At 73.1% G+C, this 230,686-nt stretch carries 165 protein-coding genes and 2 pseudogenes (2 of these 167 only partly in view); 81 read left to right on the forward strand and 86 right to left on the reverse strand.

Features of this window, described 5'->3' with window-relative positions; translation table 11 throughout:
* Window positions 1-1,308, forward strand: the 3' portion of a protein-coding gene (locus ACF08D_RS00795; protein ID WP_392220223.1) for a class I SAM-dependent RNA methyltransferase. Its footprint begins 18 nt before the window's first position; 1,308 of the gene's 1,326 nt are visible here — the last part of the coding sequence; its start codon lies beyond the left edge, outside the window; its stop codon occupies window positions 1,306-1,308.
* Window positions 1,309-2,752: 1,444 nt separating this feature from the next.
* On the opposite strand, the gene ACF08D_RS00800 is transcribed toward ACF08D_RS00795, so the two are convergent.
* The 4 genes from ACF08D_RS00800 to ACF08D_RS00815 form a co-directional block, all read right to left on the reverse strand.
* Window positions 2,753-3,214 (reverse strand): hypothetical protein, encoded by a 462-nt coding sequence (locus ACF08D_RS00800; RefSeq protein ID WP_392220225.1) that lies wholly within the window; start codon window positions 3,212-3,214, stop codon window positions 2,753-2,755.
* 79 nt (window positions 3,215-3,293) lie between these two features.
* Entirely contained in the window at window positions 3,294-3,686 is a 393-nt protein-coding gene (locus ACF08D_RS00805; protein WP_392220227.1) for an AHH domain-containing protein, read from the reverse strand.
* Window positions 3,687-3,817: 131 nt separating this feature from the next.
* A complete protein-coding gene (locus ACF08D_RS00810) occupies window positions 3,818-4,288 on the reverse strand; it encodes an NUDIX domain-containing protein (RefSeq protein WP_392220228.1) in 471 nt (156 codons plus the stop codon).
* A gap of 2 nt (window positions 4,289-4,290) precedes the next feature.
* On the reverse strand, window positions 4,291-4,884 hold the full coding sequence (locus tag ACF08D_RS00815) for an XRE family transcriptional regulator (protein ID WP_392220230.1): 594 nt from the start codon (window positions 4,882-4,884) through the stop codon (window positions 4,291-4,293).
* A gap of 536 nt (window positions 4,885-5,420) precedes the next feature.
* Between ACF08D_RS00815 and ACF08D_RS00820 the strand changes: the two genes are divergently transcribed.
* From ACF08D_RS00820 to ACF08D_RS00835, 4 genes and pseudogenes are all read left to right on the forward strand, one after another.
* Window positions 5,421-6,851 carry a replication initiator gene (locus ACF08D_RS00820; protein ID WP_392220231.1) on the forward strand — a complete coding sequence of 477 codons (1,431 nt, stop codon included), beginning with the start codon at window positions 5,421-5,423 and terminating at the stop codon, window positions 6,849-6,851.
* Window positions 6,851-7,075, forward strand: coding sequence for a helix-turn-helix domain-containing protein (locus ACF08D_RS00825; protein WP_301972576.1), 225 nt, complete (start codon window positions 6,851-6,853; stop codon window positions 7,073-7,075). The genes ACF08D_RS00820 and ACF08D_RS00825 overlap by 1 nt, the downstream gene beginning before the upstream one ends.
* Window positions 7,075-8,382 (forward strand): annotated as a pseudogene (locus tag ACF08D_RS00830) (tyrosine-type recombinase/integrase). The gene ACF08D_RS00825 and the pseudogene ACF08D_RS00830 overlap by 1 nt, the downstream one beginning before the upstream one ends.
* A gap of 119 nt (window positions 8,383-8,501) precedes the next feature.
* Window positions 8,502-9,188: a hypothetical protein gene (locus tag ACF08D_RS00835; protein WP_392220233.1), complete on the forward strand. Its 687-nt coding sequence runs from the start codon at window positions 8,502-8,504 to the stop codon at window positions 9,186-9,188.
* A gap of 60 nt (window positions 9,189-9,248) precedes the next feature.
* On the opposite strand, the gene ACF08D_RS00840 is transcribed toward ACF08D_RS00835, so the two are convergent.
* A complete protein-coding gene (locus ACF08D_RS00840) occupies window positions 9,249-16,007 on the reverse strand; it encodes a polymorphic toxin-type HINT domain-containing protein (protein ID WP_392220235.1) in 6,759 nt (2,252 codons plus the stop codon).
* A gap of 349 nt (window positions 16,008-16,356) precedes the next feature.
* On the opposite strand from ACF08D_RS00840, the gene ACF08D_RS00845 reads away from it, so the two are divergent.
* From ACF08D_RS00845 to ACF08D_RS00855, 3 genes are all read left to right on the forward strand, one after another.
* Window positions 16,357-20,838, forward strand: a complete 4,482-nt coding sequence (locus ACF08D_RS00845; protein WP_392220237.1) for an FG-GAP-like repeat-containing protein — start codon at window positions 16,357-16,359, stop codon at window positions 20,836-20,838.
* A gap of 715 nt (window positions 20,839-21,553) precedes the next feature.
* On the forward strand, window positions 21,554-21,721 hold the full coding sequence (locus tag ACF08D_RS00850) for a hypothetical protein (RefSeq protein ID WP_392220239.1): 168 nt from the start codon (window positions 21,554-21,556) through the stop codon (window positions 21,719-21,721).
* A 332-nt stretch (window positions 21,722-22,053) separates the two neighbouring features.
* Complete coding sequence (locus tag ACF08D_RS00855; RefSeq protein WP_392220240.1) at window positions 22,054-23,892, forward strand: APC family permease; 1,839 nt, start codon at window positions 22,054-22,056, stop codon at window positions 23,890-23,892.
* An 85-nt stretch (window positions 23,893-23,977) separates the two neighbouring features.
* On the opposite strand, the pseudogene ACF08D_RS00860 reads toward ACF08D_RS00855, so the two are convergent.
* The 5 genes and pseudogenes from ACF08D_RS00860 to kdpB (ACF08D_RS00880) all read right to left on the reverse strand — a co-directional run bounded on the left by ACF08D_RS00860 (window position 23,978) and on the right by kdpB (ACF08D_RS00880) (window position 31,008).
* A pseudogene (locus tag ACF08D_RS00860) lies at window positions 23,978-25,932 on the reverse strand (amino acid transporter).
* Between the two features lie 259 nt (window positions 25,933-26,191).
* A complete protein-coding gene (locus ACF08D_RS00865; protein ID WP_392220242.1) occupies window positions 26,192-26,722 on the reverse strand; it encodes a hypothetical protein in 531 nt (176 codons plus the stop codon).
* Window positions 26,723-26,775: 53 nt separating this feature from the next.
* Window positions 26,776-27,564: a GNAT family N-acetyltransferase gene (locus ACF08D_RS00870; RefSeq protein WP_392220243.1), complete on the reverse strand. Its 789-nt coding sequence runs from the start codon at window positions 27,562-27,564 to the stop codon at window positions 26,776-26,778.
* A gap of 157 nt (window positions 27,565-27,721) precedes the next feature.
* Window positions 27,722-28,531 (reverse strand): SDR family NAD(P)-dependent oxidoreductase, encoded by an 810-nt coding sequence (locus tag ACF08D_RS00875; RefSeq protein WP_392220245.1) that lies wholly within the window; start codon window positions 28,529-28,531, stop codon window positions 27,722-27,724.
* 260 nt (window positions 28,532-28,791) lie between these two features.
* Window positions 28,792-31,008 (reverse strand): potassium-transporting ATPase subunit KdpB, encoded by a 2,217-nt coding sequence (gene kdpB / locus ACF08D_RS00880; protein ID WP_392220247.1) that lies wholly within the window; start codon window positions 31,006-31,008, stop codon window positions 28,792-28,794.
* Window positions 31,009-31,886: 878 nt separating this feature from the next.
* Here kdpB (ACF08D_RS00880) and kdpF (ACF08D_RS00885) point away from each other — a divergent pair.
* The 9 genes from kdpF (ACF08D_RS00885) (at window position 31,887) to ACF08D_RS00925 (ending at window position 42,795) form a co-directional block, all read left to right on the forward strand.
* A complete protein-coding gene (gene kdpF / locus ACF08D_RS00885; protein ID WP_355734644.1) occupies window positions 31,887-31,976 on the forward strand; it encodes a K(+)-transporting ATPase subunit F in 90 nt (29 codons plus the stop codon).
* 125 nt (window positions 31,977-32,101) lie between these two features.
* Window positions 32,102-34,573, forward strand: coding sequence for an ATP-binding protein (locus ACF08D_RS00890; RefSeq protein ID WP_392220249.1), 2,472 nt, complete (start codon window positions 32,102-32,104; stop codon window positions 34,571-34,573).
* Window positions 34,574-34,688: 115 nt separating this feature from the next.
* Window positions 34,689-34,838, forward strand: coding sequence for a hypothetical protein (locus ACF08D_RS00895; RefSeq protein WP_392220251.1), 150 nt, complete (start codon window positions 34,689-34,691; stop codon window positions 34,836-34,838).
* Complete coding sequence (gene kdpF / locus ACF08D_RS00900) at window positions 34,835-34,924, forward strand: K(+)-transporting ATPase subunit F (RefSeq protein ID WP_033204243.1); 90 nt, start codon at window positions 34,835-34,837, stop codon at window positions 34,922-34,924. Before ACF08D_RS00895 ends, kdpF (ACF08D_RS00900) begins: the two co-directional genes overlap by 4 nt.
* 8 nt (window positions 34,925-34,932) lie before the next feature.
* On the forward strand, window positions 34,933-36,597 hold the full coding sequence (gene kdpA / locus ACF08D_RS00905) for a potassium-transporting ATPase subunit KdpA (protein ID WP_392220253.1): 1,665 nt from the start codon (window positions 34,933-34,935) through the stop codon (window positions 36,595-36,597).
* Window positions 36,594-38,738, forward strand: coding sequence for a potassium-transporting ATPase subunit KdpB (kdpB, locus tag ACF08D_RS00910; RefSeq protein ID WP_392220255.1), 2,145 nt, complete (start codon window positions 36,594-36,596; stop codon window positions 38,736-38,738). Before kdpA ends, kdpB (ACF08D_RS00910) begins: the two co-directional genes overlap by 4 nt.
* 6 nt (window positions 38,739-38,744) lie before the next feature.
* Window positions 38,745-39,416, forward strand: coding sequence for a potassium-transporting ATPase subunit C (locus ACF08D_RS00915; RefSeq protein ID WP_392220257.1), 672 nt, complete (start codon window positions 38,745-38,747; stop codon window positions 39,414-39,416).
* A 100-nt stretch (window positions 39,417-39,516) separates the two neighbouring features.
* Window positions 39,517-40,203, forward strand: a complete 687-nt coding sequence (locus tag ACF08D_RS00920) for a response regulator (protein WP_392220258.1) — start codon at window positions 39,517-39,519, stop codon at window positions 40,201-40,203.
* Window positions 40,204-40,251: 48 nt separating this feature from the next.
* Window positions 40,252-42,795 carry a DUF4118 domain-containing protein gene (locus ACF08D_RS00925; RefSeq protein ID WP_392220260.1) on the forward strand — a complete coding sequence of 848 codons (2,544 nt, stop codon included), beginning with the start codon at window positions 40,252-40,254 and terminating at the stop codon, window positions 42,793-42,795.
* A 168-nt stretch (window positions 42,796-42,963) separates the two neighbouring features.
* On the opposite strand, the gene ACF08D_RS00930 is transcribed toward ACF08D_RS00925, so the two are convergent.
* Window positions 42,964-43,575 carry a TetR/AcrR family transcriptional regulator gene (locus ACF08D_RS00930; RefSeq protein WP_392220262.1) on the reverse strand — a complete coding sequence of 204 codons (612 nt, stop codon included), beginning with the start codon at window positions 43,573-43,575 and terminating at the stop codon, window positions 42,964-42,966.
* 51 nt (window positions 43,576-43,626) lie between these two features.
* On the opposite strand from ACF08D_RS00930, the gene ACF08D_RS00935 reads away from it, so the two are divergent.
* Window positions 43,627-44,178: a GNAT family N-acetyltransferase gene (locus tag ACF08D_RS00935; protein ID WP_392220263.1), complete on the forward strand. Its 552-nt coding sequence runs from the start codon at window positions 43,627-43,629 to the stop codon at window positions 44,176-44,178.
* A gap of 35 nt (window positions 44,179-44,213) precedes the next feature.
* On the opposite strand, the gene ACF08D_RS00940 is transcribed toward ACF08D_RS00935, so the two are convergent.
* The 4 genes from ACF08D_RS00940 to ACF08D_RS00955 form a co-directional block, all read right to left on the reverse strand.
* On the reverse strand, window positions 44,214-44,660 hold the full coding sequence (locus ACF08D_RS00940) for an STAS domain-containing protein (protein ID WP_392221175.1): 447 nt from the start codon (window positions 44,658-44,660) through the stop codon (window positions 44,214-44,216).
* Between the two features lie 17 nt (window positions 44,661-44,677).
* Window positions 44,678-46,138, reverse strand: coding sequence for a PP2C family protein-serine/threonine phosphatase (locus tag ACF08D_RS00945; RefSeq protein ID WP_392220265.1), 1,461 nt, complete (start codon window positions 46,136-46,138; stop codon window positions 44,678-44,680).
* A 259-nt stretch (window positions 46,139-46,397) separates the two neighbouring features.
* Window positions 46,398-47,057, reverse strand: coding sequence for a response regulator (locus ACF08D_RS00950; protein WP_392220266.1), 660 nt, complete (start codon window positions 47,055-47,057; stop codon window positions 46,398-46,400).
* The gene (locus ACF08D_RS00955; RefSeq protein WP_392220268.1) at window positions 47,054-48,238 is read right to left on the reverse strand and encodes a sensor histidine kinase; all 1,185 of its coding nucleotides are present in this window, start codon (window positions 48,236-48,238) and stop codon (window positions 47,054-47,056) included. Before ACF08D_RS00955 ends, ACF08D_RS00950 begins: the two co-directional genes overlap by 4 nt.
* A 248-nt stretch (window positions 48,239-48,486) precedes the next feature.
* Between ACF08D_RS00955 and ACF08D_RS00960 the strand changes: the two genes are divergently transcribed.
* On the forward strand, window positions 48,487-49,659 hold the full coding sequence (locus ACF08D_RS00960) for a DUF418 domain-containing protein (protein ID WP_392220269.1): 1,173 nt from the start codon (window positions 48,487-48,489) through the stop codon (window positions 49,657-49,659).
* Between the two features lie 192 nt (window positions 49,660-49,851).
* Here ACF08D_RS00960 and ACF08D_RS00965 read toward each other — a convergent pair whose 3' ends face one another.
* Window positions 49,852-50,904, reverse strand: coding sequence for a ParA family protein (locus ACF08D_RS00965; protein WP_392220271.1), 1,053 nt, complete (start codon window positions 50,902-50,904; stop codon window positions 49,852-49,854).
* Between the two features lie 304 nt (window positions 50,905-51,208).
* Here ACF08D_RS00965 and ACF08D_RS00970 point away from each other — a divergent pair, with 304 nt between their 5' ends.
* The 3 genes from ACF08D_RS00970 (at window position 51,209) to ACF08D_RS00980 (ending at window position 52,893) form a co-directional block, all read left to right on the forward strand.
* Window positions 51,209-51,760: a DsbA family protein gene (locus ACF08D_RS00970; RefSeq protein ID WP_392220272.1), complete on the forward strand. Its 552-nt coding sequence runs from the start codon at window positions 51,209-51,211 to the stop codon at window positions 51,758-51,760.
* 275 nt (window positions 51,761-52,035) lie between these two features.
* The gene (locus tag ACF08D_RS00975) at window positions 52,036-52,251 is read left to right on the forward strand and encodes a hypothetical protein (protein ID WP_392220274.1); all 216 of its coding nucleotides are present in this window, start codon (window positions 52,036-52,038) and stop codon (window positions 52,249-52,251) included.
* Window positions 52,252-52,323: 72 nt separating this feature from the next.
* Entirely contained in the window at window positions 52,324-52,893 is a 570-nt protein-coding gene (locus tag ACF08D_RS00980; protein ID WP_392220276.1) for a GNAT family N-acetyltransferase, read from the forward strand.
* On the opposite strand, the gene ACF08D_RS00985 is transcribed toward ACF08D_RS00980, so the two are convergent.
* The 4 genes from ACF08D_RS00985 to ACF08D_RS01000 are packed head-to-tail and all read right to left on the reverse strand — an operon-like array spanning window position 52,866 to window position 56,842.
* Complete coding sequence (locus ACF08D_RS00985; RefSeq protein ID WP_392220277.1) at window positions 52,866-53,627, reverse strand: nucleoside 2-deoxyribosyltransferase domain-containing protein; 762 nt, start codon at window positions 53,625-53,627, stop codon at window positions 52,866-52,868. The two genes, ACF08D_RS00980 and ACF08D_RS00985, sit on opposite strands and share 28 nt — an antisense overlap.
* Window positions 53,617-54,435, reverse strand: coding sequence for an alpha/beta fold hydrolase (locus ACF08D_RS00990; protein WP_392220278.1), 819 nt, complete (start codon window positions 54,433-54,435; stop codon window positions 53,617-53,619). The genes ACF08D_RS00985 and ACF08D_RS00990 overlap by 11 nt, the downstream gene beginning before the upstream one ends.
* A complete protein-coding gene (locus ACF08D_RS00995; protein ID WP_392220280.1) occupies window positions 54,432-55,379 on the reverse strand; it encodes a macrolide 2'-phosphotransferase in 948 nt (315 codons plus the stop codon). Before ACF08D_RS00995 ends, ACF08D_RS00990 begins: the two co-directional genes overlap by 4 nt.
* The gene (locus tag ACF08D_RS01000; RefSeq protein WP_392220281.1) at window positions 55,376-56,842 is read right to left on the reverse strand and encodes an AMP-binding protein; all 1,467 of its coding nucleotides are present in this window, start codon (window positions 56,840-56,842) and stop codon (window positions 55,376-55,378) included. Before ACF08D_RS01000 ends, ACF08D_RS00995 begins: the two co-directional genes overlap by 4 nt.
* Window positions 56,843-56,978: 136 nt before the next feature.
* Between ACF08D_RS01000 and ACF08D_RS01005 the strand changes: the two genes are divergently transcribed.
* Window positions 56,979-58,604, forward strand: coding sequence for a CocE/NonD family hydrolase (locus ACF08D_RS01005; RefSeq protein WP_392220282.1), 1,626 nt, complete (start codon window positions 56,979-56,981; stop codon window positions 58,602-58,604).
* Here the strand turns inward: ACF08D_RS01005 and ACF08D_RS01010 are convergent.
* The 9 genes from ACF08D_RS01010 to ACF08D_RS01050 form a co-directional block, all read right to left on the reverse strand.
* Window positions 58,569-59,645 (reverse strand): glycosyltransferase, encoded by a 1,077-nt coding sequence (locus tag ACF08D_RS01010; RefSeq protein WP_392220283.1) that lies wholly within the window; start codon window positions 59,643-59,645, stop codon window positions 58,569-58,571. The genes ACF08D_RS01005 and ACF08D_RS01010 overlap by 36 nt on opposite strands.
* Before the next feature lie 71 nt (window positions 59,646-59,716).
* On the reverse strand, window positions 59,717-60,949 hold the full coding sequence (locus ACF08D_RS01015; protein ID WP_392220284.1) for an ATP-grasp domain-containing protein: 1,233 nt from the start codon (window positions 60,947-60,949) through the stop codon (window positions 59,717-59,719).
* Window positions 60,942-61,655 (reverse strand): PIG-L deacetylase family protein, encoded by a 714-nt coding sequence (locus ACF08D_RS01020; protein WP_392220285.1) that lies wholly within the window; start codon window positions 61,653-61,655, stop codon window positions 60,942-60,944. The genes ACF08D_RS01015 and ACF08D_RS01020 overlap by 8 nt, the downstream gene beginning before the upstream one ends.
* The gene (locus ACF08D_RS01025) at window positions 61,652-63,700 is read right to left on the reverse strand and encodes an NAD-dependent epimerase/dehydratase family protein (protein ID WP_392220286.1); all 2,049 of its coding nucleotides are present in this window, start codon (window positions 63,698-63,700) and stop codon (window positions 61,652-61,654) included. The genes ACF08D_RS01020 and ACF08D_RS01025 overlap by 4 nt, the downstream gene beginning before the upstream one ends.
* A 137-nt stretch (window positions 63,701-63,837) precedes the next feature.
* Window positions 63,838-64,581 carry a hypothetical protein gene (locus ACF08D_RS01030; RefSeq protein ID WP_392220287.1) on the reverse strand — a complete coding sequence of 248 codons (744 nt, stop codon included), beginning with the start codon at window positions 64,579-64,581 and terminating at the stop codon, window positions 63,838-63,840.
* A gap of 8 nt (window positions 64,582-64,589) precedes the next feature.
* Window positions 64,590-65,624, reverse strand: coding sequence for an arginine beta-hydroxylase, Fe(II)/alpha-ketoglutarate-dependent (gene vioC / locus ACF08D_RS01035; protein WP_392220288.1), 1,035 nt, complete (start codon window positions 65,622-65,624; stop codon window positions 64,590-64,592).
* A gap of 106 nt (window positions 65,625-65,730) precedes the next feature.
* Complete coding sequence (locus tag ACF08D_RS01040) at window positions 65,731-67,815, reverse strand: amino acid adenylation domain-containing protein (RefSeq protein ID WP_392220289.1); 2,085 nt, start codon at window positions 67,813-67,815, stop codon at window positions 65,731-65,733.
* On the reverse strand, window positions 67,812-68,972 hold the full coding sequence (vioD, locus tag ACF08D_RS01045; protein ID WP_392220290.1) for a capreomycidine synthase: 1,161 nt from the start codon (window positions 68,970-68,972) through the stop codon (window positions 67,812-67,814). Before vioD ends, ACF08D_RS01040 begins: the two co-directional genes overlap by 4 nt.
* The gene (locus ACF08D_RS01050; protein WP_392220291.1) at window positions 68,969-70,408 is read right to left on the reverse strand and encodes a KamA family radical SAM protein; all 1,440 of its coding nucleotides are present in this window, start codon (window positions 70,406-70,408) and stop codon (window positions 68,969-68,971) included. Before ACF08D_RS01050 ends, vioD begins: the two co-directional genes overlap by 4 nt.
* Window positions 70,409-70,822: 414 nt before the next feature.
* Here ACF08D_RS01050 and ACF08D_RS01055 point away from each other — a divergent pair, with 414 nt between their 5' ends.
* The 6 genes from ACF08D_RS01055 to ACF08D_RS01080 all read left to right on the forward strand — a co-directional run bounded on the left by ACF08D_RS01055 (window position 70,823) and on the right by ACF08D_RS01080 (window position 80,364).
* Window positions 70,823-71,608, forward strand: a complete 786-nt coding sequence (locus ACF08D_RS01055; RefSeq protein ID WP_392220292.1) for a helix-turn-helix domain-containing protein — start codon at window positions 70,823-70,825, stop codon at window positions 71,606-71,608.
* A gap of 69 nt (window positions 71,609-71,677) precedes the next feature.
* Window positions 71,678-73,411 carry a carbamoyltransferase gene (locus ACF08D_RS01060; RefSeq protein ID WP_392220294.1) on the forward strand — a complete coding sequence of 578 codons (1,734 nt, stop codon included), beginning with the start codon at window positions 71,678-71,680 and terminating at the stop codon, window positions 73,409-73,411.
* On the forward strand, window positions 73,408-75,225 hold the full coding sequence (locus tag ACF08D_RS01065) for a condensation domain-containing protein (protein WP_392220296.1): 1,818 nt from the start codon (window positions 73,408-73,410) through the stop codon (window positions 75,223-75,225). Before ACF08D_RS01060 ends, ACF08D_RS01065 begins: the two co-directional genes overlap by 4 nt.
* Before the next feature lie 35 nt (window positions 75,226-75,260).
* Window positions 75,261-76,802 carry an AMP-binding protein gene (locus ACF08D_RS01070; RefSeq protein ID WP_392220297.1) on the forward strand — a complete coding sequence of 514 codons (1,542 nt, stop codon included), beginning with the start codon at window positions 75,261-75,263 and terminating at the stop codon, window positions 76,800-76,802.
* The gene (locus tag ACF08D_RS01075; protein ID WP_392220299.1) at window positions 76,799-78,493 is read left to right on the forward strand and encodes an ABC transporter transmembrane domain-containing protein; all 1,695 of its coding nucleotides are present in this window, start codon (window positions 76,799-76,801) and stop codon (window positions 78,491-78,493) included. Before ACF08D_RS01070 ends, ACF08D_RS01075 begins: the two co-directional genes overlap by 4 nt.
* Window positions 78,490-80,364 (forward strand): ABC transporter ATP-binding protein, encoded by a 1,875-nt coding sequence (locus tag ACF08D_RS01080; RefSeq protein WP_392220301.1) that lies wholly within the window; start codon window positions 78,490-78,492, stop codon window positions 80,362-80,364. Before ACF08D_RS01075 ends, ACF08D_RS01080 begins: the two co-directional genes overlap by 4 nt.
* Window positions 80,365-80,373: 9 nt before the next feature.
* Here the strand turns inward: ACF08D_RS01080 and ACF08D_RS01085 are convergent, their stop codons facing one another.
* From ACF08D_RS01085 to ACF08D_RS01095, 3 genes are all read right to left on the reverse strand, one after another.
* Window positions 80,374-81,018, reverse strand: coding sequence for a class F sortase (locus ACF08D_RS01085; protein WP_392220302.1), 645 nt, complete (start codon window positions 81,016-81,018; stop codon window positions 80,374-80,376).
* Window positions 81,015-81,857, reverse strand: a complete 843-nt coding sequence (locus ACF08D_RS01090; protein ID WP_392220304.1) for a hypothetical protein — start codon at window positions 81,855-81,857, stop codon at window positions 81,015-81,017. Before ACF08D_RS01090 ends, ACF08D_RS01085 begins: the two co-directional genes overlap by 4 nt.
* Window positions 81,858-82,070: 213 nt before the next feature.
* Window positions 82,071-83,018: a methionyl-tRNA formyltransferase gene (locus tag ACF08D_RS01095; protein ID WP_392220305.1), complete on the reverse strand. Its 948-nt coding sequence runs from the start codon at window positions 83,016-83,018 to the stop codon at window positions 82,071-82,073.
* A gap of 249 nt (window positions 83,019-83,267) precedes the next feature.
* Here ACF08D_RS01095 and ACF08D_RS01100 point away from each other — a divergent pair, with 249 nt between their 5' ends.
* The 4 genes from ACF08D_RS01100 to ACF08D_RS01115 all read left to right on the forward strand — a co-directional run bounded on the left by ACF08D_RS01100 (window position 83,268) and on the right by ACF08D_RS01115 (window position 100,600).
* A complete protein-coding gene (locus tag ACF08D_RS01100) occupies window positions 83,268-84,620 on the forward strand; it encodes a lysine N(6)-hydroxylase/L-ornithine N(5)-oxygenase family protein (RefSeq protein ID WP_392220307.1) in 1,353 nt (450 codons plus the stop codon).
* A 108-nt stretch (window positions 84,621-84,728) separates the two neighbouring features.
* On the forward strand, window positions 84,729-85,775 hold the full coding sequence (locus tag ACF08D_RS01105; RefSeq protein WP_392220308.1) for an iron-siderophore ABC transporter substrate-binding protein: 1,047 nt from the start codon (window positions 84,729-84,731) through the stop codon (window positions 85,773-85,775).
* Window positions 85,776-86,063: 288 nt separating this feature from the next.
* Window positions 86,064-100,394, forward strand: coding sequence for an amino acid adenylation domain-containing protein (locus ACF08D_RS01110; RefSeq protein ID WP_392220309.1), 14,331 nt, complete (start codon window positions 86,064-86,066; stop codon window positions 100,392-100,394).
* Window positions 100,391-100,600, forward strand: coding sequence for an MbtH family protein (locus tag ACF08D_RS01115; protein ID WP_392220311.1), 210 nt, complete (start codon window positions 100,391-100,393; stop codon window positions 100,598-100,600). Before ACF08D_RS01110 ends, ACF08D_RS01115 begins: the two co-directional genes overlap by 4 nt.
* A gap of 124 nt (window positions 100,601-100,724) precedes the next feature.
* Here the strand turns inward: ACF08D_RS01115 and ACF08D_RS01120 are convergent, their stop codons facing one another.
* From ACF08D_RS01120 to ACF08D_RS01130, 3 genes are all read right to left on the reverse strand, one after another.
* On the reverse strand, window positions 100,725-101,537 hold the full coding sequence (locus ACF08D_RS01120) for an inositol monophosphatase family protein (RefSeq protein WP_392220312.1): 813 nt from the start codon (window positions 101,535-101,537) through the stop codon (window positions 100,725-100,727).
* A 195-nt stretch (window positions 101,538-101,732) separates the two neighbouring features.
* Window positions 101,733-103,556 carry an ABC transporter ATP-binding protein gene (locus tag ACF08D_RS01125; RefSeq protein ID WP_392220314.1) on the reverse strand — a complete coding sequence of 608 codons (1,824 nt, stop codon included), beginning with the start codon at window positions 103,554-103,556 and terminating at the stop codon, window positions 101,733-101,735.
* Window positions 103,553-105,247, reverse strand: coding sequence for an ABC transporter ATP-binding protein (locus tag ACF08D_RS01130; RefSeq protein ID WP_392220316.1), 1,695 nt, complete (start codon window positions 105,245-105,247; stop codon window positions 103,553-103,555). Before ACF08D_RS01130 ends, ACF08D_RS01125 begins: the two co-directional genes overlap by 4 nt.
* Before the next feature lie 230 nt (window positions 105,248-105,477).
* Here ACF08D_RS01130 and ACF08D_RS01135 point away from each other — a divergent pair, with 230 nt between their 5' ends.
* From ACF08D_RS01135 to ACF08D_RS01155, 5 genes are all read left to right on the forward strand, one after another.
* Complete coding sequence (locus tag ACF08D_RS01135) at window positions 105,478-106,548, forward strand: FecCD family ABC transporter permease (protein WP_392220318.1); 1,071 nt, start codon at window positions 105,478-105,480, stop codon at window positions 106,546-106,548.
* A complete protein-coding gene (locus ACF08D_RS01140; protein WP_392220320.1) occupies window positions 106,545-107,648 on the forward strand; it encodes a FecCD family ABC transporter permease in 1,104 nt (367 codons plus the stop codon). The genes ACF08D_RS01135 and ACF08D_RS01140 overlap by 4 nt, the downstream gene beginning before the upstream one ends.
* On the forward strand, window positions 107,645-108,505 hold the full coding sequence (locus tag ACF08D_RS01145; protein WP_392220322.1) for an ABC transporter ATP-binding protein: 861 nt from the start codon (window positions 107,645-107,647) through the stop codon (window positions 108,503-108,505). The genes ACF08D_RS01140 and ACF08D_RS01145 overlap by 4 nt, the downstream gene beginning before the upstream one ends.
* A gap of 7 nt (window positions 108,506-108,512) precedes the next feature.
* Window positions 108,513-110,093 carry an amidohydrolase gene (locus ACF08D_RS01150; RefSeq protein ID WP_392220323.1) on the forward strand — a complete coding sequence of 527 codons (1,581 nt, stop codon included), beginning with the start codon at window positions 108,513-108,515 and terminating at the stop codon, window positions 110,091-110,093.
* A 115-nt stretch (window positions 110,094-110,208) separates the two neighbouring features.
* Window positions 110,209-110,730 carry a GNAT family N-acetyltransferase gene (locus ACF08D_RS01155; RefSeq protein WP_392220325.1) on the forward strand — a complete coding sequence of 174 codons (522 nt, stop codon included), beginning with the start codon at window positions 110,209-110,211 and terminating at the stop codon, window positions 110,728-110,730.
* 76 nt (window positions 110,731-110,806) lie between these two features.
* Here ACF08D_RS01155 and ACF08D_RS01160 read toward each other — a convergent pair whose 3' ends face one another.
* The 7 genes from ACF08D_RS01160 to ACF08D_RS01190 form a co-directional block, all read right to left on the reverse strand.
* The gene (locus tag ACF08D_RS01160; RefSeq protein WP_392221176.1) at window positions 110,807-111,940 is read right to left on the reverse strand and encodes an acetylornithine transaminase; all 1,134 of its coding nucleotides are present in this window, start codon (window positions 111,938-111,940) and stop codon (window positions 110,807-110,809) included.
* Between the two features lie 62 nt (window positions 111,941-112,002).
* Window positions 112,003-112,956: an acetylglutamate kinase gene (gene argB / locus ACF08D_RS01165; RefSeq protein ID WP_392220326.1), complete on the reverse strand. Its 954-nt coding sequence runs from the start codon at window positions 112,954-112,956 to the stop codon at window positions 112,003-112,005.
* Between the two features lie 17 nt (window positions 112,957-112,973).
* Window positions 112,974-114,125 carry a bifunctional glutamate N-acetyltransferase/amino-acid acetyltransferase ArgJ gene (gene argJ / locus ACF08D_RS01170; RefSeq protein ID WP_392220328.1) on the reverse strand — a complete coding sequence of 384 codons (1,152 nt, stop codon included), beginning with the start codon at window positions 114,123-114,125 and terminating at the stop codon, window positions 112,974-112,976.
* A complete protein-coding gene (gene argC / locus ACF08D_RS01175) occupies window positions 114,122-115,162 on the reverse strand; it encodes an N-acetyl-gamma-glutamyl-phosphate reductase (RefSeq protein WP_392220330.1) in 1,041 nt (346 codons plus the stop codon). Before argC ends, argJ begins: the two co-directional genes overlap by 4 nt.
* A 28-nt stretch (window positions 115,163-115,190) precedes the next feature.
* The gene (locus tag ACF08D_RS01180; RefSeq protein WP_392220331.1) at window positions 115,191-115,847 is read right to left on the reverse strand and encodes an isochorismatase family protein; all 657 of its coding nucleotides are present in this window, start codon (window positions 115,845-115,847) and stop codon (window positions 115,191-115,193) included.
* A gap of 226 nt (window positions 115,848-116,073) precedes the next feature.
* Window positions 116,074-116,790, reverse strand: coding sequence for a siderophore-interacting protein (locus ACF08D_RS01185; RefSeq protein WP_392220333.1), 717 nt, complete (start codon window positions 116,788-116,790; stop codon window positions 116,074-116,076).
* A 27-nt stretch (window positions 116,791-116,817) separates the two neighbouring features.
* Window positions 116,818-117,534, reverse strand: a complete 717-nt coding sequence (locus ACF08D_RS01190; protein WP_392220334.1) for a DUF2470 domain-containing protein — start codon at window positions 117,532-117,534, stop codon at window positions 116,818-116,820.
* 297 nt (window positions 117,535-117,831) lie between these two features.
* Here ACF08D_RS01190 and ACF08D_RS01195 point away from each other — a divergent pair, with 297 nt between their 5' ends.
* The 3 genes from ACF08D_RS01195 to ACF08D_RS01205 all read left to right on the forward strand — a co-directional run bounded on the left by ACF08D_RS01195 (window position 117,832) and on the right by ACF08D_RS01205 (window position 120,379).
* Window positions 117,832-118,188, forward strand: coding sequence for a hypothetical protein (locus tag ACF08D_RS01195; protein ID WP_392220336.1), 357 nt, complete (start codon window positions 117,832-117,834; stop codon window positions 118,186-118,188).
* Window positions 118,189-118,835: 647 nt separating this feature from the next.
* Entirely contained in the window at window positions 118,836-119,591 is a 756-nt protein-coding gene (locus tag ACF08D_RS01200) for a GNAT family N-acetyltransferase (protein WP_392220337.1), read from the forward strand.
* A complete protein-coding gene (locus tag ACF08D_RS01205; protein ID WP_392220338.1) occupies window positions 119,588-120,379 on the forward strand; it encodes a lysophospholipid acyltransferase family protein in 792 nt (263 codons plus the stop codon). The genes ACF08D_RS01200 and ACF08D_RS01205 overlap by 4 nt, the downstream gene beginning before the upstream one ends.
* Here the strand turns inward: ACF08D_RS01205 and ACF08D_RS01210 are convergent.
* The 3 genes from ACF08D_RS01210 to ACF08D_RS01220 all read right to left on the reverse strand — a co-directional run bounded on the left by ACF08D_RS01210 (window position 120,362) and on the right by ACF08D_RS01220 (window position 124,172).
* Window positions 120,362-121,663 (reverse strand): heparan-alpha-glucosaminide N-acetyltransferase domain-containing protein, encoded by a 1,302-nt coding sequence (locus tag ACF08D_RS01210; RefSeq protein WP_392220340.1) that lies wholly within the window; start codon window positions 121,661-121,663, stop codon window positions 120,362-120,364. The genes ACF08D_RS01205 and ACF08D_RS01210 overlap by 18 nt on opposite strands.
* 110 nt (window positions 121,664-121,773) lie before the next feature.
* Window positions 121,774-122,874, reverse strand: a complete 1,101-nt coding sequence (locus tag ACF08D_RS01215; RefSeq protein ID WP_392220341.1) for a mandelate racemase/muconate lactonizing enzyme family protein — start codon at window positions 122,872-122,874, stop codon at window positions 121,774-121,776.
* A gap of 47 nt (window positions 122,875-122,921) precedes the next feature.
* Window positions 122,922-124,172: a hypothetical protein gene (locus ACF08D_RS01220; protein WP_392220343.1), complete on the reverse strand. Its 1,251-nt coding sequence runs from the start codon at window positions 124,170-124,172 to the stop codon at window positions 122,922-122,924.
* Window positions 124,173-124,347: 175 nt separating this feature from the next.
* On the opposite strand from ACF08D_RS01220, the gene ACF08D_RS01225 reads away from it, so the two are divergent.
* The 4 genes from ACF08D_RS01225 (at window position 124,348) to ACF08D_RS01240 (ending at window position 129,147) form a co-directional block, all read left to right on the forward strand.
* Window positions 124,348-125,472, forward strand: coding sequence for a DegT/DnrJ/EryC1/StrS family aminotransferase (locus ACF08D_RS01225; RefSeq protein ID WP_392220344.1), 1,125 nt, complete (start codon window positions 124,348-124,350; stop codon window positions 125,470-125,472).
* Window positions 125,469-126,227, forward strand: coding sequence for a hypothetical protein (locus ACF08D_RS01230; RefSeq protein WP_392220346.1), 759 nt, complete (start codon window positions 125,469-125,471; stop codon window positions 126,225-126,227). The genes ACF08D_RS01225 and ACF08D_RS01230 overlap by 4 nt, the downstream gene beginning before the upstream one ends.
* Complete coding sequence (locus tag ACF08D_RS01235) at window positions 126,227-126,985, forward strand: amidohydrolase family protein (protein WP_392220347.1); 759 nt, start codon at window positions 126,227-126,229, stop codon at window positions 126,983-126,985. The genes ACF08D_RS01230 and ACF08D_RS01235 overlap by 1 nt, the downstream gene beginning before the upstream one ends.
* A gap of 77 nt (window positions 126,986-127,062) precedes the next feature.
* Entirely contained in the window at window positions 127,063-129,147 is a 2,085-nt protein-coding gene (locus ACF08D_RS01240; RefSeq protein ID WP_392220349.1) for a hypothetical protein, read from the forward strand.
* Between the two features lie 28 nt (window positions 129,148-129,175).
* Here the strand turns inward: ACF08D_RS01240 and ACF08D_RS01245 are convergent, their stop codons facing one another.
* Window positions 129,176-130,282: a dihydrodipicolinate synthase family protein gene (locus tag ACF08D_RS01245; protein ID WP_392220351.1), complete on the reverse strand. Its 1,107-nt coding sequence runs from the start codon at window positions 130,280-130,282 to the stop codon at window positions 129,176-129,178.
* A gap of 106 nt (window positions 130,283-130,388) precedes the next feature.
* Here ACF08D_RS01245 and ACF08D_RS01250 point away from each other — a divergent pair, with 106 nt between their 5' ends.
* Window positions 130,389-131,357, forward strand: a complete 969-nt coding sequence (locus ACF08D_RS01250; protein ID WP_392220352.1) for an LLM class flavin-dependent oxidoreductase — start codon at window positions 130,389-130,391, stop codon at window positions 131,355-131,357.
* A 105-nt stretch (window positions 131,358-131,462) separates the two neighbouring features.
* Here ACF08D_RS01250 and ACF08D_RS01255 read toward each other — a convergent pair whose 3' ends face one another.
* The 8 genes from ACF08D_RS01255 to ACF08D_RS01290 form a co-directional block, all read right to left on the reverse strand.
* Window positions 131,463-132,824, reverse strand: a complete 1,362-nt coding sequence (locus ACF08D_RS01255) for an MFS transporter (RefSeq protein ID WP_392220354.1) — start codon at window positions 132,822-132,824, stop codon at window positions 131,463-131,465.
* Window positions 132,821-133,447 (reverse strand): ArsR/SmtB family transcription factor, encoded by a 627-nt coding sequence (locus tag ACF08D_RS01260; protein ID WP_392220355.1) that lies wholly within the window; start codon window positions 133,445-133,447, stop codon window positions 132,821-132,823. Before ACF08D_RS01260 ends, ACF08D_RS01255 begins: the two co-directional genes overlap by 4 nt.
* 72 nt (window positions 133,448-133,519) lie before the next feature.
* On the reverse strand, window positions 133,520-134,656 hold the full coding sequence (locus ACF08D_RS01265; RefSeq protein ID WP_392220357.1) for a DegT/DnrJ/EryC1/StrS family aminotransferase: 1,137 nt from the start codon (window positions 134,654-134,656) through the stop codon (window positions 133,520-133,522).
* Complete coding sequence (locus ACF08D_RS01270; RefSeq protein ID WP_392220359.1) at window positions 134,653-135,432, reverse strand: amidohydrolase family protein; 780 nt, start codon at window positions 135,430-135,432, stop codon at window positions 134,653-134,655. Before ACF08D_RS01270 ends, ACF08D_RS01265 begins: the two co-directional genes overlap by 4 nt.
* Window positions 135,429-136,136 (reverse strand): amidohydrolase family protein, encoded by a 708-nt coding sequence (locus ACF08D_RS01275; RefSeq protein WP_392220361.1) that lies wholly within the window; start codon window positions 136,134-136,136, stop codon window positions 135,429-135,431. The genes ACF08D_RS01270 and ACF08D_RS01275 overlap by 4 nt, the downstream gene beginning before the upstream one ends.
* Entirely contained in the window at window positions 136,133-136,936 is an 804-nt protein-coding gene (locus tag ACF08D_RS01280) for a carbohydrate ABC transporter permease (protein WP_392220363.1), read from the reverse strand. Before ACF08D_RS01280 ends, ACF08D_RS01275 begins: the two co-directional genes overlap by 4 nt.
* Window positions 136,936-137,799: a carbohydrate ABC transporter permease gene (locus ACF08D_RS01285; protein ID WP_392220365.1), complete on the reverse strand. Its 864-nt coding sequence runs from the start codon at window positions 137,797-137,799 to the stop codon at window positions 136,936-136,938. Before ACF08D_RS01285 ends, ACF08D_RS01280 begins: the two co-directional genes overlap by 1 nt.
* 374 nt (window positions 137,800-138,173) lie before the next feature.
* The gene (locus ACF08D_RS01290) at window positions 138,174-139,439 is read right to left on the reverse strand and encodes an ABC transporter substrate-binding protein (protein WP_392220367.1); all 1,266 of its coding nucleotides are present in this window, start codon (window positions 139,437-139,439) and stop codon (window positions 138,174-138,176) included.
* A 332-nt stretch (window positions 139,440-139,771) separates the two neighbouring features.
* Here ACF08D_RS01290 and ACF08D_RS01295 point away from each other — a divergent pair, with 332 nt between their 5' ends.
* The 5 genes from ACF08D_RS01295 (at window position 139,772) to ACF08D_RS01315 (ending at window position 143,151) form a co-directional block, all read left to right on the forward strand.
* On the forward strand, window positions 139,772-140,170 hold the full coding sequence (locus ACF08D_RS01295) for a cell division protein SepF (protein WP_392220369.1): 399 nt from the start codon (window positions 139,772-139,774) through the stop codon (window positions 140,168-140,170).
* Window positions 140,171-140,243: 73 nt separating this feature from the next.
* Window positions 140,244-141,410: an AAA family ATPase gene (locus ACF08D_RS01300; RefSeq protein ID WP_392220370.1), complete on the forward strand. Its 1,167-nt coding sequence runs from the start codon at window positions 140,244-140,246 to the stop codon at window positions 141,408-141,410.
* Window positions 141,407-141,787: a nucleotide pyrophosphohydrolase gene (locus tag ACF08D_RS01305; protein WP_392220371.1), complete on the forward strand. Its 381-nt coding sequence runs from the start codon at window positions 141,407-141,409 to the stop codon at window positions 141,785-141,787. Before ACF08D_RS01300 ends, ACF08D_RS01305 begins: the two co-directional genes overlap by 4 nt.
* A 125-nt stretch (window positions 141,788-141,912) precedes the next feature.
* Window positions 141,913-142,383 (forward strand): DUF6099 family protein, encoded by a 471-nt coding sequence (locus ACF08D_RS01310; RefSeq protein ID WP_392220373.1) that lies wholly within the window; start codon window positions 141,913-141,915, stop codon window positions 142,381-142,383.
* A gap of 141 nt (window positions 142,384-142,524) precedes the next feature.
* The gene (locus tag ACF08D_RS01315) at window positions 142,525-143,151 is read left to right on the forward strand and encodes a class I SAM-dependent methyltransferase (RefSeq protein ID WP_392220374.1); all 627 of its coding nucleotides are present in this window, start codon (window positions 142,525-142,527) and stop codon (window positions 143,149-143,151) included.
* A 9-nt stretch (window positions 143,152-143,160) separates the two neighbouring features.
* Here the strand turns inward: ACF08D_RS01315 and ACF08D_RS01320 are convergent, their stop codons facing one another.
* The 11 genes from ACF08D_RS01320 to ACF08D_RS01370 all read right to left on the reverse strand — a co-directional run bounded on the left by ACF08D_RS01320 (window position 143,161) and on the right by ACF08D_RS01370 (window position 154,301).
* A complete protein-coding gene (locus tag ACF08D_RS01320; protein ID WP_392220376.1) occupies window positions 143,161-143,361 on the reverse strand; it encodes a hypothetical protein in 201 nt (66 codons plus the stop codon).
* A complete protein-coding gene (locus ACF08D_RS01325) occupies window positions 143,339-145,180 on the reverse strand; it encodes a carbamoyltransferase (RefSeq protein ID WP_392220377.1) in 1,842 nt (613 codons plus the stop codon). Before ACF08D_RS01325 ends, ACF08D_RS01320 begins: the two co-directional genes overlap by 23 nt.
* A 79-nt stretch (window positions 145,181-145,259) precedes the next feature.
* Window positions 145,260-145,466: a hypothetical protein gene (locus ACF08D_RS01330; RefSeq protein WP_392220379.1), complete on the reverse strand. Its 207-nt coding sequence runs from the start codon at window positions 145,464-145,466 to the stop codon at window positions 145,260-145,262.
* Window positions 145,463-146,380 (reverse strand): SGNH/GDSL hydrolase family protein, encoded by a 918-nt coding sequence (locus ACF08D_RS01335; protein WP_392220380.1) that lies wholly within the window; start codon window positions 146,378-146,380, stop codon window positions 145,463-145,465. Before ACF08D_RS01335 ends, ACF08D_RS01330 begins: the two co-directional genes overlap by 4 nt.
* A 47-nt stretch (window positions 146,381-146,427) precedes the next feature.
* Window positions 146,428-147,363 carry an NAD(P)/FAD-dependent oxidoreductase gene (locus ACF08D_RS01340; RefSeq protein WP_392220382.1) on the reverse strand — a complete coding sequence of 312 codons (936 nt, stop codon included), beginning with the start codon at window positions 147,361-147,363 and terminating at the stop codon, window positions 146,428-146,430.
* 3 nt (window positions 147,364-147,366) lie between these two features.
* Window positions 147,367-148,662 (reverse strand): MFS transporter, encoded by a 1,296-nt coding sequence (locus ACF08D_RS01345; RefSeq protein WP_392220383.1) that lies wholly within the window; start codon window positions 148,660-148,662, stop codon window positions 147,367-147,369.
* Window positions 148,655-149,614 (reverse strand): phytanoyl-CoA dioxygenase family protein, encoded by a 960-nt coding sequence (locus ACF08D_RS01350; protein WP_392220384.1) that lies wholly within the window; start codon window positions 149,612-149,614, stop codon window positions 148,655-148,657. Before ACF08D_RS01350 ends, ACF08D_RS01345 begins: the two co-directional genes overlap by 8 nt.
* Window positions 149,615-149,702: 88 nt before the next feature.
* Window positions 149,703-151,571, reverse strand: coding sequence for a carbamoyltransferase C-terminal domain-containing protein (locus ACF08D_RS01355; RefSeq protein WP_392220385.1), 1,869 nt, complete (start codon window positions 151,569-151,571; stop codon window positions 149,703-149,705).
* A gap of 144 nt (window positions 151,572-151,715) precedes the next feature.
* Window positions 151,716-153,302 (reverse strand): radical SAM protein, encoded by a 1,587-nt coding sequence (locus tag ACF08D_RS01360; RefSeq protein WP_392220386.1) that lies wholly within the window; start codon window positions 153,300-153,302, stop codon window positions 151,716-151,718.
* Between the two features lie 226 nt (window positions 153,303-153,528).
* Complete coding sequence (locus ACF08D_RS01365) at window positions 153,529-153,696, reverse strand: hypothetical protein (protein ID WP_392220387.1); 168 nt, start codon at window positions 153,694-153,696, stop codon at window positions 153,529-153,531.
* A 341-nt stretch (window positions 153,697-154,037) separates the two neighbouring features.
* Window positions 154,038-154,301: a hypothetical protein gene (locus ACF08D_RS01370; protein WP_392221221.1), complete on the reverse strand. Its 264-nt coding sequence runs from the start codon at window positions 154,299-154,301 to the stop codon at window positions 154,038-154,040.
* A gap of 226 nt (window positions 154,302-154,527) precedes the next feature.
* Here ACF08D_RS01370 and ACF08D_RS01375 point away from each other — a divergent pair, with 226 nt between their 5' ends.
* From ACF08D_RS01375 to ACF08D_RS01390, 4 genes are all read left to right on the forward strand, one after another.
* Entirely contained in the window at window positions 154,528-155,451 is a 924-nt protein-coding gene (locus ACF08D_RS01375; protein ID WP_392220388.1) for an LLM class F420-dependent oxidoreductase, read from the forward strand.
* 56 nt (window positions 155,452-155,507) lie between these two features.
* Complete coding sequence (locus ACF08D_RS01380; RefSeq protein WP_392220389.1) at window positions 155,508-157,022, forward strand: 3' terminal RNA ribose 2'-O-methyltransferase Hen1; 1,515 nt, start codon at window positions 155,508-155,510, stop codon at window positions 157,020-157,022.
* Window positions 157,019-159,589 (forward strand): polynucleotide kinase-phosphatase, encoded by a 2,571-nt coding sequence (locus ACF08D_RS01385; RefSeq protein ID WP_392220390.1) that lies wholly within the window; start codon window positions 157,019-157,021, stop codon window positions 159,587-159,589. The genes ACF08D_RS01380 and ACF08D_RS01385 overlap by 4 nt, the downstream gene beginning before the upstream one ends.
* Before the next feature lie 187 nt (window positions 159,590-159,776).
* On the forward strand, window positions 159,777-161,015 hold the full coding sequence (locus ACF08D_RS01390; RefSeq protein WP_392220391.1) for an arginine deiminase: 1,239 nt from the start codon (window positions 159,777-159,779) through the stop codon (window positions 161,013-161,015).
* Here ACF08D_RS01390 and ACF08D_RS01395 read toward each other — a convergent pair.
* Entirely contained in the window at window positions 161,012-161,497 is a 486-nt protein-coding gene (locus tag ACF08D_RS01395; RefSeq protein WP_392220392.1) for an SRPBCC family protein, read from the reverse strand. The two genes, ACF08D_RS01390 and ACF08D_RS01395, sit on opposite strands and share 4 nt — an antisense overlap.
* Before the next feature lie 216 nt (window positions 161,498-161,713).
* Here ACF08D_RS01395 and argF point away from each other — a divergent pair, with 216 nt between their 5' ends.
* Together argF and ACF08D_RS01405 are read left to right on the forward strand one after the other, a co-directional pair.
* Entirely contained in the window at window positions 161,714-162,721 is a 1,008-nt protein-coding gene (gene argF, locus ACF08D_RS01400; RefSeq protein WP_392220393.1) for an ornithine carbamoyltransferase, read from the forward strand.
* A gap of 251 nt (window positions 162,722-162,972) precedes the next feature.
* On the forward strand, window positions 162,973-164,403 hold the full coding sequence (locus ACF08D_RS01405) for an amino acid permease (RefSeq protein ID WP_392220394.1): 1,431 nt from the start codon (window positions 162,973-162,975) through the stop codon (window positions 164,401-164,403).
* On the opposite strand, the gene ACF08D_RS01410 is transcribed toward ACF08D_RS01405, so the two are convergent.
* On the reverse strand, window positions 164,375-164,806 hold the full coding sequence (locus ACF08D_RS01410; protein ID WP_392221177.1) for an ATP-binding protein: 432 nt from the start codon (window positions 164,804-164,806) through the stop codon (window positions 164,375-164,377). The two genes, ACF08D_RS01405 and ACF08D_RS01410, sit on opposite strands and share 29 nt — an antisense overlap.
* A 450-nt stretch (window positions 164,807-165,256) precedes the next feature.
* On the opposite strand from ACF08D_RS01410, the gene ACF08D_RS01415 reads away from it, so the two are divergent.
* Window positions 165,257-166,084, forward strand: a complete 828-nt coding sequence (locus ACF08D_RS01415; protein WP_392220395.1) for an enoyl-CoA hydratase family protein — start codon at window positions 165,257-165,259, stop codon at window positions 166,082-166,084.
* Between the two features lie 6 nt (window positions 166,085-166,090).
* Window positions 166,091-168,361, forward strand: coding sequence for a bifunctional salicylyl-CoA 5-hydroxylase/oxidoreductase (locus ACF08D_RS01420; protein ID WP_392220396.1), 2,271 nt, complete (start codon window positions 166,091-166,093; stop codon window positions 168,359-168,361).
* Here ACF08D_RS01420 and ACF08D_RS01425 read toward each other — a convergent pair.
* On the reverse strand, window positions 168,358-169,170 hold the full coding sequence (locus ACF08D_RS01425) for a PaaX family transcriptional regulator C-terminal domain-containing protein (protein WP_392220397.1): 813 nt from the start codon (window positions 169,168-169,170) through the stop codon (window positions 168,358-168,360). The two genes, ACF08D_RS01420 and ACF08D_RS01425, sit on opposite strands and share 4 nt — an antisense overlap.
* A gap of 4 nt (window positions 169,171-169,174) precedes the next feature.
* Window positions 169,175-170,800: an AMP-binding protein gene (locus ACF08D_RS01430; RefSeq protein WP_392220398.1), complete on the reverse strand. Its 1,626-nt coding sequence runs from the start codon at window positions 170,798-170,800 to the stop codon at window positions 169,175-169,177.
* A 96-nt stretch (window positions 170,801-170,896) separates the two neighbouring features.
* Here ACF08D_RS01430 and ACF08D_RS01435 point away from each other — a divergent pair, with 96 nt between their 5' ends.
* The 9 genes from ACF08D_RS01435 to ACF08D_RS01475 all read left to right on the forward strand — a co-directional run bounded on the left by ACF08D_RS01435 (window position 170,897) and on the right by ACF08D_RS01475 (window position 180,673).
* On the forward strand, window positions 170,897-172,042 hold the full coding sequence (locus ACF08D_RS01435; RefSeq protein ID WP_392220399.1) for an acyl-CoA dehydrogenase family protein: 1,146 nt from the start codon (window positions 170,897-170,899) through the stop codon (window positions 172,040-172,042).
* The gene (locus tag ACF08D_RS01440; RefSeq protein WP_392220400.1) at window positions 172,039-172,437 is read left to right on the forward strand and encodes a RidA family protein; all 399 of its coding nucleotides are present in this window, start codon (window positions 172,039-172,041) and stop codon (window positions 172,435-172,437) included. The genes ACF08D_RS01435 and ACF08D_RS01440 overlap by 4 nt, the downstream gene beginning before the upstream one ends.
* A gap of 303 nt (window positions 172,438-172,740) precedes the next feature.
* Window positions 172,741-175,089, forward strand: coding sequence for a collagenase (locus tag ACF08D_RS01445; protein WP_392220401.1), 2,349 nt, complete (start codon window positions 172,741-172,743; stop codon window positions 175,087-175,089).
* Window positions 175,090-175,164: 75 nt separating this feature from the next.
* Complete coding sequence (locus ACF08D_RS01450) at window positions 175,165-176,421, forward strand: NAD(P)/FAD-dependent oxidoreductase (protein ID WP_392220402.1); 1,257 nt, start codon at window positions 175,165-175,167, stop codon at window positions 176,419-176,421.
* Window positions 176,418-176,705, forward strand: a complete 288-nt coding sequence (locus ACF08D_RS01455) for a (2Fe-2S)-binding protein (RefSeq protein ID WP_392220404.1) — start codon at window positions 176,418-176,420, stop codon at window positions 176,703-176,705. Before ACF08D_RS01450 ends, ACF08D_RS01455 begins: the two co-directional genes overlap by 4 nt.
* A complete protein-coding gene (locus ACF08D_RS01460) occupies window positions 176,695-178,020 on the forward strand; it encodes an NAD(P)/FAD-dependent oxidoreductase (RefSeq protein ID WP_392220405.1) in 1,326 nt (441 codons plus the stop codon). The genes ACF08D_RS01455 and ACF08D_RS01460 overlap by 11 nt, the downstream gene beginning before the upstream one ends.
* Window positions 178,017-178,913, forward strand: coding sequence for a dihydrodipicolinate synthase family protein (locus ACF08D_RS01465; RefSeq protein WP_392220407.1), 897 nt, complete (start codon window positions 178,017-178,019; stop codon window positions 178,911-178,913). The genes ACF08D_RS01460 and ACF08D_RS01465 overlap by 4 nt, the downstream gene beginning before the upstream one ends.
* Window positions 178,914-178,915: 2 nt before the next feature.
* Window positions 178,916-179,917, forward strand: coding sequence for a proline racemase family protein (locus ACF08D_RS01470; protein WP_392220409.1), 1,002 nt, complete (start codon window positions 178,916-178,918; stop codon window positions 179,915-179,917).
* 36 nt (window positions 179,918-179,953) lie between these two features.
* The gene (locus ACF08D_RS01475) at window positions 179,954-180,673 is read left to right on the forward strand and encodes a GntR family transcriptional regulator (RefSeq protein ID WP_392220410.1); all 720 of its coding nucleotides are present in this window, start codon (window positions 179,954-179,956) and stop codon (window positions 180,671-180,673) included.
* On the opposite strand, the gene ACF08D_RS01480 is transcribed toward ACF08D_RS01475, so the two are convergent.
* From ACF08D_RS01480 to ACF08D_RS01510, 7 genes are all read right to left on the reverse strand, one after another.
* The gene (locus tag ACF08D_RS01480; RefSeq protein ID WP_392220412.1) at window positions 180,651-181,307 is read right to left on the reverse strand and encodes a family 16 glycoside hydrolase; all 657 of its coding nucleotides are present in this window, start codon (window positions 181,305-181,307) and stop codon (window positions 180,651-180,653) included. The two genes, ACF08D_RS01475 and ACF08D_RS01480, sit on opposite strands and share 23 nt — an antisense overlap.
* Window positions 181,304-182,470: a non-hydrolyzing UDP-N-acetylglucosamine 2-epimerase gene (gene wecB, locus ACF08D_RS01485; RefSeq protein WP_392220413.1), complete on the reverse strand. Its 1,167-nt coding sequence runs from the start codon at window positions 182,468-182,470 to the stop codon at window positions 181,304-181,306. The genes ACF08D_RS01480 and wecB overlap by 4 nt, the downstream gene beginning before the upstream one ends.
* 86 nt (window positions 182,471-182,556) lie before the next feature.
* A complete protein-coding gene (locus tag ACF08D_RS01490) occupies window positions 182,557-183,981 on the reverse strand; it encodes a glycosyltransferase (RefSeq protein WP_392220414.1) in 1,425 nt (474 codons plus the stop codon).
* Window positions 183,978-185,006, reverse strand: coding sequence for a glycoside hydrolase family 113 (locus tag ACF08D_RS01495; RefSeq protein WP_392220415.1), 1,029 nt, complete (start codon window positions 185,004-185,006; stop codon window positions 183,978-183,980). The genes ACF08D_RS01490 and ACF08D_RS01495 overlap by 4 nt, the downstream gene beginning before the upstream one ends.
* A 5-nt stretch (window positions 185,007-185,011) precedes the next feature.
* On the reverse strand, window positions 185,012-186,844 hold the full coding sequence (locus tag ACF08D_RS01500; protein ID WP_392220416.1) for a DUF2334 domain-containing protein: 1,833 nt from the start codon (window positions 186,842-186,844) through the stop codon (window positions 185,012-185,014).
* 651 nt (window positions 186,845-187,495) lie between these two features.
* Window positions 187,496-187,828, reverse strand: coding sequence for an alpha-amylase (locus ACF08D_RS01505; protein ID WP_392220417.1), 333 nt, complete (start codon window positions 187,826-187,828; stop codon window positions 187,496-187,498).
* Window positions 187,829-188,200: 372 nt separating this feature from the next.
* Window positions 188,201-188,959, reverse strand: a complete 759-nt coding sequence (locus ACF08D_RS01510) for a DeoR/GlpR family DNA-binding transcription regulator (RefSeq protein ID WP_392220419.1) — start codon at window positions 188,957-188,959, stop codon at window positions 188,201-188,203.
* Window positions 188,960-189,247: 288 nt separating this feature from the next.
* Between ACF08D_RS01510 and ACF08D_RS01515 the strand changes: the two genes are divergently transcribed.
* The 9 genes from ACF08D_RS01515 (at window position 189,248) to ACF08D_RS01555 (ending at window position 201,486) form a co-directional block, all read left to right on the forward strand.
* On the forward strand, window positions 189,248-190,480 hold the full coding sequence (locus tag ACF08D_RS01515; protein ID WP_392220420.1) for an MFS transporter: 1,233 nt from the start codon (window positions 189,248-189,250) through the stop codon (window positions 190,478-190,480).
* A gap of 5 nt (window positions 190,481-190,485) precedes the next feature.
* Window positions 190,486-191,097 (forward strand): HAD family hydrolase, encoded by a 612-nt coding sequence (locus tag ACF08D_RS01520; protein ID WP_392220421.1) that lies wholly within the window; start codon window positions 190,486-190,488, stop codon window positions 191,095-191,097.
* 13 nt (window positions 191,098-191,110) lie between these two features.
* Window positions 191,111-193,819, forward strand: coding sequence for a class III lanthionine synthetase LanKC (gene lanKC, locus ACF08D_RS01525; RefSeq protein WP_392221178.1), 2,709 nt, complete (start codon window positions 191,111-191,113; stop codon window positions 193,817-193,819).
* Between the two features lie 1,053 nt (window positions 193,820-194,872).
* A complete protein-coding gene (locus tag ACF08D_RS01530; RefSeq protein WP_392220422.1) occupies window positions 194,873-196,141 on the forward strand; it encodes an aspartate aminotransferase family protein in 1,269 nt (422 codons plus the stop codon).
* A complete protein-coding gene (locus ACF08D_RS01535; RefSeq protein WP_392220423.1) occupies window positions 196,138-197,097 on the forward strand; it encodes an inositol monophosphatase family protein in 960 nt (319 codons plus the stop codon). Before ACF08D_RS01530 ends, ACF08D_RS01535 begins: the two co-directional genes overlap by 4 nt.
* A complete protein-coding gene (locus tag ACF08D_RS01540; protein WP_392220425.1) occupies window positions 197,094-198,128 on the forward strand; it encodes a zinc-binding dehydrogenase in 1,035 nt (344 codons plus the stop codon). Before ACF08D_RS01535 ends, ACF08D_RS01540 begins: the two co-directional genes overlap by 4 nt.
* A complete protein-coding gene (locus tag ACF08D_RS01545; RefSeq protein WP_392220426.1) occupies window positions 198,125-200,020 on the forward strand; it encodes a beta-galactosidase in 1,896 nt (631 codons plus the stop codon). The genes ACF08D_RS01540 and ACF08D_RS01545 overlap by 4 nt, the downstream gene beginning before the upstream one ends.
* Before the next feature lie 142 nt (window positions 200,021-200,162).
* The gene (locus tag ACF08D_RS01550; RefSeq protein WP_392220427.1) at window positions 200,163-200,735 is read left to right on the forward strand and encodes a hypothetical protein; all 573 of its coding nucleotides are present in this window, start codon (window positions 200,163-200,165) and stop codon (window positions 200,733-200,735) included.
* Between the two features lie 76 nt (window positions 200,736-200,811).
* Window positions 200,812-201,486 carry a hypothetical protein gene (locus tag ACF08D_RS01555; RefSeq protein ID WP_392220428.1) on the forward strand — a complete coding sequence of 225 codons (675 nt, stop codon included), beginning with the start codon at window positions 200,812-200,814 and terminating at the stop codon, window positions 201,484-201,486.
* A gap of 143 nt (window positions 201,487-201,629) precedes the next feature.
* On the opposite strand, the gene ACF08D_RS01560 is transcribed toward ACF08D_RS01555, so the two are convergent.
* The 8 genes from ACF08D_RS01560 to ACF08D_RS01595 all read right to left on the reverse strand — a co-directional run bounded on the left by ACF08D_RS01560 (window position 201,630) and on the right by ACF08D_RS01595 (window position 215,923).
* Window positions 201,630-202,859 carry a DUF3320 domain-containing protein gene (locus ACF08D_RS01560; RefSeq protein WP_392220429.1) on the reverse strand — a complete coding sequence of 410 codons (1,230 nt, stop codon included), beginning with the start codon at window positions 202,857-202,859 and terminating at the stop codon, window positions 201,630-201,632.
* Between the two features lie 71 nt (window positions 202,860-202,930).
* Entirely contained in the window at window positions 202,931-203,626 is a 696-nt protein-coding gene (locus ACF08D_RS01565) for a DEAD/DEAH box helicase (RefSeq protein ID WP_392220430.1), read from the reverse strand.
* Window positions 203,627-203,651: 25 nt separating this feature from the next.
* Window positions 203,652-204,056, reverse strand: a complete 405-nt coding sequence (locus ACF08D_RS01570) for a hypothetical protein (protein WP_392220431.1) — start codon at window positions 204,054-204,056, stop codon at window positions 203,652-203,654.
* Window positions 204,057-204,082: 26 nt separating this feature from the next.
* Window positions 204,083-205,888 carry an AAA domain-containing protein gene (locus ACF08D_RS01575; RefSeq protein ID WP_392220432.1) on the reverse strand — a complete coding sequence of 602 codons (1,806 nt, stop codon included), beginning with the start codon at window positions 205,886-205,888 and terminating at the stop codon, window positions 204,083-204,085.
* A gap of 150 nt (window positions 205,889-206,038) precedes the next feature.
* On the reverse strand, window positions 206,039-209,077 hold the full coding sequence (locus ACF08D_RS01580) for a pPIWI_RE module domain-containing protein (RefSeq protein WP_392220433.1): 3,039 nt from the start codon (window positions 209,075-209,077) through the stop codon (window positions 206,039-206,041).
* Window positions 209,078-209,159: 82 nt separating this feature from the next.
* Window positions 209,160-212,924, reverse strand: coding sequence for a hypothetical protein (locus ACF08D_RS01585; protein ID WP_392220434.1), 3,765 nt, complete (start codon window positions 212,922-212,924; stop codon window positions 209,160-209,162).
* On the reverse strand, window positions 212,917-214,185 hold the full coding sequence (locus ACF08D_RS01590; RefSeq protein ID WP_392220436.1) for a hypothetical protein: 1,269 nt from the start codon (window positions 214,183-214,185) through the stop codon (window positions 212,917-212,919). Before ACF08D_RS01590 ends, ACF08D_RS01585 begins: the two co-directional genes overlap by 8 nt.
* On the reverse strand, window positions 214,178-215,923 hold the full coding sequence (locus tag ACF08D_RS01595; RefSeq protein WP_392220438.1) for a PD-(D/E)XK nuclease family protein: 1,746 nt from the start codon (window positions 215,921-215,923) through the stop codon (window positions 214,178-214,180). Before ACF08D_RS01595 ends, ACF08D_RS01590 begins: the two co-directional genes overlap by 8 nt.
* Before the next feature lie 209 nt (window positions 215,924-216,132).
* Here ACF08D_RS01595 and ACF08D_RS01600 point away from each other — a divergent pair, with 209 nt between their 5' ends.
* The gene (locus ACF08D_RS01600) at window positions 216,133-217,587 is read left to right on the forward strand and encodes a protein kinase (protein ID WP_392220440.1); all 1,455 of its coding nucleotides are present in this window, start codon (window positions 216,133-216,135) and stop codon (window positions 217,585-217,587) included.
* Between the two features lie 28 nt (window positions 217,588-217,615).
* On the opposite strand, the gene ACF08D_RS01605 is transcribed toward ACF08D_RS01600, so the two are convergent.
* Window positions 217,616-219,667, reverse strand: a complete 2,052-nt coding sequence (locus ACF08D_RS01605) for an N-6 DNA methylase (protein ID WP_392220442.1) — start codon at window positions 219,665-219,667, stop codon at window positions 217,616-217,618.
* A 223-nt stretch (window positions 219,668-219,890) separates the two neighbouring features.
* The gene (locus ACF08D_RS01610) at window positions 219,891-220,859 is read right to left on the reverse strand and encodes a serine/threonine-protein kinase (protein WP_392220444.1); all 969 of its coding nucleotides are present in this window, start codon (window positions 220,857-220,859) and stop codon (window positions 219,891-219,893) included.
* 223 nt (window positions 220,860-221,082) lie between these two features.
* Between ACF08D_RS01610 and ACF08D_RS01615 the strand changes: the two genes are divergently transcribed.
* The 3 genes from ACF08D_RS01615 to ACF08D_RS01625 form a co-directional block, all read left to right on the forward strand.
* Window positions 221,083-226,353: a DEAD/DEAH box helicase gene (locus ACF08D_RS01615; RefSeq protein WP_392220446.1), complete on the forward strand. Its 5,271-nt coding sequence runs from the start codon at window positions 221,083-221,085 to the stop codon at window positions 226,351-226,353.
* 138 nt (window positions 226,354-226,491) lie between these two features.
* Window positions 226,492-229,485: a helicase-related protein gene (locus tag ACF08D_RS01620; RefSeq protein ID WP_392220448.1), complete on the forward strand. Its 2,994-nt coding sequence runs from the start codon at window positions 226,492-226,494 to the stop codon at window positions 229,483-229,485.
* On the forward strand, window positions 229,482-230,686 hold the 5' end (the start) of the coding sequence (locus ACF08D_RS01625; protein WP_392220450.1) for an Eco57I restriction-modification methylase domain-containing protein. It continues 2,959 nt past the right edge of the window; only the first 1,205 of its 4,164 coding nucleotides appear in the window; the start codon lies at window positions 229,482-229,484; the stop codon falls past the right edge of the window. The genes ACF08D_RS01620 and ACF08D_RS01625 overlap by 4 nt, the downstream gene beginning before the upstream one ends.

The raw sequence follows: 230,686 nt of genomic DNA on the forward strand, positions 1-230,686 counted from the left end.
TCCTCGCTCGTCGGGGTGGAGTACGAGGTCGAGGTCGGCCCCGTCGCGCATGGCGGCCACTGCATCGCCCGCACCGACGAGGGCCGCGTCCTGTTCGTCCGGCACGCGCTGCCCGGCGAGAAGGTCACCGCGCGGGTCACGGAGGGCCACGAGGACTCCCGGTTCCTGCGCGCCGACGCGGTACGCGTCCTGGAGGCGTCCAAGGACCGGGTGGAGGCGCCCTGCCCGTACGCCGGGCCCGGCAAGTGCGGCGGCTGCGACTGGCAGCACGCCAAGCCCGGCGCCCAGCGCCGCCTCAAGGGCGAGGTCGTCGCCGAGCAGCTGAAGCGGCTCGCCGGCCTGACGCCCGAGGAGGCCGGCTGGGACGGGACGGTCATGCCCGCCGAGGGCGACAAGGTCCCGGCCGGCGAGGTCCCCGCCTGGCGCACGCGCGTGCAGTACGCGGTGGACGCCTCCGGCCGCGCGGGGCTGCGCAAGCACCGCTCGCACGAGGTCCAGCCGGTCGACCGGTGCCTGATCGCGGCGGAGGGCGTCAGCGAGCTGGGCATCGAGCAGCGGGACTGGACCGGGATGGCCGCGGTCGATGCCATCGCCGCGACCGGTTCGCAGGACCGCCAGGTCGTCCTCTCCCCCCGCCCGGGCGCCCGCCTCCCGCTGGTCGAGCTGGACAAGCCGGTCTCCGTCCTGCGGGTCGCCGAGGACAAGGGCGTGCACCGCGTCCACGGCCGCCCCTTCGTGCGCGAACGCGCCGACGACCGCACCTACCGGGTGGGCAACGGCGGCTTCTGGCAGGTCCACCCGAAGGCCGCCGACACCCTGGTGCGCGCGGTGATGCAGGGCCTGCTGCCCCGGAAGGGCGACACCGCGCTGGACCTCTACTGCGGCGTGGGCCTCTTCGCGGGCGCCCTCGCCGACCGGGTGGGCGAGAAGGGCGCGGTGCTCGGCATCGAGTCGGGCAAGCGCGCGGTGGAGGACGCCCGGCACAACCTCCAGCACTTCGAGCGCGTCCGCATCGAGCAGGGCAAGGTGGAGCAGGCCCTCCCGCGCACGGGCATCACGGAGGTGGACCTCGTCGTCCTGGACCCGCCCCGCGCGGGCGCCGGCAAGGCCACGGTCCAGCACCTCTCCCGCCTCGGCGCCCGCCGCATCGCCTACGTCGCCTGCGACCCGGCCGCCCTGGCCCGGGACCTCGCCTACTTCGCGGACGCCGGCTACCGGGTACGCACGCTGCGGGCGTTCGACCTGTTCCCGATGACGCACCACGTGGAGTGCGTGGCGATTCTGGAGCCTGCTGAAAAGGGGCTCTGACCTGCTGTTTCTGGATTGGTGAGGATCGCCGGTGGTTCCTCGACCTGTTCTCCAAGGTGCACGACGTGGAACATGTCCTGGTACTGGGCAGTGGCCTTGACCTGTGGCTTCGTGGGCGTCTCGTGAGATGATCGAGGCATTCTCCACGGTCCGTAGCAGCATATGGGCAACCTTCCTAACGCTGATCTGACGCTGGTTCCGACGGAGCGTCGGGTGGGTGACTCTGGTCCAACTGTGCGTGGGAATGAGGGGCTGGGCGCCGGCTGGCGCTGGTCCGGCTTGCCGCCTTCGTGAAGCCAGGGTGATGCCTGCCGCGCAGGGGGCCAGCGGGCCGAGCGCCGAGGTCGCGGTGAGGTTGCCACCTACGTCACCGAGGAGCATCCGCCCTCTGTCCCGCGTCGGGGCAGCGAACTTCTCCCTCGTCCGGCCAGCCTCCCACCCGCTACAGGGTGGGGGCGCGACCCACGGCAGCCCGTCGCCGTGAGCTGACAGGGAGGATGCCGGCAGTCCTGGCCAGCGGCCAGGAGGCCATCGACTGTGTGGCCGCAGGCGTGACGCCATCCACTCGTCCTGCGGGGGCACGCTGCCGCTGTAGGGCCGAGCTGCCGGGCCCCGTTAACTCGGAGTGTGCCTTCTGTGGAGTGTGTCGGCGGTGCGGTCGCCAATGCGAGGGGTGGCAAAAGGCGCCCGCACAGTTTCGCGTCGTAGACCGCGGTCGATGACATGTCCTCGTTGCCCGCCCGGCGAAGGACACCCGTGAGGGACCTGGCGTATCCGGCGACGTACAGGAGCGCGGCCTCGGGGTGGGCTGTGCCTCTACGGCGAGCGGTTGCTCGTTCCTCGTCCAGCACGACCCAGGGGGCGACCAAGTCGCGCAGGTTGACCCCTTCGCGGACAGTTCAAGGATCACGGCCGGAATGCCGGAGCGCAGTCGTGCGGCGGCCGCAAGACCGTGTGGGCCAGCTCCCATCACGATCACGGGAGCGCTGTTGCCTTGCTGCAGTGTTGGGGCATCGCCTCTCACTATGGTGGACTGCGGCTGACCTCACGCTCGACGGGGAGACACAAAGCCTGGCGAGCGGCGAGTCGGCTGGTCACCGGAGGCGGTTGTCGATACACCGGCGGTTCGAACTCGTTGAACACCGGGTAGCGGCGCGCCACCTTGTGCACGGGGCCGCCCAGGGCCCGGCTAGTCCGGCCGAGCACAGCTGACTGGCCATGAGCCGGACAGGCCAGGCGACATGAGCCTGCGCGGCTCCCGATTTCTGCTGCGAGCTCTAGGTCAGCGCTACACCTGGCCAATCTCGAGGGACTCGTATGCACGTAGTAACGACGCGCTACTGGCCACGGCTGCGGCTCAGCGGAGGCTGCAAGGCGAAGCGGGCAGGAGCCCCACCGAGATCAAACCGGTGGGGCTCCTACTTTCGAGCATTCAACGATCCAGCTAAACCATCTCTTGCCAGATCGCAATATCGCGAGGACTCTTCGCAGCAAGAAGATTGGAAATTTCAGCTCGATCCACGGAATCCAGCCAGCTGTCGAACGAGGCCCCGTCACCGGGGAACCACCACTCTGAATGACTGTCTACGGAATCAAGTTCGTCATCCAAGGGATACCTGAATTCGAATTGCACCTGAACGTAAGATTCGTGCTCGCCGGCCGCGTCAACGAATTCAATCTGTCGGACAATCCCGAGAGCGAAAGTGGGCTCTGGGAACCAGTTGGCCTGCCCGTACTGGAAAAGATATCCATCCGCGTCGGGGAGTTCCGGCACTTCGAACTCTATTTCTGCAAATCGCCTCACTAGCGGAGTCAGCCCCGAGACTGACCGGTCGACCCCACCCATCTCCTCGGCGAGCTGGCGTGCGATGGCCTCCGCCGATTCTACCTGCTGCTTCCCAGACATGATCAACTCACAAGTCCTCGGTACGCGCCTTGAACAGTGCCCGCCCACCTACCCTCCTCGGCAGGCGGGCGCTTTCGACCTACGGCCAGTGACCACCTTGCAACTGTCGTCTGACGTGGTCCATGACGTCAAGCGCTTCACGCCTATTTCTGGCTCCACTCATCAAATTGTTCACGCAGGCGTAGTATTCATTCGTATGAATCTTCGAGTGCACTGACAACCCGTGCGGGTTAGGAGACGAGCTGCTTCGCGGAAGCCCGACACCGTTCTCGGCGTCGTTTACACCGATTCCAAATCTGTCCAGCTGTGCCCTTGCGGGAGCTGCCTTCGGTGAATTTCCTGCCACGATGTGGTGCGGCGAGTGAGGCGTTGCTGGTTCCGAGACGCCAGCAGCGTTGCGGGCATTCCGAAGCTTGGTGGCACAACCCGGGTCAGCGTTGTGCACCAAAATCGGAGTCGCCCCCGCCAGCACATAGTATGTGTGCTACGCGGCCCCTCTCTATCTGCGTATTGGCAGATCAGCGACGGTTTCGGGTTCCGCTGGTGTCCGTGGCTGTGCGGGGGAATCCGTGGGTGTTGCCGTCGCTACTGCCGTCAGGCGGTTCAGCCCAGGTACGGCTTCTCGCGGTGTTCCAGGAAGTGCTGGAGCCTGAGTCGTTGGGTGTGGTGCATCGGCAACTGCGCGATCTCTTCGGGCGGTACGACCCGGAGTTCGGTGGACTCGTCGGAGATCTCCAGTTGGCCGCCGGTGATGCGGGCGGTGAAGCAGACGTGGAACTGGCGGCGGACCTCGCCGTCGGTGTAGGCGATGACGTGTTTCGGGTCGGTGTAGGTGCCGACCAGACCGGTGATCTCAACGTCGAGGCCGGTCTCTTCCTTGACCTCGCGGACGGCCGTGCCGGGCAGAGAGTCGGTGAGTTCCATACCGCCGCCGGGCAGCGCCCACAAGTCGTTGTCTCGGCGGCGCTGGAGGAGGATGCGCCCGTGGTCGTCGGTGACGACGGCGGAGGCGGCGACGACCATGCTGTTCGGCTTGGGCGCGTTCGGGTCGTCGTAGTACTCGGTGCGGGCCACAGTCAGCCTTCCTCTCGTGCGGGCGTTGCCGTCGTCCACGCAGCGTCGAAGCTCTCGGCGTAGGTGTCGAACATGCAGCCTGTCTCGTGTCGGCGAAGATGCCATACGGGGGCGGCGTAGGCGTTGACGCCCCAGACGTGTGCGTTGACGAGTTGCTGGTCGTCGGCGCGGTAGAGGGAGTTATAGAGCGTGGTGGCGTGGGTGCGGACTTCGATGCCGGGGGTGCCGGCGAGTGGCCTGTAGTGCATGAGGGCGAGGCGGCAGCGGGATTCGATGCCGTGGCCGAACCGTTCCTCCTGGCCCCCGCGGGCTTGGACGGTGTCGCTGTCGGCGTCTCCGATCGCGATGCGGACGGTGCAGCCTTGGGCGGCGCGTTCGGTGAGGAGTTCGTTCAGCCGGGGGTACGCCTCGTGGAGGAGGACGGCCGCGTAGACGAGGATGTCGATCCGTTCCCGGGCCTGGGCCATCAGGTCGGTGAACGCCGAGACGGGGATATCGGCCCGCTGCTCGTAGAGCCCGAACCGCTGCTGACCGGACGCTACGGCCGGACTTGCCTGGACACCGTCGCCCCGCTCCTGCTCCTCGGCTGGGGCCATGTCGGCCCCGCCTTCCTCGCCCAGTTCCACGCCCCCACCCACCCCGTCCCGCAGCTGGAGGCCGTACCCACCACTGTCCCCAAGCCGGTGCCCGACGAGGCACCCGCCCCCGAATCGGCACCCCCGACTCTCATCCCGGACGTCGTTACCGCCCCGGCCGAGGAATCGCAGCCCGCCCCGGCTCCGGCCGCGGCTCTGCCCGTCACCGTCGCGAAGACGGCTCGACCCGCCTCTGGCCCGGCCCTGCCGACTGCCCTGCTGGACGCGGCCCGGCGCATCGCGGATACCCACCGCACCGAGCACGAAGCGCCGATCACAGCAGCCCAGTTGGGGACTCGCATGGGCGTCACCCTGCCGGTGGCCACCGCCGCCCTCGCTCAGCTCTGAGCCCGGCCCTCACCAGCGGCACCCCCTCGCTCAGCCCCACGCCCGTCCATGGGCCTGGTTCGTCATGCCCCAAGCAGCACCAAAACACCTCCGCACCTGGCTGGTTGCTGCTCGGGGCCGCCCACCCGAACTGAAGGGAGACGCCCCGAATGGTCACCCTGGACCTGCGCCACGTGGCAAGCCCCGCCGTACGGGACCTGCTTCAGCTAGTCAACCAACCCGACTTCGACCGGACACGGCTGCAGATCGAACGCCTCGGCGGCTGCACCGAACCCGTCCGCCTGAACGGCCACACCACCACCCTCAACACGACGACCGGGGAGGTGCTGCGCTCCTACAGCTCCGCCGAGGAGCCCACGGGCAGTCTGCTCACCCCGTGCGGCAATCGCCGCTCCTCGCGCTGCCCGGCCTGCTCCCGCCTCTACGCCGCCGACACCTACCACCTCATCCGCGCCGGCCTCTCCGGCGGCAAGACTGTCCCCGACACCGTCCGCACCCACCCCCGCGTCTTCGCCACCCTCACCGCACCCTCCTTCGGCCCCGTCCACAACCGCCCCGACGCACGGCCCTGCCGCTGCGGCACCCGCCACGACTCAACGGATCCGCTGCTCGGTACGCCGCTCAATCCGGCGACGTACGACTACACGGGCGCAGTCCTCTTCAACGCCCACGCCTCCGCCCTGTGGGCCCGCTTCACCACCTACCTGCGCCGCGAGCTCGCCGCCCGGCTCGGCCTCACCCAGAAGGCCGCCCGCGCCGTACTGCGGGTGTCCTTCGCCAATGTCGCCGAGTACCAGAAGCGCGGCCTGGTCCACTTCCACGCCGTGATCCGACTCGACGGCCCCGACGGCAGCACCCAGTCCCCGCCCCCGTACGCCACCGTCGCCGTGCTCACGGACGCCATCCACGCCGCCACGCCACGCGCCCGCATCTCCGTCGACTCCGACGCGGTCGGGGAACGCGAACTTGGCTGGGGCCAGCAGCTCGACGTGCGCGAGATCGCCGCCTTCGGCACCGACACCGAATTCAGCGATCAGGCCGTGGCCGCCTACGTGGCGAAGTACGCCACCAAGTCCGCCGACGCCTCCGGCACCCTCGACCGCGCCCTGTTCTGCCGCCCCTGCCAGGGACGCGGCGCCACCCTCCTGCCCCACGGGACCCCGCTTCCGTGCAGCGCGTGCGACGGCACCGGGCAGGCCCGGCCGTTGCCCCGCCTCGTCGTCGCCCGGCACGTCCGGCAGATGATCCGCACCTGCTGGGAGCTGGGCCGCCTGCCGGAGTTCGCCGATCTCAAGCTCTGGAAGTGGGCGCACATGCTCGGCTTCCGGGGTCACTTCTCCACCAAGTCCCGTTCCTACTCCGTCACGCTCGGCGCGCTGCGCGACGCCCGCCGGGCCTGGCGTACCGAACGGGCCCGCGCCCACGCCGGCCTTCCCGAACCCGACCCGACGACCACTCTCGTCATCGGCCACTGGGACTACCTCGGCTCGGGCTACAGCCCCGGCGCGAACCTCCTCGCCGCCGCTGTATGGCACCGCAGGGAACTGGACCGGCAGTTCACGGCCGAAGGGGGCTGCTGATGGCCTCGCCCCCGCCCGCCGTCCTCCACGCGGATGCGGGCCGGGCTCCGGAGTTGCTGACGGTTCCCCAGGTCATGGCCCGCCTCCAGCTCGGCCGCTCCGCCGTCTACGACCTTCTCCGCACCGGCCAGCTCGCCTCGATCACCCTCGGCCGCTCCCGTCGCATCCCCACCCACGCCCTCACCGACTTCATCCACGCTCGCCTCGAACAGGAAGCCGCCTGATGACCACGCCCCGCGACACCCCCGTCTCCCGCCGTACCCGAGCCAACGGAGACGGCACGATCTACCAGCGAAAGGACGGCCGTTGGGAGGCCGCCGGATACGTCCTCGCGCCGGGCAATACCCGTCGCCGCGTCCGCGTCTACGACACCACCCGCAAGGAAGCCCTGGCCAAGCTCACCGAGAAGATCGCGGCCAGCAACCGCGGCCACCCCGTACCGTCCGCGCAGGGCAGCGTGGCCGCGTACCTGACGTACTGGCTGGAGAACGTCGCCATCCACCACCTGCGAGAGAACACGTACACCCGCTACACCGCAGTCGCCGGGCTCTACCTCATCCCCGGCCTCGGACGGAAGAAGGTCGCAAAGCTCACCGGCAAAGACGTCCGCACCTGGCTCAACCAGCTCCGCACCACCTGCCAGTGCTGCACTCGCCGCCTCGACGCCGGCCGAGATAAGCCCCGCTGCTGCGCCGCCGGAAACTGCTGTTCCAAGCGGCTCTCGCCCCTGACCCTGGCCTACGTCCACTCCGTCCTCAAGTCCGCCCTGGAGCACGCGGTACGAGAGGAGGAGATCCCGCGCAAGTCGCCCGCAACGTCCGCATCGGCACACCCCGGCCCCGACGCTTCGAACCCCTCACCGCCGGAGAAGCCCGGCAGTTGCTCGCCACCGCCCAGGGCCACCGGCTGCACGCGCTGTTCGAACTCGCCCTCCACACCGGACTCCGCAAGGGCGAGCTCCTTGGCCTGCGCTGGGAGGACCTCGACCTCGACGCGGGCGCCGCCGCCATTCGCCGCACCCTGCAGCGAACCGCCGCAGGCGGGCTCACCACGCTGCCCACCAAGACGCGGGCCTCCGAGCGCCGCATCGCCCTCCCCACCCGCTGCGTCCAGTCGTTGAAGCTCCACCACGAACAGCAGAAGCGCGAGCGTGAGGCCGCGGGGACCACATGGCAGCACGACGGGCACGTGTTCACCACAGCGCAGGGTCGACCGATCGACCCGTCCAACCTCACCCGCGCCTTCATCACGTTCCTCCACAAGGCCGGCCTCCGCCGCATTCGCTTCCACGACCTCCGCCACTCGACCGCCACCCTGCTCTTGGAACAGGGCGTCGAACTCGTCGTGATCAAGGAACTCCTCGGCCACGCCCACATCGGCGTCACCGCCACCGTCCACGCCCGCGTCCGACTCCGCCTCCAGCGCGACGCCATCAACACCCTTCAGCACCGCACTCGGCAGCCCGGAGACCGCCGAGACGGCAAGCGGCGACGGCGACGAACCGCCGCCCTGCGCTGCCCTCGTCCGCTGACGTTGCCGTCAACTACTGCCGTCATGGCCCACGGGAGCCCCACCTACGGGGCTCCGTTCTGCTTTAGCGATACAGGTCAACTCACCTCGACACCCGGCATGTAGCGCATAATGTCTCACATGAACTCTCTCGCTCCCACGGACAACCCGGGCCTGCTGCGATTTCTGCGGAGGTGGTACGGCGTCCCGCAATCACCCAATGTGAGACTGGGAGAATCACCTGAAGCGCCCAGGGAGCTTGTCGAGTGGCATGAAATCTCTGCCCAGTGGGGCGGGGAGATCACCTCGCACAACTACGCCATCCCCCTTTCGGAACTTGCGGTGGAAGACGGAAAGATTCCGTTCTGGGTTGAGAACCAAGGAACTTGGGTCTGGGCATTCGACCCGGCCAGTGAAGATCGCTCTGTGTACGAGCGAGAGCCATCTGACGAACCGAACCCATGGCGACGGACTGACGAGCAGCTCTCAGATTTCTTGATTCATGCCACGATCCTAGAGGCAATCCTGGGGGCCCCTGCGACGAAAGTAGCGCAAGGAGTCCCGGCAGATTGGCTCTGGTCTCGGGAGGGAAGTCATGAGCTCCCCTTCCCTGCGTGGAACTGGCCAGCCAACGATTCGCGCATCCTCTTCGGCGAGAGCTGGCTGGCGCTCGTCCACCCGAGCGATGATCCCGACGAAGGTCATGACGTCACCCTGGCGGCGAGGGCGCCAGGCGATCTCTCCTGGGCGGAGAATATGCCAGGAGTCAAGTGGCGCTCATACTCCGGCGCTCAGGACCACACAACCGATGAACCACTGCCCTGGTAGACAGGGAAACACGAATCGGCGGCCGATCCACCTGGATGGGCCGCCGATTCCTTTCCTAACTCAGTCAGGAAGTCCCGTGAATTTTTCAGTCCTACGCGGTGAGATCACCCACAGCTGAGCACCTTCGGGCAGCATGTCAGGCAATGTACTTCTGCATGTTCCGCAGGCCCCCGTCGGGTAGTCGATGTAGAGCACGGCCTTTCTGACACCCGGGTTCATACGCAAGAAAGCTGCTGCGTGCGTCTCCACGTGCTCCCCGTTGGCCTTCGTACGACCTGGGAGGTTCTTGAGGAGTCCCGACTGACCGCCTGGACCACTGATCATCGGCAGCTGATCGCCCCCGACATCAAGAATTCCCACAGTGCGCCGCGGGTAGTCCTTCTGCAAATCCTTCAGGTACGGGCCGCAGTTGCTGTTGTGAACAAGGACCGGAGTCTGCCCCGCCAGCACATAGTACGTGTGTAGGTCATCGACCGTTAGGTTGTACGTACGGGCGTGCTTGGTGAAGGAGCGGTTTGCCTGCACACTGACGATGACGCCGGTGTCAGTCAGGAGGGTCATGCCGGCGGTGAGGTGCTGGGCCTCGATCCAGCGACCCTCCGACGGGGACCAGAAGGGATGCTCAAACGTTGCGGTGAGACGTTCGGCGCCCTCGGCGGTTTGCAGCGTAAGCTCGTTGAAGCGTTTGTCGTCGTCAGTGACGATCAGTTGCGTGACTTTGCGCGCTTCCGTTTCACCCGTCAGGGGGTTGGTGGCGCGTACGGCATCCCCGGGACTGACGTCCTCTATGTTCTTCGTGCTTCCGTCAGCCATGAGGACGTCAGTGCCGGCGAGGAAGCACTGGTTGCAGGGGGGGCCTCTGACGGCCTTGGCGTACCGCGCGCCCGCAACAAGAGGCGCTCTTGTATCCCACCCCAGAAGTTCACCCCTTTCGTGCATCGGGGCGTGGTACGCCTGGAGATACGACCAGCACCGTTCGTCGTTGTAAACATTCTGACAAGCGGAAAGTGCTGCGCTGAGTTGCGCCATCTCCCGTTGCTGTGCATCTCGGTAGTCGAGGGCCTTTAGCTTGTACTCGTAGCGCTCGATGTAAACCCGGCGGAACTCCGGGCTTTCGTCTACGAAGGTCCACGTTTTGCCGTTTGTGTTTGTGAACGCGGAGTCAGCTTGACTTATGTCCCTCTCGTCCCGCACACCGTCATTTGCAGGGCTTGACGACTTGCCGCTGCCCTTGCCGGGCTTATTGCCTGGCTTGCCCTGATGGCAAGGGGTCTTGGCTTCCCAACAGTCGCTAAGAATGAGTCCGGTTGGGTCGGAATATGTGACGGGATTGTTGTTGGCATAGGTGTAGCCATGCAGTTGCTGCGAGTCGGTCAGGTCCATGATCGGGTCGACGCTGATGAAGCGGCCGATCGTGGGGTCGTACTCGCGGGCTCCGATGTGGGTGAGGCTGGTGTCGGCGTCGTTGGTGCCGCCGACGAAGCCCTTCTTGCCGGTCCAGTTGGTCGGCTGCGTGCCCCGGGGGGCGCCGAACATGGTGGTCTTGCGGCGGGTTACGGCCTGGCTTGCGTCGTTGGTGATCTGGGTGGTGCTGGTGTTCTGGTGGTTGGTGAGGATGTAGGTGAGCTTGTTGTTGGTGCGCATGGCGACGGTCTTGCCGCCGGCGCCGTAGTAGCGGGTGCCGGTGACCAGGCCGACCTTGTCCATTTCCAGCTCATTGCCGTTGGGCAGGTAGAGCGTGGTGGTCCCGGTCGAGTCGCGGCCGATGAGGCGCTGGCCGTCCGTGTCGTACAGGTAGCTGGACGTCTTGGTGCCGTCGGTGACCTTGGAGAGGTGGCCTTCGTCGTCCCAGGACAGGGTCTGGTCGAGCGGGGCACCAGGGCTGGTGGACTTGCGGGTCTCGGTATTGCCGCTCGCGTCGTAGGTGTAGGTGGCGCTGTGGGGGGTGGTGCCGGTCTGGGTCACCGAGGGCAGCTGATGCTTGCCGGCGGTCGGGGCGGCGTAGGTGCGGACTGTGTCGGCGGTGGGGCCGCTCGCGGTCTTGTGCTGGGTTTCGGTCTTGCGGTTGCCGACGGCGTCGTAGGTGTAGCTGGTCCAGTAGGCGTCGGTGCCTCCCACCACGGTGGCGGACGGGGTGGTGGCGCACTGCTCCCCGGTGTTGGTCCACGCCTCGGTGATACGGCGCAAGGCGTCCATGGCGAAGCACTGGGTGTCGGTAGTGCGGGTAGTGTCCTGGCCGTAGGCGGTGGCTATCGAGGTGATGTTGCCGACCGGGTCGTACGAGTAGCGGGAGTCTTCGATGCGCTGGGGTGCGACCTCGCGGTCTGCATAGGAGCGGGTCAGCGCGCCAGTGTGGTCGTCGTACTCGTTGGTGGTCCACAAGTGCTGGCCGAACTCGCCGTACTCCAGGCGCTGCGGCCGACCGTAGTGGTCGTAGCTCGCGTCGGAGATGAGGGGGTCTTGGCCGGCGTAGGCGGAGACCAGCAAACCACCAGTGTTGTAGTTCGTGACGACGGATTCGGCCGGCAGGCCACCGGTGGCCGGGTGTTCAGTTTCCTCAAGGTGGCCCGTGTTGTCGTTGTAGAAGTTGAACCACTCGTACGTTCCGGCCAGTTGTCCTTCAGCCGCAGGGATGGTGACCTTGCTTCCGACCGGCTGGTACAAGTCGTTGTACTCGGTAACCTCGCTGACGTACGCGTTGCCGCCGCTGTAGCGCGTGGCGGCGGTGGGCTGGCCCTTGGCGAGGGTGTCGTACGTCCAGGAAGCGAGGGTGGTAGTGCCCTTCTTCAGCGCGGTGCGGCGGCCGAGGTCGTCGTAGTCGGTGTGCAGGGTGATTAGCCGGGCGTCCTTGACGTCGGTGGCGCGGTCGCCCTTGTCGTAGACGGTGGTCGTCGGGCCCTTGTCAGGGTCGGTGATGGAGGTCTGACGGCCACGGGTGTCGTAGCCGTAGGTCCACTTGGCACCGGAGGCGTCGGTGACCAGTTCGAGGCGGCCGTGCTTGTTGTAGCCGTAGAGGGTGGCCTGCGACGCGGTGCGGTCAGCTGTCGTGTACTGCTTGAGCTCGACGGTCCTGCCCAGTGCGTCGACGACCGTGGTGGTGGCGGTGCCGCCCTTAGGCGGGAGGACCGTGGTCGTGTCGCCGGTGTAGCTGGTGGTGGTGCGCTTGGTCTCGTCACCGAACCGCTTGGCGATGACGGCGGTCGGGCGTCCCGAGCCGTCGAATACGGTTTCGGTGGAGGAGGGGTAGTGGGTCTCCTGACCTGTCACGAGTACCGGCTCGGCGGCTCCCGTGGCGAAGTAGGTCCCCGACGACAGCCAGGCTTCCCCACGGGTGTTGTAGAACGACTCAGTTATCAGTCGACCTGCGCGGTCGGGCGAGGTCTCCTGGGTCTGGCGGGCGCGTAGCAGCCCGTCGAAGAAGGCGTAGCTGGTCTGGTACTGACTGTTGTGATCGAGCGATTTGCTCGTGACGACGACCGGTCCGTCATTGCGAACGAAGTAGTCGAAGACGTGGTTCGGAGCGTTGGGGTACGTGGCCTGAGGCCGCGTCGGGATCCACACCTTTGCGACCCGCCCAAGGGAGTCGTACGCGGTCGAGGTCACCTTGCCGTTGGGGTCGGTGACCTTCGTGGGCTGCCCGCGGAACGGGTCCAGCACCGTGGTGACCTTGTGACCGAGGGGGTTGGTGACCAGGGTGGAAGTCGGTACTTCCCCGGTCGCCGGTGTGTAGGCAGTGGTCGTCGTCTTGCCGTACGCGTCAGTGGCAGCCAGCGCGCGCCCGTACTGGTCGAAGCAGAGCTGGTCCTTGGCCGCTCCGCAGGTGGCAGGAGTGGACGTGGTGACGTCGTACCCGCTGCCCGCGCCGTTGATACGGTCGGTCTTGGTCACCAGGCCCCTGGTGGGCGCCGCCCCGAAAACACCGCCGTCGTAGTAGTTCCGTACGTCGTCAATAACGTCCGCAGGTCGGCTCACGGTGGCCCCGCACGCGGCAGCCACGGTGTCGGTACGGGAGACGGCGTTCAGGATGGGGCTGGTGGAGCTGCGGGCATAGCTGGTGGTGATGCACTGTTCGTCGCCCGACTTGGAGATGTCACCGAGGTCGGATTGGGTGGCGACCATGCCGTAGGCGTCGAAGGTGCGGGTGGTCTTGGTAGTACGAGTGCCGCCGGTGATCGTGGTGCGGGCTTCTTCCGCTTGTGTGCCTGTCTGGTACGCCTCGAGAGCCGGCAGATCAGCTGCGGCGCGGGACCTGGTGGCGGTCACAGCGGAGCGCCAGGGAGTGTAGGAGGTGGCGGATACGAGCACACCGCCGTCACCGTTGTAGGTGGCCTTCTCCCTGACCGTGCCGGCGAACTGCTCGCGGTCCGTGACCGATACTCCGGCGGAGTCCTTCACCGCGGCGCCGTCCATGCCGCGGAAGTAGCGTGTCTCGGTCAGCGTCTTGCGGTCGAGACCGGCGCCCTTGCGTGTTTGGACGGTGTGGTAGCCGCGGGCGACGGAGTATGTCCGGTCCACGGGCTTGGTGAACTCGTCGGTGCTCTTGGCCCACTCGGCACCACCGGTGTACGTGTACTCGGTGACCATATCGGGGGATTCGGCGAGGTTGTCCCCTTCGGTGACCCGCTGGACAGCGTAGGAGTTGAACCAGTCCTGCTTAGCCGTCTCGCCCTCGTAGGCCCACTTGACCGGATAGCAGCGGGTGGTGTTCGTGGCGTCGGTCGGTGGCAGGGATGCAGCCGTGCAATCCGGGTCGTAGTAGTCGACGCCTACGGTGCCACCCGATTCGGTGGTGATCTGGGCCATCCGCAAGCGGATGAACGGTGCAAGGCCATCGCCGAGTTTGTCCACGCGGTTCGGCTTCTGCACGCCTGTGAAGGTCACCGCAGGCAGCGCGGCAGTGCCGCCCGCCCTGCCGGTGCGGGTGATGGACTCCAGCCACATGGGGGTGGAGATGCCGTCACCGGAGGGCGGGAAGTTCTGCTTCAGGGCCCAGAAATCGACGTCCTTGTAGGCACCGCCGGTGAGCACCTGGGTGGTGATGGAGGTGAGTCGCTTACGGGACCAGAAGCTGGGGGAGTACTTGTCCTTGCACTCCGTCGACCCGTCCTTGCAGTAGAGATCGAAGGGGACGTCAGGCCAGTTCTTCGCGTTGGCCTCGTCGAAGGTGGTGCAGGAGGACAGGCAGCGCTCACTGACGCCGAAGAGCACCTTGCCCATGGGCTTGTCGGTGTACACGGCGTTGGAGCGCAGCCCGTAGTCGATGTGGTCGAGCCACCCGCCGCGGGTATAGGACGTGACGGTGGCGCTTCCGGTGGTCTCGGAGACATTGCGGCCGTAGTTGTTGGCCTCCGTCTTCCAGTAGTACGCCATGGCGTTACCGCGCGGATCGACCACGTAGTCGAGCTGCCAGCGCCAGGCTTGCTGGCACCAGGCGGCCGCGAAGGAAGCGTTGTAACACGGCTCGCCGGACTGGTTACCGAAGACGGGTGCCGTCCACGTGGAGTTGGTCACCGGGTCGTCGGCTGCGGTGCCGTTGTCGCGCCAGCCTGGCAGCTTGTTCAGACCGAAGTAGTACTGGGTGCCATCGGACGTGGTGACCTTCCAGTGCTCACCGACACCATCGACGCCGGCCGTCCCCTTGTCAGGGTTTGACGCGCCGGTCAGCTTCTCGACCTTCTCACCCGAGTCCGAAGCCGGGTGCCAGCCCTTGGCACTGTCGTATACGAGCTCGGTGCTCTTGCCGCCGAGTGACAGCGTCGCGTTGTCGTTGTACCAGCACAGGTCACCCATCCTGGTGGTATTGGTGCCGCCCACCTTGTCGTCGTTGCACGCCTTGTAGCGGCGTTCGATATGGCCCGGCTGCCATCCCCAGCCGTCACCGATCCAGTCCGCCTGGTTGTTGGTGACCGCCGTACGACCGTCAATGGCCTGTGAGCTGTAGTTGAGCGATATGGAGGGCTGGAGACCACCAGGGACGGCGGGAACGCCCACCGGATAGGACCAGTTGAACCCGCCCGTGGCGTCATCGGCGGTCCACGAGCCCGAGCCCGTGAGGGACGTTGCCTTGTAGTCACCGGTGGGGCCCGACGCTTCCGCCGTCGCCGCCAGGACCGTCGACCCCGACCCCGTGGAAGCGGCTCTTGCGCCCGAAGCAGCGGTGCCAGCAAGCGGCGCGGTCGCATACACCGTGCTGGACTTCGTGTCGTTCTTCGTCGGCAACGGCTTGCCCGTACGGCATGCGGGCTTGTCCGGAGTGGTCAGCGCGCAGGCTGGAAGCTGGACCAGGCGCAGGCGGGCTGCCCAGTCGCCACCATAGGCGCCCTTGAAGGAGGCGTAGTTGACGCGGACGTCGACCTTGCTCGCGGTGGCGGTGGCGTCCGTGGGGGCGAGCGACAACACCAGCCCTTCCACGCCGACTTTGCGCGCTGCGGCCTGGGAGGCGACGGTGACCTTCACCTTGCCGACGGCTTGAGCGCCGATGCGAGCCTTGGACTGAGCAGCGCCAAGGAAGACAGGCAGGCCGCCAGCCCGTCGGGGAGTGTGCCCTGCCCCGGTGGCCGACTGCAGGAGAACCGTCTCGGAGCCGGCGGTCGGCCAGACAACCTTGGGCGAGGTCCACTTAGCGGCTGCGGTGCCTCGGGCCTTAGTGCCTCCAACGGACACCTTCGTGACTGGCACCGTGGGCGGCTGTCTCAGTTGCGGAAGCTCCGGCCCCCTCCCGGCTGCTGCGGCAACAGCTGTTGCCTGCGCGGGCAGCAAGCTCGCGACGACGGCGGCCGCGAGGACCCCAACCCATTTACGCGCGCCGAAACGGCTCACGCCCCCACCCCTCATGAACACTGACAAAATTGAGCCGACCATAACAGCACAGAGGCCATCTGCAAATAGGTGATGTGGCCAATGAGCAAGCAACTGGCTGTTTCTTAGTGATGTCTGATTCCGACCTCATCCTCCCCTCTTGTGAGGGTTCGGAGAAGGGTCGAACTGTGGGTTCAACCAGCAGAGTTACGATTCGCTTGGCCGTATCGACACTGTCCATCTTTACTACATGTGCATGGTTTCATCACGAGTGGTGTTCTGCTCTGGATTGCTCAGTCAGGATGCTTTTCAAGAGAGGCAGATATAGTTTGGCGCGAAATCCGGACACATCGAATAAGGGGAGACCTGCGTGTCCATACGCAACAAGGGAGGGGGCTTCCGGAGGCGGCAGGCCGGCCTGCTGGCGTTCGCGCTGGCAGGCAGTCTGTTCGCTCCGGGGGTGTCGCCCGAAGCGGCCTACGCCAGTCCACCGAATCAGATGCCGGCGCAGACGGCCGACGATCCGGTGGCTGCTGGCTCGCTCAGCGAGGAGGACAAGGCGTTGCAGGACGCTGCAGCCTCTGGGAAACCCGTGGAGTTGGTGTCCGCGCGGACGGAGGCAAGTGACACCTGGGCACAACCAGATGGTGCTTTCTCGGTCAAGCGTCACGGGACAGCGGTACGCGTCTGGCGCCAAGGTGCCTGGGTTCCCACGGATCCAACGCTCGTCTTCACGGCTGATGGTTCCGTCGTGCCCAGAGCGTCCTCGGTCTCGGTGCGGTTCTCCGGTGGCGGCAGCGGGCCGATGCTGACCGGAGTCAAGGACGGACGCTCCCTGTCACTAGCCTGGCCCAAGCCGCTGCCCAAGCCGACACTGAACGGCAACGTGGCCACGTACCCAGAGGTGCTGGCCGGGGTCGACCTGCAACTGAAGGCGGAGACCGAGGGCTTCTCTCAACTACTGGTCGTCAAGACCGCCGACGCCGCCAAGAACCCCGAACTGGCCAAACTCCAGTTCGCGATGAACACTGTTGGCCTGACGGTCACCAAGGACGCGGACACGGGTGCCCTCGAGGCACAGGATCCGGCCGGGCAGACGGTATTCACGAGCCCCACGCCTTTGATGTGGGACTCCAGCCAGCCGACGAGCCCTAAGATGCGAACCTTGGCCGCCGAGGCGCCGGCGGATGCCTTCGAGCCTGGCGCAGGCGCGGAAGAAGCGCAGATGGGAACCACCGTCACCGGTGACTCGCTGACCATCACGCCAGACCAGGAGTTGCTGACCGGGGCCGGGACCACCTACCCCGTCTACATCGACCCGAGCTGGGCCTGGGGTGAGTGGCAGCACTGGGCCCGTGTCTACAAGGCGTACCCCAACACGTCCTTCTATGACGTCAAGGAAGTCGTACGCGTCGGATACGAAGCCGAGACCGGCGGCAGCGACCGCGTTTCCCGCTCGTTCTTCCAACTCGACACCAGCGACGTAGCAGGGGCTCAGATCAAGGAAGCCACCTTCCGGATCCGCAACACCTGGTCCTGGTCGTGCCAGCCACGCCCCATCGAGCTGTACGAAACCGGTGACATCTCTCGCAAGACGACCTGGCGGAACCAACCGGCCAAGATCGGCGGCGACAACGTCAAGCCGCTTGCGACCGTAAATGACGCCAAGGGCTGGAGCAAGGACTGCGCTGCGGGCAACCTCGAGTTCAATGCCACTCCCGTCGTGCGCAAGGCGGCTGCCAACAAGGACGCTGGTGTCACCCTCGGCCTTTATGCGGCCAACGAAGAGGACACCTTCGGCTGGAAGAAGTTCGACCCGAAGACCGCCACGCTCGAAATCAAGTACAACCACCCGCCCAAGACGCCGACCGGTCTGGGCACTAACCCTCGTACCAGTTGCACCGCCGGGGGAAACATCGGCAACAGCGCGGTGAGTCTGTACGCGAAGACCGACGACCCGGACGGTGGCAACCTCACGGCACAGTTCCAGCTGTTCAGGACGGGCTCATCGACCCCGACAGTCCCCGTTGTCGACACCAGCCTGCCTGCACTGAAGGGGCGCGTCACCACCCTAGTTCTGCCCGCGGAGAAGACCCCTTCCGGCGACTACACGTGGAAGGTGCGCGCAAAGGACCCTGACGGTGCGCTGTCCGCGTGGAGCACAACGTGCAAGTTCAGCCTCGACCGCAGTCGTCCCAGTCAACCGCCGCTCATCACATCCGAGGGTGGCAAGTTCCCCAACGGCGAAGATGGCTGGCCGGCGCAGACCGGTACTGCACGCAGCGCGGGCAAGTTCCTCTTCGCCAACAACGGAGTCAAGGACGTCGTCGCCTACTACTGGTGGACCGACACTAACCCCGAAGTGCGGATGACCCCCGCAGGCGTCGCCTCCGCGCTCATCACACCTCCCTCCTATGGCCCCCACCTGGTGCACGCGTACAGCGTTGACAAAGCCGGCAACCGGTCCGACCAAGCCACCTACCTGTACTACGCCAATCGGGCCGAGGCACGGGACAAGCCGGGCGACCTCACCGGTGACGGGTTCCTGGACATCTGGAGCACCGACATCAACGGGACTCTCCTTACCTACGTGGGCCAGGGGAACCGGGACTTCTCCTCCGCGACCAACGCGGGCGCGAGCTTCCCCGACCAGCAGGTCACGTACAGCGGTGACTGGCACCAGGACGGCCGTAACGACCTCATCGCCCTCGAATACAACCCGAACGACCTCAAGAAGGACCTGGTTCTCTACAGCAACAACGGCGAAGGAAGCATCAACCCGGACAGCAAGCTGGAGCTGAAGGTCAGCTGCCCGGTAGCCAGGCCCTCCGGCCGCTGCAAGGCAACCGAAACATGGAACGGAGACGACCACTGGCACAACGCCGAGCAGATCACGACAGGCGGTGACATCAACGCCGACGGCATGGCTGATCTCCTGGTCAAGCAGGGCAAGCACCTGTGGGCCTACTACGGCAGCCGCAACGCCAGACTCGACGTGACACGCCCGCACGCCATCCTCGTCGGCGCAACCGACTGGGACCGGTTCACCGTCATCGTCGCGGGCGACCTCAACGGAGACAAACTGCCCGACCTGCTGCTTCGCGAGGACGCCTCCGGAGACATCTACCGCTCCTACGGTAAACCCGACGTCGACAGCACGCTGAACCTCGCCACCTGGGGCACACCGGCCAACCGCGTCAAGCTAACCAGTGGCACACACCCCAAGAGCCTCTACCGGACCCTCGGCGTGACCGGAGACCTCGACGGCGACGGTAATGGTGACGGGGTTTCGGACGGCGACGGCATCCCCGACCTGTGGGGACGCAAGTCCAACAATACGCTCGTGGGCTGGCCAGGGCGTAAAACCGGAAGCGACTACACCGGCATCGGCGCCTACTTCACCATCGACGGCGTCAACGGCGGCCGCCACATTCCAGCCGGCACGACACTCACAGGTGGCCAGTCCCTTGCCTCCACAACCGTCAAGCTCACCATGCAAGCCGACGGCAATCTCGTCATCACGTCGAACACGAGTGGAATCCTGTGGACGAGTGGCACCGCCGGAAACAACGGTGCCACTGCGCGGGTGCTCAATAACGGCAACCTCGCCGTCTACTCCGCGGACGAAAGCACCCAGCTCTGGAGCACCAACGTCAACCCAACCCCGGTAGCAGGACAGGAGAACGTCGACCCGGGACTGCCCGGCACCGGCTACGCACTCCTCCAGGACCGAGGCAACCTCGTCATCCACAACGGCAAAGGCCAAGCCGTCTGGTCCAGTGGCACCCACACCCGACACGACTACAACGGTGACGGCCGCAGCGACATGGGCCTGTGGTACGACTTCGACGCCGGTACGGACGCCACCTATACGACGCTGTCCAACTCCGACGGCACCTTCAACCTCCCGATGAAGTCCTACGCAGCAGCAGCCGGAGTGTGGGAAGCCCAGTACATGAAGTTCGTCACCGGCGACTTCAACGGCGACGGCCGAGGCGACATGGCGACCCTCCGCCCATACAGCGACACCAGCATGAAACTGTGGACATCACTCGGCAAGACAGACGGAGGCTTCAGCACCCCCTTCTCCTCCTGGAATGTCCCCGCCGGTGTCATGCACACCAGCTACATGACGCCCCAGGCCGGAGACTTCAACGGTGACGGACGAGACGATATCGCCGTCTGGTACGCCCACCCCGACGGAACCACCAAACTGCTCACCTACACCGCGAACGTTCAGGGCGGATTCAACAAACCCTTCGAGTCCTGGACCGCACCGGAGGGCACCTGGGTCAGGGACCGCTGCAAATTTGTCACGGGTGACTTCAACGGAGACGGACGCGACGACCTCGGCGTCTTCTACGGACAAGGTGACGACACCGTCCGCAACCACACCTTCCTGGCTACTGTCTCGGGAGGCTTCGCCAAGCCCACCTCATGGTGGTACAGCAGCGCCCTGGACTGGGATCTCGCCATCCCGCACGCCGGCGACTTCAACCGTGACGGCCGCGATGACGCCATTCTCTGGTACGACAACGCCACCACCAGTGACAAGGTGTCGACGATCATTGCCGAGTCCCAGGAGGACAACAAGTTCAGCTCCGCCTACGTCTCGCTCGTCGCTGACCCCAGCTGGCAGGTAAAAAAGAGTCAGATGGTGATCGGCGACTATAACAGCGACGGGTACGACGACATCGGAACCATGTACCACCAGCCGGATGGTGCCGTAAAGATGTGGACATGGACCGCGAAACCGGACGGAAAGTTCAACGGCGCAAAGCCGAGTTCCTGGATCTACACATCGGACCAGTGGAAATACGAATGGACTCGATTCTTCAAGCCGTACAACTAGCTCGCTGTAGTTCGAGCTTTACGCAAGCGTGATCACGTCGCCCTGTCCGCAGCCTCGTCGCTGGACAGGGCGACGTCGCGTACTCCGGAGGGTCGGAATGGACCCATACTCAACCTCTCGCCGTGACCATCGGGCCTGGGTGTACCCCGCTCCCCGACCCTGTCACACCTGACGGGGCTGGGGAGGGGAGCCTCATGGGTGAGATGCGCAATCTGGGGTGTGCGCTCGCGGCTTGTGTCGCCGCAGCCGTCGGTATCGGGGTGTACGGGCCGTGGTGGAAGGACGAGCCGAGCCGCTCATGGGGGAACTGCCCGAACGGCTGGATACGCAGACGATGGCCGTCGTCGTCGGTGACCCGTCCGCGCGCACGACGGTCACTGTGTTCCAAGATTCTCGCTGTGTCATGACGCGGGAGTCCGAGACCTCAAGCAGTGGTGCTCATCTGCTGGAGCTCGCCCCGGCAACGCAAGATCAGCGTCGAGTACCGATTCGCGACTTTCATCGACGGCAAGCAGGGTGCTTCGGGATCCAAGAGGGCGGTGGCCGCACTGGGAGCGGCGCTGGACGCGGGGAAGTTCACCGCACTCCACGGACTGCTGTACACCAACCAGCCGCCGACGGAGGCCGTTGAGGGTTCACCGACGAAAAGCTGCTGAGCATCGCGAGCAAGATTCCCGGCCTGCGCGGCACCACCTTCGATCAGACCGTCAGAAACTTGAGCGACAACGACTTCGTCACCGATGCCGACGAGGCCCACGCCAGGGCTGGATCCCCTGCCACGCCCACCATCCTGGTGAACGGCCAACCTCTTCCGGTCGCCATGGCTGACGCCATCTACGACAAGGACGACTTCGCCGGCATCATGCGCAGCTACGTGGGCTGAGCCGCTGCGGTTGCCCGGGTGAGGAGCTGCTGACGCTCGTTTGACGCTCCTCGCCCGCAATCGCACGTCACCCTTTGAGGAAGAGGTCCTCTGACCTGCACGTTTTGCCATACCGGCTTGCCCTAACATCGTTCTGATGACGCATCATGCGGAGTGCGTGGCGATCCTGGAGCCGGTGAAGTAGGGCGCTGAACTGCGGCTCGCCGTCGAGGCCGGCGTCAAAGAGCTGTCAGGGGAAGGCCGGGCGGCGCCAAGAACGCGCCAGGACGGGCGGACAAGCTCGGGGAACGGGCGGAGGCTGAGCGGAGCCCTACCCGAAGGAGTCCGTCCGCATGACCACCGTGACCGCCGAGAAGGGCGCCGTTCCCGGCGCCGAGGAACCGCCCGATACCGGTGCGCGGCACAAGCTGACCGCCGTCACCGGGCTCGCGGCCCTGTCGCTGGACGCGATGGCGTCGGTGGCGTACGGGCCCGAGGCCATCGTGCTGGTCCTGGCGGCGGCCGGCGGGTACGGGCTGGGATTCACGCTGCCGGTGACGCTGGCCATCGCGGGGCTGCTCGCGGTGCTGGTCGCCTCGTACCGGCAGGTCATCGCCGCCTTCCCGGACGGCGGCGGTTCCTACGCCGTCGCCAAGGCACACCTGGGACGGCGTACGAGCCTGGTCGCGGCCGGTTCGCTGGTCCTCGACTACGTCCTGAACGTGGCCGTGGCCGTCACCGCCGGTGTGGCCGCGCTGACGTCCGCCTTCCCGGGCCTGTACGGCGACCGGCTGGTGCTCTGCCTCGGCGTCCTGGTGCTCATCACGGCCGTGAACCTGCGCGGGATCGTCGACTCGGCCCGCGCCTTCATCGTCCCGACCGCCGTCTTCGTCGGCGCGATCCTCGTCGTGATCTTCGTCGGTCTGTTCCGCGACGCGCCCGCCTCCACGGTGGCCTCCGACGGACACGTCTCCGTCCTCGCCGACAACGCCACCACCGTGGGCGCTCTGCTCCTCCTCAAGGCGTTCGCCTCCGGCTGCTCCGCACTGACCGGGGTGGAGGCGATAGCCAACGCGGTGCCGTCCTTCCGGGCGCCGGGCGCTCGCCGGGCGATGCGCGCGGAGGTGGCGCTGGGCGTACTGCTGGGCGTGATGCTGATCGGGCTGTCCGTGCTGATCTCCCGTTTCGGCCTCCAGCCGGTGGAGGGCGTCACCGTCCTCGCCCAGCTCACCGACGCCTCTCTCGGTCACAACGGGGCTTTCTACGTCGTGCAGTTCGCCACCATGCTGCTGCTGGCCCTCTCCGCGAACACCTCCTTCGGCGGGCTGCCCGTGCTGCTGAAGCTGCTGGCCCGCGACAACTACGCGCCGCACGTCTTCGGCCTGAAGGCCGACCGGCAGGTGCACCGGCACGGCGTCATGTGGCTGGCGGTGGTGTCGGCCGGGCTGCTGGTCTTCTCCGGCGGCGACACCAACACCCTCGTACCGCTCTTCGCCATCGGTGTCTTCGTCGGCTTCACGATCGCCCAGACCGGCATGGTCCTGCACTGGCGGGCCACCCGGCAGTGGGGCAGGGCCCTCCTCAACGGCTTCGGCGCCCTCCTGACCGGTGTCTCCGCGATCGTCGTCACCGCCACCAAGTTCCACGACGGGGCCTGGCTGATCGTGATCGCCCTGCCCGTACTCGTCCTCGCCTTCGAGACCGTGCACCGCGCGTACGGGCGGATCGGCGAGCGCCTGGGCGTGGGCCGGATCCCGGAACCGCCGCACCGTGAGCGCTCGCTGGTCCTGGTCCCCGTCTCCTCGCTCACCCGGCTCACCAGCGAGGCCCTGACCACCGCCGTCTCGCTCGGCGACGAGGTCCGCGCGGTGACCGTCTGCCATCCGGACCCCGAGGACCTGGCTGCCACCGAGGCCCTGGAGCGCGACTGGGCGCTGTGGAACCCGGGCGTCCCGCTCGTCCGGCTCCCTTGCGAACGCCGCTCGCTCGGCCGGCCGGTCAGTGGCTACGTACGCGATCTGCGCGCCGCCGAGCCGGCCACCCGCGTCACCGTCCTGATCCCGGAGGCCGAGCCCGAGAGCCTGTGGCAGCGGCTGCTGCAGAACCAGCGCGGCGCCGTCGTCGCCCACGCCGTACGCAGGGACACCGACGCCGTGATCTGCCGGCTGAGGTTCCGGCTCGGGGGTCGTTAGCCGGCTGGATCGTGTGCGCCATGCCTCCGGCGCGGACATCCCGCCGTACCGGCCGCGTCACCGGAGCCGATGGGCGGGCGCCCGGTCAGCCGACGTGGACGCGGGGGCGGCGGTCGCGGTCGGACTCCGCCTCGCGCAGGATCTCGCGGGTGACCGGGGCGATCTCGCCCTGGCCGAAGAGGAAGAAGCGGAGGAAGTTGGCGAAGGGGTTCCCCTCGGTCCACTCGAAGTAGACGTGCGGGCGGACGCCGGTCAGGTCCCGGGCATGCAGCAGCAGGGCCGCGAGGGCGTTGGGGACGGAGGAGGACTCCACGGTGAGCACCCGGTAGCGGTCGTGCATGACCTCGCCGCGCACGGTGAGGCCGGCCTCGAACTCGGAGGGGTCGGTGACGGTGACCTCGATGAAGACGAAGTCCTCGGTGCCGGGCAGGTCGTTGTCGGCGCGGATCTGGTCCTTCTTCGCCCGGTACTCCTCCGCGTCGCGGTTGTCCGGCTCGTTGGCGATGAACCGGGGGGTTCGGCTGGCGATGTCGCGTATGAAGCGCTCGGCCATGTCGTCGAGTTCGACGTGGGTGACGCGCAGCTCGAAGGCGCGGCCGAGGCGCGAGAGGAGGGAGATGAGGATGATGCCGGCGATGAAGCAGGCGCCGATCTTCACGCCGTCCGGGCGCTCGATGACGTTGACGACCGTCGTGTAGAGGAAGACGACGGAGATGATCCCGAACCCGATGGTCCAGCCGCGCTGTCCTGCCTTGCGGGCCGCGATCGTCACGGCGATGGCGGCCGAGCAGATCAGAACCAGGACACGGTGGCGTACGCACCGCCCTGGGCGTCGACGTCGGCGTCGAAGATCCACGTCACCAGGAAGGCGACCAGGGTGAAGACGATGACCATCGGGCGCACGGCGCGGGCCCAGTGCGGCGCCATGCCGTACTTCGGCAGGTAGCGGGGCATCAGGTTGAGCAGGCCGGCCATGGCGGAGGCGCCGGCGAACCACAGGATGAGGATCGTGGAGACGTCGTAGACGGTGCCGAACGCGTTGCCCAGGTACTCGTGGGCGAGGTAGGCGAGGGCGCGGCCGTTGGCCTTGCCGCCGGACTCGAACTCCTCGTGGGGGATCAGGACCGTGGTGATGAAGCTGGTGGAGATCAGGAAGCCGCTCATGATCAGCGCGGCGGTGGTGAGCAGCTTCTTCGTGTCCCGGATGCGGCCGGTGGGCCTCGCCGCGGTGTCGCCGGGGTCGCCCTTGACGTGCGGCATGACGGCGACGCCGGTCTCGAATCCGGACAGGCCGAGGGCGAGCTTCGGGAAGACGATCAGCGCGACGCCGATCATCACGAAGACGTTGCCGTGTTCCTGGGTGAGGGCCGCCGTCCAGTCGGTGACGACATGGCCCTCGGTGATCACCTGCCACAGACCCGTGACCACGACGACCACATTCAGCGTCAGGTAGATGCCCACCAGGGCGACGGCGACGCCGATGGCCTCCAGGAAGCCCTTGAGGAAGACCGCGCCGAGCAGCGCGATGAGGATCATCGTGATCAGCACCTGCTTGTCGTGCAGGGCCGATTCCAGGTGTGGGTTCTCCACGAGGTGGGTGGAGGCGTCCGCCGCGGAGAGGGTGATCGTGATGAGGAAGTCGGTCGCGGCGAAGCCGAGCAGGGTGAGGACGAAGAGCTTGCCCTTCCAGAACGACAGCAGCCGCGACAGCATCGCGATCGAGCCCTCGCCGTGCGGGGACTCCTCCGCCACCCGCCGGTAGACCGGCAGCGCGCCGGCCAGCGTGACGACCACGAGCACGATCGTCGCGACGGGGGAGAGCAGGCCGGCGGCCAGGGCGGCGATGCCGGGCTGGTAGCCGAGTGTGGAGAAGTAGTCGACACCGGTCAGGCACATGACCCGGTACCAGGGCTGCCCCTGGTGCCCGGAGTCCGGGGCCGCCGCCTTCGGACGGGAGGGCTTGCCCCTGCCCATGTCGGACAGCCCCTCCAGCATCCACGCGCGCAGCCTGCCGCCGCGCGTCTCGTCCGTGGTGGCCATGGGGGGTGCTCCTGCGGTCTGCTCGGTGATCTGTTTCCGGCCGCTGGTCGCGCGGCCGAGCCAGCGTAAGCAGCAGCTGCGGAGGCACGTCCGGCAGGCGCGTCAGGGAACCGTCAAGATCCGCCGGGAGGGCGTCACCTTCGTCACGTCGGCCGCAGCCGTTCGTCGCCGTCGCCGTCGCCGTCGCCGTCGCCGCCCTGGCCCACCGGTGGGCGGGGCGGGCCTCGCCGGGCTCGTGCTCGACGGCGGCGCGCGGCCGTCACAGACCGGAGAGCTTCAGGACGGAGCGGGCCGTCTCGGTGTGGACGTGCAGGGCGAGCCGCGCGAGGTCGGCCGCGCCGTGGTCCAGGGTGCCGCGTTCGCGTGCGGCGCGGGCGTCGGCTTCGAGGCGCAGCCACAGGGCGGGGTTGGAGAGCAGGACGCGCAGATCGATCTCGGCCCGCCCTCCGTCCTCGTCCCGCAGGCAGAGGCGCCCGGCGGTGTCCGCCGGCCAGACGGCCGCCGCGAGCCGGTCGGTGCGCACGGTCCTGGTGACCCACAGCCCCTGGACCGTCAGCAGGCCCGGGGCCGCGCTCACCCGGGCGGGCAGCAGAATCCCCAGCAGGAACGCCGACAGAGCGATGCAGCCCACCGTCCCGAGCGGGGTCAGGCCGTGGACACCGGCGCCGACGGTCAGCGCGGCGCCGAGCAGGAGGCCCGAGCAGACGAGGGCGGCCCGAGCCTCACCGGGCCATCCGGTGTCGTACAGCACGTCGGTGGAGGGGCGGCGGGAGGGGAGCGGGAGCTGCATGCCGCTGACGCTAGGGCCGCAGTGGCGCGCGTCCGGCGGAGGCTACGCGCTGTTTACGCGGCGGCCCGCGGAATTGACGTACTGCTGACGGCGGCGGGGCCGGTGGTGTGGTGGACGTACTCGCGGTGAAGCCGGAAGCCGGCCGTCCACGCGAGCACGCGGCTCGCCCGGTTCTCGCGGGAGCAGCTCCAGGTGGCGGTCCGGCCGCGGGCGGCGATGTCGGCGGTCAGGCCCGAGACGCAGGCGAGGGCGAGGTGCTGTCGCCGCTCGCCGGGGTCGGTGGCGCAGGCCACGTCCTCGTACCGGCTGCCCGTGAACCGCGCGCAGGCCACGGCCAGGACGCGGCCCTTGCGGAAGGCGGCCCAGCCGTGTCCGGACCGGGCGAGTCCCTCGGCGCCGCCCCAAGTGGCGAAGGTCCAGCCAAGGGCGGGGCCGGCGGCGGCGAGCGCCGGACCGTCATCCGCGCGCAGGCGGCGGACGGATGTGCCACGGGGGACCCGTGCGGCGGCCGGATCGCCCTGGTGGAGGTAGAGCATGCGGTCCCACGGCTGGAGCAGGTCGAAGGCGGCCGTGAGGACGGGAAGGAAGCGGGTGGACGCCTCGACGCAGTGACCGGCCAGCGGGGCGAGGTCGGCCGGGGCGAGGGCGGTCGGGTCGCCGGCCAGGAGGGCGTGGCGTCCGCTGGTGACGGCGACGGCACGGGGCTGGACGGGCCGGTCGGTCCACCAGGTGCTGTGCCCGGTGGCGAGGACGTGCTCGGCCGGCGTCGCCGTGCCGGGCGCGCCGACGGGGAAGGAGCGCGCGCAGGCCGGCGGCTGGTGGGCGGGGTGCGGGATCAGCACGGGGGACCTCCGGGAGTACGGGGAACGGGGCGGTCCGCCGTCACGGTGCGGGCCGCCCCGGTGGGTCAGCTCTGGCCGGCCTTGCGGCCGTGGTTCGCCTTCTTCTTGCGACGGGCCTTCTTCTTGCGGGCGCGCTTCGACATGTCCCGGCCCCCCTTCAGGCGCTCTGGCCGACGAGGAGGTCGGCGAGCTTCGTGAGCCGCTTGACGGTGCGGGGCTCGGTCGCGACCGGTGCCGGGGCCACGCGCTGGTCGCGGTCGTAATAGGCGCCGTTGACGATCTCGGTGGCCGGGTCGCAGAGGCGGACGACATGGGCGGCGCCCTCGGCCGGGGCGACGCCCTCGTGGGCGTACAGGGGCAGGAGGCCGGTGGCGCAGATGCCGGGGTGGACGGAGACGGCGGTGACGCGAGGGTCGGCGGCGAAGACGGTGAGGGCCAGCTGGGACTGGGCGTAGGCGGCGAGGCGGGAGTAGCGGCGTGCGCGGTGGGGGTCGTTCCACTGGATGGAACCGGTGCGGTGGAGCGTGGAGGAGACGTTGACGACCCGGCCGCCGGGGTCGCTGGTGAGGGCGGGTTCGAGGAGGTGGGTGAGGAGGTAGTGGGCGAGGAAGTTGACCTGGAAGGCGATCTCGTTGCCGTCGGCGGTGACGGTGTGGCGCTCCGGCGCGGCCATGCCGGCGTTGTTGACGAGCACGTCGAGGCGCGGGTGCTCGGCCAGGACGCGGTGTGCGAGGCGTTCGACCTCCTCCAGGCGGGTGAAGTCCGCGCCGAACGGGCACAGTCGGGCCTCGTCGATGCCGGCCAGGGCGATCAGCCGGTCGGTGGCGGCGTGCGCCTCCTCGGCGGTGCGGCCGTGGACGAGGACGGTGGCGCCGCGCTCGGCGAGGATCCGGGCGGTCTGGTGCCCGATGCCGGAGGTGGCGCCGGTCACCAGGACGGTGCGGGAGGAAAGGTCGGAAACGGACATGACTGGTCAGTCCCTTACGGGTGTCGAAGGTGTGCGGGTACGAAAAGGGGCGCCGGACGCGAGAGGTCGCGGCGCCCCGTGGCAGGGCCGGAAGGATCAGCGGCGTACTGCGTTCTCCGGACAGCGGGGCGCACGACGGGGCGCCCGATGGGGCGGCCGGTCGAGCAGGAGCCACGCGCTGTCCATGCTCCCCATCGAAGCCCTCGGGAGCCCCGGTCGCAAGCGCACGAGGGTTTCCCTGACGCCGCCCTGATGGGCATTCACCCCAGGCCGGGGACGGCGGAGACGAGCAGATCGATGACCTTGATGCCGACGAACGGCAGGGCCAGACCGCCGAGCCCGTACACCAGCAGGTTGCGGCGCAGCAGGTCGTGCGCGGACGCGGGGGTGTAGCGGACGCCGCGCAGGGCGAGCGGGATCAGCGCGACGATGATCAGGGCGTTGAAGATGATGGCGGAGGTGATCGCGGAGGTGGGGCTGCTCAGGCCCATGATGTTCAGGGCTTCGAGGCCCGGGTACGCACCCGCGAACATGGCGGGGATGATCGCGAAGTACTTGGCGACGTCGTTCGTGATGGAGAAGGTGGTCAAGGCGCCCCGGGTGATGAGGAGTTGTTTGCCGATCTCGACGATCTCGATGAGTTTGGTCGGGTTGGAGTCGAGGTCGACCATGTTGCCGGCCTCCTTCGCGGCCGACGTGCCCGTGTTCATCGCCACGCCGACGTCCGCCTGGGCGAGCGCGGGGGCGTCGTTGGTGCCGTCGCCGGTCATCGCGACCAGCTTTCCGCCTTCCTGCTCCCGCCGGATCAGGGCGAGTTTGTCCTCGGGGGTCGCCTCGGCGAGGAAGTCGTCCACCCCGGCCTCGCGGGCGATGGCCCGGGCGGTGAGCGGGTTGTCACCCGTGACCATGACGGTCCTGATCCCCATGCGGCGCAGTTCCGCGAACCGTTCCCGGATGCCCTCCTTGACGACGTCCTTCAGGTGGACGATCCCGAGCACCCGGGGGCCCTCTCCGTCGTGCAGGGCCACGAGGAGGGGCGTGCCGCCGGCGTCCGCGATGGCGTCGGACCAGGCGCGGGCCTCGGGCGGAACCGTTCCGCCGTACCTCTCCACCCAGGCGATGACCTGGGCGGCGGCTCCCTTGCGGATGTGGCAGGCGCCGTCGTCCCAGCGCAGGTCGACGCCGCTCATGCGGGTCTGCGCGCTGAACTCGACGAAACGGGGACCGGCCAGCTCACCCTCGGCGGGTGCCTCCAGGCCGTACTGCCGCCGGGCGAGCTCGGCCACGGACCGCCCCTCGGGGGTCTCGTCGGCGAGTGAGGAGAGCTGGGCCGCGTCGGCCAGGAGGGCGGCCTCCACCCCCGGGAGCGCGATGAAGGCGACCGCCTCGCGGTTGCCGAGGGTGATGGTGCCGGTCTTGTCGAGCAGCAGGGTGTTGACGTCGCCGGCGGCCTCGACGGCCCGGCCCGACATGGCGAGCACGTTGCGCTGCACGAGCCGGTCCATGCCCGCGATGCCGATCGCGGAGAGCAGCGCGCCGATCGTCGTGGGGATGAGCGTGACGAGAAGGGCGACGAGGACGGTGGTGGACGGGGCGGTGTCCGCGTACCCTGCCATCGGCTTGAGGGCGACGACCACCAGGACGAAGACGACCGTCAGAGCGGAGAGGAGGATGTTGAGGGCGATCTCGTTCGGGGTCTTCCGCCGTTCCGCGCCCTCGATGAGCGCGATCATCCGGTCCATGAAGGAGTGGCCGGGCCGCGAGGTGACCCGTACGACGATCCGGTCCGAGAGAACCGTCGTCCCGCCGGTGACCCCCGAGCGGTCGCCCCCGGCCTCGCGGATCACGGGCGCGGACTCGCCTGTGACGGCGGATTCGTCGACCGAGGCGATCCCGTCGACGACGTCGCCGTCCGCCGGGACGAGTTCGCCGGCCTCGACGAGCACGAAGTCGAACTGCTTGAGGTCGGTCGCGGCCACCGCCTCCGTCGCCGCGCGGTCGACGTCGGTGCCGTACCGCCAGTGTTTCAGCCGCAGCGCGACCGTGTCCGTACGGGCCCTGCGCAGGGACTCGGCCTGCGCGCGGCCCCGGCCCTCGGCGACGGCCTCCGCCAGGTTCGCGAAGACCACGGTCAGCCAGAGCCAGACGCTGACGGTCCAGGTGAAAGCGGACGGGGCGAACAGGGCCGAGAGCGTGGTCAGGGCCGAGCCGACGGCCACCACGAAAAGCACCGGTTTCCGGACGAGCGTGCGCGGGTGCAGTTTGCGCACGGCCTCGGGGAGGGACTTCACGACCCGGACCGGGTCGAGGAGACCCCGGTGGCCCGCACGCCGTCGTCCGGGGCGGAGGCGGGGAACGGGCTTCCGGGGCGGCGCCGGCGGGAGACCGGGGAAGGACGGTCCGCCGGGAGACGGCGGGCCGCCGGCGGAACGCGGGTCGGCGGGAGGGTGCGCCGGTCGGGGTGCGGCGGAATGCATCGCGGAAGACCTTCGGGGAGAGCCCGGCCGTCCGTGCGGCGGAGGCCGGAGGAGACGGCAACGGCTCCTCCTGGAAGGAGTCCTGGAGGAGGGGACGGTCCGGCCCACGCCGTGCGGAGTGCCGGGCCGTGGTGGCTTTCGGCACCCGCGGCGCGGCTGTGGACGGACCGCGCGGTCGCGACGCGGGGGCACGGAGCGCCGGATGGGAGAGCGTCCGTGCCCCCGCGGCCCGGAACGGTCAGGCCACTGACGTCCCGGGCCGGTGAGCGACCGAGGGTGAATCTAGACGCTCGGCGCGCCGGCGATGCCACTGTGGCGCAGGCTTTGACGACCCTCTGACGAACCGTCGGCCGCGGTCGTCAAAGTCCTGTCAAAGCGCCCTGGTTCGGCGTCAGAGCGGCATCAGGGAGGCCGGTTCGGGCCAGGTCGCGGTACAGGATGGTGCCCTCACGGGGGAGGCGGACGGCCGTTCGGACGTGTGAGGTGTGAGGGGGCGTGCCGCGCGGCGGTACGCGTGGTCCGTGACTGACGGCCCGGACCGACGCCTCGACACGACCGAACGGGGCCGTCCGCCGGGAGGGACGTTCCGGCCCGCGGCACCAGGGGGTGGCCGCGGGCCGGACGAGCCCGTGCGTGCGACCACCCCCTCCCGGCTCCGCGGCCCCCGGCCCCGGTCCGGTGGCCTGTGCGTCCGGCCGCGTGAACCTGCCGTACGGGAGGCGTCAAGGCCCCGTCAGCTTCCGCGGCGATGCCGACAGGACGACGTCAAGGTGGGTGATCCCCCGCCGCGCGCGGGCTTCGATGGCAGGGGGCGACCGTGCTCCGGCGCCCCTCCGTACCGCCTGCATCCGCCTCCACCTCCGGGGAGTTGATCGTTCGTGAGCATCGAGAACGTGGTCGGTCTCGTCGTCGCCCTGAGCATCGTCGGTTACCTGGTGGCCGCGCTGATCCGCCCGGAGAAGTTCTGACCGGCACCGGGCGCCCGGAGCACGTACCGCCCGCCGGGTGGCCGCGGACCGGCCCGGACGCCGGACGTCGCGGAAGGCTGAAGGTCCTCGTCGGCGCCGCGGCCGGAGCCGGCAAGACGTACCGGATGCTCGACGAGGGCCACCGCAGGGCGGCCCGTGGGACGGACGTGGTCGTGGGCGTCGCCGACTGCCGGGGCCGCCCGCACACCGAGGCACTCCTCGACGGCCTGGAACGTCTGGGCGACGCGGCCGTCGGCTCGTCGGGACACCGGTCGCCGTCTCGCGGCGCAGGGCCGCAGCGCCCTCCCGGGGGCGATCCCGGCGGGTTCGACCTGGAGGCCGCGCTGCGCCGCCGCCCCGGACTGCTCCTCGTCGACGACCTGGCCCGTACCAACCCTCCCGGGAGCCGCAACGCCCACCGCTGGCAGGACGTCGAGGACCTCCTCGCCGCCGGCGTCGACGTCCTGACGGCCCTCGACGTCCAGCACCTGGAATCCCTCAGCGACGTCGTCGAGGCGATCACCGACGTGCCGCCGGGAGACACGGTCCCGGACGGCTTCGTCCGCCGCGCCGACCAGATCGTCCTCGTCGACGTGGATCCCGAGGAGCTGCGCCGCAGGATGGCGCACGGGAACATCCACCCTCCTGAGAGGGTGGACGCGGCGCTGGCCAGCCGGTTCCGTCCCGGCAACCTCACCGCCCTGCGGGAACTCGCGCTGCTCTGGGTCGCCGACCAGGTCGACGACGCCCTGCGGAAGTACCGCGCCGACCACGGCATCGACGGGGTCTGGGAGGCCCGGGAGCGCGTGGTCGTCGGCCTGACCGGCGGCCCGGAGGGTGACACCCTCGTACGCCGAGCCGGCCGTATCGCCGCCCGGTCGGCGCACGGTGAGCTGTCGGCCGTGCACGTCGCACGAGGCGACGGGCTCGCGGCAGGTGCCTCAGCGGTGGCGCTCGCACGCCAGCGGCGCCTGGTCGAGAGCCTCGGCGGCAGCTATCACACGGTCGTCGGCGAGGACGTGCCGAGTGCCCTGCTGGACTTCGCCCGGGCCGGGAACGCCACGCAGCTGATCCTCGGCACGAGCAGACGCAGCCGCCTGGAACGCTTCCTCACCGGGCGTGGCATCGGTGAGACCACCGTCGCGCTGTCCGGCGGCATCGATGTGCACATGGTCACCCACGAGCGGGCGGGCCGGGGACGCCTGCTGCCCTCGCGCCGTCGTACCCTCCCTCTTCCCCGGCGCGCCGCCGGCCCCCTCGCCGGAATCGTCCTCCCGTTCCTCCTCACCCTGCTGCTCGACCGGACGCGCGGCAGTCTCGACCTGTCCGGCGAGGCCCTGCTCTTCCTGGTGACCGTGGTCGGTGTGGCCTGCATCGGCGGCATCGGACCGGCACTCGTCGCCGCCGTCTCGGCCTCCCTGCTGCTCCACTACTGGTTCGTGCCACCCCTCGGGGAGTTCTCCTTCGAAGCCTCCGGCAGCGTTCTCTCCCTCGGTGTGTTCGTCGTGGTCGCGGGCGCCTTGGCGGCTGTCGTCGACCGCTCACTGCGGCTGTCCCGCCGGGCTTCGAGCGCCACCGCCGAGGCGGAGACCCTCTCCGCGCTCGCGGGCTCCGTCGTCAGGGGCGCGCACACCGTCCCCGAACTGCTCGCCCGCACCCGGGAGACCTTCGCCGCGCACGCCGCCGAACTGACCGACCGCCCTGTGGACGACCCCGCCGCGAGCCAGGTGGCACTGGGGAATGGGAGCTTCCTCGTCCTGCGCGGCCGTACGCTGCCCGCCGCGGATCGCCGCGTCCTCACCGCGTACGCGGCCCACCTCAGGGCCGCCGTCGAACGGGCCCGGCTCGCCGAGACCGCCGCCGAGGCGGAGACCGCGAAGGCCGCCGACCGGATGCGTACCGCCCTTCTCGCCGCCGTCAGCCACGACCTGCGGACCCCGCTGGCCGCGGGCTGGGCGGCCGTGGCCTCCCTGCGGAGCCCCGATGTGGACTTCACGGCGGAGGAACGGGACGAGCTCCTGGCCACGGCGGACGAGTCCATGGCCCGGCTCAGCAGGCTCGTCGAGAACCTCCTCGACATGAGCCGCCTCCAGGCCGGCGCCCTCACTCTGGATCTCCGCCCCACGGCCTGGGAAGAGGTCGTCCCGGCGGCCCTCGACGGCCTCCCCGGCGACACGTCACGACGGGTGGCCCTCCACGGCCTGGAGGAAGCTCCGCCGGTCCTGGCCGACGCTCCGCTCCTCGAACGCGTCGTCGCCAACCTGGTCGCCAACGCCCTGCGCCATTCCCCGCCGGGCCACCCCGTCCTTGTCGGAGCCAGCGCGCTCGCGGGCCGCGTCGAGCTGCGCGTGGTCGACCGGGGCCCCGGTCTGCCGCCGGCGGACCGGGAAAGCGTGTTCGAGCCCTTCCAGCGGCTCGGCGACACCGACAACACCACCGGCGTGGGCCTCGGCCTGGCGCTCGCCCGGGGCCTCACCGAGGCGATGGGCGGCACGCTCGCCCCGGAGGACACTCGCGGAGGTGGCCTGACCATGGTCGTCACACTCCCCTGCGCGGACTCCCGGACGCGGGCCGTGACCGTCCCCACGGACTCCTGATGTCGCCCGCGGCATGCGGGGCCACCGGCCGGAATCCTCGCCGGCGACGTGTCGCGTAGGGGACGCGTCAAAGGAGGCGTAAGGAGCGTCAGGGCGGCGTCAAGGGGAACAGTGGGTGGCCGAAAAGGCGATTTCCTCATCTCGTCAGAGAATCCGCTCTTCCTTCTTCCGGGAGTTCACGATGGCCGACGTGGCCTTCGTCGTCACCACGATCGCGGTCTTCGCGCTGGTGGCGTTCATCGCCAAGGGGGTGGCGAAGCTGTGAGTGCCGAGAACATCGTCGGTCTGCTCGTCGCCGCCGCCCTGCTGGGATACCTCGTCCTCGCGCTGGTCAAGCCGGAGAGGTTCTGAGTACGGATATGAGTCCTGTCCTGGCTGGCATCCTCCAGCTCCTGGCCTTGGTCGTCGCGCTCGGTCTGTCGTACCGGCCGCTGGGCGACTACATGGCGAAGGTGTACTCCTCCGAGAAGCGCCTGCGGCCGGAGAAGTGGATCTACAAGGCGATTGGCGCGAACCCGTCGGTGGAGATGCGCTGGCCGGCGTATCTGCGCGGGGTCCTCGCCTTCTCCGCGGTGAGTGTGCTGTTCCTCTACGGCCTCCAGCGGCTCCAGGGCGCCCTGCCCGGCTCGCTCGGCTTCGTGTCGATCGACCCGGACCAGGCGTTCAACACGGCCGCGTCGTTCGTCGCGAACACCAACTGGCAGTCGTACTACGGCGAACAGGCCATGGGCCACGTGGTGCAGACCGGTGGCCTCGCCGTGCAGAACTTCGTGTCCGCCGCGGTGGGCATGGCGGTCGCGGTCGCCCTCGTACGCGGCTTCGCCCGGTCCCGTACGGGCGAGCTGGGCAACTTCTGGGCCGACCTGGTCCGCGGTGTCGTCCGCATCCTGCTGCCGATCGCGGTGATCGGCGCGCTCGTCCTGGTCGCCTGCGGTGCGATCCAGAACTTCTCCGGCATCCACGAGGTCGGGCAGTTCACGGGCGGCTCGCAGCAGTGGAACGGCGGCGCGGTCGCCTCGCAGGAGGTCATCAAGGAGCTGGGCACCAACGGCGGCGGCTACTTCAACGCCAACTCGGCCCACCCCTTCGAGAACCCCAATGGACTCTCGAACCTCTTCGAGATCTACCTGATCCTCGTCATCCCCTTCGCACTGACGCGGACCTTCGGCCGGATGGTCGGCTCGCTGAAGCAGGGGTACGCGATCCTCGGCACGATGGCCGTGATCTGGCTCGGCTTCACGGCGCTGATGATGTGGACCGAATTCGCGGGCAGGGGACCGGCGTTCGAGATCGCCGGCGGGGCGATGGAGGGCAAGGAGACCCGCTTCGGGATCTCCGCCTCCGCGCTCTTCTCCGTCGCCACCACGCTGACGTCGACCGGCGCGGTGAACTCCTTCCACTCCTCCAACACCGGCTTCGGCGGCGGCATCAACCTGCTGGGCATGCAGCTCGGCGAGATCGCGCCCGGCGGTGTCGGCTCCGGCCTGTACGGCATGCTGATCATGGCGATCATCGCGGTGTTCCTCGCCGGCCTGATGGTCGGCCGCACGCCCGAGTACCTCGGCAAGAAGCTCGGCACCCGCGAGATCAAGTTCGCCGCCTGCTACATCCTGGTCACCCCGGCGCTGGTGCTCGGTTTCACCGCCGCCTCGTTCGTCCTGGACACCCCGGTGAACTCGATGACCAACACGGGCGCGCACGGCTTCTCCGAGATCCTCTACGCCTACACCTCCGGCGCCAACAACAACGGCTCCGCCTTCGCGGGCCTGAACGCCGACACCCAGTGGTTCAACTCGACCATCGGCATCGCCATGCTGCTCGGCCGGTTCCTGCCCATGGTGTTCGTCCTCGCGCTGGCCGGCTCGCTGGCGGAGCAGAAGCCCGTACCCGAGACCGCGGGCACCCTGCGGACCGAGAAGCCGCTGTTCACCGGGCTGCTCGTCGGCACGATCATGATCGTCACCGGTCTCACCTACTTCCCGGCGCTCGCCCTTGGCCCGCTCGCCGAAGGGCTCGCGGCATGACCACCGACGTACAGAAGCACGAGGACCCGATGTCCACCTCCGCCCCTTCGACGAAGGCACCGCACGGCGGCCTGTCCGGCGGGCACCCGCCGGCCGGCCGGGTCGGCGGCGGCCTCTTCGACCCGAAGCAGCTGATCGCGTCCTTCCCGGACGCGCTGCGCAAGCTCGACCCGCGGGTGATGGTCAAGTCGCCGGTCATGTTCGTGGTCCTAGTCGGGTCGGTCGTCACCACCGTGCTGGCGCTGACGGACCCGGGCGACTGGTTCGGCTGGGCGATCACCGCCTGGCTGTGGCTGACCACGATCTTCGCCAACCTGGCGGAGGCCGTCGCCGAGGGCCGCGGCAAGGCCCAGGCCGACACCCTGCGCAAGGCCAAGACCGACACCGTCGCCCGCCGCCTCACCCGGGGCGGCCAGGGCGAGGAGGAGGTCCCCGGCACCGAGCTGCGCGTCGGCGACCTGGTGGTCTGCGAGGCCGGTGACGTCATCCCCGGCGACGGCGACGTCGTCGAGGGCGTCGCGAGCGTGGACGAGTCCGCCATCACCGGTGAGTCCGCGCCCGTGATCCGCGAGTCCGGCGGCGACCGGTGCGCGGTCACGGGCGGTACGAAGGTGCTGTCCGACCGGATCGTCGTCAAGATCACCACCAAGCCGGGCGAGACGTTCATCGACCGGATGATCAACCTGGTCGAGGGCGCCGCCCGGCAGAAGACCCCCAACGAGATCGCACTCAACATCCTGCTGGCGTCCCTCACCATCGTCTTCCTCCTCGCGGTCGTCACGCTCAAGCCCTTCGCGATCTACGCCGGGGCCGACGAGCAGACGTCCCTCATCGTCCTCACCGCGCTCCTCGTCTGCCTGATCCCGACCACGATCGGGGCCCTCCTCTCCGCGATCGGCATCGCGGGCATGGACCGGCTGGTGCAGCGCAACGTCCTCGCGATGTCCGGCCGCGCCGTCGAGGCCGCCGGTGACGTGTCGACGCTCCTGCTCGACAAGACCGGCACGATCACCCTCGGCAACCGCCAGGCGGCCGAGTTCGTCCCGGTGCGCGGGACCACGGAGGCCGAGGTCGCCGACGCCGCCCAGCTCTCCTCGCTGGCCGACGAGACCCCCGAGGGCCGCTCGATCGTCGTCCTCGCCAAGGAGAAGTACGGACTGCGCGAGCGCCACCAGGGCGAGCTGTCCGGCGCCGAGTGGATCGAGTTCACCGCCCAGACCCGGATGTCCGGCGTCGACGTCGACGGTCGCAAGGTCCGCAAGGGTGCGACCGGTTCGGTCGTGACCTGGGTCCAGGAACGTGGTGGCGAGGTCGCGAAGGATGCCCATGAGCTCACCGACGCCATCTCCCAGGCCGGTGGCACGCCGCTGCTGGTGGCTGTGGACGACGACAAGGGCGCGCGCGTCCTGGGCGTGATCCACCTCAAGGACGTCGTCAAGGAGGGCATGCGGGAGCGGTTCGAGGAACTGCGCCGGATGGGCATCAAGACGATCATGATCACGGGTGACAACCCGCTGACCGCGAAGGCCATCGCCGAGGAGGCGGGCGTCGACGACTTCCTCGCCGAGGCCACGCCCGAGGACAAGATGGCCCTCATCAAGCGCGAGCAGGCCGGCGGCAAGCTGGTGGCGATGACCGGTGACGGCACCAACGACGCCCCCGCGCTCGCCCAGGCGGACGTCGGCGTGGCGATGAACACGGGCACGTCGGCCGCGAAGGAGGCCGGCAACATGGTCGACCTCGACTCCAACCCGACCAAACTCATCGAGATCGTCGAGATCGGCAAACAACTCCTCATCACCCGAGGAGCCTTGACCACCTTCTCCATCGCCAACGACGTGGCGAAGTACTTCGCGATCATCCCCGCGATGTTCGCTGTCGCCCACCCGAGCCTGGACAAGCTCAACATCATGAGCCTGGCCTCGCCGGAGTCCGCGATCCTCTCGGCCGTCATCTTCAACGCGCTGGTCATCGTCGCCCTGGTCCCGCTCGCCCTCAAGGGCGTGCGCTACCGGCCGAGCAGCGCCGACTCGATGCTCCGCCGCAACCTCGGCCTCTATGGACTCGGCGGCCTGATCGCCCCGTTCATCGGCATCAAGCTCATCGACCTGCTCCTCTCCCTCATCCCCGGAATCGGCTGACCCACGATGAACAACTCAGCAGCGAACACCGGCCGTGTCCTCTGGGCGGGCCTGCGCGCCCTCCTCGTCCTCAGCCTCGTCTGCGGCGTCCTCTACCCGCTCGCCGTCACCGGGATCGCCCAGGTCGCCATGCCCGGCAAGGCCAACGGCTCCGAGATCAAGGACGCGAGAGGCAGGGTCGTCGGGTCCGAACTCATCGGCCAGCGCTACGACCTCCCGCTCAAGGACGGCGAGGAGACACCCGCCCCCGACCTGCGCTGGTTCCAGCCCCGCCCCTCCAACGGGCTGGGCACCAACAGCGTCAACACCCAGTACGCGATCATCCTCTCCGGCGCCACCAACCGCTCCGGCGACAACGCGGACCTGATCCAGTGGGTCACGGACGCCAAGGCGGCGGTGGTCAAGGACAACTCCACCGCCGACCACAAGGTGAAGCCCTCCGACGTGCCGGCCGACGCCGTCACCTCCTCCGGCTCGGGCCTGGACCCGCACATCTCCCCGGCGTACGCGAAGCTCCAGGCCCACCGGGTGGCCGAGCGCAACAAGCTGGACGTCGCCACGGTCGAGAAGCTGGTCGCCGACCACACCGACGACCGCATCCTCGGCTTCATCGGGGAACCCCGCATCAACGTCCTCAAGCTCAACATCGCGCTCAAGGACCTGGTGGCCAAGGGCTGATGGGCCTGACCGAAGGACAGCGGAGCCGGCGCGGCCACGGACGATCCATGGCCCGCCGGCTCCGGCCGCACACCGCACCGCGACAGGAGGGGCAGCACCGATGACCCGGGTGCTGGTCGTCGAGGACGACGCGCAGCTCGCACGCGCACTGGTGATCAACCTGCAGGCACGGAAGTACGCCGTGGACGCCGCGCCCGACGGTGCCACGGCACTGCGGCTGGTGGCCTCGGAGCGGCCGGACATGATCCTTCTCGACCTCGGACTGCCCGACATGGACGGGGTCGACGTCATCAAGGCGCTCCGTGGATGGAGCAGGGCACCGGTGCTCGTGCTCTCCGCGCGCAGCGGTTCCGAGGACAAGGTCCGCGCGCTCGACTCCGGCGCCGACGACTACATGACGAAACCGTTCAGCATGGACGAGCTGCTGGCTCGCGTACGGGCGGCGACCCGGCGCAGCGAAGAGGCACCCACCCGGCCGCTCACGACGCACCTGGTCACGGCCGCGGCGTTCACCGTCGACCTCATGGCCAAGAAGGTCCGGCGGGAGGGGCGGGACATACGGCTCACGCCGACCGAGTGGCACCTCCTGGAGATCCTCGTCTGCAACCCGGGAGTCCTCGTCAGCCAGAGGCGCCTCCTCACCGAGGTGTGGGGGCCCGGCTCAGGGAGGAAGACCAACTACCTCCGGGTGTACATGGCGCAGCTCCGTCGCAAGCTGGAACCGGACCCGGCGCACCCCCGCCACCTCGTGACCGAGCCCGGCATGGGCTACCGCTTCGAACCCTGACCCTCCTCCGGACACCACCCCCCAACGAGAACGGCGGCGCACATCACCATGGGACGTGGAAAGTTCCGCATCTACCTCGGCGCGGCACCAGGCGTCGGCAAGACGTACGCCATGCTCTCGGAGGCCCACCGCCGGGTCGAGCGCGGCACCGACTGCGTCGTCGCCTTCGTCGAGCACCATCACAGGCCGCGTACGGAGGTGATGCTGCACGGTCTGGAGACGGTGCCGCGCAAGGAGATCACGTACCGGGACACCGTCTTCACGGAGATGGACGTGGACGCGGTCCTCGCCCGCCGGCCGGCCGTGGCGCTCGTCGACGAGCTCGCCCACACCAACGTGCCGGGCTCGCGCAACGCCAAGCGCTGGCAGGACGTCGAGGAGCTGCTCGTGGCCGGCATCGACGTGATCTCCACGGTCAACATCCAGCACCTGGAATCCCTCGGCGACGTCGTCGAGGCGATCACCGGTGTCCGGCAGCGCGAGACCGTCCCCGACGAGGTCGTCCGCCGGGCCGACCAGATCGAGCTGGTCGACATGTCGCCGCAGGCGCTGCGCCGCAGGATGGCCCACGGCAACGTCTACAAGCCGGACAAGGTCGACGCCGCCCTCTCCAACTACTTCCGCCCCGGCAACCTCACCGCCCTGCGGGAACTCGCCCTCCTCTGGACCGCGGACCGGGTCGACGAGTACCTGAAGGAATACCGGACCGAGCACCGCGTCTCGAAGATCTGGGGCTCACGCGAGCGGATCGTCGTCGGCCTCACCGGCGGACCCGAAGGCCGCACCCTCATCCGGCGAGCCGTGCGCCTCGCCGAGAAGGGCGCCGGCGGGGAGGTGCTCGCCGTGTACATCTCCCGCAGCGACGGCCTCACCGCCGCCTCGCCGAAGGAGCTGGCGCTCCAGCGCACCCTCGTCGAGGACCTCGGCGGAACCTTCCACCACGTCGTCGGCGACGACATCCCCGCCGGACTGCTCGACTTCGCTCGCGGCGTCAACGCCACCCAGATCGTCCTCGGCGTCAGCCGCCGCCGGACCTGGCAGTACGCGTTCGGGCCCGGTGTCAGCGCCACGGTCGCCCGCGAGTCCGGCCCCGACCTCGACGTCCACATCGTCACCCACGACGAGGCCGCGAAGGGCCGGGGCCTGCCGGCCACCGGCCGGACGCGGCTCGGCAGGTCGCGCACCCTGTGGGGCTGGGCCGTCGGTCTCGCCGGTCCCGTCCTGCTCACCCTGCTGCTCAGCAACGCCCTCCCCGGCGTGGGCCTGGCCAACGACGTCCTGCTGTTCCTCGCCCTCACCGTCGCGGCGGCCCTGCTCGGTGGTCTCAAGCCCGCCCTCGCCTCCGCGGCTGTCGGATCGCTGCTGCTCAACTGGTACTTCACCCCGCCGGTCCACGAGCTCACGATCGCCGACCCGCGCAACATCGTCGCTCTGGTGATCTTCGTCGGCGTCGCCATCGCGGTCGCCTCCGTGGTGGACGTCGCCGCCCGCCGCACCCACCAGGCGGCACGGCTGCGAGCGGAGGCGGAGACGCTCTCCTTCCTCGCCGGCAGCGTGCTGCGCGGGGAGACCGGTCTGGACGCCCTGCTCGAACGGCTCCGGGAGACCTTCTCCATGGAGTCGGTGGCACTCCTGGAGCGGGGTGACGACACCGAACCCTGGACCTGCGTCGCCGCCGTCGGCCCCCGTGTGATCGGCCGCCCCGAGGACGCGGATGTCGACATGCCGGTCGGCGACCACCTGGCCCTCGCCCTGAACGGCCGCGTCCTGCCCGCCGAGGACAGACGCGTCCTCGGTGCCTTCGCCGCCCAGGCCGCCGTCGTCCTCGACCGGCAGCGCCTCGTGGACCAGGCGGAGGAGGGCCGCAGGCTCGCCGAGGGCAACCGGATCCGCACCTCGCTTCTCGCCGCCGTCAGCCACGACCTGCGCACTCCGCTCGCCGGCATCAAGGCGTCCGTCTCCTCCCTGCGCGCCGACGATGTGGAGTGGTCGGACGAGGACCGGACGGAGCTGCTCGCGAACATCGAGGACGGCGCCGACCGCCTCGACCACCTCGTCGGCAACCTCCTCGACATGTCCCGCCTGGAGACCGGCACCGTCACGGCCGTGATCCGGGAGACCGACCTCGACGAGGTCGTCCCGATGGCGCTCCTCGGCGTCCCCGACGACAGCGTCCACCTGGACATCCCCGAGACGCTGCCCATGGTCGCCGTCGACCGCGGCCTGCTGGAACGGGCCGTCGCCAACATCGTCGAGAACGCCGTCAAGTACAGCCCGCCCGGCGAGCCCGTCCTCGTCGCGGCGAGCGCCCTGGCCCGCCGCGTCGAACTGCGCGTCGTCGACCGCGGCCCCGGCGTCCCCGACGAGGCCAAGGACCGGATCTTCGGCGCCTTCCAGCGCTACGGCGACGCCCCGCGCGGCGAGGGCGTCGGCCTCGGCCTCGCCGTCGCCCGCGGCTTCCTGGAGTCGATGGGCGGCACGGTGACGGCGGAGGACACCCCCGGAGGCGGACTGACCATGGTCCTCGCGCTGCGCACGGCCGACAACCCCCCTCCGCAGCCCCCGGAGCACGCCCAGGACGACCGGGCCTGAAGCCCGTACCCGGTCCCGCCCTGGTGAGCCGGACCTCGGGCGCGGTGACCTCGCGCCCCGGCCTGGTCCGGCCCGGCGGCACCACCGGATCCAACGACGGTCAAGATCCCCCCGGGGTCATGACCCTTGACACCAGGCGCGCGCGGGCATCAGCGCCTGCCACTCGTGTCAGGGTGATGCCGGGCCCTTCTCCCCGGCGGGGTCGACGCCGGCCAGGTAGTCGTCCAGAAGACGCACCTGCCGTGCCGGGGGAAACGCCTCCGGGGCGAACAGAGCCTGGACCACGAGGCCGAGCGCGAAGGACTGGGCCCCGGCCGCCAGCTCCGCGGGGTCACCGGGGCGCATCTCGCCCAGCTCCTGGGCCGCGACCACCCGCTCCTGCAGCCGGGCGCGGCTCTCGGCGTACTTGCGGGCGTAGTCGGCGCTCAGGCGGGGGTCGGAGAGCGCGGCGTCCCAGGAGGACACCCAGATCCGGTTGCTGTCGGTGGCCTCGGGAGTCAGCGGCAGGATGTCCAGCAGGGCATCCCTGACGGCGGCCAGACCCGGGCCCGATGCGCGGCGGGGGCGGGAGAGCGTGCGCTCTTCGAGCAGGCCGAGGGCGTGGTCCACCAGCGCGCTCTTGGTGGGGAAGTAGTGCGTGAGCAGGCCGGTCGTCGCCCCGAGTTCGGCCGCGACCGCGCGCAGAGTCAGCCCGGTGAAGCCGCGCGCCGCCATGACCCGCCAGACCGCCTGGGAGACATCGCGTCTGCGTGCCTCATGATCACCCCTGGTCCGCGCCATGCCGCCACGATACATTCCCAGAACAACTGTTATGTGAATGGGGAGGCACTCATGTTCTCGCTGCCGTTGCACGACGATGCCCGTCTCGCCCCGCTGGAGGTCCGGCACGCCGAGGAGTTCGCGGAGCACCTGGACCGGGCGCGTGACCACATCCGCCCGTGGGTCGGGCCGGGGTTCGTCACCGAGGACGTGGGCGGCGCCCGGGCCACGCTCGAGCGGTACGCGCAGCGCCAGGCCGCCGACGGTGCCCGGCTGTACGGCATCTGGCGGGACGGAGCGCTGGCCGGCGGCGTCATGTTCACCGACTTCGACGCGGCGTTCGGCTCGTGCGAGATCGGCTGCTGGCTGGAGCCGTCCGCCGAGGGCCGCGGCCTCGTCACCCGGGCCTGCGTCGCGCTGCTGGACTGGGCGTTCACGACCCGGGGACTGCACCGGGCCGAGTGGCACTGCCGGGCCGACAACGACCGCAGTTCCGCGGTCGCCAAGCGGCTCGGCATGACACTCGAGGGTGTGCGACGCGAGGCGTGGCCCTACCGGGGCACGCGCCACGACAAGCAGCTCTGGGCGGTCCTCGCTCCCGAATGGCAGGCCAGGGGCCGATGACCGGTGACCGGTGACCGGTGGCGGCTGCGCCCGGCTCAGCTCGGGTCGGCAGCGGGGTTGTGCGCGCGGTCGCAGGCCCGCGGCTCCGCCCCGGTCGGTTCACCGGCCTCACCGCCGGTGGCGGCGTGGGTGGCCGAGCTGTGCGTCATGGTGGCGACCGCTTCGGCGCTGGTGGCGTGGACCGGCAGGATGGTGTCGACACCGGTGAGGACGAGCATCCGCATCAGGCGGTCGGGAACGGCGGCGAGCCCGAGTCCACCGCCCGCCGCCTGGGCGGCGTGCCAGAGGCCGATGAGCGCGCTCAGGCCGGCGGAGTCGCAGAAGCCGGCGTGTGACAGGTCCAGCACCAGGTGCGGGCACCCTTGCTGGATGATCTCCATGGCTTCGCGGCGCAGGGTGTCCGCGGTGTGCAGGTCCACGTCCCCGGCGACCGAGGCGATCGCGAGGCCGGGACGGGGGTACTGGACGGTCAGCTGCAGCATGTCGGTCACGTCGGTCGTCACTCCTGGCCGAAGTGTTCGGGCGCGGCGGCGGTGTGGGCGGTGGCGGCGACACTGCCCTCGGGTGTGGTGTGCGGGTGGGGGACGGACAGGGCCAGCAGGGCCACGTCGTCGCCGGCTCCGTCGGGCAGCGAGGCCAGCAGGGTGATGCTGTCCTCGACCAGGGAGGTCGCGGTGACGGGCCCGGTGCGCTGGTGGAGGAAGCCGGCCAGACCGTCCTCACCGAGCATGGCGCCCTCGGCGGTGCGGGCCTCGGTCAGCCCGTCGGTGTACAGGAAGAGGCTCTCCCCGGCCGTCAGGGAGAACGTGGTCCGGGCGAAGGGCGCCTGCGGGAAGGCGCCGACGAGCATCCCGCCCTCGGGGCGTACGGCCCGCACCCAGGAGGTGCCGCTGTCGTCGGGGCGGAGGTGGTAGGCCGGCGGGTGGCCGCCGGTGGCGACGGTGACGGTGAAGCCGCCGCCCTCCCGGGGCTCGAGGAGGCCGAAGAGAACGGTGCAGAAGCGGCGGCCGGCGGTGACGTCGGTGAGGAGCATGGTGTTGAGCGCGCTCAGCACGGCGGTGGGGTCGGCGTTGATCTGGGCCGCGGCGCGCAGGGTGTGGCGGGCCAGGGCGGTGACGGTCGCCGCCTCGGGGCCCTTGCCGCACACGTCACCGAGGACGAACGCCCACCGGTCGCTGTCGAGGGGAAAGACGTCGTAGAAGTCGCCACCCACGTCGTGGGCGGAGGCGGTGCGGTAGTGGCAGGCCAGTTCCAGGCCCGGCACCGCGGGAAGGGCCGGGGGCAGCAGTGTGCGCTGGAGGGTGGAGGCGAACGCGGCGATGGCGGCCCTGTCCTGCTCCGCCTTCTGCCGCGCGGCCCGCTCCGCCTCCGCGTGCCGCTGCTCCGCCTCCCGGCGGTCCTGCTCGTCGCGCAGGGCGCGCAGCGCCGACAGCCGCAGCTCCATCTCGTCCAGCACGATCGCGGCGAGATCGGCGAGAGTGGCGGTGTCCTCCTCGGTGATCGAGCGCGGCCGGGTGTCGAGAACGTTCACCGTGCCCAGCCGGTGCCCCTCCGGCGTGATGATCGGCGCGGCGGCGTAGAAGCGCACCCCCATCTCTCCGGTGACCAGCGGATTGTCCAGCGCGACCGGATCCAGGAGGGTGTCGGGTATGACCATCGTGTCGTCGCGCAGGATCGCCGAGCCGCACAGGCCCGGATCACGGCCGATCTCCGCGACGCCCTCCAGGCCGTGGGCGGCCTTGAACCAGATGCGGTCGGTGTCCACGATCGTCACCGTTGCTACCGGCACGTCGAAGAGCCGGGCGGCCAGCGCCGCCACCCGGTCGAACGCCCCGCCGGGCGGAGTGTCGAGGATGTCGTAGCGGCGCACCGCCGCGATACGGGCCGCCTCCGCGTCCGGGTCGGGGACCAGCTCGGGGCGGCGCCCGGGAGCCGGGTCGGTGGCCGATGCCTGCTGCATGATCGGCTTTCCTCTCCGTCGATGGGCTGCCGCCGTGGACGACACGAACCGACGCAGCCTAAATCGACCACACGCCCGGACGCCAATGCCGTCGTCAGCCCCTCCGGACGCGACCTCCCGAGCCGATGTGCCGGGTCGGTGCACGGCCGAGTCGCCTCAGTGCGAGAGGCGCGCACAAGCCGGAGGCGCTGTCCGGCTCGTACGGGACGTCGATGCCGGGGCCGGAATACCTGCGGCCCAGGTCCCGCCCGTGCTCCGGTCAATCCGGCCGGTGGAGGCCGTGGCGGTGGGACAGGACGATGGCCTGGGCACGGTCGCGCAGCCCGAGTTTCATCAGGATGCGGGTGATGTGGGTCTTCACGGTGCCTTCGCTGATGAAGAGCTGGGCGGCGATCTCGGCGTTGGAGTGTCCCTGGGCCAGAAGACGGAGCACTTCGCGTTCCCGGACGGTGAGCCGGTCGTGGCCGGGGGGCGGGGCCGGGTCGGTGGGGGCGCCGGTGGTGTACCGGTGCATGAGGCGGCGGGTCATCCGGGGGGAGAGGACCGCGTCGCCCTGTGCGGCGGAGCGGATCGCCTGCTGGAGGAGTTCGGCGGGGGCGTCCTTGAGGATGAAGCCGTCGGCTCCGGCCGCGATGGCCTGGTGGAGATGGCTGTCGAGACCGAAGGTCGTGACGATGACGATGCGCGGGGAGTCGGGGCGTTCACGCAGGGCGCGGGTGACGGAGATGCCGTCACCGCCGGGCATCTGGATGTCGAGGAGGATGACGTCGGGCGCGAGGTGAGCGGTCTGGGCGAGGGTTTCGGGGCCGGAGGCGGCTTCACCGACGACGGTGAGGCCGTCGGCGGCGTTGACGATGAGGGAGAGGCCACCGCGCACCAGGGGCTCGTCGTCGGCGATCAGGACGCGGATGGGGCTCACGGGGTCTTCCTGGGCAGCTCGGTGGTGAGGGTGAAGCCGCCGTCGGGGCGGGGCCGGGCGGAGCGGTGGCCGCCCAGGGCGGTGACCCGCTCCCCGAGGCCGATCAGCCCGGTGCCCGTGCCGTGGGTGGGGGCCGGGGCGGGCCGGGACGGTGGGCCGTTGTCGACGGTGGTGGTCACCAGGTGCGTCGTCGCGCGGACGGTGACGTGGACCTGGCTGCCGGGGGCGTGCCGGGCGGCGTTGGTGAGCCCTTCCTGGACGGTGCGGTAGGCGGTCGCGGCGAGCGCCGGGGGAAGGTCCGTCGCCGCCGGCGCGAGATCCAGGGTGACCTCGAGTCCGCTGTCACACGCGCCCTGGACCAGGCCGGGCAGGAGATCCAGTCCGGGCCCCGGCGCCAGAGGTGCCGCGGGGGCGCCTCCCGGGCCGTCCTCGCGGAGCACGTGCAGCATCGCGCGCAGGTCCTCCATGGCCCGGCGGCCCGCCTGTTCGATGGACCCGAGCGCGGCCTGCGCGGCTTCGGGCCGCTCCCGGGCGATCAGCCGGGTGCCGGTGGCCTGGAGCACCATCAGGGTCACCGCGTGGGCCACAGTGTCGTGCAGATCCCGGGCGACGGCCTGGCGTTCGGCGGTGACGGCCGCCTGGACCCGTGCCTCCCGTTCGCGTTCGGCGCGGATGCGGGCCTCTTCCTCGCGGGCGAACCGCTCCCGGGCCCGGCCCGAACGCCCCAGGAGCCAGACCGCCCACAGGGCGACACTGACGAACAGCCCGTCCCCCAGCGGGTCCTGGTTGACGGCGACGGGGCCGGCCCACTCCCCGGCCAGGCACAGAGCCAGCAGGGCGAGCGCGCCGCGCCGGCCGGGTGTGTGGCGGGCAGCGGTGAACGCGGCCACCAGTACACCGAGCAGAGGCATGGCCAGGTGGGTGGACGGGGTGAGCCAGGTGGTCTGCGCCACCGCGCCGGCCACGGCGGCGATCACCGACATGGCCGGGAAGCGGCGGCCGGCCACCAGCGGCGTGGCCATGCCGGCCGAGGTCAGCACATGGGCCCACAGCGGCCCGGCCAGGTCCGCGGAGGCCATGATCTCGCGGACCGCGACCAGCACGAACAACAGCGCCGCGGGCACCCCCCAGACGGGGCCGGCCCATGCGGCGGGAGTCGGCGGCAGCCGGAGACGGATCATGCAATCAGTCTAGGAACGCCTCGGCCCACGACGGCCGGGCCCGGGTACGACCAAGGTCGCATTCAGCGATCGGAGATGTGGCGGACGCCCCGGCGGGCTCCCGTTCCTACGGTTGAGGCATCCCCCTGATCCCCCTGACCAGGGGCACGACCGCCATGTCCACCACGCGAAGGAATCCGCCAGTGCACCGGACCCGATCCGCCCCCGCCCCCCTCACGACGGCTACGGGGGCAGGACGACTCGCCGACGTGGACGCGCTGCGCGGGTTCGCCCTCGTGGGCATCCTCGTCGTCAACGCCACCTATTTCGCCTCCGCCTTCCACAGCACCGGTATCGAGGACCCCGCCTTCACCTCCACCGCCGACACCGCCGTCCGCTCGGGCATCTCCCTGCTGTTCGAGACCAAGTTCTACCTTCTGTTCTCCTTCCTGTTCGGCTACTCCTTCACCCTTCAGCGCCAGTCCGCGATACGCCGAGGCACCCCGTTCACCGCCTCGTTCCTGCGTCGTCTGACCACCGTGTTCGCCCTCGGTGCCGCCCACGCCGTCCTGCTGTTCACCGGTGACATCCTCACCACCTACGCGATGCTGGGACTGGTTCTGCTGGCCCTGGGCAACCTCAAGCCCCGCACGGCCGTCATCACCGCCACCGTGCTGCTGACCACCGTCGCGGCCGTGTACGCCGGACTCGGCCTGCTCCAGGCCGCGTCCGGCGAGTACCACGCCCCCGATCACGCCGCCCTGACCGCCCAGGCCCAGAACCTCGCCGCCCAACTCACCGGCGGCCCCGGCCAGGTCGTCGCCGCCCACCTGCGGGACCTGCCCGGCACCGCCGCCGTGCTGCTCCTCTTCCAGGCCCCCGCGGCCCTGGCCATGTTCCTGCTCGGCCTCGCCGCCGGCACCCGCACCGTCCTCGCCGACCCCGTCCGCCATGTGAGGGCGCTGCGGCGGATCCAGTGGATCGGCTTCCCCGTCGGGCTGGCCGGCGGCCTCGTCTACACCGGCGCCGGCCCGCACACCGCCGGAACCCCCTACGAGGTGTACGCCCTGGCCGTCGGCCTGCTCACCGCCCCCGCCCTGGCGGCCGCCTACGCCGCGACCGTACTGCGCGCCCTCCACACCAGGAACGGCGACCGGCTCACCCGTGCGCTCGCCCCGGCCGGCCGCATGGCACTGAGCAACTACCTCCTCCAGTCCACCGTCCTGGCGCTGGTCTTCACGGGGTACGGCTTCGGCGCCGTCGGGCACCTGCCTCCCGCCGCCGTCCTCGCACTCACCCTCCTCCTCTACGCGGCGCAGCTGTGGCTGTCGTCGGTATGGATGCGCACCCACGCCCACGGGCCCGTCGAATGGCTGCTGCGGGCAGCCACCCACCTCACCGTCCCCGCCTGGAAACGCCCCGGGAACCGCCCCCGGGGCTGAGCCGGCCCAAACGCTCGTTTCGACGGAACCGGGCCCGGACGGCGGGGCCAACCAACCCATGGACAGCCGCGATCTCCCTCGTGGATTCCCCCGCTGTGCGGTTGCCTCGGGCCGCAGAAGTCTCGCCGGTGACCGTGTCACCAGGGCGGATTCAGGAGCAAGGCTCCGCAGGAGAAGGAGCGGGGTGCCTGATCACGCTGTCAGACGCTGGTGACGGAGAGCTGCCGCACGGCGGAGGACCTCTTGCGCCAGCGCGGAGAACTCCTGGTGGCAGGTTTGTACGTACTTCTGGGTGCTGCCCAGTGCGCCGTCGGACGTGCGGAGGTCGAACATGGGCTTGCGGGCGTCGTGGGCAAGCGGCATCAGACTGCGGTAGTTGCGCAAGGTGGTGATCTCGTAGGAGTGGTCGCCCTCTGGCCAGTCCTCCTTGCCGAGAACCGCTGTCCCGTAGACCCAGGGGATGCGAGTGAGCCACCGCTGGTAGGCGCGGACGGGACGGTCGAGCCTCATCTCCGGCTGCATGATCACGTACCCCAGGGGAGCCATGGCCGCACTGGGGGCGGGGATCTCCAGGGAGATCTTGGGCCGCACCAGTTCCTGCCATGTCTTGCGCCATTCCCGGAGGGTGGGGCCGAGGTTGAGGAGACCCTTGAGCGAGAAGAGATCCGCTGCCATGGGAGTGAGTACTGCGTCCGCGGCCAGCAATGCGGCCCGGTTGATGGCGCCGAGGTTCGGGCCGACATCGATCAGGATGAGGTCCGCACCGACCGCGCGGGCGGCCGAGTCGATGATGCGATGGAACGCGGTGGTGGTGCGGATGGCCGCAGGGTCGCCGCCGTATCCCGACAACCAGGCACTGGACAGCCGGTCCTCGAAGCTGCTGAGCTCCAGGTTGCCGGGAAGCAGCCAGAGCCCCTCGGTCACGGTGACCGGAGAGATGGGATCGATGTCTCCGGTGCCTTCGAGGATGGGGCGCACGGCATCGGCGAGGGTGCGCTGGTCTTCCGCTCGTGTGAAGAGCCTGCGCTGTACCGGGTGGCCGTTCTGCGCGAAGAGCTCGGAGTCATTGCCCCACAGCACCTCCAGCTCCTGCTCGTCCAGGATCGCCGCGGTGAGGTTGGACTGCGGGTCGAGGTCCACTGCGAGCACACGGGCGCCTTCGCGCTGGAGCATGTGCGCCAAGTGGTAAGCGAGGGTGGTCTTCCCCACGCCTCCCTTGTTGTTGAATAAGGCGATCGAGATCACTTCGTGCTCCTCTCCAGAGCGGCCGCATGCCGATTCCCACCTCGCTCGGATGCCGTGTGAACGCGGTGGCGGCGCACCCGGCGCAGTTCACTCGGCCAGGAGCGATCTTGTGGCTGCAGCCGGGATGATATCGAGCCGGTTGAGATGCCCGCCTGCCGATTGCGGGGGTTGGTACGGCTCAACCCTGTGGCTTCGGCTTGGGCTGCGTCTGATGGGATGCGTCCACCGCCTCGTGGGGTGATTCGGAGGGGCGCGTACTCTGCCCTCGGTCCTGCCCGTCGGGTGGGGTTGGGGGGGGAGCCTCATGGGTGAGATGCGCAATTTGGGGTGTGCCGTCGCGGCATGTGTGACCGCGGCCGTGGCCATCGGGGTGTTCGGGCCGTGGTGGAAGGACGAGCCGAAGCCGCTCGCGGGGAAGTTGCCCGAGCGGTTGGACGACCGGACCATGGGCGTTGTCGTGGGAGATCCCGCCGCGCGGACGACCGTCACCGTGTTCGAGGATCCGCGCTGTGCGATGCCCCGGGAGTTCGAGACCTCGGGCAGTGGCGCTCATCTGGTGGAGCTGGCCCGGCAGCGGAAGATCAGTATCGAGTACCGGTTCGCGACCTTCATCGACGAGAAGCAGGGCGGCAGCGGGTCCAAGAAGGCGGTGGCCGCGCTCGGGGCGGCGCTGGAGGCGGGGAAGTTCACCGAGCTGCACCGGCTGTCGTACAGCAATCAGCCGGCGTCGGAGGAGGTGGACGGGTTCACCGACGCCAGGCTGCGGAGCATCGCGGGGAAGGTGCCCGGGCTGCGGAGCGCCGCGTTCGACCGGGCCGTCACGAACGCGGCGGGCGAGGACCTCGTGATCGCGTGAACCGCGGCCGGGGGCCGGGGACATCGGCCGGATGCCCGGTGCGGATCACGGGAACCCGCGAGGCAGGTGTGCGGCGCGCCCGCACCTGACACCCGCTTCAGGTAGTCGTCCCGCGCCGCCGCCGGGTTCCCGTCGGGCGGGTGGGTGCGGGTGCACTGGGGGCATACGGCGCACGGGGACGCCGGGGCATGCCTCGGCGTCCTTCGGCGGTGGGGCGTGACGGCGGGTGCTGGGGGGAATCTTCCGGTCACCTTCCCATCGAAAGGCAGCGCCCCATGAACGAGATCACCGGTCTGGAGCCCCTGGCCACCTTCTGCGGAAAGTGCGACTGCGGCTGCCCGCAGCTGTTCGTCGACCCGGCCGCTCCCGCCGAGCGGCGGGTCCTGCTCACCGACGACTTCGGGCAGCGCGTCCAGATGAGCGTCGACCAGTTCGCCTCCCTGGTGGAGGAGGCCAAGGCCGGCAACCTGGACGGCATCGCCACCGCCTGAGTGCCGTGACGGTGTCGCGGCGGGCGGCCGGATTGCGACCGGGGGGTGCGGGGCGCGTCGTAGCGTCGGGGTATGAGCACCCTTGACGACACGGCCTACCGGTACCGCACCGCCGGCCCCGGGGACAGCGCGGCCATCGAGGCGCTGGACGGGTCCTTCACCACCGGCACCATCTTTCGCGTGACCGCCACCGACGACGGGTTCGCCCTGCGCGAGGTGGCGGTCGACCCGCCGCTGACCAAGGTGTTCCCCGACGAGCCGGACGAGGACGACGACGACCACGAGGAGGACGGCGCGGACTCCCGTACCGTCGTCGCCCACGGGGGAGCCGGGGACCTGGCCGGCTTCGTCGCCGTGTCGTACTCCGCGTGGAACCGCCGGCTGACGATCGAGGACATCGAGGTCGCCCCGGAGCACCGGGGGCGCGGGGTGGGCCGGGCGCTGATGGAGCGCGCCGTGGACTTCGGGCGGGAGCGCGGGGCCGGGCACATCTGGCTGGAGGTCACCAACGTCAACGCCCCCGCGATCCACGCGTACCGGAAGATGGGCTTCACCCTCTGCGGGCTGGACACCACCCTGTACGACGGGACACCCTCGGCGGGCGAGCAGGCGCTCTACATGAGCATGCCCTGCCCGTCCTGAGCCGCCAGCAGGCGCCGTACGACGGGCCCGGGGCCGCCGCCCGGGCCCGCCGTGTGCGTGACCGTCAGCAGCCAGGCCGGGTCGCCGTCCGGCGCGGCCGGCCGCTCGTACCACTCCACGCGCGCGTCCAGCAGCCGCCCGCCCGCCGCGCGGAGGGCGGCGTACCAGGACCGGAACGGCCCGGAGCGCCACACCGGGAGCGGGACGGCCCGCTCGTGGCCGGTGCGGCGGGAGCCGGCGCCCACCGCGCGCACCGCCGCGCCCGCCGCCTCCGGCAGGGTGCGGGCCACGGGCACGCCGTACGCCTCCGCGAAGTGCAGCAGGTACTCCATGCGCTCGGCCTCCGGCGGGGCGCCGAGCACCGCGCGGCCCGAGTCGTACCAGGCGCCCCACTTGATGTTGGAGACCAGCCCCGGCAGGCGGCCCATCTCCCGGGGGATCCAGAACAGGACGACGTCCGCGCGGCGCATCGCCTCCTCCTCCCAGGCGATCTGGTCGCCGTACGCCGGGTACGACCCGCCGGCGGCGGGCTCCGGGAGGAACACGGCCAGCCGCCCGGGCCCCTCCCAGGCGGCGCGCAGCGCGGCCACGGCGTCCGGCCGCCAGGACGGCTCGGCCGGGTCGGTGGGCGTGGGCCCGCACAGGTAGACGGACGCCTCCCAGGAACCGGGCGGCTCCTGGCCGACGTGCACGACCTCGGTGACGGTGGCGGCGGTGAGGGTCTCAGACGGCACGGGGCGCTCCCGGGGTGGTCGCGGGCAGGGTGGCGAGGAAGTCCAGCAGCAGGGAGTTGAAGGCACCGGGGCGTTCCAGGAAGCCGAGGTGGCCGGTGTCCGGCAGGTGTACGTAGCGGGCGCCGGGGACCGCCGCGGCCACCTCCCGCCCCAGCGGGGCCGGGGCCAGTACGTCGTCGGCGAAGCCCACCACCAGCACGGGCGCCGTGATCCGCGCGTACGCCGCCAGCCGGTCGGGCAGGGGAGTGCGGGGCGCGCGGCGCACGGTCCCGGCGCCGCCGGGGGCGGCCAGCTCGAACAGGTCCAGCCAGTCCAGGACGGCGCTCTCGTCGGCCAGGGTCCGGGGCGAGAGGTTCTGCGTGAGTGCCACGAAGGCCGTGTACTCCGCCGGGAGCCCCCCGCCCGCCCCGGCGTGCGCGGACTCGGCGTACGCGGCCTCGGCCCGTGCCATCGCCTCGCCGACCGGGTCGGGCCGCCCGCGGGTGGCGGCCAGCACCGCGCCGCTCACCAGGTGCGGATCGGTGAGGAGCAGCTCCTGCACCGCCAGGGCGCCCAGGGAGTGGCCGACCAGCGGGCAGGGCGGCAGGCCGAGCCCGGTCAGCAACTCCCGTATATGAACAGCCAGTTCCGGGGCGGAGTCCGCGTCGTGGTCGAAGGTGAGCGCCCGGTACCCGGCCGCCGTCAGCGCGGGCACCTGGTGGTGCTCCCAGATCCGGCCGGCCCCTCCCGCGCCCGCGACCAGGACCACCGGCGCCCGCCCGTCCGGCCCTCCGGCGCCGTGCAGCGTGTGCGCTGTCCCGCCGCTCACCGGGCCATCCTCCGCAGCGCGGTCTCCACCCACGCCGGGCGCCCGGTGTCCAGGCCCCGCAGCGCCACATGGACCCACAGGAAGGACGCCCGCGCCAGGACGTGCTCCCGCATCCCGGGGCGGACCTCGCCGCCGGCCGCCCGGTAGGCGTCCAGCAGCCGGTCCAGCAGCTCCGTACCGCCCGCGTACAGCATGTCGACGAAGTCGGCCGCCGGATCGCCGGCGCCCGCGTTCGCCCAGTCCAGCAGGCCCGACAGCACCGGGGCGCCGGACGGGCCGGGCGCGACCAGGGTGTGGCCGGGGTGCACGTCCCCGTGGATCAGCACCAGGCGGTCGGGCCACAGCCGGTCGTCGTCCAGCCAGCGCAGCCAGTGGCCCGACGCGGCGGCGGGCAGGTCCAGTTCGGCGCGGGCACGGGCCAGCTTGGCCGCGACCCGGGCGCGGACCTCCCCGGGCGTGGCCGGGTGGGCGCCCGGCAGCCAGGAGCCGTCCAGGGGCGTGGCGTGCACCGCGGCCAGGCAGCGGGCGAGCGGCTCCAGATAGCCGGCGGGGTGGGCGAGCGGGTCCGTCGACCAGCCGTAGACGAGGGTGTCCGGGTCCTCGCCGCCGGCCGGCTCGCCGGGCAGCCGGGGGTAGGCCACCAGGTCCGGCGTGTACAGCCGCCAGTCCGGCACCGCCACCGCGACCCGGTCGCGCACCGCGCGCAACACCGCGTCCTCGACCGCGAGTTGGGCGGACGCCTCGGGACGGCGCGGCTCCCGCAGGATCCAGTGACGGCCCGCCGTGTCACGGACGTGGGTGACGCGGAAGTCCCAGCCGCTGTCGTCGGCCCGCGCGGAGCCCGGCACGAACACCACACCGAGCCGGCCGGCGGCGCGGGCCGCCGCGTCCGTGAGCCGGGCGGCCGGCGGGGCCGGGGCGCCCGGGGGGACGGGGGCGCTCATCGGGCGGCCCCCGCGGGGTTCAGGTGGCGGTCCCGGGTCGCGTTCCGGTCCACCTTGCCGGTGTGGGTACGCTCCAGCGCGCCGACCGGCACGAGCAGGCCGGGTACGAGATGGGGCGGCGCCGTCCGGGTCAGCCGGACGCGCACGGCGGCGGCCACCTCGTCCGGCGCGCGGCCCGGCAGGGGCACGAAGAACGCGGCCAGCGAGGAGTGCCCGGCGCGCTCCACCCGCGCGGCGGCCACCGCCGACACCCCCTCGCACGCCCCGATCAGGGCCTCCACGTCCAGCAGGTCCACCCGGTGGCCGCGGATCTTCACCTGGTGGTCCGCACGGCCCCGGAACACCAGGCAGCCGCCCGGTTGTTCGGTCACCAGGTCGCCCGTCCGGTACCAGCGCGCCCCGTCCCGCTCGGTGAAACGGGCGGCCGTCCCGCCGGGGTCCTCGTGGTAGCCGAGGGCCAGACCGGGCCCCGCCACCGACAACTCGCCCGCCGCGTCGACCTCCTGGCGCACATGGGGCAGCGGGAACCCGATCGGCAGGTCGCCCCCGGTGTCCGGGAGCGCGGGGGCGCCCGGCCCGGCGAGCTCCACCGCGTGCGTGACCAGCGCGGTCTCCGTGGAGCCGTACGTGTTCAGCAGCCGGACGCCCGCCGTGCCGGGGAGCCGGTGCCAGCGCTCCAGCATGTCGGCGCGCACCGCCTCGCCGCCGATCACCACCGTCCGCAGGGACGGCGGCAACCGGTCGCCCTGGTGCAGCAGGTCACCGGTCAGGACGTCCCAGAACCCGGTGGGGAGCACCGCCACCGTGAGCTGCTGGTCCTCCGCCACGCGCGCGAAGCCCTCCCGCGCCCCGTCGTCGACGACCAGCGTGGCGCCCCCGGTGAGGGCCGGGAGGATCTCCTCCAGGCTGGTGTCCCCGCCCGCGCCGTGGAAGTGGAGCACGAACGCGCCCTCCCCGGTGCCGTACAGCTCACGCAGCGGCGGCACCACGGCGGCCAGGGCCCGGTGCGGGACCACCACCCCCTTCGGCTCGCCGGTCGACCCGGAGGTGAACAGCACATAGGCCGGGTCCTCCGGGCGGGCCCGGGGGAGGGAGGGCCGCGCGGGCGGCGCGGCGGTGGGGGACCAGCGCGGCCGGACCACCCGGTCCACCGGCGGCTGCCAGCCGGACTCGCCGGTGGCCACCGCCTCCCGGCAGCCGGTCCGCCGCAGGACGTCCTCCAGCCGGGCGGCGGGATGGTGCGCCTCCAGCGGGACGTAGGCCCGCCCCGCCGCCAGGACGCCGAGGATCGCCGCGACGTCCCGCGCCGAGTGGTGCACCACCACGCCCACCGGCGGCTGCGGTCCGGCCGTGCGCGGCTCCAGGGCGGCGGCCACCGCCAGCACCCAGGCGGCGAAGGTGCCGTAGGTCAGCACCAGGCCGTTGTCGACCACCGCCGGGCGGCCGGGATCGTCCCGCGCCATGGCGAAGAAGGGCTCCAGAAGAGCTTCCGGAAGAGCTTCCGGAAGAGGCCCCGGAAGAGGTTCCGGAAGAAATGAGTCCGCGGCGGACCCGGAGTGCTCCATTGTCAATTCCCGTATTGTGTCGGACCATTGGGGCGTGCGTATTGTTGTGGAACACGACGTGGAAATACCCGTGCGGGACGGCGCCTTATTGAGCGCCGATCTCTACCGCCCGGACACCGCCGGTCCCGTGCCGGTGCTCGTCCGGCGCACGCCCTACGGCAAGTCCGGGAGCCCCGGCGGGGCCTCCGTCGACGGACTGCGCCTGGTCCGCGCCGGATACGCCCTGCTGGTGCAGGACGTCCGCGGGCGGTTCGCCTCCGGCGGCACCTTCGAGCCGTACTGGCGGGAGGCGGCGGACGGCGCCGACACCGTCGCCTGGGCCGTCGCGCGGCCGTGGTGCGACGGCTCGGCGGCCCTGTTCGGCCGGTCGTACGAGGGCATGGCCGCCCTGCTCGCGGCGGGTGAGCGGCCACCCGGCCTGAAGGCGGTGGCCGCACAGGTGGCGGGCTCCCGCTTCGACGAGGGCTGGACCCGCCGGGGCGGCGCCCTCCAGCTCGGCTTCCTGCTGTACTGGGTGCTGTACGACCTGCTGCTCGACGGGGCCGGGCTCGACGGGCCGGACCGCGCCGAGGTGGCCCGCGCGGTCGACCGGATCGACGCGCTGTACGCGGACCCGGACACCGCCGCGAAACTCCTGGACCGGCTCGCCCCCTATTACCGGGAATGGCGCGAGCACCCCTCCGGCCATTCCTACTGGAAACGCGCCGCACCCCGCGAATCCGCCTCCTCCGCGGGCATTCCCGTGCTCCAGCTCACCGGCTGGTACGACCTTTTCCTCGACGGCGCCCTGGAGAATCACCGGGAAATCCGCGCACACGGCGGGGACGCCCGCCTGGTGGTCGGCCCGTGGTCCCACTGCGTCACCGGCGGGATCTTCCCCCAGCGCCGGTACGGGCTCGCCGCCGACGAGCAGCGGCTCGACGTCACCGGCCTCCACCTGGACCACTTCGACCGCCATCTGCGCGGCCGCCCGCAGGCCGGAGCCCCGGCCCCGGAGCGGGCGCGGCTGTTCCTCACCGGCGCCGACGAGTGGCGCGCCTTCCCCGACTGGCCGGTCCCCGGCACCGAGGCGTACGTGCTCCACCTCGACGGCCGGCGGCTCACCCCCGGCCCCGCGCCCGAGGCGCCCGGCAGCGACACGATCCGCCACGACCCGGCCGGGCCGGTGCCCACCACGGGCGGTGCCACCGCCCAGCCCGGCCAGTACACCGGCGGCGACTGCGGGCCGCTGGACCAGCGCGAGGTGGAGCGGCGGGACGACGTGCTGTGCTTCACCGGCCCCCCGCTCACCGAACCCCTCACCGTGGTGGGCGACACCGTCCTCACGGTGTACGTCACCCCGGACGCGGCGGGCGCCGACGTCACCGGAAAGCTGGTGGACGTCGCGCCCGACGGCCGCGCCGAGCTGCTGTGCGACGGGGTGCGCCGGCTGGAACCGGCACCGGCAGCACCCCCCGGGGACACCGGTCCGGTCGAGGTCACCGTGCAACTCGGCGCCCTGGGACATGTGTTCCGCCCCGGTCACCGCGTCCGCCTGGAGGTGGCCGCCTCCAACTTCCCGCGCTTCGACGTCCACCCCCGGGTGGTCGCGCACCACACCGTCCACCACGGCGGCGACCACCCCTCACACCTGCTGCTGCCGCGCCTCGCCGGCGGCTGACGCACCGGAGGCCGGCCCGGCGGCGTCCTGGTGGAAGACCGACAGGTCGGCCAGCCGCTCGATCCGCCGCCCGGCCTCCCAGTGCGCCCGCCGCAGCCGCCGCAGCTGGGCGGGCGTCAGCCGGGTGCTGTGCTGCGGGATGGACCGCACCATGCGGGCCCGCTTCGCCGACGCGGGGTAGCGGTCCCGTACCCGGTAGGGGTCGTTGAGCAGGTGGTGCGCGGTGCCCGCGTGGAAGGCGGCCTTCAGCAGCGCGTAGTACGCGGCGGCGGCCGGGCCCTTGTCGCGGGCGCAGTGCACCAGGGTCCTGGCCGCTTCGTACAGCCGCCACACCACCGGCACCGCCGGGGTGGTGAACACCCCGGTCTCCTGGGCGATGCCCTCGCCGACGCCGTACCGGAAGTAGCTGCGCATGTTGGCGAAGCCGTGCTGGGCGTCGTGGAAGATCCGCGCCTCGGGCAGGTACACCACCGGGATCCCGGCCAGCTGGAGCCGGAAGTCGAACTCCCGGTCCTCGCACCAGTGGATCAGCTCGTCGAAGTGGTAGCCGCCGATGTGGTCGACGATCGCCCGGTTGTAGATCAGCGGCGGCGACAGCGCGCTGACGTAGTCCCCCTCGTCGAACTCCCGCACCCGGGCGGTGAGCCGGCTCAGCAGGCCCTCCGACTCCCCGTACACCACCTGCCCCTTCACCACCGGGCTGGTGAGGACCGCGCGGACCATCGCCCGCACCACGCCCGGCGCGAAGGTGCAGTCGGAGTCCATCAGCAGCAGGTACTGCCGGTCGGTCGCGGCGGCGCCCGCGTTGTACGCGGCCCCGAGATTGCCCACGTCGGCGATCTCGGTGACCGTCAGCGGGCGCGGGTGGTCGGCGATCAGCTTCAGCACCGCGTCGCTCGGGCCGTTCAGCGCGAGGACGATCTCCACGTCCTCGTCGATCGACGCGATGCAGTCAGCGATCCGGAGGTCGTCGCGGAGGGCGACGACCACGGCGGTGCGGGCGATCCCCTTGTCGACAGCGGCCTCGTCCACCGGGTCCATCGGATTCTCCCTCGTGATGTCGGTACGTCGGGGGGTGTACGCGTCCGGCGGCGCCGCCTGCCCGGGCGCGCTCACCGCTCCGGCGCCTTGAACCGCAGCGGCAGGGCGCGCAGGGTGCGGGCGGCGACCGCCTCGGCTTCCGCCGGGTCGTCGGCGTGGGCGATCACCCCCGCCAGGACGTCGGCCCCGCCGCGATAGGGCGGCACCACGGTCCCGGGCGCCAGGTCCATGCCCCAGAAGACGTCGTGCACCCCCGCCCGGCGGGCCACGTCCCGGGGGTTGCCGACCCACTCGACCACCCCGCCGTCCGCCGGCAGGAACCGCTGCACCGCCGCCCGGTCACGGTCCGGACGCAGCTCGGACAGCTCCAGCGGACGGCCCGTGGCCAGGCGTACGACATTGGGCAGCGGGTCCACGCCGGTGGCCAGCCGCATCACCTCGGTGGCGATCCGCGCCCCGGTGATCCGGCAGGTGATCTCCAGCAGCACCACCCGGCCGTCCCGGGTGACCAGGATGTCCGTGTTGATCACCGCCGGGTCCAGGCGCAGGGCCAGCGCCCCGCGCCGCACCACGTCCGTGACCTCCTCGATCCGCTCCGCGGACAGCCGGCTGGGCAGGGTGTCGCCGCCCTCGAAGAAGTACGGGGCGAACTCCTCCTTGCGCCCGTACTCCCGGTCGGCGAAACCGAACCGGTGCAGCTCCCCGCCGGTCATGAAGGCCGCCAGCGTGTGCTCGGTGCCCTCCAGGAACTCCTCGACGACGATCCGCCCCGCCGGGCTCAGCCGCAGCGCCTCGGCCGCCCGCTCCCGTACCTCACCCGGCGAGGTCACCTTCATCACGCCCACCGAGCCGGTCTGGTCGCAGGGCTTCAGCACGGCCGGCAGCCCCACCTCGCCCACCGCCCGCACCGCCTCCGCCGTGCTCCGTGCGACCGCGAAGCGCGGCACGTCCAGCCCCGCCCCCCGCAGGATCGCCAGCCGCCGGTCCTTCAGCGTGCAGTCGAGCGCCGTCTCCACCGGCAGCCCCGGGCAGCCGAACCGGTCCGCCAGCAGGCTGATCACCGGCGGGTTGTCGGCGCCCAGCGAGAACACCCCGTCCAGCCGGTCGACGCCCGCCGCCGACAGCTCCGCGAGCACCGCGCCGGCGTCGGCCGGGTCGCACGCCAGCAGGGTGTCGGCCGCCTCCCGCGCCCGCTCGGTGGGCGTGTCCGTGACCACCACCAACTCCCGCCTCGGCGAGCGCAGTTCACCCAGCGAGTGGTCCATCCCCGAGCCGACCCCGCAGACCAGCAGCCGCTCAGTCACGACCGCCCCCGGATCCGGCCGGCCCGCCGGGCCCGGCGGGCCCGCGCAGGCTCAGCACCTGGAACACCTCCGCGTGCCCCGACCCGGACGCCAGCGCGCCCCGGTAGCGGGCCAGCCCCCGGATGCCCTCGTCCCAGGCCGCGTGGCGCAGCTGCGAGACGTACGCCCGCATCGCCTCGACCTTGGTCTCGATCTGGCCCCCGATGTCCTCCGCGTACTGGAACCGCGCCATCGGCGCCCACACCTCGTACCCCAGGACCAGCCGGGGCGCCGGCATCGGCGGCCCGCCCGCCTCCTGGAAGAACTCCGACTGGGCCATCCACAGCGCCTCGGTGGTCAGCTGGTGCACCATCCGGTGCTCGACGTCGTCGTCGTTGTCGTGCGGCAGGTACACCACCTGGGGCCGCACCTCCCGCAGCACCCGCACCAGATTCAGGTGGACGCGGCGGGAGAGCGCGAAGTCCCGGGACGGCTCGTCGAAGCGGACCACCCGGTGCACGCCCAGCGTCTTGGCCGCGTTCTCCGTCTCGGCGGCGAACTCGGCGTCCGACACCGCGTCGTCCAGGGCGCTGCGCTCCCGCCCGATGACCACGACCACCGTCACCCGGGCGCCGTCCCGCACATGCTTGGCCAGGGAGCCGCCGCAGCCGATCACATCGTCGTCCGGGTGCGGCGAGACCACCAGGACGTCGGTGACCCCGGTCATGACCGCGCCCCCGGCACCTCACGGGCCCAGACCGCCCACTGCCCGGTCAGCGCCGCGCCCTCGGCGAACGGGGTGCGCGCGGTGAAGCCCAGCAGGCGCCGCGCCTTGTCGTGGCGGGCCCGCGCGGTCGAGCGGTACAGCTCCAGCTCCCAGCCGGGCACCGGGCCGCCGTCCCCGGGCACCTCCGCGCCGTCCGGGGCGGCCAGGCCGCGCAGCGAGCGGATCGCGTCGAAGAAGTCCCCCCAGCCGAGCGGCTCGTCGTGCCCGACCAGGAAGCGCTGCCCGGCCGCCGCCTCCGCCACGGCCGCCGACAGGACCGCGTCCACCAGGTCGTCGACGTACACGGCGTTGCACACCCCGGCGTCCCCGCCCGACGGCAGCGCGGCGAAGTCCGCCTCGGGACGCCGCAGTTGGGCGGTCGTCCACTGGCCGCCCCACGGCCCGTACACCACGCCCGGCTGGAGCACCACCGTCTCCAGGTCCCGGCCGTGGGCGTCGAGGACCAGCCGCTCGGCGGCCAGCTTCTGCTGCTCGTACTCGCGGTCGGCGGGGTCGGCCGGGCGGGCCGGCGACTCCTCGGTCAGGTCCCCGGCGACCGCCGGGTCGTACACGTCGACGGTGCTCAGGTGCACCAGGCGCCGCACCCCGGCCGCCCGCGCGGCGGCCAGCACCTGGGCGGTGCCCTCGACGGAGGCCGCCCAGCGGTCCGCCTCCTCGCCGGAGCTGCCGAACGCGCAGTGCACCACCGTGTCGCAGCCCTCGAACGCCGCCCGCAGCGCCTCCGGGTCCAGCAGGTCGGCCCGGCGGAACGCCAGCCGCTCCTGCGGCAGCACCGACAGCCGCGCGGCCCGGCCGAAGCCCCGTACCACCGGCCGCACCCGGGCGGACGTGGACAGCGCCAGCCGCTCGACCACCCGGCCGCCGATGAATCCGCTCGCCCCGGTCACCGCCACCGTGCGGCCCGCGAGCGCGGAACCGGCGCCCGCCTCCCCGCCGTCCGCGACCGCTCCCCGGGTGGTCCACGGCCGGGCGGCCTCCCGGCGGGCGGCGCCGTAGCACTCCTGGATCAGCTCCACGACCCGCAGCCCGTCCTCAGGGACCGAGTGCGGCACGGCGTCCCCGCGCACCGCCGCCGCGAAGTTGGCGAGCTGCTCGGTGAACAGCAGCTCCCACTCGCCCTGGGCGGGCGCGACCGCCTCCACGTCGCCCCGGTGCAGCTCCTCCCCGTCCGCCGTCACCAGGGTGCACTCGCCGGCCGGGAAGTCGGTGCCGATGGTGACCGTCGCCCGGGTGCCGGTCACCGTGCAGGAGATGCCCAGGTCGCGCAGGCGGCTGAAGGCACAGTGCACGTCGACCGCGCCGAACCGCAACCGGGCCTCGGTGTCCGCCTCCACCCCGCCCAGCGCGTCGTCCTCGTACCGCACGACCTCGGCGTCCGGCCCCAGCCACCACAGCAGGGTGTCGAAGACGTGCGAGCCGGTGTCGGTGAGCACCCCGCCGCCCGCGAGCCTCCGGTCGAACATCGACCAGGACACCGGCTCCCAGGCGTACGGGTGCCCCTCCGACCAGTCCACGCGCACCACCTCGCCCAGGTCGCCGCCCTCGATGAGGCGCTTGACCCAGGCGTACGCGGGGAAGAGCCGGCGCGGATGGGCCATCGCCAGCACGGGGGAGGAGGGCTCGGCGGCCAGGGCGACCAGCCGCCGGGCGTCCTCGGCCGAGGTGGTCATGGGCTTCTCCAGCAGGACGTGCTTGCCGGCGGCGAGCAGCGCCTCCACGGTCGCGGTGTGCGCGGTGTGCGGCACGACGACCACGGCCGCGTCGAAGGCGCCGGCGGCGTCCGCCGGATCGGTGGCGATCACCACGTCGTCGGCGCCGGTGCCGCCGAGCTCGCGGTACAGATCCAGCGCGGCCCGCGCCTGCCGCGGGTCCCGGTCGATCAGCGCGGTGAGCTGGACGTCGCCCTTGAGCGGCGGCAGGGCGGGCAGGTGGCAGCCACGGGCGGCGGCGCCGCATCCGACGATGGCGAGGCGTACGGGAGACATGGGTACTCCAGGGTCCGGGGAAGGGCCGGCACGGGCCGGGGGGCTCGGGCGGGGCTGGGGCTGGGTCGGGGCTGGGGCTGGGGGCTTGCCGGGGGTCGGCGGATCGGAGGGTCGCGGGGGCGGACGGTTCAGAGGGGTCAGGGCGCGGCGGGCGGGTGGTGCACCCAGACGTTGGGCTCGGTGTACGTCCCGTGGCCGTCGTCGGTGACCCGCAGCGGCACCAGGCCGCCGGGCAGCGGGTGGTCGCCCGGTCCGGGGAGCGCGTGGCCGAGGTACTCCTCCCAGCGGGCCACCGGCTGACGGATCACCAGGGACCGGGCGGCGATGCCCAGTTGGCGGGCGCCCAGCTCCAGGTGGGTCCGCAGCCACGGGTCGAAGCAGTGGCCGTCGGGGCCGCGCCACGCGGCGTACTCCTCGATCGGGATCAGCGGGTACCGGGGCTTGCGCGTCGGGCGCACCGGGACGATCACCCCGCGCGGACACCGCCCGGCGGCACGGGCGCGGGCCTCGCGCAGCAGCCGCTCGGCGTGGCCGGCCGCGCGGTGCGCCGGGTCGACGGACACCGACAGCATGCAGAGGGCGTCCGGACGGTCCGGCGGCTCCCGGTCGGCGGCCTCGACCAGCACCTCGTCACTGCCGGAGGGCAGCGTCGAGGCGGCGCCGTCCCACCGCACGGGCAGCCCGTTGGCCGCCGCGACCAGCTTTCCGGCGCCGTCCACCAGACACAGCTGGTCGGCGGGGTGGCGCTCGTACATCTCGTGCCAGCGCCAGTTGCCGGGCGACTCCCAACTCATGAACGCGGGCATGTTGGCGCCGATCAGCGCGTCCACCTCGGGCCGCAGCCACGGGTCGCGGGACAGGTCGGTGAGGGTGAGTGCCACCGGTGCGCTCAGCCCAGCAGCCGGGTCTCGGCGGTGGCCCGCATCGGCCGGGAGCGCCGCAGGTCGGAGGTGACGCACACCCGCTTCAGCCAGCGGTCGGTGCCGTCGTAGCGCGGGGTGAACGGCAGCCGACCGTGCACCGCCCGGTGGTTGTCGATGAACAGCACGTCGCCCTGGTTCGCCACGACCTCGTGCATCCCGGCGTCCACCACCTTGAACAGCGCGTCGTACGCCCTACGGGCCTCGGCGTCGTCCTCCGGTACGGAGGTGAAGTACGGGTCCAGCCGCATGTAGGGGTCCTGGCGCGAGCCGTACAGCAGGGGCATCAGCGGCCGTTCGTCGATCATCCGCTGGATGGTGGCGAAGCGGGCGGCCTCCTCGGCGGAGGCGATGGTGTTGTTCTTCGGCAGGTGCGACTCGTCCGGCGCGATGTGGAAGCGCGGTTCGAAGAGGATGTCGATGTCCGCCTCGGACAGCGAGCCGAGGTCCAGCTCGCCGACCGTGGTCGGCACCCGGTCGGGGTTGCGCAGCGCGCCGAGGATCAGGTAGTCGCTGCGGTACGGGTGGAACGCGTCCTCGGTGTGCCAGGTCAGCAACTCCTTGCTGCCCATGCCGAGCTGGTCGTTCTCGTGCCGGCGGATCGGGAAGATGTCGTGCACCAGGTGGCCGTCCTGCTGCGTGGCCCAGCCGAACGGCTCGCCGAGCAGCGCCGAGTACAGCATCAGCAGCAGTTCCTCGGGGAACTCGGGGCCGGGCCGGCGGCGGCCGCGCCAGTGCTCGGGGGTGGGCCCGATGCGCTCCTGGTCGAAGAGGTGGCCGCCGATCACCGTGTGGCCGTGGCGGTCGGCCAGCCGGAAGTCGCGGACGAAGCGCTGCACGCCCAGCGGCAGCCGTACCGCGAGGCGCGGCAGGTCGCGCAGCAGGCCGGGGTCGTCGACGGACGGGTATTCGGCCGCGAGGGAGAGGGTGAGCTCCGCCGTCTCGGCGGCCTCGTCGGGGGAGAGCGTGTAGCTGCGTGTGGACTGGTCGGTGAGGTTCGACATGGCCAACTCTCGCTGAGTGGTCGGGGATGGTTGCTGCCCCCGGCCGGCCGGAGCCGGGCCGGTGGGCCCTCGGGTGGTACGGGACGGCCGCCGGCCGCCCGCCCTGTCAGGGGCGGGTGGTCTCCGGAACGGCCGCCGCCGGGCGGCGGGTGTCGCCGCCGGTGGTGAGCGCCCCCGCCAGCAGCCGGGGGGTCGGGCGGCGGAGCAGGGCGCTCGCGCGGAGCCCGGCGGCGTCCGGGAAGGACTCCCGCAGCCGGGCGAGCAGGCGCATGGCGAGCAGGGACTGCCCGCCGTGCTGGAAGAAGTCGTCGTCGGGTCCGAGCCCCGGGGCGTCCAGCACCTCGCGGTAGAGGCGTACGACGGTGGCCAGCGGCTCGTCCGCGAGAGCGGGGTCGGCGGTGGCGGCGGTCGCGGGGTCGGCGCTCGCGGGGGTGGCTGGGGAGTTGGGGCTGTCCGGGGAGCCGGGGGTGGCCGGGGAGCCGGGGGTGGCCGGGGAGCCGGGGATGGCCGGGGAGTTGAGGCCGCCCGGGGAGCCGGGGGCGCCCGTCGCCGCGTGGGCCGCCCAGTCACCCAGCCGGCGCTTGTCGATCTTGCCGTGCGGGTTCTTCGGCAGCGCCGCCACCCGGTGCAGCACCCGGGGCACGGCCCAGTCGGGCAGGGCCTCCTCCAGCGGTGCCAGCAGGGCGTCCCGCTCCGCCCCCGTGACGCGGACCGCCTTGCCGGGCGGCGGGGCGTGCCGGGGGTCGGCCGGCACGGTGAACGCCCACAGCACGGTGCCGGTGCGGGGGTCCGGGAACACCACGGCCCGGTCCACGGCCGGGTTCTCGCACAGGGCGCGCTCCACCCGGGCCGGCTCCAGCCGGTGGCCCCGGATCTTCACCTGGTCGTCGAGCCGCCCCAGGAAGACCAGGTTCCCCTCGGCGTCGATCCGCCCCAGGTCGCCCGTCCGGTACACCCGCTCGCCAGGGGCGGGGGCGTACGGGTCCGGCACGAACCGCCGGGCGGTGGCGGCCCCGTCGCCGAGGAAGCCCCGCGCGAGCAGCGGCCCGCCGATGTGGATCTCCCCGGCCTCGCCCGGCGGCACCGGCCGCCCGTCGCGCCGGACACTGATCCGGACGTCCCGCAGCGGGGTGCCGAGCGGGACCTCCTCGACACCGGCCGGGAGGAGCCCGGTGTAGAAGGTGGAGGTGACCGTGCACTCGGTCAGGCCGTAGACATGGGCGAGCCGGGCGGGCTGGCGGGCCTGCCACTCCCGGTAGGGCCCCGGGTCCATCCGCTCGCCGCCGACCACCACCAGCCGCAGGGCGGGCGGGGTGGTCAGCCCGCTCGTGCCGAGCCAGCGGGCGTATTCGAGCCAGTACTGGGTGGACAGCTCCACCACCGTGGTGCCGGTGCGGGCGATCGCGGTGTGCAGCTCCTCCGCGTCCAGGGCCCGGGTGTCGGCCCGGCACACGACGGCCGCGCCGGCCACGAGCGCCGGGAACACCTCCTCGATCAGCACGTCGAAGCCGAGGGAGGCCACCTGGAACCAGCGGTCCCCGGGAGCCAGTTCCAGCCGCTCGGCGACGGCGCCGGCGAACCGGGCCAGCGCGTCCCGCTCGACGACCGTGCCCTTGGGCTGCCCGGTGGACCCGGAGGTGAACAGCACATACGCCACGTCGTTCCCGGCGGCCCGGACGGAAGGCCGCGCGAGGTCGCCGCCCGGTGCCGCGTCGTCCCGTGCCCCTCCGTCCCGTGCCGCGTCGTCCGGTACCGCGTCGTCCCCTTCCGGGTCCGGCGGGACGTACGCCGTCGAGGGCGCGTGCGCGCCGTCGCCGAGCCACACCACCGCGTCCGTGCGGCGCACCAGCGCGGACCGGGCGGCGGCGGGCAACCGGTCGTCCAGGACCGTGAACCCGGCCCCCGCCTTCAGCGCGGCGAGCATGCCCAGGACCGTGCGCCCGGGGTCGGGGAACGCCAGGCCGACCAGCCGGCCGGGGCCCGCGCCCCGCCGGGCCAGCGAGCGGGCCCAGGCGTCGGTCAGCCGGTCCACCGCCCGATAGGACCACACCTGACGCGACGTCACTACAGCGGCGACGTCACCCTGTTCGCGTACCCGCCGGTCCCACAGGTCCAAGACGTCCGGGACGTCCGGGACGTCCGGGACCTCCGGGTCGGTGCCGGGCGCGCCCGCCCCGTACACGGCGCTCACCGGGCCGCCCCGCGGGTGCGCAGGAACTCCGAGAGGCCCGCCAGCCCGGCCCGGAAGTCCTCCTCCGGGCCGCCGAAGCCGAGCCGGGCGCCGTGCGGGGCGCCGAAGGCCGTACCCGGCACGAGGAGCGTGCGGTGGCGGGAGAGCAGGTCCAGGCAGAGGCGCTCCACGGCGGCGGGGCCGGTGCCGGCCCGCTCCAGCTCGCGGAAGACGGGCAGCGCGCACACCCCTCCCTCCGGGGGTGTCCAGCGCACCCACTCCTCGTGCTCGGCCATCCAGTCCACGAGGTGGGCGAGGTTGCGCCGGGCCTCGGCCGCGCGGGTGCCGATCAGTACGTCGGCGTGGCGCATCGCGTGCTCGGCGATCAGCTCCACGAGCGGGGAGAGGAAGAGCGTGGTGCGGTCGCGCAGCGGGAAGGAGGCCGTGATCAGCTCCGGCGGGGCGATCGCCCAGCCGACCCGGAGGCCGGGCAGGCCGAAGGTCTTGGAGAAGGTGCCGTACGAGACGGTGGAGGGGTCCGTGGCGGCGGGGTCCGGCAGCACGTCCCAGCGGTGGGTGATCTCGGCGGTGGCGGCGTCCCAGACCAGGGTCGCCCGGGCGGCGGTGGTCCGCTCGGTCAGCGCCTTCAGGCCGCGCGGCGAGAGCGTGGCGCCGGTGGGGTTGTGCGGGAAGTTGACGACGACGGCCCGGGTCCCCGGGGTCACCAGGCGCTCCAGGACGTCCTCGTCGATCTCGCCGTCGCGCACGGCCGCGGCCGGCAGCTCGGCGACCTCGCAGCCCGTCTCCCTCGGGTAGTGGCCCAGCGAGTGGTAGATGCCCTGCTGCACGACGACCCGGTCGCCGGGCCGCAGCAGCGCGTGGAGGGTGAGGGCGATGGCCTCGCTGGAGCCGTGGGTGACCAGGACGCGGTCGGCGTCACCGCCCGCGTACCGGTCGGCTATCGCCTGCCGGACGCCCGCGCCGCCCTGGGAGACGCTGTCGTCCATGACGATCGCGTCCAGGTCACCGGCGGTCAGACCGCACAGGTCGCGTATCTCGGCGAAGGTGTACGGGTGGACGCCGCTGGAGCTGATGTCGTGCAGGCCGGGGGCCAGGTGCCGCCGGTACCACTCCTCCAGCACCGGCGGTTCCTCACGCGGCGGACGCGTCCTGCTCATGCCTGTGCACCTGTCCCTTCCTCCCCCGACGGGTGTCCCGCGGTGTCGTGCCGCAGGGTCTCCCGCCACCACTGCTGCCCGGCGAGGGGGAGTGTGTCGATGGGGTCGTAGTAGTGGTACGAGCCGCCGCGGGCCTCCGGGTCGGCCGCTTCCAGCGGGGTGAGATAGCTCTTGCTCCAGTGCGAGATGCCGAGTTCGCGGTCGTACGAGTCGGCCTGGTCAACCCACCGCTTCCCGGCCATCGGCACGTCGCAGACGATGCGCGGGGTGGCGAAGCCGGGCAGGTAGCCCATGATCTGACGCTGTATCAGTTGCGCCCGGTGCAGCGGCACCCGCCAGTGCTCGGCGTTGGGGATCATGTCGCACATGTAGAAGTAGTACGGAGTGATGCCGGCCCGGTCGGTCAGCGCGAAGCACAGGTCGAGCAGGTCGTGCGCGCTGTCGTTGACCCCGCGCATCAGCACGCCCTGGTTGCGCACCTCGTGCAGGCCCGCGCCCAGCAGCGCCCAGGCCGCCTCCGCCACCGAGGGGGTGATCTGCTGGGCCGCGTTGGCGTGGGTGTGCAGGGCGATGCGCACCCCGCGCGACCGGGCCGTGCGGGCGACGCGGGCGACGCCTTCCAGCACCGGGCCGGAGTGCCAGTGCTGGGGCAGTCCGATCAGGCCCTTGCTGGCCAGCCGGATGTCGCGCACCGAGTCGATCTCCAGCAGACCGCCGATGAAGCGCTCCAGCCGGGGCCAGGGCATGTTGGCCAGGTCGCCGCCGGAGACCACCACGTCCCGGATGCCCGGGGAGGCCCGCAGATGCTCCAGGATGCGGTCGGCCCGGTCGGCGGGCCGCAACTGCAGTTTGTTCTTGGTCACCTGGGGCGTGGAGTTGCCCACCAGGTCCATCCGGGTGCAGTGCCCGCAGTACTGCGGGCAGGTCGACAGCAGCTCGGCCAGCACCTTGGTGGGGTAGCGGTGGGTCAGCCCTTCCACCACCCACATGTCCTGCTCGTGCAGGGAGTCCCGGCTCGCCATCGGGTGCGAGGGCCACTGCGGTTGGCGGTCGGAGAACACCGGCAGCATGTACCGGCGCACCGGGTCGTCGTAGAACGCCTTGGTCAGTTCACCCGGCCGGGCGCCCGTCGCGTCCGGCGCCATGGTGTTGATCATCTGGGGCGGCAGCAGCACCGACATCGTGGCGCGGTGCAGCCGGTCGCGCTCCCAGTCCTCGTAGAAGCCCTCGTCCAGCAGGCCGCCCATGACCGCGCGCAGGCCCTTCGCGTCCTTCACGCAGTGGGCGCGCTGCCACTGGGGGTCCGCCCACTCGGCCGGGGACACGTCGCGCCACCCGGGCAGGCGCCGCCAGTCCGGCTCCACGAGAGAACGGCCGCGGTACTCGTAGACGCCCTCCAGTGCCGGTGATTCCGTCTGGTTGCGTGCTGTGTCCACCACCCGCCACCCAATCCCATCGGTTTCGGCCGTATCGCCTGACGCCGATCTTGCAGAGCGTGAGGGGTTGTACACGAGAGGAAGTTGTACGGGGTGCGAACGGTGAGTGCCCCTGTACAACTCCGGGCCCCCGGGCGGGAAACGGAAGCGCCGGTCCGGGGTAGAGGGACGGTGGAGGGCGGCGTCCCGGGGCCGGGTGACCGGCGTCGGCGCTGGCCTGAATCATCAGGCGGTGAGTTGATGTGCATGTCGCTGGCATGTACCAATGACGGCAGATCCGGTGCGCCGGCCTCCCCGCGGAGGCCGGCGGCTTCGGTCTGAACGTGCCGCCGGACCCGTACACCGCCGACCACGGTTGTACGGTCCCGAGCAACCCTTGCGCTTCGTCGACACAACCGAGTACCAGGGGGGAAAGTGCCCAGGCCAGAGCGTTTACTGGATCCCACAGCCGGACCACTGGAGGCGTTTGCCCACGACTTGCGCACGCTGCGGAGGAGGGCCGGGAACCCCTCGTACCGCGCCATGGCGAAACGGGCGCACTACTCGGTCGCCACGCTCGCCGAGGCGGCGCGCGGGCTGCACAAGCCCTCGCTCAAGGTGACCCTGGCCTATGTCACCGCGTGCGGCGGGGACCCGGAGATGTGGACCCGCCGCTGGCACAGCGTCAGCAGGGAACTGGAGGGCCGCACCCGCCCGTCGCCGGACCGCCCGGCACCCGGCCGCGCCGCACAGGACCGGCCGAGACAGGCCCCGCCGGGCGGCACCGAACGGGAGCCGCCCCGGCCCGCCTCCGCGACCCCCGCCCCCGCGGCCTCCCCCGCCGGGGCCGCGCGCGGCCGGGCGGCCGGCCGGGTCACCCCCGTACCCGGCGCCGCCGCAGAACCGACGGCCCCCGTGGCCCCCGCCCGTACCGTGCCTGCCCGCACGGGCCCGGCCCGTACCGTGCCCGCCCGTACCGTCCCCGTGCGCACCGCCCCTCCCCGGGCGGCCCCGGCTCCCGCGCCCGGCCCGCCCGCCCCGGCGACCGGCGCGCTGACCGGTGACGAGCGCGCCGAACTGCGCCGGCTGCGCGACGAGGTCGAGGAGTTGCGGCGCACCAACGAAGTGCTCAAAGCGGCCTCCGCGATCTTCGCCGCCGATCTCCGCACAACCGCGAAGGTCGTGTACAACCCCGCGGGAAGCCACGATCGGTCGGCGTGACCGGCGCACCCCGCGCCCGAGGGGCCGGGGGCGCGCCGGACGATCCGGACCGACCTTTGGGGACTGACCATGCGTGTGCTCGGAGTCAACGGCTGGCCCGGGGCCAGCCACGATGGCGCGGCCTGCCTCCTCGTGGACGGCGACGTCGTCGCCCTGGCCGAGGAGGAACGCTTCACCCGGAACAAGCACGCCTACGGAGAGGCGCCCCTCAGCGCCGCCGCGCACTGCCTCGCGGAGGGCGGTCTCACCCTGGACGACATCGACGTCGTCGCCCACGGCTGGGACCTCCCCAAGCTCTTCCGCGACCGCGGCCTGGACTGGTTCCCCGACGACGCGGCCGCGCTGGAACACCTGCTGCCCAAGGCGCTGTTCCCGCGCACCCGCGACCCGCGGCTCACCTTCGTCAACCACCACATCGCCCACGCCGCCAGCGCCTACCACCTCTCGGGGCGCGACCGCGGCGCGATCCTCGTCCTGGACGGCCAGGGCGAGGACGTGAGCACCACGCTCGCCGTCGGCATCGACGGCGAGATCAAGACACTGCGCACCTTCACCCCCGGCTGGTCCCTGGGCTACTTCTACGCCGCCGTCTGCGAGTACGCCGGTCTCGGCGCCGACGCGGCGGGCAAGATGATGGGCCTGGCCTCCTACGGCACCCCCGGCGACCTCACCTTCGGCGGCGCCCTCGGCTTCACCGACGACGGCTTCACCGTCGGAGCCGTACCGCCCGACCTGCGCTCCACCGGCAGCACCGACGAGGAGACGGCCACCATCCGGCACTGGCTGGCGCACCTGGAGAAGGCCCTGCCGGAGGCCCCCAACCGCAGTGTGCGCCGCTTCGACCCGCGTACCGGCCGCTACACCAGGGTCACCGACCGGGACCCGTTCTCCTACCGCGACGTCGCCGCCACGGCCCAGGCCGCCCTGGAGCGCGCGGTCATGGCGCTCGTCCGCTCCCTGCTCCGGGAGAGCGGCGAGAGCAGCCTGCTGATCGCGGGCGGCGTCGGCTTCAACGCCACCCTCAACGGCAAGCTGATGCGCATGCCCGAGGTGCGGGACCTCTTCGTCCAGCCCCTCGCCGGGGACCAGGGCGTCTCGCTGGGCGCGGCCGTGTGGTGCGCGGCCCAAGAGGGCGACCGGATACGGCCCATGGCGGGCTCCGTCGCCTGGGGCCCCCGGTGGAGCCCCGACGAGATCCGCGGCGTCCTGGAGGCGACCGGCACCGCCTACACCGAGCCGGCCGACATCGCCGCCGCGACGGCGGGCGTCCTGGCCGCCGGTGGCGTCGCGGGCTGGTTCCAGGGCCGCGCCGAGGGCGGCCCCCGCGCGCTCGGCCACCGCAGCATGGTCGCCGTCCCGGACCCGGAGGGCACCCGCGACCGGGTCAACGTCCGCATCAAGGACCGCGAGGCGTGGCGGCCGTTCGCCCCGAGCATGCGGGAGGAGGCGGCCGAGTCCCTGATCGGCACCGCCACCCCGCTGCCGTACATGATCGTCACCACCCCGGTCACCGACGCGGGCGCCGCCGCGATGCCCGCCGTGGTGCACAGCGACCGGACCACCCGGCCCCAGACCGTCTCCGCCGCCGTCGACCCGCTCTACCACCGGCTCATCGGCGAGGTCGCCGAGCACACCGGGACGCCGGTCGTCCTCAACACCTCCTTCAACGGCCGCGACGAACCGGTCGTCTGCACCCCGCGCGACGCCCTCGCCACCTTCCACCGGCTGCCGATGGACGCCCTCGCCCTCGGCCCGTTCCTGGTACGCCGGGCCGGCACCGCCCCCGGGGAGGCCGGCGCGTGACCGCCCCGCCCCGCACCCTGTCCGGTACGAACGCCGGTACGGACGCCGCCCCTGGTGCCCCGGCCCCCGAGGAGATCCGCGCCCGGCTGGACGCCTGGCTCGCCGAGACCGTCCTCACCCCGGACGCCGACCCCTCGGCCCCCCTGCTCGAACTCGGCGTGGACTCCCTCGACCTCATCCGCACCGCCCGCCGCCTGGAAGCCGCCTTTGGCGTCCGGGTGCAGCTGCGGGAACTGGCCGCCCCCGGGCTCACCACCGCCCTCCTCGCCGACCTGGTCGCCGAGCGCGCCGCCCGGCGCCGTACCGCCGACACCACGGCACCGCCCGGCGCCGCGCACGGCCCGGTCGCGCTCGCCCCGCCGCAGGAACAGGGGTGGGAGGAGCAGACCGGCGACCGGAGCCACTGGAACCAGGCCATGCTGTTCCTCACCCGGCCGGACGTCGACGGCGACCTGTTCGCCGAGGCCGTCCGCCGCCTCGTCGCCGGCCACGCCTCGCTGCGCCTGGCCGTCGAGGCCCGGCCCGCCCGGCGGCCCCGCCAGACGGTGGCCCCCCTCGCGCTCGACGGCCCGCCCGGCGAGGCCCTCGGCCCGGTGCTGGACACCGTGGACATCTCCGAACTCGACGACACCGCCCTGCCCGCCGCGATCGCCCTGCGCTGCGCGGTGGAACAGCGCTCCCTCGACCCGGAGGCCGGACGGGTCGCCCGGTTCGTCCGCTTCGACGCGGGCCCCGCCCGCCCCGGACGGCTGCTGGTCGTCCTCCACCAGCTCGCCTGCGACATGGTCTCCTGGTCCATCCTCCTGGAGGACCTCCAGCAGCTGTACACGGCCCTCGAAGCCGGGCGCCACGACGTCCGGTGCGGCGAGGGCACCACGTACGCCGAGTGGGCCCGGGCACTCGCCGACCACGCCCGCACGCCCGAGGCCGAGGCGGAGGCCGCCTGGTGGACCGACGTCGCGCGCACCCCGGCGACCCTCCCGCTCGACCGGCCGGTGGACGACCCGCGCGCCGCCAACACCGCCGGTACGGCCGCGACACACACCGAGGACTTCGGCCCCGGCCTCACCGCCCGGCTGGGCGCGGCGGCCCGCGCCCACCGCGCCCACCCCTCCGACCTGGTCCTCCACGCCCTGGGCGAGGCGCTGGCCGGCCTGCTCGGCGAGACGGCGGTCCGGGTGGACGTGCTGCGGCACGGCCGCGAGGAGACCGTCGGCGACTCCCATCTCGCCCGCACCACCGGCTGGTTCACCACCACCGTGCCCGTCCGCCTCGACCTCGCGCCGGGCCCCGCCGCCGAACGGCTCGCCCGGACCGTCGGCCACCTCGCGGCGCTGCCCGGCGGGGGAGTGGGGTACGGCGCGCTCGCCCGCCACGGCCGGCCGCAGCTCGCCGCCGCGCTGCGCGCCGCCCCGCCCAGCGACGTGTCCTTCGACTTCGAGGGCGACGACGGCGACGCCCTGCCGCTGGGCACCCTGCTGCCGGACACGGCCCCCGAGCCCGTCGGCGACATCACCGCCCCGCACTGGACCCGCCCCCACCTCGTCGAGGTCATCGCCACCACCGACGACGAGGTGCTGCGCGTCGAGTGGTGGTACTCCACCGCCCTGCACGACGAGGCGACGGTACGCGGCCTCGCCGCACGCCACCGGGCCGCCCTCACCGCCCTCCTCGACACGCCCCCCGGCACCGACACGCCCCCCGGTACCGGGACCGGCCCGGAGACCAGCACGGCCCCCGGCACCGGGACCGCCCCGGCACCCGGCGCGGCGCCCGGAACGACACGCGGCGCGGCCGGCACCCCTGGCGGCTGAACACCCCACGGACGGACAAGAGAAGACACCCTGCCATGACCTCCCTGCCCAGCCCGCTCGACCCCTTCTTCGCCGTCGCCGCCTCCGACCCCGAACGGCCGGCCGTCGTCGACAACGGAATGACCGTCACCTACGGACAACTCGCCGCCTGGGCCCAGGGAGTGGCCGGTCTCGTCGCCACCCGCGCACCGGGACCGCACCCGCCCGTCGCCCTCGTCGCCCACCACAGCGTCCGGGACATCGCCGCGATCCTCGGCACCCTCGCTGCGGGGCGCGGCTACGTCGTGGTGCCCGGCGAGGCCGGCGCGCGGGCGGAGGCGTCCCTGCGCGCGCTGGGCTGCCGGGAGCTGATCGCCACCGCCGAGACCGGCGACCTGCCCGCCGTCGACCGCGTCCTGCGCCCGCACTGGGGCCGCCCCCGCCTGCCCGTCCGGTACGGCGGCCGGCCGGTCCGCGCCGGCGACCCCGCCTACGTCCTGTTCACCTCCGGCTCGACCGGCGCCCCCAAGGCCGTCGCCGTGCCGCACCGCGCGCTGGGCGCCGTCCTGCCCCACCTGGGCGAGCTGTACGGGGTGGGCCCGGACACCGTGTCCCTCAACTTCACCCGTGCCGACGGCGACACCAGCCTGGAGGAGATCCTGCCGCCCCTGCTGGCGGGCGGGCTCGTCGTCCTGGACGGGGACGCCGAGGCGGACCTCGACCGGGTCCTCACCGACCACGGCGTCACCCTGGTCAACCTGCCCGTCGACTACTGGCACCTCTACACCGGCCACCTGTTGGAGACCGGCCGCGCGCTCCCCGCGAGCCTCCGGACGGTCGTCATCGGCGGCGAGGCCGTCCGCCCCGACATGCTGGAGCGCTGGCACCGGCTCGGCGCCGGCGGCGTACGGCTGCTCAACACGTACGGCTCGACCGAGACCGCCCTGGTCACCCACAGCGCCCTGCTCGCGGGCCCCGGAGCCGGCGCGGGAGCGGGCCCCGGAGCCGGCCCCGGACCCGGCCCGGCCGGGGTCTTCCCCGAGGGCGTCCCCATCGGCCGGCCCCTGCCGTCCGTACGGCAGGCCGTGGTGCCCCGCCCGGAGCATCCCGGCGGGCCCGGCGAACTCCTGGTGGCGGGACCGCAACTGGCCACCGGCTACCTCGACGACCCCGAACGCACCGCCGCCCGCTTCATTGAGGCGGACCTCGGCGGCGGCCGCGACCGCTGGTACCGCACCGGGGACCTCGTCCACGAGACCGCCGACGGCAGCCTCGTCTTCCACGGCCGCGCCGACCACCAGGTGAAGATCCGGGGCCACCGCGTGGACCTGCTGGACGTCGAGGAGGCCCTCGGCCGCCTCCCCGGGGTCACCGCCGTCGCCGCCGCCCCGCACACCAAGGGCGAACACACCGCCCTGGTCGCCTTCGTGGTCGCCCGGCCCGGCGCCCCCGCCCCCGAACCGGGGGCCCTGCGTGGGCAGTTGCTCACCACCCACCCCCGCCCCCTGGTGCCCGACCGGATCGTGGTCGTCCCCGGGCTGGCCCACACCCGCACCGGCAAGGTCGACCGCGCCGCCACCCGGGACCGGTACCTGTGACCAACCGACTCTTCGACGCGTCCGTCGCCCCCGCCGCCGTGCCCGAGGCGGACGCCCGGGGCCCCTGGGCCTACCTGTGGTGGCTGGTGCGCGTCCGGCCGTGGCCGCTGGTCCTCAGCGCCGCCCTCGGCACCGTCTGGATGGTGCCCCTCGCCCTGATCCCGCTCGTCATCGGACGGGCCATCGACGAGGCGGGCGAGGGCTCCGGGCAGGGCGGCCTCTACCTGTGGGCGCTGGTCGCGCTCGGCCTCGGCGTCCTCCAGGCGGTCGCCGGGGCGGGCCTGATCCAGGCCGCCGTCGGCGCCGAGGCGCACGCGCTGTCCCTCACCCACCGCGTCCTGCTGCGCCAGGTGGTCCGGCTCGGCGCCGGGCTGCGCGGCCGGGCCCGCTCCGGTGACGTGGCCGCCTCCGCCGCCGCCGACACCGAGAGCATCGGCAACGCCTTCGAGGTCGTCGGCCGCACCGTGGGCGCGGTCATCGCGGCCGTTCTGGTGGCGGTGGCCCTCACCGTCACCTCGCCCGTGCTGGGGCTCGCGGTGCTCGTCGGCGTCCCCGCCGCCGTCCTCGGCATCGGCCCCCTGCTGCGGCCCCTCCAGGAGCGCGACGAGGCGCAGCGCGCCCACATGGGCACCGCCACCTCGCAGGCCGGGGACATCGTGGCCGGACTGCGCGTCCTGCGCGGCATCGGCGGCGAGGCCGGCTTCGCCGAGCGCTTCCGCCGCACCAGCCAGGAGGTGCGGCGCGCCGGGGAGTCGGCCGGCCGGATGGAGGCGTGGCTCCAGGCCGCCGGGGTCTTCCTGCCCGGCCTGGTGACCGTCGGCATCGTCTGGCTCGGCGCCCGCCTCGCGCTCCAGGGCACCATCACGGCCGGTGAACTCGTCGCGTTCTACGGGGCGTCCGCCTTCCTCACCCTGCCGGTGAGCACCGCGACCGAGGCCGCCGAGACGCTCAGCCTCGCCAAGGTGGCCGCCGGCCGGGTCTGCGCCCTGCTGCGGCTCACGCCCGCCACCGCCCGGCCCGCGCACCCCGAGCCGCTGCCCGCCGGGCCGCTCACCCTCGCCGACCCGCACACCGGGGTGGCCGCCGAGGCGGGCCGGCTCACCGTGGTCGTCGCCCCCGCCGACCGCACCGGGGAGCTGGCGGACCGCCTCACCCTCCCGGCCGCACCGGGCGGCCCCGGCACCGCCGTCCGGCTCGGCGGCGTCCCGCTGGACCGGGTCGACCCGGACGCCCTCCGGGCCCGGGTGCTGCGCTGCGGCCCCGCCGACGCCCTGTTCAGCGGCACCCTCCGGGACGAGCTGGCGGCCGGCACTCCCCGTACCCCCGGAGAGCTGGAGCGCGCGCTGTACGCCGCCGACGCCGCCGACGTGGTGGAGGCCCTGCCCGACGGGCTGGACACCCGCGTCGACGAGGGCGGCCGGACCCTGTCGGGCGGCCAGCGCCAGCGCCTCGTCCTCGCCCGGGCCCTGCTCGCCGCCCCCGACGTCCTGGTGCTGGAGGACCCGACCTCCTCCGTCGACGCCCACACCGAGGCCCGGGTGGTGGAGCGGGTCGCCGCGCTGCGCGCCGGGCGGACCACCGTCGTGTTCAGCGACAGCCCGCTGTGGCGCGGCATCGCCGACCGGCAGGTCCGCCTCGGCGGCGACGACGCCCCCGGCAGCCCCGACCGCACCGCAGGAGTGCCCTCGTGACGACGACCCCCACTCACGCCGCCGCCACCGAGGGGGCCGCCCCGCCCCCGCCGCCCGGCGGTGACGGCTCCGGTCCCGCGCCCGCCGCGGCGTCCGGCCGGCCGGGGCGGCTGCCGCTCGCCGGGCGGGCCGACGTCCGCGCCTGGACCGGTGCGTTCCTGCGTGCCGAGGCCGGCCGGCTGCTCCTCACCTTCGCCCTGTTCGCCGCCGCCCTGGTGGCCGGGCTCACCGGGCCGCGGCTCCTGGGCCACCTGGTCGAGTCGGTGAAGTCGGGCACCACCACCGGCCGGGTCGACCTGCTGGCCCTGGCGTTCGTCGCCATCCTGACCTGCCACGCCCTCCTGGCGCGCGCCGCCCGCACCCAGGCGACCCTGCTGGGCGAGCGGGTCCTGGCCCGCACCCGCGAGACCTTCGTCCGGCGGGTCCTCGGGCTGCCGCTGTCGGAGGTGGAGAGCGTCGGCACCGGCGACCTCCTCAGCCGGGCCACCACCGACGCCGACCGGCTCAACGAGAGCATCCGGCAGGCCGTCCCCCGGATCGCGCTGGCCGCCGTCACCCTGGTCTTCACCGTGGCGGCGATCCTGCTGGTCTCCCCGCTGCTGGCGCTCGGGCTGCTCGCCGGGGTGCCGTTCGCCGTCCTGTCGACCTGGTGGTACCGGCCCCGCGCCACGCGCGCGTACGAGCGGCTGCTCGCCGAGGAGGCCGACGTCCTGGCCGTCACGCACGAGACCGCCCGCGGCGCCGGCACCGTCGAGGCCCTCGGGCTCGGCCCCCGCCAGACCGCCCGCCACGGCGCGGCCGTCGACCGGGTCGTCCGCACCCGGCAGCGCACCACCTGGCTCCAGACCGTCTGGTTCCCCAGCCTGGACCTCGCCACCATGGTGCCGATGGCGCTGACCCTGCTGATCGGCGGGCTCGCCTACCAGCGCGGCGCCGTCGGGCTCGCCGAGCTGACCGCCGTGGTGCTGTACGTCCAAGCGCTGGGCGAGCCGCTGAACGACCTGCTGACCTGGACCGACGAACTCCAGATCGGCAACGCCGCGCTGCGCCGCATCCTGGGCGTGGACCGGCTGCCGCGCGAGGAGCCCCGGCCGCCCGCGGCCACCGAGGGCCACGCCATTCGGCTGGACGGCGTGGGCTTCGGCTACGGCCCCGGGCGCGAGGTGCTCACCGGCATCGACCTGACCGTCGCCCCCGGCGAGCGGCTCGTGGTGGTCGGCGCCTCCGGGGCGGGCAAGTCCACCCTGGGCAAACTGCTGGCCGGGGTGCACCACGCGACCCGGGGGACCGTGAGCGTCGGCGGCGCCGACATCCGCACCCTGCCGGTCGAGCAACTCCGGGGCGAGATCGTGCTGGTGACGCAGGAACAGCACGTCTTCACCGGCACCGTACGGGACAACCTCACCCTCGCCCGCGCGGACGCCCCGCCGGACGAACGGCTGTGGGAGGCGCTGGAGACGACCCTGCTCGCCGACTGGGCCCGGACGCTCCCCGACGGCCTCGACAGCGAGATCGGCCCGGGCGCCGCCGCCGTGTCCCCGTCCGCCGCGCAGCAACTGGCGCTGGCCCGGCTGCTGTTGTCCGACCCGTACGCCCTGGTCCTGGACGAGGCCACCGCGCTGCTGGACTCCACCGCCTCCCGCCGGGTCGAGCGCTCCCTCGCCGCGCTGATCGAGGGCCGCACGGTGATCTCGATCGTGCACCGGCTGGACTCGGTACGGGACGCCGACCGCATCGCGGTCATGGACCGCGGCCGGATCGTCGAACTCGGCAGCCACGACGACCTGCTGGCCGCGGACGGCGCCTACGCCTCCCTGTGGCGGTCCTGGCGGACGGCGCGCCTCCCGGACCGTACGCCCCCGGGGCGGTGACGGGACGGCTCAGGCGACCTTGGTCATGGTGGCGTACACGACGACGTTGTCCGTGTAGTAGTGCCGGTCCGCGTCGAACTCGCCGCCGCAGGTGACCAGGCGCAGCCCCGCGTGGTCCAGGTTCTTGTACACCTCCAGGGTGGGGAACTCCTTCTTCGGGTACTCCTCGACCCGGTCCACGGTGAAGGTCGCCGTCCTGCCGTCCTTGCGCGAGACCTCCACGGTGTCGCCGGCCTTCAGGGTCCTGAGCTTCTTGAAGACCGCGTCGGCGCCGTCCCAGGTGACATGCCCGGCGATCACCGCCGGCCCCTGGGAGCCGGGCGAGGGCCCCGGCTGGTACCAGCCCGCCAGGCCGGGGTCCTTGGGGGTGGTCATCGCCCCGTCCTCGCCCTTCACCAGGGTCTCCAGCCCGCTCGACACGCCGAGGGAGGGGATGACGATCCGCTCGGGCGCCGACCGGTCCAGGGCCTGGACCGCCTGTCCGCCGCCCGGGCCCGGGGCGCTCGCGGCCCCGTTCTGCCCGGTGGGCGTCCCGGTGGCGGCGGTGTCCTGCCCCGCGCAGCCGGCCAGCAGGACGGCCGCCGAGGCGAGGGCGGCCAGCGCGGCGGAGGCCCGCCGGCCGCGGTGCGCGGCGCCGCCGCCGGGCCGGGTCACGCGGCACCCCCGGTCCGCACGACGGCCGCGGCGCCCCGGGCCGCCGTCCGGCGCCGGACGACGACGTACGCGCCGGCGCTCATCGCGGCCGCCGCCGCGGCCGAGCCGGCCCACACCGCCGGGGACGGCCCGCCGCCGGGTGCCCCGCCGCCGGTCTCGACACCGCCGATGGGTACGGACCCGATGGCCGCGCCCTTGACCTCGCCGCAGTTGGCCGGGGCGGTCGCCTCCTGCGGGAGCTTCGGGTCCAGCTCGCTCTTGCCGGCGCCCTCGAAGTCGTACTCGCCGTTGCCGTTGGGGTCGATGCCGTGCTGCACGATGTGCAGGTCCTTGATCTTGTCGGCCACGTCCTGCCCGACCTCGATGGTCCGCTTGTAGGAGATCTTCCCCTCCTTGTCGGCCACCGGCATCCGGTCCACGGCCAGGCCGCTCTTCGCGGCGTCGGTGTCGCCCGAGGTGGTCAGGGCGATGTTGATGTCCCCGTAGTGGACGGTGGCCTCGGTGTTGTTGAGGATGCCGTCCTTGTTGGTGTCCGCCTCGGCACCCGGGCACACGAAGTCGTGCCCCTCGGTGGACCCGTGCAGGTGCTGCGCCGACGGCTGGCCCGGGACCATGCCCTCGGCCTTGATCCAGACGGTCATCTCGGTGCCCTCGAAGCTCACCATGGCCGTCCCCTTGGAGCCGGTGTCGTTGAGCTGTTCCAGGTCGATCTGGAAGGCCGTGCCGCCCTCCCCCTCCCCGTCCGCCGCCACCGCCGGCGACGAGCCGGCCACGGCCAGCAGGACGGCGGCGGGAAGGGCGGCGACCGCCGCGAGACGACCAATACGCTGGGATTCCACGTTCGTTCCATTTCCGCGGCCCCCTGGAGGGAAGGGCCGCACATCGTACCGGCGCGCCCGGCTCAACGCGCGGCGAGCGGTGCGCAGTTACCCATGAAACGAGAAATCCGGCCCCGGCGTTCAACACCCCGGGGGCCGGACAGCGCGCCGCCGCGCCCCGGGACCGTCCGGGGCGCGGCGGAGTCGTGGGCGGGCCGTGGCGGGCCCGGCCGGTCAGGGGCGGCTGGTGAGGTAGCCGCCCATGGAGGTGAAGTACTCGGTCGCGGGCAGTTCGCGGCCGTCCTCGGTGCGGACGCGCGTGACGGCCAGGCCGTGGTTGCGGCCGGTGCGGGCGTCGGCGCCGGCGACGATCACCACGCCCTCGCCCTCGCGGTAGAAGATGCGGCCGGGCGTACCGCCGTAGCGGCCCTCGGAGACGACCGCGGACACGATTTCCAGGCGCTTGCCCCGGTGGTGGGTGAAGGCGCTCGGGTAGGGCGCGGACTGGGCGCGGACCAGGCGCTCCAGGACCTCGGCCGGCCAGTCCCAGTTGATCCGGATGTCCTCCTCGGACCGCTTGTGGAAGAAGGTGGCCTGCGAGCGGTCCTGGGGGGTGAACTCCGTCTCGCCCGCGGCGATCCGGGCGAGGGCGCCGACGGTGACGGGCGCGATCAGTTCGACCGTCTTGTGGAACAGGTCGGTGGCCGTGTCGGTGGGCTCCACCCGTACCGCGCGCTGGTCCACGATGTCGCCGGCGTCGAGCACCTCGTCCATCATGTGGGCGGTGACGCCGACCTCCTCCTCGCCGTTGATGAGCGCCCAGATGATGGGGGAGAAGCCCGCGTACTTGGGCAGCAGCGAGTCGTGGATGTTCAGGGTGCCGTGCCGGGGCAGGCCGTAGATGCGCGGCGGGATCCAGGTGCGCCAGTTGTTGGCCACGATGATGTCCGGGTCGGCGTCCTTGAGGAGCTGGAACAGCTCCTCGTCGTCGGGCCGGTTGCGGATGATGACGGGGACGCCGTGCTCCTCGGCGAGGTCGGCGACCGAGTCGCTCCAGATCTTCTCGTAGGCGTGCTCGCTCTTGGGGTGCGTCACGACCGCGACCACGTCGTGCTCGGAGTCCAGGAGCGCTCGCAGCGTGCGGTGGCCCCAGGTCTGGTATCCGAACATGACGACCCGCATGGGGTTTCCTCCTCGTAGCGACAGCGCTGATCAGCGTTTAGTAAAGCAAGCCTTACCTAATGGCGCAACGCGCGCCAAATTCCCGTCCGTTAGGGGCCTGAGCTGGGGGATTGTCTCTTTTGTCGGGTCGACAGGCCACACTGAGTCAGGTTAGCTTTACCTAAGTTCGGCTGGCCGGCCACGGCGGGCTCGGCGTCCGGTTCTTTTCCCCACGCCTCACAGGCGGCTGTCCCGCACGATGGGAGTGACATGTCACAGGTTCTTCCTGGCGACGCACCTCTGGTCCACGACCTCATAGGCATCGGCTTCGGCCCGTCCAATGTGGCCATGGCGATCGCGCTGAGCGAGCACAACGCCCGCGTCGGCCGGCAGGAGGCGGTCACGGCGCACTTCTTCGAGCGCCAGCCGAGCTTCGGCTGGCACAAGGGCATGCTGATCGACGACGCGACCATGCAGGTGTCCTTCCTCAAGGACCTGGTCACCCTGCGCAACCCGTCCAGCGAGTACACCTTCCTCCGCTACCTGCAGAGCAAGGGACGGCTGATCGACTTCGTCAACCACAAGAACCTCTTCCCTCTCCGCGTGGAGTTCCACGACTACTTCGAGTGGGCCGCGGCCAAGGTCGACGACATGGTCTCGTACGGCCACGAGGTCGTCTCCGTCGAACCCGTCGTCCGCGACGGCGTGGTGGAGTACCTCGACGTCACCGCCCGCTCCGGCGCGGAGACCGTCGTCCACCGCGCCCGCAACCTCGTCGTCGGCACCGGCCTCCGCCCCCTGATGCCCGAGGGCGTCGAGCGCTCCGACCGGGTCTGGCACAACTCGGACCTGCTGTCCAAGGTGGACTCCCTGGAGGGCACCGACCCCACCCGCTTCATCGTGGTCGGCGCCGGCCAGAGCGCCGCCGAGAACGTGGCGTACCTCCACCGCCGCTTCCCCCGAGCCGAGGTCTGCGCCGTCTTCTCCCGCTACGGCTACAGCCCCGCCGACGACAGCAGCTTCGCCAACCGCATCTTCGACCCCGCCGCGGTCGACGCCTACTACACCGCGCCCGACGACATCAAGCGCCGGCTGATGGACTACCACGGCAACACCAACTACTCCGTGGTGGACATCGACCTGATCGACGACCTCTACCGGCAGGCGTACCAGGAGAAGGTCCTCGGCACCGAGCGCCTGCGCTTCCTCAACGTCTCACGCCTCACCGGAGTCGAGGAGACCCCCGACGCGGTGCGCGCCACGGTCAAGTCCCTCGTCACGGGCGAGGAGGACAAGCTGGAGGCCGACGTGGTGGTCCTCGCCACCGGCTACAGCCCCGTCGACTCCCTCGGGCTGCTCGGCGACGTCGCCGCCCGCTGCCACCGCGACGAGCAGGGCCGCGTCCGGGTCGAGCGCGACTACCGCGTCACCACCGACCCCGGCGTACGCTGCGGCATCTACCTCCAGGGCGGCACCGAGCACACCCACGGCATCACCTCCTCCCTGCTGTCCAACACGGCGATCCGGGTCGGCGAGATCCTGGAGTCCATCGTGGACCGCGGCCAGGAGCGGACGGCCGGCCTGAACCGGCCCGTCGCCGACGGCATCGGCTCGCCCCGCTAGCCTCTGCCCCCGTACGGCCCCACCCCCCACTCGCCGCGCCCCGCCCGACCGCCGACATCGCACGGCGGGGCCGGCACGCACCGAGCAAACCCCGTGAAAGGAACACCCGTGTCCACTGGTACGCGTCCCGCGTTCGCGCGGTTCGTCAGACACCTCCCGCGCGTGGCCGTCGCCACCGTCGCCGCGCTGGCTCTCTCCGCCTGTGGGGGCGGGTCCGACGACAAGGCCGACACCAAGCCCGCCGCCGGCGAGAAGTCCTCCTCCGCGGCCTTCCCCGTCACCGTCGAGCACAAGTACGGCAGCACCACCATCGACGCCGAGCCCAAGCGCGTCGTCACCCTGGGCCTGTCCGACCAGGACGCGGTCCTCGCCCTCGGCGTCAAGCCGGTCGGCGCGGTGGACTGGTTCAAGGAGAAGCCGTACGGCAAGTGGCCGTGGGCCAAGGACAAGTGGGGCTCCGACGCGCCGCAGATCGTCGGCGAGCGCGACGAGTACAACATCGAGAAGATCGCGGCGCTCAAGCCCGACCTGGTGATCGCGCAGTACTCGGGCATGAAGAAGGAGCAGTACGACACGCTCTCCAAGTTCACCAAGGTCGTCGCCCAGCCCAAGGGCCTGCCCGACTACGGCGCCTCCTGGCAGGTGATGACCCGTCAGATCGGCAAGTCCCTCGGCAAGGGCCCCGACGCCGAGAAGCTGATCTCCGGCATCGACGCCCGCTTCAAGGCCGTCCGCGACAAGCACCCCGACTTCGCCCAGAAGACGCTGGCCGTCGCCGACAGCTTCGAGGCCGGCAAGTACTCCGCCTTCACCAAGACCGACCCCAAGTCGATCTTCTTCAAGGAGCTGGGCTTCAAGCTCAAGCCCCAGATCGACACCCTCGCCAAGCCCGGCTGGAACGTCGCCGAACTCAGCGCCGAGAAGCTCAACGTCCTCGACGTCGACCGGCTGGTCTGGGTGACCTCCAGCACCGAGGCCAACGACCGCATCAAGGCCGAGCCGCTCTACAAGAACCTCAAGGTCCACAAGGAGAAGCGCGACCTGTTCGTGCCGTACCAGGACCCGGACGTCGGCGCCGCGTTCTCCTTCAACACGGTCCTCTCCATCCCGTACGCCATCGACCAGATCGAGCCGATGCTGGCGGCCGTCAAGTAACGGCCCCGCCACACCGCACCGGGGAGGGCGGACGCGCGGCGGCGCGCCGGACCGGCACACCGCCCGCGGCGGCCCTCCCCGGCACGGCACCCGGGCAAGGAACGTCCGTGCCACCGGCGCCCGCCCCTCCCCGCACGGCCCGGCCGGACACGCGACGGCCGGGCCCGCGCCCATGCCCGCGTACCCGCGCCTCCGCCCGCGTACGGGCGCGGGGCGCCGCCCGCGGCCCCGGCCGGACCGGACACCACCCACCACCGACGCACCACCAGGGAAAGGCCACTTCGTACGATGTTTGACGTCGAGTCGGACCGGACGCCCGCCTCCGGGACCCCGCTGACCGGCGGCCAGGCCGGTATCTGGCTGGCCCAGCAGATCGAGCCCGACAGCACCGCCTACAACATCGTCTTCACCCTGGACCTGCGCGGCACCGCCGACCTCGACCGCCTCGCCGCGGCCGTCCGGCAGGCCGTCGAGGAGGCCGACTGCCTGCACGTCGGCATCACCGACGGGCCCGCCGGACCGCTCCAGTCGCCCCGGCCCGCCTCCGTCGACGTGCCCGTCGTCGACCTGCGCGCCGCCGGCGACCCCGACGAGGCCGCCGCCCGCTGGATCGCCGCCGACCGCGACCGGCCCGCCGACCTCGCCCGCGGACCGCTGTCCGCCCAGGCGCTGCTGCGCCTCGCGGACGACCGCGTCCGCTGGTACCAGCGCTACCACCACCTGGTCACCGACGGCATGGGCGTCGCCCTGGTGACCCGCCGCGCCGGACAGCTCTACACCCTGGGCGACCGGGCCCCCGCCCGCCCCGACTGGACCCTCGACCGGCTCGTCGCCGACGACCGCGCCTACCGCGCGTCCGACCGGTACGCCGCCGACCGCGCCTGGTGGCGGGAGCGGATGGCCGGCCGGCCCGAACCCGTACGCCTGGTCGACCGCGCCCCCGCGCTGACCTCCCGGCGGCTGCGGCGCACCACCGAGCTCCCCGCCCGGGACGTGGCCCGGCTGCGCGCCGCCGCGTCCGGCGCCGGAGTGCGGCCCTCCCGCGTGCTGATCGCCGCCGTCGCCGCCCACCTCCACCGCGCCACCGGCGAACAGGACCTCGTCCTCGGCCTGCCGGTCGCCGCCCGGCACGGCTCCGCGGCGGCGGACGTCCCCGGCATGGTCTCCAACATCGTCCCGCTGCGCCTGACGGTCCGCCCCGGCACCACCGGGACGGCTCTGGTCGCCCAGGTCCGCGAGGCGGTCGCCGACGCCGTCGCGCACGGCCGCTACCGCGCCGAGGATCTGGCCAAGGACCTCGGCCTGGTCGACGGCGTACCCGAACTCACCGGCCCCACCGTCAACATCCTGCCCCGGCCCGAGGACCTGCGCTTCGGCGACCTCCAGGCCGACCTCCGCCCCGAATGGCTCGGCCCCGTCAGCGACCTCGCCGTCAGCTTCGCCGAGACCCGCGGCGGCGACGGCGTCGCCCTCCACCTCGACGCGGACGCCGCCGTCTGCGACGAGGACACCCTGCGCGACCACGAGCGGCGCTTCCTCGCCGTACTGGCCGCCCTCACCGAGACCCCCGAGCGGCCCGTCGGCCACATCGAGCTGACCTCCGCCGCCGAACGGTCCGTCCTGCTCGAGGAGTTCGGCACCTCCCCGCGCGAGGTGCCCGACGTGACCTGGCCCGCCGCCTTCGAGGAGCGCGTCCGCACCGCCCCGGACGCCGTCGCCCTCGTGTACGAGGACCGCGAGCTGACCTACGCCGAACTGAACGCCGCCGCCAACCGGCACGCCCGGCTGCTGGCCCGGCACGGCGTGGGCGCCGAGGACGTGGTGGGCGTCGCCCTGCCCCGCTCGCCCGAACTGGTCGTCGCGCTGCTCGCGGTGATGAAGGCCGGCGCCGCCTACCTGCCGCTGGACGCCGACCACCCGCAGGACCGCATCGCCTACATGCTCGCCGACGCCGGCGCCCGTACCGTCGTCACCGTGGCTGACCTCGCGGGCGCGCTGCCCCCGGCCGACGGCGTCACCCACGTCCTGCTCGACGACCCGGCCACCGTGGACGCCGTCGCCGCCCTGGACGCCACCGACCCCGGCGTACCGGTCGCCCTCGACCAGGCCGCGTACGTCATCTACACCTCCGGCTCCACCGGCCGCCCCAAGGGCGTCGTCGTCCCCCACGACGGCGTCGGCAGCCTCATCGCCACCGCCACCGACCGCATCGGCATCACCGCCGGGAGCCGGGTCGTCCAGTTCGCCTCCGTCGGCTTCGACGTGACGGTCTGGGACCTGATCATGTCGCTGTGCGTCGGCGGCCGGATCATCGTCGTCCCCACCGAGCGCCGCGTCGCCGGACGCGCCCTCACCGACTACATCGCCCGCCACCGCGCCACCCACATGATCCTGCCGCCGTCGCTCGTCTCGGCGCTCCCGCAGGACTGCGAACTGCCCGACGGCTCCGTCCTCGTCGTCGGCACCGAGGCCGTACCGGGCGAACTGATCGCCCGCTGGGCCGGCCGCGTCCAGGTCGTCGTCGCCTACGGCCTCACCGAGGCCAGCGTCAACTCCACCCTCTGGACCGCCGAACCGGGCCGCCCCGGCCCCGCCCCCATCGGCCGCCCCGACCCCAACACCCGCGCCTACGTCCTCGACGCGGCGCTGCGCCCCGTCCCCGTCGGCACCGAGGGAGAGCTGTACGTCGCCGGGCGCGGCCTCGCCCGCGGCTACCTGGGCCGCCACGCACTCACCGCCGAGCGCTTCGTCGCCGACCCCTACGGCGAGCCCGGCACCCGGATGTACCGCACCGGCGACCGGGTCCGCTGGGGCGCCGACGGCAACCTGGAGTTCCTCGGCCGCGCCGACGGCCAGGTCAAGATCCGCGGCCACCGCATCGAACCGGGCGAGATCGAGAGCGCCTTCATGGCCTGCCCCGGCATCGCCCAGGCCGCCGTCCTCGTCCGCGACGACCACCGGGGCGTCAAGCGCCTCGTCGCCTACCTGACCGGCGAGAGCGACGCCACCGACGCCGACGTCACGGCCGCCCGCGCCCGGATCGCCGACGCCCTGCCGGACTACATGGTGCCCTCGGCCGTCGTCGTCCTCGACGGCCCGCTGCCGCTCACCCCCAACGGCAAGCTCGACCGGCGCGCCCTGCCCGAGCCCCGCTGGACCGCGATGAGCGGCGCCGACGCCCCCACCACCGGCACCGAGCGGGCCCTCGCCGCGCTCGTCGCCGACGTCCTCGGCCTGCCGTCGGTGGGCGTCCACGACAGCTTCTTCGAGCTGGGCGGCGACAGCATCGTCGCCATCCAGCTGGTCAACCGCGCCCGGGAGGCCGGGCTCGCGCTCACCCCCCGCGACGTCTTCCGGCTCCGCACGGTCGCCGCCCTCGCCCGGTCGGCGGACACCACCGCCGCCCCCGCACCCGCCGGCGGCCCCACCGCCGCCGCGCCGGTGGAGCTGGACGAGGACGCGCTGCCCGTCTCCCCGCTCCAGGAAGGCTTCTTCTTCCACGCCGCGTTCGACACCGACGCCGCCGACCTGTACGTCGTGCAGGAACTGCTCGACCTCGACGGCCCCGTCGACCCCGGCCGGCTCCGCCGCGCCCTCCAGCTGCTCCTGGACCGCCACCCGCTGCTGCGGGCCTCCTTCCGCCAGCTCCCCGGCGGCGAGGTCGTCCAGCGCGTCACCGACGGCGTCACCCTCCCCTGGGCGGAGGCCGACACCGCCACCACCGGCCTGGACGAGCTGCTGGCCGCCGACCGCGCCCGGGGCTTCGACCTGGCCGTCCCGCCGCTGCTGCGCGCCACCCTCGTCCGGGACGGCCGCCGCCACCGGCTCCTGCTCACCCTGCACCACATCGTCGCCGACGGCTGGTCGGTCTCCGTCCTGCTGCGCGAACTCACCGCCGCCTACCGGGCGGACACCCTGCCCGAGCCCGTCTCCCCGCACCCGTACCTCGCCTGGCTGGCCGGCCGCGACCGCGACGCCGCCCGCGACGCCTGGCGCACGGCACTCGCCGGTCTCGACGGCCCCACCCGGCTGCCGCAGCTCACCCCCGGGACGGACGACCCGGCCGCCGCCCCCGCCCTGCCGGGCCACGTCGACGTGCGGCTGCCCGAGGACTTCACCGCCGAACTGACCGCCCGCGCCCGGGCGCACGGCCTCACCCTCAGCACGGTCGTCCACGGCCTGTGGGGCGTGCTCCTCGGCGCCCTCACCGGCAGCCAGGACGTCGTCTTCGGCACCACCGTCTCCGGGCGGACCACCGAGGTCGCCGGGCTCGACGCGGCGGTCGGCCTCTTCATCAACACCGTGCCCGCCCGGGTCACCCTGCGCGCCGACGAGCCGCTCGCCGACCTCCTGCGCCGCGTCCAGGACGAGCACGCCCTCCTCCTGGACCACCAGCACCTCGGCCTCGCCGACATCCAGCGCCTCACCGGCACCACCGGCGGTGAACTCTTCGACACCCTGGTGGTGTTCGAGAACTACCCCACGGGCGACCGGTCCGCCGCCGCCGACCCCGGAGAGCTGCGCATCACCGGCGCCGAGGTCACCGACGCCGTCCACTACCCCCTCGCCCTGATCGTCGAGCCCGGCGCCGACGGCCTGCTGCTGCGCTTCAAGCACCACGCCGCCCGCATCGACCAGGTCGCCGTCGCCCTGCTGGCCAACCGGTTCACCGCGCTGCTGCGCACCCTGGTCGCCGAACCCGGCCGCACCCTCGCCCGCACCGGCCTGCTCACCGACCGCGAGCACGCCCACCTCGCCGCGCTCAACGACACCGCCCGGCCCGTCCCCGAGGCCACCCTCGCCTCGCTGATCGCCGACCGGGCCGCCCGCACCCCCGAGGCGCCGGCCGTCGTCTTCGAGGACACCACCCTCAGCTACGCCGAACTGGACCGGCGCGCCGAGGCCCTCGCCCGGCGGCTGCGCGCCCTCGGCGCCGGCCCCGAGCGGTACGTCGCCGTCGCCGTGCCCCGCTCGGCCGAGCTGATGGTCGCGCTGCTCGCCGTCCTCAAGGCGGGCGCCGCCTACCTGCCGCTCGACCTCGACTACCCCGCCGACCGGGTCGCGTTCATGCTCACCGACTCCGGCGCGCGTACCGTCGTCACCACCGCCGCGTCCGCCGGGCGGCTCCCCGCCGTACCGGGCCTGGAGCACGTCCTGGTGGAAGGTGACCACTCCGACGGCCAGGGTGCCACCGCCGAGCCGGGCGCCGCCCCGGTCGCGGGCCCCGACCACCCCGCGTACCTCATCTACACCTCCGGCTCCACCGGCCGCCCCAAGGGCGTCGCCGTCACCCACCGGGCCATCGTCAACCGGCTCGCCTGGATGCAGGGGGAGTACGGGCTGCGCCCCGACGACCGGGTCCTCCAGAAGACCCCGTCCAGCTTCGACGTGTCCGTCTGGGAGTTCTTCTGGCCCCTGACCGAGGGCGCCACCGTCGTCCTCGCCCGCCCCGACGGCCACCGCGACCCCGCCTACCTCGCCGGCCTCATCCGCGAACGCGCCATCACCACCCTGCACTTCGTCCCGTCCATGCTGGCCGCCTTCACCCAGGTCATGGAGGGCACGCCCGGCGCGCCCGACTGGGCCGCGAGCCTGCGGCGGGTGTTCTGCTCCGGCGAGGCGCTCACCGGCGCCGAGGCCCGCCGCTGGTGGGAGCTGACCTCCCGGTCCGCCCGCGGCCCGGTGCCCCTGCACAACCTGTACGGCCCCACCGAGGCGGCCGTCGACGTCACGTACCACCCCTACGACGGCGGCACCGGGCTCGCCGTCCCCATCGGCCGGCCCGTCTGGAACACCCGGCTCCACGTCCTCGACCCGTTCCTGCGCCCTGTGCCCGACGGCGTCCCCGGCGAGCTGTACCTCGCGGGCGTCCAGCTCGCCCGCGGCTACCACGGCCGCCCCGGCCTCACCGCCGAACGCTTCACCGCCGACCCGTTCGGCGCGCCCGGCAGCCGCATGTACCGCACCGGCGACCTGGTGCGCCGCCGCGCCGACGGTGCCGTCGAGTACCTCGGCCGCACCGACCGGCAGGTCAAGATCCGCGGCAACCGCATCGAACTGGGCGAGATCGAGGCCGCCCTGGCCGCCCTCCCGGGCGTCGCCCGCGCCGCCGTCGTCGTCCGCGACGGCGCCCTCGTCGGCTACGCCGTCCCCGCGCCGGGCACCGCCGCCCCCGACGCCGCCGCCCTGCGGGACGCCCTCGCCGAGGCGCTGCCCGCGACCATGGTGCCCGCCGCCGTGGTGACCCTCGCCGACCTGCCGCTCACCCCCAGCGGCAAGCTCGACCAGAACGCCCTGCCGTCACCCGAAGTGGCGCCCAGGGCGGGCGGACGCGAGCCCCGCGACGAGCGGGAGCGCGCCTTCTGCCGCATCTTCACCGAAGTCCTCGGCGTCGAGGGCATTGGGGCCGACGACGACTTCTTCGTCCTCGGCGGCGACAGCCTCACCTCGATCACCGTCAGCACCAGGGCCCGGGAGCTCGGATTGACCACCAGCCCGCGCGACGTGTTCGCCCACCGGACACCCGCCGCGCTCGCCGCCACCGCCGAGGAGGCCGCACCCGCGGCCCCCGCGGCCCCCACCGCCCAGGAGCCCGCCGGGGCACCGGCCGCCGAGGCCGTCACCGTCTCCGCCGCCGACGCGGGACAGGCCGCCGCCGCCCTCCAGGCGATGCTGGCGCAGCAGAGCAGCTCCGGAGCGGCCGTCGACCCCGCCCTCAAGGCCCTGCTCGACCAGCTCACCTCCGCCGCGGCCACCGCCCCGCCGCAGGCCCCCGCCGCCGCTCCCGCCCCGCTCGGCGGCCTCGAACTGACCGACGAGGAGCGGGCCCGCGTCGAGGAGACCGCCGGGCTCCCCGTCGCCGACATCTGGCCGCTCTCCCCGCTCCAGGAGGGCATGTACTTCCACGCCACCTACGACGCCGGCGACGGCCTCGACGTCTACCTCTCGCAGGAGACCCTCGACTTCGACCGCCGCGTCGACGCCGACCGGCTGCGTGCCGCCTGCCGCGCGCTGCTGGAGCGCAACGCCGGCCTGAGGGCCGGCTTCACCAGCGACGGCGTGCCGCGCCCCGTCCAGTTCGTCGTGGACGGCGCGGAGATCCCGCTCACCGTGGCCGACCTGTCGGACCTGCCCGCCGAGAAGCAGCGCGCCCGCACCGAGGAACTCCTCGCCGCCGACCGGCGCCGCCGCTTCGACCTGGCGTCCGCCCCGCTGTGCCGGCTGCTCCTCGTCCGCCTCGGCGACGGCCGCGACCGGCTGGTCGTCACCCACCACCTCATCCTGTGGGACGGCTGGTCCGCCTGGCTGTTCCTGGAGGAGCTGTTCACCCTGTACGAGCAGGGCGGCGACCCCACCGGACTGCCCGCCCCCGGCTCGTACCGCGACTACCTGGCCTGGCTCGACCAGCAGGACACCACCGCCGCCCTCGACGCCTGGCGCGGCGCGCTGTCCGGCTTCGACGAGCCGACCCTCGTCGCCCCCACCGGGCGCGACGCCGGCCCGGTGATCCCCGTCGACCACGACGCGCTGCTGACCCCCGAGACCAGCGAACGGCTCCGCACCCTCGCCCGCCGCCACGGCCTCACCCTCAACACCGTCCTCAACGCCGCCTGGGGCCTGGTGCTGTCCGCCATGACCGGCCGCGCCGACGTCGCCTTCGGCACCGCGGTCGCCGGCCGCCCCACCGAGGTGCCCGGCGTCGCCGGCATCATCGGCATGTTCCTCAACACCGTCCCCGCCCGCGTCGCGTACGGCCCCGGCGAGCCGCTGCTCGACCTGCTGCGCCGGATGCAGTCCGAGCGCGCCGCCGTCATGCCGTACGAGTACGTCGGCCTCGGCACCCTCCAGCAGGAGACCGGCCACCGCCGCCTGTTCGACACCCTCTTCGTGCTCCGCTCCGCCGACGGCGAGGAACGGGCCGCCCGGCTGCGGCAGCGGCACGGCATCACCGGCGTGTCCAACGTGGACGGCACCCACTTCCCGCTCACGCTGATCGTCACCCCCGGCGCGCGGCTGCGGGTCACCCTCGCCGCCCGGCCGGACCTCTTCGGCACCGAGGACGCGCGCACCGTCCTCACCCGGTTCACCACCGTGCTCGACCGGCTCGCCAAGGCCCTCGACGGCGACGGCGCCACCGCCCGCCGGACCACCGGCGTCGACCTGCTGCTGCCCGCCGAGCGCGCCGCACTGCACTCCGGCTGGGCCGCCAGCCGGGAGCCGGTGCCCGACGAGACCGTCGCCGACATGCTCGCCGCCCAGGTCGCCCGCACACCGCACGCGGTCGCCCTCGTCTTCGGCGACCAGGTCCTCACGTACGCCGAACTCGACGCGCGCGTCAACCGGCTCGCCCGGCTGCTGCTCGCCCGGGGCGCCGGCCCCGAGAAGGTTGTCGCGCTCGCCCTGCCGCGCTCCCTCGACATGGTGGCCGCGCTGTTCGCCGTGCTGCGCACCGGCGCCGCCTACCTGCCGCTCGACCTCGACCACCCCGCCGACCGGCTGCGCCTGATGGTCGAGGACACCGGCCCGCTGTGCCTGGTGACCACCACCGCCGTCGCCCCCGGCCTGCGCGGCGACACCGGCCCCGCCGCGCCCGAACTCGCCCTGGACGACCCGGCCGTGGCCGCCGAACTGGCCACCCTCGACGGCGGCGCCGTCACCGACGCCGAACGGCCCGCCTTCGCCCACGGCACCCCCGGCCGCCTGGAGCACCCCGCCTACGTCATCTACACCTCCGGCTCCACCGGCCGCCCCAAGGGCGTCGTCACCCCCTACCGGGGCCTGACGAACATGCAGCTCAACCACCAGAAGGAGATCTTCGACCCGGCCATCACCTCGGCCGGCGGCCGGCGCCTGCGCATCGCGCACACCGTCTCCTTCGCCTTCGACATGTCCTGGGAGGAGCTGCTCTGGCTCGTCGAGGGCCACGAGGTGCACATCTGCGACGAGGAGCTGCGCCGCGACGCCGAGGCGCTCGTCGCCTACTGCGACGCCCACCGCGTCGACGTGGTCAACGTGACCCCCACGTACGCCCAGCTCCTCATCGAGGAAGGGCTCCTCGACCACGACGAGGCCGCCGGCAAGCACCGGCCCGCGCTCGTCCTGCTCGGCGGCGAGGCCGTCCCCGACACCGTCTGGACCCGGCTGCGCCGCACCGAGGGCACCTACGGCTACAACCTGTACGGGCCCACCGAATACACCATCAACACCCTCGGCGGCTCCACCACCGACAGCGCCACCTCCACCGTCGGCGTGCCGATCCGCAACACCCGCGCGTACGTCCTGGACACCCTGCTGCGGCCCGTCCCGCCGGGCAGCCCCGGCGAGCTGTACATCGCCGGCACCGGCCTGGCCCGCGGCTACCACGACCGTCCCGGCCTGACCGCCGAGCGGTTCGTCGCCGACCCGTTCGGCGAGCCCGGCGAGCGGATGTACCGCACCGGCGACCTCGTCCGGCAGCGCCCCGACGGGCTGCTCGACTTCCTCGGCCGCACCGACGACCAGGTCAAGATCCGCGGCTACCGCGTCGAACTGGGCGAGATATCCGGCGTCCTGTCCGCCCACCCGGACGTCGCCCACGCCGCCGTCGTCGTCCACGAGGCCGCCGGCACCAAGCGGCTCGTCGGCTACGTCGTCCCCGAGCAGTCCTCCGGGGACGGCGCCGGGGAAGCCGCCGGTGAGGCGTTCACCCAGCGGCTGCGCGACCACCTCAAGGCCGGGCTGCCCGAGTACATGGTCCCCTCCGCGCTCGTCACCGTCGGCGCCCTGCCGCTGACCGTCAACGGCAAGCTCGACGTCCGGGCGCTGCCCGCGCCCGACCTCGCCGGCACCGGCACCAGCCGCGCCCCGCGCGACGAGCGCGAGGAGACGCTCTGCGCGCTCTTCGCCGAGGTGCTCGGCCTGCCCGCCGGCAGCGTCGGCATCGACAGTGACTTCTTCGACCTGGGCGGCCACTCCCTGCTGGCCACCCGCCTGGTCAGCCGGGCCCGCACCGCGCTCGGCACCGAACTGGCGATCCGCGACCTCTTCGAGGCGCCCACCGTCGCCGAACTCGTCGCCCGCGCCACCCGCTCCGGCGGCGCCGCCCGCCCCGCGCTCACCGCCGGGGACCGGCCCGACGAGCTGCCGCTGTCCCACGCCCAGCAGCGGCTGTGGGTCATCCAGCAGATCGAGTGCACCTCCGCCGCGTACAACTTCCCGCTCGTCATGCGGCTGCGCGGCACCCTCGACCGCGAGGCGTGGGCCACCGCCCTCGCCGACGTCACCGCCCGCCACGAGGCGCTGCGCACCCTGTTCGTCACCGCGCCCGACGGCCGGACCTTCCAGCGGGTGCTGCCCGCCGGCGACGCCCGCCCGGAGGTCACGCACCTGCGCGCCGGCGAGGACGAGCTGCCCGGCCTCATCGACGCGGCCGTCAACCGGCCCTTCGACCTCGCCGCCGAACTGCCCCTGCGGGCCACCGTCGTGGAGCTGGCACCGGACGAGCACGTCGTCGTCCTGCTGCTGCACCACATCACCACCGACGAGTGGTCCGACCGGCCCTTCCTGCGGGACCTCGCCACCGCCTACGAGGCCCGCCTCGCCGGCACGGCCCCCGCCTGGGAGCCGCTGCCCGTCCAGTACGCCGACTACGCCCTGTGGCAGCAGCGGCTCCTCGGCGACCCCGCCGACCCCGGCAGCCTCGCCGCCCGGCAGCTCGACCACTGGGCCGCCACGCTGGCCGGCGCCCCCGAGGAGCTGGAGCTGCCCACCGACCGGCCGCGCCCCGCGCGCCCGGCGTTCACCGGCGCCGAACTGGACATCCCGTTCGGCACCGAGGTCCACGAGGGCTTCAAGCGCCTCGCCCGCGAGACCGGCGCCAGCATGTTCATGGTCGTCCACGCCGCCGTGGCCGCCCTGCTGCACCGGCTCGGCGCCGGGACGGACATCCCCCTCGGCTCGCCCATCGCCGGGCGCGGCGACGAGGCCCTGGACGACCTGGTCGGCTTCTTCGTCAACACCCTGGTGCTCCGCACCGACGTCGGCGGCGACCCCGGCTTCACCGAGCTGCTCGCCCGGGTCCGCGAGACCGACCTCGCCGCCTTCTCCCACGCCGACGTGCCGTTCGAGTCCGTCGTCGAGCGGATCAACCCGACCCGCTCGCTCTCCCGCAACCCGCTGTTCCAGGTGATGGTCGGCTACCACGCCCGCACCGGTGACGCCCTCGAACTCCCCGGCCTCCAGGCCGACTACGTGCCCTTCCGAGTCCGCTCCGCCAAGTTCGACCTGGTGTTCAGCTTCACCGAGCACACCCCCGCCGACGGCGGCACCGGCTCCCTCACCTGCCGGCTGGAGTACGCCACCGAGCTGTTCGACCGGGAGACCGCCGAGCGCCTCGGCGACCGGCTGCGCCGCCTCGCCGCGGCCCTCGTCGCCGCCCCCGAACAGCCCCTGTCGCAGGCGGAGATCCTCGCCCCTGACGAGCGGCACCTGGTCCTGGAGGGCTTCAACGGTACCCCTCGCGAGGTCGACGAGCTGACCTTCCCGGAGCTGTTCGCCCGGCGCCTGGCCGAGCGCCCCGACGCCGTCGCCGTCGTCGACCGCCACCGGTCCGTCACCTACGCCCAGCTCGACGCCCGCGCCAACCGCCTCGCCCGGCTCCTCGCCGCCCATGGGGCCGGCCCCGAGAGCGTCGTCGGCGTGGCCGTGCCCCGCTCCGCCGACATGGTCGCCACCGTGCTCGCCGCGCTGAAGCTGGGCGCCGCCTTCCTGCCGCTCGACCTGGTCCACCCCGGCGACCGGCTCAGCTACATGATCGAGGACTCCGGCGCCGCCCTCGTGGTCGGCACCGAACCGGTCGCGGGCAAGATCCCCGGCGTACCGGGCGTACCGGTGCTGCTCCTCGACGCCCCCGGCACCGCCGCCGAACTGGACGCCCTGTCCGACGCGCCCGTCGACGGCGGGCCCGCCGGCCTGGACGGGGCCGCGTACGTCATCTACACCTCCGGCTCCACCGGCCGCCCCAAGGGCGTCGTCGTGCCCCACGAGGGCATCTCCAGCCTGGTGGCGACCGCCGTCGACCGGATGGGGCTGCGCCACGACAGCCACGTCCTGCAGTTCGCCTCCATCGGCTTCGACGTCTTCGCCTTCGAACTGGCCATGGCGCTCTGCCACGGCGGCCGGCTCGTCCTCATCACCGACGAGGCACGGGTCGCCGGACCGGCGCTCACCGACTTCCTCGCCGACCGGGGGATCACCCACATGATCCTGCCGCCGTCCCTGGTGTCCGCGCTGCCGCCCGGCTGCGAACTGCCCGAGGGCTCCACCGTCCTCGTCGGCACCGAGACCGTCCCGCCGGACCTCTTCGAGCGGTTCGGCGCCACCGCCGACCTCATCTGCGCGTACGGGCTGACCGAGGCGACCGTCAACTCCACGCTGTGGAACGCCCGCGAGCACGGCGGCACCCCGTCCGGCCGCGTCCCCATCGGCCGCCCCGACCCCAACACCCGCGCGTACGTCCTCGACGAGCACCTGCGGCCCGTCCCGCCCGGTGTCGTCGGCGAGCTGTACGTCGCCGGGCGCGGCCTCGCCCGCGGCTACCTCGGCAAGCCGGGCCTCACCTCGGAACGGTTCGTCGCCGACCCGTTCGGCGCCCCCGGCAGCCGGATGTACCGGACCGGCGACCGGGCCCGCTGGCGCGCCGACGGCAACCTCGACTTCCTCGGCCGGGTCGACACCCAGGTCAAGGTGCGCGGTTTCCGCATCGAGCTGGGCGAGATCGAGGCCGCCCTCGCCGGCCACCCGGAGGTCGCCCAGGCCGCCGTCCTGCCCGACCGCGACGGCGACATCGTCCGCCTGATCGGCTACGCCGTACCGGAGTCGGGCGACCTCGACCCGGCGGCCCTGCGCGCCCATGTGGCGGGCCTGCTGCCCGAGTACATGGTCCCGGCGCTGATCGTCCCGCTGGACGGCCCGCTGCCGCTCACCCCCAACGGCAAGCTGGACCGCAAGGCGCTGCCCGCGCCCGACTGGTCCGCGATGACCGGCGACGCCCGCCCGGCGACCGCGACGCAGGCCCGGCTCGCCGCCCTGTTCGGCGAGATCCTCAAGCTGGACTCGGTCGGCGTGCACGACAACTTCTTCGCGCTCGGCGGCCACTCCATGGCCTCCATGCGGCTCCTCGGCCGCATCCGCGCCGAGTTCGGGGTCGAGCTGAGCATCCGGGACGTCTTCGACGCGCTCACCGTCGCCGGGATCGCCGGCAAGCTGGACGGCGCCGCCGCGGCCCGCCCGGCGCTGCGCCCGGCGAGCGGCGCGACCGGGGAGCCGCTGCCCCTGGCGCCCGGCCAGCGCCGGCAGTGGCAGGCGTACCGGGACGCCCCCGGCTTCGACCACGCCCTGGTGCTGCGCTCCGCCGGCGGGCTCGACCCCGACACCGTGGCCGCCGCCCTCGCCGACGTGGTGGCCCGCCACGAGCCGCTGCGCACCGCGTTCGCCGAACTGCCGGACGGCACCGTGGTCCAGCGGCCGGCCGGCGCCCCCGCCCTGGCCGTCGAGGAGTGCGCCGACCTGGACGCCCGCCTCGCCGAACTCGCCGCCGGGGCACCGGACCTCACCGCCGAGGCCCCGCTGCGGGCGCACCTGCTGACCGGCCCGGAAGGCGCCCAGGCGCTGCTGCTGACCATGCACTACCTCGCCGTCGACGAGTGGTCCGTGGTGCCGCTGTTCCGGGACCTCACCACCGCGCACGCGGCCCGCGCCGAGGGCCGGGCACCGGACTTCGCGCCGCTGCCGGTCGGCTACGCCGACTACACCCGCTGGGCCGGGGAGGTCCTCGGCGACCTCGCCGACCCGGACAGCCGCGGCGGGCGGCAGCTCGCGTACTGGCGGGACGCCCTCGACGGCGTACCGGAGCGGCTGGCCCTCCCGGCGGACGGGCCCCGGCCCGGCGCCGCCGCGCCCGAGGGCTCCCGCCGGGCCGCCGGAGTCGTGGGCTTCGTCCTCGACGAGGAGCTGCACGCGGGCGTGGACCGGCTCGCCCGCGCCACCGGCACCAGCATGTTCATGGTGCTCCACTCTGCGCTGGCGGCCCTGCTCACCGCGCACGGCGCCGGCACCGACCTGCCCATCGGCACCATGGTCGCCGGCCGCTCCGACGACCAGCTCGCCGACCTGGTCGGCTGCTTCCTCAACACCGTGGTCCTGCGCACCGACACGGCGGGCGACCCCACGTTCGCGGAGCTGCTCACCCGGGTGCGGGAGACCACCCTGAGCGCCCTGGACCGGCAGGACGTCCCCTTCGACGAGGTCGTCCGCGCCACGGGGCTGCCCCCGAGCGGCCCGCAGGTCATGGTGGTGCACCACGAGCAGGCGGACCTCGACCAGCTCCAGGGCGGCGTGGGCTCCCTGGACGCGGTGCCGACCGGCGCGGCCCGTGCGGAGCTGACCCTCAGCTTCTACGAGCCGCGCGGCGACGGACCGGTGCACTGCGGGCTCATCCACGCGACCGACCTGCTGGGCACCGCGAAGGCGCGGCGCCTGGCCGACGAACTGCAAGCGCTGCTGCGTACCGTGGCCGCGCGCCCCGAACAGCCGCTCTCGGAGCTGTTCACCGTCCCGTCCCAGAGGAGTGACAACGCATGAGCACCAACCCGTTCGAGGACCCGCAGGGCACGTACCTGGTCCTGGTCAACGACGAGAACCAGCACTCGCTGTGGCCCTCGTTCGCCGAGGTACCGGCGGGGTGGCGCACGGTCCTGGGCCCGGACACCCGCGAGGCGTGCCTCACGTACGTGGAAACGCACTGGACGGACCTCCGCCCCGCGAGCCTGACGGCCCAGACCGCCTGAGGCGCCCCGACTGGCCGCCGCCGCCCCGAGGACGCCCTCGGGGCGGCGGCGTATGACGGGGCGGTCGTCCGGCAGGGCGGTGGGGGAGGGCGGGTGTGGCGCGCCCGGTCCACATCGAGTACGCCTATCCGGTGGTCCGACGCCTGCCGTGCACGATCATCGACATCAGCAGCTGGTGGGTTTCGCCGTCCGCGGCCACGACAAGTCCGCGGCCTGCCGGTCCGATCGGGCCGCCGTCGATCCCGGTGACGACGCAGCCGGCGGCCTGGCACAACGCGATGCCGGCGGCGAAATGCACACTCCCGGACAGGTCACCGCCGTCCGTGACGTACGCGGCGCGCTTGCCGGCGGCGACCCAGGCCAGCGCCAGGGTGGTGGACACGACCCGGGGCCGGAAGTGCTCCACGAACCGGTGCTGGGCCAGCAAGTCCACCGCGCGGAAGCCGGGCGCGTTGGGGAACGGCGGATCCAGGTTGACGTCCACGAGCCGGGTGGCGGCTGTGGGCGCCAGCGGGACGTCGGCACCGTCGTGTCGTACCCAGGCGGTCTCACCGTCGGTGCAGAAGATCTCGTCGCTGAACGGGTCGGCCACCGCGGCCGCACTGCCGCGCAGCGCCACGTTGACGGCCACGAGCATGCTGCCGACGGCGTAGTTCAGCGTGCCGCACAGGGGATCCACCAGCCACTGGCGCGCGGCCTCCGCGGCACCCTGCCGGCCGGCCTCTTCACCCAGCACCGCGTCGTCGGGCCGGGCAGCACGGATGACGCCGAGGATCGCCTCCTCGGCCTCGACATCGGCGGCGGTGGCGAAGTCCCCGGCGCCCTTGTCCATACGGGCGAGTCGCCGGCCGTACAGGGTGCGTACGACCTCCGCGCCGGCACGTACCGCGGCCGTCGCGACCCCGGCATCGTCAAGGTCCGCATACGAGTTGATCACGTCGCGGAGGATAGCGGCGGTGGGGCACCCACCCGCGGGAGGGTGCCGCTGGTCGCCGCCAGCCGCTGCACGGCCCCACCCCGGCCGTCGGCCGACTCCGGGACGGTGGGTCGGCCCGCTGCGCGGACCTCTGAGCCCCCGCGCCGACGGCCGGGCAGCGCGTGCCCGGCCGTCGGCATTACGTGCGCGGGGGCGTCAGGGCGCCGCGGTCGCCGGGGTGCGGCGGCTGTCCGACCAGGCCGCCCACAGCTCGGCGTACCGGCCGCCCGCGGCGACCAGTTCGTCGTGCGTGCCGGTCTCGACGACGCGGCCCTGGTCGAGGACGACCACCCGGTCCGCGGTCGCGGCCTGCGGCAGCCGGTGCGCGACCATCAGGCCGGTGCGGCCCTCCAGGGCGCGGAGCGCGGCGGCCTCCAGGACGCGGGCGCCCGCGCTGCCCGCGTCGGCGGTGGCCTCGTCGAGGATCGCGACGGGCGGGTCGGCGAGCACCAGCCGGGCCAGCGCCAGGTGCTGCGCCTGAGTGACCGTCAGCCGGTGGCCGCCCTCGCCGACGACCGTGGCGAGGCCCTCCGGAAGGGCCTCGGCCCACTCCAGCGCCCCCACGCGGTCCAGCGCGGCGCGCAGGTCGTCGTCCGTCGCCTCCGGGCGGGCCAGCCGCAGGTCCTCGGCGAGCGGGCCCGCGAAGACGTGCACCTCCTGGCTGATCAGCGTCACCGCGCGCCGTACGCCCGCGGGGCCCAGGTCGCGAACGTCGACCCCGCCCAGGGCGATGGTCCCGCTCAGCGGCTCGTGGACGCCCGCGATCACCTTGGCGAGCGTCGTCTTGCCGGCGCCGCTCGCGCCGACCAGCGCCACCCGTTCCCCGGCGCGCACCTTGAGGTCGATGTCCCGCAGCACGGGCCGGCCCTCGTCGTACGCGTGGCTCAGGGCGGTGACCCGGACCGAGCCGTCGACCGGGACGGACGGGCGCTGCGGAGCGGGCTCGGCGGGCAGGCCGGACACCCCAACGAGGCGGGCGAAGCTCGCACCCGCGGACTGGGCGTCGTCGATCAGGAAGAGCGTGGCGTTGATGGGGTTGAAGAGGCTGTGGAAGTAGAGCGCGGCGGCGGTGGCCGTACCGATGCTCACCGAGCCGTTGTTGACCAGCACGAAGCCCATGCCGAGCATCGCGGCCAGGCCGATGAACTCGGCGAGGTTCAGCCGGGAGAAGAACCCGGTGACGATGTGCAGGCCGCGCAGCGCCACGTCGCGGGCGGCGGCGGAGCGGCGGTCCAGCAGCTCGGCGTGGGTGGTGTTCAGCCGGAAGGCGCGTACGGTCCGCACGCCGCCGATGCTGTCCAGCAGCTGGTGCTGGAGGGCGCCGGTGGCGACGCGGTGCTCGGCGTACACGGGTGCGGCGCGGCGCAGGTACCAGCGTACGGACAGGACCTGGACCGGCACGGCGAGCAGTGCGGCCAGCAGGAACCGCCAGTCGAGGATGGCGAGTCCGGCGAAGGTCAGCACGATGGTGAGCGCGGAGCGGGTGAACTCGGGCAGCGCCTGCCGCACCGACTTCGCGATCATGGACACGTCGCTGGTGACCCGGGAGACCAGGTCGCCCGATCCGGCCGCCTCCACGCGCGCCAGCGGCAGCCCGAGCGCCCGCTCGATGAACCGCTCCCGCACGGAGGCGAGGACGGTCTCGCCCAGCCGGGCCACCAGGGTGCTGCCGATGGCGGCGGCGACGCCCCGGGCGAGGGCCACCACGACGAGGAGCACCAGGGGGAGGGTCAGCGCGGGCGTGCCGCGCCGCTCGACGACCAGGTCCACGATGTGCCCCAGCAGGGGCGCCGTGAGCAGGCCGATCGCGGTGCCGGTGACCAGGACCGCGACGGCGGTCCAGGCGAGCGCGCGGTGTCCGCGCAGCATGGTGCGGAGCGCCGCGACGCATTCGGCGCCGGTGGCGGTGGGCAGCAGCGCCCGGTCCTCGGTGCGGGTTCCGCTCATGGTCGTCTCCGTCGTCGCTGTCGTGGCCGTCATGCGAGCACCGCCGACCGGTACGTCTCGTGGGTGGCGACGAGTTCGGCGTGGCGGCCGTCCGCCGACACCGTGCCCTCGTCGAGGACGACCACGCGGTCGGTCACGGCGAGCAGGGCGGGGCTGGTGGTGATGAGCACGGTGGTGAGGCCGTCGCGCGCCTCGCGCAGCCGTGCGGCGATGCGCGCCTCCGTGACGGTGTCCACGGCGGTGGTCGGGTCGTGCAGGACCAGGACGGGCCGGTCGGCGGCGAGCGCCCGGGCGAGTGCCACGCGCTGGCGCTGCCCGCCGGACAGGGACCGGCCGCGCTCGGCGAGCAGGGTGTCCGCCCCGTCGGGCAGGAGCCGGGCCACCTCGTCGGCGGCGGCGACGGCGAGGGCGCCGTCCACGGCGGTGCCGTCCCCGGCGCCGGCGCGGACGTTGTCGAGGAGGCTGGCCTCGAAGAGGTCGGCGTCGTGGTGGGCCACCAGCACCGAGCGGCGCAGCCCGTCGGGGTCGATCCCGGTGAGCGGTGTGCCGTCCAGCTCGACCCGGCCGCCGTCGGGGTCCGCCTCGCGGGCGAGGCAGCGCAGCAGGTCGTTGGCGGCGGCCGGGTCGCGGGTGACGACACCGGTGAGGCTGCCGGGGCGGATGTCGAGGTCCAGGGAGCGTAGTGCGCCGAGGGTGACCGCGTGCAGGGTGAGGCGCCCGGCGGTGGTGCCGGCCTTCGTCTCGTCGCCGCCCTCGACGGCGGCGGGTGCGGCGAGTACCTCGGCGATGCGCCGCGCGGAGGCGCGTCCCTGGGCGAACTCGGCGTTCACGTACGCGAGGAGCTGGAAGGGGCCGAGGAGGAACTGCGCGAGGCCCACGGCGGCGACCAGTTCGCCGACGCTGATGGAGCCGCGCATCGCCAGGTACGCGCCGACGACGCCGATCACCGCGATGAACACACCGGTCAGGGCGAGGACGGCGCCCTCGTGGCCGGCCCGGCTGCGCGCCGCGCGCAGGGCGGCGGTGAGCGAGTCCTGGCTGGTGGTGCGGTAGCGGGCGACGGCGGCCGACTCGGCGCCCATCCCCTTCAGGACGCGCAGCCCGGAGACCAGGTCGGCGGCGACGCCGGAGGCGTGCGCGGCGCGTTCCTGCTCGGTCTCGCTGCGGCGTTCCAGGGGGCGGCTGATGCGGTGGCCCAGCCAGAGCAGCGGGGGGATGCCGAGCAGGACGAGCAGGCCCAGCGGGACGGAGATGCGGAGCAGGGCCACCGCGCTGATCACCAGGGCGGCGGTCGCGGCCGCGGCGTACGCGATGACGGTGGCGACCGACCCCACGCGCCGGGCGTCGTTGGTGGCGATGCTGGTCAGCGCGCCGGGCAGGCGGCCGGCGTCGGCGCCGCCCCGGGGGTCGAGCACGCGGGCCCCGAGGGTGCGGCGCAGCGCGTGCGCGGCGTGCTCGCCCGCGCCCTCCGCGATCCGGGCGCTGGTCCGGTAGCAGGTGGACAGCACCAGGAAGAGCACCGCCAGCACGACGAGCCAGCGCAGCAGTTGGTCCGAGGAGCCGGTCGCCACGGCGGTGTCGATCGCGGCGCCGATGACCACCGGCACGAGGGCCTCGCAGCCCTGGTGGGTCATGCCGAGGAGGGACGCCGAGACGACCCGCCGGCGCTGTCCGCGGATCGCTTCTCGGAGGACGTGCCCCCCGGTCGGTCCTCCTGTTGGCATGTGCCCCTCCACCGACGTCAGTAAGTTAGGTAAGGCTACTCTAAACGGGTGACCCGGAGGTGTCGCCGCCGCGGTACCGCAGGTCGGCTCATACTGCCCCCTCCGGGCGCCCGCGTGCGCGCGTTGACCCGAAGCGCGCCCTTCGGTTAGGCTCACCTAAGTTGTGCGTGTGCTCGTGCGGTCCCGCCGCTCGCGTCCACCGAACCGCCGCGCCGCAGGGGGAGTTGTCGTTGCCGGTCGAGACCCAGGCAGTGTCCCAGGACCGGACCACCACAGCCCCGGACGCGCCGAAGGCGGGCCGGGGCGCGACCACCCTCCGGGGAATCGGCCTGATCGCGGCGCTCGCGGCGCTCGTGCTCGTCGGCCTCCTCAGCGTCTGGGTGGGCACCAGAGGCATCCCGTTCACCGCGACCTGGAGCGTCCTGTGGGACCCGGACGGGTCCGAGACCTCCATCATCATCCACGACTACCGCATCCCCCGGACCCTCCTCGGGCTGCTGGTGGGGATGGCCCTCGGCCTGTCCGGCGCGCTGATGCAGGCCCTCACCCGCAACCCGCTCGCCGACCCCGGACTGCTCGGCATCAGCCTGGGCGCCTCCGCCGGCGTGGTCATGGCCATCGCCTTCTTCGGCGTCGGATCGGTCCTGGGCTATGTCTGGTTCGCCTTCCTCGGCGCCGCCCTCGCCTCCGTCGTGGTCCACCTGCTGGGCTCCTCGGGGCGCAAACTGGCCACCCCCGACCGGCTGGTGGTCGCCGGCGCCGCCGTGACCGCCGTGCTGTACGCCTTCAACTCGGCGGTCCTCCTGCTCAACCCGAGGGCGTTCGACCAGTTCCGCTTCTGGACCGTCGGCAGCCTCTCCGGCCGGTACATGGACGTAGTCTGGGTCGTCCTGCCCTTCATCGCGGTGGGCCTCCTCATCGCCCTCGGCCTCTCCCCCTCGCTCAACGCCCTCGCGCTGGGCGACCAGATGGGCCGGGCCCTCGGCCTCAACGTCGGCCGTACGCGCGCCCTGGGCGCCGTCGCCGTGATGCTGCTGTGCGGCGCCGCCACCGCCGCCGCCGGACCGATCGGCTTCGTCGGCCTCGCCGTACCGCACGTCGCCCGGTTCGTCGTCGGACCCGACCAGCGGTGGGTGCTCGCGTACTCGATGCTGCTGGCGCCGATCCTGCTCATCGGGGCGGACGTCCTCGGCCGGGTGCTGGGCGCCCCCGGCGAGGTGCAGGTCGGCATCATCACCGCGTTCCTGGGCGCACCGCTGTTCATCGCGCTGTGCCGCCGTCGAAAGCTGGTCATGCTGTGAGTGTCGTACGGGAGAAGAGCGCCCCCGCGAGCGCTCGGGAAAGCACCGCGCCGCCGCGCGTGGTCAGCGGACTGGTGCTGCGCCCCCGGCGCGGCGGGCTGTCGCTGCGGGTGCAGGGGCGCGCCGTGGCGGTGACGGCCGCGCTGGCCGCCGCGCTGCTCGCCGTCATGACCGTCTCCCTCACCACCGGGGACTTCGAGCTCTCCGTGGGCGAGGTCGTCCAGGCCGTCTTCGGCAACGCCTCGGGCGGCGCCGACTTCATCGTCAACACCCTGCGGATGCCCCGGCTGGTCACCGCGCTGTGCGTGGGCGCCGCGCTCGCCGTCAGCGGCGCCATCCTCCAGAGCCTCACCGGCAACTCGCTGGGCAGCCCCGACATCATCGGCTTCACCAACGGCTCGGCCGTCGGGGCGCTGATCGTCATCATCGTGATGCACGGCAGCATGACCCAGATCGCCGTCGGCGCGCTGATCGGCGGCCTCGCCACCGCCGCCGCCGTCCACCTGCTCATGCTGGGCCGGGGACTCCAGGGCTTCCGCCTGATCGTCATCGGCATCGGCGTCAGCTCCCTGCTGCTCGCCGTCAACTCCTACCTCATCACCCGCGCCACCTTCCAGGAGGCGCTGGAGGCGCAGGCGTGGCTCATCGGCAGCCTCGGCAACCGGGGCTGGCAGCACGCCAACGCCGTCCTGATCGCCGTCGCCGTCCTGCTGCCGCCCGCCCTCCTCCTCTCCCGCCGGCTCTCCATGGTGGAGATGGGCGACGTCACCGCCATGGCCCTCGGCGTCAACGTCGCCCGCACGCGCGCGGTGCTGCTCCTCATCAGCGTCGCCCTCGCCGCCTTCGCCACCGCCGTCACCGGGCCCATCTGGTTCATCGCGCTCGCCGCCCCCCAGCTGGCCCGGCGGCTGACCCGGTCGGCCGGGCCCCCGCTGCTGACCTCCGCCGTCATGGGCGCGCTGCTGCTCGCCGCGAGCGACCTCGCCGCACAGCGCCTCTTCGCCCCCGCGCTCCTGCCCGTGGGCACCGCGACCGGCACCATCGGCGGGCTGTACCTCATCTGGCTGTTGATCACCGAGTCGCGAAAGAGCCGCGCATGACCGCAACGAACACCGGCGCGCCCCGCCTGCGCGCCGAGGGACTCACGCTCTCCTACGACCAGCGGACCGTCGCCACCGGACTGGGTGTCGAGATCCCCGACCGCTCCTTCACCGTGATCATCGGGCCCAACGCGTGCGGCAAGTCCACGCTCCTCAAGGCGCTGGCCCGGATGCTCAAGCCCCGCGCCGGCCAGGTGATCCTGGACGGCGCCGCCATCGCCTCGTACCGCTCGCGCGAGGTGGCCCGGCGGCTCGGGCTGCTCCCGCAGTCCTCCACCGCCCCCGGCGGCATCACCGTCGGCGACCTGGTCGCCCGCGGCCGCTACCCCCACCAGGGCCTGCTCAAGCAGTGGTCCGCCGAGGACGAGGCGGCCGTGGTCGAGGCGATGCGCCGGACCGGGGTGCTCGAACTGGCCGAGCGGCCCGTGGACGACCTCTCCGGCGGCCAGCGCCAGCGCGTCTGGCTCTCCATGGTGCTGGCCCAGCAGACGTCCATCCTGCTGCTGGACGAACCCACCACGTTCCTCGACATCGCCCACCAGGTCGAGGTGCTCGACCTCTGCGCCGACCTGCACGCCCGCCGCGGCCACACCGTGGTGGCGGTCCTCCACGACCTCAACCAGGCGTGCCGCTACGCCACGCACCTCGTGGTGATGCGGCCCGGCGGCACGATCGCCGCCGAGGGCGACCCCGCGACCGTGATGACGGCCGAGCTGGTCGAGGACGTCTTCGGCCTGCCCTGCCGGATCATCGACGACCCCGAGACCGGCACCCCGCTGATGGTCCCCGCCGCGCCCCGGCGCCCCGTCCCCGAGGACGGTGCCGGCACTCCTTCCGTGATGGCCAAGACTCCCTAGGAGCCCGATGCTCTGCACGAGGCTGACCAACGCCAACGTCCTCACCATGGACCCGGACCACCCGGTGGCCCGCGACCTCGGCATCTGGCGCGGCAGGATCGTGGGCCTGGACGAGGCCGTCACCTCGCTCCCCGCCCGCGAGGTGGTCGACCTCCAGGGCGCCACCGTGCTCCCCGGCTTCATCGACAGCCATGTCCACCTGGCGTGGACCGGCCTCAAGGCGGGCTTCCCCAGCCTCGCCGGCGCCACCGGGGTGGAGGACGCCCTCGCCGTCGTGGCGGACGCCGTGGCGGGCGCGGGCGCCCCCGGCGGCTGGGTGGAGATCGGCGGATACGACCAGCGTGCCCTCGGCCGCCATCTGACCGCCGCCGAACTGGACCGGGTCGGCCGCGGCCACCGGATCTTCCTGATGCACACCTCCGGCCACGCGTGCGTGGTCAGCTCCGCCGTGCTCGACCTGCTCCCGGCCGGCGTCCCGCACGAGGACGGCCTCCTCGTGGAGAGCGCCATGGGCGCCGTACGGCGGCTGCGCATGCCGTACTCCCAGCGCGAACTGGCCGACGCCGTCGAGCTGGCCGCGCGCGGCTGCCTCGCCGAGGGCATCACGGCGTGCGCGGAGGCGGGCATCGGCGGGGGACTGCTGGGCCACAGCCCGGTGGAGCTGGGCGCCTACCAACTGCTGCGCGACGAGGGCCGGCTGCCGCTGCGGGTCCAGCTCATGCCGGGCGCCGACACCCTGAAGTCCGCAGGCGCCCATGAGGACGACGGCATCCCCCGGGCGCTCGACCTGGGCCTGCGCACCGGGTTCGGCGACGACTGGCTGTCGGTCGGCGCACTCAAGATCTACACCGACGGCGGGATGATGGCCCGCACGGCCGCGCTCTCCTCCCCGTACGAAGGCATGAGCGGCAGCGGGCAGTTGCAGGACGACCCGGACGTCCTGGCCGGGCTGATCGTGGACGGCCACCTGGCCGGCTGGCAGCTCGCGGTGCACGCCATCGGCGACCGCGCCGCCGACCTCGCGCTCGACGCGCTGGAGCGGGCGCAGGAGCTGCGGCCCCGCCCCGGGGCGCGCCACCGGATCGAGCACGCCGGGCTGGTCCGCCCCGACCAGCTGCCGCGCTTCGCCCGGCTCGGGCTGAGCGCGGTCGTCCAGCCCGGCTTCCTGCGGTACTTCGGCGACGACTACGCCACCGTGATGGGCGAGCGGCGGGCCCCGTGGATGTACCGGGGGAGGGGCTTCCTCGACCACGGCGTCACGCTCGTCGGCAGCTCCGACCGGCCGGTCGCGGACGGATCCCCGCTGCGGGCCATCCAGTTCATGGTGGAGCGCGCCTCGCTCTCCGGCCGGCCGATCGGCCCGGAGGAGGCCATCACCGTCGACGAGGCCCTGCGCGCCTACACGGTGGCCGGGGCGTACGCCTGCCGGTGGGACGACAGCGCCGGCAGCATCACCGCCGGCAAGCGCGCCGACCTGGTGGTCCTCGGCGACGATCCGCGGCGCGTGGAGACGTCGGCGATCGGGGACATCGAGGTCGTCACCACCTATGTCGACGGCCGGGACAGCCGGGAGGCGTGGAAGCGGTGACACGCGCCTGTTTGGCCAAAAGCTTTAGGTAAGGCTAGCCTTAGTTCCACGCTTTCACCGGGGTACGCGGCGACCGGGCCACCCTCTCCCGCGGTGGAACCGAGGAAGGAACGCCTTGATCACGGCCCCGCCGCGCCCCGTCCCCCCGCCGTGCGCGCCGCACCCGCTCCCCCCGCTGTTCCTGCGGCTCGCCGGCCCGGGGGACGCCGGCGCCCTCGCCGCGCTCTCCGAGCCGTTCGTCCGCTCCGGGGCGCTGCGCGAGCGGCCGTTCGGCGTGTACGCCCGCCGCGCCGCCGACTTCCTGGTGGCCGAGGCGGCCGACGGCTCGCTGGACGCCTGCGTCGCCCTGCGCGTCCACCCCGGGGCGGCGAGCGGCACGGGCGCCTCCGGGGTCCTGTACAACTTCTGTGTGGCCCGGCACCGGCAGGGCACCGGGCTGGGCGCCCGGCTGCTGGAGGCCGCGCTGGCCCGGGCCCGGGCCCAGTCGCTGACGGCGCTGTTCACGGCGACGACCGGCAGCGGGCGGCTGTTCCTGCGGTACGGCTTCGCCCCGTCCCGGCCGGGCCTCGCGCCCGCGGAGTGGGCCCGGTCCCTGGACCCCCGGCGGGGCGCCCGCGTCCTCGCCCGCGAGCTGTAGCCGCTCCGCACCGAGGAGGGGCGGGCCCCGGACGCCCTGGTCCGGGACCCGCCCCTCTCCCGTGGCGTACGCGCCGTCAGCAGGCGTCCAGGATGCCCGGAAGCGCCGCCACCAGCTCCTTCGCCTGCACCTCGGTGACCGTCAGCGCCGGGGCCAGCCGGAGCACCGAGGGCCCCGCCGCGTTCACCAGGAACCCCGCCTCCCGGGCGGCGTCCACCGCCCGCGCGGCCACCGGCCCGGTGAGGACGACGCCCAGCAGCAGCCCGGCGCCCCGGACTTCGCGCACCAGCGGATGGCCCAGGGCCTCGATCCCGTACCGCAGCAGGCGTCCCACGCGTACCGTGTGCGCGAGCAGCTCCTCGGCCTCGATCGTCTCCAGCACCGCGAGCCCCGCCGCGCACGCCACCGGGTTGCCCCCGAAGGTCGAGCCGTGGTCGCCCGGGCCCAGCAGGGCGGCGGCCGGGCCGAAGGCCACCGCGGCCCCGATCGGCAGCCCGCCGCCCAGCCCCTTCGCCAGGGTCACCACGTCCGGGTCCACCCCGTCCGCCGCCTGGTGGGCGAACCAGTGGCCGGTGCGGCCGATCCCGGTCTGCACCTCGTCCAGGACGAGCAGGCACCCGGCGTCCCGGGTGATCTCGCGGGCCGCCCGCAGATACCCCTCGGGCGCGGGAACGACCCCCGCCTCGCCCTGTACGGGCTCCACCACGAAGGCGGCCGTGTCCTCGGTGACCGCCGCCCGCAGCGCCGCCACGTCCCCGTACGGAACGTGCGTCACCCCGCCGGGCAGCGGCAGGAACGGGTCGCGCTTCGGGGGCTGCCCGGTCAGCGCCAGCGCCCCCATCGTCCGCCCGTGGAAGCCGCCCTCGGTCGCCACGATCCCCGGCCGGCCGGTCCGGCGGGCGATCTTGAAGGCGGCCTCGGCCGCCTCCGCGCCGGAGTTGGCGAAGAAGACCCGGCCCGGCCGGCCCAGCAGCCCGAGCAGCCGCTCCGCCAGGGCGACGGCCGGCTCCGAGACGAACAGGTTCGACACATGACCGAGCCGCCCGGCCTGGGCGCTCACCGCCGCCACCACCGCCGGGTGCGCGTGGCCGAGGGTGTTGACCGCGATCCCGCCGGTGAAGTCCGTGTGGACGCGGCCCGCCTCGTCCCAGACCCTGCTGCCCTCGCCCCGGACCAGGGCCAGCGGGGGAGTGCCGTACGTGTCCATCATGACCGCGCGCCAGCGGTCGGTGAGCGTCCCGCCCGGGCCCCCGGGCGTGGTGCCGCCGCCGGTCACGCGCCGGCCTCCTCGTGCGCGGAGGAGGCCACCCCGGCGGCGGGCCGGGCGTCCGGGAGGATCGTGGTGCCCGGGCTCTTCGCGGTGAGGACGCCGCCCAGCACCGCGTGCGGGACGCGGCCGTCCAGCACGTGCGCCCGGCCGACCCCGGCGCGTACGGCACGCAGGCAGCCCTCCATCTTGGGCAGCATCCCGCTCGCCAGGTCCGGCAGCAGCTCGCCCAGCTCCGAGGCCGTCATGCTCTCGATCAGCCGGGTGCTGTGCGGCCAGTCCGCGTACAGCCCCTCGACGTCGGTGAGCATCACCAGCCGTTCGGCGCCGAGGGCGACGGCCAGCGCCGAGGCGGCCAGGTCGGCGTTGACGTTGTAGACCTGCCCGTCCGTACCGCGCGCTATCGGCGACACCACCGGGATGCGCCCCTGGTCCAGCAGGGCCCGGACGGTGTCGGCGTCCACCGACACGATGTCGCCCACCAGGCCGATGTCGACCGGCCGGCCGTCCACGTACGCCGGGCGGCGCACGGCCGTCATGGTGTGCGCGTCCTCGCCGGACAGGCCGACGGCGAACGGCCCGTGGGCGTTGATCGCACCGACCAGCTCCCGCTGCACCCGCCCCGTCAGCACCATCCGGACCACGTCCATGGTCTCCGGGGTGGTCACCCGCAGACCCGCCTCGAAGCGGACCTCCAGGTCGAGCCGGTCGAGCATCGCGCTGATCTGCGGCCCGCCGCCGTGCACCACGACCGGGAGCAGCCCGGCGTGCCACAGCTCCACCACGTCCTGCGCGAACGACCGCTGCAGCGCCTCGTCCACCATGGCGTGGCCGCCGAACTTGACGACGACGATCCGGCCCTGGAGCTCCTCCAGCCAGGGCAGGTCGCCGGCGGGCGACGCGTCCCCGCCGGTGAGCGACTCGCCGTCCGTACCGGGCCGTGCGAGGTCGGCTCGCATCCGGGTCACCACTCCGCTCATGAGCTGTAGGCGCTGTTCTCGTGGACGTACTCGGCCGTGAGGTCGTTGGTCCAGACGACCGCCGACTCCCCGCCCGAGCGCAGATCGACCGTGACGGTGATCTCGCGGCCGGACAGGTCGACCTTGTCGCGGGACTCCCCGGCGGCGCCGTTGCGGCACACCCAGACGCCGTTGATGGCCACGTCCAGCCGGTCGGGGTCGAAGAGGGCGTCCGTGGTGCCGATCGCCGACAGCACCCGGCCCCAGTTGGGATCCTCGCCGTGCAGCGCGCACTTGAGAAGATTGTTCCGGGCCACCGACCGGCCCACGGTCACCGCGTCCCGCTCCGAGGCCGCGCCGACGACCGCGACCTCGATCTCCTTGGAGGCGCCCTCGGCGTCCGCGACGAGCTGCCGCGCGAGGTCCAGGCACACGGCGTGCACCGCCTCGGTGAACTCCGCCGCCTCCGGGACCGTGCCCGAGGCGCCCGAGGCGAGCAGCAGCACGGTGTCGTTGGTGGACATGCAGCCGTCCGAGTCCACCCGGTCGAAGGTGGTGCGCACGGCCTCGCGGAGAGCGGAGTCCAGCAGCGGGGCGTCCGCGTCGGCGTCGGTGGTGAGGACCACCAGCATGGTGGCGAGACCGGGCGCCAGCATCCCGGCGCCCTTGGCCATGCCGCCGACCGTCCAGCCGGACCGGGTCGCCACGGCGGTCTTGTGCACCGAGTCCGTCGTCTTGATCGCCACGGCCGCGTCCTCGCCGCCGCGGGGCGACAGGGCGGCCGCGGCGGCGTCGATGCCGGCGGTGACCCGGTCGATGGGCAGCAGGACGCCGATGAGGCCGGTCGAGCACACCGCGACCTCGTCCGGGGCGGCCCCGACGGCCGCCGCGGCGCGCTCCGCCATCAGGCGGGTGTCACCGGCCCCGGTGGGGCCCGTACAGGCGTTGGCGCCACCGGAGTTGAGGACGACGGCGGCCAGCCGGCCGTCGTCGAGCACCCGGCGCGACCAGCGGACGGGCGCGGCCTGGACGCGGTTGGAGGTGAAGACGCCGGCGGCGGCCCGGGACGGGCCCCGGTTCACCACCAGGGCCAGGTCGGGTGCGCCGGATTCCTTGATGCCGGCGGCCACACCGCAGGCGAGGAACCCCTGGGCGGCGGTCACGGTCACGGAGCCACTCCATTCGTGGGCAGGCCCAGCCGTTCCGGCAGGCCGAGGGCGACATTCATGCTCTGCACCGCGCCACCCGCGGTGCCCTTGGTGAGGTTGTCGATCGCGCTCACGCTGACGAGGCGGCGGGCCGCCGGGTCCACGGCGATCTGCACCTGCGCGGTGTTGGAGCCGAGGACCGCCGCGGTGGACGGCCACTGGCCGGGCGGCAGCAGCCGGACGAAGGGCTCGCCGTCGTACGCGGCCTCGAACGCCTCCCGCACCGCGTCCTCCCGCCCGTCGTACGCGACGTGCGGGCGCAGCCGGGCGGAGCAGGTGGCGAGGATGCCGCGCGGCATGGGCGCGAGGGTCGGGGTGAAGGACACGGTGACCCGCTCCCGCGCCACCCGGGAGAGGTTCTGCGTCAGTTCGGGGGTGTGCCGGTGGCCGCCGCCGACTCCGTACGGGCTCATGGAGCCCATCACCTCGGAGCCCAGCAGATGGGGCCCGGCCGCCCGCCCGGCGCCGGACGTCCCGCTGGCCGCGACGACCACGGCCTCGGGCTCCACCAGGCGGGCCGCGAAGGCGGGGAAGAGCGCCAGGGTGACCGCGGTGGGGTAGCAGCCGGGCACCGCGATCCGGCGCGCGCCCTTCAACTCCGCGCGTGCGCCCGGCAGTTCCGGCAGCCCGTACGGCCAGGTGCCGCTGTGCGGCGAGCCGTAGAACCGCTCCCAGTCGGCCGGGTCGCGGAGGCGGAAGTCGGCGCCGCAGTCCACCACGAGGGTGTCCGGGTCCAGTTCGGCGGCGAGGGCCCCCGACTGGCCGTGCGGGAGGGCGAGGAAGACCACGTCGTGACCGCGCAGGGTGCCCGGGGAGGTCTCCTCCAGCACCCGGTCGGCCGGCCCGGCCAGGTGGGGCTGGACCTCCCCGAGCGTGCGGCCGGCGCTGCTGTGCGCGGTCACCGCACCGATCTCCACGCCGGGGTGCGACGTCAGCAGGCGCAGGATCTCCCCGCCGGCGTAGCCGCTCGCTCCGGCTACCGCGACCCGTACGGTCATGTCTTTCCGTTCTCCTGGGGTGTGGGGATCAGGCGTCGCGGACGACCCGGCCGAGCAGCAGGGTGCGCAGCAGGGTGTCGGTCGTGCAGACCACACCGCTGCGCGCGGCCCAGCGCAGGGCCATGGCGTGCTCCTCGGCGGAGAAGTCGGCGACGGCGTCGGCGACGACGAAGGGCTGGATGTCGTTCATGAAGGCGTCCGCGGCGGTCAGCAGGACGCCGAGGTGGGCGTACACCCCGCAGACGATCAGCTGGTCGCGGCCCTGGGAGCGCAGCAGCCGGCCGAGGTGGCTGCGGAGGAAGGCGTTGGGACGGGAGTTGGGCAGCAGGTGCTCGCCGGGGCGGGGGGCGAGGTCGTCGACGATGGCCGCGTCGCGCGGCTCGTCGCCGATGCCGGGCCCCCAGACGTCGGCGACCAGGCCGCGCCGGGCGGGCGGCTGGGCCGCGGGCTCGGCGCTGAAGACCACCGGGATGCCGAGCCTTCCGGCCAGTTCGCGCAAGGTCGCGATGTTCTCGACCAGTTCCACGACGGGCGACCGGCCGGCCGGGAAGGCGCGCACGAAGTGGTTCTGCATGTCGTGCACGAGCAGGGCGGCGCGCCCCGGGTCGACGGTCCACGAGGCGCACGAGGGGGGCAGGGCGGCGGGGGCGGGCATCGGGTACGGCTCGATGACCGGCAAGCTCATGGCTGACCCCTCCCTGATGACCGGGCCCGGATCACGCGCCCGTTGAGACTTAACTTAGCCTAACCTAACTTACGGGGCCCGGGTGCCCGGCGCAGGGTGCGCGCCGCCCGGGTGCCCGCCGCCGGGCCGCTGGTCCGCGCACGCTGGGCCCCCGGTGTACCCGGTGCACGCCGGGCCTCCTGTCCGCGCCGCGGCCCGATGCCCGCCGCCGGGCCTCCTGTACGGCTCAGGCCGCGCGCCAGTACCCCAGGGCGTGCAACCGCTCCTTGGGCAGGCCCAGTTGGCGGCGGGCGAAGGAGGCGAGGGAGCGGGTGGTCGCCGTGTCGCAGGCGATCCACAGGTAGGCGCCGTCGTCCAGCAGCTCGGGAAGCGCCTGCCGAACCGTTTCCGCAAGCAGCGCCCCGCCGTCCTGGCGCGGCACCGGTACCACCGTCCGGTGCGGGCCGCCGCGCGGGAAGTGGGCCTTGTCCGCGGGGTGGGACGTCTCGAACCACACGGTCGCCGGGGTGTCCGGCAGCGCGTCCAGCAGCGAGTCGACGGCGGGGCGCGAGGCCGGATCGCCCACCACCAGGAGCCGCGCGGGCGGCGGGTCGGGCAGCGTGAAGTCCGAGCCCTGGACCGTCGCCTCGATGGTGTCACCGGGCCGGGCGGCGCGCGCCCAGTCGCTGGCGCACCCCTCGTGCAGGACGAAGTCCATGGTGAACGTCCCGGCGGAGGCGTCCGGTTCGACGAGCGTGTAGCCGCGCTGGTGCGGCCGGCCGGCGTTGTCGAACCAGAGCCGCACCCACATGGTGGGGTGGACGCCGGTCGCGCGGAGCAGGCCCCCGTCGCTGAACGTCAGCCGGTGCAACCGGTCCGACAGCCGCTCGTTGGACCGCACGGTGAGCGTGAAGTCCTTGCCGCGCATGAGCTTGAGAACGGCACCCTGCCAGCCGTGTCCCATGGATCCCCCTGAAGTCGTCGGAGCGGGTCAGTGGTGGCTGTGGTGCCGGTGGCCGCACTCGCGGTGGGTCGTCAGCAGCTGCCGGACCCGCTCCCCGGCCTCGGCGGCGTCGCGCGCGGGCGCCGGGAAGAGCAGGCGCAGGTCGCAGTGGCCGGTGGCGTACTCGCAGCGCAGGGTGAGGGCGTGCCGGTCCAGGGCGTACGGGACGGCGCGCACCATGCCCTCGGGCAGGCGCGGCCCGGCGAGCGCGAGCAGCTCGTCCACCAGCTCGCCGTGCGCGTCGGCGAGATGGGTCAGCATGGCGGCCTCCTCCCCGGCGAGCGGGTCGGGCTCGGCGAGGGTGACCTCGTCCGGGGCGACCTCCACGGTGCCGCCCGCGGTGGACAGCGTCACACGGGCGGGCGTGAACACCAGCCCGCCGCCCCTGCCGGGCGCGAGCCACCCGGACAGGGCCACCCGCGCCCGCACCCGCGACCGCACCGGGGTCGGCGCGATGTCGGTGAACTCCAGCAGCGCCGCCACACTCCCGTGCGGCGCCCCGGCGACCTCCAGCGCCAGCGGGCTGTCCTCGGCCGCCCGCAGCCCGATCCGCCCGCCGGTGCCCATCTCGTGCATGTCGAGCAGGTCGTATTCCCGCGCCCCGGTGGTCAGGGACAGCGAGGCCGCCCGCTCCACCACGGTCCGCACCCGCTCCGCGGCGGACGGCTCGGGCAGGACGTGAGCGATGGTGTCGTCGGTGCTCAACGGGACTCCCAGCGGTACGGGTCGGATCGGCGGACCGCGCATGGTGGCGGCGCGAGATCCCTCCGGCGACAACGACACCCCTGCGGGTTGAGGTAAGGCTAACCTTACCTTCGAGGAAATGGATACCGGGGCAGCGGCACCCGAGCGTGACTCACATCACGTGGGCCGGGATGCCCCCCTGAGCCGCAGAACGCGCGCCGCGGGTGGCACCTCGTGCGCGCCGCCACCGCACGGCTGGTGCCGCCCGTGGATCCGGTGGTACGGACCGTCCGGAGGCGTGACATCGTGGATCACGTCATGGAACAGCGCACCGCCGCGGGCGTGGAGGAGTTGGCCGACGCCGTCGCCGAGACTGCCTGCTTGCTTGCCGACGTACAAGGAGGCAGGTGGACCGACGCGGCCGTCGAGGACGTCATCACCGCCCTGGAGACGCTGACCGAGGCCCTGGCCGAGGCGCCGCACATGGACGCCCACGCGACCCTCCACTTGTTCGCCGTCCGGGGCACGCTCAGCCGCCTGCGGGACCACCTCGACGGCCCGGAACAACTGCCGCCCGCACCGGCCGCTGTGCGTCCCGCGCCCTCGGGCACGTCCGGGCGCCGAGGGCTCGGCCCGGGCTGGCGAGGCATGACCGTCGCGAACCCCCGCAGGTAGGCCGACTGCGGAGTGCCGCCCGGGTGTGGTCCCGTAAACCATCCGCCATCCCGGCGTCACCCGGCCGAGACTGACGGATCGACGCCGTCGGACAGGACCGGACGACTGCTCGCCGCGTGAGACCGCGCGCGAGCGGACGCCGCCCGCCGCGCCCCGCTGGACGTCCCCCTGTCGGCCCGCGCCGCCCGTCTCTACCTCGACGGCAACGCCCGCGCCGCGCTGCTGTCCGTGGTCCACACTCCGGCCAGGGAGGACATCGCCCTCCCCGAGGTCGGTCCACTCCAGGTCACCGGGTACGCGGACGATCCGGACGGTGCCGCCGGCCTCGCCGTGCTCGCACCGCCCCGCCCCCGGGCCGCCGCTGCCGCCGTCGGGGTGATCCACGTTCCGGCCGACCACCCGGCCGAGGTCCGCTCTTCTTCCGCGGGTCTCCGGGCATTCACCGGCCGCCTCGATACTCCAACCACCAGCGCCTTCACGAGCCCCCTGCCCTGCCGGACCCCCCCCGCATGTGGCACGAGCAGTACCCGACCCCAACTCCCGCGCGCGGACCGCACCCGAGCGCACCCCGTGAGCCCGCCCCGCGTACCCCCACGCGCGGGCCGCACCGCGACGGCCCTCCCCACCCGAACGGAGAACGGCACCCCATGCTCTCGACACCCCAGGCGACGGCCACCACCGCCACCCCCACCTATGTGACCTCCGTCGCGGACACCCAGGAGCAGATCCGGGCCGCGCAGCGCCTGCGGTACCGGGTGTTCGCCGAGGAGATGGGCGCCCGTCTCGACACGCCCCTCGCCGGGCACGACGTCGACTCCTTCGACGACCTGGCCGACCACCTGATCGTCACCGACACCACCACCGGCGACATCGTCGGCACCTACCGCCTCCTGCCGCCCGGGCGCACCGGGGTGTCGTACTCGGACACCGAGTTCGACCTGCGCGGACTCGCCTCCGCGCGGTCCTCGATGATCGAGGCCGGCCGGTCCTGCGTGCACCCCGACCACCGCACCGGCGCCGTCATCAACCTGATGTGGGCCGGCCTGGCGCGGTACGTCCTGCTGTCCGGCAACCGCTACCTCGCCGGCTGCGCCTCCGTACCCCTGGGCGACGGCGGCCGCGCCGCGTCCCACACCTGGCTCCTCGGCACCACCAGGCACGCGGCGCCCCCCGGGTACCGGGTCCACCCCCGCACACCGTGGACGCCCCACGTCCTCGGCGACGGCACGCCCGACCCCGCCCTGCTGCCCCCGCTGCTCCGCGGCTACCTGCGCCTCGGCGCGTGGATGTGCGGCGCCCCCGCGCACGACCCGCTGTTCGACGTCGCCGACTTCTTCGTCCTGCTCGACATGGACCGGCTCAACGACCGCTACCGCCGGTACTTCCTCGGGGAGACCCGGTGAGCCCCTGGGCGGTGGCCCCCGGCTGCACCCCGGCCTGTGTCACCGCCACGGCGCCCCGCGTCCCCGCCACCGAGGCGGCCCGCCGCTGCGCGGCCCTGGCCCGTACCGTCGCCCGGAGCGCGGCGCTGGGGGAGCGGCTCACCGAACCCGCCGTGCTGCGCGGCGAGGCGCGGGCCGTGCTCCGCGCACTCGACGTCCGCACCGACCCGCCGGGGCGGGGCGGGCCGCTCGCGCTGCCCGGCCCCACCGGCACCCTGGTCGTCGCCAACCACATCTCCTGGCTGGACGTGGTCGTCCTCCTCGCGGCCGAGCCCATGGTCCTGCTCGCCAAGCGCGAGGTCGCGGCCTGGCCGGTCGTCGGCGCACTGGCGCGCCGGATCGGCACCCGCTTCATCGACCGGGACGGGATACGTCATCTGCCGCTGGTCGTACGGGAGTTGGCGGCCGTGCTGCGTTCGGGCCGGTCCGTGGTGGTGTTCCCCCAGGCCACCACCTGGTGCACCGTCCCGGGCGGCACCTTCCGCCGGGCCACCTTCCAGGCGGCGGTCGACGCGGGCGCACCGGTCCGCCCCGTCACCCTCGACTACCTCCAGCGCGGCGCCCCCAGCACGGTCGCGGCCTTCCTCGGCGACGAGGGCTTCGGCACCTCCCTGCACCGGGTCGCCCGGGCCGAGGGCCTGTACGCCAGGATCACCGCGCACCCGCCGCTGACCGGCACGGACCGCCGCACCCTGGCCGCCGAGGCCCAGCGGTCGGTGCGCCGGGCGGAGTCACCCGTCCACGCGTGAGACGCCCCGACCCGGCACACCGGCCTGACGCACCGTCATGTCCCGTTGCCCCGGCCGTTCGGAGCGGCGGCCCGGCATCAGCGCGTGCAGCGCCCACTCCAGCGGCCCGCGCCTCAGCGGCGTACCGCGGAAGACGTACGCCCACAGTGCGCACGCCACCAGCGACACCCCGCAGAAGGCGCCCAGCGCCGGCCAGCCGTGCTGGGGCTGGAGCTCCGCGCGGGCGACGACGTGCACGGCGTACACCGACAGGCCCATCGTGCCGACGACGGCCAGCGGGCGCAGCAGCCGCCCGGCGGTGACGCTCCGGCAGACCACCACGGCCAGCCCCAGCAGCAGCAGGCCCGCCCCCGTGTTGGCGACCGTCTCCAGCGGCGTCTGGCTGTACGGCCCGTCGACCAGCAGCCACGCCCACGAGGTGCTGGGGATCGCCCCCGCCTGCCGGTTGAGCACGGCCTGTACGGGGTCGGGGGCGCCGAGCGCGTACGGGTGGCTGCCCGCGATCGCCCTCAGCAGCGTCGCCCGTCCGCCGCCCGGCCCCAGGGCCAGGGCCGACAGGCCGTGCCCGGCGAGCAGCAGCAGGGCGCCGGTGCCGAGCAGCCACCGCCCGGCGCCCCGCCGCCGCAGGTCCAGCAGCCGGCCCAGGGCCATGCCGACGACGACGTACGGGAAGTAGGTGAGCCACGGGTAGGCGCCCGACAGCAGCAGGGTGTCCAGCGCGCCGGTGAACCCGGGCCAACTGGTGACGGCCTCGAAGCCGGGGTAGCGGCCCCGGCCGGCCACCCGGTAGCCGAACACCGGCCCCAGCACGTACGACAGGAGCGGCCCGAGGACCACCGACGCCGCGGCGACCGCGGTCAGCGCGCGTGTCCCGAGGCGGGCCAGCGGCTCGGCCGCCAGGAAGTACAGCGCGAAGAACGTGAGGATCACCGCGATCCCCGACCGCAGTTCGGTCAGCGCCAGCCCGAGCAGCGCGAGCACCGCGCACCGGACGAGCGTGCCGCGCAGCGCACCGGCCGGGGCGGGACGCGGCCGGGTGCCGCCCCGCGAGAGCGTCAGCGACAGCCCCGCGATCAGCGTGAAGATCGCCGGCGCCCGCCCGTCGAACGCCACCAGCAGATGGCCCGCCCCCTCCGGCTTCGCGGGCGGGCCGATGTGCGCGGCGAACATCGCGAACACGGCGACGGCCCGCGCCACGTCCACGCTGATCAGCCGTCCGCCCGGCCGGGGCGGGCCGGAGGGTGCCTCGGGCCGTGCCGCCTTCGCCGTGGATATGTCCGTCACGTACCGATCCGCCCCCGTGGTCTTCGTCCCCTTGTCCCTCCCTTTGTATACGCATGGGCCGGGCCGCCCCCCGGCGGGGCCACCCACGGACTCCGCGACCGGACCCGGCGTCAGTCCGCCGCCGCGCCGCCCTCCAGCGCGTGCCCCAGTCCCGGCGCGACCGGCAGCTCCACCTGGCCCGTGCCCGGTGTGGCCGCGAACGGCGCGGGCGCCAGCGGCTCCTCCTCCACCAGCAGCGGCCCCACCAGGTCCGGCGGGACAGTGGCGTGCGGCAGCGCGGCCGACAGGTGCGCGGCGGCCAGCGTCGCCACCCCCAGCTCCGGCATCGTGCCGATCTTCACCGCGAGCCCCGCCGTCTCCGCCAGCGCGGCGATCTGGCGTGCCCGGTACAGCCCGCCCACCTTCAGGATCTTGATGTTCAGCACATCGGCGGCGCCCCGGCGCACCACCTCCAGCGCGTCGTGCGCCGACTGCACCGACTCGTCCGCCATCACCCGCACCGCGCCCCGCGCCCGCAGCACCGCCAGGCCCTCCAGGTCCCAGCGCGGCAGCGGCTGCTCGACCAGGTCCAGCCCGGCGTCCGCGAGACGGTCCACCGTGCGGGCCGCCTCCCCGGGCGCGTACCCCTCGTTGGCGTCCAGCGACAGCTCCACCAGGTCCGGCACCGCCTTGCGCACGGCGGCCACCAGCTCCACGTCGAGCGCCGGATCCTCCCCGCCCTTCAGCTTGATGTGCCCGAACCCGGCCGCCGCGTACCGGGCCGCCTCGTCCACCATCTCGTCGGGGGTGCCCAGCCCCACCACCCAGGTGGTCGGCACCGCCGCCGCCACCGGCCCGCCGCCGAGCATCAGGTGCGCCGGCCACCCGGCGGCGCGCGCCGCCAGGTCGTGCAGCGCCAGGTCCAGGGCCGCCTTCGCCAGGTGCTGGCCCCGGATGGCGGCGTCCATCGCGGCGTGGGCGCCGGCCAGGTCGCGCGGGTCGCGCCCGACGAGCGCGGGTGCGACGTGCTCGGTCAGGGCGGCGCACAGCCCGGCCAGGGTCTCCCCGGTGTACGCGGTCATCGGCGACGCCTCGCCGAAGCCGGACGCCCCGTCGGTGGTCCTCACCTCCACCACCACGCTGACCAGTTCGGGACTGGTGCCGCTGCTGATGACGAACGGACGGCGGTAGCGGGCACGGACGACACGGGTGTGGAACGAGGCGATTCTCACGCAGAAAGCTCCTTGGTTTCGGCCCGGGCCGCAATCCGCGGAACCGGTCAGAGAAGGACCCGGTAGACGATGGGGGGACGTCCGGTCTGCCCCTCCTGGCGGCTGCCGGTCGGTACGGCGACACCCGCCCGCTCCAGGCGCTTGAGGATGCGGCGGGCCGTGCGCTGCTGTACGGACAGGTGCTCGGCGACACGGTGCGCGGTGACGCCCGCGCCCCCGTCGGCGGCGGCCAGCTCCCGCAGCCGGTCGAGGGTCCCGGGGTGCAGGCCGGCCCGGCGGGCCAGCAGCGCGGGGCTCTCCGGGGCCGCCGGGGACTCGGCCCCGGCACCGCCCGCGGGGACGGAGTCGGGGGCGATCACGATGTCCACGTCGTCCGCCATCGACACCGCCCCGGCCGCCGGGCCGGTCGCGCGGGCCCGGTTGACGGCCCGCCGGGCCAGCGCCTCCGCCTCGGCGGCCGTACGCCCCAGGCCGAAGCCCAGGTGCGCCGAGCCGTGCCGGGCGGCGAGACCCTCCAGGAACGGGATGCGGGTGAAGCCCTCCGTCGCCGTCTCCAGCGCCCCGCGCGTCGTCACCACCAGCCGGCGCCCGTCGGGCAGCCCGGCCAGACTGCCGCCGAGCACCCGTATGTCCTCGGCGAGCCGCTCGTCCGCCGCCGCGCCCGGCAGGTCGACGATCCCCAGCACCACCTGCGCGTCACCGCTGTGCCGCCCGGCCGTGTCGAGGACCAGCGCCTGAAGGGTCGCCAGTATCGAGTGGCGCGAGGGCGCGAGGCGCACCGCGTGGGTGTGCTGCTCCAGGACGTGGAAGGCCGAACCGAGGCAGGTGACGGCCACCCGGGTCTTGTGCGCGTCCCGGGCGTCCAGGTGGAAGTCGACGACGTCCTCGGAGGTCAGCCCCGGCCGGTACGGCAGCACCCGCACCCGGTCCGTGGGGAGCTTGGCCTCCGCCATGGTCTCCAGCACCTCGTCGCGGCGCAGCGTGTCGATCGACACGCGCGAGACGTCGTGCCCGAGCCGCAGCAGCTCGACCAGGGCCCGCAGCAGCGTGGCGCCGTTGTAGGGGACGTACATCGCGGGCCGGTCCAGCACCCCGGCCGCCTCCGCCCCGGTGTACGGCACGACGCCGGTGAACAGCAGGGCGTCCGCCCGGGACCCGGCGCCGGTCACCACCCGCGCCGCCTGGTCCTCGTGACGGTACGGCAGCGGCAGCAGCCGCGCCGATCCGGCGCGGTCGCCGACCGCGACCACCTTCTGGACGAGGTCCTCGGGACCTATCACGCCGACCGTGAGCGGCATGGCCCGGTCTCCGTTCTGCGGGGCGGAACTTGCTGGAAGGACGTGCGGGGACGTGCGGGGACGAGCGGGACGTGCGGGGGGAACTTGCCCGGTGACGCCTGATTGACGGCCGTCGACAGGGGTTCTACTTTCGGCCCAGGCCATAATCGCGTGCTGCCGAGAGGATAATCCCCCGATGCCGCAACGGGAAATGCCGCTGCCCACAGTTCTGGATCCCCGGGGAAGGACGTTCGGCGAGGAGGAGCGCGCCGCGGTGCTGCGGGTCCTCGACTCGGGCGTGCTGTGCGGGGCGTTCGGGACGGAGGCCCGGGCGCTGGAGGACGAGATGGCCCGGCTGTACGGGCGCGCCGAGGCCGTCTCGTGCAGCTCCGGCACCGCCGCCCTGCACCTGGCCGTCGCCGCCGCCGGGGTCGGCCCCGGCGACGAGGTCGTCACCACGCCGATCTCCGACTTCGGCACGGTCGCCCCGGTCCTCGCCCAGGGCGGGCGGGTCGTCTTCGCCGACGTGCGCGAGGAGGACGGCAACCTCGACCCCGACGCCGTCGAGGCGGCCGTCACCCCGCGCACCAGAGCGGTGATCGCCGTCCACCTGTTCGGCGCCGCCGCCGACACCGTACGGCTGCGGGAGATCTGCGACCGGCACGGGCTGACGCTCATCGAGGACTGCGCCCAGGCGTGGCTCGGCGAGGACGGCGGCGGCCGGCTCCTCGGCACCGCCGGCGACATCGCCTGCTTCAGCCTCCAGCAGTACAAGCACATCACCGCGGGCGACGGCGGCCTCGCCCTCACCGACGACCCGGACCTCGCCACCCGGATGCGGCTGTTCATGGACAAGGGCTGGGACCGCGCCGAGGGCCGCATCCACCGCACCATGGGCCTCAACTACCGCATGACGGAGCTGGTCGCCGCCGTCGCCCGCGCCCAGCTCACCCGGGTCGCGGACGTCGTCGCCCGCCGCCGCGCCGGTGCGGAGCGGCTCGCGGAGGCGGTGGCCGGCCTGCCCGGAGTGAGCGTCGCCGGACGGTACCCCGGCCACGCCTGGTGGGTCGTGCCGCTCCTGGTGGACGACAACACCCGGTGGGCCGAGGCGCTGGACGGCCTGGGCGTGCCCGCCCTGCCCGGCTACCTGGAGCGCCCGCTGTACGCCAATCCGGCACTGTCCGGGTACCCGCCGGGCCTGTGTCCTCGCGCCGAGCGCCTCATCGACCGTACGTTGCTGGTTCTGCCGTGGAACGAGGGATACCGCGAGGACGACGTGGACCGGATCGCGCAGGCCCTGGGGAAGGTCGCCACATCATGAGCGAGTCACCGCACCGCACGTACGAGTGGCTCCGGCCGGCGCCCGAGGAGCACGTCGGCTGGGACGTCGACGTCCTGTACGGGCCCTGGCCCCGCCACCACCGCGACACCGGCCTGGCCGAGGTCCGTGCCCACCTGCGGCGCTCGCCCGTCGCCGGGGCGCTGGCCCTGTCCACCCGGGGGCCGCTCTTCGACGACGCGGCCGGGAACGCCGAGACCCTCCGCGACCTGGAGGACTGCCCCGAACTGCTGCCCGTGGGCACCGTCGACGTACGCGACGCCCTGACCGCCGAGGACCGGCTGGACGAACTGGCCGCCGCCGGGGTCCGCTTCCTGCGGCTGTTCACCCTCGACCAGGCCGCCGAACCGGGCTTCCCCGGGTACCGGCACGTGGTGGAGCTGGCGATCGACCGCGGCATGGTCCTCCTCCACGACGGCGACCCGCGCCGCTTCGGCCCGCCGCTCACCGACCGGGGCGCCGACGTGATCTTCCTCGACCTGCACGCCTACCTGTTGGCCGACTTCCTGCTGATGGCCCGCCGCGAACCCGGCTTCAAGGCCACCACCCGGATGCTGTCCGGACCCGACTCCATCGAACGGGTCATCGACGCCGTCGGCCCGCGCCACCTGGTCTTCGGCTCCCGCACCCCCTTCATGGACATCTCGCCGCAGACGCTGAAGCTGCGCTACGCCGACATCTCGCCCGACGACCGCGCCGCCATCGCCACCAAGAACGTCGAGGAGCTGCTCGCCTGATGCCGATCATCGATGTGCACGCGCACGTGGGCCGCTGGCAGTTCCACCTGACCACCGGGGACGCGGACACCAACCTCGCCCAGATGGACCGCTACGGCATCGACCTCCAGATCGTCTCCGCCTCCGAGGCCGTCGTCCACGACGCGGTCGCCGGGAACGCCGGGCTCCGCGAGGCCCTCGCCACCCGCCCCCGGCTGTACGGTTACGCCGTCGTCAACCCCAACCGCATCGAGGACAGCGCCGCCGACCTCGCCCGCTGCCTGGACACCGGCCGCTTCGTCGGCGCGAAGATCCACACCCACTACCCGGGCCGGATGCCCGGCACCCGCGAGATGGCGGCGGCCTTCGACGTGGTCGCCGAGGCCGGCGTACCCCTGCTGCTGCACACCTGGGGACGGGAGGTCACCCTCCTGCCCGAACTGGTCGAGGCACGGCCCGGGCTGCGCGTCATCATGGGCCACGCCGGCGGCGACGCCTGGCGCGAGGCGGCCCACGCCGCCGCCGCCTGCGACCGGCTCTACCTGGAGCACTGCCGTACGGCCACCGACGCGGGACGCGTCGCGTACGCCCGCGAGGCCGGAGTCCCGGTCGAGCGGATGCTGTTCGGCACCGACGCCACCCTGATCGACCCCTGTGTGTCCCTCGGCGTCGTCCGGGACGCGCACTTCACGGAGGAAGAGCTGGAACGAGTGCTGTGGCGCAACGCGGCGGAGCTGTTCGGCCTGAAGGTCGGCACGGCGCTGCCACCGGTCGCCTGAGGCGATCCGAACCACCGGACAGGACCACCGGACACCACCCACCGGAGACAGGACCCACCGGAAGAGGAGAGGGACGCATGGAACGCAGGCGACTGCTCAACGCCGGAGCCGGGGCCACCCTGGCGGCAGTGGCGGGAGCGACCATCACCCCCGGCGCGGCACACGCCGCCACGGCACCGCCGGCGCCCGGCGCGGCGCCCTCGGACACCGCGCCCGCCCCGGCCGCCGGCCGCTGCACCGGCAGCCCGATCGTCACCCACGGCGTGGCGTCCCTGACGGCGGCCATCGTCGGCACGACGGTCCTCGGCGACCACGCCTACGTCGTCGCCCGGGGCCAGAATCCCACCCTCGTCGGCGAGATCGACCTGACGACGAGAAGACTCGTCAGAACCTTCCGGCTGGACCGGGGCGACGGCGGCTGGGCCGCCACCGTCTCCGGCGGCCAGGTCTACATCGGCACCTACCCGTTCGCCGACATCCACCGCATCGACCCGGCCACCGGGAGCGTCACCCGCATCGGCACCATCGGCCCCGCCGGCGGCTTCGTCTGGTGCCTCACCACCGCCCCCGACGGCACGGTCTACGCGGGGACCAGCCCGCGCGGCGAGGTCTGGGAGTACAAGCCGGCCACCGGGGCCCTGCGCAACCTGGGCGCCGCCATGGCGGGCGAGCAGTACGTCCGCGCCATCGCCGCCGACGACCGGTACGTCTACGCCGGCACCCTCCCGCGCGGCTTCATCGTCGCGTACGACCGGACCACCGGCGTCCGGCGCACCCTCACCCCCGAGCCGTACGGCGGCGCCTCCGCGCTCCTCGCCCGGGGCGGCCGCGTCTACGGCTCCTTCGGCAAGACCATCCTCGACCTCGCCCCCGACGGCGGCGACGTGCACGCCATCCCCATCCCCGCACCCGAGCGCATCGCCGACGCCATGACGGTCACCGCCGACGGCACCCTCTACTGCGTCGGCCGCCCCTCCGGCACCGTCTACCGCCGCGACGGCGACACCCTCGTCAAGGTCGCCGCCCCGGCCACCGGCGACGAGCACCGCGCCCTCGTCCCGCTGCCGGACGGGAAGATGCTCGGCGCGGTCGGCAGCGGCCGGCTCTGGTGGCTGGACCTCGCCACCGGGAAACCGGAACTGGTCGAGCTGATCGACATCGGCCTGTCCGGGCCCGACCCCGTGCAGTCCATCGCGTACGAGCCGGGCGGCATCGTCCACGTCGGCGGCCACTACTCGCTGACCACCCACCGCCCCTCCGCCGGCACCTCGCAGCGCATCCGGATCCCCGGCGAGCCCAAGACGCTCCGGTCCATCGGCGGCAAGGTGTACGCGGCGATGTACCCGAGCACCGAGTTCCTGGAGATCGACCCCCGCCGGGGCAAGGTCCGCTCCATGGGCTTCATCGACCACGACCAGCAGCGCCCCACCGACATGGCGTACGTCCCCGAACAGGACCTGCTGCTGGTCGCCAGCGCCCCGCCGGCCGGCGGGCTCAAGGGCGCGCTGACCCTGGTGGAGCGCTCCCGCGGCAGGCTCACCGTCCACAAGGACGTCATCACCGACCAGAGCGTGATGTCGGTCGCCCTCGACGACCGGATCGGCCGCCGCACCGCGTACCTCGCCGGGGACACCTGGGGCGGCGGCAGCGTCACCCCCACCCGCCCCAACGCCACCGTCGTCGCCTACGACGTGCGCCGCCGCACCGTGCTGTGGGAGGTCACCCCGGTCGAGGGCAACGCCAGCATCCAGCACATCGAGGTGCACGACGGCATCCTCTACGGCGTCTACAAGCGGCAGGCGGGCTCCTGGTTCGCCATGGACATCGAGACCCGTACCGTCCTGCGTACCGGCAAGCTCCCCAGCTACGGCGAGATCAGTGTGCACTTCGGCCAGGTGTACGCCTCGGTGTTCGGTGGCTCCGTCTACCGGCTCGGCCCGCTCGACGACGGGACCGGCGAGGCGCAGCTGGTCCTCGGCGGCCTGGGCGACGGCTGGTACAACCCGCCGCAGCTGGCCTGGGAGCGGGCCACCTGGCACGCCTGGGGCGTGTCCACGCGCGCCCTCGCCCGGCTGCGGCTCGACCCGCTGTGCCCCTCCGGCACCCCCTCGCGGATCACCGCCCAGTACGAGGCCGTCCTGAAGGGGCTGCTCGCCAACTGACGCGTCGCCGCGCTTGCCTGACGACTCCTCACCAGAGGGCGGGCGCGGCTCCGTCGGTCTCGCCGTTCCTGTCGGTCGTTTCGTTCCTGCCCTGTGCGTCGTGTGCGTCATGTGCGGGAGCGTCCGGTGCGGGGCCCTCCGCCGGGAGCAGCCCCCGCCGGGCGGCGCCGGCGCCGTCGGAGCCGTCCTTCGCCAGCGCCTCCAGGCAGGCCACCACGGCGGCCCGTTCGGAGGCGGGCAGAGCGGGTCCGTACGGGTCGTGCGCGGCCTCCTCCGGAATCAGGCCCTCCCACACCGCCGCCCACAGCATCCGCTGCACGTAACCCTCGATGGGCGCCCGGAACGTGGCCTCCGCGAACCGGTCCAGCCGCCCCGACGCCCGGACGAACCGCCCGTGGTCACCCGTCCGCCACGCCTCCAGCACCGCCACCGTCAGCGGCACCCGCGCGGCGGCGATCCCCACCAGCGCCGTGTCCGCCCCCCACATCAGCGACGGCCCGAACATCCGGTCCTCGCCCGTGATGACCAGCCGCCCCCCGCGCTCCACCGCCCGGATGGCGTCCTGACAGGCCATCGCCCGGTCCAGCGTCGCCAGCTTCATCCCCACCGCCGACGGCGACGCCAGCAGCCGCTCCACCAGCTCCGGCGGATACGGGTAACCCCCCGCCTCCCCGTGCAGGAAGAAGCCCACCACCGGCAGGCCGCTCTCCGCCGCCACCCGTTCGTGCAGCTCCACGGCCGCGTCGTCGTCCCCCGCCAGCCGCGCCAGCGGGTAGACCATCACCGCGTCCGCGCCGCCCTCGGCGGCGGCCACCGCCATCGCCACGGTCGCGTCCACCGCCCCGTCCCGGTCCACGGCCCCGGCCGAGCGCGGCACCCCCGCACCCGCCACCACCGGGCCGGCGACCGCCTCCCGCCACACCGTCAGCACCCGGCGCCGGTCCGCCTCCGACAGATACAGCCCCCGCCCCGTGTGCGCCCACACCGCCACCCCGCCGATCCGCTCGGCGGCGATCCGCTCCGCGTACCGGCCCAGCGCGCCGAGGTCGACCGTCCCGGCCGCGTCCATCGGGGTCGCCACGGCGGGGAGGACGGTGCCGCGCAACCGCCGTACGAGGTCTTCCGTGGCCTGCATGGGCGTGCTCCCGTCTGTCGCGGTCGTCGCCGACACGCTAGCCTTTACGGTCCGGACCGTAAAGGAACGGCCACCGAGGGCAACCGGGGAAAGGGACGGCGCCACGATGCGACTGGGCCTGTACGTCAACCTCTACGCGGACCGCTCCGACCGGCCCCGGCTCGCCGACGCCGTCGAGCAGGTGCGCCTCGCCGAACAGGCCGGTTTCGCCTGGGCCGTCCTCGGCGAACGGCACCTGCACCGCCCCGGTTACCACGAGGCCATCACCTCCCTGGCCTATCTGGCCGCCCACACCGACCGGATCGGCCTCGCCACCGCCGGGCTCATCGCCCCCGTGCACCACCCGGTGGCACTCGCCGAGACCCTCGCCCATGTCGACGTCCTCTCCGGGGGCCGTCTCACCGCCGGATTCGTCCTGGGCTACCGCCCCGAGGAGTTCGCGCTCTACGGCACCCGGCCCCAGGAGCGCGTCTCGCGGTTCGAGGAGTGCCTGGAGCTGGTCACCCGGCTGTGGACCGAGGAGACGGTCACCCACCACGGCCGCCGCTACACCGTCGAGGACGCGTTCTTGTCGCCCCGCCCCGTCCAGCGCCCCCGGCCCCTCATCTGGAACGGCGGCCGGGTCCCGGCCGCCCTGGAGCGCACCGCCTGGGCGTGCGACGGCTGGACGACGTCGTTCAACGAGACCGACGAGGAACTGCCCAAGAAGATCGCCGACTACCGCTCCTACCCGCGCGGCCCGCGCTCCCTGGGCGCCGAGGTCATCGTCTGCCGCGAGGGGTACGCCGCCCCCACCACCGCCGGCGCCCGCGCCGCCCTGGAGGGCCCGCTGCGGGAGCTGTACGACGCGTACGGCGACTGGAAGCGCACCTCCGCCGACGCCGCCCGCTACGCCCAGCCGTGGGACGACATCGTGTCCCGGTCGGTCATCGGGTCGACGGCCGAGTGCGCCGAACGGATCGGCCACTACCAGGAGATGGGCGCCGACGGCATCGTGCTGCGCATCCAGCCGCCCGGGATGCCGCAGGCGGACGCGCTGCGGGCGATCGAGGCGTTCGGCGCGCTGACCGGCTGAGGCGCCGGCGGCAGGTGGGCGGCGCGTGGTGTTGGTGTCGCCTGTGCCGCGCGTGTCGTCTGTGCCGCGTGTGTTGCGTGTGTTGCGTGTGTCGCGCGTGTCGGCTCAGGCGGTTTCCCCGGCTGCGGGGGCCGGGTTCTTCTCGGCGGGGGCCGGCTTCCCGCATGCGGGGGCCGGTTGCCTCGGTCCGGGGGAGTCCGGCCGGCCGGACCACAGCGCCGCGCCCGCCAGCAGGGCCGCCGCTCCGGCCAGCCACGGCAGCGGGCCCGGCGGCAGCGCCCCGGCCACCAGACCGGCCAGCGCCCCGGCCAGCTGGAGGGCCAGCGACTGGAGCGACAGGGCCGTGGCGCGCACCGCGCTGTCCGTCGCGCGGTGGAGCAGGTCGTTCTCGTTGGGCCCGGCGGCGCCCAGGCCCGCGTAGACCAGTGCGTACCCGCACCCGGCGAGCGCGGCGGGCGCGGCCCCGCTCCAGGCGGCCGTCACCCCGAGCAGCAGCAGGCCGGCCCCGCTCACCGCCAGCCCCGCCAGCGCGGCGCGCCCGCTGCCGCCGGCCAGCCGGGCGACGAGCGGCGCGCCGTGGCTGCCGGCCGCCGTGGCCAGGAACCCCACGCAGGCGAGGGCGGCGAACAGCACGGCGCCCGACTCCGGTGCCCCGGTGAAGCGGGCCGCCCGTCCGGGGGCGAGCAGTTCGATGGTGGCGAGCGCGGTCCCGGCGGCGGTCGCCGTCAGCAGCACCCGGCGCACCACCGGCTCCCGGGCGCCCAGCCGCAGCCCGTCGGCGACCGTCGCGGGCACACTCCGCAGCACGGCGCGCGGACCGACGGGCGGGCGGGGCGGTTCCGGCAGGGCGGCCAGGACGGAGACGACGTACCCGGCGCAGACCAGGGCGCCGACGAGGCCGGGCACCGACAGCGGCAGGACGAGCCCGCCGGTGGCGCGGGCCAGGCGGGCGCCGGCGTCGGACCCGAGCCCGAGGAGCAGGGGCAGTGCGCCGCCCGCGAGGGTCCCGGCGGCGAGCGCGACGGCACAGGCGGTACCGGCGCGGGCCAGCCCGGTCCGCACGTCGCCGCCGCCGTCCGGGTGGGCCCGCACGGTGTCGACGTACCACGCCTCGGCGGGCCCGCTGGACAGGGCGCGGCCCGCGCCCAGCAGGACCATCGCGGCGCTCAGCGGCCCGAGGGAGGTGCCGAGCACCAGCAGGACGAGCGCACAGCAGGTGAGCAGGCCCCCGGTGGCCAGCACGGGGCGGCGGCCGACGACGTCGGACAGCCCGCCGGTCGGCAGCTCCAGGACGCACACGGTCACCGAGTACACCGCGTACAGACCGGCGATGACCGGCAGGCTCATCCCGCGCTCCGTCAGGAGCAGCACCTGTGCGGGGAGGTAGAGGCCCACGGGCAGCCAGAGGAGGAAGGTGACGGTGGTGAAGCGGCGGCGGGCGGAGGCGGGGTCGAGGGGCTGCCTCACGGCGTGTCGGCCCCCTCGGCGCGGCCGGGCAGGACCGGGAGGCCGGCGAAGAAGAGCGCGACCTGCCGGGCGCGGGGGTCGCCGTCGTCGCGGGCGGCCAGTTCGCCGACGGCGCGCTCGACCGCCGCGGACAGCTCGGCCAGGGACTCGGGGGTGAGCCGGACCATGAGGTCCATCACGCCGGACGGCTCCAGCCACTCCGGCGCCACCCGCCCGGCGTCCAGGTGGCCCTGGTGCTCGGCGAGGGACCGCGCGAAGTGGTCGGCCTGGGCGCGGTGGACGGTGGCGAGAAAGGCCCGCCCGGACGCGTCGGAGCCGGACATGGCGGCGTTGTTCCAGGTCGTGACGGCGTGTACGGCTCGCCAGCGCCGCTCGCGGCCGTCGCGGTGCTCGGCCTCGGCGATGAAGGCGTACTTCGCCAGCACCCGCAGGTGGTAGCTGGTGGAGGCGGACGACTCGCCGGTACGGGCGGCCAGTTCGCTGGCGGTGGCCGGTCCGTCCTGCCGGAGCAGCCCCAGCAGCCGGATGCGCAGCGGGTGGGTGAGCGCCTTGAGCGCCGCGGCGTCCTCCTGGGGGTCGAGGACACGGCTGCCGGTGGCGTCGGGAACGGCTTCTTCGCTCATGGCGGTGAGGTTAGGGCCGCGGGCCCCTTTCGCCAAGAGATTTTTGCAAAAAGAGTTTGGGGGTGGGGGCTCTCAGGAGGGCGTACGCCGGCGGAGGGCGCGCCGGACCGCCCGGGCCGCATGGCCGATGTACGCCACCGCGGCCTCCTCCGCCATCAGCATCGGCTGCCGCACCCACACCACGCTCCGCTCGGCCGCCTCCGCGACCGGGCAGGGCGCCGGGGACGCGACGTACGGCAGCCGGCTCAGCGAGCCGTAACCGGCGTCCAGCGGCACCCCCTCGGCGGCCATCGCGGCAAGGAACTCCTCCTTCGACCGGCCCCCGAACTCCTCCGCGTCGTACCGCAGCATCGCCAGGTGCCAGGTGTGGCGCGTGGTACCGGGCGGGACACCGACGGGGTCCAGGCCCGGGACACCGGCGAGGGCCTCGGCGAGCACCGCCGCCCCCCGCGCCCGGCGGTCGATCCACCCGTCGAGAAGGCCCAACTGCGGCTGGAGCAGCGCCGCCTGGAACTCCGTCATCCGCATATTCCAGCCCGCCTCCGGATGGTCGTACCAGCCGCCGCCCCGGCTGCGCCCCACGTTGTGCAGCGACCACACCCGCTCGTACAGGGCGCGGTCGCCGGTCACCACGATGCCGCCCTCGCCGGCCGTCATCGCCTTGCCGGACTGGAAGCTGAAGCACGCCACCCGCCCGAGCGAGCCCGCCGGCCGGCCGTGCCGGGCCGCGCCGTGCGCCTGTGCCGCGTCCTCCACCACCGGCAGCCCGGTGGCCCGCAGGGCGTCGGTGTCGGCGGGCGCACCCGCCAGATGCACCGCCACCACCGCCCTGGTGCGCGGACCGGTGACCGCCCGGACGGCCGCCGGGTCCAGGTGCAGGGTCGCCGCCGTCACATCGGCGGCCACCGGGACCGCCCCCGCCAGCACCACCGCCGTGGCGGTCGCCACGAAGGTGTACGCGGGGACGACCACCTCGTCCCCGGGCCCCACGCCCAGCGCCCGCAGCGCCAGGAACAGCGCCACCGTGCCGTTGACCGTGCACACCCCGTGGGCGGCGCCGCACCGCCGGGCGAACGCCGCCGCGAACTCCTCCGTCACCGTGCCGCTCGTCGCACCCCACCGGCCGCTGTCCAGCACGCCCAGCAGGGCGGCGCGCTGCTCGTCCGTCGGGGGCGGCGGCCAGGAGGGCCACCGGGGCGGACCGGTCACCCGATGCCCTTGAGCAGTCGGTCCATGGTGCCGTGCAGGACCTGCTCGCGGTCCTCCTCGGACAGGTCGGCGAGGAGCACCCGGCCCAGACCGGTCCGCAGGTCCAGGAAGACGGCGTCGGAACCGAACGCCACCCGGTCCGCCCCCGCCCCGGCCACCATCCGCGTCAGGTGACGGGCCGTCATCCGCGACCCGCAGGTCTCCAGCACCAGGTCCGGGCAGCGCCCCGCCGCGTCCAGCGCGGCGCCGAGGCCCTGCGGGAACAGCCCCGCGTGCCCCATCAGCAGGGGGACGCCCGGATGGCGGGGCGACACGGCCGCGAAGTGCCGGGGGTCGGCCCAGGCGCTGCCGTGCTCGCTGTGCGCGAGCACCGGCCGCCGCCGCTCGGCCGCCGCCTCGAAGGCGGGCGTGTACGCGGGGTCGTCCAGCGCCGTCTCGTGCACCTCGGGGTGGAGCTTGACCCCGATGACCCCGGGCACCTCCAGCAGGTCCCGCAGCCGCTCGGGGCCCTGCGGATCGTGCGGCTGGAACACGGCCCAGCCCAGCAGCCGCCCCGGGTGCGCCTCCAGGGCCCCGAGCAGCGCGGCGTTTCCGGCGCGCGCGTCGGGCCCCACCGCGAGCAGGTGCGACACACAGGCCGTGGCGACACCGCACCGGTCCATCATGGCCACCAGGCTTTCCGCCGAACCGTCCGGGATCGCGAAGGCCCCCCACCGCCCGATGTGCGCGTGCGCGTCGACGACGTCCATCGCCGGGCGGCGCCCGGGCGCGCTCACCGCCCCGCGCCCATCAGCCGCAGGGCGTTGCCGCCCGCGATCAGCGCCGCGTCCGCCGCCGGCAGGTCCAGGAGGTCCAGCAGATGGCGGGGCCCGGCGTCGTCCGTGTCCGGCGCGCCCGTCCCGAACAGCACCCGGTGCGCCCCGTACCGCCCGGCGATCCACTCCACCTGGCGGTGGCCGCAGAGCGTGGAGGTGTCCACGGACAGCCGTGGACAGATCTCCAGCAGCTCGGCCAGCTCCCGCAGCGCCCGGTAACCCGTGCCGGTGAGGACCACCCGGGGCGCCGGGGACAGGGCGGCCAGCGCGGACACCTCGGCGGCCGTGGTCTCGTCGCGGGCCAGCAGCACGGTGGTGCCGCCCGCCGCCAGCGCGGCCAGCAGCCGGCGGGCGTGCGGCCCGGTGAGCGACCAGCCGTGCCGCCGGGGGCACAGCCGCACCAGCGGGGCGCCGCCCGACCAGGGCCCGGTGCCCAGCGGCCCGGGCACCAGGACCGGCACGGGCCGCAGCCGGGGGCTGCCGACCCGGTCCAGGGCCTCATTGCCGTCGCGCGGGTCCTGGTGGACGGCGTGGGAGTGGACGACGCACGCCGTGTCGATGCGCAGCCGGTCCAGCTCGGCGAGCAGACCGTCCTCGTCCCGGCTGGGGACGTCGTCGTGGGGGAGCGGGCCGAGCGTGCGGTTGATGTCGACGACGGTGGTCATGACTTCATGCCGCTGGTGGCGATGGAGTCGGTCAGATACCGCTGGAGCAGGCCGAAGACGAGCAGGCAGGGGATCACGGTGATGGTGGCACCGGCCATGATCTGGTTGATGGTCACGTTCTCCCCCTCCAGCGTGGCCAGCCCGACCGTCAGCGTCCGCATCGCCTCGGACTGGCCGATGACCAGCGGCCACAGGAAGTCGTTCCAGTGCCAGAGGAAGACGAACACCCCGAGCGTCGCCAGCACCGGCCGGATCAGCGGGAGGACCACGGTGGTGAACACCCGCCACTCCGACGCCCCGTCGATCTTCGCGGCCTCGAACAGCTCGTCCGGGAGCTGCACGATGAACTGCCGCATCAGGAAGACCGCCTGCGAGTTCGCCAGCGTCGGGACGATCAGACCCCAGTAGGTGTCCACCCCGCCCATCTCGGAGACCAGGATGTAGTACGGGATGAGGGTCGCCTGGAACGGCACCATCAGCGTCGCCAGGAACGCCCAGAACAGCACCTCCCGGCCCGGGAAGCGCTTCTTTGCGAAGGCGTACCCGGCCATCGACGCGAACAGCAGGATGAGCACCACCGACACCAGCGAGTAGACCAGCGAGTTGAGCGCCCAGCGGGTGATGTCGGCGCTGCCCAGGACCTCGGTGAAGTTGTGCAGGGTGGCCCGGGTGACGTCGAAGGCGCCCGGCAGGGTCTTGCCGCCGGGCGGCGCGAACGCCACCAGCACCATCACGACGAAGGGGGTGACGGTCACGAACGCGACCAGGACCAGCAGGACCGGCAGCCTCAGCCGCGCCATCAGTCCTCCTCCCTTCCGATGAGCCGGCGCTGGATCAGCGAGAAGACCAGGACCACCAGGAACAGGACCAGGCCGATCGCGCTGGCGTAGCCGAAGTCGAAGAACTTGAAGCCCGAGTCGTAGAGGAAGTACACGAGGGAGTAGCTGGCGCGCACCGGGCCGCCCGCGGTCATCACGTACATCGCGTCGAAGACCTGGAACGCCTGGATCGCCTCGATGACGAGGACGAAGAACAGGACGGGCCGCAGCAGCGGCAGCGTCACCCAGCGGAACCGCTGCCAGGCGCTCGCCCCGTCGATGGTGGCCGCCTCGGCGACCTCGCGCGGGATGGACTGGAGCCCCGCGAGCAGGATCAGCATCGAGTAGCCGAAGCCCTTCCAGGCCGAGGCCGCCGCGATCGAGGGCAGCACCAGCGACTCGTCCCCGAGGAAGTCGACCGGACCGGCGCCCAGGACGCCGAGGGCGGCGTTGAGCAGCCCGTCCTCCACCTCGTAGATCCACTTCCAGATGACTGCCGCCAGCACGATGCTGGTGACGTACGGCAGGAAGAACAGGCCCCGGAAGAAGCCGCGCAGCCACAGGGTGCGGTGCAGCAGCACGGCCGTGCCGAGCGCGAGCAGCACGGTCATCGGGACGTACAGCGCGGTGTAGACGGCGGTGACGCCGAGGCTCTCCCAGAACAGGTCGTCCTGGAGGAGCCGGGTGTAGTTGCCCGCCCCGATGAAGGTCCACTCGCCGCTGAGCCGGTAGTCGGTGAGGGACAGGAACGCGGCACCGAGGGTCGGCCCGAACCGGAAGACCAGGAACAGCGCCAGCATCGGCGCCACGAACGCCAGCCCGACCAGGGCCTCCCGCCACCGCACCGGATTCCGCCTCCGGCCCCCGCCCGCCGGGAGCTTCCCGGCGCCCGGGGGTGGGTGCGGCGCGGCCGGGGGCGGTGCGGCCACGGCTGTGGACAGGGCCCCGGCGGTACGGGGCAGGGCCTCCGCCCCGGCGGGCTCCGGCCACCCGCCGGACGCCGGCGCACCGGAAGCCGGCGTACCGGAGGCCGTACCGGGCATCGGCGTGCCCCTGGTGGGCGTGCCGATCGTGGTGCCGGGGCCGAGGCCCGCCCCCCGGCCGGCGGGACCGGAAACGGGGCCGGGAGCGGGGCCGCCGGGAGCGGGACCGCCAGGGCCGGGGCCGGGGCCCGTGGACTCCGGCTCCTCCTCGGACGCCTCTCGTGGCTCGACCCGGCTCAACGCTGCCGCGCCAGGAGGTCGTCGCCTTCCTTCGCCGCCGCCGCGAGCGCCTGCTCAGGCGTCTTCTTCCCGGTCAGCGCGGCCTGGATCTCCGGGGTGATCAGCGCCATGAGCTGGCGCGCGGCCGGGTGCGGCTCGCCGGGGAAGGTGGTCGCCAGCGCCGCCTCGTACTCCTTGGCGAAGGGGTGGTCGTTGGGCACGGTGACGTCCGTGCGCGGGGAGAAGAAGCCACCCGCCTTGCCCATGGAGGCGATCTGCGCGGGCTCGGTCATATAGGCGATGAACTTCTCCGCTCCGGCCAGGTTCTTCGTCCGGGCGTTGATGCCGAGGCCGCCCGGCATGCCGAAGCAGACCTGCTTGCGGGGGCCGGTGAGGGCGGGACCGACGATGACGTTCTCCTTGCCCCAGGTCTGCCCGGCGAGCACGGCGTCGGACGGGGTGTTGGTGAACCCCATCGCCACCTGCTGCTTGCCGAGGGCGTGGTCCGTGAAGAGGTTGGCGTTGGTGAGCGCCGACCTCGGCACGGCGCCGCTCTTGTAAAGGTCGACGAGGAAGGTCAGTGCCTCCACGCCCTCGCGGCTGTTGAACGCGGTCTTCTTGCCGCTCTCGTCGAAGACCCGGCCGCCCGCCTGCCACAGCAGCGGGTAGAAGCTCATGTTGAGCGAGGCCTCGTTGCTCGCGGAGTAGTCGAGCGTGGCGACGCCGGCCTGCTTCAGCTTCGGGGCGGCGGCCCGGAGCGCGTCCCAGGTGGCGGGGGGCTCCTTTATCCCCGCCTTGGCCAGCAGCTTCTTGTTGTAGAGGGTGCTGGTGACGGTGTGGTAGATCGGCGCCGCGTAGACCTTGCCGTCCTGGGTCATGGCCTCCAGCGCGGTCGGGCGGAAGGCGGCCCGGGACTTCTCGATGGCCCGGTCGACGGGCTGCACCGCGCCGTTCGCCTGGAACTGGGGGATCTGGTCCGGGCCGAGCAGCACCACGTCCGGGCCCTTGCCGCTGCCGAAGGCGGTGGCCAGCTTCTGGTCGCGGTTCTCCCAGGGCAGCTGCTCGATGGCGAGGTCGAGCTCCTTGTGCGCGGTCTCGAAGCCCTTCTCGACTCCGTCCCAGTAGGTGGCGTTGGCCTTCGGATCCATGATCACCGGGTACATCCAGACGGTGACCCTGTTCGACCCCGAGGCGCTGTCGGCGCTGTTGCATCCGGCCGCGGTGAGCGCGGTGAGGGTGAGGAGTGCGAGAGGAACGGTGGCGCGCTTGAACCCTGTCTTCATGCTGGGCCTCCGGAAGGCCTGTCAAAACCTGGACAGTTTCGGCCTGGGCCGAAAGTAGCTGGGCTGTTTTGCACTGTCAATGCTGCGCGACCGCGCCGCCCGTGGCCATCCGGCAGGCCCCCGTGACCGGACTGTGGCCCGCCCCCCACTCTTTCGGACGACATGTCACCTCCGTTTCCGGACAGGGAGACGGACGGGCCGTCAGTGACGGCGGCCCCGTCGCCCGCGCCGGCCCGGCCCCGGCCGCCCGGACGGGCGCCGTTCCGAGGGGCTCCGGCCGCTGCCTCGTGTCGCAGTTGGGCCGAACGGGTGAGGGAGGCGAGGATAGGCGTATGAGTAGGTACGAGAGGTACGACGTCACCGACGAACAATGGGAGGGCCTGGCCCAGGTCGTCCCGCTGCGGGGGCGCAACGAGTGGCCGTCCCGGGTCGACCACAGCACCGTTCCGCACGACTACGAGGCCGCCGAGCAGCGCCGGATGGTCGTGCTGCGGGTCCAGGTCTTCGCCGACGCGCGCGAGGTCGCCGAGCACCTCATCGCCCAGGTGCCCGTCCTGCTGGACCTCACCGCCGCCGACACGGACGTCGCCAAGCGGATCCTCGACTTCAGCAGCGGTGTGGTCTTCGGGCTCGGCAGCGGGATGCACCGCGTCGACCGGAACGTCTTCCTCCTGGCCCCGGCGGGCACGGAGGTCGAGGGCGCCGCCGCGGCCGCGGTCCCGCATTCCTGACGGTTCCCTCGTTCGTAGGAAGGCCCCCCGGCCGTAACGGTTCAGCACGACAGGGCCCTCGTACGGTCCCGGCATGCACGCAACCCGGCCCACGCCCACGCCGCCGCCCACCGCCGCCCCCGCCCGCCCCACCGTCACGGAATTACGGCTGTCCGCCTACAAGGCCCACCGCGGCGCCGCCTTCCGCCTCGGGCCGGTGACGCTGTTTGCGGGGGCGAGCGGCACCGGCAAGTCCAGCGCGCTGGAGGCGTACGAGGCGCTCGCGCTCCTCGGGGCGGGCGGCACGCTCGCCGACGCCTTCCCCGACCCGGTCGGCTGCGTGCCCGAGCGCGCCGAGGCGGACGCGGAGGGCCGGCGCGGCTTCCGGATCGGCTGCACCGTGGACGGCCCGGCCGGACCGGTACGGCTCGACCTGGCCGTCCAGGTGGTGCCGGAGCTGCGTGTGGTCGGCGAGCGGCTCAGGACCGGTGACGGGCGGACCCTGCTCACCACGGCCCTGCGCGACCCCTCGCGCGACACCGTGCAGGCCGAGTGGCACACCGCCGGCTCCGTGCCCGTCACCCGGGCCCCGCTCCCCGGCGACCGGCTCGGCACCGCGCTGCTGCCGCTGCGCGTGTCGGGCCGTACGGAGGGGCAGCGCCAGGTGCTCGCCGCCGCCGAACAGGTCGTCGTGGCCCTGCGCTCCGTCTTCCCGTGCGACCCGCAGCCGCAGGGGATGCGTGCCCCCGTGCCGGCGGGCGAGGGGCGGCTGCGGCGCGGCTGCGACAACCTCGCGGAGGTGCTGCACCGCACGAGGACCGGCTGTGCGCGGCGGCACGCCCGGCTGGCGGCGGTCGCCCGCGCCGGCTGCTCGGGGCCGGTGCGGGACCTGGACGTCGAGGAGCTGGCCGACGGGCGGGTGCGGGCGGTGCTGGGGCGCGGCGCCGAGGGCGGCATGCCCGTCGGCCGGCTCGGCGAGGGCGAGCTGCGCTACCTCGCCCTCGCGCTGGTGCTCCTCACCGGGCCCGGTGTGCTCGCCATGGACCCGGTGGCCGAGGTGCCGCCCGCGATGCAGACCCTGACCGTGCTCGCGGACGGCTTCGACCGGGGGCTCGACCGCCGCCAGACGCGGGAACTGGCCGCGCTGGCCGCCCAGATCTGCGCCGACGGCCACATGCGCCTGGTGGGTACGGTCGGCGAGGCGGGCGCCAGGGCCGCGCGGGGCCGGGCCGGGGTGACAGTGGTAGACCTGAGCCCGTGACCGAACTGGATGTGCAGGGATTGCAGCGCAGGCTCGCCGACTTCGCCGCCTCGCGGGAGTGGCAGCCGTACCACACGCCGAAGAACCTCGCGGCGGCGCTCAGCGTCGAGGCGGCCGAACTGCTGGAGATCTTCCAGTGGTTGACGCCCGAGGAGGCGGCCCGGGTGATGGACGACCCGGAGGCCGCGCACCGGGTGCGGGACGAGGTGGCCGATGTGCTGGCCTACCTGCTCCAGTTCTGCGGGTCGCTGGGTGTCGATCCGCTGGCCGCGCTGTCCGCGAAGATCGACCGCAATGAGGTCCGCTTCCCGGTCGGAAGGCCCCCGGGGCGGGCCGCGCGGGCCACGCCGACACCGGATCGTCACTCTACGGAGTGATCCACTTATCCACACTGAGCTTCCTGTCCACAGATTTCCGAATTCCCCTGGCTTTTGGGTCGGTTCAGCTTCACTCTGGGTAGTGAACTGATGGGCGGACAGTCGTACGAACGGGGGCGGCGTACATGGAAGCGGAGCGGCTCATCGCGACCGGCCGGCGCGCCCTGGCGGACAGCCGGGTGGAGCTGGACATCGTGGGAGAGGCCTGGCAGGCCCAGATGCTCGCGCAGGCGATCGGCAGCCATCTGGTGCTGCACGGCCCCGTGGAGCTGAAGGGCGAGGCGCGGGGCCTCAGCGAGATAGGCAGCAGAGGAGGAGCGAGCCCCCACCACCCGGCGCGGGCACTGCGGCTGACGGGCATCTCCGACGTGCGCCGCGCGCTGCTGGGGCTGGGCGCGCTGCTCGGCGAGGTGGGCATCGCGCTGGTGGGCGTCGCCTGCGCGACCGACGAGGAGGGGCTGTACTGGCAGTGCATCGAGGCGATCGACGCGGCGGACGAGGCGGGTGACCGGGTGCACGGCATGCTCCGCCGCCTCGCCCTCCGGGAGCGGGCCAGACCCCCCGACGCCGCCGGCTCCTCGGCCGGCGCGGCCTGACCCACCCGCGCCCCGGCCCCGGCCCGTCCGGGTCCGGCCCCTCGCCCCGCCCGGCCCCGGACCGGGTGTCGGGATTCGGGCGCCGGATGCCGGGGGTGGGCGAGGTCGCGGGGAGGGGGTGGGCGTGCGTAGGCTCGGGCGATGACGCTGAGCGCAGCCCTGGCCGGGGTCTTCGACGACCTCGCGTCCGGTTACGACCACGAGCACCACGAGGCGGTCGCGCGGGCCCTGTTGGACCTGGTGCGACCCGGGCCGGCGGAGGCCGTCGCCGATGTGGCCTGCGGGGCGGGTGCCGTGGCCCTGCAGCTGGCGCGGAGCCGTCCCGCCACCGCGCCGCGGGTCCTCGCCGTCGACCTGTCGCCCGGCATGATCGCGGAAGGCCGGTCGCGGGCGGCAGCCGCCGGGGTGGGCGCGGCGATCGACTGGTGCCTCGCCGACGCTGTGCCGCTGCCGGTCGCCGGCCACTCCCTCGATGTCGTCCTCTGCGCGTCCTCGCTGCACTTCCTGGGCGGGCGGGCCCCGGCCGACTGGCGGCGCGCGCTGCGGCCGGGAGGGCGCGTGGGGTTCACCCTCCCGGCCGTCACGCACTTCCGGCCCTCCGCGCGCTTCTCGGCGCTCCTCGCGGCGGACGTCCCGCTCCCGCGCGGCGCCGGGGACGCCGACGCCTGGATCACCGCGCAGGGCTTCACCGGCGCGGTCTCCCGGGTCCATGACCTCGGCCCCCGCCGGGTGGTGGTGACCACGGCCGTCGCACCGGGCGGGCGCTGACCCGCAGGCTCAGCGCCACCGCCCGGCGGTGCGCCGCGCGGGCCCGCCCCGGGGTGGCGGCTCCAGGTAGCTCGCCCGGTCCGGGTCCCGGGCCCGGTGCAGCGGATCGCGCACGGCGCGGGCGGCCCACCCGACCGGGGTCAGCGCAGCGAAGTACAGCACGACCAGGCCCAGTTGTCCGAGGCGCTCAGTCCAGCGGGATCGCGGCACGCCAGTCGCCCTCCTCCCGCCACACCGGCTGGTCGCGCTTGTCCAGCAGGAAGTCGCCCAGCACCAGCAGGTCCATCCGGGTGCGCATGAAGCAGGCGTACGCCTCGGCGGGGTCGCGCACGATCGGCTCGCCACGCACATTGAACGAGGTGTTCACCAGCACCGGGCAGCCCGTCCGCCGCCGGAACGCGGTCAGCAGGGCGTGGAAGCGGGCGTTCTGCCCGGCGGAGACCGTCTGCACCCGGGCCGACCCGTCCACATGCGTCACCGCCGGGATCGCCGAGCGCGGCACCTTCAGCAGGTCGAGCCCGGACAGGCCCCAGGTCTCCGCCTCGCACTCCCGGAGCCGCGCCGCCGCCACCCGCGCGGTCAGCAGCATGTACGGGCTCTCCCCGGGGAGGTCGAACCAGTCCTTGGCGTCCTCGGCGAGCACCGCCGGGGCGAACGGCCGGAAGCTCTCCCGGAACTTGATCTTCAAGTTGAGGGTCGACTGGGCCTCCGGGTCCCTCGGGTCGGCCAGGATCGACCGGTTGCCCAGCGCCCGGGGGCCGAACTCCATCCGCCCCTGGAACCAGCCCACCACCTTCCCCTCGCCCAGCTCGGCGGCCACCCGCTCGACCAGCTCCGGCTGCGGCAGCCGTACGGCGGGGCACCCGCGCCGTTCCAGGAACCGGGCGATCTCCGCCGTACCGTACGCGGGGCCGAGCAGGGCGCCCGCCATGGCGTCGGAGCCACGCCCCACGTGCCCGCGGGCGCCGCCCCGGCGGTACGACTCCGCGAGGGCCGCCCCCAGCGCCCCGCCCGCGTCCCCGGCGGCCGGCTGCACCCACAACTCGCCGGCCACCCCCTCGTCCACGAGCCGCCCGTTCGCCACGCAGTTGAGCGCCACCCCGCCGGCCAGGCACAGCCGCCGCTCGCCCGTGCGCTCCAGGGCCGTCCGGGCCAGCCGCGACACCACCTCCTCGGTCACCGCCTGCACCGAGGCGGCCAGGTCGAACTCCCGCTGGGTGAGCGGCCCCTCGGGCGACCGGCGAGGGCCGCCGAACAGCTCCGCGAACGCCCGGCCCGTCATGGTCCGGCCGTACTGGAAGGTGAAGTACCGCAGGTCGAGCCGGAACGAACCGTCGGCCTTGACATCGATCAGCCGCTCCCGGATCAGCGGCGCCCAGCGCGGTTCGCCGTACGGGGCGAGCCCCATCAGCTTGTACTCGCCCGAGTCGACCCGGAAGCCGCAGAAGTGGGTGAACGCCGAGTACAGCAGCCCCAGGGAGTGCGGGAAGCGCAGCTCGGCCAGCGGCCGCAGCTCGGTGCCCCGGCCGTGCCAGAGCGTTGTCGTCGCCCACTCGCCGACACCGTCCACGCACAGCACCGCCGCCGACGGGAACGGGCTCGGCAGGAACGCGGAGGCGGCGTGCGAGAAGTGGTGCCGGTGCGCCACCACCGGCGGCAGCGGCCCCGCACCCGACAGCTCCCGCAGCTGCGCCCGTACGTCGTCCAGGGCGCGCCGCTTCCAGCCGGCCCACTGCGGGAAGGACCGGCGGAAGACGGGGAACCCCCGGGGCGCGGTGCCCAGCCAGGTGGCCATCACCCGGCGGAACTTCAGCGCGGGATCCTCGTAGAACGCCACCGCCGCCAGCTCGTCCAGCCGCAGTCCGGCCTCGCTCAGGCAATAGGCGACGGCCCGCGACGGAAACGCCGGGTCGTGCCGCCGCCTGCTGAACCGCTCCTCCTGCGCCGCGGCCACCGGGGCGCCCCCGGCCACCAGCGCCGCCGCGCTGTCGTGGTAGTAGGCCGAGATCCCCAGGACGGGACCGTCCACGCCACTGGCCCCGTCCACCCCACCGGCCCCGTCCACGCCACCGCCCCGGTGGTGCCCGTCGCCCCGCGTCCCCGCCATGTCAGAAGAGCGGGTAGACGGAGGCGTCGTCGCCGGGCTGCGGGCGCAACGTACGCGATGGCGACGTCGGCGACGGAGGCGGGTCGGGCGCCCGGTCCGGCGCGGGCGGGGGCGCCGCGCGCTTCCGGACCCGCAGCCGGGCCAGCAGGCGCCGGCCCGCCCGGGCGGGGCCGGCCCCGCGCTCCCGGTCCTCGCCGGGGGCCGTCACGCCAGGTCCAGACGGGCCGCCAGCTGCCGGGCCACCAGGTCGTACCCCAGGTCCGTGCAGTGCACCCGGTCGATGAACAGCCAGTCCTCCGGCGCCGCGGCCTCCCCGAGGGTGACGTTCATGTCGAGGAACGGCACGCCCAGCGCGGCGCACCCGGCGGCGAGCTGCCGCGCGTAGGAGCGGCCGACCGCCATCGTCGAGATGTCGTGGTGGAACCGGCGGAAGTTGGACACCTCGTCCAGCTCCTCGAACAGGAGCCGCTCCCGGGGCAGCGGCTCCTCGCGCACCCAGGGCGCCAGCGGCTGGAGGACGAACGACAGCCGCGCGCCCATGCCGTCGGCGAGCAGCTTCCAGCCCCGCAGGTGACGCAACGTCAGCTCCGTCGCGTGGGCGACCCGCCGCTCCGGCGGAGGGACGACGTCCGGGGCGGGACCGCAGTCGAAGAAGGCGCCGTGGCGGCCCTGCTTCTCCTCCGGCAGCCTGCTGAGCACCAGATTGTTCACCCCCGACAGCAGCACGATCTCCTCGACGGGCGGCAGCTCGTGCTGGAACAGGGTGCACAGCAGCAGCTCCTGTGCCGAATTGTGGCTCTGCCCGGCGAAGTTCAGCCACGGCAGCCGCGGGGCGTACGCGTTCCACAGGCGCGCCGCGACGGTGGCGGCGTCACCGGTGGCACCGACGCCGAACACGGCGGAACTGCCCGCCAGCAGGCGTGCGGGGCCCTCGGGCCGGTCGTCGCCGACCGTGGCCCACTGCCCGCCGGGGCCGGGGGTGACCCGGAAGCCGTGCCGGTCGGTGCGGTAGACGGGTGTCTTCTCGCCGCCGTACTGGAAGTAGCCCAGGTACGGCTGGTCCTCCAGGACGAACGTGTAGTGCTCCATGTGCGGGGCGTACTGGGCGCGGGGTGAGGTCATCGTTCGCGGGGCTCCCATCGGTGGGCGGACGGCACGGAGACGGCTGCTCAGCGGGGCGCGGCCGGGGGCGGCGGCGCGGGGAGGGAGCCGGGCCGGTCCTCGCGGATCAGGTCGGCGTTCACCGCCATGGCCGCCAGCCCGCCGCTGGCCGCGGCCATCGCCGCCTGCTGCATATTGCGTCCCAGGTCACCCGCCACATACAGCCGGGGAACGCTGGTGCGGCCCCGGTCGTCGGTCTGCACCGACTCCAGGTCCGGCGTGTCGATCCAGGGCCGCAGGGGCTCCGTACGGGGCTCCAGGTCGAGGTGCAGGAACAGCGCCCCGTACTGCGCCCCGCCGCCGTCCTCGAACGCGACACGTACGCCGTCGGGGTGCGGCTCCAGCCCCGCGACCCCGCCCGCGCGGACCGGCACCCCGGCCGCGGCCAGCAGGTCCCGCTCGTCCCGGGGCAGCTCCCGCCGGCCCGGCAGGTAGGTGATGTCGTCGGACCACACCGTCAGGGTCGACGCCAGGCACTCGCTCGGCACCGTCCCCCCGTACACCGCGAAAGGCCGCTCGCGCACCTCCCAGGCGTGGCAGTACGGGCACTCGAACACGGACTTCCCCCACAGGTCCGCGATGCCCGGTACGGGGGGCAGGACGGACCGCACCCCCGCCGCGTACAGCAGGGTGCGGGCGCGGAAGGTGCCGGACTCCTTGGTGGTGACCACCACATGGTCGTCCTCGCCGTGCGCGGACACCACCTCGTCGTCGCGGAACGTCACGTCGTACGCGCCGAGTTGGGCGCGCGAGCGGGCGCGGAAGTCGGCGATGTCCACCCCGTCGTTGGTGAGGACGTTGTGCATGACCCCGGCGGCCATGTTGCGGGCGTCACCGGAGTCGATCAGGAGCACCCGGCGGCGCGAACGGCCCAGGTAGAGCGCTCCGTTCAGGCCGGCCGGGCCGCCGCCGACGATCACCGTGTCGTAGAGCTGCGTGTCCAATGGTCACCCCTTGTCGGGTAGGTCGGTCGGACTCTGATCGGTCGGACGCTGATCGATGGGAGTCACGCGGTCACCGTCGCGCAGCGGGGCGAGCAGCAGCAGGGCACCCACGGCCAAGACGGCGCCGCAGACCACGAACACCGCGCGGACAGAGAGGAGTTCGGCGAGCAGCCCGCCCAGGAGCGCGCCGAGCGGCATGCTGCCCCAGGAGCACAACCGGGCGACGCTCATCACCCGGCCCTGGAGGTCCTCCGGGGTGAGCCGCTGGCGCAGCGACACGACCGGGATGTTCCAGCCCATCATGAAGACACCGTTCGCGGCGAGGATCAGCGCGGCGAGTACGGGCCCGGGGGCCGCGCCCAGCGCGGCGTACGCGAGCCCGGACGCCACCAGCGACCAGCGGGCCAGCCGCACGGCCGGCAGCCGGTCCGCCGCCCGGGGCGCCAGCCAGCTGCCCACGACGGCGCCGACCGACCCGGCGGCCAGCAGCAGCCCGTACCCGGTGCCGCTCAGTCCGAGCGTACGGTCGCTGAGCAGGACCAGCATCGAGAAGGTGGCCGAGAAGACCAGCCCGTACAGGCCGCTCGCGGCCAGCGTCCGGCGCAGCACGCGGTGGCGCAGCACGAAGCCGACGCCCTCCCGGATGTCTGTCAGCACCCCGCCGCCGCGCACCGGCCGGGGCGTGCCCGCCGCCCGGGGGAGGGGGGCGAGGCCCAGCAGGAGCAGCGCGGCCAGCGCGTACAGCCCGCCGCCCACGGCCAGCGCCGCCGCGGCGGCCAGCCCCGCGAGGAGCCCCGCCAGCGGCGGCCCGGCCATGTCGCCGAGCACGATCTGCGCCGCCGACAGCCGGCCGTTCGCCCGCTCCAGCTGCCGTTCGCCGACCAGGCGCGGCAGCATGGCGGGGGCGGCCGTGTCGGCCAGCGTCTCGGCGATGCCCAGCACGAACGCGAGGGCGTACAGCAGCGCGAGCGGCCGGTCCTGGGCGAGGACGAGCACCGCCCCGGCCAGCGCAGCGGCCCGGACCGCGTTGCTGCCGAGCACGACGAGCCTGCGGTCCGCCCGGTCCACCAGGACACCCGCCGGGAGCGCGAAGAGCAGCCACGGCAGCATGTTCACGGCGGTCAGTCCGGCGACCGCCGCCGGGTCGGGGTGGTGCGCGACGACCAGCAGCGGCAGCAGCGTCCGGGTGATGCCGTCGCCCGCGTTGGAGGCCGCGGCCGACGCCCAGAGCCAGCGGAACGGGCGGCCGAGGTCCGCCCCTCCCGGCGGGCGGGTGCCGGGCGAGGTGGTGCTAGCCAACGATGCTCCCTCCGTGCCAGCCGCGCCGTCCGAGCAGCCGCTCACCCAGCTCCGTCAGCCGGGCCGGCCCGTACAGCTCGGCCTCCACCTTCCGCACCCCGCCCTCCGGCGGGTGGGGCGGGACGCGGTCCCGCCAGAACCGGACCCGGGCCTCGCGCAGCGCGAGGTCGTCCTCCCAGGCGGGCGCCATGGTGAGGTACTGCGCCATGCGCACCCGTCGCTCGGAGACGTTCGGGTGGACGCCGTGCGGCAGCAGGCTGTTGAAGATGATCAGGTCGCCGGGGGAGACCTCGGGGGTGGTGACCGGGTAGCCGGAGATGTCGGGGGTGATGGGGTCCCGGCCGGCGGGCTGCCGGCTCAGCCACTTGTCCCACTCGGCGAAGATCTCCGGCACGCACTGGAAGCCGCCGATCTCCTCGTCGCCCTCCGTCAGCGACAGCACCGCCTGGCAGGTCACCGGCAGCGGGTCGGCGGAGGTGTCCACGTCCCAGTGGACGAACCCCCCGAAGGCCCGCTCGCCCCGGTTGGGCGGGTTGACGTTGGCGAAGTCGATGGTGACCCAGAGGTCCTCCCGGTCCCAGATGTCGGCGAACGCCCCGTGCACCCGGGGTGTCTGGCGCGCGTCCCACTGGGCCTGGTGGTTGTACATCTCGACCAGCCCGCTGTGGCCGGGCAGCCGGTCGTTGCCGGTGTGCGGCGAGGACCAGGTCGAGGGGTCGTCGGGGCGCATGTCGAGGAAGGAGAGCAGCCCGTCCACGAGCGCGGCGACCGTCGCGGGCGGCACCGCCCGGCGGACGATCACATAGCCCTGCTCGGTCCACTGCGTCCAGTCGGCGGGGGTCAGGACACCCAGCGGCCGCGTCTTGCGGATGTCGCGCAGCGGGGTGTCGGAACGAGGGGCGGGTGACGGCGAGTTGTCGGGGGTGTCGGGGGTGGCAGGGCTGTCGGGCACGTGCGCTCTCCAGGGGACGCCGGTACGGGGACGGGGCGGGCGGGCCGGGTTCGGCACCGCCCGCCGGACACCTGACGGTGGGCGCGGATCACTCGACGATCAGGCGGCGGCCCGGCAGCACCACGGCGTCCAGCTCCGTCTCCGCCAGCAGTTCCAGGGCCTGGTCGAGGTGGTTCAGGATGGGCATGCCCCCTCCGTTGGCACTGGTGTTGATGAGCACGGGCAGCCCGGTCCGGTCGCCCACCGCGTGGCACAGCCGGTGCAGCAGCGGGTGGGTGTCCGGCCGTACGGTCTGGAGGCGGGCCGTGCCGTCGATGTGCCGCACCTCGGCGAGCCGGTGCGCCTCCTCGGGCCGCACCCGCACCGCGAACAGCATGCTCTCGGTGTGGTCCAGGGGGCCGCTGAAGAACCGGTCGGCGACCTCCTCCGGGCAGATCGGCGCGACCGGGCGGAACCACTCGCGGCCCTTGATGGTCCGGGACACGTACCGCCGGGCACCGTCCCAGTGCGCCGACACGAGCAGCGAGCGGTGGCCGAGCGCCCGGGGGCCCGTCTCCAGGCCGCCGTCCAGCCAGGCCACGCAGCGCTCCCCGGCCAGCAGGTCCGCGACCGCCCGGACCAGTTCACCGTCGTCGGCGCAGCCGCGCCCGGTGAGCCCGAGGGCGGCGAGCCGCGCCGTGATCCCGCCGGGTTCCGCCCGGTCGTCGCACCCCTCCAGCGGGGGCCCCGCGTACGCCAGCCGCGCCCACCCCGAACGGCCCGCCGGGGCCGGGCGCTCGGACGGATCGGCCACCGCCAGCGCCGCGCCCAGGGCCACGCCCGAGTCGTCGCAGCAGGTGGGGACGGACACCCGGGTGAACCGCCCGGACTCCACCAGGCCGCTGTTCGCCGTGATGTTGAGCGCGCAGCCGCCCGCGTAGCAGAGCGTGGAGTAGCCCGGGAACCGTTCGCTGATCCCGGTCGCCAGCCGCACGAGGTCCCGCTCCACGGCGGCCTGCAGGGTGGCGGCGAGGTCCCGGCAGACCCGCTCGTCGGGCGAGGTCCCCACCAGGGTGGTCCGGCCGTCCGGGGTGCGGATCTCGTCCGGGAAAACGGACCCGTAGGAGTGCACCACGTCGTCGTCCGAGGAGTCGGCGAGCCCCGCGTCCAGATAGCCGCCGCTGACGGGGTCGTACTCCCACCAGGTGTCGGCGTACCGCAGCGCCGAGCCGGCCAGCCGGTCCTCGTCCAGCCGCTCGTACAGGTCGGGGGAGGCGCACCGGGTCGCCTGCGGGACCAGCATGGCGCGCAGCACCGGCAGCAGGGCCGGGTCGCTCGCGCCGGTCGCCGCGAGGCCGAGCAGCTTGCCGGTGTCGAACTGGCTGCCGTGCACCCGCCGCGCCAGCGCCTCGTAGACCAGGCCGAAGCGCGGACCGCCCCGGTTGGTGAAGGACATCACGGGCGTCAGCCGGTCGCCGTCGCCGAGGCAGACCATGCCGCACTCGGCGTAGTTGCCGGTCCCGTCCAGGGCCAGCACCAGCGCCTTGCGGGCGCCGGAGGTGTAGTACGCGAGCGCGGCGTGGGCGTAGTGGTGACGTACGGCGACGAGCGTGATGTCCCCGAGGCCCTCGGCGAGCGGCCAGTCCACCGGCTTGATCACCCGGGTCACCGCGTCGGCGAGCCCGGCCCCGCCGGGGGCCGTCCAGCGCGCGTCCTCGTTGACCAGCTCGACCAGCGCCGGGGGCAGGACCCGGCACACCGGGGTGTACCAGTCCGCGACCGCGACCCGGGTCACCGGGCTCGCCGCCCCGGCCCTCAGCTCCGCCAGCCACTGCGCCGCGGCCTCCGGGAAGCCGCCGTTGCCGCCGCACACATGGCGCAGCCGCAGCCGGCGTTCCGCCTCGACGACCCGGTAGCCGTCCGCGTCGGTGAGGGCGGCGCCGGCGTCATGGCCGAAGTGCATGCCGATCGTTGCCATGGACCGGTCACCCCTCCCCGGCCGGCCGGGACCGGAGCGGCACCCAGGACCGGAGCGGCACCCCGGACCCGCGCCGCATCCCAGGCCCGTACGGGGCGCCGGACCCGTACGGCGCCTCGGGCCCGCGCCGCGTCACGGACCCGCTCATGACAGCGCCGTGAGGCTCTTGGCGTGGTGCCGCTCCAGGAGCCCCTGCACCACCTCGCGCATATAGGCGCAGTAGCCGGGCGACATCACCTGGATCGACCCGTTCTCCTCCTCCAGCGCGCCCGCCGAACCGCCCGAGCAGGTGCCCTGCAGCTCGCACCCCTGGCAGCCCGGTCCGTTGGTGTAGGCGCGCATGCCGTAGTCCTGGTAGGCGGGGGAGGTGAAGATGCCCCGCCAGTCGTCGATGGTGCCCAGCGACCGCGCGGTGGCCTTGCACGCGAAGACACTGCCGTTGGGCTCGATGGAGAGCTGCCGGCCGACCGCCGGGCAGGTCTTGTAGTCGGCCTGCTCGGCCCACTTGGCCTCGTCGATGATCATCTGGAAGGTCTGGTACCAGTAGCCGCTGAGCTGCACCCCCCGCTCACGGCCGTAGTCGACCGCGTCCAGCAGCCGCCGGGCGACGTCGTGCGGACTGTGCCGCGCGAAGAACTCGTTGGCCTGGAAGGAGACGATGACGTCCAGGGTGTCCAGACCCGCCTCCGCGACGAAGTCGATCAGCGGGGTGCCCCACTTCTCCCAGGTGTACTGGGACAGCACCGTGGTGATGCTGACCGGGACGCCGGCGGCCTTCATGTCGAGGATCGCCTTGCGGACCACCGGCCAGGGCGTGCGCTGCTGCTGACCGCCGCGGAACTCGCCGGTCTCCGGCACCAGGTAGTCGATGGAGACCGTGGTGTCGACCCGGTGCGCGGCGAGGGCCGCCAGCAGCTCGTCGTCGATGCGGGAGCCGTTGCTCGTCATGTCGTACGAGAGGCTCACCCCGTCGTACCGGTCGCCGAAGGTGCGCAGCACGTGCAGGATCGTCCCGCGCGCCAGGGTGGGTTCGCCCCCGAAGAAGGACACGCTGAGGTGGCCGCCGCCGTTGGCCTTCCGCAGCGCGATGGCCTCCTTGACCGTCTTCTCGGCCACCGCGTGCGACATGTGCATGGACGGGTTGCGGCCGGAGTCCGAGCCCTGGTTCCAGTCGCCCCGCGCCAGCGTCGGTCCCGAGTCCGTACGGGCCGCCGGGCCGCTGTCCTCGCGGGAGCGGCGCAGCTCCACCAGCACCGGGCCGGGCTTCACCGACTCGCCGGAGGTGTTGCGTTCCTCCACGCCGCCGTCGAAGTTGTACGCGAAGCAGCCCTGGCAGGAGAAGTTGCAGGCGTTGGTCAGCACCAGCTGGATGGAGGAGTGGAACACCCCGGTCCCGAGCACTTCCTGACGGCTTTTCAGCAGATCGTCGATCTCCCGGGCCTCGTCGTGCCCGGCCTCGACCAGGAACCGGGCCTCCACCAGGTCCCGCAGGGCGTCGTCGTCGACCCGCTCCCGCAGCCGTTCCACGCTGAGGCCCCGGGAGGCGTCCCGCAGGAGTTCCACCACGTCCTTGTCGATGATCCGCGCATTCCCGTAGAGCGAGTGAAAGGCCATGGTCGGCTCGTCGCCCTCATATGATCCAAGACGCCCGCCGAAGGACGTGAAATCCCGGTCGCCCGCGGCGCGCAGGGTGCGGACGTAGCGCGACGACTGATACACCGAATTCTGCATGCTGAACAATTCTCCCTGCGTCTCGCGGCTGTCGGCACGGCACGGTGCGGTGCGTGGCCCCCGGGACGCGGGCCGGGCCCGGTGGGTGCGGCCGGACGCCCCGGGGGCGGTTCGCCGGACGAGCCCCGATCAGTCCCGGAGCCCGGGTCGTGCCGTCGGGGCCCCGTCCGCCCGTGGGCGCGTGGACCGTCCGGGGAGCCCGCGGGCGTCACCCTGACGACGCACGTCAGGCGGGGGTGGACTCTTTCCGCTGCCCGGTGGGGGCGGTGCCGCTCTCCGCCTGCTTGCGGACCGGCGTGATGGTCGGCGCGTTGCCCTTGTCGGGCGAGACGAACGCGCAGGGCCGCGTCGACGCGGTGACCGCGGGACGGGCGACCTTCCTGACTTCGGCCATGTGGCCTCCTCATTTCGGTGCGGGACACAACGCGGTCCACTGAAGCAGAGGAAAGGAGGGGCGATAAGTCGGCATCAGGACATGCTGACGCCGAATCCCCGCGCGCGGCGCGGTGCGGGAAATGGGATCTTCGGCCGTTCCGAATTCCCAGGCAGAACCGGTGATGCGGCGGAATGTCTTCTTGATCGGAATTCCGGCGGGGCGCTCGCCGCCCTGTCCGGACTGTTCCGACCTGGCGCGAGCGCGCGGCGGGAACCGGCGAGAACCGGCCAGCCCGGGAGTACGGGACGGGGCCGAGCCGCCCCCGGCCGCGGTACGGCGGCGGGGGCGGCCCGGCGGGGCTACCGGCCCCGGCCGAGCGGCGCCCCGGCGTCCGGGGCGGGCGGCACCGGGGGAGCGGAGGGCACCGGGGGAGCAGCCGGCGGCGCCGGGGGTGCCGGGGGAGCGGAGGAGCCGGAGGGCGGGAGCCGGTCGGCGGACGCCTGGAGGTCGGCGTCGAGCCGCGTCAGGTCGGCGGTCAGCGCCGCCATCAACTCCTCCATCTGCTGCAGCAGGCCCTTGGGGTGCTCCGGCAGGATCTGCTCGGGCACGGCTTCCTGGGACATGGCGGCCTCCTCGGCCCCGGCCCGCCCCGGCCGGGGGCGGGCGGCAAGAGAGAACGACGCACCGGCAACCGCCGCCGGCGCGCGGGCCGGGCGGTCCGGCACCGCCGGGCCAACGAGGGGCGCGGGCCACGGGTCACTGGCCCGGCCGTGAGCGGACGCCGGTTCCGCGAAGATCACCCGGCCGGGAGAGCGGGGTTGACGGCGGGGACCCGTGCAGGATGGGGCCATGGACCTCCGCATCTTCACGGAGCCCCAGCAAGGGGCCGACTACGACACCCTGCTCACCGTCGCCAGGGCCACCGAGGACCTGGGCTTCGACGCGTTCTTCCGCTCCGACCACTATGTCGCCATGGGCGGCTCCGACGGGCTGCCCGGCCCCACGGACGCCTGGATCACCCTGGCCGGGCTGGCCCGGGAGACCCGGCGGATCCGGCTCGGCACCCTGATGACCGCCGGGACCTTCCGGCTGCCGGGCGTGCTGGCCATCCAGGTCGCCCAGGTCGACCGGATGTCCGGCGGCCGGATCGAACTGGGCCTGGGGGCGGGCTGGTTCGAGGAGGAGCACACGGCGTACGGCATTCCCTTCCCCAAGGCCCGGTTCGCCCGCCTGGAGGAGCAGCTCGCCATCGTCACCGGCCTGTGGTCCACGGAGCCCGGGGACACCTTCTCGTACGACGGGAGGTACTACCGGCTCACCGACTCGCCCGCGCTGCCCAAGCCCGCGCAGCCGAAGGTGCCCATCCTGGTGGGCGGGCTCGGGGCGACCCGTACGCCCCGGCTCGCCGCCCGGTTCGCCGACGAGTTCAACGTCCCGTTCGTGTCCCCGGAGGACAGCGCGCGGCAGTTCGGCCGTGTCCGGGCCGCGGCCGAGGAGGCCGGGCGGGCGGCGGACGACCTGGTGTACTCCAACGCCCTGGTGGTCTGCGTCGGCGAGGACGACGCCCAGGTGGCCCGCCGGGCGGCGGCCATCGGCCGGGAGGTGGCGGAGCTGCGGGCCCACGGCCTCGCCGGCTCGCCCGACGAGGTCGTCGACACGATCGGCCGGTACGCCGCGATCGGGTCCTCGCGGATCTACCTCCAGGTGCTCGACCTGGACGACCTGGCCCACCTGGAGCTGATCGCGTCACGGGTGATGCCCCAGCTCGACTGACCCGCACGCGCGAAATCCGCTGGTCGGCCCGTGCCCGTACGGCAATACTCGGACGGGTGTTCATGACGATCAGTACGACCGGTGACCCGCTCCGACCCGCCACCGACCTGGGCTTCCTGCTGCACAAGCATCCCGGCCGGGCGCAGGCGTTCTCCACCGCGCACGGCACCGCGCACGTCTTCTACCCGGAGGCGTCCGACGAGCGCTGCACGGCCGCGCTCCTGCTGGAGGTGGACCCCGTCGCGCTCGTCCGGCGCGGCCGGGGCAAGGGCCGGAGCGGTACGCCGGACACGGCGCTCGCCCAGTACGTCAACGACCGGCCGTACGCCGCGTCGTCGCTGCTGGCCGTCGCGATGGGCTCGGTCTTCCGGACCGCGCTCAGCGGCACCTGCGCGGCGCTTCCCGAGCGGGCGGCCCGGCCGCTGCCGCTGCGGATCGAGATCCCCGCGCTGCCCGCGCGGGGCGGCGCCCCGCTGGTCCGCGCCCTGTTCGGCCCGCTGGGCTGGACCTCCGTCGAGGCGGAGCCGGTGGCGCTGGACGAGCGCTTCCCCGGGTGGGGCGAGTCCCGTTACGTACGGCTGGTGCTGGAGGGGGAGCTGCGGCTCGCCGCCGCACTGCGGCACCTGTACGTCCTGCTGCCGGTCCTCGACGACGCCAAGCACTACTGGGTGACGCCCGACGAGGTGGACAAGCTGCTGCGGGCCGGCGACGGCTGGCTGGCCGGCCACCCCGAGCACGCGCTGATCACCAGCCGGTACCTGGCGCGCCGCCGGGGCCTGACCCGGCAGGCCATGGAGCGCCTGGAGCTGGTCCGCCTCGCCGAGGCCGACGACCTGGGCGTCGAGGACGTCGACAACGCCGTGGACGAGGCCACCGACACCGAGGAGAGGCCGGTGCCGCTGGCCGAGCGGCGGCGGGAGGCGATCCTCCGGGCGCTGGACGCGGCCGGTGCGGCCACCGTCCTCGATCTGGGCTGCGGGCAGGGCCAGTTGGTCCAGGCGCTGCTGCGGGACCCCCGGTACACCCGGGTCGCCGGCGTCGACGTGTCCGTACGGGCGCTGACCGTCGCCGCGCGCCGGCTGCGGCTGGAGCGGATGGGGGAGCGGCAGGCCGCGCGCGTCTCCCTGTTCCAGGGCTCGCTCACGTACACCGACAAGCGGCTCAAGGGCTATGACGCGGCCGTCCTCAGCGAGGTGATCGAGCACCTCGACCTGCCGAGGCTGCCCGCACTGGAGTACGCGGTGTTCGGCTCGGCGCGGCCCGCGACGGTGATCGTGACGACGCCGAACTCCGAGTACAACGTCCGCTGGGAGTCGCTGCCCGCCGGGCACGTCCGGCACGGCGACCACCGGTTCGAGTGGACGCGCGAGGAGTTCCGCGCCTGGGCGCACGGTGTCGCCGAACGCCACGGCTACGGCGTGGAGTTCGTCCCCGTGGGCCCGGACGACCCGGAGGTGGGGCCGCCGACCCAGATGGCCGTGTTCCGCACCGCCCCGGCCACGGACGCGCCCACCACCACCGAAACCGCAACAACCACAACCACGACCGCGAAGGAGGAGAAGGCCGCATGACCGAGACCACGCCCACGACCACCGGCGGGACCCGCAGGCTCCCCGTCCCCGACCTCTCCCTCGTCGTGCTCGTCGGCGCCACCGGCTCCGGCAAGTCGACCTTCGCCCGCAAGCACTTCCGGCCCACCGAGATCGTCTCGTCGGACTTCTGCCGGGGGCTCGTCGCCGACGACGAGAACGACCAGAGCGCCAGCGGCGACGCCTTCGACGTCCTGCACTACATCGCCGGCAAGCGCCTCGCCGCCGGCCGGCTCACCGTGGTCGACGCCACCAGCGTCCAGCCGGAGAGCCGCCGGCAGCTCGTCCGGCTGGCCCGCGAGCACGACGTCCTGCCCGTCGCCGTCGTCCTCGACATGCCCGAGGACGTCTGCGTACGGCGCAACGCCGGCCGCCCGGACCGGGCGCACCTGCCCCGGCACGTCGTCCAGCGCCACCGCCGCGAACTGCGCCGCTCGCTGCGCGGCCTGGAACGCGAGGGCTTCCGCAAGGTGCACGTCCTGCGGAGCGTCGAGGAGGCCGAGACCGCCGAGGTGGTGCGGGAGCGGCGGTTCAACGACCTGCGGCACCTCACCGGCCCCTTCGACATCATCGGTGACATCCACGGGTGCAGCTCCGAGCTGGAGACCCTGCTCGCCAAGCTGGGGTACGAGGACGGCAGGCACCCCGACGGGCGCACGGCGGTCTTCGTCGGCGACCTCGTCGACCGGGGCCCGGACAGCCCCGGTGTGCTGCGCCGGGTCATGGGCATGGTCGCCTCGGGGAACGCGCTCTGCGTCCCCGGCAACCACGAGAACAAGCTCGGGCGCTGGCTCAAGGGACGCCAGGTGCAGCGCACCCACGGCCTGGCCGAGACGATCGCCCAACTGGAGAGCGAGAGCCAGGAGTTCCGCGACCGGGTGCGGACCTTCATCGACGGGCTCGTCAGCCACTACGTCCTCGACGGCGGCGCGCTGGTGGTCTGCCACGCCGGACTGCCCGAGAAATACCACGGCCGCACCTCCGGCCGGGTGCGCTCGCACGCGCTGTACGGCGACACCACCGGCGAGACCGACGAGTTCGGCCTGCCCGTGCGCTACCCGTGGGCGGAGGAGTACCGGGGTCGCGCCGCCGTGGTGTACGGCCACACACCGGTGCCCAGCACCAGCTGGGTCAACAACACCATCTGCCTGGACACCGGCGCGGTGTTCGGCGGGCGGATGACGGCGCTGCGCTGGCCGGAGCGCGAGCTGGTCGACGTACCGGCGGAGCGTGTCTGGTACGAGCCGGTCAGGCCGCTCGCCACGGAGGCGCCCGGCGGGCACCAGGGCCGGCCGCTGGACCTGGCCGATGTGCACGGGCGCCGGGTCGTGGAGACGCGGTACGCGGGCAACGTCGGCGTACGGGAGGAGAACGCCGCCGCCGCGCTGGAGGTGATGAGCCGGTTCGCGGTCGACCCGAGGCTGCTGCCGTACCTGCCGCCGACGATGGCGCCGACGCCGACGTCCCGGCTGGACGGCTACCTGGAGCACCCGGCGGAGGCGTTCGCGCAGTACCGCGCCGACGGGGTGCAGCGGGTGGTGTGCGAGGAGAAGCACATGGGCTCGCGGGCGGTGGCGCTGGTGTGCCGGGACGCGGACGCGGCGCACCGCGCGTTCGGTGTGACCGGGCCGGCCGGCGCCCTCTACACCCGTACGGGCCGGCCGTTCTTCGCCGACGAGCGGGTCACCGAACAGGTACTGGACCGGCTGCGCGCGGCGATCGGGGCGGCGGGGCTGTGGGACGAGCTCGCGGGCCCCGGCGAGGGCGGCGACTGGCTCCTGCTCGACGGGGAGCTGATGCCCTGGTCGCTGAAGGCGTCGGGGCTGCTGCGCTCGCAGTACGCGGCGGTCGGCGCCGCGTCGCGCGCGGTGTTCCCCGGCGCGCTCGGGGCGCTGGAGGCGGCGGTGGGCCGGGGCGTGGACGTGTCCGGGCTGCTGGCCGCGCAGCGCGAACGGGCGGCGGACGCGGCGGCGTTCACCGAGGCGTACCGGCGCTACTGCTGGGACACCGAGGGGCTGGAGGGCGTGCGGTTCGCGCCGTTCCAGATCCTCGCGGCGCGCGGGCGGAGCCTCGCGGACGTCCCGCACGACACCCAGCTGGCGTGGCTGGACCGGCTGGTGGAGCACGATCCGTCGGGCCTGCTCCAGGGCACCCGCCGGCTGGTGGTGGACACCGGGGACGAGGCGTCGGTCCGCGCGGGCATCGACTGGTGGCTGGAGCTGACCGGCGCGGGCGGCGAGGGCATGGTCGTCAAGCCGCTGGCCGGGCTGGTCCGCGACGGCAGGGGCCGGCCGGTCCAGCCGGGGGTGAAGGTGCGGGGCCGGGAGTACCTGCGGATCATCTACGGCCCGGAGTACACCCGCCCGGAGAACCTGTCCCGGCTGCGGGAGCGCCACCTCGGCCACAAGCGGTCCCTCGCGCTGCGCGAGTACGCCCTCGGCCTGGAGGCGCTGGCCCGCCTCGCCGACGGCGAGCCGCTCTGGCGGGTGCACGAGGCGGTGTTCGCCGTCCTCGCCCTGGAGTCCGAGCCGGTCGACCCCCGGCTCTGACCGACGGCGCACGTCTCCCGCCCCCGGCTCCGGCTCCCGGCATCCGGCATCCGGCTCCGGCCCCCGGCCCCGGCATCCGGCTCTCGGCTCCCGGCGAGGGCCGGGGGCCGGGGGCCGTGGGCCGAGGGGCGGGAGATGTCCGCCGTTTTCCCGGGTGAAGCGGGGCTCGCGCGGTGAGGATGGAGACATGGGATTCCATGTCGATTCCGAGACCGGGCGGCTTCGCCGCGTCATCCTGCACCGGCCCGATCTGGAGCTGAAGCGGCTGACCCCCACCAACAAGGACGCGTTGCTCTTCGACGACGTGCTGTGGGTGCGGCGGGCGCGGCAGGAGCACGACGGCTTCGCGGACGTGCTGCGCGACCGGGGCGTGGCGGTGCACCTCTTCGGGGACCTGCTGCGCGAGGTCCTGGAGATCCCGGAGGCCAGGAAGCTGGTCCTGGACCGGGTCTTCGACGAGAAGGAGTACGGGCCGCTCGCCACCGACCACATAAGAGCGGTGTTCGACGCCCTGGACACCCCGGCGCTGGTGGAGGCGCTGATCGGCGGGATGACCAAGCGCGAGTTCCTGGCCGGGCACGCCGAGCCGACCTCGGTCCGCTTCCACGTCATGGACCTGGACGACTTCCTGGTGCCGCCGCTGCCCAACCACCTCTTCACCCGCGACACCTCGGCCTGGATCTACGACGGGGTGTCCATCAACGCCATGCGCTGGCCCGCCCGCCGCCGGGAGACGGTCCACTTCGAGGCCATCTACAAGCACCACCCGCTCTTCACCGGCCCCGAGGCGGGCCCCTTCCACCACTGGTCGGAGGGGCAGGACGACTACCCCTCCACCATCGAGGGCGGCGACGTCCTGGTCATCGGGCGGGGCGCCGTCCTGATCGGCATGAGCGAGCGGACCACTCCGCAGGCCGTGGAGATGCTGGCGCGCGGGCTGTTCGCGGCGGGCTCGGCCCGGACGATCGTGGCGCTCGACATGCCGAAGAGCCGGGCGTTCATGCACCTGGACACGGTCATGACGATGGTCGCCCATGACACGTTCACCCAGTACGCCGGGCTCGGCATGCTCCGCTCGTACACCATCGAGCCGGGCGAGGGGCACCGGGCGCTGAAGGTCACCGACCATCCGCCCCAGCACATGCACAGCGCCATCGCCGGGGCGCTGGACCTGCCGGCGATCCGGGTGCTGACCGCCACGCAGGACGTGCACGCGGCGGAGCGCGAGCAGTGGGACGACGGGTGCAACGTCCTGGCGGTGGAGCCGGGGGTGGTGGTCGCGTACGAGCGCAATGTCACCACCAACACACATCTGCGCAAGGAGGGCATCGAGGTGATCGAGATCCCCGGCAGCGAGCTGGGCCGGGGCCGGGGCGGGCCGCGCTGTATGAGCTGCCCGGTCGAGCGGGACGCGGACCCCGGTTAGGGGCGGGCTGCCCCGGCCCGGCCGGCGGGGGTGCGGTCGCCGGGCTTGTGATGCTCGCGCACCGCGATCCTGGCCAGCTTGGTGAGCATCATCCCGTTGCGGATCGAGACGAGGTAGTCGACGGGGAGCCCGTGCATCCGGAGGCCCGGGCCCCGCAGGGGGTGCCATTCGAGGAGGAAGAGGGTGTGCTCGTACCAGGGCACCAGGTTCATGGCGATCCGGGCCGCGCCGAAGGGGCCCGCCTTCGCCTCCAGCTCCAGGCGGTGCCGGGGCTCGCAGATGCGGACCACGCAGGTGTCGTCGAGGGCCAGCGGGCCGGCGCCGACCCGGACGCGCAGGCGGGCGCCCACGTCCGGCCAGTGCGGGTCGACGGCGATCACGCGCTGGGTGCCGGTGACCCATTCGCCGTAGCGGTGGCCGTCCGACAGCAGGGCCCACACCTCGGACGGTGAACTCAGGATCAGTCGGCGATTCCGGGCCACACCGCTCACGCTCCTTCGTTTCGCCGGGGCGCCGGGGTCGTCCGCCGGGACCCGGCGTTCATCATCTCGCGGCCGGGCGTGGAACGCTTCCCGGGAGGGACCGGGGCCCAGGCGGGGCCGGGGAGCCGGGAGGGCTCCTCGAAGCCCGGGTTCCGTATATTAATGTGAAGTCTCGTATAGACTTACGGTTCCCGTCTTTGGATCCCAGGAGTTCTCATGGCCACCGATCTCACCGGCCGCCACTTCATCAAGGAGCTGGACCTCACCGCCGAGGAGTTCCGCGGCCTGGTCGCGCTGGCCGCGGAGCTCAAGGCGGCGAAGAAGGCGGGCACCGAGGTCCAGTGGCTGCGCGGCCGGAACATCGCGCTGATCTTCGAGAAGTCGTCGACCCGGACGCGCTGTGCCTTCGAGGTCGCCGCCGCCGACCAGGGGGCCTCCACCACCTACATCGACCCGGCCGGGTCCCACATCGGCACCAAGGAGTCCGCCAAGGACACCGCCCGCGTCCTCGGCCGGATGTTCGACGCCATCGAGTTCCGGGGGGACGCCCAGGCCACCGTCGAGGAGCTGGCCGCGCACGCCGGGGTGCCCGTCTACAACGGCCTCACCGAGGACTGGCACCCCACCCAGATGCTGGCCGACCTGCTCACCATGACCGAGCACGCCGGCAAGCCGCTGGAGAGCGTGACCTTCGCCTACCTCGGCGACGGCCGCTACAACATGGGCAACTCCTACCTCGTCACCGGCGCCCTGCTGGGCATGGACGTCCGGATCGTGGCGCCCAAGACGTACTGGCCCGCCGACGAGGTCGTCGCCCGGGCCCGGGAGCTGGCCGACGCCTCCGGTGCCCGCCTCACCCTCACCGAGGACATCGCCGAGGGCGTGCGCGGCGCCGACTTCGTCGCCACCGACGTGTGGGTCTCCATGGGCGAGCCGAAGGAGGTCTGGGACGAGCGCATCGCCGCCCTCGCCCCGTACACCGTGACCATGGACGTGCTGCGCGCCACCGGGAACCCGGACGTGCGGTTCCTGCACTGCCTGCCCGCCTTCCACGACCTGGGCACCTCGGTCGCGCGGGAGATCCACGAGCGCCACGGGCTGACCGCGCTGGAGGTCACCGACGAGGTCTTCGAGTCGGAGCACTCGGTGGTCTTCGACCAGGCGGAGAACCGGATGCACACCATCAAGGCCGTCATGGTGGCCACGCTGGGGGACCCGGCCTGACCCGGTCCGGCCCGTCCGGGTCCGTCCGGGTCCGACGCGGTCCGGTCCGACGCGGTCCGGTCCGGCGCCCGGCTCGGCATGGCGGGCATGGTGATACGCCCGATGGGGTGAATATGCGGCGCTGCCGTTAATATCGGGACAGATGGGGGGTCCGGCGTCACCCGCGCAGGCGGGCGGCGCCGGACCCCCTTCGCCTGCACCCCCCACGCGCACCCCGGGCGCGCGTGTGTACCGGAGAAGAGAATCACCCCATGCGTCCCAGCGGACCGTCCCGCATCAAAAGCCCTGCCCAGCTGATCGCCGAGTCCGGCGCGGACCTCGAGGGGCACGGCCTCAAGCGCAGCATGGGCCTCTTCCAGCTCGTGTGCTTCGGCGTCGGCGCCATCGTCGGCACCGGGATCTTCGTCGGGCTCTCCGACAGCGTCGCCGAGGCCGGCCCCGCGGTCGTCGTCTCCTTCGTGCTCGCCGCGATCACCTGCGTGTTCACGGCGTTCTCGTTCGCCGAGCTGGGCAGCGCGATCCCCGTCTCCGGCAGCTCGTACTCCTTCGCGTACGCCACCCTCGGCGAGCGCGTCGCCTTCCTCGTCGGCTGGTGCCTGCTGCTGGAGTACGGCGTGTCGGTGTCCGCCGTCGCCGTCGGCTGGGGGCAGTACCTCAACGAGCTGCTCGACAGCCTCGTCGGGTGGCAGCTGCCCGAGGCGCTCGCCGGCCCGCCCGGCGACGGCGGAGTCGTCAACATCCCGGCCGTCGTGGTGATTGGCCTCGCCGCCGTCCTGCTGGTGCGGGGCGTGCGCGAGAGCGCCCGCGCCACCGCCGTGATGGCCGTCGTCAAGATCCTCGTGCTGGTCCTCTTCTGCGCGATCGCCTTCCGCGCCTACCAGGCCGACAACCTCACGCCCTTCGTCACCCACGGCCTCGCCGGGGTCACCTCCGGGGCGTCCGTGGCCTTCTTCTCGTACATCGGCTTCGACGCGATCACCACCGCCGGCGAGGAGGTGAAGAACCCGCGCAAGAACGTGCCGCTGGCCATCATGATCTGCATCGGGATCGTCACCCTGCTCTACTGCCTGGTCGCCGTCGCCGCCATCGGCGCGCTGTCCGCCGACGAGGTCGCCGACCAGCCCGCCGCGCTCTCGCTGATCGTGGACCGGGTCACCGACTCCGCCGTGGGCGGCGGTGTGATCGCCTTCGGCGCGGTCGTCGCCATCGCCTCCGTCGTCCTCGCCGTGATGTACGGCCAGACCCGCATCCTGATGTCGATGTCCCGCGACGGGCTCGTCCCGCGCGTCTTCGAGAAGGTCTCCCCGAAGACCTCCACCCCGGTCGCCAACACCTGGATCGTCGCCGCGGTCTTCGCCGTCCCGGCCGCGGTCGTCCCGCTGGACGTGGTTCTCAACCTGACCACCATCGGCACCCTCGCCATCATGGTCGCCGTCAACATCGCGGTCGTCGCGCTGCGCCGCCGCCACCCCGGCCTGGAGCGGGGCTTCCGGGTGCCGCTCTACCCGCTGAGCCCGGTCCTGGGCGTCGCCATGTGCCTGTACCTGATCTGGGGGACCGGCTGGACGACCTGGGTGCAGTTCGCCGTCTTCCTGGTCGTCGGAGCCCTGGTGTACGCCCTCTACGGGCGGCGCCACTCCCGCCTCGGGCGGGTCACGGAGCCTGCATCCCCGGAAGCGTGAACCAGACGGCCTTGCCCCGGTCCGTGCGGCGGTGACCGCAGGCCGCGCTGAGGGTGCGGATCAGCAGCAGGCCGCGCCCGTGCTCCTGCCACGGATCGGGCGGGGTGTCGTGCCCCGGTACGAGATCGCCGGGCGGCGCGGGGTCGCGGTCGTGCACCTCGACCCGGCAGCCGCTCGGCAGCAGCCGCACCACCAGCTCGATCGGGCCCTGGCCGGCGGTGTGCTCCACCGCGTTCGCCACCAGCTCGGCCGTCAGCAGCTCGGCCGTGTCCCGGTACGCCGACGCGTCCAGATCCGCCAGCGCCGTCCGTATCAGGGCGCGGGCGAGCGGCACCGCGGCGGTCGTGTGCGGCAGCGCGACGCGCCAGGAGGAGGGTCCGGAAGCTTCGGGCACAGCGGGGATCCGTTCGGTGAAGCCGGTTCCATTCGGGAGCGGGGCGGGCGGGGGCGGGGCGTCCGGCGGCGTTCCGCGGCGCCGCGACGCTGCGGCGCGCAGGGGAGGGAATGGGGACGAAAACGGGACTGGGGGGACCGGGGGAGGGGGGAGTGAGCGGTGGTACGGGAGAAAACGGTGGGAGCGGGGGAAACGGTGGGTGCGGGGGAAACGGTGGGACAACAGCAACCCGTGAGGTTTGCCTTCAACCTTACGTAGCGCAGTCGGCCGCACCAGAGGCCCCGGGCGACCCGCCGGGAGACCTGTGCCACAGCCGCTACAGAACCCCCGTCACTCGGCGACAGTCGTGACAAAAGGTCACCGCTCAGCTTATCGCGCCTACGTGACGGAAGTCACGCACAAGTGATAGCTTCGAGGGGCAGGCATCTGCGCAGGCAGACCGAGGAGGGCCGCACCCGTATGAGCCCCTTTTCCAGCTCCGCTTCCCGCACCGCCGCCTGGGAGCATGTGCGGCTCGCCGTGGACGACGGCGTCGCCACCGTCACCCTCGCCCGCCCCGCCCGGCTCAACGCGCTCACCTTCGGCGCCTACGCCGACCTGCGCGACCTGCTCGCCGAGCTGTCCCGCGAGCGGGCCGTCCGCGCCCTGGTGCTCGCCGGCGAGGGCAAGGGCTTCTGCTCCGGCGGCGACGTGGACGACATCATCGGCGCCACCCTCGCCATGGACACCGCCGAGCTGCTCGACTTCAACCGGATGACCGGCCAGGTCGTCCGGGCGCTGCGCGAGGCGCCCTTCCCGGTGATCGCCGCCCTCCACGGGGTCGCCGCCGGCGCCGGCGCCGTCCTCGCGCTCGCCGCCGACTTCCGGATCGCCGACCCCACCACCCGCTTCGCGTTCCTCTTCACCCGGGTCGGCCTCTCCGGCGGGGACATGGGCGCCGCGTACCTCCTGCCCCGGGTGGTCGGCCTCGGGCACGCCACCCGGCTGCTGATGCTCGGCGACCCCGTGCGCGCCACCGAGGCCGAGCGCATCGGCCTGATCAGCGAGCTGACCGAGGAGGGCGCCGCCGACACCCGCGCCGCCGAGCTGGCCCGCCGCCTCGCGGACGGACCCGCCCTCGCGCACGCCCAGACCAAGGCGCTGCTCACGGCCGAGCTGGACATGCCGCTCGCCGCGTCCGTCGAGCTGGACGCCGCCACCCAGGCCCTCCTGATGAACGGCGAGGACTACGCCGAGTTCCACGCCGCCTTCACCGAGAAGCGGCCGCCCAAGTGGCAGGGGCGGTGACCGGCCGTGCGCGTAGCCGTCATCGGGGGCGGGCCGGGCGGACTGTACGCCGCCGCCCTGCTCAAGCGCATCGACCCCGCGCGTGAGATCACCGTCTGGGAGCGCAACGCCCCCGACGACACGTTCGGCTTCGGCGTCGTCCTCTCCGACGAGACCCTCGGCGGCATCGAGCACGCCGACCCCGCCGTCTACGCCGCGCTCCGGCGGGAGTTCGTCCGCTGGGACGACATCGACATCGCCCACCGGGGGAACGTCCTGACCTCCGGCGGCCACGGCTTCGCCGCCCTCGGCCGCCGCCGGCTCCTCCAGATCCTCCACGAGCGCTGCGAGCGGCTCGGCGTACGGCTCCGCTTCCGCACGCCCGCCCCGCCCGCCGCCGAACTGGCCGCCGGGCACGACCTGGTGATCGCCGCCGACGGAGTGCACAGCAGGACCCGCGAGGCGCACGCCCGGGTCTTCCGGCCCCGTCTCACCACCCACCGCTGCCGCTACATCTGGCTCGCCGCCGACTTCGCCTTCGACGCCTTCCGCTTCGAGATCGCCGAGACCGAGCACGGCGTGATGCAGCTGCACGGCTACCCCTACACGGCCGACGCCTCCACCGTCATCGTCGAAATGCGCGAGGAGGTGTGGCGGGCGGCCGGCTTCGACGAACTCGACGAGCAGGAGTCCACCGGCCGCTGCGCCAAAATCTTCTCCGACGCGCTCCGGGGCCGCCCGCTCACCTCCAACGCCTCCGCGTGGACCGCCTTCCGCACCGTCACCAACGAGCGCTGGTCGCACGGCAACACGGTCCTCCTCGGCGACGCCGCCCACACCGCGCACTTCTCCATCGGCTCCGGCACCAAGCTCGCCGTCGAGGACGCCCTGGCGCTCGCCGCCTGCGTCGAGGAGCAGCCCGGCCTGCCCGAGGCCCTCGCCGCGTACGAGGCGGAACGCCGCCCCGTGGTCGAGTCCACCCAGCGCGCCGCCGCCGCCAGCCTCCGCTGGTTCGAGGACCTCGCGCTCCACCTGGACCAGCCGCCCCGCCAGTTCGCCTTCAACCTGCTCACCCGCAGCCGCCGGGTCACCCACGGCAACCTGCGGCTGCGCGACCCGCGCTTCACCGGCGCCGTCGAGCGCGACTTCGGCTGCCCGCCCGGCACCCCGCCGATGTTCACCCCGCTGCGGCTGCGCGGCCTGACCCTGCGCAACCGGGTCGTCGTCTCCCCCATGGACATGTACGCGGCCGAGGACGGCGTCCCCGGCGACTTCCACCTCGTCCACCTGGGCGCCCGCGCCCTCGGCGGCGCCGGGCTCGTCATGACGGAGATGGTCTGCGTCAGCCCCGAGGGCCGCATCACCCCCGGCTGCGCCGGGCTGTGGACGCCCGGCCAGGCCGCCGCCTGGCGCCGGGTCACCGACTTCGTCCACCAGCAGTCGCCGGGCACCGCCATCGGCGTCCAGCTCGGCCACTCCGGCCGCAAGGGCTCCACCAAGCGCATGTGGGAGGGCATCGACCAGCCCCTCGACTCCGGCAACTGGCCGCTCGTCGCCGCCTCCCCCCTCCCGTACCGCCCCGGCGTCAACCAGGTTCCGCACGAGCTGCACCGGGCCGCGCTCACCGACATAAGGGAGCAGTTCGCCGCCGCCGCCCGGCGTGCCGCCCGCGCCGACTTCGACCTGCTCGAACTGCACTGCGCCCACGGCTATCTGCTGTCCGGTTTCCTCTCCCCGCTCACCAACCGCCGCACCGACGCCTACGGCGGCTCCCTCGCGGCCCGGCTGCGCTTCCCGCTGGAGGTGTTCGACGCGGTACGGGCCGCCTGGCCCGGCGAGCGGCCCATGACGGTCCGCATCTCCGCCACCGACTGGGCGCCCGGCGGCACCACCGCCGAGGAGGCCGTCGAGATCGCCCGCGCCTTCGCCGAGCACGGCGCCGACGCCATCGACGTCTCCACCGGCCAGGTCGTCCCCGACGAGCGCCCCGAGTACGGGCGTTCGTACCAGACGCCGTACGCCGACCGGATCCGCAACGTCCTGGGGGTGCCGGTGATCGCCGTGGGCGCCATCTCCTCCTGGGACGACGTCAACTCGCTGCTGCTGGCCGGCCGCGCCGACCTGTGTGCCCTGGCCCGCCCGCACCTCTACGACCCGCACTGGACCCTGCACGCCGCCGCCGAACAGGGCTACGAGGGCCCGGCAGCCCCCTGGCCCGCCCCGTACCGCGCGGGCAGCCGCACACCCCCCACAGGCCGCACCGACGCCCCCAAACCACGCCTGGGCCTGGCGCGTTAGGCCCCGCCCCGGACGAACTCCTCGCCCGGGTCGCGCAGCAGGGCGTGCAGGCCGCCGAAGACCGCCGCCGCCCTGCCGCCCGGCCAGCCGGCCGGGAGCAGCGCGGCCGGGAGGCCCGGGTCGGCGTACGGCAGGCGGCGCCAGGAGTCCAGCGCGAGCAGGTAGTCGCGGTACGCCTCCTCGGGTGACGGCTCGCGGGCCGGCCAGGCGCGCAGCACCGGTTCGTGGCGGTCGAGGAACTCCTCGTACAGCTTGGCGATCGCGGCCAGGTCCCACCAGCGGCCCACCGCCTCGGCCGTCGCGGGGAAGCCCAGGTGCTCGCCGCGGAAGAGGTCCACGTACGGGTCGAGCTGGAGGCGCTGGAGGGTGTGCCGGGTCTCCTCGTACAGCGCGGCGGGTGCGATCCACACGCCCGGGGCCGCCGTCCCGAAGCCCAGCCGGGCCAGCCGGGAGCGCAGCAGGTGCCGCTTGTTCCGCTCGGCCTCGGGCACCGAGAAGACGGCCAGGACCCACCCCTCGTCCCCGCTCGGCTCGCCCGCCGCGTAGATCCGCCGGTCGCCGTCGTCCAGCAGCTGGCGGGCGTCCTCGGACAGGGCGTACCCGGCGGCGCCGTCCGGGGTGCGGCGCGGCACGAGCAGCCCGCGCCGCTTGAGCCGGGAGACGGACGAGCGCACGGACGGCGCGTCGACGCCCAGCACCGCCAGCAGCCGGATGAGTTCGGCCACCGGCAGCGGGGCGTTGTCGGGCGTCCGCCCGTACGCGCCGTACAGGGAGACGATCAGGGAACGCGGGGTGTGCTGCTCGGCCACGTGATCACTTTACGGGCGCGTCCCCGTCGCGCAGCCGGAATCTCTGCAGCTTGCCGGTGGCCGTGCGGGGCAGCGCGTCCAGGAAGACGATCTCGCGCGGGCACTTGTACGGGACCAGGCGGTCCTGGACGAAGGCGCGCAGCTCGCCGGCGGTGTGCTCGTCGCGCGGCAGGCCGTCGCGCAGCACGGTGTACGCGACGACGACCTGGCCGCGCAGGTCGTCGGGGCGGCCGACCACGGCGGCCTCGACCACGTCGGGGTGGGCCAGCAGGGCCTCCTCGACCTGCGGGCCGGCGATGTTGTACCCGGCCGAGATGATCATGTCGTCGGCGCGGGCGACATAGCGCAGGTAGCCGTCCGGTTCGCGGACGTAGGTGTCGCCGGTGATGTTCCAGCCGTGCCGGACGTACTCCGTCTGGCGCGGGTCGTCCAGATAGCGGCAGCCCACCGGGCCGCGCACGGCCAGCAGCCCCTCCTGCCCGTCGGGCACGGGCCGGCCGGAATCGTCCACCACGCGCGCGTGCCAGCCGGGGACGGGCAGGCCGGTGGTGCCGGGGCGGATGGCGTCGTCGGCCGCCGAGACGAAGATGTGCAGCAGCTCGGTCGCCCCGATGCCGTTGATCAGGCGCAGTCCGGTGTGCTCGTGCCAGGCCCGCCAGGTGGCCGCCGGGAGGTTCTCGCCGGCCGACACGCAGCGGCGCAGCGAGGTGGTGTCGTACCGGTCGAGGTCGTCCAGCATCACCCGGTAGGCGGTGGGGGCGGTGAACAGCACCGTCACCCGGTGCTCGGCCACGGCGGGCAGCAGCTGCCGGGGCCCGGCCTGTTCGAGCAGCAGCGCCGAGGCGCCGGCCCGCAGCGGGAAGATCACCAGCCCGCCGAGCCCGAAGGTGAACCCCAGCGGCGGGCTGCCCGCGAAGAGGTCGTCGGGGCGGGGGCGCAGCACGTGCGCCGAGAAGGTGTCGGCCACCGCCAGCACGTCGCGGTGGACGTGCACGCACCCCTTGGGCCGTCCGGTGGTGCCGGAGGTGAAGGCGATCAGGGCCACGTCGTCGGCGGCGGTGTCCACCGCCTCGTACGGGCCGGTGTGCCGGGCGGTGAGGCGCAGCAGGTCGCCGGGCCCGTCACCGCCGTACGTGGTGATCCGCAGCCCCGGGACCTCCGCCTTGACCAGGTCGTCCACCACCCGGACGTCGCACAGGGCGTGGCTGACCCGGGCCATCTCGCCCATCACGGCCAGCTCCCGGGGGCGGGCGCCCGCGAGGACGGTCACGGCGATCGCGCCCGCCTTCATCACCGCCAGCCAGCAGGCCGCCAGCCAGGGCGTGGTGGGGCCGCGCAGCAGCACCCGGTTGCCGGGCACCACGCCGAGGTCCTCGGTGAGCACATGGGCGACGCGGTCGACGCGCCGGCGCAGCTCGCCGTACGTCCACACCCCACCGGAGCCGTCCCGGAAGGCGGGGCGTCCGGGGCCGAACCGTTCCACCGTGCGGTCCAGCAGCTCGGTGCCGCAGTTGAGCCGGTCGGGGTAGCGCAGTTCCGGGAGGCCGAAGACCAGGTCCGGCCACTGCTCGCGTGGCGGGAGGTGGTCCCGGGCGAAGGTGTCACGATGTGCCGAAGGCGTGAGCCCCATGGTTCGCCCCCTTGTCGTGGTGGGAACGCTCATCGAGCGTATCGTTCATGTGACGACAGTCAACGGCCCGCGATAGATGTCTTTGAGGGGGCATGAATGCCCGTATTCTCACTCGATCCCGCCCAGACCGCCTGGTGTGCCGAACTGCGTGCCCTGGCCGCCGAACGGCTCCGCCCGCTCGCCGAGAAGGGCGAGCCCGGCCACGTCAACCGCCCCCTCGTCGCCGCGCTCGGGGAACTGGGCCTGCTGCGCCGCCTGTTCGGGGCCGGCGCGCTGGAGCTGTGCCTGATGCGCGAGTCCCTCGCCCGGGTGTGCACCGAGGCGGAGACCGCGCTCGCCCTCCAGGGCCTCGGCGCCCACCCGGTCGCCGCGTACGGGACGCCCGGGCAGCGGGAGCGCTGGCTGCCGGGGGTGGCCGCGGGCGGCACGGTCGCGGCCTTCGCGCTCAGCGAGCCGGGCGCGGGCTCGGACGCGGCGGCGCTCGCCCTGGAGGCGGTGCCGGACGGCGGCCACGGCAGTGGTGACGGGAGCAGCGACGGGGGCGGCTGGCGGCTGTCCGGGGAGAAGTGCTGGATCTCCAACGCCCCCGAGGCCGACTTCTACACCGTCTTCGCCCGGACGGCCCCGGACGCCGGGGCGCGCGGCATCACCGCCTTCCTGGTCCCCGCCGACCGCCCCGGCCTCACCGGCAGCCCGCTCGACATGCTGTCCCCGCACCCCATCGGCAGCCTGCTGTTCGACGGCGTCCCGGTCGGGCCCGGCGACGTCCTCGGCGAGACCGGCGCGGGCTTCCGGGTCGCCATGGACACCCTGAACCTCTTCCGGCCCAGCGTCGGCGCCTTCGCGGTCGGCATGGCGCAGGCCGCGCTGGACGCCACCCTCGCCCACACGGCCGACCGCACCGCCTTCGGCGGCGTACTGAAGGACCTCCAGGCCGTGTCCCACCAGGTCGCGGAGATGGCCACCCGCACCGAGGCCGCCCGGCTGCTGGTGTACGCGGCGGCGGCGGCCCACGACGAGGGCGCGCCCGATGTGCGCGGGCGCGCCGCCATGGCCAAGCTGCTGGCCACCGAGACCGCGCAGTACGTCGTGGACGCCGCCGTCCAGCTGCACGGCGCCCGGGCGCTGCGCCGCGGCCACCTGCTGGAGCACCTGTACCGGGAGGTGCGCGCGCCGCGCATCTACGAGGGCGCGACCGAGGTGCAGCGCACCATCATCGCCAAGGAGCTGTACGCCTCATGAGCGTCGAACGGCACAACCCGGCGGAGCTGTCGCCGCCCACGGGCTTCTCCCACGCGGTCACCGCGACCGGCTCCCGGCTGGTCTTCCTCGCCGGGCAGACCGCGCTGGACGGGGCCGGGCGGGTGGTGGGGGAGACCCTGCCGGAGCAGTTCGAGACCGCGCTGGGCAACCTCCTGACCGCCCTGAAGGCGGCGGGCGGCACCCCCGCCGACCTCGCCCGCGTGACCGTGTACGCCACCGACGTCGCCGACTACCGGGACAGGGCCCCCGAACTGGGCCGCATCTGGCGCCGCCTGGCCGGCCGCGACTACCCGGCGATGGCCGTCGTGGGCGCCGTACGCCTCTGGGACGAGCAGGCCCTGGTGGAGCTGGACGGCTTCGCGGTGCTGGAGTGAGGCGCGGGCCGCATTGCCGGTGAGCCCCGGGGGCCGGTGACCCCCGGAGGGCCCGGGCGGGCGGTGACCCCGGCGGGCCGGGGGCCGGTGAACCCGACGGGCAGGGGGCCGGCGGGCCGGGGTGGCCGGAGCCCGACCGGGGCTCAACAGCCGTGTTCCGCACGAGGGTTGTCAGTGCAATGTCACATTACTATGTTGCACGTCACACGGTAGTGGCATGCACCCATCAAGCTCCTGGGGGCTCGCCCCGCCGTGTCCGCACCGCTGCACGGACCACTCCCCACCTCCGACACAGGAGCCGCAGTGTCCCAGCGATCCCTCGGCAGATGCCCACGCCCCCGACCTCTGCGCCACGCCCTGCTCGCCGCCGCCGTCGCCACCGCGACCCTCCTCGGCGCCGCCGCCGGGAGCGCCCCCGCGACCGCCGCCGCACCCGACCGCACCCCCGTCATGACCCCCGTCGCCGCCGCCGGGGGCCCGTCCCGGCCCGTCCACGACGAGGTCGAGCGTCTCGCCACCGCGCCCGAACCCACCCCGCGCCCCGCCCCCGCGCCCGGCGGGCGTACCAGCTCCGCGATCCCCGGCCCGGCGACCCCGGGGAGCGCCGGTGCGGCGGCCACCGCGGCGCCCGCCTGCACCCTCGACCACGTCACCCGCCTCGGCCCCGAGCAGTTCACCGACTTCCTGGCCGACCCGGCCGTCACCGCCGACGGCTGCCTGCGCGACCTGATCTGGACCTGGGACGCCCGGCTGGCCCCCGTCATGTCCGACGCCCACGTCCAGGCCGTCTCCCGCCGCACCTCCGCCCTCGCGCCCGGCCACGACGGCAGGAACGGCACCCACCTGCTGGAGATGCTCACCTACCTCCACGCCGTGGCGTACCACGACTTCTCCCGCACCGAGATCGACGTCACCGACCCGCCCACCACCGAGGCGATGCGCCGGGCCGTCCACGCCTTCGGCACGGCGCGCCGCTCCTTCGAGGTGACCCGCACCAACGCCGAGTCGCTGCGCGAGGCGCTCTACGCGGGCAGCGCCCCCGGTCTGCGCCACTCCCAACTCGACCTGGTCCGGCGGGTGCTGGCCACCATGGACCCGTACCACACCACCACGTACCGGGACCCGGTCTGGGGCGGCGCCGCCCTCGCCGCCCTGTCCGTCAACTACCTGGGCGTGTACCCGGGCAACCGGGACACCGCCTTCCACACGCTGGCCGCCCGCAACACCGCCTACCGGGACGCCTTCCGGAAGTTCTCCGCCTACACCCACCTCAAGGGCACGCCCAACGAGTGGGTGGTGCGCGACGCCCTCGGCGAGTACGGCCGCTTCGGGCAGATCGAGGCGCTGACGGCGGCGATCGTGCCCGACCTCGGCGCGCTCCTCGCCCCCGTCGTCCGGGACTTCGGGCGCGGCAGCGCCCCCTGGGCCAAGCTCGCCTCCTGGCTGAACTTCTACGAGGCGTGCGCACCGTACGGGGTGTGCAAGGACGACATCGCGCGCGAGATCTTCCCCCACACGTACGCGTACGACAAGGCGGCCATCAGGGTGCGCACCGGGCTGACCCGCCCCGTGGTCGACCAGCTGTACTACGCGAGCAAGCAGGTCAAGGCGCAGTTCCACCGGATCACCGGAAGCCATGAACCGCTGGCGGGGGACACCAATGCCACCCTGAACATCGTGCTGTACGCCTCCCGCGCGGACTATGAGACCTACCACCCGCTGCTGACCGGGATGGACACCGACAACGGCGGCATCTACATCGAGCGCGGCGCGACCTTCTACACGTACCAGCGCCGGGTGCCCCAGGACTCCTCGCTCACGCTGGAGGAGCTGTTCCGGCACGAGTACACGCACTACCTCAACGGCCGCTTCGCGGTGCCCGGTTACTTCGGCGAGGGCCCCTGGTACGAGGCGGACCGCACCACGGCCATGGACGAGGGGACGGCCGAGTTCCTGGCCGGCGCCACCCGTGACGACGGTGTCGCCGTCCGGGCCGCGCTGGTGCGGAGCATCATGGCCGACACCGCGGACGGCAGTCCCCGGATGAGCGTGGACGAGCTGCTGCACGCCACCTACGCCGGTGACGGCTTCCGCTTCTACGCCTACGCGGGCACCTTCTTCAGCCACCTGTGGACCGAACGGCCCGCCCTGCTCCAGGAGATGTACCGGCACCTGCGCGCCGACGACCCGGTGGCCTTCGACGCCTGGCGCGACCGGCTGGGCCGGGACGCCTCCGTCCAGCGAAACTACGACGCCTTCCTGGACGCCCGGATCGCCGAGGTGGACGACCTGTTCGTGCCCGACACCCGCTACACGCCCAACGACCGGCTGCGCGACTCCACCGCCGAGGCCGTCCGCGCCTCCTTCGCCGCCGCCACCGGGTCCGCCCCGAGCTGCTCGGCCAACGGCGACCCCGGCATGCCCCGCTACCTCTGCGCCGGCCGGATCACCGCCCGCCTCACGGACGCGGGAAGCGCCGACCGGGTCTTCCGGGACATGTCCGCCACCGTCGACCACTTCCTGCTGGAACGGGCCGGCGGCGCGTCCACCAACCTCGCCGACATGAACTGCTCCTTCGGCCGCGTGGACATCTGGCCGGACCGGTCGGCGGGCACCTCGGACTATCTGTGCGAAGGGCCGCTGCGGAGCTGAAAGGCCGTTCAGCAAAAGCGAGTTGGGCGTGCCGGTGGTCTTCACAGGACCAGTGCCATGTGAAATATTACTGACGTGCCCACGAGACACGTGAGTGATCTGCCGGACGCCGTGATCGTCGGAGCCGGAGTGGTCGGGGCGGCGTGCGCGTACTACGCGAGCCGCGCCGGCCTCACCGTCACCGTCGTCGACCGCGGTCCCGTGGCGGGCGGCACCACCGGTGCCGGAGAAGGCAACCTGCTCGTCTCCGACAAGGAGCCGGGCCCGGAGCTCGACCTCGCCCTGCTGTCCACCCGGCTGTGGCGCGAACTCGCCCGCACCCTCCCACCGGAGACCGAGTACGAGCCCAAGGGCGGTCTCGTCGTCGCATCCGACGAGACCGCCCTCACCGCCCTGCACGCCCTCGCCGCGCGCCAGGCGGAGGCGGGCGCCGACACCCGGCCCGTACCCGCCGGCGCGCTGGCCGCCCTCGAGCCGCACCTCGCCCCCGGGCTCGCCGGAGGGGTCCACTACCCCGAGGACGCGCAGGTGCAGCCCGCCATGGCCGCCGCCCAGCTCCTGCGGGCCTCCGGCGCGCACGTCCGCCCCGGCGAGGAGGTCACCGCCGTCCTCACCGGCCCGTCCGGAGCGGTCCGCGGCGTCCGCACCAGCCGCGGCGACCTCCACGCCCCGGCCGTCGTCAACGCCACCGGCACGTGGGGCGGGGCGCTCGCCGCACTCGCCGGCGTCCACCTGCCGGTACGGCCCCGGCGCGGCTTCGTCCTCGTCACCGAACCCCTCCCGCCCCGCCTCGTGCGCCACAAGGTGTACGCGGCGGACTACGTCGCCGACGTCGCCAGCGACTCGGCCGCCCTCCAGTCCTCGCCCGTCGTCGAGGGCACCCCCGCCGGGACGGTCCTCATCGGCGCCACCCGCGAACGCGTCGGCTTCGACCGGACCCTGTCCACCGAGGCGCTGCGGCGGCTCGCCGCCGGGGCGATCGCGCTGTTCCCGGTGCTCGGCGGCGCCCGCGCCCTGCGCGCGTACCACGGCTTCCGCCCCTATCTGCCCGACCACCTCCCGGCGATCGGCCCCGACCCGCGCGTCCCCGGGCTGCACCACGCCTGCGGCCACGAGGGCGCCGGCATCGGCCTCGCCCCCGCGACCGGCGCCCTCGTCGCCGCCGCCCTCACCGGGGCGCGACCGCCCCTGGACCCGGCGCCGTTCCGCCCCGACCGCTTCGACGCCCCGGCCCGCGGGGACGCCCCGGCCCGTAGGGACGCCCCGGCCCATAGGGATGCCCCCGCCCGCCCCCACACCCGCCCCGACGATCCGGAAGGAGCCGCCCCGTGAGACGACGCGCCACCACGCCCGCGCCCTTCACGCTCACCTTCGACGGCAGGCCCGTCACCGCGCTGCCCGGCCAGACGGTCGCCGCCGCCCTCTGGTCGGCCGGGATCCTCTCCTGGCGCACCACCCGGCACACCGGGGCGCCCCGCGGTGCCTTCTGCGCCATGGGCACCTGCCACGACTGCCTGGCCACCGTCAACGGCCGTCCCAACCGCCGCGCCTGCCTCCTGCCGGCCCGCCCCGGCGACACCGTCACCACCCAGGAGGGCACCGGACATGCCCGCTGACCTCGCCGTGGTCGGCGCCGGACCGGCCGGGATCGCGGCCGCCACCACGGCCGCCCGGCTCGGGCTGAGCGTCACCCTGCTGGACGCCGGACAGCGGGCGGGCGGCCAGATCCACCGGCACGCGGCGGGCGCCCCCGTACCCCGCGAGGTGCGCCGGCTCACGCGCCGGCCCGACCGGATCACCCACCTGCCCGGCCACCACGTCTGGACCGTCGCCCGCGACGGCGACACCTGGCTCCTGCACGCCGTCGCGGGACCCGACGAGACCCCCGCCGCCGTCCGCGCCCACGCCGTGCTCCTCGCCACCGGCGCCTGCGAACGGCACCTCCCCTTCCCCGGCTGGACCCTGCCCGGGGTGCTCGGCGCGGGCGGCGCGCAGGCCCTGCTCAAGGGCGGGCCCGCCCTCCCCGGGCGCCGTGTCGTCGTCGCGGGCAGCGGGCCCCTGCTGCTCGCCGTCGCCGGCACCCTGGCCGCCGCCGGGGCCCGGGTCCCCGCCCTGGTCGAGGCGGCCGGCTACACCGGCTACGCCCACCACGGCGCCGCCCTCGCCCGGAACCCCGCCAAGCTCCTCCAGGGCGCCCGGCACGGCGCCGTCCTCCTGCGCCGCTCCACCCGCCTCCTCACCCGCCACGCGGTCACCGCCGCCCACGGCACCACCCGGGTGGAGGCCGTCACCGTCACCCGGCTCGACACCGACTGGCGCCCCGTCCCCGGCACCGGCCGCCGCATCCCCTGCGACGCCCTCGCGGTGGGCCACGGTCTGCTGCCGCAGCTGGAACTCGCCACCGCGCTCGGCTGCGCCACCCGCCGCACCCCGGACGGCACCCCGGCGGTGGACACCGACGCCGGGCAGCGCACCTCCGTCCCGGGTGTCTGGGCGGCCGGGGAGACCTGCGGCGTCGGCGGCGCCGAACTCGCCCGCACGGAGGGCCGGATCGCCGCCCTCTCCGTCGCCGGCCGCCACAGCGCGGCCCTCGCCCGGCGCCGCGGGCGGCTGCGGGCCTTCGCCGCCGCGATGGCCGCCGCGCACCGGCCCGGCCCCGGCTGGACCGGCTGGCTCACCGACACCACCGAGGTGTGCCGCTGCGAGGAGGTCACCGCCGGCCGCGTCCGCGACGCCGTCACCGGCCTGGGCGCCGGGGACGCCCGTACCGTCAAGCTCCTCACCCGCGCCGGAATGGGCTGGTGCCAGGGCCGCGTCTGCGGACCGGCCGTCGCCCGCCTCGCCGGGCAGGACCCGGCGCCCGACCGGCGCCCGCTGTCCTGCCCCGTACCGCTCCGTCACCTCGCCCACCCACCGGGAGACGAACGATGAACCAGCGCACCAAGCCCTGGCACGGCGTTCTGGTCGCCACCGCCCTGCCGCTGCGCGACGACCTCTCCGTCGACTACGACGCCTACGCCGCCCACGTCGCCCGGCTCGTCGCCGAGGGCTGCGACGGGGTCGTCCCCAACGGCTCCCTCGGCGAGTACCAGACCCTCAGCGACGAGGAGCGCACCCGGCTCGTCCGCGTCGCCGTCGAGGCGGCGGGCGACGGCGCCCGGGTGATGCCCGGCATCGCCGCGTACGGCTCGACCGAGGCCCGCCGGTGGGCCGAGCGGGCGGCCGAGGCGGGCTGCGGATCGGTGCTGCTGCTGCCGCCCACCGCGTACCGCGCCGACCCGGCGGCCGTCCGCGCCCACTACGCCGAGGCCGCCCGCGCCGGGCTGCCCGTCGTCGCGTACAACAACCCCTTCGACACCCGGGTCGACCTCACCCCCCGGCTCCTCGCCCAACTCCACGCCGACGGGCACGTGGTGGCGGTCAAGGAGTTCAGCGGCGACGTTCGGCGCGCCTACGAGATCGCCGAACTGGCCCCGGACCTCGACCTGCTGGCCGGCGCCGACGACGTCCTGCTGGAGCTGGTCCTGGCCGGCGCGGTGGGCTGGATCGCCGGCTACCCCAACGCCCTGCCCGCCGCCTGCACCGCCCTCTACCGGGCCGCCGCCGCCCGCGACCTCGACACCGCCCTGCCCCTCTACCGGGCGCTGCACCCGCTGCTGCGCTGGGACTCGCGGCCCGAGTTCGTCCAGGCGATCAAACTGTCCATGGACCTGGCCGGCCACCGCGGCGGGCCCTGCCGCCCGCCCCGGACGCCGCTCACCGGCGCCCACGCCGCCACCGTCCGCGCCGCCACCGAGAAGGCGCTCGCGGAAGGGCTCTCCTGACCATGCGCACCCGGACCGTCCACCATGTCGTCGACTCCCACACCGAGGGCATGCCCACCCGGGTCGTCACCGGCGGGATCGGCACCGTCCCCGGCGCCACCATGGCCGAGCGGCGCGCCCACTTCGCCGCCCGCCTGGACCACGTCCGCACCCTGCTGATGTACGAGCCGCGCGGCCACGCCGCCATGAGCGGCGCGATCCTCCAGCCCCCCACCCGGCCCGACGCCGACTACGGCGTGCTGTTCGTCGAGGTCTCCGGCCTCCTCCCGATGTGCGGGCACGGCACCATCGGCGTCGCCACCGTCCTCGTCGAGACCGGGATGGTGGCCGTCACCGAACCCGTCACCACCGTCCGCCTCGACACCCCGGCCGGACTGGTGACCGCCGACGTACGGGTGGAGAACGGCGCCGCCAGGTCCGTCACCCTCACCAACGTCCCCGCCTTCTGCGTTGCCCTCGACCGCGAGGTGGTGGTGCCCGGCCTCGGCACCGTCCGCTACGACCTCGCGTACGGCGGGAACTTCTACGCCTTCGTCGAACTCGCCGACCTGGGCCTGCCGTTCGACCGGGCCCGCAAGGAGGACCTGCTCGCCGCCGGCCTCGCCGTGATGGACGCCGTCAACACCGCCGACCGGCCCGTGCACCCCGAGGACCCGTCCATCGCGGGCCTCAAGCACGTCTACCTCGCCGCGCCCGGCTCCGACGCCGTCCACTCCCGGCACGCCATGGCCATCCACCCGGGCTGGTTCGACCGCTCGCCCTGCGGGACCGGCACCTCGGCGCGGATGGCCCAGCTCCACGCGCGCGGGGAGCTGCCGCTCGGGCGGGACTTCGTGAACGAGTCGTTCATCGGGACCCGGTTCACCGGGCGCCTCACCGGCGAGACCACGGCCGGCGGACGGCCCGCCGTCGTGCCCACCGTCACCGGCCGCGCCTGGATCACCGGCACCGCCCAGTTCTTCCTGGATCCGGACGACCCCTTCCCCGCGGGCTTCCTCCTCTGATCCCCTACCATCCCGACGACACCCGGAGGCAGCCCGATGACCGGCCGGCACCTGAAGAACCTGCTCACCAGCCAGGAACGCCTGCGCGACCAGGTGGCGCACGCCCTGCGCGCCGCCCTGATCGCCGGTGAGCTGCAACCGGGCACGGTCTACTCCGCCCCGGCCCTCGCCGCCGACTTCGGCATCTCCGCCACCCCCGTCCGGGAGGCGATGCTCGACCTCGCGGGCGAGGGCCTGGTCGAACCCGTACGCAACAAGGGCTTCCGCATCACCGAGGTCAGCGAACGCGACCTCGACCAGTACACCGAGCTGCGCGCGCTGATCGAGGTGCCGACCATCGGCGCCGTGACCCGGTCGGCCGACCGGCGGCGGCTGGAGGAACTGCGGCCGGTCGCCGAGGAGATCGTCACCAGCGCCCGCGCCCACGACCTGATCCGCTACCTCGACGCCGACCGGCGCTTCCACCTCTCCCTGCTCGCCCTGTCGGGCAACGACCGCCTGGTGGAGACGGTCGGCGACCTGCGCAAGCGGGCCCGGCTGTACGGCCTGACGGCCCTCGCCGAGCGGGGCCTGCTCGTCGCCTCGGCCGAGGAGCACCACGAGCTGCTCGACCTGATGCTCGCGGGCGACGCCCCGGCGGCCGAGGCGTGCATGGCACGGCACCTCGGCCACGTACGGTCGCTGTGGGCGCGCACCGGCGGCGCGGAGCGGGCGGAGGGGCACCCGGCCTCCGTCAGCCCTGCCCCCGCACACTGATGTCGCTGAACTCCACGGTGGCGTCCTCGGTGTAGAGGCCCACCGAGCCGCGCAGATAGGGCTCCCGGCGGTCGGTGTGGGTGACGATCGGCTCGTCGTCCACCCGGACGGTCATGGTGGCGCCCCGCTGGCGCACCTCGATGCGGTGCCAGTCGTGGATGGGGTACGAGCCGGGGTGCGTGGCCAGGTAGCACTGCTTCTCCGGGCACGCGGGGTCGACCTTGCCGAGCTCCCAGCCGTTGGGCTTGAGGATCACGTAGTAGAAGTGCTCGTCGTCGGTGTAGTGCCACACCGCCCAGGCGGCCTCCCACGGGTTGGGGGCGCCCGGCTGCCGCAGCTGCTTCTCGGTGCGCATCCGCAGCCGGTAGGTGAAGTCGCCGTAGGCGGCGGTCGACGTCACCAGCGCGGCGTGCGTCCGGTCGGGGCTGGTGGCCGCCCGCGGCGACAGCGTGATGACGCCGGCCTTCTCGGTGACGCTGCCGTGCCCGTCGTAGACCACCCGCCAGGGCCCGTGCTCGCTGCCCTCCTGCCAGGTGGCCGGCGCCTCGGGGTCGGTGCCGCAGCCCACCGGCAGCAGCACGGCCGCCACCAGCAGGACGCCGGCCATGAGCCATCGGCGCGGGGCGGTGCTCATCCGGCCGCCAGCATGTCCAGGGACCGGGCACGGTCCGGTACGCGGCCGAAGTCGTGGGCCAGCGTGTCGAGGATGCGTTCCGCGGCGTGCCCGTCCCCGAACGGGTTGGGCGCCGCCGCCATCCGCCGGTACAGCACCGGGTCGTCCAGCAGGGCGGTGGCCGCGGCGTGCACGGCGGCCGGGCCGGTGCCGGCCAGCCGGGCGGCGCCCGCCCGGACCGCCTCGGGGCGCTCGGTGGTGTCCCGCAGGACCAGCACCGGCTTGTCGAAGCTGGGCGCCTCCTCCTGGACGCCGCCGGAGTCGGTGAGCACCAGGGTGCAGGCGGCCAGGGTGGCGATGAAGTCGAAGTAGTCGAGCGGCTCGGTGAGGGTGATCCTCGGGTGGCCGCCCAGGGCGGGCAGCAGCACGTCCCGCACGGCGGGGCTCCGGTGCAGCGGCACCAGCACCTCGACGTCCGGGCGGTCGGCCAGCCGCAACAGGGTGTCGGCGAGCGCCCGCATGCGCGGGCCCTGGTTCTCCCGGCGGTGCAGCGTCACCAGCAGGCCGCGGCGCCCGGTGCGGAAGGCGGAGCGGCCGTCCGCGCGGTCGCGGGCCCACAGCAGGTTGTCGATCACGGTGTTGCCGGTCACCATGACGTCCTCGGTGGGCACCGCCTCGGCGGTCAGGGCGGCGGCGGCGCGCGGGGTGGGCGCGAAGTGCCAGCGCGTCATCCGGCTCACCAGGCGCCGGTTCAGCTCCTCGGGGAAGGGGTCGTCGAGGACCCCGCTGCGCAGCCCCGCCTCCACATGGGCGACCGGGACGTGTTCGTAGAAGGCCGCGAGGGCCCCGCACAGGGTGCTGCTGGTATCGCCTTGGACCATCACCAGATCGGGCCGTTCCTCGCGGATCAGCTCGCCGATCCCGGCGATCAGCCGGGCGGTGAGCGCGGACAGTTCCTGGCGCTCCCGCATCACCGCGAGGTCGTGGGACACGGTGAGCCCGAGCCGTCGCAGCATCCGGTCGAGCATCTCCCGGTGCTGGCCGGTGTTGATCAGCACCGGTGCGAACAGGGGCGAGTCGTCCAGCGCCCGGAGGACCGGGGCCAGTTTCACGGCCTCGGGACGGGTGCCGAGAACGACCGCCGCACGAAGCCTGCCGTCCGGCGTGGAGCGTACAGAGAGCATACGATCACCGCATTAGGAACAAGTGGGATATATGGATGGTGTCGGGAAGGGCGGTGGTGTGAACCGCCGCCGGATCGGACGGGACGTCAGGTCACCGACTCCCGCGGCGGCCGGACCGGCGGGGCACCGGCCCGCCGCGACGGCGGCGGAGGCGACGGGGGCGACGGGGGCCGCGGCGGGCGCCCGGGAGGCCGCGGGGGCGACTCGCGCGGCGCCTCCGGGACGCGCCGGGTCTTCGCCCACCCGCTGCGCCGGAACAGCTGCCGGCCCACCGCCAGCCAGCCCACCGGCAGCCAGTGGTAGCAGTAGAGGGTGAAGAGCAGGCCCAGACCCGCGGCGCGCGGCACGCTCGTCCGCTCGGCGCGGTGGTACACGTACCCGCACACCGGCGCCACCCCGAACGACACCAGCACCCAGACGATCAGCACCACGCCGTAGTCGGCCGTCAGCGTCTCCGCCATCCGCTGCCCGCCGCCCGTCGCCACCGCGATCAGCGAGGCGTAGAACGCCAGCACCGAGAAGGTCGTCAGCAGCACCAGCAGCGGCAGCGTCAGCGTGATCAGCAGGTCCGCCACCACCCGCCCGCGCAACTGCGCCCGTACGATCCCGGGGATCACCCCGATGCACTGCAGATGCCCCTGGAACCACCGGGTCCGCTGGCGCAGGAAGGGACGCAGCCGGACCAGGCCCTGCTGCGAGACATGGGTGCGCGGGGTGAAACGGGTCCGCCAGCCCTCGGTGACCAGGTGGACGCCCAGGTCCAGATCCTCCGTCAGACAGCGGCTCCACGGCGCGGAACCGAGGGTCTCCAGCGCCGACAGCCGGGTGAACTGCCCGTTGCCGCCCAGACCCGCGCTGCCGATCCGGCTCCTCGCCCGCTGGAAGATCTCCGTGTACGTCACGAACTCGACGTCCTGCAACCGCGCCAGCAGCCCGGAGGCGGCGTTCAGGATGCGCACCGCGATCTGCACCGCGCCCACGTCCGGCTCCCGGAACATCGGGGCCACCACCGACAGCGCGCCCGGCTCGACGCGCCCGTCGGCGTCCACCACCACCAGGACGATCTCGTCCCGCCCGTACCCGGCGAACCCGGGCGTCCCCACCAGCTCGTGGCGGATGTGGCGGTACGCGGCGTTCAGCGCCTCGCCCTTGCCCTGCCGCGCCCGCGGCGGCACCCGCCGCAGCAGCATGATCCGCGGATCGGTGAAGCGCTCCACGATGCCGGCCGTCGCGTCGTCCGACCCGTCGTCGACGACGAGCGCCACCCAGTTGCGCTCCGGCAGCGCCAGCAGCCGCTCCAGGCTCGCGCCGATCACCAGCTCCTCGTCGAGGCACGGCAGGACGAAGACGAACAGCAGGCGCGGCGGCGGCGCGGGGGCCGCGCCACCGGGGGACGCGTGCCGGCGGTCGCGGTGCCGGCCCGGTCCGTGCCCCTCCCGGCGGCCGGCGAAGAACATCCCCAGGACGTAGAGCAGGAAGGAGACCAGGACTGCGGATGCGGCCAGAGTCATGTCTGCCGTGCCTCTCTGCGGTCGCCCTCGTCCCGGTGCCGGGGTGCGGAGGGCGCCCACCAGCGGGCCACCACGTCCTCGGCCTCCTTGCCGTGGACGGAGTAGTCCAGTGAACGGAACCGGGCGGCCGTGCCCGGGAGCTGCTGCCAGACCCACCAGTGGACGCCCGCCCACCAGGGCCTGCCGGTGAACGCGCGCAGCAGCGCCTCGTAGTACGCGGCCTGCTCGCCGGGGTCGGGGGTCGTCGAGACGGTCCAGGAGTACGGGGCGGTCGCGGCGCCGTGGACACTGGTGCAGCCGGCCTCGGTGAACAGGACCGGCTTGCCGGTGCCGGCGGCGAAGCGCTCCAGCCGGTCCCGCACCGGGCGCCACGCGCGGACCAGCCGCCGCACGTCACCGCCCGGCGCGTCGGAGAGCGGCCAGTACGCGTCGACGCCGGCGAGGTCGAGCGCGTCCCAGAAGGCGACGTCCTCGTACTCGTCGTAGTTCGCCGCGTACAGCAGCGGCCCCGGGTACGCCGCCCGCGCCCGGCCGACCACCGCCCGCCAGCGCTCGCCGTCGCCGGAGGTCCCGGCCAGCTCGGTGCCGACCGCGTAGGCGTCGGCGCCGCACCACGCGGCGAGCCGCGCGTAGTAGCAGACCAGCTCGGTGTAGGCGGCGAACCAGTCGTCGGGGCGGTCCGGCCGGATCGCCGCCCGGTCGGACTCGTCGTCCAGGTCCAGGTGCGGCTTGAGGAGCACCTTCAGCCCCTGCCGGTGCGCCAGGTACACCATCCGGGCCAGCCCGCCGTCGGCCGGGGTCGCCGGGGTCGGCCGGACGTCCGCCGACCGCCATGTCGTCTGGTACCAGGTCGGGTTGAGCTGGATCCAGTTCCCGCCCACCGAGGCGATCCGCCGCAGCAGCGCGGGCGCGCCCGGGTCGTCGTAGCCGTCGGCGGCGTACGCCGGGAGCGCGAAACCGCGGTGGCCGGGCGGCGGGCCGTACCGCGCGGGGCGGCGGCCGAGAAGGGTGCGTGCGCCGGTCATCCCGCTCACCTCATGACGTCCGACGGGCGGACGAAGTCGTAGCCGAGGTCCTGGATGCCGCGCACGATGTCCCGCAGCATCTCCACCCCGAGCGGCGGGTGGTAGAAGAAGCTGGCCACACCGTCCCGGACGGCCAGCGTCCGGCGGGCGGCGTCCAGGATGTCGTCGGGTCCGCGCGCCGCGCGGTCGTTGTGGTCGGTGGCCTCCACGTTGCCGAGGCTCTCCGGGACCACCGCCGTGCCGTACACGTCCCGCACGCCGTACGGGAAGAACTGGTCGGCGCGCTCCTCGGCGTCCGGGGGGCCGCCGTACAGCGAACTGGCGTAGTTCATGGTCTCGTCGTAGCGGTAGCCGAACCGGTCGCCGACCGCCTCGTAGTCCCCGGGCCCCGCGGCGTAGTGCGGGAACTCGAAGACCAGCGGGCGGGGCAGCCCGGCCGCGTCGAACTCGGCCAGCCCCCGGTCGAGCCGCTCCAGTGTCTTCTCCCGGGAGGCGCCCGCCACCAGGCCGTCCATCACGACGTCCTTGCCGGGCGTCTGGTGGGCGCGGAAGAACTCGAAGTCCTCGCCGCTGATGCCGTGGTACGGGTTCTTCTCGGTGCCCAGCTGGTGGGTCACCCCGTGCATGATCATGGTGCCGCCGCTGTCGATGAGGTACCGCAGCGCCTTCACCACCTCGGGCCGGTCCTTCAGCGCGAAGCTGGTCGGCTCGCCCTGGTGGGCCTTGCCGTGGGGGTCGGTGTAGACCGGGATGACCCCGAAGCTGAAGGGGACACCGGCCTGGCGCAGGCAGCCGCCGATCGCCCGGAGCTGCGCCGGGTCGGCGTTGGGGGAGATGTCCTCCAGGCGGACCAGCGCGCGGTGCCGCTCCTCGGTCGCGGGCGCCAGGACGTCGAACAGCAGGTCGCTGAAGGCCAGATAGCGGTCGGTGGCGGTGATGTAGTCGAAGGGGTTCTCACTGAGGTACCAGAGGTTCGCCGACCGCACCGCCCACGGCACGCTGGTGCCGTCCGGGCGCCGCGCCTCGGCGACCGCGCGCGCCGTGTCCCGGTCGTCGACGGTGATCCGCTCGATGCCGGGGTCGTCCGGGGGGTTCTCGCGGGTCAGCGTGGAGCCGCGGTAGAGGACGCGGTCGACGCCGCCGACGTCCGGGTCCGCCACATGGAAGCCGTACCGCTCCTGCCAGGTCCGGGGAGCGTGCTCGGCCAGCTGCCCGATGTTCTCGTCGGCCCACACCACGGGCACGCGGGTGGTCAGTACGTCGTCGAGGAACGCGGACGGCAGCCGCGCGCCCTCCGCCGACCCGAAGTACAGCACGGCGGAGTGCTCACGGGCCTCGCCGGCCCGGTAGTCGCCGACCGGCTTCAAGGTCCAGGGCCCGAAGTGCGAGGCCAGGTTCGCGGCCTGCTGGCCGGTCAGCCCGGACGTCCAGTCCCCGCCGTCGTACAGCACCAGGGCCCGCTTCCGCTCGTCCCCGGCCGTCGGCGCGCCCGCGCCGCGCGCGACCCCGGGGTCCGGGCGGGCGGGCGGCTCGGTCCGGGCCGTCAGCCCGGCGTCGGAGTGCGCGGCGGCGGTCGCGCTCGCGGGGCGGACGCCGGAGGCGGGGGAGCAGTCGACGGGCTCGTCGGCGAAGGTGGGCACCACCACGTTGGGAACCAGCCAGATGCCGCCGCCGAGGACGACCACCAGGCCCAGCGCCACGGCGCTCTGCCGGCCGCGGTTCAGCGTCCCGTACCAGCGGTGGGCACGGTGCCCGCCGGACGCGGCCATCAGGACGCCGAGCAGCAGCGGGTAGGCGATCAGGGCGATCGCGGCCAGGGCGACGAGGTAGACGGTCATCGCGGCACCCCGGCGTACGTGCGGGGCCGCGGGCGCGCCCGGCCGGTGGCGGGGACGCGGGTGTCAGCCGGTGGGCCGCCTGGGCCGTCGGGTGAGCCGGCCGGTGGGCGGTCGGGTGAGCCGCCTGGTGGGCCGCTTGGTGGGCCGCCTGATGGGCCGTCGTCGCCGCGGCGGGTGCCGCCCGCGGCGCTTCCCGCGGAGGTACGGGCGCGGTGCCGCCGGGGCGAGGCCCCGGTGCGGTGCGGCGCGCGGCGCGCCGAGGTGGCGGCGCCCGCGACCCGGTCGGTCGCGCGGCGCGCGGGGTGGGCGGCCGGGCTGGTCGAGGCCGTGCGCGGGTGCCGGTGCCGTGGGTCCCCCTGGGGCCAGTCCGTGGCGCGCCGCAGCGGGTGCGGGGCGGGTGCTGATGCCCTGATGCGGGGGGACATGGCGGAACCCTTTCCAGATGCGGCCTATGCGGGGCCCAGCTCCCGGGCCGGGGCCCGGCGGGCTGTGATGTCCACCCTCATGACAAAGCGGCAAGCCAGTCAAGACGTATACGAAGGGTATTTACCTCTTTTTTCGCCCTTTTCGGACGTACGCCGCTGACCAGCGTTTTCGTCCCCCCGTCCGCCCGCACCCATGAGGCCGTCCGCATGGGCATGCGCCGGTCCGTCACACAGGGTGCGGCCCGGGGCAGAGCGAGACCCCCAGGACGTCGTTGCCGCCGGTGCCGCGCCCCGGGAAGGTCACGGTGTCGCCCGGCCGGGCCGTACGGCAGGGGACGGAGGTGCCGTCGAGGTAGTCGACCGTGATGTCGTGGGTGCCGTCGCAGCCGTTGGTCACCAGGGTGTAGCGCCAACTCGCGCTGTACGTCAGGCAGCTGGGCGCCCCGGTGTGCGTGGCGGCGGACGCCTCGGCGCCGGCGGCCGGCGTGAGGGCGAGGGTGGCGGCGGCGATCGCCACCGCAGTGATGCCGTTCTTTATTGAATGAAAAGTCCGCGCCACCGGTGATCATCCCTTCACTTCTCGAACACGTCGCCGACGAGCCTAGGAAGCGCGGGGCGTGCACCACCGGTTTCCGGACACAAAGCGGCCCCTCGGGCGGGTGTCGGCCGCGTTGCGGAGTCGCCGCCCACCTCGGGTGTCTCCACTTTTCGTATGCAAGGCGGGGCCGTCACCACGCCCCCACCAGCACCACGACCGACCGCCGCGGAATGCTCGGAAATCGCCGCTCGGAACCGCTTTCCCGCAGGTTCACTCAAGGAGTGATCGGTTCGCACATGGTTCGTGTGTGAATCGATCCCTGTGGTAGCGATGGGGTCCGGTACTCACCCCGGCCCCCGACCGGAAGGACCGGCGCGAGGGCGGGACCGGAGCTCACACGTGGCGGATGTTCACTCCCGCCGCCCGCAGATCCTCGATCACCGGGTTGCCCGGAGGGGCGTCGGTCACCACGATGTCGATCTGCTCGACCGAACAGATCCGGCCGAGCGCCACCCTACCCAGCTTCTCCGCGGTGGCGACCAGGACGATGCGGCGCGCCGACGCCGCCGCGGTCCGCTTCACATGGACGTCGTCGAGGTTGTACGCGGTGGCGCCGTTCGCCACGTCGATGCCGCAGCACCCGAGGACGAAGGTGTCGTAGCGCAGGTCCTCGAAGGTGCGCAGCGCCGTCTCCCCGTAGAACGACAGCTCTCCCGGCCGCACCTGACCGCCCGGCACCAGCAGCCGGATGCCGTCGTGCTCCGACAGCGCGAAGGCCGCGTGCAGCGACAGCGGGGTCACCGTGAACCGGTGGCCGGCCATGGCCCGGGCGATGGCGACCGCGGTCGTCCCGGTGTCCAGGGCCACCGTCTCCCCGTCGTTGAGCAGCCGCACCACCTCGTCGGCCAGCTTGGCCTTGGCGTCGCTCCCCACCATCGCCCGCACCGCGTACGGCGGTTCCACCCCGCTGAGCAGGGTGCTGACCGCTCCGCCGTGCACGCGCCGCAGCGCGCCCCGGGACTCCAGCAGCTCCAGGTCGCGGCGGATCGTCATCTCCGACGTCTTGGCGGAACGGGCGAGTTCGGCCACGGAGGCCCGGCTGCGCTCGCTGAGCTGGGACAGGATGAATCGGTGGCGTTCGGCGACATTCATGTCGCTGATTTAACACACCAACACGCCGAGTGCGAGTTTCGGCCCCTGCCCCGACGGGCTCGCCCGCCCTCCAGTGGCGATCATGGTTGACATTCTCTCACAGTGAGTGTGTACTCACACTCGCCTCATGTGCTTTCTCGCCCGCCCCGGTCCTGACGCCCGGCGGTGAGCCCTCCCCGGAAGCGCGGAGGCCGACGGGCGTACGGCCTCCGCCGTACGCCCGGCACACCCGAAGTCCCTGTTGCACCATGTCGAGCCACCCCGAGCCCGCTCCTCAGGAGGACATCGATGGCCACGCCGGACCAGGCCCTCCCCTCGCGGGAGGACAGCACACCCACGCTGTTCACTCGCGCCGCCCTCGTCGCGTCCTGTGTGGGCTTCGTGCTGATCGGCGCCCTCCAGGCGTACTACGGACCGGCGATCCCCGCCCTCCGCGACGAGTTCGGCCTCACCCCGCCCGTGGCGGGCCTCGGGCTCAGCGCCCACTTCGTGGGAGCGCTCCTCGGTGTGCTGATCTTCCACCTGCTGCGCGGGAAGACCGGCAACCGCCAGCTGCTCGGCGGCTCCTACGCCCTGATGGCGCTCGGCGCGCTCGGCTTCGCGGTGTCCCCGTCCTGGCCGGTGTCCCTGGCCGCGGCGTTCGTCATCGGACTGGGCTTCGGCGGCATCGACTACGGGCTCAACCAGCTCTTCTCCATGGGCTTCGGCCGCCGCAGCACCGCCATGCTGAACCTGCTCAACGCCCACTTCGGCATCGGCGCCGTCGCCGGCCCCGCCCTGGTGGGCTGGCTCGGCGCGGAGAACTACACCTGGATCTTCGGCGGCACCGCGGTCGTGTCGGTCCTGCTGATGCTCACCCTCGGCGGGGTCGCGCAAAAGGAGCCCGCCCCCGAGACCACCGCCCACTCCGGCGCCGGGCGGTCCCGGGTCCTGCCCGTGGTGGCGGCTTTCATCGGCATCTACGTCTTCCACGTGGCGATCGAGACCGGCGTGGGCGGCTGGGAGCCGACCCACCTGGAGACCTTCGGCTACGGCGCCGCGGCCGCGGCCACCGCCACCTCCGCCTACTGGCTGGCCATGACCGTCGGACGCTTCGTCGCCGTCCCGCTGACCCTGCGCTGGCCGGCCCCCGCCATCGTCATCGCCTGCTGCCTGGGCATGGCCGGCTCCCTGCTGCTCGCCACCGTCCCGGCCGCCGCCCCCTACGCGTACATCGGCGTCGGCCTGTTCATCGCCCCGATCTTCCCGACCTGCCTGCCCTGGCTGAACCGCGCCGTGCCCACCGTCGCCGGCGCCGGTGCCTATGTGATCGCCGCCTCCATGATCGGCGGCGTGGCCTTCCCGCCGCTGCTCGGCGTCGCGATCGAGCACTCCGGCGTCCGGGCCGTGCCCCTGCTGCTGTTCGGCCTGGCGATGATCTGCGTCGTCCTGAGCCTCTGGCTCACCCGGGCCGCCCCCGCCGCCGACGACCCCGCCCCCTCGGTGCCGCTCGCCGGAGCGGTGCCCGCCGATCGGACGTGACGCCCATGACCGCCGTTCTCTTCGACATGTTCGGTGTCATCGCCCGGCTCCAGTCACCCGCCGCCCAGGAGCGGCTGGTGCGCACGGCCCGCGTCCCCGGCGCCGCCTTCTGGGAGAGCTACTGGGCCCTGCGGCCCCCGTACGACCGGGGCGACCACACCGCCGCCGCGTACTGGAGCGGCGTGGCCGGCGCGCTGGGCGTCACCTTCACCGAGCGGCACATCGCCGAGCTGGTCGCCGCCGACGTGGCGAGCTGGAGCGAGGTCGACGAGCGGATGACCGCGTACCTCGGCGAACTGGCGGCGGGCGGCACCAGGATCGGGCTGCTCTCCAACATCCCCGAGGACCTCGCCGCCGACTACGAGCGGCGCCACCCCTGGCTCCACCACTTCGAGGTGCTGGCCTTCTCCTGCCGGATAGGCCACGCCAAGCCCGAACCGGACGCCTACCACTGGTGCGCCACGAAGTTCGGACTGCCGCCCGGCGACATCCTGTTCGTGGACGACCGCCCCGACAACGTCCGGGCCGCCGAGGCCACGGGCATGCGCGGCCACCACTTCACCTCGCTCACGGCACTGCGGGCGGCCCTGGACGCCCCGGCCGGCACCGGGGAGTGACCGGCCGGTGAAGATGCGCCACCAGCAATTCGCCCTGACCGACCCGGACTTCTACGAGACGCCCTACACGGTCCGCCCCGGCGACACCCCCTTCGCGGCCTGCGCCCTCGCCGCACCCCCGGGCTGGCGGCGCACCGAGGGCGACGCCTGGCTGCACCTCACCCCGGAGCACCGGCGCCTCCCCGCCCAGGGCTGGAAGATCCACGTCTCGGCCCGCCCCGGGAACGCCGAACGGGTCCTGCGCACCGTGTGGGACCACTGCACCGGCCACGGCCTGGCCTTCAAGTTCCTCCGCACGCACCGCCTGCACCTCCTCCAGAACGCCAAGTACGCCGACCGGGGCTCCAGCGGAAAGCTCGCCACCCTCTACCCCTGCGACGAGACGGAGCTGGAGTCCGCGCTCGGCACCCTGTCCGCCGCGCTGGAGGGGGAGCCCGGACCGTACATCCTCAGCGACCTGCGCTTCGGCGACGGCCCGCTGTACGTGCGGTACGGCGGCTTCGCCGAGCGCCACTGCCCGGACGTCCACGGCGAACCCGTACCGGCTGTCGAGCGCCCCGACGGGCAGCTCGTACCGGACGAGCGCGGCCCCGCCTTCCACCTGCCCGACTGGGTGTCCCTGCCCGGCTTCCTCAAGCCCCACCTGGACGCCCGCGACGACCGGGCCGGCGCCGGCTCCTTCCCGTACCGCGTCGACGGCGTCCTGCACTTCTCCAACGGCGGCGGGGTCTACACGGCCCGCGCCAAGGACAGGGGGACGAAGGTCGTGCTCAAGGAGGCGCGCCCGCACACCGCCCCCGACAGCCGCGACCGCGACGCCCGGGACCGGCTGCGCCACGAGGCGGAGACACTCCGGCGCCTCGACGGCGTGCCGGGCGTCCCGGCCGCGCACCGCCACTTCACCGAGTGGGAGCACCACTTCCTCGCCATGGAGTACGTCGAGAGCACCCCGCTCACCCGCTGGATCGTCACCCACCACCCCCTCACCGGCGCCCGCCCCGGCCCGAAGGAGCTGAGCGACTACGCCGGCCGGGTGCGCGGCATCGTCGACCGGCTCCGGACCATCACCGACGCGCTGCTGGAGCGGGGCGTGGTCCACGGCGACCTCCACCCGAGCAACGTCCTCGTCGCGGACGACGGCACGGTCCACCTGATCGACTACGAGTTCGCGCGGGACCGGGGCGAGACGCCCGAACCGGGCCTCGGCGCACCGGGGTTCGTCCCGCCGCCCGGGCTCAGCGACGAGGGCGTCCACCGCTTCGGCCTCGCGGCGATCTGGCTGAACTGCATGCTGCCCCTCACCCCCCTGCTGGACCTCGCCCCGGAGAAGGCCGAGCAGTACGTCCGCGAGGCGGAGCTGCTGTTCGGCCTGGAACCGGGCGCCGGCGACGCCTTCCTGGCCGACCTCCGGCCGCCCGCACCCACACCGGAACCCACACCGGAACCCGCGCCGGAGCCCTCGCGGGACTCCTCACTCCGGCCGGCCCCCGCCTCCGGCCGGGCGGTCGGTGACGCGGCGATCCGGTTCGGGCCCCGCCCGCCCCGGTGGGCCGAGGTGTGCTTCTCCGCGTCCCGGGCCATCGTGCTCAGCGCCACGCCCCACCGCGAGGACCGGCTGTTCCCCGGGGACGTCAAGCAGTTCCCGCGCGGCGGCGCGGGCTTCGCGTACGGCGCCGCCGGAGTGCTCCACACCCTGGCGGCCGTCGGGGGCGGGCGGTACCCGGCCCTGGAGGACTGGCTCCTGGAGTCGGTGGACCGGCGCCCTCCGCTCCAGCCGGGGTTCTACGACGGCGCCCTCGGCATCGCCCACGCGCTCGACGCCCTCGGCCACCACGCCGCCGCCGACCGCCTCACCGACCGGGCCCTCGGGATGCTCCCGGGCGTCACCGGCGCCAACCTCTTCGACGGGCTGGCCGGCATCGGACTGGCCCTGCTGGGGCGCGCGTACACGGGGCGGGACGGCCACCTGCCGGAGGTCCGCGAGATCGCCACCCGGCTGGCCGGGGCCGTCGAGAGCGGCGTCCTGCGCGGCGGGCCCGGGGCGGCGGGCCCGGCCGGGACCGGCGAGCGCGGCGGCGGGGACCGGCGCCTCACCTACGAGGCCGGGCTGTTCCACGGCTGGTCCGGAGCGGCCCTGTTCTTCCTGCACCTGCACCGCGCGACCGGCGACCCCGGCTGCCTCGACCTGGCCCAGCTCGCGCTCCACCGGGACCTGGACGCGTGCGTCGAGCTGCCCGACGGGTCGGTCCAGGTGCGGGACGGCGCGGGCCGGGCGCTGCCGTACCTGGCCACCGGCGGCGCGGGCATCGCGCTGGTGGCCGACCTGCTGCTGGACGCCCGGCAGGACGAGCGGCTGCGGGGCGCCCTGCCCGGGCTGCTCCTGGCCTGCACGCCCGAACTGGTCCTGGGCGCCGGGCTGTTCCAGGGGCGGGCCGGCCTGCTGGCCGTGCTCGACCGGGTGGCGCGCCGCCGCCCGGAGCCGGCCCTGGGCGGGGCGAGCCGCCGGCTGCTGCGCACGCTGGACCGCCACGCCCTCGCGTACCGGGGGCACCTCGCCTTCCCCGGCGACCACAATCTGCGGCTCTCCATGGATGTGGCCACCGGGAACGCGGGCGTGCTCCTCGCCCTCAAGGCCGTCTGCGGAGAGGAGAGCGGAGAGGACGACGGAGAGAACAGCGCGTTCCTGCCCTTCATCGATCTGCCGGACGGCGCCCCGGCCTGACCGGGCCCCGCCGTACCGCGCAGGGCCATCGCACTCACGGAGAGGTGTTCGACATGGGTTTCGTTCTCGGTCTTCAGGAGCTGGAGTTCCCGGAGGAGTCCTCCCCGCTGGCGCTGAGCACGCAGAGCGTGTGGTGCTCGGTGTTCGGCTACTGCTAGGAGGAGGCGGCTGACCGGCCCCGGGCCGGTCGGGTCATGAGCCGGCGCTGGGACGGGGTACCTGACACCCCCGTCCCAGCGCCTTCGTGCGTCGGGATCGACGCGGGAGTCACGTCCAAGTGAACACTGACGCCGGGAAAAACTCCATCGTTCATGTTTGAAATATGCCCCGAGCGTGATGGGGGACCACGCTGAGCGTATGAACGGTGCTGTCCTGTGCGTTTTCAGTCAATCGACGGGCCGGAAAATCGCCCGCCTCGCTGAGCGAACCGCCCTCGATTCCGCCTCGACCCTGGACATCACCGCAGCTCAGAGTCGCTGCAGCGGGTGGGGTCGCCGCCCTGGCGGGCCGTGCGCCCGGGGGTCGAGGTTGATCCCCGAATGATCTAGGCATCGAACACGGACCCTGTTAGAGTCCACGGTGTCGAGAGCCGGAAGCGCTCTCAACACGACCCACCGCACGACTCACCCGACCAGTGATGCGCCACCGGCCGACGCACAGCCGGGCGCAGCCAGACCGTAGCGCCGTCGCCCGGGGGACCATGAACGAGAACAGCTCAGGGCGCGCCGGAGGCGCGCGACCGTCGGCGCACGGAGTGTGCCAACGATGTCATCACCACCTCCGCACCCGGTGAACACCCCCGGCCGGCAACCGGCCACCGGATGCCCGCCGGCGGGACGCCTCCCCGGCTGACCCGCCTCCGGCCCCACCCCACCCGGGGCCGCACCCCCGCGACCTCACACCCGCCGTCATGGACGGGCGGCCGTCAGCGGTGCCGTGCACCGGCCCGCACGCTCCACCCCGGCCCCCGGCCCCGGCCGCCCCTGCCCGGGCGCGGCCCGGCGCCACCCCGTCCGCCCCGGCGCCACCACCCGTGTCCAGAAGGGAACCCCCATGGACGTCACGGACGTACGTGACTTCATCTATTACCCCGTCAGCGCCCAGAAGATGGTGCGCGGCGAGGGGATATACCTCTACGACGAGGACGGCAAGGAGTACCTCGACTGCGCCTCCGCCACCTTCAACCTCAGCCTGGGCTACTCCCACCCGGCGGTCGTCGCCGCGATGAAGGAGCAGTTAGACCTCTTCACCCACCTCACCTCCTCGATGCAGAGCGACCCCATCAACGGGCTGGTGCGCCGCCTCGTGGAGGTCTCCCCGGACAACATCACCAAGGTCCACCCCAAGGTCTCCGGCGGCTCGACCGCCAACGAGGGCGCCATCAAGATGGCGCAGCACGCCACCGGACGCTCCGAGGTCATCTCGCTGTTCCGCAGCCACCTCGGCCAGACGATGATGATGACCTCCATGTCGGGCAACGCCTTCCGCAAGGAGCCGTTCCCCTCCCTCTTCCCGCGCACCCTCCAGGTCCCGGACCCGTACTGCTTCCGCTGCTTCTACGGGCAGCAGGCCGGCAGCTGCGGGATGATGTGCGTCGACCGCATCGAGGACTTCCTGGAGTACGCCAGCACCGGCCAGGTCGCCGCGATCGTGGTCGAGCCGATCTCCGGCAACGGCGGCAACATCGTCCCGCCCGACGGGTACTTCCAGAAGCTCCGGGCCTTCTGCGACGAGCACGACATCGTGCTGATCTTCGACGAGATCCAGACCGGCATCGGCCGCACCGGCGAGATGTTCGCCGCCCAGCACTTCGGGGTCGAGCCCGACGCCATCACCACCGCCAAGGGCCTCGGCGGCTCCGGCGCCCAGGTCGCCGCGATCCTCACCAACGACCGCCTGGCGGGCCTGCCGGCCAACCACCACTCCTTCACCTACGGCGCCAACCTGCTGGCCGCCGCGGCGGCCAACGTCACCCTCGACATCGTCCGGCAGCCCGAGTTCCTCGCCAACGTCCGGGCCACCGGCAACTACATCCTCGGCCGCCTCGCCGACATGCAGACCCGCTACCCGGCCATCGCCGACGTACGCGGTGTCGGCCTGATGATCGGCTTCGAGATGGTGGAGCCCGACGGCAAGCCGGCCGTCAAGCTCACCAACCACCTGGCCGGCGCGGCCACGCAGCACGGCCTGATCCTGCGGACCTCCCGCTACGGATACGGCAACGTACTCAAGATCCGCCCGCCGCTGATCCTCACCCTCGACCAGGCCGAGCTGCTGTGCGACCGCCTGGAGAACCTCTTCCGCGCGGAGCTGTCCTCATGATGAAAGAACTGCTCACCGGCCTCGGCCGGCACGTCCGCGAGGAGCTGCTCGCCTACGCCGACCGGGGACTGGCCCGGCAGGTGCACGGCGACTCGCCCGGCGGCGACGCCCAGTTCGACGTGGACGAGATCGCCGAGCGCGCCGTCCTGGAGTACCTCCGCGAGCACGCCCGGATCCCCCTCGCCGTCTACACCGAGGACGGTTCGCTGGTCGAGCTCGCGCCGGACCCTCAGTACGTGCTGGTCGTCGACCCCATCGACGGCACCCGGCCCACCTCCGCCGGCCTGGAGATGGGCATGGTCTCCATCGCGGCGGCGCCGCTCACCACCGCCTCCCCGACCCTCGCCGACGTCACCGCCGCGCACCTGCTGGAGATCAAGAGCGGTGCCTGGATCTACGGCGACGACGAGGAGGGGCTCTCCAGCTCCGGCTACCGCCACGCCCTGCCCCGCCTCAGCCGGACCACCGACCCGGCGCGGATGTTCTGGTCGATCGAGTTCAACGGCCACCCCATGCACCTGATGAACGCCGCCTACGGCCACCTGGTGGACCTCTCGGCCAACACCGGCGGCGTCTTCGTCTTCAACAGCGCCACCTTCTCCATCTCCCGCATCATCACCGGCCAGCTCGACAGCTACGTCGACATCGGCAACCGGGTGCTGCGCGACCACCCCGGCACCGAGGCCGACTTCCTCGGCGCCGGGCGGGGCTCGATCCTGCACCTCTTCCCGTACGACATCGCCGCCGCCGTCTACCTCGCCAAGCACTGCGGGGTGACCATCACCGACGCGTACGGCGACGACCTGGGCACGACCGCGCTGCTCGACCTGGACCCGATGAACCAGAAGTCGTGCATCGCGGCGGCCACCCCCGAACTGCACAAGCGACTCCTGGACGCGATCCGCTGGGACCTGCCCGGCACCGCCACCACTCCGGCCGCGGGAGGCACGGCATGAAGGCCCTGATACTCAACGAGCAGCGCACCCTCTCCCTCGTCGACCGCCCCAGGCCGGAGCCCACCGCGCCCACGGACGTCGTCGTCAGGGTCGCCCAGACCGGCATCTGCGGCACCGACCGCAGCGTGCTGGTGGGCAAGTTCCCCGCCGAGCCCGGGGTCGTCATGGGGCACGAGGCGGTCGGCGTCGTGGACGCCGTCGGCCCCGCCGTCACCGAGCACAAGCCGGGCGACCGCGTCATCATCAACCCCACGCTGTACTGCGGGAGTTGCCCCACCTGCCTCGAAGGGCATTGGGACTTCTGCCGGAACAAGGCCGGCACCGAGGTCGGCCTCGACCTCGACGGCGCCTTCGCCGAGTACATCCGGCTCCCCGAGCGGTTCATCCACCGCATGCCCGACGGCATGGACTTCGACCGCGCCTCGGTGGTGGAGCCCCTCGCCTGCGCGCTCAATAACCTGGAGGCCGGCCGCCTCCAGGCCGGTGAGACCGCCGTCGTCGTCGGCGGCGGGCCGGTCGGCGTGGTGTGCGCGCTCCTCGCCCACCACTACGGCGCCCGGGTCCTGCTCATCGAGCCCGACCCGTACCGCCAGGAGCTGTGCCGCCAGGTGTTCGCCCACACCGAGGACGGCCGGGTCACCGTCCACGCCCCCGACGAGACCGGCCTCGCCCGGCGCGGCGACCTGGTCGTCGACACCGTCGGCAACCTGCTCGAACCGAGCATGGAGTACGCCGCCGACCGCGGCCGCGTCGTCATCATGGGCTACCACAGCAAGGCCACCGCGACCGTACGGCCCCTGGAGATCCTCCAGCGCGGCCTGCACCTCATCGGGGCGGGCGACTACAACAGCCGGCTGTTCCCCACGGCGATCGAGCTGGCCCGCTGGCTGCCGCTGGAGAAGCTGGTCACCCACCGCTTCCCGCTGGAGGAGCACGACGCGGCCTTCGCCGCCCTCGCCCCCGAGCCGGGCGCGCCGTACTCCGCGCTCAAGGTCGTCCTCGTACCGGAACCGGCCGGAGCCCCCGAGTGACCCCGCCCGCCTCCGCCTCCACCTCGTCCGGGGCCTTCGCCTCCCGGCCGGACGCGGCCGGCCGCCCGGTCGTGATCGGCGAGTACCCCTACTACCGGGCCCGGCCCGAGAAGTGGGGCCCCAACCTGCGCGAACTGCGAAGACTGGGCGTCGACGTGGTCTCCTGCTACCTGCCCTGGCGCTTCCACGAGATCCTCACCCCCCAAGGGGAGCGCGCCTTCGACTTCACCGGCGCCACCGACCCCCAGCGCGACGTGGCCGGCCTGCTGGCCACCGCCCGGGATACCGGACTGGACGTGCTGCTCAAGCCCGGCCCGTTCATCCACGCCGAGGTCCAGCTCGGCGGCCTCCCCGACCGGCTGTGCGAGCCCGGCGGCACCGACCGCACCCCGTACACCGGGCTCCACGGGCGGACGCTGACCTCGCAGGGCAGGCCGCTGCCCAGCCTCTTCGACCCGGGCGTCCGCGACGAGGCCGCCGTATGGCTGCGCGCAGTCGCCGACCGGGTGATCGCCCCCGCCCTCGCCCCCCACGGGCCGGTCGTGGCCGTCCAGTTGGGCAACGAGGGCATCTGCGGCGACGCCCACACACCGATCACCAGCCAGGACGCCGGCCCGCACGCCCGCGCCGCGTTCGCCACGTGGCTGGCCGGCCGCGGAGCCGGCGACCTCGCGCCCCGGGCGGCCGGCGACGCGGAGCAGTGGCCGCCGGAGCTGCGCCGGCTCTGGTCGCAGTGGGCCGGCCGGGCCATCACGGACGTCTGGGACTGGCTCGCCGGGCTCATGCCCGAGGGCGTGGCCAAGGTCGTCAACGTCCCGCTCGCCCCGGTCGCCGGGCCCGAGCCCACCGTCGACGCCTGGGCCGCCCGCACCGGCGCCATCGCCCGCTCCGGATACCACGTGGGCCACACCGAATGGGTGGGCAACCCGTGCGCGGAGCCCGACTCCTTCCGCGCCCACCTGCTCGGCATCCGGCTCGGACGTACCGACGTCCTGGAGGCCAACTGGGGCTTCACCTGGACCGACAGCGGCTTCGCCGAGGCCCGCGTCCCGGTGTTCAACGCCCTGCTGGCGCTGATGCTCGGCTCGCGCACGGTGAGCGTCTACACGGCGTGCGCGACCACCTCCTGGGGCGCCGACATCGACATGGACCCCGAGGGCCTGCTGTCCGAGGGCGTCGACCCCGGGCTGCACGCCCCGCCCTACTGCCCGGGCGCGCCCGCCACCGAGGGCGGCGAGCCGGGCGCCACCGGCCAGGGGCTGCGCCTGCTCCGGGCGTTCCTCGACCGGTGCGGCGGCGACCTCCTGGACAGCGCGCTGGAACGGGACGCCGTCCTGGCCGTCGACCGGGCCCTGCCCGAGGCCGAGTGCTGGACGCCGGGCGCGGACACCGCGCTGCGGCAGGCCGCCGGCGCCGTCCATGACGTGCTGCTGCGGCGCGGGCTGCTGGTCGACCCCCAGTGGCTCGACGAGGACGGCGACGTCCCCGGCGGCACCGGCGGGCTCCCCGTGGCGGTGCTCCGCCCCGGCGACGGCGCGCCCGCGGACCACGCGGTGGCCGAGCGGCTGGAGGAACTGCTCGCGGACGTGCCGGCGGCGGCGTGGACCGGCACCGGGGGCAGGACCGCCGTCCTGCGCCGTACGGGCCGGGACGGGCGCACCGTGTTCGTCGCCGCCTTCAACGCCTCGCCGGACACCGACCGGGTCACCGGACCGGTGGGCGGCGAGCGCTGCGAGGTGACGCTCCCGCCGGGCAGCGCCGTGGTGGCCGTCCTCACCGGCGGCGTCCTCACCGGCTGGCTCGCCACCCCCGCGGCACCCGGCGGCCCGGAAGTCCGCCTCACCCTGGGCGGCAGCCCCGCGGACGACCTGCGGATCCAGCCCCCGCACTGAGCGGCCCGCCGACCGGAGGCCACCCGTCCCACCCCCGGGGACGGGTGGCCTCCCCGCCGCGTCACCGCCGGGCCACCCGCCTCCGTCCGTTGAGTACGCGTACTCATGCCGCCCCCGCCGGCCCGTCCGTACCGTCGCCGTCATGAGGAAGACCGCCCCGCTCCTGGCCCTGCTGCTCGCCGCCCTGACGGCCACCGGATGCTCCGCGCTGGAGCGCGACTACCCGCCCGGCGACCCGGGGGCGATGCGCGGGCGGCTCACCGACCGGGCGCAGTGGGCGTACGACGGCATGGCACTCCCGCCGCACCCGCCCGTGAGCCCCTCCACCGTCAGCCCCCGCCACCACTGCCCGGCCGGCGGCCTCTCCCTCGACGAGACGGCGCAGGACGTCGTCTCCTACGAACTGCGGTGGACGGTCGAGGACGTCCCGGACCGGGTCGCCGGCGCCACCGAGGCACGGCTGCGGAAGCGGTTCGTCTCCCAGGGCTGGACGGTCACCCACGAGGACAACCGCAGGACCGCGACGACGGTCCTGTACGGCTTCCGCGTCGAGGACCCGCGCACCGGCGACACGTTCGACCTCGCCTGGAACAGCGGCACCACGTCCCTGTTCCTGACCGGCTACACCCCCTGCGCGAAGGTCCCCCCGGGGACGGCCGGCGCGGCGTCGCAGGAGCCGTGGTCCCCGCGAACGGGCCGTCTCCCCACCGGGTGAAGACCCCGTGGACGCGCCCCCGGGCCGCGGCCCGGCTCGCTACGATGCAGCCGGTTGCCGACCCAAGGGGGAAATCATGGTGGTACGTACGCGCACGGCGCTGGCGCTCGGTGCGGCGCTCGTCCTGCTCACCGGCTGTTCGGACGGCGGCGGCGGTGACGCCAAGAGCTCCGCGTCGCCCACCGGTCCGGAGGCGGCCCCGGCCCCGTCGCGGACCACCTTCTCCTCGTACGCCGACTTCCCCGGCAAGGACTTCGTCACGACCGAGCCGGGCATGGACCTGGGCGTGCGCGTCAAGCCGGTGGACACCGCCTGGACGCCCGAGCTGGCGGGCAAGCCGGCGGACGGCGGGAAGCACTTCTTCGCCGTCTACGTCGCCGTCACCGGGGAGCTGCCCGACCGGGGCGTGGAGAAGGCCAAGCTGGACTACCTCCGGCTGAAGTACAAGTCCACGGAGAAGCCCTGCGAGTTCGGCGAGAGCGGCTTCTGCTTCCGGGAGGCGTTCCCCAGCAGCTCGCTCGTCGACCTCGACGACGCCCAGGAGAGCGGCGGCTGGCGCACCCACTCCTGGCAGACCGGCCTGCTGGGCCGCGACATCGAGCGGGGCGAGACCAAGATGGGCGTGGTCGGCTTCAGCCTGCCGGACACGGAGAAGGCCGCCTCGTTCGAACTGTGCGGCCCCACGAAGGAGGCCCAGGTGGACACCGACAAGTTCGCCTGCGTCCCGGTCAAGACCCCCACCCGCACCTGACGACCGCACCCCCTCCCCGGCCGGGCGGGGGAGGGGACACGGCGGCACACGGCCTACAGAAGGCGGACGTGCACGCGCTCCCGGCCCTGACGGCTCGGTACGGGCCACGATGAATACCTCGCCCACGTAGCCCACAGCCTGGGTCAGCGCACCGCCGTGATGCGATTCGGGGCACCCTCCAGCAGGTGAAGGCGCTGCAGCTCCGCGATGTCGGTGATCAGCGTGGCCCGGATGTCAGAACCCAGACGCCGCCAGCCGAAAAACTCACAGGCTTGCTTCATCAGTTCCTCGTCCGACATTCCAGGACACTCTGCGGCCAGTTCCCACAGTGCGAGTGTGCGTTCGGCCGGAGCGATATGCTGCACCTTCCGCGCAGTCTGGCCTTCGCCCAGACGTCGTGCGGTGCAGACGGTCCGGCCAGCCACATCGTAGAAGGAACCCTCCGACGATACTGTGCCGGACCGGACAAGAGCCTGCGCGACCTGCACGATGGCGGGCCGGACGCGGCTCCCGGCCTTGGACAGGCCCCATGATTCACGAGCCCGCTGCACGAGCAGATCCACGTGGATCGGTCCTTCGGCCTCGATGATCTCCGCGAGTACCTTGCGCAGGGCCGGCTTGGCTTCGGGAGTGTGGATCTCGTGGACCGAAGCGGCGCTGATCCACTTGGTCTCGTACGGAACGCTCCACTCTCGCCGGACCTGCGTGTCCACCGGAACGCGCTCGTACTCGACGCCCCATTGCGTCGGTGGCACGGGTGGCACAGGTGTCCCTGGAAGTGAGAGTGATTGCGCGCCGTCGTCCGCATCCGCCCGGCCGGAACGTGGTGGCCTCGGATCGTCGACGCGTCGGTCCGCGGCCCCCGACTGGCGGGGCAGCACCACCGGGGACGCCGGGGACAGAGGTTCCTGGGCGACGGCACGTTCGACCGCCTCACGCAGGCGTGCTTCGGCTGCGGTCCGGCCCCGATACCAGTCCGTGCCCCAAATCCGGTACAGCCGCCACCCCAGTCCGTTCAAGACTTGCTCACGCAGCCGGTCGCGGTCCCGGGCGGCCTTGGAGGAGTGGTACATCGCGCCGTCGCACTCGATGCCGAGGGCGTACGAGCCGGGCAGCGCCGGATGCCGCAGGCCGAGGTCGATGCGGTAGCCCGCAACTCCGACCTGCGGCTGAACCTGATACCCCCAGCCACGCAGCACCTCGAGCACCGATTCCTCGAAGGGGCTGTCAGGCTCGGCGTCGGACGGGCCGAGCTCCTGGGCGAGCACCGACGGGCCGCTCTCCGCATATTCGAGGTATCGCTTCAGGTGCAGGACACTCTCGTTCGGACTGTCGGGCAAATTGCCACCGCGGAAGGACGCAACGACCTCCATACGGTACCGGGCGCGGGTGACCGCAACGTTCAGACGGCGCCAACCACCGGTCTTGTTGATCGGGCCGAAGTTCAGGCCCAGCTTGCCGTGTCCAGGTTCTTGACGAAGAACCCGTCGAGACGATCCTCGGTGAAGCAGTGCTCCAAGTCCGGTCGTGTTAGTCGGGCCTGTTGCACCGCCAGGTCGATGGCGGACGCCTGGGCCTGGGAAAGAGCCACGACGCCGAGGGTGCGGCCGGGGCGAGTGTCGAAATGGTGGAGGACACGCCGGGCGACGTACTCGGCCTCGGCCTGGTTGTCGCGGCGGCCGCCGCGATCGTAGACACCGTCGGCCTGCAGGAAGGCAACCCCCACATCGTTCCCCTCTTCCCGCGCACCGGGGAAGGTGATCATGGAGTTCTTGTAGAACTGGCGGTTGCTGAACGTAATCAGGTTCTCGTGACGGCTGCGGTAGTGCCAGCGCAGGGGCAGCTCTCGCATGGCGCCGGCTTTACACGCATGCAGCAGCGATTCGAATGAGTCCGGCACGTCCTCCGTGTACTCGTCCGAGTCATCCTCGACGCTGGCGTCGAAGAACGACGTCGGTGGCAGTTGCTTCTCGTCGCCTGCCACGACGAGGGTACGGCCTCGGTAGACGGAGTTGATCGCGTCTCCGGGACGGACCTGGGAGGCCTCGTCGAAGATGACGACATCGAACTGGAAGTCGGCGGGCAGCATTTGGCTGACGGTGAGGGGGCTCATCATGAAGCAGGGCTTGATCGCCTGCACGACCTCGCGGGTCCTGCTGAGCAAGTCACGTACCGGCATGTGCGTGGGTTCTTTTCTCCGCCTCCCGGACAATGACCGCGCCGCCACCGCTGCCGAAGTGGCGCGGCCGCCTTGTATTGCAGGCTGCGATGACGGCCCGGCCCGCGGCGGCGACCAGCCGCCGGTCGGCCTCCCGGAAATCAGCGACCCGGGCGTCGAGGTCGTCAGCGCGTGTCGTACGCAGGCGGTCGTCGGACGCGAGGACGTCATCGGCCCAGGCCCTCAGCAGCGCCTGCTCAACGATATCGGGCAGCTGGTGCGGGTCCAGACCGCGCTCAGCCGCAGCCGCAATGAGGTCATCCGCGCCGTGCCGGGCGAGCACGGCGAGCCCGTCGCGGTAGGCACGCCACTCATCGGGGCCGCTGGGGTCGCCGGCCAAAGTTTCGATCAATTCCCGGGCCTGGTCCAGCGAGCCGATCAGGGACGGCGAGAGCTGCGCGGAGCGCGCCGAGTCGAAGAGGCCGAGCAGCGTTTCGGCGGCCGCCTCCCAGCGGTCGGCGCGCTGGCCGCAGCAGCGCACCAGGCGCTCACAGCACTCCGCACATTGTCGGAGAGGAGTCCGGCGAGGCGGTCCTGCTCCGTGTCGTGAGCCAGCTGCAGTGCGGCGACTCCCGCCCGTTCCGCCACGCCTGTGAGTTCGGCGATACGGTCGGCGTTGGCCAACGCCAAGTCGAGAGAGGCGACTGCCTCAGCCGCGCGGGGAACGTACGGGCCCAGGAGCGAAGAGTGCAGCTCTGCGAGACGGGCCACCTCGATATGGGCGTCTCGCCAGGCGACGGCCTGGTCGAGCCGAGTGCCGACCGACTTGTCCCAGGTCCTGCCGACTGTGAGCGCGGCTGCGGCAGTCCGGTCGGCCTTGAACTGTGCCGAGAACCGGGACAGCAGGCCCCGGTGCTCCGTGGAGAACCGGTCTGCCAGGGCGTTCAGCTCTGCGCCGCCCAGTACCTGCTCGCCGAAGAGGTCCTCCGCCGCGGCCCTCGTTCCGGCTTCCGCCGCGATCGCCAGGCGCAGTTCGGCCGCGGCGGCGTGCGCCTGCGCGAGAACGGGGGAGTCGAACCATCCGCGTGGTGGCCGGTGCACGGCCGATGTCAGGTCGGCCAGCTCGCACAGCGCGAAGGCGGCCTCCGGCGCGACGTCCTCCCGAGGCATCCTGAAGAGTTCGGCGAGTTGGCGCAGCTCGGTGCCGACATCCTCGGGCAACTGACCGGCTGCCGGTGTCTGGGGTACGTGGGGAAGACCCTCGCGCAGGGCTTGTACGCTCTGCCTCAGCTCTCGCACCGACCCGGGCTTGTCCTGCGACGCGGCGAAGGGTCGTCGACCGATGGCCGCATCCAGTGCGGTCAGGGCGTCGGCGGCCTCGGACACCACGGCCTGGGCCGCGCCGCCCACGAGGCCGCGCCAGGCGAACGAAGCCCCCTGAGCCGCGGGCCGCCAGGCCCGGCTGATCGCGTGCGCGGCGTCGATCGACTCCCGGAGGGCAGTGGCGGTCAGATTCCGGACCACGGTGTCGTTCTGCAAGGACACCGACAGCGGTGGAATGTCGGCCTGATCCAGCTGGATCAGACGCCCCAGCACCTCGTGCAAGGTGCGCTCAAGCGGCTGGCGGGGCTGATTCATGGCCGCGGCATACGCGGACAGCTCCGTGCGCAACTGGCGGGCCTGCTCCAACTGGTGCTGGGCGGCCCCGTTGACCCGGGCCTCCGTCGTCAGGACGCGGGCGAGCTCGGTGGCCACGGCCTTCTTGCTCGTATCGCCGCTGTGCAGGGCCATGACGAAGTCACCCAGCCCGACACCGCGCAGGCGGTTGCGTACCACGTCCAGTGCCGCGGCCTTCTCACTGACGAAGAGGACGCTGCGTCCGGCGTGCATCAGGGCAGCGATCATGTTGGTGATCGTCTGGCTCTTGCCCGTGCCCGGCGGGCCGCTCATGACGAAGGAGCGCCGGTCGAGGACGGCGGCGATGCACTGTCGCTGCGAGGCGTCGGCGTCCAGCACCATCGGGGTCTTCTCGGGCAGCTGGATCTCGTCGATGCGGTCGAGCTCCGGAGGATCGAACCCGATGATGTCGTCAGGCAGGCCGGCGTCAGGCCCGAGGGCGACTGCCCGTACCAGCGGGTGAGCGAGGATCTGGTCCTCGTTCTGCCGGAGGTCCTGATACATGGACTCCCGGTGGGACGCGAAGAGTCCGAGCACCACGCGCTCGTCGACCGACCAGCCGTCCACGTTCGCCGCGACCTTCCGCGCCGCGGAGAGAACCGCGGGCAGATTCGCGACGTCGGTGTCGCCGACGGGACTCCAGTCCGAGGGTTCCGCCAGTCGATCGACTCGGCGGCCTCGGAGCCCAGCCACTCTGCGTATGTGTCGATCCCGTCCTCAGTCGTGGGCAGTCTCGGCCTCGTCGTCCGGCGTCGCGGACAGTCCGGCCGCGTCGGCGAGATCTGGGTCCTCCATGCTCTGGTTTCCAGCAGGTGTGTCCGACTCCTCGTTCGAAGTCCGGTCGCCGTCGGCGAGTGTCGGGAGGACATATGCCTGGGCCAGCCCCGCGAGGTGGAGTGGGAGGGGGAGAGACAGGGCAGCGGCGTAGTCCGGGGCCTGGCGGAGCTGGTGCATGGCGAGGGCCAGCGCCTCGGCGTCGTCGGGCCTTTCCAGTACGGGGGCAGCCGGGTCGTCATCCTCGTGGCAGCCCAGTACCGCGATCTCCACCAGGGTCGGGTTCCAGGCGCTGGTGCCCGCCTGCGAGGTGAGGTTGCCCGCTGCGTTGACCCGGGTGGCGAGGCGGTCGAGTGCGGGGGAGATCGCATGGGTTCCGGGGCGTTCGGTGGTGCTGTAGAAGACCCGCTCGCGCGACGAAGCCCTGCCCTTGTAACGCTGCTGCGCCCAGAAGCCAGCCGGCTGTCCGTGGGGCTTGCCCGGGTCGGCCAGCCCCCACCACTGGGCGCTCTCGCGACCGCCGCATCCGCGCACGCGTACGAGGCGCAGTTCGTCGTCCAGTCGTCCTTCCGGGGCGTGGCCGGTCTTGATCAGATCGCGTTCGGTCTGGCCGTCCTGGAGCCAGGGCCAGTGCAGTCGGCTGTTCTGAGCGTGGGTGATCAGTGCGGTGGGTTGCCCTCGGAGGGAGTGCAGCACGCGTTGGAGGAATGCCGCAGTCTCCCTGCGCTGTTGGGCGAGGTTGCTGCGCCACTGCTTGCCGGTGACCCTAGGGGCATCGGGACGTGCGTCATCGTCTGAAGTCCCTGGTTCCGTGAACGCTTCGGGGTCGATTTCCGCCTGTTTCACCAGACCGAGGAGGAACTGCGGATAGGGCACCCATTCCCCCGCGGTGTCATCCCAGCCGCGTACGGCCGCGAGGCCTTCCCCGGCCGGGAGCGGGGTGACCAGGACGGCCACAGGCAGGTGCTTGGGCAACCGGGTCGGGCCGTCCTTGCGACGTTTCACCATCCACACTGCCGCGTACTGCAGCGAGTCCGGAAGATCGTCACCGAGGGTGTGCTGGGGGAGGACGCGGATGCCGAGCTGGCGCAGTCCGTCGAGCCATGAGCTGCACGTGCGGTGGTCGAGGCTTTCTGCGTTGTCGATCTGCCGGTCAATGGACGGGGTGACGACGAACTGCGTCAGCAGGCCTGCGTCGGCGCCCCCGAGGCGGATGGCGAACTTGGGGTCCGTCGACGCTGGGCGGAACGTGCTGCGGTGGGCGACTTCCACGAGGGCGAGTTCGGGGTGGGAGGGGTCCGCGCCGTCCGCGCGGAGCCAGGCGCGCAGGGCGCGGCGCCGTTCGGCGACGGCCGCTGCGAGCGCCGCGCCTTTGCCCTTGACCGCCGCGTCGGGCACGAGCCGGTCGCCCAGCCCGTCGGCGAGGGGCAGGCAGCGCAGCCGGAGTGTGACCTCCGCTGTCCGCCACTCCAGGACGACCGGTGCTCCGGGCGTGGCCTCGTCGAAGTCCCGGTCCGTGACGTGAGAGGCACTGGCGCCGCCGTCGCCGTCGAGGCCCAGGGCCTTGGCGAACTGTTCCACTGCCTCGCTGCGTACCTCGGGCGACTGCCACAGCAGCCGGGCCTCCACCACGGGCGGGCCAGCCTGTTCCGGGCTGTGGGAGGCGATCCGGGCCTGTGCCGCGAGTGCCACGCGCCGTGCCTGGGTCTCGCGCAGCAGCTCGGCCTTCTTGGCCTCGTCCGTCCTGGGCTTGGGCCGCCGGTTCTGCGGCGCGCCGATGCCCTTGCCGCGTCCGCGCGTGAGGTCGGGTACCCGGGCCAGTGTTTCAGGAAGGGCCTGCTCGGCCCATTCGGTGAGCTGGGCCCGCTGGTTGGGCATGAAGCCTGTGCCGATCTCGTGCTTGCCCATCCTGGTGCTGTGGACCACGGCCGCGCGGACACCGCGGCCCTCCCCGATCCAGGAGACCGGTTCGGCGAGGAGCTGTTCGGGGTCGGGGAAGTTGCCGGCGAGGCTGAGTCCGCGCAGGATGCCGGCGGTGTCGTTCTCCGACCAGACGAAGGTGTCGGCGGCCCGGTCGCGGCGCAGGCGTGCCAGTGCATAGCGTTCGGTGGCCGGTGCGCCGGGCAGCCAGGGGATGGTGGGCCGCAGGTAGACGGTAGTGGCCTCCCGGTAGGGCAGGTTGAGGCGTTTGGTGGTGGTCCGAGGGTGGGTCGCCCAGCGGCGTACACCCCAGTGCAGGTGGAGGCGCGGCCTAGGGTCGAACGGCGTGGTGTGCAGGGAGATGTTCAGAAGGACGGAGAACCACCACTCCTTGCGTTTGACGGTCCGGCACAGGGGCTGCGACATGAGTTCCGCGCCCTGGTCGCGAGGTCCGCGGGGCAGCGCCCGGAACCGCAGCTCCCCGCCCTCGAACGGGAAAGGGTCGAGGGTCAGGATGCGGCGTGCCAGGGCGTCGGTGGCGAGTTGGAACTGGCGCGGTTCCGGGGCGGCAGTGCCGCCCCGGGTGGTCGGGGTGGTGAGGAGTTCGACGCCGCTGACCGGCTGCCACTTGGGCAGGTTCTGCTTCAGCTCAGTGCTGCTCGCGAGCAACAGCGAGCGGAACCGGGGATCCTGTGCGGAGTCCTTGGGACCGAGTGTACGCAGCCAGGCGTCGAGGAGTTGCTGCATGGAACGGCCCGGGAGGGGGTCGGGCGCCGAGGCCGGTACATACATCCAGAAGTCCTCGGCGGCCTGCGGCCCCGATTCCACGGGGATCCGCGGCCGGGGGCGGACGATCACGTCGGGGGCGAGGGTCTGGAGCACGCCGTCGAGTCGGCGGGTGGGCAGCGTCGGCTGCCGCTTTTCCTCGTCCCGCCCGTGGTTGTGCAGTTCGAGGAGTCCGGCATGCCAGTGTTCGGGGAAGGGAAGTGCGTGGAAGTTCTCGGTCCAGGGGGTGCCTTCCTCGGCCAGGTGATACGCGGATCGGCGGATGTTCTTGTACATGTCGGTTCTCCCTGCGATGTCCGTACGTGGACTGGTGCGGTTGCCCGCCGACAGTGCTGCCCAGGGTGGTGGTTGGCGTGCTTCAGTGGACCGATCGCGGGCCGGGTGACGTCTCCATGGCACACAGTGCTTCGTACAGCGGGCGGTAGAGCAGCTTGACGAGTGCGGCGTCGGCGAGGTCGGTGCGCGCGCCGTACGCGACGGCGTCGGTGTCGCTCTGGGCGAAGTACGGCGCCAGGACGTCCCGCAGTCGGACGAGCAGCCCCGGCTCGCCTGCGCGGCGTGGACGACGGCTCTGGCCGGTGAAGGGGGCCTGTACTGCGGCGAGTCGCGGTGCGAAGGCCGCGTCGACGAACACGACGCGGGCGGGTACGCCACCGCGGACGAGGCGTCCGATGACCTGCCAGATGGTGACGAGCTGGTCCCAGACGAAGGACTTCTTCTCGTCATCGGAGAGCGAGGAGTAGATGTAGGGCCGTGACAGTACGTGCCGCCACACGCCGCGTGCGGTGGTCCTGAAGGCGCTGCCTGCCGCGTTGAGGTCCCCGGCCTGGGTGACCATGTCGCTGAACGTCCCTTCGTCCGGCAGCTTCAGTTGACCGCGTACGAACCGCGTTGCCCAGTCGTTGATGGCGAAGACCGCCAGGGAGAGGTCGTCGGGGCGGGGGTGCGGACGGACCAGGAAGAACACCGTCCCGAACGCCGCCACCTTCTCCTCGCCGGGCCGTTGGGGAGCGGTGAGGATGTTGTGGCCTCGCTCCACGGCGAGGAGGGGGGCCACGAGCAGTTCGGCGTCCGGGTCGTCGGCGAAGGACGCGAGGTCCCCCCGCCGGACCGCTCCCGCGCCCGATCCCGTGCCCGGCGCCTGGCCTCGCGCCGGTACCGGCCCGTCGACGGCGGCCTCCAGTTCGGCGTCGTCGGCGGCCAGGACGCGCACCCGGCTACGCCAGCGCGGGATCTCGTTCAGGGCGGTGGCGGCCACTTTGGCTTCCGCGTAGCTGCCCACCAGAAGCAGGGCACGTTTGCGGCGCTGGTCGGGGATTCGGGCGAGTTCGCTTTGGAGAGGGGAGGAGTTGCCGTCGCTCCGGGACCGGGCGAGCCGGTCGATCATCAGGCGCAGGACGTCCTCGCGCTGGTCGGGGTCCTGGCCGGAGAGCCGGATCGGCTGTCCTGCGGCGTCGTACAGGAACTCGGTGCGGAACACGGTTTTCCGGATGGCGTCGAGAGCCTTGGGCTGCGGTTTAAGTACGGCGCGGACGGGGGCGAGGACGTGGGCCCGGGTAGAGGTGCCGGCCCAACTGGTTCCGGACATCAACAGCACGTGTGGGCCTGCCTTGCCGAGGCCTGGGTCGGCGCCGAGCTGGGGAAGACCCAGGAGCAGTTCCCGGCCTACGCCCGCGCACCGGAAGAAGCGCAGGGTGCCGGTGCGGTGTCCGTCCTTGTTGCGGGCAGCGGCCCGTTCGTCCACCAGGTACTGGAAGCCCAGGACGTTGCCCATGGGCGCTTCGGGCAGTAGTGGCGCGTAGTCGAGGGGCGGGCGGCGGGTCAGCTCGTGGGCCGCGGAGTCCAGCCGTAGCGCTGCCTCCACCTGAGGCCACAGGAACGTCACCCGGTCCAGGCGTTGGTGCAGAGCGGCGAGGACGAGGGTGAACTCCAGCCGTTGTGCGTTGAGTTCACGCCACTCCTCGGTGAGTGGTACGTCCTCGGGGGCAGGCTCCTTGCCTTGCTTGCCAGCGGGCATGGGGCGCTGCTCCGGGCCCGGCGCTCCGACGAGGAAGGAGTCGAGGAGCGCGCGGACTCGGCGTCGTGTCCGCTTCTCGTCGAGGGTATGCAGGACGTCGTGCGCGAGGGCCGTGAGCTCGTCGGCGGGGGTTCCGTAGGGGCCGCGTCCGCCGAGCGGATCGTCGCGGAACGTGTCGAAGAACCCGGTGATCTCAGTGCGTCGCTGCGCCCAGGGAGCGTAGGGGACGGGGGAGTCGCCATCGGCCCCGAGCCCTTCCTCGTCCTCGTAGAGTGCGCTCTCGTCCTCGACAACCCCTTCGTTCGTGCTGTCCGACCGCCCTGCGGCCTGGCCTCGCGTCAGCGGGTACCAGGCGTGCAGCAGCTTCTCCTGGAGGGTCCAGGCACTGAAGTAGTCGATCTGCGCCCAGTCCCGCAGGCCTCCGTCATCGATGAGCATGGCGTACAGCCGGTCCGCGGCGGAGCCTACGACGTCCAGGGCGGCGGACCACCGTTCCACGTCCTGGTCGGAGAGCTGCAACCGCCCCTGCCGGGCGAGTTCGGCGATCTCATGGGTTTGTAGCTGGTCGAGCCAGGAGTCGGAGACACCGGTGGTGACGAGCGTGGCCGACGGGGCGAACATCTGGTCGAGCTGCATCTGTACGCGGTCGGCCTCATCGACGACGACGATGTCGCTGCGCAGGCAGGCCAGCTCCAGATAGCGCAGGCGCTCGGCGTTGAGCTGACGGGGAACCGCGGTCTGGACGAGACTGGCCGGGTTGGCCACCCAGATCAGCGCGTCCACGAGGTCACGGGCGGCGGAGTGCCGGGGGCAGACGCTCCACAGCGGGCAGGCGTGCGGGGTGCCCAGGTCCTCATTGTCGGTGTCGGTTTCGTCCGCGGTAACCTCCCTGTCGGCGGCGCCTCGGGCTCGTTCGAGCTCGCGTACCGCGCGCTCGGCCGCGGGCTCCTCGGCGGTCTCCTGGTGCCGAGCGGGGTGAAGGGCACCGCACGGCGCGTCGGTGTAGCGCAGGGGCTCGGACGTGTCGAGTGCGCGCAGGGCGTCCAGCGGGCAGGCGGTGCTGAGGTGGGCGAAGACGGGGCCGGTGTGAGCCAGTAGGGAGTGTTCTCCCCGTGCGGCGAGTCTGCGGTGCAGCCGCTGGGTGTGCTGGGGTCGCGTCGTGCCCCCCTGCACCAGGGCGGCGCTCAGGCCGAGCGTGCGGAATAGCTCGGTCAACGTTAGCTGTTCGGCCACGTCGCCGACGACGAGAGTGATGCGCAGGCCGTTGTGGTGCGCCCAGACGGCGAGCAGGGTCATCAAGGTCGACTTGCCGGCGCCGACCATGCCGACGAGGTGGGTGAGCCGGTCGAGCGGCAGCGCGGACGCCGCTTCGAAGACCGTCCCGTCCGGGGTACGTGTGTCGAGGTCGAGCTGTGCGAGACGCTGCTCCCAGTTCCCCGCCTTGAGCCCGCGCCGCTGCTCCTCCGCGTCCACCCACCGTGCGACGTCGGCGAGTTCGTCGAGTGGCACGTCGAGAGGGCCTGCGGTGGCCGGACGTTCGGCGGTGAGGGGGTGGCCGGGGAAGGGGTCCCGCACGAGATCGGCGGGGACCGTGACGGAAGTGCGCCGGTGGCGGCGGTCCATGAAGCGGTGTTCGCCCGCCTCCGCCGGGGGAAGCACCTTCGTGGCGAAGCCGGGGAGGTTCGCGAGCGCGTCGTCGTAGGTGGTGAAGCGGTCGGCCGCCACCTTGAGAGGGACCCGATGGGCGGGCTCCCCGGCCGCCGGGACGCGGTACGCGCGCAGCCGTTCGGGCAGTTCCAGGTAGGTGTCCAGGCTCTGCTGCCACATCCGGCCGCGGCGCATCGGCCAGAGCAGGTGCCGGGCCGCGGCCAGCGCGACCTGTTCGGTGCTGCCAGTGGGGAGCTTCGAGGCCCGCGCGAAGGCGAGGCCGTAGCCGCCGAGGAGCGTCCACGCCCCGTCGGCAGCGTGACCGGGTGCCACGGTCTCCATCAGCCGCAGAGCGAGCTCGACCTGGCAGAGCAGAGCGGGCCGGGTCCCGGCGTGCTCTTCGGGCCAAGGCCTCAGTGCGGCGACGACCGGCTGGTACCAGCTGCTGCGGTCACGCATGGTCTGCTCCCTTCTTCCCGGCGCCGTCGGCCGCCGCGGTCTGGTTTCCGGACCGGGGCGACGCTGTGCGTGCCCCGCCGTGCTCCCTGGCCGGAGGCACGGTGTGCAGAGGCGCGATGGACGCGTCCGGCCCGCGTTCGCCGGACAGCCGCAGCCGCGCGGCCCGCTTCAGCTGGTCGTCCGTCAGCAGCCGCAGACCGCCCGCCCCCGCGCCCCGCTCCTTGGCGTACATGGCCAGGTAGTCACGCCGGGCGCGCACCCGGAACGCGGGCACCACCCAACAGGCTTCGTCGTACGGGGGCTCGGGGCGGACGGCGGTGGCGGCGCGTCCGAGGAAGGCGGGGTGCGCCCAGTCCTTGACGTCGACGGCCCACACGTGACCGTCGGGGAAGGTGATGCGAAGGTCGTACGCGTCGAAGCCGGGCCACATCTCGACGGTGAGGCCCAGGGCGCGTAGCTCGCCCTCCAGAAGTACCTCGGCGCGTCCGGGCCCGGTGACGAACTGCCTCAGTGGTTTCCGCAGTTGACGCAGCTCGCCCACCTCAGACGCGACGAGCTCCAGGCCGTGCGGTGGGGGACCTTGGTGCCGGCACTGGTCGCGCTCGCACCACCACTCGGTGTCGGACACCGGATGGAGCAGGGTCAGGCAGCGATGACAGCACAGGTACGCGCCGTCCCGGCGGAACCCGAGGGGGACGGGGGCGTAGATCTCCTCGATGAGAAAGCGCACGGGGTCGAGGAAGAGGTCGGTGCTCACCTCGGCCCAGTCCGCCTCGGTGAGGACGGGCTGATTCACCAGGAGACGACGGAAGGCCGTGTAGGACTCGGGCGACGACACAGCCCGGCAGGCACGCAGGGCCTCATGGATCACCAGGCGGTCGTATTGCCGTCCGGTGCTGTCGCCATATCCCCGAACGGCGAGCTCGTGGCAGAGCTGCGAGGGTTCTCCGGAATCCTCGTCGATCAGCCGGTCCGCGGTGTCGAACAGGTCGGTGGGCAGTCGGTCCAGGGGCCAGCTGCCCAAGGGGCGGGCGCGGGCCCAGCGCATCATCTCGGGCACCCCGGCCGGGGGCTTGGCGCCGTTGCGCAGGCACTGGAGTACCAGGGCATCCAGGGCGCGCTGCGCGCCGGCCGGGTAGGGCAGAGTGAAGGAGTCGAGGCGGTCGACGGCCGCCAGGTGGAGTACGGCGGTGGCCACGTCCCGCAGGAGGACGACATCGGAGTTGGACAGCCAGTCCCGTACGAGCTGTTGGTCAGGCATGGGGCGGGGCGTCTCCTCGCGGCGAGGTCTGCGTGTCGGGGCTCGGCGGGCTTGGATGGTCGGTGACGTAGGCGGTGCCGGGCCGACACCAGGTCCGGGCCTGACAGCCGTGGCAGTGGCGTCCGGTCCTCGGTTCGTAGGTGGTGTCGTCCAGGAGTGGCTGGGCGAGTTCGGCGATGACGGCCCGGGCTTCCTCGACGTTCTCGGCGCGGCCGGGGTCGATGGGTTCGAGCCGACTCTCCCCGTGGCCTTCACGTAGGTGCTCCAGTTCCACCCAGGAGCGGCGCGGGTCGTCGCCCAGCGCTCCCGCGTGGAACAGCAGCACACCGAGGGCGAGTTGGGGATAGGTGTGGAGCAGGGAATCGCGCTCCCACAGCGGGCGGGCCGACGTCTTGGTCTCGCGCCAGATCCACCGGCCGCGGTGGGTGTACACCAGGTCGGGTACGGCGAGGACGACGATGTCGAGTTCTGGCACGTAGGCCGTGACCCGATGCTGTACGAGCACCTGCTCGTCGGCGTCAAGTCCGTTGAGAGGGCACAGGAGCCGGTGTTCCGCGAGCATCCCGGCAGCCTCGCGTGCGGAGGTGTCGTCGAGTCCGGCCCTGGCCCGTACCGCCGTCGGCTCGGGGATCTCGCGGTCCCGGCAGCCGCGTACCGGGCGTTCGGCGTGCTCTGCGTCGAGCCAGGCGTCGACGGCTCTGCCGCGCTGCGCCCCCCGGTCCTCGGCCGAGAGGTCGTTGAGGTGCAGTCGCCGCACAAGGTGGTACTGGGCGGGGCACTCGGCGTGCAGCCGCAGGTCCCAGACGGAGACAGAGCGGCGTTGGCGTGCGAGAGCCGGAGGGCGCCCGCCCCACAGCCGCGGGGTGCGCTTCAGATCCGTGCAGCCGGCGATGGCCTTGCAGTCGACACAGCTCTCCCCGGGACGCACGCCGAGTTCGGTGGCAGCCGTGACGAAGGCAGGCACAGCGTCGTCCCGGAACCGCTGCCTCGCCCCGGCGGGGTCCTCGGAGAGCAGCTCCTGCATGGACCCGTCGGCGCACCCGACGTCGAAGACGCGGACCAATCGGGGCAAGCTGGTGCTCTCGGTCGCGGTGGGCGGAGGCTGGGCGCGTTGCTTGCGTCGAGGCGTGGGCGCGCCGAAGGCCATCACCTGCGCCGCGGCCCCGAGCTCCGCGTCGGGGCGGCCGGTCTTGGCCCGGCCCATGGAAGGCAGCCACAGATCGCGCACCTTTCCGTCGGAGGAGGCGTACATGCGGCCCCAGAGGGTGTGCTCGTACTGTCGGGCGCCACGGGCGTCGGGAGCGTCCGTGCGGGGAGTGCGCCACGTCCATGGCTGCTTCACCGGCTTGGTCTCATGCAGCCCGGCCTCGACGGCGGCTGCCTGTTCGCGGGTACGGGCGGCCACGTAGCGCTCCAGGGCGTGGGCGGTCCAGGCCAGGTGGGCGGGGTGGACCGGGCCGCCCCATCCCCGGAAGGGACCGCGGGTGCTCCGGAGTTCCTCGCGTACCCGCTCCACGGACCATCCGTCGTGTTCCAGCAGGTCGAGGGCGGTGAACAGCGGGCCGAACCCGAACTCCTCGCGGGGTGGCCGCCGGAACGGCACGGCCGGGTCGGCGACGAGCAGGGGCCGCATCGCGGTGCGTCGGTGGGTGGGACAGGCCGCGTCGTCGAGCCGGGCCATCCGGGGGCTCGCCCTGATCAACCAATCGTGGCCGGCGACGCCGGGTGGGTTCTGCATGTTGACCCCCGTGGCAGGCGGTTTGGGCAGGAGGGTGCCCAGAGCAACGGGAGTCCGAGGACGTCCGGGCACCACTAGAGCATGGCATAGATCTGTGAACTGAGTCCATGGACGGCTCATGTCTAGAATCTTTCACGCTACGCTGGTGGGTCTGATGCGCAGTGGTGCGAAGGGGCACAGTGGTGGACGCGGATACGTACAAGCCCGGCGTGGGTGATCTGGTCGACGGGCGCTACGAGTTGAAGGACTCTCTGGGCAAAGGCGGGATGGCCCAGGTCTGGCGGGCCCGAGAGGTGTCCGGGGGGCGGGAGGTGGCGGTGAAGTTCCTGCGCCACGACTCCGAGGCCCTGTACTGCCTCGACCCGTACGAGCGTGAGGCCGAACTCGGTGTCAGGAACGCCCGGTTCCGGCGCGAGGCCAACCTCCTGGGCACGCTCGATCATCCGGGAATCACCGAACTGTATGGGAGCGGATCGCACCGGGGCGTCCCCTACATCGCCATGCGCCTGGTGACCGGAGTGAGTCTGCGGACGTTCCTCGACGAGCACAGCCCCTTGCCTCTGGCCACGGCGGTTGCGGTCGCCATCCAGGTGGCAGGGGCGTTGGCCTGCGCACACACGCTGCCGGTCGTGCACCGGGACCTCAAGCCCGCGAACATCATGATCGACGATGAGGGGTGGGTCGTCCTCATCGACTTCGGCATCGCCAAGCCGCTGCACGCCGACGCCACCCGTTACACGGCGCACGGTTCGACGCTTGGCACCCGCGGTTATTTGGCGCCGGAGCAGCTCCTGGAGCGCGAGCCCACCACGCGCACGGATGTCTACTGCTTCGGCTGCATCTTCTACGAACTCCTCACCGGGCGGCCCCCGTTCCCGTTCGGCGCGGAGTCCGGCCTGACCGACAAGCACCTCAACGAGGAGCCGCTGCCACCGAGCACGTACGCCGCGGGCATCCCCGAACCGATCGACGATCTGGTGCTGCGGATGCTCGCCAAGAAGCCCGAGCAGCGCCCGGCCGTTGACGAGGTCCTGGAGGTCCTCGACCCGTTCGCCCCGGGGGTCGGTGATCCCGAACCCCGGCCTCGCACCCACCCCGACCCGACCGCCCCCCTGCGCCGGCCGCGGGACCGGGCTGTTCGTCCGCGCCCGGTCGCTCTCACGCTGCCTGTCGCATCCGCACCGGCCGACGAGTGGCTGGACGCCCGTGTGGTGGAACAGCTCTGCGCGCAGGCCGAGTCGGAGATTGCGTCCGGTGAGCCGGGCGACGCGACCGAGCGGCTGCACGGTCTGACAGGACGGGTCCGCAAGGAGTGGGGTGAGCGGCGGCCTCTGGTGCGTCGCGTGTGGCAGGGGGCTGCGGAGGGATTCCGCCTCTCCGGCAACTTCGGCGCTGCGGCCCGCCTCTACGAGGCCGTCGACAACGATCTCCTGCACGGGGATGGCCCGGCCGAGCGGGCCGATCGGGCGCTGATCCGGCTGCGCACGGCCGAGTGCCGGCTCACCTTCGGGGAACTGGAGGCTGCCATCGTGGCGGTTGACGCGGCGGGCCGCACCGCTGCCGGACTGCCACCGGAGCTCGCGGCTCGGGTCGAGGCCGTACGCCGCGCGGTCGACGCGCAGCTCACGGCCCGCTTGGCTGAGCCCAGGCGCGGAGAGGCATGACGCCGGCCGGTGCGGGTGAGTCGATGTGCTACGGGTGGTTGGCCAGGCGTCCGGCCGCCAGTTCGTCGCCAAGGTCGCGGACAAGGCTGGTGCCGAGGTCGGCCGCGCGACGCAACAGCCGTTCGAAGAGGGTGAGTTCGCGGAACGCCTCTCCGTAGCGCCGTTGTTCTCCGAGGGGAACCTGGCGGATCTGGAGACGGCGGACGTCGATGCGGGAGGAGTTCGTGGTGTGGGTGCCGGCCTGCCGGGCATTGGCGGGAGCCCGCAGCGAACCGGCGAGGAACCAGGCGTCGAGCTGTTCGGGCTGTACCCGCACGGCATGCAGTTGTGGGCCAAGGGCGGTCGGCGGCCCCTCGTGGACCCAGGCCGAGAAGGCACGGGCGGCGCCCACCACCACGATGTCCCCGGGTTCGGCGATCACGGCCTCGCCGGCCGCTGCGGTGCCTGGAGCGAGCCAGCTGCGGGGTTCGCCGTCCACCAGGAGATCGGGGACGGTGAGGAGGGGGATGCCGACGTCGGACGGCGGGCCGGCGTGGATCGATTCCTCCGGCGGCTGCTGGCCGCCGCGCAGAGTGAGCGCCCCGGCCCGGGCTAGCTCGGCGACTGTGGTTGCCGTCGGTGTGTCCGCCTCGGCCGTGGCGAGGTCGAGCGCCGCGAGCAGCCTGGCCGACTTGTCCACGTTCGCGGTGAGCCCGGTGAACTCCCGCCAGGATTCGGCCAGTCGGGGTGCGATGTCCGCCGGGGACGGGGCAATGTGGCGTCCAGGGGTCAGGTCGACCTCGTCGTTGAGGAGTTCGATGACGGGCACCTGTCGTACGTAGGCAGGAGCCTGTCGCGAGTCCGCCTCTTCGACGGCCTCGCGCACGAAAGCGCTGATCGCCGCCCAGTCGGGGGTCCACTTCTCCTCCGCGTCCCGGGGGAAGCGCGAGGCCGCGTCGGCGACCAGCAGTCGATCACCCGCCGGCGTGCCTTCCCCATGGGCGGGCATCCGCAGCACCCACAGGTGCAGGGAGACGCTGTGCGGTGCGGCGCAGCCCGGCGGCAATGCGACGACGGCCCGCAGTTGCCCGGTGCGCAGCAGCGAGCCGCGGATGCGGCGGCCGGCCTTCCTGGCCGCGACGGCGGGCGGCAGCAACAGTACTGCGGCGCCGCCGGGCCGCAGCTGGGCCAGGCAGTGCTGAACCCAGGCGAGTTCGGGCTCGGTGCGCGGGGGAAGGCCGTGGCTCCAGCGGGCGTCGGTCGCCAACTCCTCGTACCCCCAGTCCCGTTCGTTGAAGGGCGGGTTGCACAGGACGATGTCGGCTGAGGTGCCGGAGAACGGGTCGTCGCGTAGGGAGTCCGCAGCGCGTACGGAGACCTGCGCCCACTCCTTCTCCCTGTGGCCCTCTCTCTCGGCGAGGGCCATGCGGGAGTCCGCCAGCGAGGCGAGGACGGCGTCCCGGTCACTGCCGAGCAGCGTGAGTGCCTCGGCGCCGGATGCCCTGGCGGCGTCGGCTGCGGCCAGGAGGAGATGCCCGGGGCCGCAAGCAGGGTCCATGACCGTGGTGCCGCCGGAGCTGCCCGGGCTGGCGCCCGCCGCGCCGCTGGCCGCCCTGAGGGCGAGTTCCGCCATGAGGGATGCCAGCGGTTCCGGGGTCGTGGCGATCTGGCGCACATGGACGTCGAGCCAGCGGCGCAGCAGAAACGCGAACGTTTCCGTGCCCCCTTCACGCTGTCCGAGATCCACGGCCCGTTCGATCAGCTCCCGTGTGTCGGCACGGATCTCTTCACCTTCGCCGCTCACCCGCCCGGAGAGGAGCCGTCCTACCTCGGCGATCGCGTCCCCGGTCTCGTTACGCCCGCCGAGCGCCTCGAAACCGGGCCAGAGCCATTCCCTCTCGGCGGACTTCTTCAACTTCTTGTTGTCGCGCAGCCAGCCCTCGATGTCGGCCAAGGAGAATTGAGGGTTGGTGTCGGTGCCGGCGATCCGCTCGGGGAAGGACGGATGCCGCCGCCGCCAGTTGCTCACCGCGGCTCGTCCCACACCCGCAAGGCGGGCGATTTCGGCCAAGGTCACCGGTACGGCGCGCGACGTGGACATCTACACTCCCAGGGCATTCTGGTGGAGGGAGGACTTTCCCCTCGGTCGTGGGTGTGTGATCAAGCCACCCTTCCTCCGAACCGCATCGGTCAGCGTACATGACCATTGACTTTGTTCACAGATGCGTCATGGCGGGTTTGGGGGCGTACGTCGGGTTCTGGTCGGCGAGGCGCGCGGGGCAGCGCGACGGCCGGCCGTGCCGCCCTGGCATCGTCCCCGTCCGTCAGGGTCGGCCGTTCCGACCCGATGCCGCCCATGCCCGCACCGGCCTGGCCTCGGGTCCCATCGGGTGGGTGAAGGGCCGCAGCGGGTCAACCTCGGCCCACGGGGCGAGTGCCTGTTCGGGGGTGCGGCGCTCGGGCAGCCACACGGCTAGGCGCCGCCACACCTCGCCGGCGTGGGCGGGTCGCTCGTCGGGGTCCTTGGCCAGTAACTGAAGCACCAGGTCCTCCAGTTCGGAGGGGATGCCCGCGCGGATCCTTCCGGGCGGTACGGGCGGCTGCTCAAGGATCATGCCGGGCAGCATCAGTTCGGACTTGTGCGTGAAGACCGGCTCACCCGTCAGCATCGCGTACAGCAGGCAGCCCAGCGCGTACAGATCGGTGCGGGGGTCGACCGGCTTGCCCCGCACCTGTTCCGGCGCCATGCACTCCAGACTGCCCGGGCGCTCACCGGTCGTGGTGAGGCCTGTGGTGTCCGGGTCGAGGAAGGCGGCGACGCCGAAGTCCAGGACCTTGACCACGCCGTCCGTGCGGATCACGACGTTGCTGCCCTTGAGGTCGCGGTGCACGACGTCACGGGCGTGCACGGAACCCAGGACCGAGGCGATCTGGACGCCGATCGACGCGGTCTCCTCGATGGAGAGCGGGCCCGCCTCGACGATCCGGTCGTCGAGCGGGGGTCCGATCACGTACTGCATGACGAGAAAGCGGGTGCCGTTCTCCTCGCCGAGGTCGTAGACGGTGGCGAGGCCCGCGTGGTCGAGTCGCGCCACGGCCTGCGCCTCCCGGCGGAACCTTTCGGCGTCGCGGGCGCGCTGCTCCTCGGTGAGTCCCGGATCGACGTTCATGGTCTTCAGCGCCACGTCGCGGCCCAGGTTCTCGTCGTGGGCGAGCCAGACGACTCCCATGCCGCCCCGTCCGATGAGGCGCTTGATCCGGTAGCGACCGGCGATCAGTGTTCCGGTGTCCATTCGCGCTGCGGCCCCTCCCCTCCGTGCCCTGCCGCGCCCTGCCCGGGCTGGTGTCAGGGAGAGTGTGACACGGCAGTGCTTCGAATGCTGCCCGCGCGACGCTTTGTTTGTTGACTGAGTTCACATTCTCTTGCTCTAATGGGGTGAAGGCGGGGCGGTTCGTTCCGTGCGCCTCACCCACTACGGTGATGCGTGGATCACGTCGGGAGCTAGTGAGGATCACGTGGACGTCTTCGAGGTGCACCGTCGGCTCATCCGGGACTACAAGGAATACACGTCCGGATCGGTGGTGATCGACGACCCGCGGATCGGCGAGAAGGTGTCCAAGTCCCTTGCCGACGGCGACCAATGGCCCGATCCCTGGCTCTCGCTCAACCCGAGCTTCGCGAGCGGCGGCACCGTCGACCACCTCGCCGACGACCTCGGCCTCCTCCACCCCGAGTGCAAGCGGATCTTCCGCACCGGCAAGGACAAACGGGGTGCGACGATCCGTCCCATCCGCTTCCACCGGCACCAGCGCGACGCCATCGAGGCCGCCGACTCGAAGGACTCGTACGTCCTGACGACCGGCACCGGCTCCGGAAAGAGCCTCGGCTACATCGTGCCCATCGTCAGTCGGATCCTGAGCGAGAAGCGGCCCGGAGATCCCCCGAGCATCAAGGCGATCATCGTCTACCCGATGAACGCGCTGGCCAACAGCCAGCGGGGCGAGCTGAGGAAGTTCCTCACCGCCGGATACGGCGAGGGCGACGAGCCCGTCACGTACGCCCGCTACACCGGCCAGGAGAAGCAGTCCGAGAAGGACGCGGTCCTCGACACCCCTCCAGACATCCTGCTCACCAACTACGTGATGCTGGAACTGATGCTCACCCGCCCCGAGGAGCGCAAGCGGCTCATCGGCCGGGCCAAGGGCCTGCGCTTCCTCGTCCTGGACGAATTGCACACCTACCGCGGCCGTCAGGGCGCCGACGTCGCCTTGCTGGTCCGGCGCGTGCGCGAGGCGTGCGAGTCGCCCGCCCTGCAGTGCGTCGGCACCTCCGCCACCATGTCCACCAAGGGCACCCCCGCAGCCCGCCGCCGTGAGGTCGCCGAGGTCGCCTCCACGCTGTTCGACACGGAGATCTCCCCGGACCGGGTGGTGGGCGAGACACTGGTTCGCGCGACCGACGACACAACCCCCACGCGTGCCGAACTCGCCGCCCGTGTGAGGGAGAACAACCCTCCCCTGGAGTACGACGCACTCAAGGCCGACCCGCTGGCCCGCTGGGTCGAGACCGCCTTCGGCCTCACCGAGACCACCGACGAGGACGGCACCCGTCTGCTGGTGCGGGCCAAGCCCACCACCTTGGAGCTGGCCGGGCGTGTCCTGCGCGAGGACGCCTTCGGTATCCCGCGCGACGCACCCGAGGACGTGCCGTACGCCGCATGCGCCAAGGCCATCCGATCCACGCTCCGGGCCGGCACGCAGGTCCGCGACGCCGAGGACCGCGCGCTGTTCGCGTTCCGCCTCCACCAGTTCCTCTCCAAGGGCGGCTCGGCATACGTCTCCCTGGAGCCGGCGGACAGCCGCCACATTACCCGCACCTACCAGCAGCGGGTGCCCGGAGAGCCGGAGAAGCTCCTGCTGCCGCTGTCCTTCTGCCGCGAGTGCGGCCAGGAGTACCTCACCGTGGCCCGCGAGCAGAGCGACGACGGCACAGTCTCCTTCCGCACCCGTGAGGACGCGGACGACGAGCAGGGCTACCTCTACCTCTCGGCCGCCAACCCGTGGCCCGAGCGGGTCACGGACGCGATCGACCAGCGTCGCTTCCCCGACAGCTGGCTCACCCTCGACCCGAAGAAGGGCATGCCCGTCCTCACCCCGAGTCGCAAGAAGCGTGCTCCGCAGCCCGTGTGGGTGAGGTCGGACGGCACGGCGGTGAACAAGGACGGGGTCGGCCTGTACGCCGCCTACGTGCCCGCGCCGTTCCTGTTCTGTCTGGAGTGCGGGGTCAGCTACGAGGAAGTGCGGGAGCGGGATTTCGCCAAGCTGATGACGCTCGACCAGGAGGGCCGGTCCACGGCCACTTCTGTCGTCAGCGCTTCCATCGTGCGCCACCTGAAGAGTCTGCCGGAGAATGAACTCGGCAAGGACGCACGCAAGTTGCTCACCTTCGTCGACAACCGGCAGGACGCCAGCCTGCAGTCCGGGCACTTCAACGACTTCGTGATGGTCACCCAGCTGCGGGGTGCGCTGTACCGCGCGATGTTGAAGGCGGGGGACAAGGGGCTGCGCTGGAAGCGGCTGGGCGAGGAGGTTGTCGAGGCCATGGGGCTGGCCCCGCACGAGTACGCCAACAACCCCACCGAAGTGGAGGCGCTCGCCGAGGAGACGCGGGACGCGCTGGCCCAGGTGGCCGAGTACCGGCTCTTCCTGGACCTGGAGCGCGGCTGGCGGGTCACCATGCCCAACCTGGAGCAGACCGGTCTGCTCGGCCTGGGATACGCGGGGCTCGACCAGATCGCCGAGGACGAGGAGCGCTGGCAGCGGGCGGCGGGGCCGCTGCGCACCGCCACTCCCGCCACCCGGCTCGATCTCGCCCGGGTCCTCATGGACGAGCTGCGCCGCCAGCGGGCTGTGGACACCCCGTACTTCACCGAGGCCAAGTTCAACGAGCTGCGCAAGGAGTCGGCGAAGCTCAACGACGCCTGGGGGATCGCCGACACCGAGGCGGCGCCCCCCACACCGACCGTCGCCCTGCCGCGCGCGGGGCGGCCCGGCCGTAGCCGCAGCGAGAAGAACCTCACCGGCCGCGGCGCTTTCGGCCGCCACGTCCGCAAGCCGGAGACTTTTCCGGACTGGAGCCACGGTCTCTCCCTCGATGACGCCCAGGACGTGATCCGCGACCTGCTCGAGATCCTCGCGGACGGCGGTGTCCTGAGCCGGATCACCCAGGGCCGGGGCGAGGACCCCGGCTACCAGATCCACCACCCGGTGATCCGCTGGCACGCCCGCGACGACGAGCACGGCGCCGTGGACCGGCTGCGCCGCACCTACCGCACCGGCCGGGGCCCCCGCGTCAACGCCTTCTTCAAGGGTCTCTACAAGGAGGTCGCGTCCACCTTCGCCGGTCTGCACGCCGCAGAGCACACCGCCCAGGTCCACCCCGACGTCCGCGAGGAACGGGAGAAGCTGTTCAGTAAGGGGCTGCCGCTGCCCCTGTTGTACTGCTCGCCCACGATGGAGCTCGGCGTCGACATCGCCAGCCTCAACGCCGTGAACCTCCGTAACGTCCCGCCGACCCCGGCGAACTACGCGCAGCGCTCGGGCCGCGCGGGCCGCTCGGGCCAGCCCGCGCTAGTCACCACGTACTGCGCAACCGGCAACAGCCACGACCAGTACTACTTCACCCGCTCCGACCAGATGGTCGCGGGCACCGTCGCCGCGCCCCGCCTCGACCTGGCCAACGAGGACCTGCTCGTCTCGCACGTGCACGCCATCTGGCTCGCCGAGACCCGCCTGGAACTCGGCCGCACCATGACCAAGATCCTCGACACCGACGGGAAGACCCCCTCGCTGGAGCTGCTGCCCGGGGTGCGGGAGCAGATCGGCACGCCGGCTGCCCAGCAGCGCGCCCTGGCACGGGCCCGCACCGTCCTCGCGGGCTGCGTCGACGCCCTGCGCGAGACGTCCTGGTGGCACGAGCAGTGGCTGGAGGACACCGTAGCCAAGGCCCCCGGGCGTTTCGACGAGAAGTGCGGACGCTGGCGGAACCTCTACCGCAAGGCCCTGGAGGAGCGGGAGATCCAGCACGACAACATCCGCAACCGCACCGCGACCGGCCGCTCCCAGGCCCAGGCCGTCCGCCGCCGCGCCCAGGCGGAGAACCAGATCGCGCTCCTGGAGAACAGGCAGGGAGGCGAGCGCACGGTGCTGTCCGACTTCTACCCGTACCGCTACTTCGCCTCCGAGGGCTTCCTGCCCGGCTACTCCTTCCCCCGGCTGCCGCTCGCCGCGTACATCCCCGGCACCGGCCGCACCAGCCGCGGCTACGACGGCGACTACCTCCAGCGCTCCCGGTTCATCGCGATCCGCGAGTTCGGGCCGGGCGCGCTGATCTACCACGAAGGCAGCCGATTCAAGGTGGACCGGGTGCAGCTGCCGCCGGACACCAGCGGCGAACTGACCACCGAGAGCGCCAAGGTGTGCCAGGGCTGCGGCTATCTGTCCCCCGAGGAGCGGCGCGAGGACACCTGCCTGGGCTGCGGCAGCTCGTACGGCGCCCCCCGCACCGGGCTGCTGCACCTGCACACCGTCTTCACCCACCGCCGTGACCGGATCTCCTCCGACGAGGAGGAGCGCCAGCGCACGGGCTACGCGGTGGAGATCTCCTACCGTTTCAAGCAGCACGAGGACGGCCGGGACGGTTCGCTGCGCGCCGAGGCGAAGGCCGCGGCCGGCCGCCTCCTCGCCGAACTGGTCCACGGCGACAGCGCCACCGTCCGGCTCACCAACCTGGGCTACCGCCGCTCAGTCGCCAAGGGCGAGATCGGCTTCTGGCTCGACCCCGTCACCGGCCAGTGGCTGGCCGGCTCGACCGGCAGGCAGAGCACGAGCGCGCCCGGCCGGGAGGCTCCGGTGGAGGACGAAGGACTTGTCGACGCGGAGAAGGTCGTGCGCAAGATCCCCGTCATCCCGTACGTCCAGGACACTCGCAACATCCTCGTCCTCAAGCTCGCGGCCCCCGTCGACAAGGACACCGCGATCACCCTCCAGTACGCGCTGGAGCGGGGCATCGAGGCCGAGTTCCAGCTGGAGGACTCCGAGCTGGACACCGAGGAGCTGCCGCCGCACGACGGTCCCCGCGAGCGGCTGCTGTTCATCGAGAGCGCCGAGGGCGGCGCTGGCGTCCTGCGCCGCCTCCAGGCCGAGCCCGACGCGCTCGCCCGCGCCGCCCGCCGGGCCCTGGAGATCGCGCACTTCGACCAAGTGGGGCGCGACCGGGGAGCCGAGAAGCGCAACGGCGACCCGTGCGAGAAGGGCTGCTACGACTGCCTGCTCTCCTTCGGCAACCAGCGCCACCACCGGATGATCGACCGCCACCTGGTGAAGCAGCTGCTGATGGACTTCGCGGGCGGCGAGGTCGGCTCCAGCCACGTGGGCCGCACCCGCGACGAGCAGGCCGCCGCGCTCATCGAGGGCGCCGACTCCTCCCTGGAGGAGCGGTTCGTCGCCTACCTCAGGACCCACGGCCACCGCCTGCCCGACCACCAGCAGGTGAAGTTGAGCACGGCTCTGTCCAAGCCGGACTTCGTCTACGACACCTCCTTCGGCCCCGTCGCGGTCTTCGTCGATGGCCCGCACCACGACCACGCGGAGACGACGCTGCGTGACGAGGAGGCCGCCGAGCGGCTGAAGGAGATCGGCTGGGAGGTCGTCCGCATCCGCTACGACGACGACTGGTCGAAGGCCGTGGCCGACTACCCTTCGGTGTTCGGCGAGGCGCGCCGTTGATCTCAGGGACTGGGACGGACCCCTTCGGTCCGCCCCGGTCCCACCGGCCGCACGCGATCCGCCCGGCCACCGCCCCGGCCGACCCGCCCGAACGACCTCTACCGCCCCGACCCCTACCGTCCCGACCGGAAGGCCCGCATGACCACCGCCGCCCAGCCGACCCGGCAGTACGCCGTCGGCTCCCTCGTCCACGCCCGGGGCCGTGAGTGGGTCGTGCTGCCCGACTCCGCACCCGACCTGCTGGTCCTGCGTCCGCTCGGCGGCGCCGACGACGACATCGCGGGCGTCCTGCCCGGCCTGGAGACCGTCGTCCCCGCCACCTTCGCCCCGCCCACCCCCTCCGACCTCGGCGACCAGCAGGCCGCCGGGCTGCTGCGCACCGCCCTGCGCATCGGCTTCCGCTCCGGCGCGGGCCCTTTCCGGTCGCTCGCCTCGATCGCCGTCGACCCCCGCCCCTACCAGCTGGTCCCGCTGCTGATGGCGCTGCGCCAGGACACCGTCCGGCTGCTGATCGCCGACGACGTCGGTATCGGCAAGACCGTGGAGGCCGGGCTGATCGCCGCCGAGCTACTGGCGCAGGGCGACGCTCGAGGCCTGGTCGTGCTGTGCTCGCCCGCCCTGGCCGAGCAGTGGCGGGCCGAGCTGTACGGCAAGTTCGGCGTCGACGCCCGTCTCGTGCTGCCGTCCACGATCGGCCGCCTGGAGCGTGAGACCCCGTACGGCCAGTCGGTGTTCCGCCCGGACGGCGCGTACGTCGTCTCCACCGACTTCATCAAGTCTCCCCGCCACCGCGAGGACTTCCTGCGCCACTGCCCCGACCTGGTGATCGTCGACGAGGCGCACTCCTGCGTCTCCGACACCACGGTCGGCGCGTCCGCCCGCTCCTCCCAGCAGCGGTACGCGCTGCTGCGCGCCCTCGCCGACCGGACCGACCGCCACCTCCTACTGGTCACGGCCACCCCGCACAGCGGCAAGGAGGAGCCGTTCCGCCGTCTGATCGGCCTGCTCGACGACCGCCTGGCCGCCGTCCCCCTCGACACCGACGCGGGCCGCAGGCTGCTCGCCGAGTTCTTCGTGCAGCGCCGCCGCGCCGACATCCGTGAGGACTTCCAGGACGGCGCGCACTTCCCGTCCTCCCGGGACACCGCCGAGACCGCCTACACCCTGCACCGCGACTACAAGAAGCTCCTCGACGAGGTCCTGTCGTACGCCCGCGAGACCGTACGCGCGGCCGACGGCGCCCTCCAGCAGCGCCAGCGCTGGTGGTCCACCCTCGCCCTGCTGCGCACCCTGTCCTCCTCCCCGGCCGCCGCCGTGCAATCCCTGAACACGCGCGCCGGCGTCGAGGAGGCGGACACCCCCGCCGAGGCAGACCGCACCGGGGAGCGCACCGTCTCCGACCCGGCCGACAGCGAGACCCCCGAGTCCGCGGACGCGGTACCGGGCACCCGCCTCCCCAAGGCCGCCCGTCCCGCGGCCACCGGCACCGACCCCACCGGCGCCGAGGCCGATGCCGACATCGACGACGTGGCCGACGACGAGGAGAAGGCCCGCCTGGTCGCCATGGCCGAAGCGGCCAAGAAGCTCTACGGCCCGACCCGCGACGCCAAGCTGAAGAAGCTGATCGCCACCGTCTCCGACCTCCTCGACCAGGGCTACCGGCCCATCGTCTTCTGCCGCTACATCGCGACCGCCGACTACGTGGCCGACCACCTCAAGAAAATCCTCAACAAGAAGGGCACCGAACACCCGGTCGCGGTCGCCTCCGTCACCGGCGAACTCTCGCCCGACCAGCGGGTCACCCGCATCGCCGAGCTGACCGGCACCGACGAGGAGGGCAACCCCGCGCCCGAGCGCCGCGTCCTGGTCGCCACCGACTGCCTCTCCGAGGGCGTCAACCTCCAGGAGTCCTTCGACGCGGTCCTCCACTACGACCTCGCGTGGAACCCGACCCGCCACGAGCAGCGCGAGGGCCGTGTCGACCGTTTCGGCCAGCGCACCGACGTCGTCAAGGCGCTAACCCTGTACGGCGCCGACAACCCCGTCGACGGCATCGTCCTCAACGTCCTGCTCCGCAAGCACGAGCGCATCCGCCGCGTCACCGGTATCTCCGTGCCCGTGCCGCAGGAGTCCGAGAGCGCCATGCAGGCCGTCTTCGAGGGCCTAATCCTGCGCGGCGAGCGGGCGGCCTACGAGCAGGAAGGGCTGTTCGCACAGGAGGAGGTGGCCGAGCAGCTGGAGATCGCCTGGCAGTCCTCCGCCGAGAGGGAGAAGCGCTACCGCTCCCGCTACGCCCAGCTCACCATCAAGAAGGACGAGGTGGCCGCCGAGGTCGACGAGGTCCGTGCCGCGCTCGGCACCGGCGAGGAGGTACGGGACTTCACCCGCCGCGCCCTGGGCGCCCTGAGCGGTATGCCCGCCCCTACGAAGCAGGGCGGCTTCACCGCGCACACCGACGCCCTTCCGGAGGGCCTGCGCGACACCATTTCGCACGCGCTCGGCCCCCGCCACCCTCGCCCGGTCGTCTTCCACGACGCCCCCAGCGCCCCGCGCGGCGAGGCCGCCCTCACCCGCACCGACCCGGTGGTCGCCGCCGTCGCCCGCTTCGTCCTGGACGCGGCCCTCGACGACGCCGGCAAGGTCCCGCAGTCGCAGCGCCCGGCCCGCCGCTGCGGAGTCATCCGTACGAAGGCCGTGGAACGGAACACCACGCTCCTGCTCGTGCGTCACCGCTTCCAGCTGAACCTGCCCGCCCGCGACGGCTCGGTGCGCGAACAGCTCGCCGAGGACGCCCGCGTGGTCGCCTACCGAGGCCGGCCCGACGCCCCCGAGTGGCTGCCGGAGGACGAGGCCGTGGCCCTACTCGGCGCCCGCGCCACACAGAACACCGACCCGAAGTTCGCCACCGAGCACATCGCCGAGATCCTGGCCGCCCTGCCCGCGATCATGCCCGAACTACGAGATCAGTCGGCCGAATTGGGACGCACCCTGGAGGCCTCGCACCGCAGGGTCCGCACCGCCTCCCGCGCCCGCCTCGCGGGCCTGAAGGTCGTCCCCCAGGGCGACCCGGACATCCTGGGCGTGTACCACTACCGCCCGGCCCCGACGTTCCCTCAGGGAGTGGGCGCATGAGTACCGCCAGGACCCTCGTCACCGACACCGTCGCCACCGTCGGCGGCCTCCTGCCGTACGACCTCCTGGTCCGGATCAAGGAGGGCAAGGAACAGACCGGCTCCAAGCCCGCCGACTACCGCCTGTACGCCAAGGGCGACTCGGTACGGGACGCCGCCGAGCGCTCCTGGGGCTACCTGCGCGGCGTGTGGGCCGCCTACCAGGACGCCCTGGCGCGCGACGGCGCCGACGCCGACCCCGGCGTGCACGCGATCGGCGTCACCACCGAACGCTGGCTGCTGCCCCTCTTCGAGCAGCTCGGCTTCGGCGCCCTCACCCCCGTCCCCGCGCCCGGCCTGCCCTCCCACGAGCGGGAGAAGGACTTCGAGGTCAGCCACCACTGGGCGCACGTCCCCGTCCACCTCACCGGCTGGAACGTACCCCTCGACACACGCACCACCGAACTGGCCAAGCAGGCCCCCCAGTCGATGGTGCAGGAGTACCTCAACCGCTCGGCGGACTCCACCCTCTGGGGCATCCTCTCCAACGGCCGCCAGCTGCGTCTGCTGCGCGAGTCCGCCTCCCTCACCGGCGCCGCCTTCATCGAGTTCGACCTCCAGGCGATCTTCGACGGCGACCGCTCCGACGACTTCGTCCTCCTGTGGAGGCTGCTGCACCGCACCCGCTTCGAGCCCCGCGCCGAGGGCGATCCGGCCGCGACCTGCCCGCTGGAAAAGTGGCGCACCGAGGCCATCGACAGCGGCACCCGCGCGCTGAAGGAACTCCGCAAGGGCGTCGAGAAGGCCCTGACGGTGATCGGCACGGGCCTCATCGCCCACCCCGACAACGCCGGCCTGCGCGACGACCTGCGCAGCCGCGACAAGAACGTCCGCGACGACCTCCACCCGGCCCTGCTGCGCCTCGCCTACCGCCTGCTGTTCCTCTTCGTCACCGAGGACCGCGACCTGCTCCTGCACCCCGACGCCACCGAGCAGGCCCGCGACACGTACGAGAAGTACTTCTCCACGGCCCGCCTGCGCCGCATCGCCCGCCGCACCGGCACCCTGCACGGCGACCAGTGGCAGGCGCTGCGACTGGTCATCGAAGGACTCGGCACCCCCGGCGGCCGCCCCGAACTCGGACTCCCGGCGCTGGGCGGCCTGTTCGAGCCCACCCGCACGGACGCGATCCTGGACGACCTCAGCCTGTCCAACAAGGCACT

It is taken from the genome of Streptomyces sp. NPDC015131, from assembly GCF_043079975.1.
In the GTDB taxonomy this organism is placed as follows: Bacteria; Actinomycetota; Actinomycetes; order Streptomycetales; family Streptomycetaceae; genus Streptomyces.

Coding starts and splice junctions, on each gene's coding strand:
- ACF08D_RS00800 (WP_392220225.1), bottom strand. CDS start 3,214: ATGTCTGGGAAGCAGCAGGTAGAATCGGCGGAGGCCATCGCACGCCAG.
- ACF08D_RS00815 (WP_392220230.1), bottom strand. CDS start 4,884: ATGGCCCCAGCCGAGGAGCAGGAGCGGGGCGACGGTGTCCAGGCAAGT.
- ACF08D_RS00820 (WP_392220231.1), top strand. CDS start 5,421: ATGGTCACCCTGGACCTGCGCCACGTGGCAAGCCCCGCCGTACGGGAC.
- ACF08D_RS00825 (WP_301972576.1), top strand. CDS start 6,851: ATGGCCTCGCCCCCGCCCGCCGTCCTCCACGCGGATGCGGGCCGGGCT.
- ACF08D_RS00835 (WP_392220233.1), top strand. CDS start 8,502: ATGAACTCTCTCGCTCCCACGGACAACCCGGGCCTGCTGCGATTTCTG.
- ACF08D_RS00855 (WP_392220240.1), top strand. CDS start 22,054: ATGACCACCGTGACCGCCGAGAAGGGCGCCGTTCCCGGCGCCGAGGAA.
- ACF08D_RS00865 (WP_392220242.1), bottom strand. CDS start 26,722: ATGCAGCTCCCGCTCCCCTCCCGCCGCCCCTCCACCGACGTGCTGTAC.
- ACF08D_RS00875 (WP_392220245.1), bottom strand. CDS start 28,531: ATGTCCGTTTCCGACCTTTCCTCCCGCACCGTCCTGGTGACCGGCGCC.
- kdpB (WP_392220247.1), bottom strand. CDS start 31,008: ATGCATTCCGCCGCACCCCGACCGGCGCACCCTCCCGCCGACCCGCGT.
- ACF08D_RS00890 (WP_392220249.1), top strand. CDS start 32,102: ATGCTCGACGAGGGCCACCGCAGGGCGGCCCGTGGGACGGACGTGGTC.
- kdpA (WP_392220253.1), top strand. CDS start 34,933: ATGAGTCCTGTCCTGGCTGGCATCCTCCAGCTCCTGGCCTTGGTCGTC.
- kdpB (WP_392220255.1), top strand. CDS start 36,594: ATGACCACCGACGTACAGAAGCACGAGGACCCGATGTCCACCTCCGCC.
- ACF08D_RS00915 (WP_392220257.1), top strand. CDS start 38,745: ATGAACAACTCAGCAGCGAACACCGGCCGTGTCCTCTGGGCGGGCCTG.
- ACF08D_RS00920 (WP_392220258.1), top strand. CDS start 39,517: ATGACCCGGGTGCTGGTCGTCGAGGACGACGCGCAGCTCGCACGCGCA.
- ACF08D_RS00925 (WP_392220260.1), top strand. CDS start 40,252: ATGGGACGTGGAAAGTTCCGCATCTACCTCGGCGCGGCACCAGGCGTC.
- ACF08D_RS00930 (WP_392220262.1), bottom strand. CDS start 43,575: ATGGCGCGGACCAGGGGTGATCATGAGGCACGCAGACGCGATGTCTCC.
- ACF08D_RS00935 (WP_392220263.1), top strand. CDS start 43,627: ATGTTCTCGCTGCCGTTGCACGACGATGCCCGTCTCGCCCCGCTGGAG.
- ACF08D_RS00940 (WP_392221175.1), bottom strand. CDS start 44,660: ATGCTGCAGCTGACCGTCCAGTACCCCCGTCCCGGCCTCGCGATCGCC.
- ACF08D_RS00945 (WP_392220265.1), bottom strand. CDS start 46,138: ATGCAGCAGGCATCGGCCACCGACCCGGCTCCCGGGCGCCGCCCCGAG.
- ACF08D_RS00955 (WP_392220268.1), bottom strand. CDS start 48,238: ATGATCCGTCTCCGGCTGCCGCCGACTCCCGCCGCATGGGCCGGCCCC.
- ACF08D_RS00970 (WP_392220272.1), top strand. CDS start 51,209: ATGGGTGAGATGCGCAATTTGGGGTGTGCCGTCGCGGCATGTGTGACC.
- ACF08D_RS00975 (WP_392220274.1), top strand. CDS start 52,036: ATGAACGAGATCACCGGTCTGGAGCCCCTGGCCACCTTCTGCGGAAAG.
- ACF08D_RS00980 (WP_392220276.1), top strand. CDS start 52,324: ATGAGCACCCTTGACGACACGGCCTACCGGTACCGCACCGCCGGCCCC.
- ACF08D_RS00995 (WP_392220280.1), bottom strand. CDS start 55,379: ATGAGCGCCCCCGTCCCCCCGGGCGCCCCGGCCCCGCCGGCCGCCCGG.
- ACF08D_RS01000 (WP_392220281.1), bottom strand. CDS start 56,842: ATGGCGCGGGACGATCCCGGCCGCCCGGCGGTGGTCGACAACGGCCTG.
- ACF08D_RS01010 (WP_392220283.1), bottom strand. CDS start 59,645: ATGGACCCGGTGGACGAGGCCGCTGTCGACAAGGGGATCGCCCGCACC.
- ACF08D_RS01020 (WP_392220285.1), bottom strand. CDS start 61,655: ATGACCGGGGTCACCGACGTCCTGGTGGTCTCGCCGCACCCGGACGAC.
- ACF08D_RS01025 (WP_392220286.1), bottom strand. CDS start 63,700: ATGTCTCCCGTACGCCTCGCCATCGTCGGATGCGGCGCCGCCGCCCGT.
- vioC (WP_392220288.1), bottom strand. CDS start 65,624: ATGTCGAACCTCACCGACCAGTCCACACGCAGCTACACGCTCTCCCCC.
- vioD (WP_392220290.1), bottom strand. CDS start 68,972: ATGAGCAGGACGCGTCCGCCGCGTGAGGAACCGCCGGTGCTGGAGGAG.
- ACF08D_RS01060 (WP_392220294.1), top strand. CDS start 71,678: ATGCGTGTGCTCGGAGTCAACGGCTGGCCCGGGGCCAGCCACGATGGC.
- ACF08D_RS01070 (WP_392220297.1), top strand. CDS start 75,261: ATGACCTCCCTGCCCAGCCCGCTCGACCCCTTCTTCGCCGTCGCCGCC.
- ACF08D_RS01095 (WP_392220305.1), bottom strand. CDS start 83,018: ATGCGGGTCGTCATGTTCGGATACCAGACCTGGGGCCACCGCACGCTG.
- ACF08D_RS01100 (WP_392220307.1), top strand. CDS start 83,268: ATGTCACAGGTTCTTCCTGGCGACGCACCTCTGGTCCACGACCTCATA.
- ACF08D_RS01110 (WP_392220309.1), top strand. CDS start 86,064: ATGTTTGACGTCGAGTCGGACCGGACGCCCGCCTCCGGGACCCCGCTG.
- ACF08D_RS01115 (WP_392220311.1), top strand. CDS start 100,391: ATGAGCACCAACCCGTTCGAGGACCCGCAGGGCACGTACCTGGTCCTG.
- ACF08D_RS01125 (WP_392220314.1), bottom strand. CDS start 103,556: ATGACGGCCACGACAGCGACGACGGAGACGACCATGAGCGGAACCCGC.
- ACF08D_RS01130 (WP_392220316.1), bottom strand. CDS start 105,247: ATGCCAACAGGAGGACCGACCGGGGGGCACGTCCTCCGAGAAGCGATC.
- ACF08D_RS01145 (WP_392220322.1), top strand. CDS start 107,645: ATGACCGCAACGAACACCGGCGCGCCCCGCCTGCGCGCCGAGGGACTC.
- ACF08D_RS01150 (WP_392220323.1), top strand. CDS start 108,513: ATGCTCTGCACGAGGCTGACCAACGCCAACGTCCTCACCATGGACCCG.
- ACF08D_RS01160 (WP_392221176.1), bottom strand. CDS start 111,940: ATGATGGACACGTACGGCACTCCCCCGCTGGCCCTGGTCCGGGGCGAG.
- argB (WP_392220326.1), bottom strand. CDS start 112,956: ATGCGAGCCGACCTCGCACGGCCCGGTACGGACGGCGAGTCGCTCACC.
- argC (WP_392220330.1), bottom strand. CDS start 115,162: ATGACCGTACGGGTCGCGGTAGCCGGAGCGAGCGGCTACGCCGGCGGG.
- ACF08D_RS01180 (WP_392220331.1), bottom strand. CDS start 115,847: ATGAGCTTGCCGGTCATCGAGCCGTACCCGATGCCCGCCCCCGCCGCC.
- ACF08D_RS01185 (WP_392220333.1), bottom strand. CDS start 116,790: ATGGGACACGGCTGGCAGGGTGCCGTTCTCAAGCTCATGCGCGGCAAG.
- ACF08D_RS01195 (WP_392220336.1), top strand. CDS start 117,832: ATGGAACAGCGCACCGCCGCGGGCGTGGAGGAGTTGGCCGACGCCGTC.
- ACF08D_RS01200 (WP_392220337.1), top strand. CDS start 118,836: ATGCTCTCGACACCCCAGGCGACGGCCACCACCGCCACCCCCACCTAT.
- ACF08D_RS01220 (WP_392220343.1), bottom strand. CDS start 124,172: ATGCCGCTCACGGTCGGCGTGATAGGTCCCGAGGACCTCGTCCAGAAG.
- ACF08D_RS01225 (WP_392220344.1), top strand. CDS start 124,348: ATGCCGCAACGGGAAATGCCGCTGCCCACAGTTCTGGATCCCCGGGGA.
- ACF08D_RS01230 (WP_392220346.1), top strand. CDS start 125,469: ATGAGCGAGTCACCGCACCGCACGTACGAGTGGCTCCGGCCGGCGCCC.
- ACF08D_RS01235 (WP_392220347.1), top strand. CDS start 126,227: ATGCCGATCATCGATGTGCACGCGCACGTGGGCCGCTGGCAGTTCCAC.
- ACF08D_RS01240 (WP_392220349.1), top strand. CDS start 127,063: ATGGAACGCAGGCGACTGCTCAACGCCGGAGCCGGGGCCACCCTGGCG.
- ACF08D_RS01245 (WP_392220351.1), bottom strand. CDS start 130,282: ATGCAGGCCACGGAAGACCTCGTACGGCGGTTGCGCGGCACCGTCCTC.
- ACF08D_RS01250 (WP_392220352.1), top strand. CDS start 130,389: ATGCGACTGGGCCTGTACGTCAACCTCTACGCGGACCGCTCCGACCGG.
- ACF08D_RS01260 (WP_392220355.1), bottom strand. CDS start 133,447: ATGAGCGAAGAAGCCGTTCCCGACGCCACCGGCAGCCGTGTCCTCGAC.
- ACF08D_RS01275 (WP_392220361.1), bottom strand. CDS start 136,136: ATGACCACCGTCGTCGACATCAACCGCACGCTCGGCCCGCTCCCCCAC.
- ACF08D_RS01280 (WP_392220363.1), bottom strand. CDS start 136,936: ATGGCGCGGCTGAGGCTGCCGGTCCTGCTGGTCCTGGTCGCGTTCGTG.
- ACF08D_RS01290 (WP_392220367.1), bottom strand. CDS start 139,439: ATGAAGACAGGGTTCAAGCGCGCCACCGTTCCTCTCGCACTCCTCACC.
- ACF08D_RS01295 (WP_392220369.1), top strand. CDS start 139,772: ATGAGTAGGTACGAGAGGTACGACGTCACCGACGAACAATGGGAGGGC.
- ACF08D_RS01300 (WP_392220370.1), top strand. CDS start 140,244: ATGCACGCAACCCGGCCCACGCCCACGCCGCCGCCCACCGCCGCCCCC.
- ACF08D_RS01310 (WP_392220373.1), top strand. CDS start 141,913: ATGGAAGCGGAGCGGCTCATCGCGACCGGCCGGCGCGCCCTGGCGGAC.
- ACF08D_RS01315 (WP_392220374.1), top strand. CDS start 142,525: ATGACGCTGAGCGCAGCCCTGGCCGGGGTCTTCGACGACCTCGCGTCC.
- ACF08D_RS01335 (WP_392220380.1), bottom strand. CDS start 146,380: ATGACCTCACCCCGCGCCCAGTACGCCCCGCACATGGAGCACTACACG.
- ACF08D_RS01355 (WP_392220385.1), bottom strand. CDS start 151,571: ATGGCAACGATCGGCATGCACTTCGGCCATGACGCCGGCGCCGCCCTC.
- ACF08D_RS01360 (WP_392220386.1), bottom strand. CDS start 153,302: ATGCAGAATTCGGTGTATCAGTCGTCGCGCTACGTCCGCACCCTGCGC.
- ACF08D_RS01365 (WP_392220387.1), bottom strand. CDS start 153,696: ATGGCCGAAGTCAGGAAGGTCGCCCGTCCCGCGGTCACCGCGTCGACG.
- ACF08D_RS01370 (WP_392221221.1), bottom strand. CDS start 154,301: ATGTCCCAGGAAGCCGTGCCCGAGCAGATCCTGCCGGAGCACCCCAAG.
- ACF08D_RS01375 (WP_392220388.1), top strand. CDS start 154,528: ATGGACCTCCGCATCTTCACGGAGCCCCAGCAAGGGGCCGACTACGAC.
- ACF08D_RS01385 (WP_392220390.1), top strand. CDS start 157,019: ATGACCGAGACCACGCCCACGACCACCGGCGGGACCCGCAGGCTCCCC.
- ACF08D_RS01390 (WP_392220391.1), top strand. CDS start 159,777: ATGGGATTCCATGTCGATTCCGAGACCGGGCGGCTTCGCCGCGTCATC.
- argF (WP_392220393.1), top strand. CDS start 161,714: ATGGCCACCGATCTCACCGGCCGCCACTTCATCAAGGAGCTGGACCTC.
- ACF08D_RS01405 (WP_392220394.1), top strand. CDS start 162,973: ATGCGTCCCAGCGGACCGTCCCGCATCAAAAGCCCTGCCCAGCTGATC.
- ACF08D_RS01415 (WP_392220395.1), top strand. CDS start 165,257: ATGAGCCCCTTTTCCAGCTCCGCTTCCCGCACCGCCGCCTGGGAGCAT.
- ACF08D_RS01430 (WP_392220398.1), bottom strand. CDS start 170,800: ATGGGGCTCACGCCTTCGGCACATCGTGACACCTTCGCCCGGGACCAC.
- ACF08D_RS01435 (WP_392220399.1), top strand. CDS start 170,897: ATGCCCGTATTCTCACTCGATCCCGCCCAGACCGCCTGGTGTGCCGAA.
- ACF08D_RS01440 (WP_392220400.1), top strand. CDS start 172,039: ATGAGCGTCGAACGGCACAACCCGGCGGAGCTGTCGCCGCCCACGGGC.
- ACF08D_RS01460 (WP_392220405.1), top strand. CDS start 176,695: ATGCCCGCTGACCTCGCCGTGGTCGGCGCCGGACCGGCCGGGATCGCG.
- ACF08D_RS01465 (WP_392220407.1), top strand. CDS start 178,017: ATGAACCAGCGCACCAAGCCCTGGCACGGCGTTCTGGTCGCCACCGCC.
- ACF08D_RS01470 (WP_392220409.1), top strand. CDS start 178,916: ATGCGCACCCGGACCGTCCACCATGTCGTCGACTCCCACACCGAGGGC.
- ACF08D_RS01475 (WP_392220410.1), top strand. CDS start 179,954: ATGACCGGCCGGCACCTGAAGAACCTGCTCACCAGCCAGGAACGCCTG.
- ACF08D_RS01480 (WP_392220412.1), bottom strand. CDS start 181,307: ATGAGCACCGCCCCGCGCCGATGGCTCATGGCCGGCGTCCTGCTGGTG.
- wecB (WP_392220413.1), bottom strand. CDS start 182,470: ATGCTCTCTGTACGCTCCACGCCGGACGGCAGGCTTCGTGCGGCGGTC.
- ACF08D_RS01490 (WP_392220414.1), bottom strand. CDS start 183,981: ATGACTCTGGCCGCATCCGCAGTCCTGGTCTCCTTCCTGCTCTACGTC.
- ACF08D_RS01495 (WP_392220415.1), bottom strand. CDS start 185,006: ATGACCGGCGCACGCACCCTTCTCGGCCGCCGCCCCGCGCGGTACGGC.
- ACF08D_RS01500 (WP_392220416.1), bottom strand. CDS start 186,844: ATGACCGTCTACCTCGTCGCCCTGGCCGCGATCGCCCTGATCGCCTAC.
- ACF08D_RS01510 (WP_392220419.1), bottom strand. CDS start 188,959: ATGAATGTCGCCGAACGCCACCGATTCATCCTGTCCCAGCTCAGCGAG.
- ACF08D_RS01515 (WP_392220420.1), top strand. CDS start 189,248: ATGGCCACGCCGGACCAGGCCCTCCCCTCGCGGGAGGACAGCACACCC.
- ACF08D_RS01520 (WP_392220421.1), top strand. CDS start 190,486: ATGACCGCCGTTCTCTTCGACATGTTCGGTGTCATCGCCCGGCTCCAG.
- lanKC (WP_392221178.1), top strand. CDS start 191,111: ATGCGCCACCAGCAATTCGCCCTGACCGACCCGGACTTCTACGAGACG.
- ACF08D_RS01530 (WP_392220422.1), top strand. CDS start 194,873: ATGGACGTCACGGACGTACGTGACTTCATCTATTACCCCGTCAGCGCC.
- ACF08D_RS01535 (WP_392220423.1), top strand. CDS start 196,138: ATGATGAAAGAACTGCTCACCGGCCTCGGCCGGCACGTCCGCGAGGAG.
- ACF08D_RS01540 (WP_392220425.1), top strand. CDS start 197,094: ATGAAGGCCCTGATACTCAACGAGCAGCGCACCCTCTCCCTCGTCGAC.
- ACF08D_RS01550 (WP_392220427.1), top strand. CDS start 200,163: ATGAGGAAGACCGCCCCGCTCCTGGCCCTGCTGCTCGCCGCCCTGACG.
- ACF08D_RS01555 (WP_392220428.1), top strand. CDS start 200,812: ATGGTGGTACGTACGCGCACGGCGCTGGCGCTCGGTGCGGCGCTCGTC.
- ACF08D_RS01560 (WP_392220429.1), bottom strand. CDS start 202,859: ATGGAGGTCGTTGCGTCCTTCCGCGGTGGCAATTTGCCCGACAGTCCG.
- ACF08D_RS01580 (WP_392220433.1), bottom strand. CDS start 209,077: ATGTACAAGAACATCCGCCGATCCGCGTATCACCTGGCCGAGGAAGGC.
- ACF08D_RS01585 (WP_392220434.1), bottom strand. CDS start 212,924: ATGCGTGACCGCAGCAGCTGGTACCAGCCGGTCGTCGCCGCACTGAGG.
- ACF08D_RS01590 (WP_392220436.1), bottom strand. CDS start 214,185: ATGCCTGACCAACAGCTCGTACGGGACTGGCTGTCCAACTCCGATGTC.
- ACF08D_RS01595 (WP_392220438.1), bottom strand. CDS start 215,923: ATGCAGAACCCACCCGGCGTCGCCGGCCACGATTGGTTGATCAGGGCG.
- ACF08D_RS01605 (WP_392220442.1), bottom strand. CDS start 219,667: ATGTCCACGTCGCGCGCCGTACCGGTGACCTTGGCCGAAATCGCCCGC.
- ACF08D_RS01610 (WP_392220444.1), bottom strand. CDS start 220,859: ATGGACACCGGAACACTGATCGCCGGTCGCTACCGGATCAAGCGCCTC.
- ACF08D_RS01620 (WP_392220448.1), top strand. CDS start 226,492: ATGACCACCGCCGCCCAGCCGACCCGGCAGTACGCCGTCGGCTCCCTC.